Source organism: Lysobacter sp. CA199 (genome assembly GCF_052078715.1).
GTDB lineage: Bacteria > Pseudomonadota > Gammaproteobacteria > Xanthomonadales > Xanthomonadaceae > Lysobacter.
The window spans coordinates 109,470-281,563 of the sequence record NZ_JBQJIL010000011.1 but is presented as its reverse complement, the minus strand read 5'-3'; the positions used below and the strand labels follow the sequence as shown (position 1 = coordinate 281,563).

Sequence of the window (172,094 nt, the reverse complement as noted above, 5' to 3'; positions counted from 1 at the left end):
CGTCAGCGAAATCCATCAGGGCCAGCGGGCATTCGCGCCGCACAACAGGCCGGATATAAGACCGCAGTCCTGCTATCTGACCATCATCCGATCAACGGCTTGCTTTCCCGGAGGCGCCCATATAAGACCTTCCCTAGCGCAAGATCCACCACCGCAGTATGTTCCGTACGTTTCTCAGGCAATGCGACCTGATCAGACAATGCCCGTGGCATAACTGGGGAAGATGCAACACAAAAGAGGAGCGACCTTTCGGTCGCTCCTTTCATATGACTCGCGCAATAACTCTGCCCCGCTCTTAACTCACTCCACCCAAACCCGCGCATTGCGGAACATCCGCAACCACGGCGAGTCCTCGACCCAATCCTTCGGCGCCCAGCTGAAGTTGGCGCTGCGCAGGGTGCGCTCGGGATGCGGCATGAGGATGGTGGCGCGGCCGTCGCGGCTGGTCAGGCCGGCGATGCCGTCGGGCGAGCCGTTGGGGTTGAGCGGGTAACGGTCGGCGACGCGGCCTTCGCCGTCGATATAGCGCAGCGAGATGTCGGCGGCGGCTTGATCGGCGTTGCTGACGAAGTCGGCGCGGCCCTCGCCGTGTGCGATCGCGACCGGGATGCGCGAGCCGGCCATGCCGCGGAAGAACAGCGAGGGCGATTCGACCACTTCCAGCAGGCCCAGGCGGGCTTCGAACTGTTCGCTGCGGTTGCGCAGGAACACCGGCCAATGCTCGGCGCCCGGGACGATGGGCTTGAGCTGGGCCAGCATCTGGCAGCCGTTGCACACGCCCAGCGAGAAGCTGTCGGACCGGGCGAAGAACGCGGCGAACTGGTCGCGCAACGCGCTGCGCTCGAGAATGCTGGTGGCCCAGCCGCGGCCCGCGCCGAGCACGTCGCCGTAGCTGAAACCGCCGCAGGCGGCGAAGCCCTTGAACTCTTCAAGCTTGAAGCGGCCGTTGATGAGGTCGCTCATGTGCACGTCGAAGGCTTCGAAGCCGGCGCGGTCGAACGCGGCGGCCATTTCGATCTGGCCGTTGACGCCCTGCTCGCGCAGGATCGCTACCTTCGGCCGCACGCCTGTATTGATGAACGGCGCGGCGATGTCGTCGTTGGCGTCGAAGCTCAGCTTCGGCTTCATGCCCGGCGCGTTGAAGTCGCGCGCGATCGCGCGCTCCTCGTCGGCGCAGTCGGGGTTGTCGCGCAGCTTCTGCAATGCGTGGCTGGTCGACCACCAGGCGTCGAACAATTCGTCCCAACGCCATTCGACCAAAATCTTGCCGTCTTCCTTCACCCTCACCGAGGCCGCCGTGGTCGGCTTGGCGATGCGCTGCGCGCAGTCGATCAGGTTATGGCGCGCGATCAGGTCGGCGAATTCGGCGCGATCCTCGTTGTGGATCTGCACGATCGCGCCGAGTTCTTCGTTGAACAAGGTACGGAACGGGTCCTCGCCCCAGCCGTCCAGGCTGATGTCCAGGCCCAGGCGCGAGCAGAACGCCATTTCCGACAGCGTGGCGAAGGCGCCGCCGTCGCTGCGGTCGTGATAGGCCAGCAACAACCCGGCTTCGCGGGCTTCGCGGATCAGTTCGAAGAAATCGCGCAGACGCTGCGGGCTGTCGAGATCGGGCACGCCGGCGTCGAAACGGCTGGTGTCGCCGGGCGCGCCGGCGAACGCGGGCAGATCGCCACCGGCGCCCGTCGCGGGCTTTTCAACCGCATGGGGATGCACCTGCGCCAACACCGAACCGCCCAGGCGCTGCTTGCCCGCGCCCAAACCGATCAGCCACAACTCGGTGTCGGCTTCGCGCGAGAGCAAGGGGGTGAGCTGCTGGCGCACGTCGACCACCGGCGCGAACGCGCTGACGATCAACGACACCGGCGAGACCGACTTGGACGCGGTGTCGCCCGAACCCCACTGCGCCTGCATCGACAACGAATCCTTGCCGACCGGGATGCTCAATTCGAGTTCCGGACACAGTTCCAGGCCGACCGCCTTGACCGCGTCGAACAGCAGCGCGTCCTCGCCCGGATGCGACGCGGCAGCCATCCAGTTGGCCGACAGCTTGATCCGATTGAGCGATTCCACCGGCGCCGCGCACAGGTTGGTGATCGCTTCGCCGACCGCCATGCGCGCGGCCGCGGCCGCGTCCAGCAGCGCCAGCGGGGTGCGTTCGCCGATCGCCATCGCCTCGCCGACGAAGCCGTCGAATCCGGACAGGGTGATCGCGCAATCGGCCAACGGCAGCTGCCACGGGCCGATCATCTGATCGCGCGCGACCAGGCCGCCGACGGTGCGGTCGCCGATGGTGATCAGGAAGTTCTTCGCCGCCACGGTCGGATGGGCGAGCACACGCAGACCGGCGTCGCGCAGATCCAGGCCGGCCCAGCGCAGCGCCGGCCACGGCGCCGGTGCGGGATGGCGGGTGTCGCGGTGCATCTTCGGCGGTTTGCCGAACAGCACGTCCATCGGCAGATCGATGGGGTGAGCGGTGGCGCTTGCGGACCACTGGTCCGCGCCACCGCGAACGCCCGCAGGCTGTGCCTGCGGGCCGGGTGGAACAGACGCTTCGTTGTTGAACGAAGCTGTACCGCCATACACCGACTCTACCGTTGCGCCGTAACCGACCACCAAACGCTCTTCCGCCGTCGCATAACCCACCACCGCGAACGGGCAGCGCTCGCGTTCGCAGATCGCGGCGAAAGCGGCGATGCGGTCGGCCGGCAGGCCGAGCACGTAGCGTTCCTGTGATTCGTTGCACCACAACTGCATCGGCGACAGCGAGGGATCGTCGCTCGGCACCTGGGCCAGATCGATCACGCCGCCGAGGTTGGAATCGTGCAGCAGTTCGGGAATGGCGTTGGACAAACCGCCGGCGCCGACGTCGTGGGCGCTGTCGATCGGATTGTTCGCGCCGAGCGCGACGCAGCGGTCGATCACTTCCTGGCAGCGACGCTCCATTTCCGGGTTGTCGCGCTGCACGCTAGCGAAATCCAGCGCTTCGGCGCTGTCGCCGGACGCGACCGAACTGGCCGCGCCGCCGCCCAGGCCGATCAGCATCGCCGGGCCGCCGAGCACGATCACCGCATGGCCTGGCTTCAGCCCCAACTTGGCGACCTGCACGCGATCCATCGCGCCCAGACCGCCGGCCAGCATGATCGGCTTGTCGTAGGCGCGGGTCAGCGTGCCGTTGGACGCGAGGCCTTCGGACAACTCGAAGCTGCGGAAATAACCGACCAGGTTCGGGCGGCCGAATTCGTTATTGAACGCGGCCGCGCCGATCGGGCCGTCGAGCATGATTTCCAGCGCCGGCGCCATGCGCGGATTGAGCGCGCGCTGGCCTTCCCAGGGCTGCGGCAGAGTCGGAATGCGCAGATGCGAAACGCTGAAACCGCACAAGCCGGCCTTGGGCCGGCCGCCGCGGCCGGTCGCGCCTTCGTCGCGGATTTCGCCGCCGTTGCCGGTGCTCGCACCGGGGAACGGCGCGATCGCGGTCGGGTGGTTATGGGTTTCGACCTTGATGCAGAACGCCGAATCGATCTGCGCCTCGGCCGCATAGGCGTGGCTGCCCGGCTGCGGACGGAACCGGCGCGCCGCATAGCCTTCCACCACCGCGGCGTTGTCGCTGTAAGCCGACAGCGTGTTTTCCGGCGTCTGTGCGTGGGTGTGCTTGATCATCTTGAACAGCGAGTGCGACTGATCGCGGCCGTCGACGGTCCAGGAGGCGTTGAAGATCTTGTGCCGGCAATGCTCGGAATTGGCCTGGGCGAACATCATCAGTTCGACGTCGGCCGGGACGCGGCCGAGCGCGGCGTAGCGTTCGCGCAGGTAGGCGATTTCGTCGTCGGCCAGGGCCAGGCCCAGGCGCACGTTGGCCGCCTCCAACTGGTCCAGCGCGATCCGCTCCAGTTCGCCGCGCGCGGGCACCACGAACAAGGCGGCCGCATCGTCGCGCGCGTCCAGCAGCGACTGGGTCATCGGATCGTGCAGCACCTTGGCCAGCGCGCCCTGGGCGGCGGCATCGGCGGGCCAGCCGATGAGGTCGTAACGGGTGCCGCGTTCGACCCGCTTGACCGGCTGACCGGCGCCGCGCAACAGCTCGGTGGCCTTGCTGGCCCACGGCGACAGGGTGCCCAGGCGTGGGGTCACATAGCGCGAAACAGCATCGCTTTCGCGCGCCGCTTCGGTCGATTCGGCCTGCAGGATGCGGCGCAGGGTGGCATCGTCGGGTGCGGCGCCGGGCTCGGGCTCGACCCAGTACACGGGCCATGCGGCGAGCAGGCGGACATCGGGATGAAGGGCGGACAGGCGGGCTTGCAGCCGCTCGCGGCGGAACGAAGACAGGGCCGAGGGGCCCTCGAGGACGATCATGTCCGGGGAACCGTGCAACGCAGGGCCCGGTATTGTACCCAAAAGCGGGGAGCCGCTCCGGACGGCGGTCAGATGGCAAGCGCCGGGGCGATGGAGCATGAGGTCGCGGCTCGCGCCCCCGGAGGAACCTCGTTCGAGACGCCACTCCTGCGCAGGCCAGGGACGGGCCGCCTCAGCTGGCCACCTTCTGCCTTCTGCGCGACGGTTGACCCACAAATACGAAAGACCCGCTCGCGCGGGCCTTTCGTGTCGCATACAGCCGGCGTAGCCGGCCGTATTACAGCCCTCGGTATTACAGCCCGCCGACCGGCGCGGCCACCGCCGCGGTCGGCTTGGCGCCGCCGCCCTTGGATTCGGCCGCCAGCTTGTCCAGCGCCTGGCGCAGCTGCGCCGGCGGGACGTAGCCGCCGAGCTGGACGCCTTCGGAGGTCAGAATCATCGGCGTACCGGTCAGGCCGGCGCGCTGGCCGACTTCGTATTGCTGCTCGACCGAGTTCTTGCACTGCTTGGACGCGACGTTGCCGTGGTCGGACTTGGCGTCGGTCAGGGCCTTGCGGCGGTCGGCCGCGCACCAGACCGAGACCATCTTCTTATAGTCATCGCTGCCGATGCCCATGCGCGGGAAGGCCAGGTACTCCACCGCGATGCCCTGGCGGTTGTACTCGGCGATTTCGCTGTGCAGCTTGCGGCAGTAGCCGCATTCCACGTCGGTGAACACGGTGACGGTGTGCTTGGGGCTGGCCGGAGCGAACACGATGCGCTCGCTGGCCGGAATGGTCTTGATCAGGTCGCGACGCATCCCGGCCATGGTGTCCTCGCTCAGGTTGCGCTTGGCCTGGGTGTCGAACAGGGCGCCGCCGGAGCCGGGCAGGAACAGATAACGGCCGTCGTCGCTGACGTAGACCACCTGGCCCTGGGCCAGGGCTTCGCGGAAGCCCGGCATCGGCGCGGGGCCGACCTTCTCGATGGTGACGTTGGGGCTGAGCGTGCGGATGGCTTCGACCGCGCGTGCATCGGCGGTGCCGGCGGCGACCTTGGGCGCGGCGCCCTTGGACGCCTGCGCGGCCGGCTTGGCGGGGTCGGCGTTCGCCGCGGCGCCTTGCGGGGCCTGGGCGCAGGCGGACAGGCTGATCGCGCCGAGCACGGCGAACATGATGCGCTTCATCTATCGAATCCTTGGCGGTTTGACGTGGGCGTTCGACCGCCCGGTGGGGATTAGGTTCGCCCGATTGTGGCATGCCGGTCGTTCGGGGTTCGTGTTCCGCGACCCGGGTCACGCGGGTGGAGCGGGATTGGGTCGCGGATTGGGGGATTGGCTGCCTGGGGGCCGGCTGGGCGGTGGCGATGGCGGTGCGCTGGGCCTGATGGGGCGCGGTGGTCGCGGCTGCGCCGCTCCTGAGGGTTTCGGCGGACGGGAGGGGTTCGGGCGTACGCGGCGGTCGCGGCTGCGCCGCTCCTGAGGTCTTTCGCGGCGTGATCGCGCTTGGATGGAGAACGTTGCGAACTGATCGTTGCTCGCCCGGCCCGGCGCGGTGCGCCGGGCGTTCAAGCAAGCATGCGGCGGTGCCGCATGAGCGCTTGCTTTCACCCCCTCGGATGATGCCGGCTGTGCAGCTTCTTCAACTGCTCCCGAGCCACCAACGTATAAATCTGCGTCGTCGATAACGAGCTGTGCCCCAGCAACAACTGCAAGGCGCGCAGATCCGCGCCGCGATTGAGCAGATGCGTGGCGAAGCTGTGGCGCAGGCCGTGCGGGCTGATCTTGACTGGGTCGATCCCCGCCACGACAGCGTAGCGCTTGACCAGATGCCAGAACGCTTGCCGTGTCGGCGCTTCGCCGCTGGCTTCGATGAACAACGGCGCCAGTGCGCGCTTGCCGGCCAGTTGCGGACGCGATTGCGCCAGATAGCGCTCCAGCCAGTGCTGCGCTTCCTCGCCCAACGGCACCAGGCGCTCCTTGCTGCCCTTGCCCATCACCCGCAGCACGCCCTGGCGCAGGTTCACTCCGGTCGCGGGCAGATGCACCAGCTCGCTCACGCGCAAGCCGCAGGCGTACATCAGTTCGAGCATGGCGCGGTCGCGCAGGCCCAGCGGGTTGTCGGTATCGGGCGCGTTCAACAGCGCGTCGATCTGGCTTTCGGCCAACGCCTTGGGCAGCGAACGCGGCAATTTCGGCGGCGCGAGCAGGGCGGTGGGATCGTCGCGACGGTCGCCGCGGCGCAGGCGGAAGGCGTAGAAGGCGCGCAAGGCCGACAGCAGGCGCGCGTTGCTGCGCGGCGAATAGCCTTCCCGGGTACGCCAGGAGAGGTAGTCGAACAAGGCCGCGCGATCCGCACCGGCCAGGCCACGGCCGTCACGCCAGCGCGCCAGGCCTTCCAGATCGCGGCGATAACTGTCCAGGCTCTGCTGCGCCAGGCCGTTCTCGGCCCACACCGCGTCGAGAAACTGGGCGATCGCGACGGCGTCGGCCTGCTCCAGCGGCGGCATCGACATGGCCTGGGTGCGGCGCTGCGCGGGCGTGGCGGAACTCATGGACGGCAGCTTAGGCGGTGACGACCGATGGGGGAATGAATGCCTGCATTTTCGCCCGTGATCCGGCCGGCACCGACGCGTCGACGCGTCCGCCCGGCAACTCCCGCCACGTTCGCGATTATCCTGACGGCATGAATTCGCCCGACACCGCCGTCGACGCCAGCGACGCCCCGCCCCGCCCCGCCGCCCTGATCGTGTGGCGGTTGTTGTCGATGCTCTACGACTTGTTCCCGGTGTTGGCGCTGTGGATGGTCGCCGGCGCAGTGTTCGCGATCGGCTACACCCTGGCCGGCCACGACTCGCACGAGAACATCCAACCCTTCAGCGCGCTGCAATGGCTGCTGTGGCTGGTGTGCTGGGCGATCACCGGGGTGTATTCGACCTTCAGCTGGCGCCGCGGCGGCCAGACCCTGGGCATGCGGCCATGGCGTTTGCGCGTGATCGGCGCCGATGCGCAAGCGCCGGGCTGGAAAGCGTTGTGGCTCCGCTACTCGGTCGCAACCGTGTCGCTGCTGCTGGCGGGGCTGGGTTTCTGGTGGGCCTGGTTCGATCGCGAGCGCCTGACCTGGCACGACCGCGCCAGCGGCACGCGCACCATTCGCCTGCCTAAACGCCCGAAATAAACGGACGTCCTCCTGCGACCGCGAAACCGCGCTTGCGACGAAATCAACACCGTTGCGACCTGTTCCAGGTCGACGCGTTTGTGATTTCGCGTGCCGGCTGTGTTTTCGCGGATACCGCAGTGGCGTTGTCGCGGCTTGCGCTGCTCCTACAGTCGCTCCGTACAGCCACGCCAGCCCCGGTAGGCGCGGCGCAAGCCGCGACCGCGAATCACCAACAACGGCGAACCCACGCACCGTCGCTGGAACGGCCGCCTACGCAGGATCGAACCCGATCAACCCGACCGTCGTTTGAACAGATACGCCGAGACCGCCAGCATCACCACCGTCGGCGCCACATAGGCCAGGCGGAAGTCGAAGCGGAACACCTTGGCCAATTCGACGAACTGGGTCTGCAACAGCCAGAACACCAGCGCGAACACGATGCCGATGAACAAGCGCTTGCCCATGCCGCCGCTGCGCAAACTGCCGAAGGCGAACGGCACCGCCGCCAGGCACAGCGCCAGCACGTTCAAGGGATAGAACCATCTGCCCCAGTAATGCGCTTCGAATTCGCCGGCGTCGAGCTGGTTGCGCTCGCGGTCCTCGATCGCCTTGTGCAGCGCCTTGGCGCTGAGATAGCGCGGCCGGTTGGTGCCGCTCATCAGCGCCGAGCTGTCGAGCTTGGACTCCCAACGTTCCTCGGCGATCACCTTCTTTTCGGCCGATCTGGCGTGGAAGGTGGTGCGGGTGACGTTGCGCAGCAGCCAGCCGCCGGGACGGTGCTCGGCGATGCCGGCGACCGCGATCGACACCAGCCGCCCGTCCTGACCGAACTGGTACAGGCTGACGGAGCGCAGCTCCAGCCAACGATCCGCGCCCTGACTGCGTTCCTGGCCCTGGCCGGCGCTGAGGATCACATCGCCCTCGCGCGCCCACAGGCCGGAGTACTCGGCCACGACCTGGTTGTTGGACTTGGCCGCGGCCTTGAGCGATTCGGCGCGGCGCTGGGCCTCCGGCGCCAGGGTTTCGCCGTTGAGCACCATCAAACCGGTCAGGATCGCCAGCGCGCCGGCCACGGCGATGCTGAGCCGGCGCCGCGACAGCCCCACCGCGCGCAGCACGGTCAACTCCGAGGTCGCCGCCAACTGTCCCAGCGCCATCAGCGAACCGACCACCGAGGCGTAAGGGAACAGCGCATAAGCCCGGCGCGGAACGGTCAGCGCCATGTACGCCAGAGCCTGCATGAAGCCGTAGCGGCCCTTGCCGATGTCGCCGAACTCGCCGACGAAACTGAGCATGAAGTCCAGGCCCAACAGCACGGCCCAGGTCAGCAGGACCGTGCTCAGCACCACCTTGCCGACATAAATGTCGTGGATCTTCGGAAAGGGCTTCATACCAGGCTCCGCCTGCGGCCGACCCGGCCGTCGCGGAAATACATCCAGGCCGTCACCGCCACCAGCGGCAAAGTGAGCCACCACAGGCCCAGCATCGGCGGAATCTTGCCGTCCTCGATCCAGCCGGTGCCCATCATCATGAAGTTGTTGCCGATCAGGTAGGCCAGAAAGCCGATCAGCATGCTGCCGTAGCGGGCCTGGCGCGGCGTGCTGCGCGCCAACGGGATGGCCAGCAGCGCGAAGGCCAGCGCCAGCAACGGCGGCGCCAGGCGGTAATGCAGCTGCGCGGCGGCTTCACGGCGCGAATCGCCGACCAATTGCACGGTGGTCAGCATTTCCGGGGATTTGGGGTCGTAGCGGTCTTCGTTGGCCGGCAGCAGCACGTCGTTGCGCACATAGCGCATCAGCCGGTAGTTCAGGTTGCCGTCGACCGGGCCCTCCACCTCGAAGCCGTCGTCCAGGCTCAGATAGCGCTCGCCGTTGGCGTCCACGGTCAGCCGGCCGGTCTTGGAGGTGGTGATGTCGACCCGGCCGGGCTTGTGGCGATAGATGAAGATGCGATCGAAGCTCTTGCCGTCGTTGGACATGCCGCCGACGTAGATCACCCCGTTGTCGTTGGGCAGGCCGGTGAAGGCGCCCGGCTCCAGACCGGCCACGACCAGGCTGCGGTTGGCCTCGTTGATCATCTGCCGCGAGGCCCTGTCGGCCCAGGGGCCCAGCCACAGCGAGCAGGCGCCGACCACCAGGATGATCGGCCCGGCCACCATCAGCAGCGGCTTGAGCAGCCGGCGCGGGCCCACGCCGATCGAGGAGATCACCGGCATTTCCGAATCGCGGTACAGCCGGCCCATGCCCATCATCAGGCCGAGCATCAGCGACAACGGCAGGATCAGCGGCAGCCACTTGATCAGCACCAACCCCAGCTGAATCAGCATCATGCCCGCCGGGACCTTGCCCTTGGCGATGTCCTCGAGCACGTCAGTGAACGCGCCGCCGACGCTTACGATCAGCAGCACCACCAGGGTGGCGAAGATCGCCTGGGCGAATTCGCCGATCAGATAACGGTCAAGCTTGAGCATCGGGCGTGGGGGCGCGCTTCGGGTTGGGCTTCGGCATCGGGCGGGCTTGCTTTAAACTCGGGGGTTCGTTCGACGGCCGTCCGGCCCCGCACGCCCCCGGATCACGGTCCGGGAGTCGGGTCCAAGTCCCGGTTGCGAATCCATGCGCGCCTTGCGGCGCCGGAGGCCTCACGGCTCCGGCCGCGGGCCTCGCGGTCCGCAACGCCGGCTTCGACAAAGCCTGACGATTGTACGTACTCACCTTCTTATCTGCTCGGGAATCTGTTGGATGACCCTCGAATTCGACCTGAACCACGACGCGGCCGCTGCCGCTCAAACCGATTGCGTCGTGGTAGGCGCCTTTGCCGACAAGACCCTGACCGCTGCCGCGCGAACGCTGGATGAAGTCAGCGGCGGCCGCCTGACCGTGCTGCTGGAGCGCGGCGACATCAGCGGCAAGACCGGCAAGACCTCGCTGCTGCACGACGTGCCCGGCGTGACCGCCCCGCGCGTGCTGGTGGTCGGCCTGGGCGAAGCCGGCAAGTTCGGCGTGGCCCAATACCTCAAGGCGGTCGGCGATGCCGCGCGCGCGCTCAAGACCGGCCCGGTCGCGCACGCCCTGCTGACCCTGAGCGAAGAGCCGGTGCTCGGCCGCGACGCCGCCTGGGCGATCCGCCAGGCCGCCATCGCCGCCGATCACGCCTGCTACCGCTACACCGCGACCCTGGGCAAGAAGAAGGACGAGCCCGGCCTGCGCAAGCTCAGCATCAGCGGCAACGACACCGTCGCCGTGGCGCAGGGCCAGGCCATCGCCGCCGGCGTCAAGTTCGCGCGCGAACTCGGCAACCTGCCGCCGAACGTCTGCAACCCGGCCTATCTGGCCCAGCAGGCGAGCGAATTCGCCGGCCGCTTCGACACCACCGACTGCGAAGTGCTCGATCGCGAGCAGATGCAGGAACTGGGCATGGGGTCGCTGCTCGCGGTGGCGCGCGGCTCGGCCAATCCGCCCAAGCTGATCGTGTTGAAGTACAACAACGGCGGCGACGCCAAGCCGTATGTATTGGTCGGCAAGGGCATCACCTTCGATACCGGCGGCATCAACCTCAAGGTCCAGGGCGGCATCGAGGAGATGAAGTTCGACATGTGCGGCGCCGCATCGGTGCTGGGCACCTTCGTCTCGGCGGTCGGCATGCAGTTGCCGATCAACCTGGTGGTGATCGTCCCGGCCGTGGAAAACATGCCCGACGCCGACGCCTACCGTCCGTCCGACGTGCTCACCAGCATGTCCGGCAAGACCATCGAAGTCGGCAACACCGACGCCGAGGGCCGCCTGATCCTGTGCGACGCGCTGACCTACGCGCAGCGTTTCGAGCCGCAGGCCCTGCTCGACGTGGCTACGCTCACCGGCGCCTGCGTGGTCGCGCTGGGCAAGTTCGCCACCGGCCTGATGAGCAAGGACGACGACCTGTCGGCCGAACTGCTCGGCGCCGGCGAGCAAGTGTTCGACCGCGCCTGGCGCCTGCCGCTGTGGGACGAGTACCAGACCCAGCTCGAATCGACTTTCGCCGACGTCTACAACATCGGCGGCCGCTGGGCCGGCGCGATCACCGCCGGCTGCTTCCTGTCGCGCTTCACCGAAGGCCAGCGCTGGGCGCATCTGGATATCGCCGGCGTATCCAACGAAGAAGGCAAGCGCGGCCTGGCGACCGGCCGTCCGGTCGGCCTGCTGTCGCAATGGCTGCTCGAACGTAACGCTTGAGCATGAAACGCCGCGCGCTGATTCTGGCCGCGGCGACGGCCTTGGCCGGCGGCATCCACACGATGTCGCCGTACGCGCGCGGCGGCGAGCAGACCCTGGTCGATTGGGTGCTGATCGCGCTGGGCCTGTTCTGGGTGTTCATGTGGTTGCATGCGGATCAGCGCGAGTTCGGCCATCGGCGCTCGCCGTGGATGAACCTCGGCATCGTGCTGCTGTCGGTCTTGTTCATCCCGATCTATCTGGCGCGCACTCGGCCGGCGGGACGCAAGCTGGCGGCGGTGGGTTGGTTCTTCGTGGTGTTGCTGGGCTGGTTCAGTTTGAACCTGCTCGGCGCGCTGCTCGGGTATTTCGTTTTCGGCGGCTCGGCCGCATCTACTGGTTGATGCTTGCTTATGGCCCGCGCTGACTTTTATCTGATCCAATCGCCGCGTTTCAAAGAGGAACCGCTTCGGTTGGTCTGCGAGCTCACGCGCAAAGCCCACGACGCCGGCCTGCCGACCCTGATCCTGGCGCGCAGCGCCGAGCAGGCCGAGCAGCTCGACGACATGCTGTGGGACATGGGCGAAGACGCCTACATCCCGCACCAGATCGCCGGCATGGACGAGGACGAGGACGAAGCCGACGTGCTGATCGCCGCGCCCGAGTCCGACCCCGCGTTGCGCGCGCTGGTGATCAACCTGCGCGACGCCGCGGTCGCCGAGGGTTTCGACCGGGTGCTGGAAGTGGTGCCGGCCGACGACTCCGCGCGCGGCCCGCTGCGCGAGCGCTGGAAGCAGTACCAGGCGCGCGGGCTGACTTTGAACAAGCACGATATGTGAGAGCTGGGATTAGGGATTCGAGATTCGAAACCCGCCCGGCCCTTGATCTTCCGAATCCCCAATCCCGAATCCCTGCCCTCATGTCTCTCGCCTCCAGCTACGACCCCAAACAGTTCGAAACCCGCCTGTACGAACAGTGGGAAAGCAGCGGCGTATTCAAGCCGCGCGGCGAGGGCCAGCCCTACACCATCCTGCTGCCGCCGCCCAACGTCACCGGCACCTTGCACATGGGCCACGCGTTCCAGCACACGCTGCAGGACGCGCTGATCCGTTACCACCGCATGCGCGGTTACGACACGCTGTGGCAGATGGGCACCGACCACGCCGGCATCGCCACCGAAATGGTGGTGGCGCGCAATCTGGGCGCCGAAGGCCTGACCCGCGACGGCCTGGGCCGCGAGGGTTTCATCGAGAAGGTCTGGGAGTGGAAGGGTCTGTCGGGCGACACCATCGAACGCCAGATGCGCCGCCTGGGCACATCGGGCGACTGGTCGCGTTCGGTGTTCACCATGGATCCGATCGCCTCCAACGCGGTGGTCGAAGCCTTCGTGCGCATGCACGAACAAGGCCTGATCTATCGCGGCCAGCGTCTGGTCAATTGGGATCCGGTGCTCAAGACCGCGATCTCCGATCTGGAAGTCGTCAACGAAGAAGAAGACGGTTTCCTGTGGTCGATCGCGTATCCCCTCAGCGACGGCAGCGCCACGCTCGTGGTCGCGACCACACGCCCTGAAACCATGCTCGGCGATACCGCGGTCATGGTCCATCCGGAGGATGAGCGCTACCGGCACCTGATCGGCAAGACCGTGACCCTGCCGCTGAGCGCGCGCGAGATTCCGATCATCGCCGACAGCTATGTCGATCGCGAATTCGGCACCGGCGTGGTCAAGGTGACCCCGGCGCACGACTTCAACGACTACGCGGTCGGTCAGCGCCACAACCTGCCGATGATCAATATCTTCACCCCCGACGCGGCGGTCAACGACAATGCCCCGGCCAAATACGTCGGCCTGGATCGTTACGAAGCGCGCAAAGTCGTGCTCGCCGATCTGGAAGCGGAAGGCATCCTCGTCGAGACCAAGCCGCACAAGCTGCAGGTGCCGCGCGGCGACCGCACCAACCAGGTGATCGAACCGTACCTGACCGACCAGTGGTTCGTGCAGATGGACGGGCTGGCCAAGCGCGGCCTGGAACTCGTCGAGAAGGGAGACGTGCGCTTCGTTCCGCCGAACTGGATCAGCACCTATCGCCATTGGATGGAAAACATCCAGGACTGGTGCATCAGCCGACAGCTGTGGTGGGGCCATCGCATTCCGGCGTGGTACGACGCCCAGGGCAACATCTTCGTCGGCCGCGACGAGGCCGATGCGCGCGCGCGCGGCGGCATCGGCGCCGATGTCGTCCTGCGCCAGGACAACGACGTGCTCGAAACCTGGTTCTCCTCGGGCCTGTGGCCGTTCAGCACGATGGGCTGGCCGGATGAGGCGTCGATGGGCGCGCGCGGATTCGAACGCTTCGTGCCGTCGTCGGTGCTCGTCACCGGCTTCGACATCATCTTCTTCTGGGTCGCGCGCATGATCATGCTGACCGACCACTTCACCGGGCAGATTCCGTTCAAGGACGTCTACATCACCGGCCTGGTGCGCGATAAGGACGGACAGAAGATGTCCAAGTCCAAGGGTAACGTGCTCGACCCGATCGATCTGGTCGACGGCATCACCCTGGATGCGCTGGTCGCCAAGCGCACCACCGGACTGATGAATCCCAAGCAGGCCGAGAAGATCGAGAAACATACGCGCAAGGAATTCCCCGAAGGCATCCCCGCCTTCGGCGCCGACGCGCTGCGCTTCACCATCTCGGCCCTGGCCACGCACGGCCGCGACATCAAGTTCGACCTCGGCCGCGCCGAGGGCTACAAGAATTTCTGCAACAAGCTGTGGAACGCCACCCGCTTCGTGCTGATGAACACCGAAGGCGCCCGCTTCGACGGCGCGCCGCAGCCCAGGACCGATGCCGAGCGCTGGATCCTGGCGCAGTTGGCCAAGGCCTCGGCCGAGGCGGAAACGCATTTCGCCGCGTACCGCTTCGACCTGCTCGCACAGAGCCTGTACGAGTTCGCCTGGAACGCGTTCTGCGACTGGTTCGTCGAACTGTCCAAGCCGGCGCTGCAAGGCGAAGACGCGGCGGCCGCCGACAGCACCCGTCACACCTTGCTGCACGTGCTCGAACGCCTGTTGTCGCTGCTGCACCCGCTGATTCCATTCGTGACCGAGGAACTGTGGCAGCAGGTCGCGCCCAAGCTCGGCATCGCCGAGACGACGGTGATGCTGCGCCCGTACCCGCAGGCTTCGGAACTGGCCGGCGACTACGCCCAGGCCGAGGCCGACGTGGAGTGGCTCAAGGCGATGGTGTCGGCGCTGCGCAAGGTGCGCAGCGAGCTCAACGTCAAGCCTTCGGACTTCGTGTCGCTGCTGCTGACCAAGGGCGATGCTTCCGATCGCGTGCGGACCGAACGCTTCGCTTCGCAGCTCAAGTTCCTCAACCGGCTCGATCGCATCGAATTCGTCGACGACGGCGCGCCGACGCCGCCGGCCGCACCCGCGGTGGTCGGTGAGCTGACCTTGCTGGTGCCGCTGCCGGCCGACAAGCTCGATGCAGAACGCGTGCGCCTGGATAAAGAGATCAAGCGCATGGACGGCGAGATCGGCAAGAGCAAGGCCAAGCTGTCCAGCGACACCTTCGTGCAGAACGCGCCGGCCGCAGTGGTCGAACAGGAGCGCAAGCGCCTGGTCGATTGGAATGTGCAGCTCGAAGGCCTGGCCGCGCAGCGCGCCAAGTTGAACTGAGTCAGCGGCGCGCCGGCGATGAAACCGATGCTGCATCACCTGTCGTTCGGCGTCGCCGATCTCGCGCGTTCGGCGGCGTTCTACGACGCCGCGCTGGGCGCGTTGGGCTATCGACGGGTGTGGGCCGATGAGGTATCGGTGGGCTACGGCGCGGCCGACGGCGAAGAAGCGTTCGCGATCAAGCAACGCGCCGGCGCGACCGCGCCGGGCGAAGGATTCCATCTCGCGCTTTCGGCCGCCGCTCGCGAGGCGGTGGACGCGTTCCACTGCGCGGCGCTCGCGCAGGGCGGCCGCGACAACGGCGCGCCCGGGCTGCGACCGGACTACGGCCCGGCTTATTACGCGGCGTTCGTGACCGATCCGGACGGATATCAGGTCGAAGCGGTGATCGTGGGCGAATAAGACCACGCGCAAGCGCGAAGTATCTTGTGGGAGGGGCTTCAGCCCCGACGCTTTCCGCTCCGATCACCACGCAGCCTATCGCCAGTTCATTAAAAGTCTCCCGCCTTCCACCCGGCCTGAGCGAAGAGCGTCGGGGCTGAAGCCCCTCCCACAAAAGCGCTGAAGCCCCTCGCACAAAAACCTCAAACACCTCGCACACCGCGGCGCCCGCCAACCAATCGCAAACTTGGGCTCTTGTGGCGCGCGAACGCAGCCGCCTAGGCTAGGTCACCGCGGTTCGAGGGGAACGCCATGCGCCATATTCTGCTGTTGGGTCTTTGCCTGCTGGCGGCACCCGCCTTCGCCCAGAACTGCCCGCCCGCCGGACACACCAAGGCGTCCCTGGAAGCGCTGAAGGCGCAGCAATTCGCGCTGCCCGATGCGGGCGCGAAACGACAGCTCGCCGACGCCCTGCTCGGCTGCCTGTCCGATCCGAACCCGGACCTGCGCGACGGCATCGCCTACGAAGCCCTGGCCCATTGGATGCGCGCCGGCGATTTCGATGCTCCGGCTTTGCGCACGCTGCGCGACAAGTTGTACAGATCGCTGGACGGCGAAGACAAGACGGGCTTCAGCAAACCCTTCGCGGCGCTGGTGCTGTCGGAAGTCGCGCGCACCGACCGCATCGGCCCGTGGATGACGCCGCAAGAACGCGCGGCGATGACCGAGCGCGCGGCGGACTACGTCGAATCGGTGCGCGATTACCGCGGTTACATCGAAGGCGAAGGCTGGCGCCACGGCGTCGCCCACGGCGCCGACTGGCTGATGCAGCTGAGCTTGAATCCGGCATTGGAGCGCGCGCAATACCGGCGCATCCTGGCCGCGATCGCGGCGCAGGTGGTGCCGCGCAGTCATGCCTATGTGTTCGGCGAACCCGAGCGTTTGGCCAAGCCACTGTTGTTCACGGCCAAGCGCGGCTTGTTGTCGGATGCGGATTGGGCTGCGTGGTTCGCAGCGTTGCCGCCGAAAGTCGGCAAGCTCGATCGCGCGGATTACGCCGGCTGGTTGGCGCGGCGGCATGATCTGCTGGCGTTTCTGACCGGCTTGTATCTGCAGGCGGATCAAAGCGAGGACGCGGCGATCAAGGCGCTTAAGCCGACGATCATGGCGGCGTTGAAGCAAATGCAGTAAGAGACTTGCTGCCACGGCGATTTGAGACGAAAACGTCGGGGCTCAAGGCCCTCCCACAAGAGCAGGCCATTCCCGCAAGGGAGGCCGCTTCCATAAGCGCAAGCTCATCCGCGGGAAGTTTTGTCGCAAGCCGCCGCCGCGCGGCGGCTTATTCCTCGGCGAACAACTCGATCGCCATCACCAACGCATCCTCGCGTCCGCCACGCGCGGGGTAATAACGCGGACGCCGGCCGATCTCGTTGAAGCCTTCGCTGTGATACAGCGCGATCGCGCCCGGGTTGGACGGGCGCACTTCCAGGAACACCCGTTCGGCGCCGCGGCCGCGGGCGACATGCAGCAGCGCGCGCAACAGCTTGCGGCCGAAGCCGTGGCCGTGCGCTTCCGGCGCGACGCAAACGTTGAGCACGTGCGCTTCGCCGGCGGCCACGCTCATCAGGAAATAGCCGAGGATGCGGTCCTGCTCGGTGAGCACCCAGGACGGATAGTCGGCGCGCAGGCAGTCGCGGAAGATGCCGGGTGTCCAGGGGAATTCGTAGGCGCGGATCTCGATGGCGTGGACCCGCTCGAGATCGTCCTCGCGCATCGGCCGCAACCCGGGCGGCGCGGTGGCGGCATCGGCGTCCAGGTCCGAGGCCATCGCGCTCATCCGCGGGCGCTCCTGCGCCGCAGTCCGCGCAGTTGCGGCCACAGCGCGCGCTTGGCGGCGGGATTGCCGCGCAAGGCCTGCGCATCGAACAAGGCCAGCACCTGCGGGTCGCCGCCGTCGCGACGGGCGGCGCGCAGCAGGTTGCGCAGCAGCGGACTGTCGCCGCCCTCATACGCGGGCACGGCGCGACCAGCCCCGGGCGCAGCGGCGCCCGCACGGGCCGGCGCGGATCGAACCGGCGTGTCGGCCGCACCACCGGCGAGCGCGCCAGGGCGTTCATCGCCACGGACGTCCGTCTCGGCGTGCGCCGGCGCGGGGCCGGCGTCGCTCCCGGCCAAGGCCAGCACCGTATGCCCCATCGCCTGCAGCCACTCGCGCTGGTGCGCGCTCCACAGTTCGCTCATGACGCTCCGGTCTCGTTGCTGTCGGACGCACGCGCCGACGGCGGTGCCGTCGGGCCCTCCGGCGGCGTGCGCCGCAACCGGCGCCACACGGCCTGCACCGGTCCGGACAGGGCGTACGGGGCGAAAATCGCCAGCAGCACCCGCGGCGGATCGATCGCGATCGCCACCAGCACCGCCACCACCACCAGGATCGCCAGGAACGGCACCCGGTCGTTGCGCGGCCCGCTGCCCTTGAAACTGACGTAGCGCAGCCGGCTGACCATCAGCAGGCCGGCAACGGTGGTCACCGCCAGAGCGGCGTAGCGCAGTTGCTCGCCGTCCAGATCGAAGCTGTGGCAGGTCCATACGAAGCTGGCGACCAGCCCGGCCGCGGCCGGGCTGGCCAGGCCGATGAACCAGCGCTTGTCGACCTGGCCGACCTGGGAATTGAAGCGCGCCAGCCGCAGCGCCGCACAGGCGGCGTAGAGGAAGGCGCCGACCCAGCCGATCTTGCCGGGGATCACCCCGTCCAGCTTGGTCGACTCCAGCGCCCAGTGGTACATGACCAGGGCCGGGGCCAGGCCGAAGCTGATCAGGTCGGCCAGGGAGTCGTACTGGACCCCGAATTCACTCTGCGTATTGGTCAGCCGGGCGACCCGGCCGTCCACGCCGTCGAGGATCGCGGCAATGAAAATCGCCACGCAAGCGTCGTCGAAACGGCCCTGGGTGGCCGCGATGATCGCGTAGAAGCCGGCGAACATGCCGCCGGTGGTGAACAGATTTGGCAGCAAATAGATGCCGCGGCCGCGCGGGCGGGGCGTAGGTTGGGGTTCCATAACTGGGAAGTGTAGCGCTTGCCTGCGCCGTGGCAGGATGCTGCAATTCGCGTTCCCCCGCCGTACCGTAGTCCCGGCCGTTCCGCCAGCCCCGTTTCCGGAGCCACTCATGTCCCGCATGCCCCGCCTTTCCGCCCGCCGCGCCGTCCCAGCGCTGGGCTTGTGCGTCGTTCTGGCCGTCCTTTCGACCGCCTCGGCCGCCACCGACCTGTACCAGTGGAAGGACGCCCAGGGCGTCACCCACTATTCCGATTCGCCGCCGCCCGCCCAGTCCGGTCAGGTCAAGAACCGGGTGATCAAGAGCAAGACCGGTACCCCGGCCCAGACCGCCAGCGTCACCGCTTCCAGCGAAAGCGGCGAGTGCATCAACGCCCGGGCCAATCTCAAACAACTGCAGAGCTCGGCCCAGGTCGGCGTGGACAACAACGGCGACGGCAAACCCGACAACGTGCTCGACGCCAAGCAGCGCGAGGCCCAGGTGCAATTGGCGCAAGCCTCGATCCGCGCCTACTGCTCCCCGGCCAAGACCCAGGCCTCCGCGGCGCCTGCCAACGCGTCCGCGCCGAAAGAATGAAAAACCGCGGTCCGATCGCGGGATTCGTCCCCGCCTTCGCAACCACTCGAAAACGCCGGCAGCCGCCGGCGTTTTCGTTTGTCCGTCCGATCTGCGGCACGGCCGGTCCGCCGCCCCGAAACCCGAATCCCCGCTCGTGGCAAACTGTTCGCTTTCCCAGCCCGCGAATTCCCCACGATGCGCCTGTCGCAGTTCCATCTCCACACCAGCAAGGAAACGCCCGCCGAAGCCGAAATCGTCAGCCACAAGCTGATGCTCAAGGCCGGCATGATCCGCAAGCTCGCCGCCGGCCTGTACACCTGGTCGCCGCTGGGCCTGCGCGTGTTGCGCAAGGTCGAGCGCGCGGTGCGCGAGGAGATGAACGCCGCGGGCGCGATCGAAGTGCTGATGCCGGCGGTGCAGCCCAAGGAACTGTGGGAAGAAACCGGGCGCTGGGAGAAGTTCGGCGGCCAGTTGCTCAAGATCAAGGATCGCAAGGAAGCTTGGTACTGCTTCGGCCCGACCCATGAGGAAGTCATCACCGACTTCGCCCGCAACGAGCTGTCCAGCTACAAGCAGCTGCCGGTCAACTTCTATCAGATCCAGACCAAGTTCCGCGATGAGATCCGCCCGCGTTTCGGCGTGATGCGCGCGCGCGAGTTTCTGATGAAGGACGCCTACTCCTTCCACGTCACCGACGAGGATCTGGGTCGCGAATACCGCAACATGTATGACACCTACGGCCGCATCTTCACCCGCCTGGGGCTGAAGTTCCGCGCCGTGTTCGCCGACACCGGCGCGATCGGCGGCAGCGCCTCGCACGAGTTCCACGTGCTGGCCGATTCGGGCGAGGACGCGATCGCCTTCTCCGACGGTTCCGATTACGCGGCCAACGTCGAATTGGCCGAAGCGCTGGCGCCCGGCGCGCGCGGCGCGGCCGGCGAGGAACTGCGCAAGGTCGACACGCCGACCCAGAAGACCTGCGAAGACGTGGCCGCGTTGCTCGGCATCGGCCTGGAGCGCACGGTCAAATCGGTCGCGATCGTGGGCAGCGATGCCGACGGCGCGCCGCAGTTCGCCCTGGCGCTGGTGCGCGGCGATCACGTGGTCAACGAAATCAAGCTGAGCAAGCTGGCCGGACTGGCCGAGTACCGTCTGGCCACCGAAGCCGATATCCTCGAACACTTGGGCGCGCAGCCGGGCTTCCTCGGCCCCATCAAGCCTGCGAAGACCATCCGCGTGATCGCCGACCGCAGCGTCGCGGCCATGGCCGACTTCGTGGTCGGCGCCAACGAAAACGGCTATCACCTGGCCGGCGTCAACTGGGGCCGCGATCTGGTCGAGCCCGACGAGGTCGCCGACATCCGCAACGCGGTCGCCGGCGATCCCTCGCCCGACGGCAAGGGCAGCTTGGGCATCGCCCGCGGCATCGAGGTCGGCCACGTGTTCCAGCTCGGCCGCAAGTACGCCGAAGCGATGAAGCTCAGCGTGCTCGACGACACCGGCAAGGCCGCGACCCCGGCGATGGGCTGCTACGGCATCGGCGTGTCGCGCATCGTCGCCGCGGCGATCGAACAGAACTTCGACGACGCCGGCATCGCCTGGCCCGAGGCGATGGCGCCGTGGCAGGCGGTGGTGTGCGTGATCAATCCCAAGAACGACGACGCCGTGGCGCAAGCCGCGCAGGCGCTGTATCAGGATCTGCTCAAGGCCGGCGTCGACGCCGCGCTCGACGACCGCGGCCTGCGTCCCGGCGCGATGTTCGCCGACATGGAACTGATCGGCGTCCCGCACCGCGTGGTGGTGTCCGAACGCGGCCTGGCCGCAGGCAGTTTCGAATACCGCCACCGTCGCGCCAGCGAAGCGGAGAATCTCGACCGCGCCGCGGTCCTGGCCCGTATCGGCGACGCGGCCCGATAAGCCCCGCCGGAGGCCCGCCGCGCCGATGCGGCGGACCCGCGATTACCTCCCGCCGCCCGGGAGGTAATCGCCACGTCGATTGCCGCGAGGCTCCGCCGCAGACTGCTCATTCACCGCGACCGCGTCTTCACAAGCAGGTTTCGTGCCTACTTTAGAAAAAAGCCGTCGCGCTGCGCGACATTCGCGATACCTCGATTCGATAACCCGTTTGAAACCGGGCCGGTAATCGGCCGATCCTGGGCCCGGCGGCGCCGATTCGCGCAATCGCGTCGAGAAAACCTCGGCGGCGCAGGGCCCGGCCGCTTCGCCCGGCCAGCCGCGGCGCACCGGCCGATATGCCCGGGTAAACCGCACCGGCGCGACAACCAATCCCCGCTCATCGCCACGCCCGCTGCGCGCAATATCCGGGTATATATCTTTTCCCGCATTTACGGCAGACTGCGCTGCCATTAGTATGCAGCCGCGCGCCAGGGACTGGCCGTAATCCGACCATTCTCCCCGGAGGTTCCATGTCGATCGATATCTCCACGTTGTCCGCGAAAGAACTCGAATCCCTGATCAGTCAGGCCAAGAAGCGCAAGACCACGTTGAACAAGCGCAAGCCCCTCGCGGCGGTGCGCAAGAGAATCAGCACTCTGCTCAAGACCGAGGGCTACACCCTGGAAGAGCTGTTCGGCGGAACCGCTCCGGCCGCTCGCGGCCCGAAGGCAAAAACCGCCAAGGCCGCTCCGGCCGCCCGCAAGGCGCGCAAGCCGCTGGGCAAGGTCGCCCCGAAGTACCGCAACCCGGCCAACACCGGCGAAACCTGGACCGGCCGCGGCAAGCAGCCGCGCTGGCTGGCGGCTTACACCGCCGCGGGCAAGAAGCTGGAAGATTTCCTGATTAAGTAACAGGACTGAATAGCAAAACCCACGAAACCGCCGGCCTTGAGCCGGCGTTTTCGTTTACCCCTACGCACGACCCATCCGCGGCGCCAGAGCAACACTCCAACTAACCGCCACCATCGATTTTCAAATCTCCACGCACGGCTAATGCGCTCAAATCGTCGTACAGTCTGGTCATGAACCCGATACCGCCCCGCCCATTCGCTGTCGCCTTGCGCAACGCCGCGGCTGCATTGGGCTACGCCGCACTCGCCTGCTGGACCGAGTGCGAGGCTGCGCTGGCATCCGCTCAAGCCTTACGCGATTACGGCCAAAACGTCGATTCGGGCAGCCTACTGTCGATAATCGCGATGCTGCTGTTCGCACCTGCGGCGATCGTCTGGGGCGTGGCCTGGCTGATTTTTCTGCTGCGCAAACCCGACGCCGACGCGAATCAAATGTCCTGGGTCGGTTTGGTATCGGCAGCCGGACTGATCGCCGGCGCCCTGCTGATCAAGCTCATAAACGGCTGACTGCGATCACAAATTCCGCCGCGAAGGCAGCAATAGGTTGCCGAATATCAACCCCGCGATCAGCGCCAGCAGGATGTTGATGACCGCCAGGATCGCGTCCTGGCCGACGTGCACGTCCTGCTGCTGAAGCATGGTCAACAGACCGCGCAGGCTGACGCTGCCGGGCACCAGCAGGATGATGCCGGGCACCCGGATGATCGCGCCGGGCCGGTTACCCCAGCGCGCATACGCATTGCCGAGCGCGGTCATGACCAGGGCGGCCAGGAAGATTCCGGCCGGGCTGCCCCAGGCCAGACCGACGAAACGCGAAATCAGATAACCGCTCGCGGCCGCCGCCATGACCTTCAGATAATCGCTGCGATGCGCGCGGAACAACACCGCGAAGGCATAGGCCGACACCGCCAGGCCACACCATTCCACCCACGATTCCTGCGGCCGCCAGGCCCGCACCACCGGTTCGAGCCCGATCAGATCGGCCAGATACAGCCCGATCACCGTGCCGACCGCGAGCTTGACCACCGTGGTCACCGCGCCGGCGAAACGCGCCGTGCCCGACACCAGATGCTGGCTGGTCAACTCGTTGACCGCGTTGGTCAGCGCCAGGCCCGGGAGCAGCACGATCAGCGACGCGATGATCACCGTGTTCTGGTTCAGCGGCGCGACGAAATTGGCGACCAGCAGCGTAGTCGCCGCGGCGAACATGCCGGCGATCGCCTCCAGCGCCTCGCGCAGCCGCGGCCGGATCCCGGACACGTCCACCAGCAGGCCGATCATCAGCCCGTTGACCGCGGCCACGCCGATATCCAGCCACGGCAGCCGCAGCAGGCTCGCGACCGCGCCGGCGGCCAGGCCGTAGGCCAGCACCTGCATCGCTCGCCAGCGGCGGCTGCGCGGCCGGTCCAGAGCCTCCAGCGCGGCATGGCCGGCGGCGAGGTCGAGATTGCCGGCCATCACCTCCTCGGCGATGCGGTCGGTTTCGCTGAGCCGGTAGAGGTCGTTCTCGCCCGGAGGCAGCCGGATCACGCGGGTGGTGTCGCTGTCGCCCAGCGGCCGGTTGGGGTCGCTGAAGGTCAGGATCAGGCCGGTCGGATTCGACCACGGCTCACATTCCAAGCGCAGCTTCTGCGCCACCGCCGTCACCGCGCCTTCCAGGCGCTGCGCGGTGGTCCCATAGCTGTGCAGGCGCTCGGCCAGCTCGACCACGAAGGCGATGCGTGCGGCGTAGCTGGTGGCGCTGAGCGGATGCGGGATGGACATGTGAGGAAGGATCGCATGGGCGTGGGGAGCCGTGCATGGGGAACAGGAAATGGGGCGTGGGCAATGAAGCATGCGTCGGCTCTTCATTTCTTTCGTCGCCTGCATTCCCCATTCCCCGCTCCCCATTCCCTGGCTTGCATTCCACGTCACACTCACCAAGTCGTCCCTAGCCTGTATCCTCCCGCCCGAGGCCCTATGACCGTATCGACCACGCAAGCGCCGGAAATCGCCGCCGATGGCCAAGCGCCCTCGCGGCTACGCCTTTCCGGCTGCTGGACGCTGGAGCATGCGATCGCCATCGGCGATGCGCTCAAGCAACTGCCCGAGGGCGTCAGCGAAATCGACGCGACCGGGGTCGAGCGCCTGGACTCGGTCGGCGTGCTGCAATTGATGCGCTATGCGCGCCGGCACCAACTCGATTTCGATCAGGCGTTCAGCTTCCACGACAGCCATCGCGCGCTGGTCAGCGCGATCGAAGACGTCGCCGACGAGCGTCCGAAAAAGAAACGCGAATACGGTTTCCAGGCCGCGCTCGCGCGCCTGGGCTACGCGGTCACCGACAACTGGAAGGAAGTGCTGGCCCTGGTCGCCTTCTTCGGCGAAACCCTGGTCAAGATGCTGCGGCTGTTCAAGAACCCGGGGCGTTTTCGTCCGACCGCCACCGTCCATCACATGGAACAGGTCGGTCTGGACGCAGTGCCGCTGGTCGCCTTGCTGTGTTACCTGGTCGGCGCGGTGGTGGCGTTCCTGGGCTCGACCATCCTCAAGGATTTCGGCGCGACCATCTTCGTGGTCGAGTTGGTCAGCATCGCCTTCCTGCGCGAATTCGGCGTGCTGCTGACCGCGATCGTGCTGGCCGGCCGCACCGCCAGCGCGTTCACCGCGCAGATCGGCGCAATGGTCAGCCGCGAGGAAGTCGACGCCATCCGCACCCTGGGCATGGACCCGGTCGACCTGCTGGTGATCCCGCGCGTGCTGGCCCTGCTGGTGATGCTGCCGCTGCTGACCTTCGTGGCGATGATCGCCGGCCTGCTCGGCGGCCTCACCGTCGGCGCCTACGGCCTGGACATACCGCCGCAGCAATACCTCGCGCGCATGCACGAGACCATGCAGTTGCGCCATTTCCTGGTCGGCATGTCCAAGGCGCCGATCTTCGCCTTGCTTATCAGCCTGATCGGCTGCCTGGAAGGCCTGCAGGTCAAGGGCACCGCGCAATCGGTCGGCGAGCGCACCACCTCCAGCGTGGTCCAGTCGATCTCGCTGGTGATCGTGCTCGACGCGTTCTTCGCGATCTGGTTCATGGAGATGGGCTGGTGAAGCCGGGATTCGGGATTCGGGATTCGGGATTCGGGATTCGCTGAAAAGCGAGCACCACGCGCATCTGTGTGCGTCGCAGGAGCCGTGCCTTGACGAATCACGAATCCCCAATCACGCATCCCGACGTCGTCGAAGACGACGTCATCATCCGCATCCGCGGACTGGTCAATCATTTCGGCGAGCAGGTCGTGCACGATGGCCTGGACCTGGACGTCAAGCGCGGCGAGATCATCGGCGTGGTCGGCGGCTCGGGCACCGGCAAGTCGGTGATGATGCGGTCGATCCTGGGCCTGCGTAAGCCCAATGAGGGCGAGATCGAAGTGCTCGGCATCGATGCGCGCAATCCCGATCCGCGCATGCGCCGCGAAATCGAACGCAACACCGGCGTGCTGTTCCAGGACGGCGCACTGTTCTCCTCGCTGACGGTCGGCGAAAACGTGCAAGTGCCGCTGAAGGAATATCACGGCGATCTGCCCGATTCGCTGCGCTACGAATTGGCGCTGCTCAAGGTCAAGCTGTCGGGCCTGCCCGCGGATGCGATCAACAAGCTGCCCTCGCAGCTGTCCGGCGGCATGCGCAAGCGCGCCGGCCTGGCGCGCGCGCTGGCGCTGGATCCGCCGCTGCTGTTCCTCGACGAGCCCACCGCCGGCCTGGACCCCATCGGCGCGGCCGCGTTCGACCGCCTGATCCGCACCCTGCAACAGGCGCTGGGCCTGACCGTGTTCCTGATCACCCACGACCTGGACACGCTGTACGCCATCTGCGACCGCATCGCCGTGCTCGCCGACAAGAAGGTCATCGCCTGCGCCCCGATCGAGGAGGTCGAGAAACTCGATCACCCGTGGGTGCAGGAGTATTTCCACGGCCCGCGTGCGCGCGCCGCTCAGGTCGCGCGCGACAAGAACGAAGCGGCGACGCAGAAGGCGGCGGATGCGCGTAGCCCATGACCGATCTGTTCGCGCACCCCGAGATGCGCTGGAGCGTGTCGATCTGGGCTTTGCTGTGCGTGGCCGCGGCGCTGCTGTGGTGGCCGAAGGCGCGCAAGGCGACGCTGGCGTTGCTCGCGGCGAGTCTGATCGCCGCACTGATGCACGGCCTGCTCGATCCGCTCGCGCTGATTTCGGTGGCGCTGTTGGTGCTGGCCGCGTGGCTGGTCGCGCCGGCGCGCACGCGCGGTTGGCGCATCGCCGGGCATGTCTTGTTCGTCGTGGTGGCCTTCGCGCTCGGGCTGCATCTGATGCCGGGCTTCCACAATCCCAAGTTGATCGAAGACTTGCGTCTGACGCCCGAGTCAGCGCCGATGTCGTTGTATCTCAACTTCGACAAACCGCTGGCCGGGTTCTGGCTGCTGCTGTGCTGGCCGCTGTTGCGGCTGTGCGCCGATGGCGAACGGCCGTTCGCACGTTCTATCGGTGTGGGCGTGATAGGCGCGATAGTCGCCGCCATCTTGTGCCTTGGCTGGGCGCTGGCTTTCCACGTGCTTACGTGGGCGCCGAAATGGCCAGCCTTCGGCGCGCTGTGGGCGCTCAACAATCTGCTGCTGGTGGCGTTGACCGAGGAAGCGATGTTCCGCGGTTATCTTCAAGAGAGCCTGCAACGCCGCTGGCAAACCCTGCGCAACGGCGAGTGGTACGCCATCGGCGTGGCCGCGCTGGCGTTCGGGCTGGTTCATCTCGGCGGCGGCTGGCGCTTCGCGCTAGCGGCTACGCTGGCGGGGTTGGTCTACGGCTGGGCGTATCGCAAGGGCGGCCTGTTCGGCGCCGTGCTCGCCCACTTCGGCCTCAACCTGATTCATTTCACCGCGTTCACCTACCCCATGCTGGCATGATGCCGGCCAGTGCTTTACCGCTTATAGGTGCCTGATGGAAACCAAGGCCAATTACGTCCTCATCGGCGCGTTCACGATCGTCGTGACGCTGTTCCTGCTGCTGTTCGCGCTGTGGGCGGCCAAGTACTCCTCGGAGAAGAGCTGGCGCGAGTACGCGGTGATCTTCAACGAACCGGTCACCGGCCTGTCGGAAGGCAGCACCGTGCAATACAACGGCATCGGCGTGGGCACCGTGCAGCAACTGAGTCTGGCGCCGGACGATCCGCGCCGGGTCATCGCCAAACTGCGCCTGCAGGCCGATGCGCCGATCAAGACCGATACCCGCGCCAAGTTGTCGCTGACCGGCATCACCGGCAGCCCGATCATCCAGCTCACCGGCGGCAGCCCCAACAGCCCGAGCCTGGCCGACGCCGAACGCAGCAGCGAGATCCCGATCATCCAGACCGAGGCCTCGGCGCTGCAGAACATCGCCGATACCGCCAACCGCCTGGTCGCGCGACTGGACCAGGTGCTCAGCGACGACAACGTCAAACACGTTTCCAACACGCTGGCCAACATCGAATCGCTGACCGGCTCGATCGCCGACCAGCGCGGCGACCTGCGCGAGCTGATCGCCAACGCCAAGAAATCCAGCGAGCAACTCAGCCAGACCCTGGTCACCACCAACAAGGCGGTGGAGACGGTCGATCGCGAACTGGCCGGCAAGCTGCCGGGCATCATCAACAAACTCGACAGCACCCTGACCAAGCTCGACTCGGCCGCCAACGGCGCCAACGGCATCCTCAACGACAACCGCGCCGCGATCAGCAGCTTCGCCAACGACGGCTTGGCCCAACTCGGCCCGACCCTGACCGAGCTGCGCTCGCTGGTGCGCGATCTGCGCCGCATCAGCGACCGGCTGGACAGCAACCCGACCCGCTACCTGCTTGGCCGCGACGCGACCAAGGAATTCGAACCCGAGAAGGCCGCACGATGAGCCGCTCTCCTTTTCGTTCGCCCCGCCTGCGCGAAGACGACCCTGCGATGACGACCATGACGACGACCCGCGCGCTCAGCCGCCCCTTCGCCGCCAAGCCGTGGCCGCTGCTGGCCGCCGGCCTCGCGGCCGTGCTCGGCCTGAGCAGCTGTTCTTCGATCCTCGGCGAAAAGCCCAAGACGCCGACCGTCCAGTACGCGCCCGATCCGCGCGTGCAGGCCGATCCGTCGTGGCCCAACGCCAATTGGCAGTTGTCGGTGAGCGCGCCGAACGCCGCGCGCATGATCGACAGCTTGCGCATCGCGGTGCGCCCCAGCGGCAACGAAATCCAGGTCTACAAGGGCGCGGCCTGGGCCAAGCTGCCCAGCAGCATGATCGAGGACGCGTTGCTGCGCACGCTGGAGGACTCGGGCAAGATCGCCGCGATCGCGCGCCAGGGCGCCGGCATCGCCGCCGACTACAAGCTGGTGCTGGACATGCGCCGCTTCGAATCCGACTACGCCGCCGGCGTCACCCTGCCCGCGGCGGTGATCGAGATCAACGCCAAGCTGATGCACAACTCCGACCAGAAAGTAGTCGCCTCGCGCACCTTCCTGCAGTCCAGCCCGGCCGCGACCGTCGAAGTGCCCGATGTGATCCAGGCATTCGAACAATCGCTGGAAAGCGTTACCGGGCAGATCGCGGGGTGGACGCTGACGTCGGGCGATGCGCACGAGAAGACGCACGAGAAAACACCTCGGCGTTGACCGGCGACAGCTTTACGACAGCGTTGTATTAGCTTGACCGACAACACAAGCGGCCTCGCGCCGCGCTCCTAGACTGCGCGCCCGACCACTTCGCGCGCCTCTGGGAGGCTGCATGACCGCTCCGTTCTCGCAACGCCGCCGCGTTTCCGCGCGCCGCGCCCTGCTCCCGCTGGCGCTGGGCGCCGAACTGATCGCCTGCATCGGTCTGGCCCAGGCGACACCGGCGGGCACGGTCGATTACGAAACCATCGGCGCCACGCCGCTGCGCGCGATCGGGCGCGATCTGCAGGCACCCACGGCCGACACTCCGGTCATGTTCGGCGCGCGGCTGCAGAACCCGCAGAACGTCATCTACGAGCAGATCGTCTTCGCCGTGCGCGATGCGGACGGACGCAATCTCGACCTGGGCCATCAGAACAACTACACCGTCGGCGCGACCCAGCGCGGGCTCACCGCGAGCGGGCAATTCCCGGCCGGCCAGTATCGCTACTGGCTGTCGTACTACGCAGGCGGGCAATGGACCAATCTCGCTCCCGAGCGCAGCTTCACCGTCGCCGCCGCCCCGCCCGGCGGCGATCCGGTCAATACCCGTCCGCTCGGCGCCGGCAGCAACTGGGTCTACAAGTTCGGCGACGAATTCACCGCCGCCACGGTGGACTGGAACAAGTGGGCCGACAATTCCTCGGCCGAATCCGATAACGGCCACGGCAATCCCGGCAACCAACAGTTGGAGTGGAATCAGGCCGCCAATTGCTCGGTAAGCAACGGTTCGCTGGCGATGCTGGCCAAGCGCGAACGCGTGCGCTCGCCGTCGGGCCGGACTTACGACTGGACCTCATGCCTGCTGTCCTCGCACAAGCGCTACAACTTTCGCTTCGGCTTCATCGAAGCGCGGATGAAACTGCCGGCCGTCGCCGGCTTCTGGCCCGCGTTCTGGACCTTCCAGGCGCCCGGGGCGCAGCAGTGGAACGAAACCGATGTGTTCGAGTATTACTCCGACAACAAGAGCCGGCTGTACTTGAATCAGTATGTGATCAAGAACGGCGCCGAGGATCTGGACAGTTACATCCACACCATCAACTTCGATCCGAGCGCGGGCTATCACGTTTACGGCGCCGATATCGCGCCCGATGCGACGCGGTTCTATGTGGATGGGCAACTGGTTCGCACGACTCGCAACATCAGCCAGATCGAAACTTCGATTCTGGTCGATCATTTCGTCTATGCGGGCAAGCCGCCGGCGTCGGGCACGCAATCGGCGATCACGTACGTGGATTACGTCCGGGCCTGGCAGCGGCTTTGAGTCGCGGCGACTGAGGCCGAAGCATCGATGACATTGTGAGTGAGCCGCCATCGGGTCGGAAAGCGTCGGGCCTGAAGGCCCTCCCACAAAAGACCTCGTCGCTTCGACAACTGTTGTGAGATGGGCTTCAGGCCGAACCCGTTCGGATCCAATCGTGGCGGCCGCGCACAGAAGTCCTACCCGCTCGACGCCGCTTGCGGGTACGCAGCAAGCGGAACGAGCAGAGTCCAGGCGGATGCGTCTCGTACAAAACCCGCCGGCGCAACGAGGTCTTTTGTGGGAGGGCCTTCAGGCCCGACGCTTTCCGATCCGATCGCCGCGGTCTCGCACCGAAACTTTGCACACCCCGCTCAACGCCGCCCGATCATCCGAAACGTCAGATTGATCCGCTCGCCCACCGGCTTGGCGGTGCGCGGCAATGCGTGCCGGTAATTCGCCTGAGTCGGCCCGGACATCACCAGCAAGCTGCCGTGCCCCAATTCCAATGCCGCCTTCAACGAAGCATCACGGCGATGCTTGAGCGTGAAGCGCCGGCTCGCGCCGAGGCTCAACGAGGCGATCACCGGCACGGGCCCGAGTTCGGGTTCGTCGTCGCTGTGCCAGCCCATCGCATCGCGGCCATCGCGGTAGCGATTGGCCAGCACGCTGTTGAACGGCGATCCGAGTTCCTCCGCCAGCCGCCGGCGGATGCCGAGCAAGGCCGGCGGCCACGGATGCGGGCAGAAGTCGACGCCGGAATAACGGTAGTGCGCATCGAGATCGCCGATCCAACTGCTCAATCGCGGTGAGTCGTGCTCGCGGCCGAACAATCGGATGCGATGCACTTCCCAGACGACTTCGTCCAGCACGGCCGCGTACAGGGCGTCGGCCGCCTCATGCGCGAGCCAGTGCGGATCGAAGGCGAGTTCGGAGCCCTGCAGCGGCAGCGGTTTCACGGGCATCCGGCACGCTAGCACGCGGCCGCGCGCCGTCGCGATCCGGATCTTGCGGCCGGCAACGCGTTCGGCCGCAGCACCGACGTCTCCGCCGATCGCCCGCGAACAGGCCGGTAACCACGCCCCAAGTCCCTGCCCGGCGGCCGTCCGGGCGCCCGATTTCGCCCCGATGGCGGCCCGCTCGCGACCGGTCCGACATCGCGTTTAAAACGGTCCGGCGCCCGGATCCGCGCGCCGCGCTTGGCCCACCCGGGCAAACCCGCGACAATGAGCGGATTGCACGCACGAGTACCGCCAGCATGAGCGAACAGCCGATCGATTCGGTCCAGCCGTCCGACACGCCAGCCATCGAGATCGAACGCGACGTCATGGAGTACGACGTCGTCACCGTCGGCGCCGGTCCGGCCGGCCTGTCGTTCGCGATCCGGCTCAAGCAGCTCAACCCCGAGCTGTCGGTGTGCGTGATCGAAAAGTCCAGCACCATCGGCGCGCACATCTTGTCCGGCGCGGTGATCGAACCCGGCCCGCTCGATGAGTTGTTGCCGGGCTGGCGCGACAACCCGCCGCCGATCTGCGTGCCCGCCGGCGAGGACGAGTTCTGGCTGATGACCAAGACCGGCGGCTACAAATCGCCGATCGTGCCGCCGGACATGAACAACCACGGCAACTTCATCGTCAGCCTCGGCGCGATGTGCGCGTGGATGGCGCCGCAGGCCGAAGCGCTGGGCGTGGAGATCTATCCGGGCTTCGCCGCCGCGGAAACCCTTCACGACGCCGACGGCCGCGTGGTCGGCGTGCGCATCGGCGACATGGGCATCGCCAAGGACGGAACCCACAAGTCCGGCTTCACCGCCGGCATCGACATCCGCGCCAAGATCACCGTGTTCGCCGAAGGCGCGCGCGGCCATCTGACCAAGCGCCTGATCAAGCGCTTCAAGCTCGACGCCGACAGCGACCCGCAGGGTTATTCGATCGGCATCAAGGAGCTGTGGCAGGTGCCCGAAGACCGCGTCACTCCCGGCAAGATCGTGCACAGCGTGGGTTGGCCGGCCGACAGCCACACCTACGGCGGCAGCTTCCTGTATCACCTCGATAAGGGCCGCATCGCTCTGGGTTACGTCAGCGGACTGGACTACCGCGACCCCGACTACAAGCCGTGGGAAGCGTTCCAGCAGTGGAAGAACCACCCGATGATCAAGCCGCTGCTGGACGGCGGTAATCTGGTCTCCGCCGGCGCGCGCGCGATCGTCACCGGCGGCTGGCAGTCGCTGCCCAAGCTCGAAATGCCCGGCGCGTTGCTGATCGGCGACACCGCCGGCCTGCTCAACGTGCCCAAGATCAAGGGCACGCATCAGGCCATCCGCAGCGGCATGCTCGCCGCCGAACATCTCGCCGCCCAGGCTTCGGCGCAGGCGCTGGAGAGCGAAGGTTTCGACGCCAAGCTGCGCGCCTCCGCGGCGATGACCGAACTCAAGAAGGTCCGCAACATCAAGCCCGGATTCAAGAAGGGCTTCTGGTTCGGCATGCTCAACGCCGCGTGGGAAACCGTCACCGGCGGCGCTTCGCCGTGGACGCTGAAGAACAAACCCGACTGGTCCTCGCTGCAGAAACTCGGCGAAGCGGAAAAACCCAAGCGCGACTACATCGACCGCACCCTGGCGCCGCGCGATCGCCTGGCATCGGTGTATTTCGCCGCCACCGAGCACGACGAAGACCAGCCGGTGCACCTGAAGATCGCCGACACCAACGTGTGCATCACTCAGTGCGCCGAGGAATACGGCAACCCGTGCACGCGCTTCTGCCCGGCGGGCGTGTACGAGATCGTCGAGACCGCTACCGATGACGGCGGCGTCGCGAAACGCCTGCAGATCAACTCGGCCAACTGCGTGCACTGCAAGACCTGCGACATCAAGGATCCGTACGAGATCATCAATTGGGTCACGCCGGAGGGCGGGGCGGGGCCGAATTATCAAAATCTGTAAACCGACGAACAGTCCGCTCGACTGTCGGTACTTGGCCGGACCCTCGCCGGGATCGGCCGGATGACCGAAGCGCGAGGCCACGAAAAAGCCGCCTTTCGGCGGCTTTTTCGTGGCTGGAGCATCACTTCCAGTAAAAAGTCCACTGTTGATTGGCGCCGCCGTGGCAGTCCCAGATGTGGGGCCGCGAACCAAGCGACTGACCGAACCCCGGATCGTCGAGGCAGCGATCGCTGGCACGGCTGCGAATTTCGCCGCGGAACGCCCAAGACTGATGCGGCAACCCGTTGCAAGGCCACATCCGGATCGGCGCGCCATTGTCGGAGCGGCCATCGGCCACTTCCAGACAGTTGCCGCCAAGGCCGACGATCTGGCCGTTCGCCTCGAGTCGCCACTTCTGATTCGTGTTGCCAGAGCAATCCCAGAACTGCACCGGCGTACCCGCCGCCGTGCCGTGGCCCGTGACGTCCAGGCACTTGCCGTCCATGCCGACAAGCTCACCGCTGACCGGGTTGTAATTCCAAATCTGATTGACGGTGCCGTAACTGTCCCATAGCTGCATGCGAGTCTGATTGGCGGACGAAACACCGGCCGCATCGAGCACCCGACCACCGTTGGCGACGATCGCCATCTTGCGGAACGACCACGCCTGATTGCTGTTGCCGCTGCGGTCCCACAGTTGCACACGAGTACCGCTGGCCGTCCCCAAGCCGATTACATCGAGCGCGCGGCCGCTGGCGACGCCGACGATCGCGCCACTACTGTTGGCGAACGACCACTGCTGATGCGGCAGGCCGCTGCAATTCCAGACCTGGAGCGCAGTGCCATTGGCGGTACCCAGACCGGCCGCATCCAGGCAAAGTCCGCCCACACCGACGATCCAACCGATCCGATCGTGTGGTGGCGGCGGTACTACAGTAGCGCGAAAGGTCGCAACGATCGGCATCGTCTGATTCAAAGTGCGCGCGGTGTCGGCTTCGTTCTCGACGCCGCAAGCGAACCCGCCGCAGAAGGTAATGCGCGGATTGGAAAAGACCCGGTAGCTGGTCTGGCCCGAATCGCCGTACGCCATGATGTCGTAGAAGTTGCCGCCCGACGCGCCGACCTTGTAACCGAAGGAATAGGCGAAGGCCCCATAGGCCAAGCTGCCGCCGGAACTGGCGGTGGCGCGATCGTGCTGGGCGCCCATGTTGTGGCCCAGTTCGTGCGCGAGGGTTTCATCGCGACAGAAGTACGAAGTGGAGCCGTTCTGGTAGCGTCCGTCGCTGGCTACCGAATAGCCCGACGGCGCCGAGTTGACGGTGAATGGCTGCCGCCCCCCGCCGATCAACCAGGCGATGCCGCAGCCGTTTTGGGTATTCGGATCGTATTTGCGCACCAACGACACCAGGTCGGCACCGTATTGATCGCGCGCGGCACGCAACGCATTGAAGGCAGGATCGACCGGAACGCTACCGGTGCCGGTCATCTTATCGAGCGTGTCGCCGTTATCGGAACTGTCGGCATAGTTCACCTGCATGGAATGAACCAGGCGAAGACGGGCGGTGATCTGACTGTTGACGTAAGCCTGGTTGCTCACTTCCACCAGATAGTTCAAGCGAGTGACCGCTTGCGACTGGCCGCCCAGGCCGGTGGCGAAACCGTTGCTGTAACCGATCAACAGATCGATCGTGCCGCCATCGCTCGCGGCCGTCGCTGCCAAAGCCGGCGAATCGTTGGCGCTCGGAGAACTGGACGCGGCGGCGGCGGCGGTCGGTATCCGATAATCATCGGCGTGGTCGGCCGCGTCGGCTGCGGGCAACCGGGTCTGGTCGGTTTCCACCAGCCAGGTATCGCCGTCGCGCATGGTCAACTTCAGCGCCGGTTTGCCGGGCTGGGCGATGCTGCCGAATACCGCGCGATTACCGAAGGTGATGATGGCTTCGTTGTCGGCGCCGCCGTTATCCAGGCGTCCGACCCACGTCCAGTCGCCGGAGGCATGCTCGACATGACGTTCGTAGCGGAACCCCAGCTTCTCGCCCGACGGCGTGGTGATGCTCAGCCGTCCGCCGACGATCGCGGCGATCGCATGGCCCTCGCTGAGACCGGCGCGATGCCAAGTGTAAGCATTGTCGTGCAACGCTTTGCCCGACTCGGGATAGGCGACCAGGTCGCCATGATCGGGCAATCGCGCAACGCCCTGACCGGCGCGGCGCATCGGCAAGCCGCGCGGCGTCGCAATCACGGAGGCATCGCCGGCGGCGGCCATCGGCACGTGCGCGGAGCGGGAGGGGGCGCCGAAAGAGTCCGTTCGAGCAGCGGTGCGAGAAGAATCCGACGAGGTGCAACCAGCGGCCATAAAGGCCAGGGCACCGACTAACAGCACACTGCGCATATCGAACCATCTAGTCAGGTTAACCAGCACAACATCCTGCATGCGGAATGTGAAGACTACAATCCTCGCCGATTCAGATCGGCCATCGCTTTTCGGCTGTGCGTAGCAGAATGCCGCATTCATGCGGCCTGGGGCCGCGCCAGGCCGACTGAGCAGCTGTCGAGACGTCACACATGCATGGCTGAATCCGGCGTTCTGTCGCCGGACCGATGCGCCGCAAACCGACTATGCGTCGCAACCTTCCGAGCGACGGCACGCTCTCGCGAGGCGGCCGCCGCGACTACCGCTCGACCGCAACGCGTCCCGACAACCGGTGCGGACCGATCAGTGCGCGACGAACGGCACGCCGGTCTTCTCGCGCAACTCGTCCTCGCTCACGCCCGGCGCGGCCTCGATCAGCACCAGGCCGTTCTCGGTCACGTCCATCACCGCCAGTTCGGTGATGATGCGGTTGACCACGCCCAAGCCGGTCAACGGCAGGGTGCACTCGGGCAAAATCTTGTGCTCACCGTTCTTGGCGGTGTGCTCCATCAGCACGACCACGCGCTTGACCCCGGCGACCAGATCCATCGCCCCGCCCATGCCCTTGACCATCTTGCCCGGCACCATCCAGTTGGCCAGATCGCCCTTGGCGGTGACCTGCATCGCGCCGAGGATGGCCAGATCGATGTGGCCGCCGCGGATCATCGCGAAGCTGTCGTGGCTGCCGAAATAGCTGGCGCCCTGACGCGCGGTGACGGTCTGCTTGCCGGCGTTGATCAGATCGGCGTCGACTTGCGCGTCGGTCGGGAACGGACCGATGCCGAGCAGGCCGTTCTCGGACTGCAGCCACACATCCATGCCTTCGGGAATGAAGTTGGCCACCAGCGTCGGCAAGCCGATACCAAGATTGACGTACGCGCCGTCGGTGAGTTCCTGCGAGGCGCGTTGCGCCATTTCGTCGCGGGTCCAGGGCATGAGAGTTTCGTCCTTTGATTCGAAAGTGGAAGTCAAAACGACTACGGGAAGAAGCGTCGGCGACGATGCGGCCGGCTTGGGCCTGACAGGCGGGAAAGCCGCATCGCGATATCCGCTTCAGCGCTTTGCCTCAAGCGCGAAGCGGGCACTCGGCCTTCCATCCGCCGACCGCTTACCCGGCCCGCACCGTCCGCTGCTCGATCCGCTTCTCCGGCGACGCATTGACCACGATGCGGTCGACGTAGATACCCGGCAGATGCACGTGATCGGGATCGATCTCGCCGACCTCGACCAGTTCCTCGACCTCGACGATGCAGACCTTGCCGGCCATCGCGCAGGCCGGATTGAAATTGCGCGCGGTCTTGCGGAACACCAGATTGCCGGACTTGTCGGCCTTCCACGCCTTGACCAGCGACACGTCGGCCTTGAGCGCGGTTTCCATCACGTAATGATGGCCGTCGAACTCGCGGGTTTCCTTGCCCTCGGCGACCACCGTGCCGTAGCCGGTGCGGGTGAAGAAGGCCGGGATCCCGGCGCCGCCGGCGCGCAGGCGCTCGGCCAGGGTGCCCTGCGGGTTGAACTCGAGTTCCAGCTCGCCCGACAGGAACTGGCGTTCGAATTCCTTGTTCTCGCCGACGTAGGACGAAATCATTTTCTTGATCTGGCGCGTTTCCAGCAGCAGGCCCAGGCCGAAACCGTCGACGCCGGCGTTGTTGGAAATCGCGGTCAGCCCCTTGACGCCGCTGTCGCGCAGCGCGGCGATCAGGGCCTCGGGGATGCCGCACAGGCCGAAACCGCCGACCGCCAGGGTCTGCTCGTCGGCGACGACGCCCTGCAGCGCTTGCTGGGCACTGGGGTACAGCTTGCTTTTCGCGGCGATGGCCTCGGCCATGGGACAGCTCCATTGCGGGATGAGCGCAGTTTAACGCGCGCCCGCGCCGGGACGTAGCGGACCTTCGGGCAATACCGCGACAATGCCTTGATTGTGTGCCGACGCTAGACTTGCGCGATGAGCCGACTCGCCCTGGTCACCGCCATCGCCTCCGCCTCGCAGGACGAGGATCTGCCGCTGCTGCACGCCGCCTGCCTGGAGCTGGGCCTGCGGGCGGAGATCCGCGCCTGGGACGATCCCAGCGTGGCCTGGGCGCGATACGACGCCGTATTGCTGCGTTCGCCCTGGGATTACACCGAACGCTTCGAGGAATTCGCCGACTGGTGCCAGCGGATCGACACGCTGACCCGGCTGCTCAACCCCTGGTCAGTGCTGCGCTGGAACACCGACAAGCACTACCTGGCCGATCTGGCCGCACGCGGCGTGCCGGTGGTGCCGACCGCCTTCGTCGAACCCGACATGGACCCGCTGCCGGCGCTGCAGGAGTTCCTGCTCGCCCATGCCGACGCCGAGGAGTTCGTGGTCAAGCCGGCGATCAGCGCCGGTTCGCGCGATACCCAACGGTATGCGCGCGCGCAGGAGTTCGCCGCGGCCAATCACATCGCGCGCCTGCTCGACGAGGGCCGCAGCGCGATGCTGCAGCCGTATCTGGCTTCGGTCGATCGCGACGGCGAAACCGCGCTGATGCATTTCAACGGCGCGTTCAGCCATTCGATCCGCAAGGGGGCGATGCTGCAGCGCGAGGACGCGCTGAATCTGCGCGCGGTGGAACGGATCAATCCGCGCGAAGCCGGCGAAGACGAGCGTGCGGTCGCCCTGCACGCGCTGACCGCGACGACCGCGCGGCTGGATCTGGAAGAGCCGCTGCTGTACGCACGGGTGGACCTGATCCGCGACAGCGAGGGTCGCCCGCAGTTGCTGGAACTGGAACTGTGTGAGCCGTCGTTGTTCTTCGCTCACGATGAAGGCAGCGCGGACCGATTTGCGCGAGTGCTGCGGGAGTTGTTGGAGACGACCGCGTCGCCTTGAGTGAAGTGCGTGACTTCGGATCGAAAGGCGTCGGGGCTGAAGCCCCTCCCACAAAAGACTTCGCAGCCTCGATGGCTCTTGTGGGAGGGGCTTCAGCCCCGACGTTTTTCGATCCGCCGCGACAACGTCGCAAAACAAAAGACCGGCCAATGGCCGGTCTTTAGCATTCATGCGCCGGGGTTCGGCGCCAGGCGGTTTCCGCGCCCGCTGCCGCGCACCGACCCGGCATCGCCGCTTACGAACGCCCGTACACGTCTTCCAGTCGAACGATATCGTCCTCGCCCAGATAGCTGCCCGACTGAACTTCGATCAACTCCACCGGCTCGCTACCGTTGTTACGCAGGCGGTGCACGCTGCCCAGCGGGATGTAGGTGCTCTGGTTTTCGTGCAGGTCGAACACCTTGTCGTCGCAGGTGACCTCGGCCACCCCCGACACCACGATCCAGTGTTCGGCGCGCTTGGCGTGTTTCTGCAGACTCAGGGCGGCGCCGGGCTTGACCACGATGCGCTTGACCTGAAACCGCTCGCCCACGTCGATGGAATCGTAATAGCCCCACGGCCGGTACACCTTGCGGTGGAACAGGTGTTCCTGACGCCCGGCGCGCTTGAGTTTGTCGACGATGGCCTTGACGTCCTGGACCCGGTCCTTGCGCGCCACCAAGGTCGCGTCGGGCGTGTCGATGATGACCAGGTCTTCCACGCCGATGGTCGCGATCAGCCGGCGCTCGGACGCGCGCACCAGGCTGTCGCGGGTGTCCAGCGAGATCACATCGCCTTCGTAACGGTTGCCGTCATCGTCGCGCTGGGCCACCGACCACAACGACGACCACGAGCCGATGTCGCTCCAGCCGCAACTCACCGGCACCACCGCGGCGCGCTCGGTTTTTTCCATCACCGCGTAGTCGATCGAATCGCTGGGACTGGCGGCGAAGGCCTCGGGATCGACGCGGATGAAGTCCAGGTCGGCGCGTGAGCGCTCGTAGGCGGCGCGCGCGGCGGCGTGGATCTGAGGCGCATGGCGCGCCAGCTCGTCGAGGTAGCGCGCGGCCTGGAACAGGAACATGCCCGAGTTCCAGGCGTAAGTGCCTTCGGCCAGATAAGTCTGCGCGGTCGCCAGCGCGGGCTTCTCGACGAAGCGGGCGACGCGGTAGACACCGTCGTCCAGAACCTCGCCGCGGGCGATGTAGCCGTAGCCGGTCTCCGGATAATCGGGCTGGATGCCGAACGTGACCAGCCAGCCCTGCGCGGCCATGTGCGAGGCGCGCGCGACCGCGTCGCGGAATGCACCCTCGTCCTCGATCAGATGATCGGCCGGCAGCACCAGCATCACCGCTTCGGGATCGCACGCCAGCAGATGGCAGGCGGCCAGCGCGATCGCCGGCGCGGTATTGCGCGCCATCGGCTCGAGCAGGATGCCGCCACTGCCCACGCCGATGCCCTGCAACTGCTCGCCGACCATGAAACGGTGGCCCTCGGCGCACACCGTGACCGGCAATCCGGCCTGCGGCAGCGCGCGCGCGCGCAGCACGGTCTCCTGGAACAACGAACGGTCGCCGATCAGCGACAGGAACTGTTTGGGCTGGTTCTCGCGCGACAACGGCCACAAGCGCGAACCGCTGCCACCGCTCAATACGACAGGATGCAGCATCCTGGCTCCATGCAACGATAAGACGCGACAGCATAGCCCGGTCGGTGCGATACGGCCTTCATGGAGCGTGACCGGCTGCCGGGTCGGCGTGTGGCCAATCGCGCGACGCTGCGGCAGGCTGTAGCCGGCAGCCGCCGCCCCCTCCGTCAGCCCCCAAGGAATGGACATGGCCTCCGACCCGCGCCCTTCCCTTCCCGCTCCACTGTGCCTGGAGTTCGACGGCGGGCATATCCAGGCCAGCCCGTTCGGCGCCCATCTGCTGTCGTGGCACTGCCTAGGCCGCGAACGGCTGTATCTGAGCCCGCACACCAGCTTCGGCGCCGGCAAGGCGATCCGCGGCGGCGTGCCGGTGATCTTTCCCCAGTTCGGCGAACGCGGCGACGGACCGCGCCACGGCATCGCCCGCACCCTGACCTGGGAAACGCTGGACACCGCCGGTGCGGTACCGCCAGGGCTTGGGTTCCGGCTCGGCGACCGCGAGGAAACCCGCCGCATCTGGCCGTACCGCTTCGAAGCTGAACTGAACATCGAGCCGGCCGCGCAGCGGCTGCGCATCGCCCTGAGCGTGCGCAACACCGACCCCAACCCGATCCAATTCACCGCCGCCCTGCACACTTACCTGCGCGTGGCCGACATCGCCGGCACCTTGGTGCACGGCCTGGAAGACCGTTCCTACCTCGACTCGGCGCGCGGCGGCGTCTTGTGCCCGCCCAGCGACGCTCCGGTGCGCTTCGAGGGCGAGGTCGACCGAATCTATGCCGACACCCGCCAGCCGCTGCGGGTGACCGACGGCGAGCAACTGCTGCGACTGGAAGCCGAGGGCTTCGCCGATACCGTGGTGTGGAACCCCGGAGCCGAGCTCGCCGCGAGCCTGGGCGACCTGGGCGCCGGCGAACACCGCCATTTCGTCTGCGTGGAGGCCGCCAGCGTGCTGCAGCCGGTGCGGCTGGAGCCTGGCGCGGCCTGGACCGGGGCGCAGATCCTCACCGTCGAGCCTTCTGCGGGCCACTGAGGCCCGCGCCGCACGGCAGCCTGCGCCACCGACCGAATTGCGCAAGACCCGCGTTTCAAACGCTCCGGCCGCCGTGTGCGCCCGCGCGCTGCCCGTGCCCGGTCGTCTCCGTTAGAATTGGCGGCTCTTGGCCGCTCCCGGCCGGACACCCCCCACAAGGAAATCCCGCACGATGAAGATCCTCGTCGGCTACAAGCGCGTGGTGGACTACAACGTCCGCATTCAGGTCAAGCCGGATGGCTCCGGCGTGGTCACCGACGGCGTCAAGCTGTCGGCCAATCCGTTCGACGATATCGCCCTGGAAGAGGCTCTGCGCCTGCGCGACAAGGGCATCGCCACCGAGGTCGTGGTCGCCACGATCGCCCCCGCCGACGCGCAGCCGCATTTGCGCAACGGCCTGGCCATGGGCGCCAACCGCGCCATCCACGTGGTCAGCGACCAGCCGATCCAGCCGCTGACCGCGGCGCGCGCGCTGCTCAAGCTGATCGAAAAAGAACAGCCCGACATCGTGATCCTGGGCAAGCAAGCGATCGACGACGACGCCAGCCAGACCGGTCAGATGCTCGCCACCCTGTGGGGTCGCCCGCAGGCGACCTTCGCCTCCAAGCTGGACGTCGCCGACGGCAAAGCCACGGTGACGCGCGAAGTCGACGCCGGCCTGGAAACGCTCGAGGTTGATCTGCCGGCGGTGATCACCACCGACCTGCGCCTGAACGAGCCGCGCTTCATCAAGCTGCCGGACATCATGAAGGCCAAGAGCAAGCCGCTGGAGACGATCCAGTTCGCCGACCTCGGCGTGGACACCGGCGACACGCTCAAGACCACCCATTACGCGGCGCCGCCCAAGCGGACCAAGGGCGTGATGGTTAAGGACGCGGCCGAACTGGTCGCCGCACTCAAGGCTAAGGGGCTGCTGTAATGAGCAAGGTACTCATCGTTGCTGAACATCTCGACGGCAAGCTCAACGCGTCCACCGCCAAGTGCGTGTCGGCCGCGCAGGCGCTCAAGCCCGAATCGATCGATATCGTGGTGCTCGCCGCCGATCCGGCCGGCGTGGCCGCGCAAGCCGCGCAGATCGCCGGTGTCGCCCGCGTGCTGACCGTCGCCAACGCCGCCAACGCCCACGCCATCGCGCAGGTGCTCGCACCGCAGATCGCCGCGCTGGCCAAGAATTACAGCCACGTGTTCGGCCCCTCGACCACCTTCGGCAAGGACCTGTTGCCGTGCGTGGCCGCGCTGCTGAGCGTGGCCCAGGTCTCCGACGTGATGGCGGTGGACGGCAGCCACACCTTCAAGCGTCCGATCTACGCCGGCAACGCCATCATCACCGTCGAAGCGCCGGCCGATCACACCGTGGTCGCCACCGTGCGTACGGCTTCGTGGCCGGAAGCGGCGAAGGGCGGCAGCGCGGCGGTCGAAGCCGCATCGGTCGAAGCCACGCTGCCGACCCACACGCGGTTCGTGGGTTTGGCCGCCGGCAAGTCCGACCGTCCCGACCTGCAAAGCGCCAAGCGCGTCGTCTCCGGAGGCCGCGGCGTGGGCTCGGCGGAGAACTTCAAGATCATCTACGACTTCGCCGACAAGCTCGGCGCCGCCGTCGGCGCCTCGCGCGCCGCGGTCGACGCCGGTTACGTCCCCAACGAACTCCAGGTCGGCCAGACCGGCAAGATCATCGCCCCGGAGCTGTACGTCGCCGTCGGCATCAGCGGCGCGATCCAGCACCTGACCGGCATCAAGGACGCCGGTACCATCGTCGCGATCAACAAGGACGGCGAGGCGCCGATCTTCGAGATCGCCGATATCGGTTTGGTAGGGGATTTGTTCAAGTTGCTGCCGGAACTCGAAGCCGCATTGGCCTGAACGCATCACCCATCGGCCGGTCTGCGCTCGTGCCGCAGTGACGGCCAGGTCGAAGGCCGGTACGGGCCCAACCTGTGCCGGCCTCGGTTCGGACTTCCGATCTCGCAGGCCTGATCCACGACTTAGGATGTCCGAGCTTTGACGCAAGACCAGTCCCCTTCCGAGCAGAACAGCGTCGCCTTGTGCGTCGACCTCGACGGCACCTTGCTGCATTCTGATCTGCTCTACGAATCACTCCTGTCCCTGCTCGGCAAGCAGCCGCTGCTGCTGTTCCTGCTGCCGTTCTGGCTGCTGCGCGGCAAGGCCGCGCTCAAACACGAGATCGCCTCGCGGGTCGAGCTGGACCCGACCTCGCTGCCCTACGACGAACGCATCGTCGATGCGCTGCGTAACACCGAGGCGAGGCCGCGCGTGCTGTGCACCGCGAGCAACGCCAAGTTCGCCCAACAGATCGCCGCCCACCTGGGCGTGTTCGATCTGGTCCTGGCCAGCGACAATGACATCAACCTGTCCGGGGCCAACAAGGCACGGGCACTGGTCGAACGCTTCGGCGAGCGCGGCTTCGACTACATGGGCAACGCCAGCATCGACCTGTCGGTATGGGCGCGCGCGCGTCACGCCTGGGTGGTCAACGGTCCGCGCGGCCTCGCCGAGCGCGCGGCGCAGGTCGGAACCGTGGCCGAGCAGCTTCCGCCCGCCGCCGCCGGTCTGAAGACCTGGGTCAAGGCGCTGCGGATCCATCAGTGGCTGAAGAATCTGCTGGTGTTTCTGCCGCTGCTGGCCTCGCACCGATTCTTCGACATCGAAGCAGTGATCGCCTCGGCGCTCGCCTTCGTTGCCTTCGGTTTGTGCGCATCGGGCGTCTACGTACTCAACGATCTGCTCGATCTGCCTTCAGACCGGCAGCACCCGCGCAAGCGGCTGCGCCCGTTCGCCGCCGGCCGCCTGCCGCTGCTGCACGGCTTGCTCGCCGCGCCGCTGCTGACCCTGGCCGGCTTCGGCCTGGCCGTGCTCGCCAACCCCTGGTTCGCCTTGGTGTTGGTCGGTTATTACGCGATGACCCTGGCCTATTCGCTGCGTCTCAAGCGCATCGTCATGGTCGACGTGGTGCTGCTGGCCGGTCTGTACACCGTGCGCATCATCGGCGGCGCGGTCGCGATCGGCGCAGCGCTGTCGTTCTGGCTGCTCGCGTTTTCGATGTTCATTTTCCTCAGCTTGGCCATGCTCAAGCGCTACACCGAGCTGTCGGCGATCCTAGGCACCGGCAAGAGCACGGCCAGCGGTCGCGGGTACTCGGTCGAGGACCTCCCGCTGATCCAATCGCTAGGCGCCGCCGCGGGCTACCTCGCCGTGCTGGTGTTCGCGCTCTACATCAATAGCCCGGAAAGCCTGACCTTGTACGCGCGGCCGCAGGTGTTGTGGATGATCTGCCCGCTGTTGCTGTACTGGATCAGCCGGCTGTGGATCATTTCCCATCGCGGGGCGATGGACGACGACCCGGTGGTATTCGCGGTGACCGACCGCGCCAGCCAGATCGTGATCGCGCTGTGCGGCCTGTTGGCCCTGGGCGCGATCGGATGACCGAACCCGGCCAGTCCTGGGGCCGTTACCCGCCGGCGCGTCAGCAGATCGTGCCGTTGACCGACCGACGACGCGCGCTGCCGTCGTTCGACGGCAGCGCCCTGCCCTACGGTAACGGCCGCAGTTACGGCGACAGTTGCCTCAATCCCGGCGGCACACTGCTGCACGCACGCGGGCTTGACCGCTTTCTGGCCTTCGATCCGGCCAGCGGCGTGCTGCGTTGCGAAGCCGGCGTGACGTTCGCCGAGATCATCGCCATGGCGTTGCCGCAGGGCTGGTTCCTGCCGGTCACGCCCGGCACCCGCCACGTCACCGTGGGCGGCGCGATCGCCAACGATGTGCACGGCAAGAATCATCACGGCTCGGGCAACTTCGGCCATCACGTACGCGGCTTCGAGTTGCTGCGCAGCGACGGCAACCGTCAGTTGTGCACGCCTGCCGACGAATTGTTCGCCGCCACCGTCGGCGGCCTTGGTCTGACCGGCGTGATCGTCTGGGCCGAGTTCCAGCTCAAGCGCGTGCCGGGCCCGTGGCTGGAGGCCGAGTCGATCCGCTTCGGCCATCTCGATGAGTTCTTCGCCCTGTCGGCGGAGTCGGCCTACAGCCATGAGTACACCGTGGCCTGGATCGACTGCCTGGCCCGCGGCCGCTCGCTCGGCCGCGGCCATTTCCTGCGTGCCGATCACGCGCCCGGCGATCCCGCACTGCGCGCGCCTGCATCGGCGGCGCGGCTGGCGATTCCCTTCACTCCGCCTGTGTCGCTGGTGAACCGGCTCAGCCTGCGACCGTTCAACTGGCTGTACTACCACCGCCAACGCGCGCAGCGACAGCGCGGCAGCGTGCACTACGGGCCGTACTTTTACCCGCTCGACGGCATCCGCGACTGGAACCGAATGTACGGGCCGCGCGGGTTCCTGCAACACCAGTGCGTGTTGCCTCCGTCGAACGCGCGCGACGGCGTCGCCGCGTTGCTCGGCGAAATCTCGCGCAGCGGCAGCGGCTCGTTCCTGGCGGTGCTCAAGGAGTTCGGAGAGATCCCTTCGCTCGGCATGCTGTCGTTCCCGCGTCCGGGCACCACCCTGGCGCTGGACTTTCCCAACACCGGGCCGCGGATCTTCGCCCTGCTCGACCGCCTCGACGCCGTCGTCGCCGAAGCCGGCGGCGCGGTGTATCCGGCCAAGGACGCACGCATGTCCGGCCGCCTGTTCCGCAGCGCCTACCCGCAGTGGGAGCGCTTCGGGACCCATATCGATCCGCAATTCTCGTCCGGCTTCTGGCGCCGGGTGATGGAGTGAGCATGCACAGAGTTCTGATCATCGGCGCCACCTCGGCGATCGCCGAAGCCACCGCGCGCGTCTATGCCGCACGCGGCGCCGCGCTGTTCCTGGTCGGCCGCGACGCCGAGCGACTGGCCGCCATCGCCGCCGACCTGGGCGTGCGCGGCGCGGCCAAGACCGGCGTGCATGCGCTCGACGTCAACGCCTACGAGAAACACCAGGCCATGCTCGAGGCGGCCTGGAGCGAATTCGGCGAAATCGACCTGGTCGTGATCGCCCACGGCACCCTGCCCGATCAGTCGGCCTGCGAAGCGTCGGTCGAATTGGCCCTGCGCGAGTTTTCGACCAATGGACTGTCCACCATCGCCCTGGCCACGGCGATCGCGCCGCGGCTCAAGCGCGGCGCGACGCTGGCGGTGATCTCCTCGGTCGCCGGCGATCGCGGCCGCGCCAGCAACTACCTCTACGGCAGCGCCAAGGCCGCGGTCAGCACATTCCTGAGCGGCCTGCGCCAGCGCCACAACGCCGACGGCGTCAACGTGCTGACCATCAAGCCGGGCTTCGTCGACACGCCGATGACCCAGTCGTTCAAAAAAGGCGCGCTGTGGGCCAAGCCCGACGGGATCGCGCGCGGCATCGCCGCCGCGGTCGACAAGCGTCGCGCCGTCGCCTACCTGCCTTGGTTCTGGTGGGGAATCATGCAGGTGATCAAGAACATTCCCGAATTCGTCTTCCGCCGCATCAAGCTGTGAACCTCTTGCGATGAACGACAAGCACGCCAAGATCGTCCTTACCGGCGCGGCCGGCCTGGTCGGCCAGAATCTCATCGTCGAACTCAAGGCGCAGGGCTATACCCGCCTGGTCGCGATCGACAAGCACTCCCACAACCTCGACATCCTCAAGTCGCTGCACCCGGACGTCGAGGCGATCCACGCTGACCTGGCCGAACCGGCCGAACTGTCGAAGTGGGAACCCGCACTGCGCGACGCGCGCTGCCTGGTGCAATTGCACGCGCAGATCACCGGCAAGCACACCGAGTTGTTCACCCGCAACAACATCGATGCGACGCGCATCGTGCTCGATGCCTGCAAGCGCCAGCAGGTGCCTTATGTGGTGCACATCAGCTCCTCGGTGGTCAACTCGGTCGCCAACGACGACTACACCAACACCAAAAAGGTGCAGGAAGCGATCATGGTCGACAGCGGCCTGCGCCACTGCGTGCTGCGCCCGACCCTGATGTTCGGCTGGTTCGATCCCAAGCACCTGGGCTGGCTGTCGCGCTTCATGGCCCGCACGCCGGTGTTCCCGATCCCCGGCGACGGCAAGTTCATGCGCCAGCCGCTGTATGAGCGCGACTTCTGCCGCTGCATCGTCAAGTGCATCGAACGCGAGCCCGAGGGCGCAGTCTACGACGTGGTCGGCGACACCCGCATCGACTACGTCGACATCATCCGCGAGATAAAGCGCGCCAAGGGTCTGCGCACGCTGATCGTGCACATTCCGATCGGCTTCTTCGCGTTCTTGCTGCGGGTGTACTCGATGTTCAGCCGCAAGCCGCCGTTCACCGCCGACCAGCTCAAGGCCTTGTCGGCAGGCGACGATTTCGTCGGGGTCGACACGCAACAGGTGTTCGGAGTCGCACAGACGCCGTTCCGAGATGCGGTCGTGGAGAGTTACTGCGACCCGCGTTACTCGAAAATCGTCTTGCAGCGATGAAGGCGGCTTTTCGCGCACGCGCCGCTGCGACTGTGCACATACGCAACCTACGTAACCAAGGACTGGATCGCGCGTGAAACCCTTACGGTTCCATCCCGCCCTGCTCGCCGCGCTCGCCACGACGATCGTCGTCGCCGCGGCGCGCTTCGTCGTCGTCGCCCACTACGGCACTTCCAATCCGTTCATGGATCAGTGGGATGCTGAGATCTCCCATCTCTATCCGCGCTATCTGCAAGGCACCCTCGGGCTGGCGGATTTGTTCCAGCCGCACAATGAGCACCGAATCGTCTTCACCCGCTTGATCGCCTTGGGTTTGTTCTCGCTCAACGGCAACCAATTCGACGCCAAGGTGCAGATGTTCTTCAACATCGGCATCTTCCTGGCTGTGGTATTCGCTTTCATGTACAGCGTCGGCCGGCTGCTGCCGCGGCGACGCGCCGCCTTGTTCGCCGCCGCCGCCCTGATCGCCTTCTGCCTGCCGCTGGGCTGGGAAAACCTGATCGCCGGCTTCCAGAACCAGTTCTATCTGCTGCTGGCCGGCAGCCTGGCGATGATCTGGATCGCCTCCGCTGCGCGGCCAGGTCCGCGAATGGCTTTGGTCCTGCTGCCGATCGCGATACTGGTCAATTTCACCGTCGCCTCCGGTGCGCTGGCCAGCTTCATCGTCGCGGCCATCCTGAGTGCGCGCGCGCTCGCGCCGAATCGCCGGCGCGGGCTCTTGCTGGGTCTGGCCGCAGCGCATCTGGCGATCTTCGCCGTGGCGATGAGCGCCGTTCCCTCGCTCCCGCATCACATCCCCTTGCATGCCCGGAATGCGGCCGAGCTGGTCCAGGCCTTCGGCCTGGGAGTCGCATGGCCGTTCCGGCCCAGAGCGCTGGCGATCCTGGTTGTGTATCTGCCTGCCGTCCTGACTCTGGCGCTCCTGTTACGGCGGCTGATCCGGCGTCAGCGCCTGCCCCATGGATCGTTGTACTTGCTCGGCATTTCCGCCTGGTCCCTCGCCCAGATCGCAGCCGTCGCCTATTCGCGTGGGCACGACCTGCTGGGCATGCCGCCACGCTACGCCGACATCCTCGTGCTCGGTCTATTGGCCAACATCGCTCTGGCGCTGCGCCTGACCCGTCGCGACTCCACGGCCCGGCCGTGGCGCGCGGCGAGCGTTTTCTACACGCTCGGCATGGCTTTCGGCCTGCTCATGCTGATGCCGCAGTACATGGAAATGATGCAGGAACGCTCCGACTTCGGCCGACGCCAGACCGAGTACCTGCGCGCCTATCTCGACGACGGCGACCAGCCCCGGCTCGCCGCGGCGCATCAGGGGCCGCTCGGCTATCCGGACGCGCGACGCCTCGCAGCATTGCTCGACGATCCGGCCATCGCTGCGTTCATGCCTGGCGACATCGCCCGCCCCGTGGCCCTCGCCTGGGAGCCTTGCGGGGGCTTCTCCACAACGGGAATTCCCGCCACCGCCGCGGCGGCTCCGCATCGCGCCCGATGGGGTTCGGCGGGCACCGCCGGCGGCGAATGCCTGAGCCGGCCGTTCCACCTCGCCCGCCCTTATGCCCTGAGCTATTTCACCGGCGTCGCCGATCCCCGCAAGGGCTTGGCGTACGCTTTACTCGCCGACGGCAGCAAACCGCGCAAACTGGTGCCCAACGCCAGACCCGTCGAGCAATGGCGTCCGGCCGTGGGCCGCGCCGGCGAAGGTACTTACCGGCTCAAGGTCAGCGACAGCAACCCGCAGGCGTGGATGGCGTTCACGGCTCCGATCGAAACCGGCCGTTTGAGCGCCATCAGCTACAAGGCCAGCGAATACGGCTGGAGGATCGGCTCGTTATTGCTGTTGCTGGGTGTGGCGCTGCTGTCGATGGCCGCCTCGAGCGGGCCGCGCCGTGAACGCGCCGATGCCTGACCGTCCATCACTTTCATCTTTCACATAGAACCGATAGCCAATGAGCACTGCAAAGAAACGTTTCGCGATCGTCGGCGCCGGCCCGATGGGCCTCATGGCCGCCATGGAGCTGCTCAAGCAGGGCCATGAAGTCGACATCTACGAACGCGACGACCGCATCGGCGGCATGTCGGCGAGCTTCGATTTCGACGGCTTGAAGATCGAGCGCTACTACCACTTCATCTGCAAGACCGACTATCCCTTGTTCAAGCTGCTGGAGTCGCTGGGCCTGTCGGACAAGCTGAAGTGGACCGACACCAAGATGGGTTATTACTACGACGGCAAGCTGTACAAGTGGGGCACGCCGTTCGCCCTGCTCGCCTTCCCCAAGCTCGGGCTGATCAGCAAGTTCCGCTACGCGCTGCACGTCATGGTGACCAAGGGCATCAAGGACTGGACCGCGCTGGACAAGGTCAGCGCCACTGTCTGGCTGCGCAAATGGCTGGGTGAGCGCGGTTACGACGTGCTGTGGCGTCGCACCTTCTACCTCAAGTTCTTCGAATACACCGAGAACTTGTCAGCCTCGTGGATCGGCACCCGCATCAAGCGCATCGCCCTGTCGCGGCGCAGTCTGCTGAGCGAAAGCCTGGGCTACATCGAGGGGGGCTCGGACACCCTGCTGGATGCGATGGAAAAGTTCATCGTCGAGCACGGCGGGCTCATTCATCTCAAGCAGGGTATCGACCAGGTCAATGTCGAACACGGCCGGGTCACCGGCGTTCGCATCGCCCGCAAAGACCTTCCATACGATGCCGTGGTTTCGACCGCGCCGATTCAGTACGTACCAGCGCTGGTACCGGCATTGCCGCGCGCGTTTGCTGACGGCGTACGCAAGATCGAGAACATTCCGGTCGCTTGCGTGATCCTGAAGCTCAAGCACGCCGTGAGCGAGAACTTCTGGATGAACATCAGCGATACAGGCATCGAAATTCCGGGCGTCATCGAGTACTCCAACCTCAATCCCGGCACTCGCGATGGCGAGCACGTCCTGTACGCGCCGTTCTATATGCCCAAGACCCATCCCAAGTGGTCGCTGCCGAACGACCAACTGATCGACGAGGTCATCAGCTACCTGACGAAGATAAACCCGGCGTTCCGCCCTGACTGGGTGTTGGCCCGCTACTGCCACCGCTATGACTTCGCCCAAACCATCTGCCCACCAGGCTTCCAGGACATGCTTCCGTCGATGAAGACGCCGATCGAAGGCTTCTACATGGCCGACACCTCGTATTACTACCCGGAAGACCGCTCGATCAATGAGAGCATCGCCACTGCGCGTCAACTGGTGGCCATCATATCGAGAACCTCCGCAGCCTCGCTCCTGTGATCAGCCGACGTTTCATCGCCTTCGTCGTCGCTGGCGGCACCGCAGCGTGCGCCAACTTCGGCTCACGTATCCTATTCAGCGAATTGATGCCGTATGTACCTGCAATCGTGCTGGCCTATCTCGTCGGCATGGCCACTGCGTTCGCCTTGAACCGCTTGTTCGTGTTCACCGAAGCCCAGAACGAACTGAAGAGCCAGGTCTTCTGGTTCGCAGTGGTCAACCTTGCTGCGATAGCCCAAACGGTGGCGATCAGTCTGATCTTTGCGCGCTGGCTGTTCCCGGCCACGGGGATGGATTTCCACCCCGAAGCCGTGGCTCATGGGATCGGCGTGATCGTTCCCGTCTTCACCAGCTACCTCGGACACAAGCGCTTCACTTTTCGCTCCAGGCATTGAGCAGCGCCTGGAGCTGCGGCGGCCCCTCCAAATCTCTCTGGGCGGATGTCAGCAACACCCTCGAAGCTCTACTTCTCCGGCGTCTGGGCTCCAGGTCGCCACAATGGCACCTGCCGCAGCAACGGGATCGCCCCCGCTATGGCGGTACGCGCCTGGGGATTGTCGAGATAGTAGTACTCGGCGATGTGCTCATCGGCGACGGCCCGAGCGTCTTGCCGGCTCAGCAACGCCGATTGCGCAGCGGCCACCTGTGGGTATGCTTCGCGCAGGGAATTGATCCGCCACGATGTATTGAAGCAATACATATACGTAGCTAAGCATAGTACAACGATCGAGGCTACACGCTCGAACCGCCTCGACGCGCCTGCCGAGCCTATCGCCCATGCAGCGGTAGGAATCAATGTTGTGAGAATCCCATAATGCAGTTCCAGCCCTATGCCCCACGGTTGGGCTACCGCGCGCGATAACGCGACGACGACGATAGTCGCAACCGTCTGCCCCAGCGCCGAGAGCACGATCAAGTACTCGAACGCACGCCGATCACGGCGACGATAGGCGCCCCCAAGCATCCACAAGCCCAGCAAGGCAGCCCCGACGAGCGTCGCCAGCGCAATCATCAGCTTCAAATCACCGTTCGGCGTTGCGAATATCCCCATCCACGACTTGACCATCCCCAACAAGAACGGCAACAAATTCTCCCCCAAGCCGCTTTCCGACTGGCTTGTCGCACCGGACGGGCGCCACGCCACAATCAGCCCGGTCAAGGTCATCGCCCACAACGAGACTGATAACGCGCGCGACAGCCGTCTTGTTGAGGTTTGCCACCTGAATTCGCGCGCGCTCAACAGCAGCAACACCCCTCCCATCAAAACGGCACTAATGATGCCGTTGGCGCCCGACCAAGCACATAAGGTCAGGCATAGAAATGCGTATTCCATGCCATGTCTTAACAGACCCCGAAAGTACCAGATTGCGCACCACGCGCTCAAGGAGACGAAAGTCACTGAGGAGACGAACTGAAAATTAAAACCCCAGGATACCGAGTTGAAACCACCCGCGAGCAGCACGAGAGGAATCAGCACATCTCCAAGCGAACGACGCCCATCGCGCATCAAACACGCAATCTGCATCCAGCAATAAGCAGTCACCGCTGAGAATGCGACGTTCAGCAGCGTCAGCAAGCGGAAATCGCCACCGCTGACCTTAAGCAACACATAGTGCACCAGCTTCTGGATCGGAATCCGGTGATCATTGTGCAAGCCAAATATCCAATCCAGCGTCAATGACGATCCCGTCGCCAATTCAGCCAGATAGGACCAATCGTCGCTGTAGGGATACGGCTTCAGCAACGGAAACATCAACGCCATAAAGACACCCAGCGTCGCGAACAACACCAATCGCGGCAAGGTCTTTTCCATTATCGAGTAAATCATTGCGTCGCCGTCCCCCAACCACCTAGCAAAGCCGCTATCCGGTCAATTGACCGTTACTTCGCGATTGATATCGCACTGAAGCAATTCAGTACCCGTATCCAACACCAGATAGAGCTGGTAACTACCGGCCGGAACGCCGACGACCACACCGAAACGGTCGTAACCCGAACGCAGATAGCTACTGGCCCCCTTGGCCGAGACCACGTCTTCACGCGCCAAGCCGGCGTTGAGCTGGATGAAGCCACCTCTCGACGACCCACCCGACGTTGGCTTCCATTCGATCCACACCCGCTTCGCTGTCGCACCGCCACGGGTGGCTGCCCATCCAGAAATCTTGAGCGGCACGCGCGGGGTCAGCTGCGTCGCTGATGTCGCACCGCCCTGGCCGAAGTAGTCGAGCGCGCACTCTCCACCTGCAACCGTCGCCATTGTGATCCCCGCAGCCTCACCATCCAGGAAAGCGATGTCCTGCCCATCCTCGAACTGACGCGTCAATTCCACGCTGCTCGCTGGCGCCACCGCTGCCGCAGAGTCAGCGCCGAGCCCCTTGCCCTTGACTGCGACATACAGACCAGTCAGCGAGAAACAGCCGATCACGAACGCCACGAATCCGAACAGGAACTTGTTGTCTTTCAATGTATATGCCTTCTATCAGGACCTTGAAAAATGGAGTTCAGCATCAGCTCGCGTTGTCGTCGCCATCAAAACCAGATTCGATGGCCTGCGACGCCTGCGTCTGGCCCGCTTCGGCGGGCAACACAACGGGATCGTTCACTTCGGCAGTCATCTCGGAGTCCGGCTGAGAAGCCGCGGGCTCGGGCGAGATATCCACTATCCCGCCAGCGGCGCTTACTGCCTCTTCGACCCTCTCACCAGAGGTCTCCGTTTGCGCTTCCGACGCGGTGCCATATCCGACCAATTCAATCCGCATCGGGCTGGCCTTGATAAAGAATTGCACGGCGCAAAGCTCAACCAGCTCGCGCGGTTCCACGCCAGCCAGACTCAGTCGATCGAACTTCAGCACTTTGTCGGCGGGCACACCGGCGGCCAATACAGCCGACAGGGGCGGATCCACATTCGCCTGCACGTGACGCACGCCGTAGCCGGTTTCATGCAGCATCCGGATCGCGCCATCCAGGGTAAAGAAGCGGATGTGAGTGATGTCCAACAGGCCCCACTTGTGATAGTCGAACCGGCCATCGGCCAGATCCGCCATTAGCCCGAGATTGCGTACGTTCGGAATACTGATTACCACCTCGGCGTTCTTGGCCAGGAACGGCTTGAGCTGCACCAACGCGCGCCACGGGTCGTACATATGCTCCAGTACGTCCGCCAGCAGCACCGCATCGACGCTGCCGTAGGCAAGTCCTTCGGCATGCAGATCGACGTCCTCCAGCTTGCACGCAAACACCCGATCCAAACGTTGCGCCGCGATCTCCGCCGCGGCCGATTCCGGTTCCACCCCCCAGGCTTGCAAACCGGGGATCTGCTGTTTGAGCAGCGCGGCCGTCGCCCCGCTCGCGCACCCGATCTCCAACAGTAACTGGCGATCGGCGGAGAACAGGCCGGTCAGCTCGCTCCGTGCTTGCCCTCTATAGGACGCCTCGAACTCGTCGCTGGAGATCGTCTGCCCCAGGTGCCGCTCCCACGTATACATAGCCGTCTCCGAGCACGCATCTACGGAAAGATCGTTCGATTTGCCGCCACCAGGGGATTGGCTCATCGGAAGCTGTCCTCGCTCGTGGCATAAGCACTAAAGCCCTGCCGCTGCGGCTTCAACCGCAACGGCAGAACCCGACTTCCACCCGCGGTGCAACGGATGGAGCTAGTAGCGCGCCTTCAGAACCATCACCGCCTGGGGCAGGTAGGCTCTGTCGTCGATGAAATCGACCACCTCGAAGTACTTCGACCAGTGTGCCTGGACGTATCCCTTGGGAATGATCGCATCGCCATATGTTTCGCTCGGCAACTCGGGGCCGCCGCTGCTGGGCTGATAAAGGAATTGCCCTTCATCGTAATCCTGTCGGGCCTTGTCCGCATCGACGAAGGATTGTTGCAGGGCGCGGTGCCACTCGGTCGCCGGGGGCTGGCCACGCAAGGACTCGCAAAAATCGATGAAGCTCCTGCCTTGCGTGGTCAGCACCAGCAATCCGCCCGGGGCGACGACGCGTGCAAACTCGGCGATCCAGGCATTGGCAGCCTTCGGACTGAGATGCGAGAACACCGAATAGGCGAACACCAGCTTGAACATTCCATCGCGCAATGGCGTCGGCGGCAACAGATTGCACTTGATCAGCTGACCGTAGACTCCGGTGCGCTTGCAGATCTCGATCGCCTCGAACCACGGATCGATACCGTACAAACGATCCCAGGGCACATCACGATAGAAGTAGCGCATGTAGCGCCCCCAGCCGCAGCCGAAGTCGAGGACGTTGTCGCCATCCCCGAGTACAACCCCGTTCTTGGCCATGTGCTCATGGACGATTCGGTAAAACACCGACGCCTCGGTCAGCGCGTGCTCGTTGGATGAGCCGACGAAACCCGCCTGGATCTCGTCGGGCGGAAAGCCGGGCAACTCAAAGCCATTCCAGTCTCGGTTCGATACCGAACCGACCAGAGTCTGATACCACTCGTCGATGCTGGTATTGCGTGTCGCCTCAAAGAAATCTGCCGGTTTCACTATGGTCTCCGTTTTAATCGCGCGCGGTCAGGTCGTAATATGAACGATATTGATCCGTCGCCATCAGGTCCTGGAACGGGGAATTCTTTCGTAACAGCGGGTACTGCGGGTGGCTGTCGAAATGCTTGAAGAACTCGGCCAGCAACGTTTCCGATTCGGGCTCGGAAAGATGCCCCGAAGACGAGAACGTGTTGCTGGTGTGCATGCGGTAGTAATAACCCGGCATATCGACCATCGACAACTGCGTATGGAAACTCGCCCGCAACACGAAGTCCCAGTCGTGGCAAAGCCGGAGCTGGGAGAACCCGCCAAGCTTATTGAATAACGCACGCGTGAAGACCAGGTTGCCGGTCGTTACGCAGACGTTGTACTGCAGCAAATGGACCATCAACGGATCAAGCGAGCTGAAGCACTCGTTCTGCCGGCGATACACCTCAGCCGCGACGGGATGATCCTCGGATAGCTCCTCACCGTCCTGATCGACCACGGTTACGCGACTGAAGGCCAGCTCCGACTTCTCCTGTTCCATCGCATTGACCAGCGACGCCAATCGGTTGCTAGGCCACGCATCGTCGGAGTTGATGATCGCAATGTACTCGCCGGTCGAATTGGAGATAGCAAAATTGATCACATTGAACGCGTCTGCGTTGCGCTCCATCCGATACAGGCGAGCGCGCTTGCCGCCATCCAGTTCCGCCAACACTCGCTTGGCGACGGCATAGGTGCTGTCCGGCGAACAATCGTCGATCACGATCAACTCAAAATCGTCGAAAGTCTGTCCCAGCACACTGCGAATTGCCTGCTCGACATATTGCTGGTGCTTGTAGGTCGGCATGATGACACTGACCTTGGGCCGCGATTGCTTCTCGATCCTGGTCATAGCGTTGTGGCAAACCATCAAATTGGCGTAACCGTAGCGTCGATCGGGCTCGAGATACGCGCCTTCGGCCCATTCGTTCCAGGCATTGATAAAGACCATCCGGCCGCCCGGCGGCGCCTGCCGAACGCTTTGGTCGACCAACGCATCCAGCCAAGTCCGGAAACCCGAGGGACTGGACTCGGCGAAGATGTGCGCGCGCAGCCCTTTGCGGGCGGTGTTGTCCCAGCTCGGCATCGCGCAACGGTAGAGCTTGTAGTCCGGGTAGGAGCGCAGCGACTCGCTCTCCACGACGTCGCGGTAGTCATATATCTTGACTTCCGAGCCTTCGTGGAAGTGTTCGTACTCTGTCTGGCGCTCGCTGACCTTGACCCCGTGCGGCGGAAACTGCACCGCGGCATCAAAGCCCATCGAGGTCGGATCGTCCAGACCGAAGGATTGCGCGGCCACCAGGTGGATCTCGCCCACGCCTTGCTCAAGGCAACGCCTGCGCCAACGCGCCACCGTCTCGGTCACTTCAGGCAGGATCGCGGCACGATAGACGACCAGCACCGGCTTGCCTTCCACGCGCAGATAACGCGGGTCGCGGAACGCACGGATCAGATCGTCGATGATCGCGATGTCGTCCTCGGGCGAATGATTTTGCGCGATCAGCACGTCCTGCTCGGAACCGTCCCAACGGCGGCTCCAATTCTCGTTCGCCCAACACAGGCAGAATCCAATGTCGATCGAAGGATCGTTCAGGAAAGCCTCCACCGGCGTCTCAAGCAAGCGGTGGCCACCGAACCAGTAGTAGTGAAAGCAGAACGCCTCGATGCCGTGATGCCGAGCAAGCTTGGCCTGCTCGCGCATGATCTGCGGATTGCGAAGATCGTAATAACCGAGCTCGCCCGGCAAACGCGGCTGGCAATGCCCTGTGAACATCGGCATTGCCTTGCCGACGTTGGTCCACTCGGTGAATCCCTTGCCCCACCAGCGATCATTCTCGGCAATCGGATGAAACTGCGGCAGATAATAGGCGACCAGCTTGACACCGACGTCCGGCGCCGGGTGCAGCGCTGGCGCGACGACGAACTCGCGATCGCGCTTGGTCAGCACCTCGACCATCTGTTTTTGGAACGCGGACGCGTCGGTAGTCGAACGATTGGGCAGTTGTTGCACCCCTTGCTGGGTACCGATTACGCGATTGGCCACCCCCAACGCCCCCTGCGCGCGCCACACCCGTGCCAGCTTGCGCCCGGCGCTCAACAGCAACCAGAAACGCTGCATCTTCACGTACGGCTTCAGCGCGAACAGACCCGCTGAGCAGGTCGGATCGAACCGGATGAGCTTGGTACCTGGCGGGATGTCGACCAGATACGACACCAGATTGCCCGGCCCTCTGGGTTCGGCCTGCAGCGGCAGCTTGCTCGCTTCGCTGATTCCTTGGCCCACGTCGAAATACATCGCCGGCTCGACCCAACGCGGCACGCCGGCCTTGGTCTCGAAGACGAAGCGACACACGCCCGACGGAAAACTCACACCTGAAGGCCTGATCAGGAACTGCGGGTCGGCAGATAGGCTCTCCCAAATACCATCCGCCTCTTGACCGACCGCTCTGCAGTCGTAATACGGCTCAATCCTTTTCTTCACCAAAACCCCCAGAAAAAACTACTGCGCGCCAGAGAACTCTTCCGACACGATTTTCCCATGCTCCAGCGTGATGACACGGTTACAGACGCTGCGAATGAGCTCAAGATTATGCGACGCCAGGACGATAATCTTGGCGCTGTCCATCAGCGCATTGAGCCGGACTTCGGCCTTGGCGGAAAACTCAGCGTCACCGACGCTGAGCCATTCGTCCATAAGGATGATGTCGGCCGCGACCGCTGTAACGATCGAGAACGCCAGGCGCATCTGCATACCGCTGGAATATACCCGCACCGGCAAATCCAGATAATCACCCAGTCCGGAGAATTCGGCGATATCCTCGCGCAGGCTTTCGATCTGCCGTCGACTCATGCCGTGCAGCAGGCCGCGCAAGGTAATGTTCTCATGCCCGGACGAGTCCTGCTCAAAACCCAGCGCCGGATCAATCAGGCTGGCGATCGAGCCGGTCAGTTCGATGGAACCTTCGCTGGGCGAGTAAATGCCGGCCAAGGCACGCAGCAAGGTGGTCTTGCCCGAACCGTTGTGCCCCCATAGACCGAGTCGGTCGCCCGGCAACGCTTCCAGGTTGATGTCGCTGAGCGCGCGCACCACGGTGATCTCCTTGGAATTGGCCGCTATCCTGCCGCCGGTGGCAGCGTTGATGACCATTTTCTTCAGCGACCGGCTCGACACGCCATACAACGGATAATCGAGAGTGCAGTTCGTGATCGATATCTTCGCCATGAATTAGACCCAGTACGCGATGCGGCGGCGGAAACGGGCAAACAGAACCAGACCGATCAGCGCCACCGCCAAGGTCAAACCGACCGCACCGAGGTAATGCATCGGCTTGGCAGCGTAGCCGAGCATCGGTCCGCGCACGATCTCGATCAGCCAATAGAACGGATTGGCATCGACGATCGTGGTCCGGCCGCTCAAGCTGCCCGGCTTCCAGATGATCGGAGTCAGAAAGAACGCGAACTGCAGGATGTTGAGAATAATCTGCTGCATGTCTCGGAAGCGCGCGCAGAAAGTGCCGAGCAGATAGCCAGAAGACACGATGAATACTGTCAATATCAGCAGACCGATCGGCAGCAGCAGCAGTTCCAGGCCCGGATTGACCTGATAGATCAACAGAAACGGGACCACCGCGACCAGATTGTGCGCGAACAGCAACAAGCTGCGCGTGGTCGCACGCAGAATATGCACCGTCAGTGGCGACGCCGTCGACTTGATCAGATTTTCCGAGCTGATGAAAGCATTGCACGCCTCAGTCAATCCGCCCGAAATAAGCGACCAGGCGACCAGCCCCGCAGCGAGATTGGGTACGTAGTCGGCCGCGGTCATATTGAACAATCGAGCGTACAACGGCCCCAGACCGGCGATCACAACGACCATCGTAATGGTGATCCAGAACGGCCCTATCGTCGACCTGCGATAGCGCTGACGGATGTCCTGGCTCGCCAACATCCACCACAGGTCCGCGTTGGCGAAACCTTTGCCGATGTCTTCCCAAACGTTATTGGCGGTCTTCACGAGCGCAGTCCTTTGTCCAGGTCGGCCTGCAAGTCCACCACGTCCTCGACCCCCACACTCAAGCGCACCAAGTTGTCGGTAATCCCCAGCGCCGTGCGCCGCTCCGGCGGAATCGATGCGTGCGTCATCACCGCCGGATGGTTGACCAGGCTCTCCACGCCACCCAGCGATTCGGCGATGGTGAACAGTTCGCAGCGCTCCATCATCCGGCGCGCGCCGTCCATGCCGCCCTTGACGTAGATGCTGACCATGCCGCCGAAGCCGTCCATCTGGCGCTTGGCCAGTTCGTGCTGCGGATGCGACTTCAGTCCGGGATAGATGACCTTCTCGACCGAGGGATGGGTTTGCAGCCACTCGGCCAGCACCTGCGCGTTCTCGCAGTGGGCCTTCATGCGCAGGTGCAGGGTCTTCAGGCCGCGCAGCGCCAGGAAGCTGTCGAACGGGCCCTGGATGCCGCCGACCGCGTTCTGCAGGAATGTCAGTTTTTCGGCCAGTTCGGGCTCGTCGCCGACCACGGCGATGCCGCCGACGATGTCGGAGTGGCCGTTGAGGTACTTGGTCGCCGAGTGCATGACGATGTGCGCGCCCAGTTCCAGCGGACGCTGCAGGATCGGCGAGCAGAAGGTGTTGTCGACCACCACCACCAGCCCGCGCTTGCGCGCGATCGCGGCGATCTGGGCGATGTCGACCAGCTTGAGCAGCGGGTTGGTCGGGGTCTCGATCCACACCAGCTTGGTTTCCGGGCGGATCGCCGCCTCGAACGCGGCCGCGTCGCTGAGGTCGACCCAGCTGAAATCCAGGCCGGCGCTGCGCCGACGCACGCGCTCGAACAGGCGATAGGTGCCGCCGTAGACGTCGTCCATCGCGATCACGTGGCTGCCGGCGTCGAGCATCTCCAGGATGGTCGAGGTCGCGGCCAGGCCGGAGGCGAAGGCGTAACCGTGCGTTCCGCCCTCCAGGCCGGCGATGCAGCGCTCATAGGCGAAGCGGGTCGGATTGTGGCTGCGCGAATATTCGAAGCCCTGATGCTGGCCGGGGCTGCTCTGGGCGTAGGTGGAGGTCGCGTAGATCGGCGGCATCACCGCGCCGGTGCTCGGATCGGGCGACTGTCCGGCATGGATGGCGAGGGTGCCCAGGCCGAGCTTGCGGGCTCCGCCTTGCGGCTGTTGTTGGCTCATTGAAATCGTTCCGTCCGCTGAGGGATCGGCCGAGCTATTCGACCGATTGGCGTAACCGCGAATTCTAACATCGCCCCGGTGAGGACCTCGCCCCGCCCGGCGACACTTCAGGCGGTGTGCAGTCGGACCGTGAGCGCTACCTGGGGCGGCGACGGCCGGCGCAGCCTGCCCGGCGCGGCGCAAGCTGAACGCGCCATTTCAGCCTTGGCTGGCACGCATCTGCGTTCAGCCGACGAATCGGCCCCGCGGGCCGAGCCGCGCTGCGGGGCAAACCGGTGGTTGATGCCGGGCCGGCGCGGTCGGCTCGGGCTGTTTCAGCCAGGAAACGGGGCGACGCCCCGCGGTCGGTGCTCCGGCGCGGAATGGCGCGAGCCGGCCCGTCGCCCGCGCCGGCCGGCAGATCGCCGGGCAATGTCGCCCGGCGCGTCCCGGCGGTCGCCGCTTACTGCACTCGCCTACGCAGGAAGTTCAACAGGTCGATGCGGGTGATCAGGCCGAGGAACTTGTCCCCGTCCATGACGATGGCGACGTGGCCGCGGTCGAACACCGGCAGCAGCGTCTCGATCGGATCGGCGACCGGAATCTTGTCGAGCTTGCTGACCATCGCGGTGGAGACCGGATCGCGGAAACGCGATTCGTCGCCGTACACGTGCAGCAGCACGTCGCTTTCATCGACGATGCCGACGATGTGCTCGCCGTCCATCACCGGCAACTGCGAAACGTCGTACAGCTTCATGCGCTGATAGGCGGTGACGAGCAGATCGTTCGGGCCGACCACCACGGTGTCGCGCTGCGAATACGGCCGCAGGATCAAATCCCGCAGATCTCCATGCTGCTCGCGCTGGATGAAGCCGTTGTCGAGCATCCAATAATCGTTGTACATCTTCGACAAGTACTTGTTGCCGGTGTCGCAGACGAACACCAGCACTTTCTTCGGCGTGGTCTGCTCGCGGCAGTACTTCAACGCGGCGGCCAGCAAGGTGCCGGTCGAGGAGCCGCCGAGGATGCCTTCCTTCTCCAACAATTCGCGCGCGGTGAGGAAGCTTTCCTTGTCGTTGATCGCATAGGCCTTCTTGACCCGGGTGAAGTCGGAGATCGGCGGCAGGAAATCCTCGCCGATGCCCTCCACCATCCAACTCGCCGACTTGTCCGACAAGGTGCCGCGGTTGATGTATTCCTCCAGGATCGAACCGACTGGGTCGGCCAGGATCAGCTCAGTCTTCGGCGACAACTTGGCGAAGGCGCGCGACAAGCCGGTCATGGTGCCGGAGCTGCCGCAGCCGAACACGATCGCGTCGAGCTGGCCGCCCATCTGTTCGAGGATTTCCGGGCCGGTGCCCAACTCGTGCGCGGCCGGGTTGTCGGGATTGCCGAACTGATTGATGAAGTAGGCGCCCGGGGTTTCGTTGGCGATGCGCTCGGCCAGGTCCTGGTAGTAATCCGGATGGCCCTTGGCGACGTCCGAACGGGTCAGCACCACCTGCGCGCCCATCGCCTTGAGGTTGAAGATCTTCTCGCGGCTCATCTTGTCGGGCACCACCAGCAGCAGCTTGTAGCCCTTCTGCTGGGCGACCAGGGCCAGGCCGATGCCGGTATTGCCGGCGGTGCCTTCGACCAGGGTGTCGCCGGGCTTGATCTTGCCGGCCTTTTCGGCCGCTTCGATCATCGACAAACCGATGCGGTCCTTGATCGACCCGCCGGGGTTCTGCGATTCGAGCTTGAGATAGAGCTCGCACACCCCGGCGTCCAGACGCTGGGCCTTGACGATCGGGGTATTGCCGATGAGTTCGAGTACGGAGGAGTGAATGGCCATGCGGCTCCTGCTAGCCGCTACCGTGCGGCGAATCGGACCATTCTAGCCGCGCCTCCGTGGGCGGGTCGCGCCGGCGGATGGCGCGGAGCGATCATCCGTGCCCACCCGAGGCCGCCGGCGCGAGGTGCTTTCGCGGGCGGGACTTGAGTCGCGACGCCTATTGCCCACATTGCCGCGCCGATCGGCGCGCAGGGATGGCTGCCATCCGATCGAACGGCGTCGGGGCTCAAACCCGTCGACAAGCGTCGGTCCGTGGCGAGGCCCAGCTCGAAGCGACCATGGGAAAAGCGCCGGGGGGCTGAAGCCGCGCGCAAGAACCGGGCGGTCGCGCCGAACCGAAGCGATCCTGGTCAGGTGGGTGGTAGCCGCGGGCGGCGGCCGCCGACGAGGATGGCGGCCGCCGCCCGCGCTGAGCTTGGAGCCGGGAGCGCGGGCGGCTCCGGATCCTTCGCATCCGGCCATCGGCGGCCGGATCGGCGAAATGCTGGGCTGTCTGGTGGCCGGGAACTCTGGTGGCCGGAAAACTCAGGTCCGTATCGGCTGGCGGAACCGGCATCGCGCCGGCTCCGCCCGGGGCCCGCGACCGCCGTAGGCGGCGCAGACGGGATCGATCAGTGCTGCTGGTCGTACAGCTGGGTCAGGCGATCTTTCGCAGCCAGCTTTTCGCGCTTCATTTGTCCCAAGGTCGTGTCGTCGATCGGCAGCACGCCGAGTTCGGCATCCATGACCTTTTTGTCGAGATCCTTATGGCGCTGGTAAAGCTGCTTGAATTCCGGGTTGCTCTTGATGAGCGCGTCGATTTCAGGCTGCGGTCGTTCTTCGAACATGAAAGCCTCCTTCAGCACGAATGCAAACGCCCCGGTCGCGGGACCAGGGCGTTGCGGGGGAGCGTGAGATGGTGGGTCAGGCGCGGCGCGGCACCGGCTTCACGCAACCCGACCGCACCTTTATGTGCGGCGGCGGGGTCCTGCGGAAGGGGCGTTTGCGTCATCGGCCTGGCTCTTCGCCGAGCGTTTGTGAAGCACTCGGATAATTGACCCTACTCCTGTGTCCGGGATCCGGCAAGGCCGCGCTGCAACCGTTTTCAGGTTCCGGCCATGATCGTCCGGACGACGGCCAAACAGCGCACAACCGTTTGATTTTATTGAATCAAATGCTGAGCGCGATGTGCCCCTGCCCGGATGCACTCGCCACTTGCAATGAGGCTTTGCCGCACCCGGCCGTTCGTCGGCTGAAGGCCGGAACGTGGCCGTTTTTGCGATCGCGCATCGGTCTGGCTCATCCCGCTCGCTCCAGTTGCGAGAGCCGCGTTACCGCGCCGGCTTCGCTGGCGCCGCGAAGCCGGTCGCGGAAGGGTTTGGTTCTGGCGGAAAGCGGCGGACCTGACGACACCGAGGCCGAAGCTCTATATCCCGCTGCCTGCGCGACCGCGAAGTCTTTTGTGGGAGGGCCTTCAGGCCCGACGCCTTTCGATCCGGCGCGGTGAAACTGTAAGGGGATCTGAGCGGAAAGCGTCGGGGCTGAAGCCCCTCCCACAAAAGACTTCGGCCGCCCGAAACGCCCTGTGGGAGCGCCTTCGGCCTGACGACACCGAGACCGAGACCGAAGCTCCGTATCCTGCCGCCGGCGCGATATCTCACCGCCTGCGTAACCGCGAAGTCTTTTGTGGGAGGGCCTTCAGGCCCGACGCCTTTCGATCCGGCGCGGTGAAACTGTAAGGCGATCTGAGCGGAAAGCGTCGGGGCTGAAGCCCCTCCCACAAAAGACCTCGGCCGCCCGAAACACCCTGTGGGAGCGCCTTCGGCCTGACGACACCGCGACCGAGACCGAAGCTCCGTATCCTGCCGCCGGCGCGATATCTCACCGGCTGCGCGACCGCGAAGTCTTTTGTGGGAGGGCCTTCAAGCCCGACGCCTTTCGATCTAGCGCGGTGAAACTGTAAAGCGATCTGAGCGGAAAGCGTCGGGGCTGAAGCCCTCCACAAGGAAGCCCCCACAAGAACGGCTCCTTCTCCACAAGAGCGGGCTCCCTCCCGCAGCGAGTTCCCCGCCAGCCAGCGCTTCCGTAAGCCCAGTTCTCGCCAAAAACGCAACGAGCCGGACAAACCGGCTCGTTGCGCGCGGGCCGGGCGGCGCCCGGCGCGGGTTTACTTCTTCTTCGGCTTGGGCTTGGGCGCCGGCTTCGGCGTCTCGCCGGTCAGGCCGAGCAACTCGGCCTCCTTGCGCGCCAGTTCTGCGTCGCGCTCGCGCGCGGCGCGCAGCTTGGCGGCTTGCTGGCCGGCGACGTTGTCGAGCAGCCCTTCGGCCTGTTGCCGGGCCTGGGTTTCCTGTTCGGCGGCCACGCGCAGGCGTTCGGCCTCCTCGGCCTGAATCTGCGCTTGCACGCGTAGACGTTCGGCCTCGGCGCGGGCGCGGTCGGCATCGCGGCGGCTGGCTTCGACCAGCAGATCGCTGCGCTCGCGATCCAGGCGGTCGACCTCGCGCTGCGCAAGTTGGCTGCGCGTCACAATTTCGGCGGTCTCGACCCGGCGATCGGCGATCTGCAGCGCCCAGGCGCGGTCGCGGCTGCGCGCGGTGCGCACCGAATCGATGGCCTGACGGGCCTTCAGACGCTCGTAATTGCCGTACTGCGCGGCATCGGGACTGGCTTCGATAGCATTGACGCGCTGGACCAGACGGGCGATTTCCGGATCGTCCGCCGACGCGGCGATCGCGCTCAGGCAGGCCAGCGACAAGGCGGTGGCGACCGCCAGACGCAGGGCCGCCGAACGCAGTAAGAGCAGGCGCGCGCTCATTGGCCACCTCCGTTGGACAGGCGGCGGCGCAACTCGGCGATTTCCGCCCGGCGCTGGTTGAGTTCGGCGTTGGTCAGGGCCTCTTTGCTGCGCGCATAGGCCAGATCGCCCTCGGCCGCGGCGGTGAGCGCCAGACGCCGGGCGTCCTCGTCCTTGCCCTGCGACAGCGCGCCCTGGGCGGCGCTGAGCGCGCGCCGCGCCGCGGCCAGGTCCTGCGGCGCGTACTGGTCGGCGTCGGCGTCGTCGGCGCGCATGACCGCCTGCTGCGCGGCGGACAGCTCGCCGGTCGGCGGGGGCGTGGATGCGCAGCCGGCCAGACCGGAAGCGAGAACTGCGGCCAGCAGCGGCAAACGAATTTGTGCGAAGCTTGTGGGCATTAGGGGAGCGCTGTGCGGAAGGGATGACGCACGGACATTGTCGTCAAGCCGGCAGCGTGCTTGCAACGGCGCGCGCCGTCAACAAGGGGTATGAATGCATGGACATCGGCTATTTCCTGAAGCTGATGACGGAAAAGAACGCGTCGGACATGTTCTTGACGACCGGCGCGCCGGTGTACATCAAGGTCGAAGGCCGTCTGTACCCGCTCGGCAACACCGGCCTGCCCCCGGGCATGGTCAAGAAAATCGCGTATTCGCTGATGGACGAAGGCCAGGTGCCCCTGTTCGAGCGTGACCTCGAACTGAACATGGCCCTCGCCCTGCCCGACGCCGGCCGTTTCCGCATCAACGTGTTCAAGCAGCGCGGCGAAGTCGGCATGGTGATCCGCGCCATCCGCAGCATCATCCCCAGCATCGAAGAACTGCAGCTGCCGCAGGTGCTCAAGAACATCATCATGGCCCCGCGCGGCCTGGTGCTGATCGTCGGCTCCACCGGCTCGGGCAAGTCGACCACGCTGGCCTCGATGATCGACCACCGCAACAGCAACACCGCCGGTCACATCCTCACCATCGAGGATCCGATCGAGTACCTGCACAAGCACAAGAAGTCGATCGTCAACCAGCGCGAGGTCGGCCTGGACACCCACGCCTTCCACAACGCGCTCAAGAACGCGATGCGCGAAGCGCCGGACGTGATCCTGATCGGCGAAATCCTCGATGCGACCACGATGGAGGCGGCGATCGCGTTCGCCGAAACCGGGCACCTGTGCCTGGCCACGCTGCACTCCAACAACGCCGACCAGACGCTCGAGCGCATCCTCAATTTCTTCCCCGAGGCCGCGCACAAGAACGTGCTGATGAACCTGGCGCTGAATCTCAAGGCCGTGGTCTCGCAGCGCCTGGTGATCGGCGTCGACGGACGCCGGCTGCCGGCCGCGGAAGTTCTCATCAACACCCCGCACGTGCGCGATCTGATGCGCCGCGGCCAGGTGCACGAGATCAAGCAGGCGATGGAAGAATCGCTGGAAGACGGCATGGAGTCGTTCGACCAGTGCCTGTTCCGTTTGTACAAGGAAGGCCGGATCGAGATGGAGGAAGCGCTCAAGGCGGCCGACTCGCGCGACGGCCTGGCGCTGAAGTTCCGCCTGTCCGAAGGCGGCACCGGCGAACACGATCCTTACGCGGACATATACGACGCGACCGCGGCGCACTGAGCGACCGCCAGCGAAGACAAGATCGGCCGCTGATTCAGCGGCCGATTTTTTTGTACCGGCGATGGCAACACCACGCCTGAAGCGACTGCTTCCCCATCGCTACGCCACCACGAGGTCTTTTGTGGGAGGGCCTTCAGGCCCGACGCCTTTCGATCCGGCGCGGTGAGAGTCGCAAGCGACTTGAGCGAAGAGCGTTGGGGCTGAAGCCCCTCCCACAAAAGACTTCGACAGTCCTGAAGGGTCTTGTGAGCGGAGCTTCAGCCCAAAGTTTCTTGTCAGTGAAGCTTCAACCCGGAGTTTCCTGTGAGAGGAACTTCAATCTTGTGAAAGAGGTTTCAGCCCGAAGTTTCTTGTGGGGAGCTTGAGCCCCGACGCTCTGCGATCCGACTCGGCTGAAACGCCGCATCCATCAGCCCGGCGGCCGGTCCGGCTGATTCTCCGGCCGCGCCTTGTCGAACTCGGGCAAGGCCAGACAGGCCTCTTCGATCCGCAGAATGGTCGGGAACGCCTCCAACGGCACGCCGAAGCGGCGCGCGTTGTAGAGCTGCGGGATCAGGCAGCAGTCGGCCAGCCCCGGGACGTCGCCTTCGCAGAAGGTTCCGGTGGACGGATCGTCGGCCAGCATCGCCTCGACCGCGGTGAAGCCTTCGACGATCCAGTGTTTGACCCAGCCGTCGCGTTCGGGCTGCGGCACGTTCCAGGTGCCGTCAAGGTACTGCAGTACGCGCAGATTATTGAGCGGATGGATTTCACAGGCGACGGTCTGGGCGATCGCGCGCACGCGATGGCGATCGCGCGCGGTCACCGGCAACAGGTTCGGCCGCGGCCAGGTTTCGTCGAGGTACTCCAGGATCGCGATCGACTGGCTCAGGGTGCGCTGGCCGTGCTGCAGCACCGGCACCAGGCCGAGCGGATTGAGCGCGCGGTAGGCGGGATCGTGCTGCTCGCCGCCGTTGCGGACCAGATGCACCGGCGAGATTTCGTAGTCCAGGCCCTTGAGGTTCAGGCCGATGCGCACCCGATAGGACGCGCTGGAACGCCAGTAGGAGTACAGACGCAGTTGATCGCTCACCGGAGCACCTTGGCGTAGGAACGAGTGGAGAGTAACGAGGAACGAGTCGCAACGGGGTCGAGCGGGCAACCCGCGATGCGACTGGTTCCGCGTTTCCGGGCACGCGTTCGCGCACGCAGGCGCACCTTAGCCGGCGCGGCGGTACCGCGTATCGCCATTCGTCCCGCGCCAGGCGCCGTCAGGCGGAATGCCCAATCCGCGGCCGGGAGGCGCGAACGCGCGGAGGCTTTGCGCCGCCGCGCGCCGGGCCCGCGCCGCTCAGGCCGCAGGACGCTCCATGCGCTGCTCGATCGCACCGAAGATGCTGGCGCCGGCCGCGTCGAGCATCTCGATGCGCACGGTGTCGCCGAACTTCATGAACGGGGTTTGCGGCTTGCCGAGCTCCAGCGTTTCCACCGTGCGCTTCTCGGCGAAGCACGACGCGCCCAGCGAGGTGTCTTCGTTGGCCACCGTGCCCGATCCGACGATGGTGCCCGCCGACAGCGGCCGGGTCTTGGCCGCGTGGGCGACCAACTGGGCGAAATTGAACTGCATGTCGATGCCCGCTTCCGGCGCGCCGAACCACTCGCCGTTGATGTGGGTCAACAGCGGGCGATGGACCTTGCTGTCGATCCAGGCCGGGCCGAGTTCGTCGGGAGTGACGAACACCGGGCTCAGTGCCGAACGCGGCTTGGATTGCAGGAAGCCGAAGCCCTTGGCCAGCTCGTTCGGAATCAGATTGCGCAGCGAGACGTCGTTGACCAGGCCGATCAGCTGGATATGGCCGGCCGCGTCCTCGGGCGTGGCCGCCATCGGCACGTCGTCGGTCACGATCACCACTTCGGCTTCCAGGTCGATGCCGTAATCCTCGCTGACCACGCGCACCGGATCGCGCGGGCCGTAGAAGCCGGCGCTGACCGCCTGGTACATCAGCGGATCGGTGTAGAAGCTTTCCGGCACCTCGGCGCCGCGCGCGCGGCGCACGCGTTCGACGTGCGGCAGGTAAGCGCTGCCGTCAACGAATTCGTACGCGCGCGGCAACGGTGCTGCGAGCGCGGCGAAGTCGACGTCGAACGCGCCTTCGGCCTTGCCTTCGTTGAGCGCATCGGACAACGCGTTCAAGCGCGGCGCGGCGTTGGACCAATCTTCCAGCGCGCGTTGCAGGATGTCGGCGATGCCGGTGGCGCGCACGGCGCGGGTCAGGTCGCGCGAAACGACGATCAGCGTGCCGTCGCGGCCGCCTTCCTTCAGGGATCCAAGTTTCATCCAGGCCTCGATCGGTGGGTACAGGGGCGCCGCGGCGCGATGGTTTCAATTGTAACCACTCGCGCCGCCATTGGCAGCCGCGTGGCTCGGTGGCGCCGCGCCGGGGTAAAGCCGACGTCCCGGCCGGCCCGATCCAGCGCCCAAGCCCCGCCAGGATTGCGTTTTCGCGTCCCGCCGAACTCCGCGGCCACCCGCTTCGCCGGCCATTCTGCCGCCTTCCGGGCCGACCCGAAAAATAATTTGAAGTTTCTTGATGGGTCCGGCCGCCCTTCCCCGGTTTGTTGAATTAAGCGCGGCGTGGTCACGCCCGGGTTCGCCGGGACAGACCCAGCCACGGAGGAGCCGGGATTTGGGATCAGGGATTCGAGATTGGCAAAAGCACTAAGCGACGTATCCGCTTTGCCAATCCCGAATCCCTGATCCCGAATCCCGGCCTCGACCGAGTTGAGGGCTCGTCCCTCTGCGACCGCGTGATTTTCCCAATCATGCCTATGGAGTCCACCGTGAAAACCCAATCTTCTTCGCTCGTTCTGCGCGCCCTGCCGGCCGCGCTCGCCCTGTGCTTCAGCGCCGGCGCCAGCGCCCAGGCCCTCAGCATCGACGTGGTCAACCCAATCAAGGACGGCAAGGTCGTGTTCGAAGCGATCGGCCCGGCCCAGGTCGGCGGCGCCAAGCAGGGCCGCGTGTCGCTGCGAATGGCGCTGCGCAACAACGACACGGTGGCGTTGAAAGTCACCAAGGTCGAAATCCTCGATCAACTGGCCTCGAATTATCTGACCCCGGCCGAGATCGCCCCCGGCACCCAGATCGCGTTCCAGAACTGCAATTGCGATTACGACAATCCCGATCCGGACGCCCCCAAGGTGCCGTCCTCGTTCCCGATCATCATCACCGCGCCCTACCCGACCACGGTCAAGGTCGCGGTGTACCTGCAGGGCTTCCGCAATCCGGTCATCAAGAATCTGCCGCTGTCGACCACCACCAACGAGAACGGCCCGCTGCGCTATCCCGGCCGCGCCAGCGACCTGCGCCAGAACGAGGCCTGGCAGACCTCGAGCAACCACGTCGGCGGCAGCCAGGCCTTCGGCCTGGACACCAGCGTGACCGGTTGGGACGGCGACTCCTGGGACTCCAAGCGCCCAGGCGCCGACTCGACCAAGGCCGAGGGCCAACGCGCCTATGGCCTGCCGCTGTACGCGATGGCCGACGGCATCGTCTGCGAAGCGCTCAACGATCTGCCGGAGTGGAAGAACTATCCGCGCGTGCCGAAGGAAATCGAACCCGAGCCGATCGCGCCGAGCACCGGCCAGTACTCGGCCGGCGGCAACTTCCTCAAGATCAAAAGCGGCGATGAGGTCGCGCTGTACGCCCACATGCAGCCCGGCTCGATTCCGGCCGACTTGCTGGTGCCGGGCGCCACGATCAAGCAAGGCCAATACTTGGGCAAGGTCGGCTACACCGGCCAGTCCAGCGGCCCGCACGTGCACGTGCACGTCGCCCAGGAAACCTCGCCCGGCTCCTGCGTAGGCAACGCCGTGCGCCCGCGGCCGATGACCTTCGCCCAGATCCAGAGCATCACCCGCACCGAAGCCCATGCCATGGCCACCGCCAACAGCATGGATCCGACCGACTGGACCCACCTGAGCAACCACTCCGCGCCGCATCCCTACAGCATGATCTACCCGAGCAGCGCGGCGTATCCGTTCGACTCGGCCGAAAAAGACGAGAAGACCTTCCTCGGCGTGTGGCGCGCGGACAGCGACATCGAAATCCGGGTCAACAAGCCCAGTTGGACCAGCTTCACCCAGAAGCGCACCGAGTTGGTCGCCGACGGCTTCCGCCTCGAGAACATCGACACCTACCTCGAGAACGGCGACCGCCACTTCGTCGGCGTGTACAAGCGAGGTACCGGCAATGGCGCGCTGTACAACGCCGCCAGCTGGGACGACTTCACCGCGGTGTGGCAGGAGCTCAGCAACGACGGTCAGCGTCTGGTCGATTTGACTACGTACATGAGCGGCAGCAACCGTCACTACGTCGGCGTGTTCCGTCCGGGCACCGGCAACGCCGGGCTGTGGAGCCACACCGGCTTCTCGGCCTTCGCCAATCAGCGCGAAATCGCCAAGGACCTGGGCCTGCGTCTGATCGATATGGAAAGCTTCGACATCGGCAACGGCCAGCGCCAGTACGTCGGCGTGTACCGCGCCGGCAACGATGCCACCGCGCTGTGGCGTTCGACTTCGTGGGGCGCCTTCACCGCCAAGTGGGACGAACTGTCGGACGACGGCTACCGCTTGATCGACGTCGACACCTACGTCGAAGCGGGCGTGCGCAACTACGTCGGCGTGTTCCGCGCCGGTTCCGGCGGCCATGCGCTGGAAGCGGTGAAGGGCTGGCAGGGTCTGTTCCAGTCGTCCGAGAAGTACGCGATCAAGGGTCTGCGCCTGGTGGACGTGCAAGCGATCGAGTAATCGCCGAGTCCAGTGCGATGTCGTAATGAGAAACGCCGCCTTCGGGCGGCGTTTCTTTGTCCCGGTGGCGCCATCGATCTTCGTGGAAGATCCATCAGGGCTGACGAACACCGAAGCCGAAGCTCTATCTCCCGGTGCAGGCATAGCCCAGGTTTTTTGGGAAGGGTAGCCACGAAGTCTTTGTGAGAGGAGCCCTGGCCACGAAGTCTTTTGTGGGAGGGCCTTCAGGCCCGACGCCTTTCGATCCGGCGCGGTGAAAGTCGCAAGCGACTTGAGCGAAGAGCGTCGGGGCTCAAGCCCCTCCCACAAAAATCTTCGGTGGCCCGAAACATCTTGAGGGAAAGCTTTTGGACCTGACGACACCGTAACCGACGCCCTGCCTCTCCGTACCTGCACAGGCACGAGTTTTTTGTGAGGAGAGCCTTAGCCACGAAGTCTTTGTGAGAGGAGCCTCAGCCACGAGGTCTTTTGTGGGAGGGCCTTCAGGCCCGACGCCTTTCGATCCGGCGCGGTGAAAGTCGCAAGCGACTTGAGCGAAGAGCGTCGGGGCTGAAGCCCCTCCCACAAAAGACTTCGGCGGCTCGAAACGCTCTGAGGGAGAACCTTTAGACTTGATGAAACCGTCGCCAAAGCCCGGTCTTCCAGTAACTACACAGCAGCGAATTCTTTGTGAGAGGAGCCCTAGCCACGAGATTTTTTGTGGGAGGGCCTTCAGGCCCGACGCCTTTCGATCCGGCGCGGTGAAATTGCAGCGATTCGAGCGCAGAGCCTCAGTGCCCAAGCCCCTCCCACAAAAATCCTTCCACGCATCCCCTCCAACGGCGCCAGCGCTAGCGCACCGCCACCCGCAACCGCGCTTCGCCGCGCTCGACCGCATCCAGCCGCCGCAGCAGTTCCGAATCGCGATGCAACTCGCGCCGCAGCACCGTCGCCGCCAGCCGCGCCTGTTCGGCCGCGGCGACCGTATCGCCGCGCAACAGCAGCACTTCGGCATACGGCACCCGCGCCTTGGCGGTCATGATCTGCTGCGCGCCGTTGCGTTCGGCGCTGGCCGCGACCACCTGCGCCCAGCCGCTGCGCGCGCCCTCCCAATCGCCACGCCGTTGCGCCAGTTCGGCGCGCAGCGCGGGAATGCGCGCGAGCACGAAAGCGTTGTATTCGCCGCGGCCGATATTCAGCGCCGCCAGTTCTCTGGCCGCCTCGTCCAGACGATCGCTGCTGAGCAACCATTCGATCCGGCCCAGGGCCGCCCGCAGCACGCCGGCGTGGTCGTCGCCATAGCGCTGGCGCCAAACGTTCAGCGCGCGCTCGATCAGCGGGCGCGCCTCCTCGCCGCGGCCGGCGCGCGCGAGCATGCGGCCCATGCTGCTCTCCACCCGCAACACCCGCCGCTCCTGCGGATCCAGGTGGGCCCGGCGGATCGACAAGGCCTCGCGCCAGAGCGTCTCCGCCTGAGCTGTATCGCCGCGCTCTTCGACCAGCAGCGCATAGTTGTTGAGCACGCGCGCGTAATCCAGGCTGCGCGCACCGGCGACCTTGCTCATGATCGTCAGCGCCACGCGATAATGTTCGCCGGACTGCCGGTAATCGCCCAGGTCCTGCGCCGCATCGGCGATATCGACGTGGATATTGGCGACCATGTCGCTTTGCTCGCCGTACAGATCGCGCGCCAGCGCCAGATTGTCGACCAGCTCCCTGCGCGTTTCCTCGACGCGCCCCTGGCCGTACAACACCTTGGCCAGATAGAACTGATGCACTTGTGCGGCGACGGTGTGGGCGCCGTGCTGGCGCGCCAGATCCAGCGCCTGACGATAGGCCTGCTCGGCGCGCTTGAGTTCGCCGCGGCGCCGGTACAACTGGCCCAGATTGCCGAGCATCGCCGCGCGTTCCTCCGCCGATTGGCTCATCGCGTGCTTGCGGCGCAAAGCCTGCGATTGCCGGAACGAAGCCTCGGCCTGGTCGTAACGGCTGTCGGCGACCTGCGCCAGGCCGAGCGTGTCGTAAGCCTCGGCCAGCGCGCGCGGATCGCCGCCGTCCTGGCGCAACGCCAAGGCGCGCTGCGCAGCCGCCACGGCTTGCGCGCCGTACTGGCGATCGCTGAGCGAACCCGACAGCTCCGCGAGCGCTTGCGCGGCCTGGTCCGGACGCGCGACCGCCGGATCGAGAAACTCCTCGGCCGCCTGAGCCAACAAGGCTTCGGCGCGCTCGGGCTGGCCGAGATTGCGATACGCGCGACCGAGCACCGCGCGCAGCCGCGCGCGGATCGCCGGTGTGTCGTTAAGCCCCTGCTCGATCCGCGCCGCCGACGCATCGAGCACTTGCCGCGCGCTGACTTCCTCCGCCGCGCGCGCACCGCGCATGCGCGGGTCGGCGGCATCGAAAGCCGAGACCAGGAACTCGCTGACCTGCTCGGCCACCGCGGCCTCGCGTTCGGCGCGCGCGCGCTCGGCGGTGACCCGCCAGACAAAGCCGCCGGCCAGCAACAACACGGTCGCCGTCGCCGCAGCCTCGCGCCAATGCCGGCGCAGATACCGGCCGAAACGATAACTCCAGGTTTGCGGGCGCGCACTCACCGTGCGCCAGGCCAGATGCCGGTCGATGTCCTGCGACAAGGCTTCGACCGAAGAATAGCGTTTGCGCGGATCCAGGTCGCAAGCGCGCGCGACGATCGCGTCCAGGTCGCCGCGTAACTGCGCGCGCCATGGGCAATCCGCGCCGGCCAGCGCGCTCGGCATCGGCACCGGCGTATCGCGCTCGGCCAGGCCGCGGCCCAACGCGCGACAGGCCAGCAGTTCGGTCAGCAGCACGCCGAGCGCGAACACGTCGCTGACCACGCTGACCCGCGCGCCACCGAGCAATTCCGGGCTCGCATAGGCCGGCGTGCAGAAGGTGTTGCCGCGTTCGCCGTCGGTCTGTTGCCGGTCCAGCACCTGGGCGATGCCGAAATCCAGAAGCACCGGCTCGCCATCGTCCAGCACCAGCACGTTGCCGGGCTTGAGATCGCAATGCACGATCAGGCGTTGATGCGCGCTCTGCACCGCGCCGCAGATGCGCTGAAACAGATGCAGGCGCCGGTGCAGGTCCGGCGCGCGCAGCTCGCAGTACTCGTCGAGCGGGCGGCCCGGCACGTACTCCATCACCAGATAAGGCTGCCCGGTCGGCGTGGTCCCGCCGTCGTACAGCCGGGCGATGTTGGGGTGCTGCAACTCGGCCAACAATTGCCGCTCCGCGGCCAGGCGCGTGGCGAACTCCTGCTGATTGAGGCCGTTGCTGCGCAACAGCTTGATCGCGACCTGTTGCCGGAACAGGCCATCGGCGCGTTGCGCGGTGAACACCGTGCCCATACCGCCGCTGGCCAGGCGCTCGCCGAGCAGCCAGTCGCCCAGGCGGTCGCCGGGTTGCAGTTCGCTGTCCGGCCCTTGCGCGAACAACGCGCCCAGCGGCCGCGCGACCTGGCCGAACTCCTCGGTCTGCGCGCCCAACAGTTGCAGCGCCTCCTCGATCAGCGACTCGTCGTCGCTGAGCGCGCTCAGTTCCTCACGCCAACGCCCGGCCGGCAGATCGCAGACCGTATCGAACAAGCGGCGCAGTTCCTGCCAACGCTGGGTCTGCATATCGTCTCCTGCGCGGCGAATGGGCTCAACTCAGTTGCTGGCTCAACCAGGCGCGGGCGAAACGCAGATCGCGCTCGACCGTGGGCGTAGAGATCTCCAGCACGCAGGCGATCTCACGCTGCTCCATGCCGCCGAAATACGCCATCTCGACCGCGCGCGCCGCGCGCGGGTCGCGTTCGGACAAACGTTGCAACGCGTCGTGCAAGGCCAGCACGTCGAAACCGACCGTCTGCCCTCCCTGCAGATCGGCCTGCGACAAGGTCAGCATCACCGGATGGGCGCCGCGCTTGTCGGCGGCGTGCGCGCGCGCCTCGTCGACCAGCACCGCGCGCATCTTCAGCGAAGCCAGTGCATAGAAATGCGCGCGATCCTGCCAATCCACATCGCTGCCGATCAGCCGGATCAGCGCTTCGTGCACCAGCGAGGTCGCCTGCAAAGTGCGATCGCCGCGGCGCGCGCCGAGCCGGGCCGCGGCCATGTCGCGCAGGGTGTCGTAGACCTGCGCGAACAGTTCGTCGCGCGAGACGACGTCGCCACCGCGCCAATCGTGCAGCAACCTGGTCAGATCCTGGCTCATGCGCGTCCCCCGACGCCGTACGTCCCCTGCGCGCGGATGGTAGCCGAGCCGGCGCGGCGTTCAGGCAGAATGCGCGCCGCAGCCACTCGCAGACGCGACGCAGGGCACGGTTCGCGGGGATGAGGCAGGAGGAGACGGTCGCGGCAGGGTTCGCCGGCCAGCTTCACGCCGGGAGCCGCCGCCGATCGCGAGCGCACAAGCGGCAGCCCGACGCGCCCGACAGCGCTCTACGCCGGCCGCGCGGCGACTATTACAGTGAACGGCCGCGAACGCGATCCGGACCGCCATGCCCACACCCCGTGCCATCGAACCTAGCGACCATGCCGCCATCGTCCGGTTCCTGCGACGCCGCTGGGGAACGACCACGATCTGGCTCGACGGCCGCGCGATCGATGCGTCGGCCTTGCCGGGTTTTATCGCGTACGGCGATGTCGATGGCGCGGCTGCCGCCGATGGGAGTGGTTCGGCGGAAATTCGATCGGCCGAGGCCGGCATCCACGCGGACATCCACAAGGACATCCATGTCGACCGAGGTGGCGACCAGCCTCAAGACCGCGTGGCGGGCCTGGCGACCTTGCTCGACGATGCGATCCAGTCCGAGATCGTGACCTTGGATGCGGTATCGCCGGGATCCGGCCTTGGCACCGCCCTGATCGAACTGGCCGCGCAACGCGCCCGCGCACTGGGTTTGCAGCGGCTGCTGACGCGGACCACCAACGACAATCTGGGCGCACTACGTTTCTATCAGCGGCGCGGCTTCCGCCTGCATCGGCTGGTCGCCGGCGCGATCGATCGGGAGCGCCAGGCCGATCCGGCGATTCCGCTGGTCGGACGGCATGGGATACCGCTGCGCGATGAAATCAGCCTGGTGCGGGCGCTGGATGGCGGCTAAGTCCGTCGTAGTCGAAGTTCGCGGTCGCGGCTCGCGCCGCTCCTACATGGGATGGCTGTAGGAGCGGCGCGAGCCGCGACCACGCATCTTCGACCACCGCGAACGACACGCTGGCTAACGCAGGCCGAAAAACAAAAAACCCGCCGTGAGGCGGGTTTTTCGTTGCGGTTGTCTGCCGTTGAAAGCAGAAACCGACTTTTGTATGGCAGCCCCGGATGGATTCGAACCACCGAATGCCTGAGTCAGAGTCAGGTGCCTTACCGCTTGGCGACGGGGCTATAAAGCAAATTCTAACGCAAAATTCCGCGGCTGCAAAAATCTGAAGCCGCGAAATCGGCAGTAATCGAAGATTAGCGCTTCGAGAACTGGGTGGCGCGACGCGCCTTGTGCAGACCGACCTTCTTACGCTCGACTTCACGGGCGTCGCGGGTCATGAAGCCAGCCTTGCGCAGCTCGGACTTCAGTGTTTCGTCGTACTCGACCAGCGCACGGGCGATGCCCAGACGGATCGCACCGGCCTGGCCGGTGATGCCGCCGCCGGAGACGGTGACATTGACGTCGAACTTGTCGGTCGACTGGGTCAGCTCAAGCGGCTGACGCACGATCATGCGTGCCGTCTCGCGGCCGAAGAAGTCTTCGATCGTGCGCTGGTTGATGGTGATCTTGCCCTCGCCCTTGCGCAGGAACACGCGAGCGGTGGAGGACTTGCGGCGACCGGTGCCGTAATTGTGTTGGATGGCCATGTTCGTACCTTAGATGTCCAGGGGCTGCGGCTGTTGCGCGGCGTGCGGATGCTCGGAGCCCTTGTAGACCTTGAGCTTGCGGTACATGGCGCGGCCGAGCGGATTCTTCGGCAGCATGCCCTTCACACCGATCTCGATGACGCGTTCCGGGTGGCGCTCCATTGCCTGGCCCAGCGTCTCGCTCTTCAGGTTGCCGACGTAACCGGTGAACCGGTAGTACATCTTGTCCTGCAGCTTGTTGCCGGTGACGACGATCTTTTCGGCGTTGATTACCACCAGGTAATCGCCGGTATCGACGTGCGGGGTGTAGACGGGCTTGTGCTTGCCGCGCAGACGGCGCGCGAGCTCGGAGCACAAACGGCCGAGCGTCTTGCCCGACGCGTCGACGACGTACCAGTCGCGCTGGACGGTCTCGTTCTTGGCGCTGAAAGTCTTCATGAAAACTCTATATGTGGGTGCAGATGGTCGGGCTGGTTCCGGCAAGGTTCCGGACAGGAACCATGGGCGGAACGTCGCCGCGCGTTGTAATGGTGGAACGAAAGAGGCGGAATGATAGCGGCCTGATGCCGCCTCCGCAAGTCGGCCGGACCTGCGCTAGCATCCGCGCCATGTCCGCCCCGCGCCCGCCGACCCCAGCCCCGCCGGCTTTGACCTCGCGTGCTCTGACCTCGGGTGCTCTGACCTCGGGTGCTCTGACCTCGGGTGCTCCGGACCCGCTGGTGGCCCTGGCCGACCGCTGCGTCCAATGCGGGCTGTGCCTGCCGGCTTGCCCTACCTATGGCCGCGATCGACTGGAAACCGAGTCGCCGCGCGGCCGGATCGCCCTGGTCCGGGCCTGGGCGCTGGACACCATCGCCCCGACGCAAACCGCCGACGCTCATCTGGACCGCTGCCTGGGCTGCCGCAGCTGCGAGGCGGTATGCCCGGCGGGCGTGGAGTATGGCCGATTGCTGGTCGGCGCACGCCAGCGCCAACGCGAGCGGCGCCCAGCGGCCTGGCGCCAACGCCTGATCGAAGGCCTGGCGGCGCGGCCGCGCTGGCTCAGCGCGGGGCTGGGTGCTTATCGACTGGCCCACGACTGGCTGCCGTGGTCGCTGCGTTGGTTGCCCCGACCTCCGGCGCCGGTGCGACGCCTCGTCGCTCGGCCGCCCGCACCCGCGACCGCCCGGGTGGGTCTACTCGTAGGCTGCGTCGCACGAGTTTACGAGACTCCTGTCCGCGCTGCGTTGGCGCAGTTGTGCCGGGCGCTGGGGGTCGAACTCGACCCGGTCGCCGGCCAGGGTTGCTGCGGCGCGTTGCACGAGCACGCCGGCAACAACGGCGCGGCGCAGCGGCTGGCCCAGGCCAATCGCCGCGCCTTCGCCGGCCACGACACTGTGCTGAGCCTGGCCAGCGGCTGCCAGGACGCGCTCACCCGCAGCCTGGCCGATGGCGCCCGGGTCCTCGACGCGCTGGCGTTCCTCGCCGAGCGCGCCGGCGACTTGCGTTGGCGCCCCAACCCGCTGCGCGTGGCCCTGCACCTGCCGTGCACCCAGCGCAACGTGGTCAAGTCGGTACCCGCCTTGCGCCGGCTGCTGGCCGGGGTGCCGGGGCTGGTGGTCATCGAACTCGACGCCGGCTATGGCTGCTGCGGCGCCTCGGGCACGCAGATGTTCGCCGACCCGGCGCGCGCGGCCGAGTACCGCGCGCCGTTGATCGAACAGTTCCAACGCAGCGGCGCACAGCGGCTGCTGAGCGCCAACATCGGCTGCCGGCTGCATCTGGCCAACGGCACCGCGCTGCCGGTGCAGCACCCGGTGGAGTTCCTTGCCGAGTGCTTGGAAGAAGATCGCCCAGCCTGAGTTGCTCCACGGAAGGACTTCCGCAGCGAGGTCTTTTGTGGAGGGCCTTCAGGCCCGACGCCTTTCGGTCCGGCGCGACGAAAGTGCGAGGTGATTTGGCCGCGAGCGTCGGGGCTGAAGCCCTCCCACAAAAGATTCCGGCAGCCCGAAACATCCGGTGGGAGCGCCTTCGGACCTAACAACCGAAGTCGGAGCCACCTCTCGACGGCTGCACAGCCACAAGGTCTTTTTGTGGAAGGACCTTCAGGCCCGGCGCCTTTCGATCCGGCGCGACCGAAGCACGCCGGAGCTGAAGCTCCTCCCTCAAAAGCGCCGGCCGGGACGATTTGTCCACCCTGCTTAACCGACTTCTACGCTTCGCGCGCCTTAGAATCGACGCATGAACCCTCGCGCACTCAGCCCCTTGGATCGCGTGCTCAGCGAAGCGCAGCGCGCTCTGGACACCGTGTTCGGCGCGCCCGGCGCGCATCGCCCCAACCCGGCCGGCAATACCGCCGAACTGGTGCTGGAAGCGGATGAAAGGCGCCATTCGGCCGGCCTGATGCGGATCAACCACGTCGGCGAGGTCTGCGCTCAGGCGCTGTACTGCGGCCAGGCCGCGGTGGCCCGCGATGAATCCACTCGCGAGCACCTGCTCGAAGCCGCGCAGGAAGAAACCGATCACCTGGCCTGGTGCGCCGACCGCCTGCACGAGCTCGACAGCCGGCCCAGCCTGCTCAACTCACTGTGGTACGCCGGCAGCTTCACCATCGGCGTGCTGGCCGGGCTGCGCGGGGACGGCTGGAACCTGGGCTTCGTGGTCGAGACCGAGCGCCAGGTCGAGGCCCACATCGACGAACACCTGGAATCGCTGCCCGAAGGCGACCAGCGCAGCCGGGCGATCCTGCGCACGATGAAGGCCGATGAGGCCCGCCATGCCGACAATGCGCAAGCCGCCGGCGCGCGGATCCTGCCGATGCCGGTGCCGACGATCATGGCGGCGGCCTCGAAGTTGATGAAAACGGTGGCTTATCGGCTTTGAGGCCGGGATACGGGGCTGATTCGAGCGAAAAAGCCCGCCGATGGCGGGCTTTTTCGTGAATGCGCGGCAACTATCGCTGATGCCGGTGCGCGAACGGCATTGTGCGCGGGCCGGTAAGCCATTGGCACCGGGCGCGAATCAGTGATCCGGTAGCCATGCCTCCCACCTCGCATCCGCCCCCACTCCCGCTTGCGGGAGAGGGGGAAAGGCCGCGCAATCGCGGCGCGCGGCGGGCTGGCACTCGCCGCCCCGCCGCCGTGGCGCCGTCTCGAAAAAGAAAAAGCCGGCTTGCGCCGGCCTTTTCTGAACGATCCGAGCTTCTCGGCAGGGCCAGCGCCCGGACCGGATCGTCGCCTGAGCGAATCCCGAATCCCGGCTCCCGAATCCCAACCTCAATCGGCCAGGTTGCGGCCGTGATACAGCTCCTCGATTTCGCGGCGCAGACGCGCCTCGATCTTCATCCGCTCCTTGAACGAGAGGTTCTTGGCCTTCTCCTCGAACAGGTAGGTGTCGAGGTCGAACTCCTTCAGGTGCATCTTGGTGTGGAAGATGTTTTCTTGATAGACGTTGACGTCGAGCATCTCGTAGCGCGACTTGACGTTCTTGGCCAGGTAGTCCTGGATCGAGTTGATCTTGTGATCGATGTAGTGCTTGCGGCCCTTGATGTCGCGGGTGAAGCCGCGCACCCGGTAGTCCATGATGACGATGTCGGACTCCAGGCTCTCGATCAGGTAATTGAGCGCTTTCAGCGGCGAAATGACCCCGCAGGTGGCCACGTCGATGTCGGCGCGGAAGGTCGCGATGCCGTTGTCCGGATGGGTTTCCGGATAGGTGTGCACGGTGATGTGCGACTTGTCCATGTGCGCGACCACGGCGTCGGAAATGATCTCCTTGCCGGCGTCCTTCTTGTCGATCACCGGCTCTTCCGAGATCAGGATCGTGACCGACGCCCCTTGCGGGTCGTAGTCCTGGCGGGCGATGTTGAGGATATTGGCGCCGATGATTTCCGCCACATCCGTCAGGATCTGGGTGAGTCGGTCGGCGTTATACGCCTCGTCGATGTACTCGATATACCGGCGACGCTCGTCCTCGGACGCGGCGAAGCAAACATCGTAGATATTGAACGAGAGGGCCTTGGTGAGGTTGTTAAAACCCTGCAACCGCAGGCGCGGTAACGGCTTGACCACTGTAGGAAGATTCCGGACGGACGGCGAGGGCCGCGATTATGAGGCAAACAGCCCCGGGGGGAAACGCATGTTGTTTTTGGGCTCCATTGGTGACAAAAGCGTGACCGCCACTGAACTTCCATCATCGCTCTCTATCGGACCGCCATTTTCAGCGGCAGGATTTGCTCCAGCGGCCGTATCGCCCTAAGCTCGGCCGAAAACGAAAGCCCATTCCAATGTCCGCCAACCCGGTAGCCCCCTTGACTGCATTGCGCCGAACCAACAGCCCGTTGTTGCCTGACGGCGCAACGATCGAACGTTTCCTGGCCCATTGCCACCGTCGGCGTTACCCGTCCCGTACGGACGTGTTCCGCCCCGGCGACCCGGCCAGCACTCTGTATTACGTCGTCTCCGGCTCGGTCAGCATCATTACCGAAGAAGAAGACGGTCGCGAACTGGTCCTGGGCTATTTCGGCCCCGGCGAGTTCGTCGGCGAGCTCGGTCTGTTCATCGAGAGCGATCACCGCGAGGTGATTCTGCGCACTCGAGCGACCTGCGAGTTGGCCGAAATCGGCCATGAGCGCCTCTACGACCTGCTGCTGACCCGGCTGTCGTTGGACGCGCCCAAGCTGCTGTACGCGATCGGCGCGCAGATTTCCCGGCGCCTGCTCGATACCAGCCGCAAGGCCGGCCGCCTGGCCTTCCTCGACGTGACCGACCGCATCGTCCGCGCTTTGCACGACCTGGCCAAGGAACCCGAGGCCATGAGCCACCCGCAGGGCACCCAGTTGCGGGTGTCGCGCCAGGAGCTGTCGCGTCTGGTCGGTTGCTCGCGCGAAATGGCCGGCCGCGTGCTCAAGAAGCTACAGGCCGACGGCAAGCTGCACGCCCGCGGCAAGACCGTCGTCCTGTACGGAACCCGCTAAGTCCCTATGGGACGAATCGCCCCGTCCGCCCAGACCGCACCCTCGGTGCGGCTGGCGGAGCTGGGCGACGCGAGCGATGTGGCCGAGTTGCTCGGCCATTTGGGTTACCCATGCACCCGCGACGAGGCCATCGAGCGCATCGTCACCCTGCAGGAAGATCACCGCCATTACCTGTTGCTGGCCGAAATCGACGGCCACGCCTGCGGCCTGGTCGCCAGCCACACCCGCTATTCGCTGACCCACGGCACCGACCTGACCCGGATCACCGCGCTGGTGGTCGCCCCGACCTGCCACCGCCAGGGCATCGGCCGGCAACTGCTGCGCGAGGTCGAGCGCCGCGCCCGCCGCGACGGAGTCAGCCGGATCGAGGTCACCAGCAACGTCCGCCGCGCGGACGCGCACGAGTTCTACCGCCGCTGCGGCTACTCCGACGGCTCGCTGAAGTTCGTCAAGACACTGGGCGACTGATTCCGGGTTCGGGCGAACGCCGCCCTTGCATGGTCCCGAGCCGCGTTGAACCGCGAGGTTTCTTGTGGGAGGGGCTTCAGCCCGACGCGCTTGCGCCGGCTCGCCGCGATTTGATCGAAGGGCGTCGGGGCTGAACCCCCTCCCACAAAAGACCTTGCCGCTGCGGCTATTCCGACGGTTCGCTGAAGTTCGTCAAGACACTGGGCGACTGATTCCGGGTTCGGGCGAACGCCGCCCTTGCTTGGCCCCGAGCCGCGTTAAACCGCGAGGTTTCTTGTGGGAGGGGCTTCAGCCCCGACGCGCTTGCGCCGACTCGCCGCGATTTGATCGAAGGGCGTCGGGGCTGAACCCCCTCCCACAAAAGACCTCGCCGCTGCGGCTATTCCGACGGTTCGCTGAAGTTCGGGCGGATTTACGGCGAACCGACCGGTTCGCCGCCGCGCCCGGGGCAACCCCAGTTGAGGATCGGCGTCCCCGCCGGCAGCACACGGCGGAAGAAATCTACGCGCTGGCGCTTGGGGTTGACCACTACCGGTTTGCGCGCGGCCTGCAGCAGCGGCAGATCGGCGCTGCTGTCGGAATAGGCCATTTCCACCGGCGCGGCGAAGCCGGCTTCGCGCAGCATGGTCATCTTCATCCGCGAATGGCAGTGGCGGCGCGCGCCGAGCGCGCCCAGGCGCGGGCCGACCAGGGTGCCGACCACCGGCACGTCTTCGTGCGCGACGAAGGCCAGGATCGCCCGCGCCAGTTCCGGCGGCGCGCCGGTGGCGATGACCACCTGATCGCCCAGCTGGCGGTGGTGATGCAGCACGTCCAACGCGATCGGCAGCAACCGTTCGCGGATCTGCGCGGTGTGCAACCCCACGTAACGGTCGATCGCCGCATCCAGATTGCCGGCGCGGTGCATGCCGATGGTGCCGATCCAGACGAAGGCGGAAATGCCGACGCGGCGGGTCTTGAGCCAGGCCACCATCGGCCCGGCGACCGGCACGATCGACAATGCCAGCGCCATGCGCCACCACGAGCGCTTGATCAGCCAGGCGAACAGATGGCTGCCCGAGTCGCCGTCGTAGAGGGTGTGATCGAAATCGAACACGATCAGCGGCGCATCGGCACGCACCGACGGGAATCGAGCCGACGACAGCGGCGCCGAAGCGGCGATCGCCTGCGCCAACGGCGCCTGAGACACCACCGGCCCGCCCCCGCTCATGCCGCGAACAGACGTTGCAGCGCGCTGCCGGGGTCGCGTTCGCGCATGAAGCTTTCGCCGACGAGGAAGGTGTCGATGCCGGCGGCACGCATGCGGGCGACATCGGCCACGCTGGCGATGCCGCTTTCGGTGACCAGGGTGCGGTCGCGCGGCACCGCCGCGCGCAAGGCGATGCTGGTGTCCAGCGACACCTCGAAGGTGCGCAGGTTGCGGTTATTGACCCCGATCAGCTCGCAATCGGTCTGCAGCGCGCGTTCGAGCTCGTCGATGTCGTGCACTTCCACCAGCACGTCCATGCCCAGCTCCATCGCCAAGCCGGCCATTTCGATCATCGGGCCGTCTTCGAGCGCGGCGACGATCAGCAAGATCGCGTCGGCGCCGATCGTGCGCGCTTCATAGATCTGATACGGGTCGATGGTGAAGTCCTTGCGCAGCGCCGGCAGCGAACAGGCCGCGCGCGCCTCGCCCAGGTAGGCGTTGCTGCCCTGGAAGAAATCCACGTCGGTCAGCACCGACAGGCAGGCCGCGCCGCCGGCTTCGTAGCTGCGCGCGATCTCGGCCGGACGGAAGTCGGCGCGGATCACGCCCTTGGACGGGCTGGCTTTCTTGACCTCGGCGATCACCGCGGCCTCCCCCGAGGCGTGCTTGCGCTTGATCGCATCGACGAAACCGCGCGCCGGCGGCTGCGCCGCGGCGCGCGCGCGCAGATCGGCCAGCGAGCGCACGCGGCTGCGTTGTTCGATTTCCTCGACCTTGCGGGCCAGGATCGTGCGCAGGACATCGGTCATCGGTTACTCCGTTTCGCCAATCGATTCGTCTGCCAGGGGCAGGCCGGGGCGCCATTGTCCCAGTTGCAGCCGATCGAGCAAGGCGACCACCGCGTCGCGGGCGTCGGAATTGTGAATCGGCAACACCAGCACATCGCCCTCGGCCGCCCATTCCAGCAGTTCGGCGGCCGCGCGGGCCTCGTCCAGGCAGACCTGCAGGGCGGTTTCGGGCAGGCCCCGGCGCAGCAGTTCCTGGCGCAGCAACGCGGCGACCTCGCCCGGAGCACGGCCGCGCAGGAAGCTTTCGATGTCCTTGAGCACGACCCGGTCGGGGACGAAGTCGGCGACCACCCCGGCCAGGGCGCGGATATCGGCGTCCTCACGGTTGCCGGCCTGACCGAGCACGATGCCGAGCCGGCCGTCGCGCCGGGCCGCGACCTCGAGCAGGCCGCGCAGGCCGTCGGGGTTGTGGGCGTAGTCCAGATAGACCTCGGTCGCGCCGAAGCGCCAGCGCTGCAGACGGCCGGGGTTGTCGCCGGGTTGCGAACCGAAACCGGCCAGCACCGCGGCGATGCGGTCCACGACCACACCCAGGTGCACCGCCGCCAGCGCCGCGCCGGCCAGATTGGCGAGGTTGTAGCGGGCGCGGCCGCCGAGGGTCAGCGGCAGGTCCTCGACCGCGCCCAGGTCATGCCGCACATCGCCCTGGCTCAACCACAACCGCCCGGCAGCGACGCCGCAGGTCGCCCCGCCCTGCGCGCGATGCGCCTGCAGGCGCGGATGCGCATCGTCGAGCGCGAACCAGGCCAGCGTCTGCGCCAGCGACGAAGCCCGCTGCGACAGCAAGGGATCGTCGGCGTTGAGCACCAGCACGCCGTCGTCGCCGAGCGCCCGCGCCACGGTCAGCTTCACCTGGGCCAGATCGTCGAGCGAATGCACGCCGTACTCGCCGAAATGATCCGGGCTGATGTTGGTGACCAAGGCCACCCGCGCCTGTTGCGGGGTCACGCCGCGGCGCAGGATGCCGCCGCGTGCGGTTTCCAGGATCGCCGCCTGCACGCTCGGCTGGCGCAGCAAGGTGCGCGCGCCGACCGGACCGGAGTAGTCGCCGCTGTCGACGCGTTCGCCGTCGACGAACAGACCGTCGGTGCTGCTGTAGGCGGTGATCCAGCCCTGCGCGCGCGCCATCGCCGCGAGCAGGCGCACGCTGGTGGTCTTGCCGTTGGAACCGGTCACCACGGCGGTCGGAATCGCATGCAGGCGCGGCCATGGCACCTGGGTCGAACCGGGCAGACCGTCCAGCGGCCAGGTCTGGCTGCCGGCGCCCTCGCCGATCGACAGCGCGTCGTCGTCGCTGTAAGCCGGCAAGCCGTGCGCCCGGGCTTGTTCGAGCAGTTCGATCAGGTCCGGGCGCGCCTCGGCCTGGGCGAGCGCGCGCAAGGTGCGCAGCGCATCGCCGCGGTCCCAATACGCCGCGTAACCCGGCGCGTGCGGCGCCAGCGCCGGCTGCACGGCTGCGCCGACCGCGTCGGTCCAGGCCCATTCGTTGACTTCGGTGGCGGCGTACAGCTGATCGATCGGCGCGGCGAATGCGAGCGACGCGCCGCTGGCGTGTTCGCGCACGACGATCCGGCCTTCGGCCCAATGCAGCGCGTCGCGCGCGTCGGCGATGTTCTGGCGCCAATCGGCCAACTCGCGCGGCACGGGCTGGCCGCCGCGGGTTTCCAGTGCGGCGCCGGCGACATCGAAGTACAGATTCGCGCCGGTCAGCCGGCGCGAATCGTCGAAGGCGTGGACGTATTCGGGCGGCGCGAACGCCGCCGCATCGTCTTCGGAAGGATTGGGCACGGACTCAATCGCTCTCTTCGCGCTCAAGACGCAGCCCGCGTTCGTCGCGCACCACGCCGGTCATCGCCGCGAACACGGCCTCGTCCAGCACCGGCTCCAGCGGCGGCAATTCGGCCCGCTGCGCCACCGCCGCCACCACGCCTTCGGGCTTGAAGTGGATGATCTGCTTCCACGAGCGCGCCAGCGCATCGGCGAACACCAGCACCAGATCGCCGGCCTGACCCATGCGCAAGGCGGCGTCGACCGCCTTCTGCTCGTCGGGAATGATCGAAAGCTGTGACTCGGCCACCCCGAGCGACAGCAGCGCCTTGGAGATGATCCGCGGCACCTCGTCGCCATCGCGACCGCGCAGGGAATCGTCGCGGCGGCAGATGTAGTGATCGAAACGGCCGGCGACGGCCTCGGCGATCGCGTGCAGGTCTTCGTCGCGGCGGTCGCCCGGGCCGGCCAGCACCACGATGCGGCGGCCGGTCACGTCCAGACGCTGGGCCAGATCGGCCATCACGCCCACCGCATGCGCGTTGTGGCCGTAGTCCATCAGCACCTTGAACGGATGCTCGTTGTAGACGTTCATCCGGCCCGGGGCCTGGAAGAACGTCGTGTCGAAGGTGCGCAGGCCGTGGCGGATCGCATCGAGCTTGATACCGAGCGAGAACGCCATCGCCGCGGCCACCATCGCGTTCTGCACGTTGTGCAGGGCCCGGCCTTCCATCGTCGCCGGAATCAGATGCGTCCACAGCAGCGGGATATGGCTGCCCTTGTCGTACAGGGTGATCATGTGGCCGTTGATGCCGGCCTCCAGCGCGCAGGCGCGGCCGCCGGCGCGGATGTGCTCGCGCACCAGCGCGTGCGAGGGGTTCATGGTGACGTAGCAGATCACCTTGGCGTCGGTGTAGGCCGACATCTTGAGCACGTGCGGATCGTCGGCGTTGAGCACCGCGCAATCGGTGGCCACTTCCACCACCACGCGCTTGATCTGCGCCAGTTGTTCCAAAGTGTCGATGCCCTTGAGCCCGAGGTGATCGGACTGAATGTTGAGCACCGCGCCGACGTTGACCTCCGACACGCCCATGCCGGCGCGCAGCAGGCCGCCGCGCGCGGTTTCCAGCACGGCGATGTCGACGTGCGGATCCGACAAGACCATGCGCGCGGACACCGGCCCGGTCATGTCGCCTTCGACCGTGCGCTGGCCGTCGATGTAGACGCCGTCGGTGGTGGTCAGCCCTGGCGTGTAGCCGCCCAGCTTGGTGATGTGGGCGAGCATGCGCGCGGTGGTGGTCTTGCCGTTGGTGCCGGTGATCGCGGCGATTGGCACGCGCGTGGGCGCGCCGGGCGCGAACAGCATGTCGATCACCGGACCGGCGGCGTCGCGCGGCGTGCCCTCGCTGGGCGCGACGTGCATGCGGAAACCCGGTGCGGCGTTGATCTCGCAGATGCCACCGCCGATGTTCTTGTAGCTCTCGGCGATATTGGGCGAGATGAAATCCACGCCGCCCACGTCCAGACCGATCGCGCGCACCGCGCGCACGGCCATGTCGCGGTTGTCGGGATGGATGATGTCGGTGACGTCGGTGGCGGTGCCGCCGGTGGACAGGTTGGCGGTCGAGCGCAGGTAGACGATCTCGCCGTCTTTCGGAATCGAAGCGGCGGTATAGCCGACGCGCTCCATCATCAGCGCGGCCTGCGAGTCCAGCTCCAGGCGCGTAAGCACTTTCTCATGACCGACGCCACGCCGCGGATCCTGGTTCACCACCTCGACCAACTCGGCGATCGTCGACTTGCCGTCGCCGACCACATGCCCCGGCGTGCGCTTGGTCGCGGCGATCAGCTCGCCGTTGATCACCAGCAGGCGGTGATCGTCGCCGCCGACGAAGGTTTCCACGATCACCGAACGCGAATGCTCGCGCGCGGCTTCGAAGCCGGCGCGGATGTCCTCGTCGCTGGAAATATCGATGGTGATGCCGCGACCGTGGTTGCCGTTGTACGGCTTGGTCACGACCGAGCCGCCGAGTTTCTTCGCCGCGCGGATCGCGCCGCTGGAATCGGTGACCAACTCCTGCCGCGGAACCGGCAAGCCGAGCGAAGCGAGAATCTTGTTGGTCTCTTCCTTGTCGCTGGCCAACTCCACCGCGATGTGCGAAGTCTTTCCCGTCACCGTCGCCTGAATTCGCTGCTGATACTTGCCGTGGCCGAACTGCACCAGCGACTGGGTATTGAGCCGCAGCCACGGAATATTGCGCTCCTCGGCCGCGCGCACCAGCGAGGCGGTCGAAGGCCCGAGCGCGCGGCGCTGGGCGTAGCGGATGAAAGCGTCGCGCGCGCTTTCCCATGCCCAGTCTTCCGGCACGCTGCCGGCCGGGCGAATGTCCGCCGGCAGCAACGAGCACAGCAGCTTGATGCCCAGTTCGCCCGCGGCGATGCCTTCGTCGCGCTGCGCGTATTCGTAGACCACCGAGTACACGCCGGGACGGTCGTCGCCGACGCTGCGGGTCTTGCCGAAGGTGACGTTCTCGCCGGCGACGTTCTGCAGTTCGATCGCCACGTGTTCGAGCACATGGCCGAGCCAGGTGCCCTCGTCCTCGCGCATGCGCCGCACGAAACCGCCAGGTTCGCGATAAGAGCAGCCGTGTTCGGCCAACCCCGGCAAGGCCTCGACCAGTGCGTCGATGAACGACGGGCCCAGTCGCGCGGTCGGCCAGGCTTCCAGCGCTTGCAGGTCGAGCTCCAGCCGTATGACCGGAAAATGCGCATACAGCGAAGGACCGACGTAGACGGAACGATCGAGAATGCGCATGCGGTGACCTCAGTTCATGTGGATTGGATCATGTGGACTTGGATCATGTGGACTTGGATCATGCAGATTTGAATCAGTCGGATTTAGATCAAGCGATTCGAATCAGGCGGATTCGAACCAAGCCAATTCGAACCAAGCCGATTCGAACCGAGCCAGTTCGAACCAAACCGATTCGGATCAGGCGGACTTGGACGCGGCCAGCGAACCCGCGGATGCCTTGCGGGTATTGAGGTTGAACGTAGCGCCTTTGGTCAGGATGTGCACGCCCAATCCAAGCAGGCAAACCGGTTCGTCCTCCCCGACCATGTGCATCGACGAGAACTGCAGCCCGTCGGCATCGACCACGGTAACCGAACCGCTGCCTTCCACCTCGATGGTGTTGTCCGGCGAGATGAACGCCGCGGTGTCCTCGTCCAGGCCGATACCGATCGCGAACGGGTTGTAGGCCAACGCCGCGACCAGGCGGCCCAGGCGGTCGCGCTGACGGAAGTGCTGGTCGATCACCACCCGGTTGGTCAAACCCAGGCCGGGCGCCAGCCGGACGCTGTCGGCGCGCGGCGAGGAGCCCTCGGTGCCGTACGCGATCATGTGCTCGCTGAGGATGCTCGCACCCGCGCTGGTACCGCCCACGGCCACGCCGCGTGCATTCTGCGCGCGGATCGCCTGCGCAATCGGCGTGCCGCCGAGCATGGTGGAGATGCGCAGTTGATTGCCGCCGGTGAAGAAAATACCGCTCGCCTGCTCGATCCGCTTGATCCGGTTGGGCTCGAAGCAATCGCGCCGAGTATCGAAATCCATCGCCTCGACCCGGTTGGCGCCGAGATCGGTGAACAGTTTTTCGTAGCGGTCGCCGGTGTCGGGCATGCGGCTGGCGGTGGGAATCACCACGATGTCGGCGCCGTCGCCGCCGCACAGGTCGAGGAATCGCTGCAGTATCGCCGCTCCGTTTTCCTTGTCTTCGGCCCCGCCAATCGGAACGATCCAGCCCCGCTCTTCGCCGTCGGGGATTCTGCTTGGTGACATCCGTACGTACTCGCTTTGATCGTTCTTGGAATCAGGCTTCGAAATTACCACGCCGCAGCACCGCGCCGTCGCGCAGATGCGGCCGGCCGGCGATGAACACATCGGATGCGGCGCCGTTTTCGTCCAGCGCGACCAGGTCGGCGTCGGCGCCGGCGGCGATCAGGCCCTTGCCGTTCAGGCGCAGCAGCCGGGCCGGGTTGAGGGTGAACGCCGGCAGCGCGCGCTCCAGGTCGACGCCGCGCGCGAGCAGCGCGTTCAGGCATTCGAGCAAGGCGCCCGATTCGCCCACGCCCATCCCGCACATCCGGCCTTGTTCATCGAAACAGGCCAGGCAGCCGCCGGCGTCGGAGCTGACGCTGATTCGCTCGGGCGGCGCGCCGCTGTCGAGGTAGCGGATCAGCGCCTCCTCGGCGGTCCAGGCGTCTTCGCCCTCCTCGACCGGGAACGCAGTCAGGTCGATGTGGCAGCCGCGCTTGGCCAACTCGACGGCTTCGGCGAACAACGCCTTGCGCCGGTTGACGTGGGTCGGGTTGAACACCCGCGCCGGCAGCTCGCTGATCTCCAGCGCCTGCCGCACCAGTTCCAGGCCGCGTGCGCCGTCGCCCAGGTGCAGGTGGACGATGCCGGCCTTGCCGGTCATCAACCCGGCGACGTGGGCCTCGGACGCGAGTTTCAGCAGTTCGTCCAGGGTCGGTTGGCTGGAGCGGTGATCGCTGATCGCGACCTCGCCCACCCCGATCAACGGTTCGATGAAGGCCACATCGGCCCGCACGCTGCCGGTCAGCGTCGCCGGCGGCAGGTGGTAGCCGCCGCAATAGCCCCAGGCGTTGAGGCCTTCCTCGCGCAGGGCGTAGATGTTGGCGACAAGCTCGCGGGTACCGCGCGCCACGTCGTCGGTGCCGAGCAGGCCGACCACGCTGGTCACGCCGGCGCGGGTGTAGCGCGATAGCATCGGCGCCGGCACGCGGGTGCGGAAGCCGGCTTCGCCGCCGCCGCCGGTGACGTGGACGTGGCCGTCGATCAGGCCGGGAATCAGCCGCCGGCCCTGCAGGTCGATGGTTTCGGCCTGAAGTTGCGGCGGCAGGACCGGGGCATCGGTGCCCATCCACAGGATCTTGCCGCCGCCGAGCAGCAGGTTCTGCAGGCCCAGGGCGTGCGGCGCGTAGACCTGCGCATTGCGGATCAGGCGCAGCGCGGGTTCGCCGCTGAGGGGGTCGGTCATCGGGGTCTCACTCATGGGCCTGGCCGCGCGCGGGTTGGCTCCAACCATAAGCGCGTTCGACCTGGGCCACACGCAGTTCGAACTGCGCGTACCACTCCTTGCGGCCGCGCTCGCGGGTGGCGGCGTGCTCCAGATTGCGCTTCCAGGCCAGGATCGAGGCCTCGTCGGCCCAGTAGCTCACGGTGATTCCGAAGCCGTCGGCGCCGCGGGTGGACTCCACACCGAGGTAACCGGGCTGCTGCGCGGCCAGTTCGACCATGCGCTCGGCGGCCTCGCCGTAGGCGGCGTCGCCCTCGTCGGTGCGCAGCGAGCTGAAGATCACCGCGTAGTACGGCGGCTTGGGCAGGGTGGCGAAGCTGGCTGACATGGCTGGCTCGTTTTAACAGTTAAAAAGCGAATCCCCCCTGCCCCCCTTTTTCAAAGGGGGGAACAGCACGGGATGGGGGAGAGCGATGCGGGTGGTCATATCTTGGCTCGGCTCAACACGGCATGCGCGTGTAACTCTCGACCGCAGCGCCTGCAATTCCCTCTTTGAAAAAGGGGCCCAGGGGGGATTCGCCTTTGCTCTTCCCCCACCCAATCAACCCGCCGCCAACCGCTGAGTCAACGCAACAAACTCATCAAGCTTGGCCCGCGCCGCGCCGGAGGCGAGCGATTTGCGCGCTAGTTCGATGCCTTCGGCGATGCTCTCGGCAACGCCGGCCACGTACAAAGCCGCGCCGGAGTTCAGCGCCACGATTTCCCGCGGCAAGCCGTCGCGGTTCTCCAACGCCTGCAACAGCAACACTTTCGACTCGGCCGCATCGTTGACCCGCAGATTGCGGCTGGCCGCCATGGCGATGCCGAAATCCTCCGGATGCACCTCGTATTCGCGCACCACGCCGTCGCGCAGTTCGCCGACCAGCGAACCGGCGCCGAGCGAGAGCTCGTCCATGCCGTCGCGCCCCCACACCACCAGCGCGCGCTGTGCGCCCAGTTCCTGCAGCACGCGCACCTGGATGCCGACCAGATCGGGATGGAAGACGCCCATCAGGATGCTCGGCGCATCGGCGGGATTGGTCAGCGGCCCGAGAATATTGAACAAGGTGCGCACGCCCATTTCGCGCCGCACCGGCGCGACCACCTTCATCGCCGGGTGATGCACCGGCGCGAACATGAAGCCGATGCCGGCCTGTTCGATGCAACGGCCGACCTGCTCGGGCTGCAACTCGATCGCCGCGCCCAACGCTTCGAGCACATCGGCGCTGCCGGATTTGGACGACACGCTGCGGTTGCCGTGCTTGGCGACCTTGGCGCCGCTGGCGGCGACCACGAACATGCTCGCGGTGGAAATATTGAAGGTGTGCGCGCCGTCGCCGCCGGTGCCGACGATGTCGACTAGATGGGCTCTATCGGCGACCTGCACCGGCCGCGCGAACTCGCGCAACACGGTCGCCGCGCCGGCGATTTCGCCGATGGTTTCCTTCTTGACGCGCAATCCGGTCAGGATCGCCGCGGTCATGGTCGGCGAGACCTCGCCGCGCATGATGGTGCGCATCAGATCGACCATTTCGTCGTGGAAGATCTCGCGGTGCTCGATGGTGCGTTGCAGGGCTTCTTGCGGAGTCAGAGGCATGGGCTGGAAAACCTGAATTTTGGTGGAAAGTCGATCGCGGAGTCCGGCGGCTCAGCCTCGCCATCGTTGGGGCGAAGCGGACGAGGGCGGCCTCGGCCTGGCCGCAACCGCGCACATCAATCCGCAACAACGGATTTCCGCGCTCGCCGTCCGGATCGGAAATCGCCCCATGTCAAGGCTCGACGATGACATAGCGATCATGCTGATCCAATGCTTCCATATCGATCTGGACTGCGGCCGTCGCACCTGCCTTCGAGACGAGAATGAAGGAGTACGGGTCCACCGTTTCGTCATTGGCTATCAGCATGCGCACCTGCAACAGCTGCGCCAGGCGGCTGGCCCCATCGAGAATACTCAGACTCGTCGGCATGGGTTCCTGATAGATCGAGATGACTTGAGAAAACGAGCCCCTCGGACGCAGATCCGTCAAGCAAGTCACCGGATCTTCGAATCGGGTTTGCGCGATGTCATCGATCACACTCACGCCGTCGTAGCCCGTATCGAGCATCGTCGACAAGCTTCGGCGCAAAGCTTCTGCGCTCACGGGCTCCTCCAGCGCAGCATCGAACCAAATCATGCTCCCAGCCTCCGGTACCCGAGCGTCGGCGGGGGCTTCATCGCTGCAGGAAATTCCGCAGCAACGCATGCCCGTGCTCGGTCTTGATCGACTCGGGATGGAATTGCACGCCCTCCACCGGATGTTCGCGATGGCGCAGTCCCATGATTTCCTCGAAGCCGCCGTCTTCGTATTCGGTCCAGGCGGTGACCTCCAGCGCTTCGGGCAGGGTTTCGCGTTCGACCACCAGCGAGTGATAACGCGTGGCCTCGTAGCGGTCGGGCAAGCCGGCGAACACGCCGTGGCCTTCATGCCGGATCGCAGAGGTCTTGCCGTGCATGATCCGCTTGGCCCGGATCACCTGACCGCCATAGGCCTGGCCCAGGCTCTGATGGCCCAGGCACACGCCCAGGATCGGCGTGTGCGCGCCGAGCCGGCGGATTACATCCAGCGACACGCCGGCCTGATCGGGCGTGCACGGGCCGGGCGAAATCACGATGCGTTCGGGCGCGAGCGCCTCGATCCGGTCCACCGACAGCTCGTCGTTGCGGATCACCCGCACCTCCGCGCCGAGGGTCTGCAGGTATTGGACGAGGTTGTAGGTAAAGCTGTCGTAGTTGTCGATCATCAGAACGGACATGACGCGCCTCGAATGCGGGTGGTGCCTGGAAGGTCTGCAACGCTTGCGCGACGCGCGGCGGCGGGAACGGTCTCGGTTCGCGCATCGGTGAACGATCGTCGCCACCCCGGCCGGACCGCGCGCACAAGCCCGCCATTATCCCGTCCACGGCCGCGCCGGGGCAGTGATAGGCGGCAGGAATCGCCGTCGCGCGGCGACGCGGAGGTTCGGACGAAGCAGGCGGTATCGGGAAGGCGCGCGGCCGCGGGAGGCGGGCGCCGGCGGCGCTCAGCGGCCGCGGGGGCTGAAATCGTTGGCGATGTCACGCAGAAAATCCTCGGAAGACGGCGGCACGGAGACGGAGGCGGTACGCCACCATCGCCAGCCCTGGCCGGCCTTGCGGGACATCTGCGGATTCGCGGGAACGCTCATGCGGCTACTGTAACCGCAGTTCGGCCGCCGCGCGACCGGGCCGCGCGCGCCGTACCGCGGCGCATGCGGCCGCGCCGGTCAGCGGCGTACGTCCAGGCTGTCGTCGTCGACCAGCGCCTGCACCTGGCGCGCGCTCAGCGGGGCGAAATCGCCCGGGATCGAGTGCTTGAGGCAGGCCGCGGCGAGGCCGAAGCACAGGCCGTCTGCGGCACCCAGGCCGGCCAGTTCGCCGTGCAGCACGCCGGCGGCGAAGGCGTCGCCGGTGCCGATGCGGTCGACGATGCCGGACAACGAATAGGAGTCGGCGACGAACACGCCGCCACCGGCTTGCGCGTGGATCGCGGCCAAGTCCTGGCGCTCGACGCTGTGCGCGACCCGCAGCGTCGCGGCCATCCGCCGCAGCCGCGGGAACGCGGCGAAGGCATCGGCCGCGGCGGCGGCGAAGCGATCGGCCGCATCGGCCTGCGCATACCCGTTGCCGAGCACCACCTGCATATCGCGATCGCTGGCGAACAACACCTCGGCATGAGCGATCAATTCGCGCAGCAGCGGCGCCGCCGTCGCCTCGCTCCCGGCCCACAACGCCGGCCGGTAGTTGCCGTCGAACGACACTCGCACGCCCGCGGCGACGGCCGTGCGCACCGCCGCCAACGCCGCTGCAGCCGCGTTCGCGCCGAGCGCGGGAGTGATGCCCGACAGGTGCAGCCAATCGGCGCCGGCCAGCAGCGCCGGCCAATCCAACGCGTCGCCGGTCTGTTGCGCGAATGCCGAACCGGCGCGGTCGTACAGCACTTCGCTGGGCCGGTGCAGCGCGCCCTGGGTCAGGAAATACAGGCCCATGCGCCCGGCCGCGCGCCGCACACCGGCGACGTCGACACCGTGCCGGCGCAGTTCGCCCAAGGCCGCTGCGCCGAGCGCGTTGTCGGCCACCGCGCCGACCATGCGCGCGTCGTGGCCGTAGTGTGCCAGCGCCACGGCGACGTTGGCTTCGGCGCCGCCGACGTGAACGTCCAAGTGTGGCGCCTGCAACAGCAGTTGCCTGTCGGGCGCGCCGAGCCGCAGCAGCAGTTCACCGAAACAGACGATTCGTGCGGGCATGGCGGGATCTCGTACGGGTGAACGGGAAGCTGTCATCGCGACGCCGAACGCGCGCCGGCCGGCGGACACGCGTTCGCGTCCACCGCGCCCTCGCGCCGACGCTGCAACTGATACTGGTACAGCGACGGCACCGCCAGGGTGGTGTTGACGCCTTCCAGATAAGGCCGAGGAAAGTAATCGACCTGGAAGCGGCGATTGCCGGCGACGCCGACCACGCGCGCGTCCGGACCTTCGGCGCCGCCGACCAGGCGCACGGTTTCCTCCGCCGTCGCGCCGGCCTCGACCTGCACGCGCAGATTCCAATGGGTGTTGAAGCGCCCGTGCCCGGGCTCCCAGTAACCGGCGCCGCTGCCGTTCCACAACGGATACCACGCGCCCTTGTCGTCGCGCCGCGCGCGCACGTGCAGGCTGAGCTGGTCGAACAGGTTCTGGTGATTGGCGCCGGCGTGCTGGTCGATGGCCGGCTCGCCGAACACCTGCGCGCGCAGGAACACGCTCTTGCTGGCCTGGGTGTTGATGCTCAGCGGATGCACCACCGGATTGAGCACGCGCAGGTCCGAGACCAGGACGTTGTGCACGTTGCCGATATGCACCGCGTAATGCGCGGCGCGCTCGCCCTCGGTGGTCACATCGGCGATGGTCACGCTGGCGCTGTTGCCGGTGAGGATGCCGCTGTCGGAATTGGCGATGCGCACGTCGCGCACCCAGCCGTCGAATACGCTGGTCAGATAGATGGCGTTGTAGCCCTGTTCCAGATGATGGCCGAAGCTGGTGCCGGCGGGAAACGCGATCGCGAGATCTTCGATGCCGACCTCGCGCAGGTGCTCCCAGGCGCCGAGGTCGGCGCGCAAGGCGCCGCCGGCGTCGTGCAGCAGCGGGTCGGCCACGGTGACCGTGTCGCCGTCGATGGCGACGATGCGGGTGCTCTGACGCACCAACGGCCGGTCGGGAAAGGTCCAATGATGCGAGCCGATCTCAAGCTCGGTGTCGCCGTACAGCGCCTTAAGCAGGGCGCCGTTCTTGCCGTCGCGGTTGAACCAGCGCAGTTGCACCACTGCGCCGACGGCCAGTTGCCGGGTCGAATCGACCCGCAATTGGCGTTGCCCGCGCTGGCCCGAACGCACCCAGGCCAGCCGCGACGCCGCCGAGGGCGGATCGTGCTCGGGCAAGTACGCGGCCGGGCGCGTGCCGGGCTTCTGGATCCACACGAAACCGCCGCTCCAGGAATATTCGGAGAAACGCAGGTCGATGTTGCGCTCGGGTTCGACCTGGCGCTTGTCGTACTTGTCCAGGTAGGCGCGCAACTCGTCCAGGTCGTGGCCGCGATCGACCAGCCGAAGCGGACGCGGAATATAGAGCTCGCTGCCGCCGCGACCCGGGCCGTGGCCGCGCAATACGAAATCTCCGCGCTCGATGCGCAGCACTTCGCTGAGGATCAGCCGGCCCGGCGGCAACTGCACGATCACCGGGCCGGCGGCCGCGTGGGCGGCGGCGAATGCCTTGAGAAGGGCCTTGGAATCGTCGATCTCGTCGTCGGCCTTGGCGCCGTAATCGCGCACGTCGATCAGCCGGCCGGCCGGGCGCGGCAACGGCGCAAGCCCGAAGCCGTAGCCAGCGTAGGAGAAGTCGGGCAACGGATGAGCACAGGCCACGGCGGGATCGTCGAGCAGGGCGACTCCGGTAGCGGCCGGCGCGGCAGCGGCGGCCATCGTCAGCAGTACGCCCAGGCCCAAGCCCGGCAATGGGCGCCGGAACGAGCCTCGAAAACGGAAGTACAACGCAGGCATGGGGACTCCTCGACAGGCGGCGACAGCATGGATCGGCGGCGACAGGGATGCAGCGACTCACGCCGCAGGACCGAAATGACACCGATGGCCATAAATACCCTAGCAAAGCCTGCGCTGCAGCATCAATGGCCGGGGCGCGAGCGGGCCCGGATCGGGCCGTCGGCGCTGCGGCAATCCTCGCCGGAATCGCCAGCAGGTCGAATTTCTGGGCAAATACCCCGTTAATTCATGGACTTTAACGACCGCATCGACGCGACGACTCGCCCCATCGCCTGACGACGCAACCCTGCGGCGTCGTGGTGCAGCGCAAGATGCAATGCCGCCAAAGTCGTTGCTAGACTCAAATGACCATCGGTGTCATTTCACCCTGAAGAGGTGGATCCATCGCATTGGGCCTGGGGCCGGCTGGGGCACGAAACCAGCCATATCCGCTTACTTCGGGAGGGGAAGCGCACATGTCGAAGCAATGTCCTGTAAAGACACCGGTTACCCTATTGGCCTGGGCGGTCTGCGCCGCGCTGTACTGGCCGGCCGCCAACGCACAGACCACGGCCGACACCACCGCCCGGCCCACCGATGCGCAGACCCCGGCCACCGCCGAGGCTGCGCGAGCCGACTCGGTCACCCTCGACGCCGTCACCGTGACCGGTATGCGCGCTACTCAACAGAACTCCAGCCTGGTCAAGCGCGAGGCCACGGTCATCGTCGATGCGGTGGTCAACGACGAGATCGGCGCGTTGCCGGACAACTCGGTCGGCGAAACGCTGGAACGCGTGGCCGGTGTCACCGCCGATCGCTTCAAGGGCTCGGCCTCGGAAATCTCGATCCGCGGCCTCGGCCCGTTCCTCGGCTTTTCCACCCTCAACGGCCGCGAGGTGTCCAGCGGCAGCGGCGACCGCGCGGTCTCGTTCCAGCAGTTCCCGTCCGAACTCACCAACGGCGTGCTGGTCTACAAGACGCAGCAGGCCGATTTCGTCGAAGGCGGCATCTCCGGGGTGATCGAGCTGCGTACCGCGCGGCCGCTCGATTACGGCAAGCAGCGCATCCAGATCGAAGGCCGCGCCAACTACCTGCCGTACGCGGACAAGGCCGGTGCCGATCCGGGTTCGCGCCTGTCGGCCTCGTATATCGATCAGTTCGACACCGGCCTGGGCAAGGTCGGCGTCGCTCTGGGCCTGGCCGCGACCGATTCGACCGCGCCGGAAGATTTCTACACCGCCTCGTCGGCCTATCGCCCCTGCAACACGATCAACACCACGCCGAGCTCGGTCACCAGCGCCGCGGCCGGCAATTGCAGTTACGCCGCTGGCAGCGGCAATCCGGCCTACTTCGTCCCCAACCAATTCAACTTCCGCCAACTCGATACGCAAGACAAGCGCAGCGCCTTCGTCGGCGCCGTGCAATGGCGCCCGAACGATCGCTGGGACGTCAACTTCGATCTGCAGCTGTCCAAGCGCGAGTCCTTCGAGGACCGGCACGATCTGGTGATCGCCGAGGGCCGGCGCGGCATCGCGCCCAGCGAGGTCAGCGCCGACGGCGCCCTGCTGCGCTACACCGGCAACAGCTTTCTGGAGAACATCGCCACTGTGCGCAACCGCGAAGAACGCTACGGCGGCGGCGGCCTGTCGGCGAGTTTCAAGGCCACCGATGCCTTGACCCTGAGCGGCGACCTGTCCTATTCGCGTACCCATCGCAACCAGCTCGACCTGTCTTCGCGCCTGCGCAGCAATACCCTGTTCGGCCCGAGCGGCCGAGTCGCCTACACCTTCGACCAGGCCAGCAGCGATATCCCGATCATCGGCTTCTTGAATCCGATCGACCTGAACAACCACGACGCCTACACCGGCAACGCCTTCGCCCGCCGGATCGAGGAAGACCGGGTCGACGAAATCCGCGCCGCGCGTTTCGACATGAGCTACGACCGCTACGGCGTGTGGAATCAGATCAAGGCCGGCGTGCGCCTGTCCGACCACGACCGGGTCACCGATCTGGAAAACGAGAACAACCTGGAAAGCATTCCGACCGCGAACACCCTGGCCGGCAACGCCAATTGCCGCACCGGCAACCTGGTCCGCGACTGGGGCGAGGACAGCGACACCAACCTGCGCAGTTGGGCGCAGTTCGACACCCGCTGCCTGTACCGCGCCTTCACCGGCACCGACGATCGCGGCGCGCCGGCCGATACCCGCAGCGCCGGCGACCTGGACATCAACGAACGCATCCGCGCGGCGTACGTGATGGGCAGTTTCAGCACCGAACTGGCGGGGCATGCGCTGACCGGCAATGTCGGCGTGCGCTTCGTCGACAACAAGATCACTTCCAAGGGTTATCGCGGCGCGTACCGGCTGGTGACCACACGCGATCCGATCACCGGCGTGGCTTCGTACCGGCTCGACCCGGTCGCCGGCAGCTTCGATCCGATCGAGCTCGAGCACAGCTACAACAACGTGCTGCCCAGCTTCAACGCCAACCTGGAACTGCGCGAGAACCTGTTCCTGCGCGGCGGCCTGTACAAGGCGATCGCGCGCAGCAACATCGAAGACCTCGGCGCAGGCCGCGTGTTGATCACCGACGGCAGCGCGGCCACGCCGGAAGAAGCGCTGGCGGGCGCGTCCGGCGGCAATCCGCGCCTGGAGCCGCTGGAAGCCTGGAACGCGGACTTGTCGCTGGAGTACTACCCCAACCCCGACACCAGTTATTCGCTGGCGTTGTTCTACAAGCGACTCAAGGCGGCCTCGGTGCCGGCCAACCGCGGCAGCCTCAACGAAACCTTCGTGATCGACGGCGTCAGCTACACCGTGCCGGTCGCGCAACAGACCAACAGCTCGGCCGCTTCTTACCTGCGCGGCTTCGAGGTCGGCGCCAACCACGCCTTCACTTCGCTGCCCGCGCCGTTCGACGGACTCGGCGTGCAGCTCAATTACAGCTACGCCGACAGCGATTTCAAGTACGACGATCCGTCCGCGACCGAACCCACCCTGCCGCTGGCCGACTTCACCGATCCGGTCGGCATTCCCGGCCTGTCCAAGCACACCGGCTCGGCGACCGTGTACTACGAGCGCGGCGGGCTGTCGCTGCGCCTGATCTACAAGTACCGGTCCGACTACTTCAAGCCCTCGGGCCTGACCGCGCTGCGCGTGGCCGACGACGCCGGCTATCTCGATCTGTCCGCGTCCTACGATCTCAATGCGCACGTGCAGCTGAAGTTCCAGGCGATCAACATCGGCAATGAGCATCAGGTGATGTATCGCCCGGTCGACGGCAGCATCGCCGAGAGCAGCTACTTCGGCACCAGCTACTTCCTCGGCGTGAGATTCAAGTACTGATGGACGGCCGCTGGCATCGCGCGCGACATTGGCTGGCGCTGGCTGCGTTGAGCACGGCCGCGTGCGCGCATGCGGCCGACGCGCCGGTGTGCCGCGGCTCGCAAGGTTTCAGCGACGACTTCGGCGGTCGCCGCACCTTCCTGTGGCGGCCGGATCGGCTGAGCGCGATCAAGGCCGGTTTCTATCGCGACAAGACTCTGGCGCCGGCGAGCAAGGCCTTGCTCGCCCATGCCGACGCGGCCCTGGCGCGCGAGAAACCTTACACCGTGGTCGACAAGACCCGCGCGCCGGCCAGCGGCGACATGCACGACTACACCAGCATGGGGCCGTACTGGTGGCCCGATCCGGACCGGCCCGACGGCCTGCCCTACATCCGCCGCGACGGCCGCTTCAATCCAGAGCGCGACGGCGACGCGTTCGACGTCGGCGATCTGGAACACATGAGCGCCGACGTGCGCGCGCTCGCGCTGGCTCACTATTTCACCGGCCGCAAGCCGTATGCCGACAAGGCCGGGCAATTGCTGCGGACCTGGTTTCTCGATCCGGCCACGCGCATGAATCCGAACTTCGATCATGCCCAGGCGATACCGGGCCGCGTGGCCGGACGCGCCGAGGGCGTGATCGACGCGCACCGGTTGGCGCGCGTGGTCGAATCGGTCGGCCTGCTGCGCGCGAGCGGTGCGCTCAGCGACAAGGAACACGCCGCGCTGGAAATCTGGTTCGCCGAACTGGTGCGCTGGATGGACACCAGCACGATCGGCATCGAGGAACGCGCGGCGGCCAACAACCACGGCCTGTATTACGACACGCTCATCGTTCACTTCGCCTTGTTCGCTCGCCAGGACGCGTTCGCGCGCGACGTCGCGGCGCAGGCGCGCGCGCGACGCATCGATACCCAGATCGACGAGGACGGCCGTCTGCCGTTGGAACTCAAGCGCACGCGTTCGCTGCATTACGTCACCTGGACTTTGGCGGCCGCCTTCGATCTGGCCGACGCCGGCCGTTGCCTCGGTGTGGATCTATGGGAGTACCGCGGAGCGCGCGGCCAGTCCCTGCGCGCCGCCGTGGATTTCCTGCTGCCCTATGCGGGACGCGAAAGCCATTGGCCGTACCCGGAAATCGACAAGTCCGAAAGCGTCGAGATGATCGAAGTCCTGCGCCGCGCGGCCTGGCAATGGCCTACTCCGGCCTATCTGCGCGGCGCGGCGCGCTATCGCGATCGCAACGCCGCCGATCCGATCCATCTGCTGATCCCCGCGCCGCCCGACGCCGCGGGCGCGAGCGAGGTCCCGCAATGAACCCTCACCCCTCCCCCACTCGCCGGACCGGGCGAATCGTCATCACGCTGGAGAACACCGCTTGAATCACAGCCCCACCGATCCGAGCGATGCATCGTTGCGAGCGATCGCCGAGGCGCTCGTGCACGCGCGTCGGCACGCGCGCCCGCTGGCGGAGTTTCCCGGCGAGATTCCGCCGGACCTGCTGCGCGCTTATCACGTCCAGGACTACGCCATCGCCCGTTGGCAGGACCGTCTGGTCGGCTGGAAAGTCGGCTTCATCGCGCCGGAGCGCCGCGACGGTTCGGGCGACGAACGCCTGCTCGGCCCGATCTTCCAACGCGGCCTGCAACGGTCGTCCTCGGCCGAGCGCGCGATCGACATCCCGGTGTTCGAAGGCGGCTTCGCCGCGGTCGAAGCCGAGTACGTGCTGCGTCTGGAAGCCGACGCGCCGCCCGAACAGACGCAGTGGACGCCGGCGCAGGCGCTGGCGCATCCGGCCAGCCTGTGGATCGGAGTCGAGGTCGCCAGCAGTCCCCTGGCCAGCATCAACCAGCTCGGGCCGTGCGTGGTGGTGTCGGATTTCGGCAACAACAACGGCCTGGTGCTCGGCGCGCGGATCCCGGACTGGCAGACGCTCGACGAAACCGGACTGATCGCGGAAACCTTCATCGAAGACCGGCAAGTGGGCCGCGGCGGCGCGCCGCACCTGCCGGGCGGGCTGCGTCAGGCCTTCGCCTTCGCCCTGGCCCGGTCGGCGCAACGCGGCCGTCCGCTGCGCCGCGGCGACCTGATCGCCACCGGCAACGCCACCGGCATCCACGACATCCGCGTCGGCGAAACGGCACGAATCGCGTTCGGCGACCATGGCCGGATCCTGTGCCGCGCGGTGAGCGCGTGATCGCTCATCGCACGGCGGGCCCGGAGCGGGCGGAGATCGCATGAGCACACGCAGAGCTTTCATCGGCGCGGCGTTGAGCGGCGCAGCGCTCGCGCCGTGGGCGCGCGCGATCGCCGACGTCGCGGCGCCGGCCGACGCACGCCTGCTGACCGCCAGCGACGTGCACATCGCCGACTATCCGACCGTACAGGCGGTGCGCTGGATCGGCGAGCAGCTCGAACGCCAGACCGGCGGCAGACTGCGCCTGCGGATGTACCACTCCGGCCAGCTCGGCCGCGAGAGCGAAGCCATCGACATGGCCCGCTTCGGCGCCATCGACCTCACCCGGGTCTATTCGGGCGCGCTCAACAACGCCTTTCCGCTGACCCGCGCGCTATGCCTGCCTTACGTGTTCGAATCGGTCGCGCATCTGCGCCGGGCCCTCGACGGCGGCGTCGGCGAACAGGTACTGCGCGGCTTCCAGGCGCGCGACCTGGTCGGCCTGGCGATCTACGACAGCGGCGCGCGCTGTTTCTACAACACCAAGCGCCCGCTGCGGACGCCGACCGACCTGCACGGGCTCAAGCTGCGCGTCGCCGGCTCGGACATCTTCATCCAGCTGATGCGCCTGCTCGGCGCCAACCCGACTCCGATGTCGCTCGGCGAGACGTTCTCGGCGATGGAAACCCACATGATCGACGGCGCCGAGAACAACATGCGCAGCTTCCAGTCCAGCCGCCATTTCGAGGCCGCGCGCTACTGGTCGCAGAGCGAACATTCCTACGCGCCGGATGTGCTGCTGATGTCGCGGCGCAGTTTCCAGGCGCTGTCGGCCGCCGACCGCTCGCTTGTCGTCGACACCGCGCGCGCCTCGGTGACGGTGATGCGGCGCCTGTGGGACGCGTCGGAGGACGCCGCGCGCAAGGCCGTGATCGCCCACGGCGTGCGGGTCAATGCCGTCGATCTCGACGCATTCCGCCGTGCCGCCGCGCCGCTGTTGACCGAATACCGCAAGCAGCCGGCGATCGATGCGCTGCTCCGTCGCATTCGCGACTTCGCCTGAGGAGGCCCGAATGTCCGACTCCGTCCCCGCAGGCCCGGCGCAGCGCGAGCTCGACCGCGCGCTCGACCGAGTGTCCGCCGCCGCGGTCGCCGCGGCTTCGGCCGCCCTGCTCGGCCTGGTCGCCGTGCAAGGCTGGCAAGTGTTCGCGCGCTACGTCATCAACGACTCTCCCAGTTGGACTGAACCGGTGACGTTGTTGCTGTTGAGCACGGCGATGAGCCTGGGCGCCGCGGCTGGCGTGCACGGCAACCGCCACTTCGGCTTCACCTTGCTCGCCGAACACACCCGTCCCGGCGTGCGGCGAGCGCTCGACGCCGTCTCGGCGCTGACCGTGGCCGCGCTCGGCGCGGTGATCGCGTGGTGGGGCGCGGTGCTGCTGCTCGACGGGCTGGCGATCAAGACCGCCGGCGCGCCGTTGCCGCAAAGCATCAACTATCTGCCGCTGGCGATCGGCGGCGGCCTGATGACGGTGTTCGCGCTGCATCGGCTGGCGCTGGCCTGGCGCGCGCCGACGACGGAGGCGCGCTGACATGGCCGTGGCGATGTTGATGGGACTGTTCGCGCTGTTGCTGCTGATCGGCGTGCCGGTGGCTTACGCGCTCGGCGCGGCGGCGCTGGCGACCTTGCTGTACCTGGATCTGCCATCGGTGGTGCTGGTCCAGCAGATCCAGGCGGGCAGCGGATCGGCCTCGCTGATCGCGATTCCGTTGTTCATCTTCGCCGGCGAGCTGATGCTGCGCGGCGGCATCTCCGAACGCCTGATCGCGTTGGCCGCCTCGCTGGTCGGACGCATGCGCGGCGGCCTGGGCCAGGTCAGCGTGCTGTCGTCGCTGTTCTTCGGCGGCGTGTCGGGCTCGGCGATCGCCGACGTGTCCGCGGTCGGCGGGACCATGATTCCGCAGATGGTACAGCGCGGCTACGATCGCGACTTCGCCGTCAACGTCAGCATCACCGCAGCGTTGGTCGCGTTGCTGGTGCCGCCTTCGCACAATCTGATCCTGTTTTCGGCCGCGGCGGGCGGCGGCCTGTCGATCGCCGATCTGTTCGCCGCCGGAATCGTGCCGGCGCTGCTGATGACGCTGGCGATGATGCTGACCGGCTACGTGATCGCGCGGCGGCGCGGTTACGGCGTCGAACCGTTTCCGGGCATGCGCGCGGTGTTGTCGCGCCTGGTCTCGGCCTTGCCGGGATTGGGGCTGGTCGCGCTGATCTTCGTCGGCATCCGCGCCGGCATCTTCACCGCGGTGGAGAGCGCGGCGATCGCGGTGGTCTACGCGCTGCTGGTGACTTCGCTGCTGTACCGCCAACTGGGACGCGCCGAGTTCCTGGCCGCGGTCGCCCACGCCGCGCGCACCACCGGGGTGATCTTGTTCGTGATCGCCACCGCCGCGGTGTTCGGCTGGCTGCTGGCCTATCTGCAGGTGCCGGCGGCGGCGGTCGAACTGCTGCGCTCGTTCGCCCAGGAAAAGACCATGGTGATCGCGCTGATCGTGGCGATGCTGTTGCTGCTGGGCACCTTCATGGACCTGGCGCCGATGATCCTGATCTGCACGCCGATCTTCCTGCCGGTGGCGCGCGCCTACGGCGTCGACCCGATCCATTTCGGCCTGATCCTGGTGTTGACCGGCGGCATCGGCCTGGTCACCCCGCCGGTGGGCTCGGTGCTGTTCATCGGCACCGCGATCGGCAAGATCACCATCGCGCAAAGCATGCGCACGATCTGGCCGTTCTGGCTGGCGGCGCTGGCGGTGCTGTTGCTGGTGGCGTTCGTGCCGCAGTTGTCGCTGTGGTTGCCGGCGGTGCTGCGCGGCTGAACTGTCGACGGGGACGCGCCGGCACGGGCGTGTCGGTACGGGCGTGCCGGAACGGGCGCATTCGCCGACGCCCGTCACGCCGGCGCGACCTGTAGCGCCCGCAATTCCGTTATCGTGGTCCGGACCCAAGTACCGCCCGGTCCGGACCGACCCATGCCAGCTCGCAAGAAAGCGGCCTCCCCCCTCGCTCTGCCGTCGGGCAAGGCCGCGACCATCAACGACGTCGCCCGGCTTTCCGGCGTTTCGAAGAAAACCGTCTCGCGCATCATCAACCAGTCGCCCTTGGTCAAGCCCGACACCCGCGAGCGGGTCGAAGCGCTGATGCGCGAGATCGGCTACCGGCCCGATCCGATGGCGCGCGGACTGGCGTTCCGCCGCTCGTTCCTGATCGGCATGGTCTACGACAACCCGACCGCGCAGTACATCGTCAACATGCAGTACGGCGCGCTCGACGGCATCCGCGATTCGGGTTTCGAACTGGTGGTGCATCCCTGCGACAGCCACGCCGCCAACTACATCGACGGCGTGCGCCGCTTCGTCACCCAGCAGAAGCTGCACGGCGTGCTGCTGGTACCGCGCGTGTCCGAGGACCAGGACCTAGCCGACATGCTCAGCGAAGTCGGCTGCCGCTACGTGCGCATCGCGCCGGTGGCGATGGACCAGATGTCGCGCATGGTGGTGACCCACGACCGCGACGGCGCCGCCGAGGCGGCCGAATACCTCTACGCCCTGGGCCATCGCGACATCGCCCTGATCACCGGCCCCAACCGTTATCGCTCCGCGCCCGAACGCACCGGGGGCTTTCTCGGCGCGCTCGACCGCTATGGGGTCAAGGTGCCGCGCTCGCGCATCATCGAGGCGGCGTACACCTTCGAATCCGGCGTCGCCGCGGCCGAGAAGCTGCTCGCCGGCAAGGACCGCCCCAGCGCGATCTTCACCGGCAACGACGAGATGGCCGCCGGCGTGTACAAGGTCGCCATGCGCGCCGGCATCAGCATTCCGCAGCAATTGTCGGTGGTCGGCTTCGACGATAGCCCGCTGGCCTCGCGGCTGTGGCCGGCGTTGACCACGGTGCGGCGACCGACCCGCGACACCGGCCGCCTGGCCGCATCGATGCTGTTGCAGCCGGAGGAAAACGCGGCGCTGACCAACGTCAGCATCCGCCCGCACCTGATCGTGCGCGATTCCTGCCAGCCGCCGGCCTGAGCGTCGCCCGCGGCGCCGCCGCATTCCATCGTCACGCCTCCGGCCGCCGCGCGCGGCCTGTCCGCCGCGCTGCCGCGCCGCAAAATGACACCGGTTTCCAAAGGGATTAAACTGCCCTCCCACGCCGCCACGGAGCCGTCGCGATGTACTGCAGGACCTACCACGCCACCCACCCGGACATGATGGATCAGGCCAGCAACGATCAGCTGCGCGAGCGCTATCTGGTGTCCGGACTGTTCGTCGCCGACACCGTCCAGCTCAACTACTCGCACAACGAGCGCTTCGTCATCGGCGGGGCCAGCCCGGTCGCCGGCCCGGTGGCGCTGCCGACGCAGACCGAACCGGCCTCGGCCGCGGGCAAACCGTTCCTGGAGCGGCGCGAGCTCGGCGTCATCAACATCGGCGCCGGCAGCGGCAAGGTCACGGTCGACGGCGTGGCCTACGCGCTCGGGCCGAAGGACGGCCTGTACGTGGCGATGGGCAGCGCGCAGGTGATCTTCGAATCCGACGACGCGGCCGATCCGGCGCGCTTCTACCTCGCCTCCACGCCGGCCCATGCGCGCTTTCAGACCAAGCCGCTGGCCCTGGCCGACGCGGTTGCGCTCGAACGCGGCGCACTGGAGACCAGCAACGAACGCACGATCTACCAGTACATCGTGCCGGCCACCTGCGCCTCGTCGCAGTTGCTGCTCGGCTTGACCGTGCTCAAGTCCGGCAGCGTCTGGAACACCATGCCGCCGCATCTGCACGATCGCCGCTCGGAGATCTATTTCTACTTCGACCTGGGCGGCAACGACCGCGTCTACCACTTCATGGGCGAACCCGACGCGCAGCGCCACATCGTCGTCGCCGACGGCGAAGCGGTGATCTCGCCGCCGTGGTCGATCCACATGGGCGCGGGCACCAGCAACTACAGCTTCATCTGGGCGATGGGCGGCGAGAACCTGGATTACACCGACATGCACGTGCTCGACATCTGCCAGCTCAAGTAAGCGCGATACGCCCGCCGTCCAACCCAGGAATCTTCATGGCCTCTCATCCCTTCAGCCTGCACGGCCAGGTCGCCCTGGTCACCGGCGCCAACACCGGTCTCGGCCAGGGCCTCGCGCTGGCCTTGGCGCGTGCCGGCGCGGACATCGCCGCGGTCGGCCGCAGCGCGCCGGACGCGACCATCGAAGCGGTCACCGCGCTCGGTCGCCGCTGCATCTGGATCGAAGCCGCACTGGACACGCCGGCGCCGGCGCAATCGATCGTCGACCGCGCACTGGCGCAGCTCGGCCGCATCGACATCCTGATCAACAACGCCGGCACCATCCGCCGCAACGACGCGCTCGATTTCACCGAGGACGATTGGGACCAGGTGATGGGCGTGAACCTCAAAACCTTGTTCTTTCTGGCCCAGGCCGTCGCCCGGCATTGGAGCGCGAACGCGCGCGGCGGCAAGATCGTCAACATCGCCTCGATGCTCTCGTTCCAGGGCGGCGTCCGCGTCGCCTCGTACACGGCGAGCAAATCCGGCGTACTCGGGCTGACCCGCCTGCTGGCCAACGAATGGGCGGGCAAGGGCATCAACGTCAACGCGATCGCGCCGGGTTATTTCGCCACCAACAACACCGAGGCGCTGCGCACGGACGAAAAGCGCAATCAGGCGATCCTCGACCGCATTCCAGCCGGACGCTGGGGACAGCCCGACGACCTCGGCGGCGCGGTGGTGTTCCTGTGCTCGGCGGCGGCCGACTACGTGCACGGCGCGGTGTTGCCGGTCGACGGCGGTTGGTTGGCGCGCTGATCGCGAAAACCGATCCGGCACCGGCGCGTTGCGCGATTGCCGGCATCGCGGAAGCGCACTCACTCGACGATATCGCGTGGCGCGGTCCCGCGCGGCTCAATCGCCGCCCGGTTCGGCCAGTGTCACCCGCACCCGCAATCCGGGCGCGTTGTCGAGCAAGACGATGTGGCCACCATGGCGATACAGGATCGCCCGCACCAGGCTCATGCCCAGGCCGGTGCCGGGCGAGCCGCGATGGGCTTCCAGGCGCTGGAAACGGTCGAATACGCGCTCGCGGTCGGCCGCCGGAATGCCCGGGCCGTGGTCGTCGATCTGCAGCGCGATCGCGCCGCGTTCGCGCTGTACGCTCAAGCGCACTTCGGTGTCGGCCGGCGCGTACTTGACCGCGTTGTCGAGCAGATTCACCAGCATCTGGAACAACTGGTCGGCGTCGCCGCGCACCGCGGCCTCGCCCGGTTCGGGCAGCGCAGTGGTCAGGGCGATGCCGCGTTCGGCGGCGATCGGGGTGTACAGCTCGGCCGCGTCGCGGGCCAGATCGGACAGGTCCAACACCGGCTCGTCGTGCACCGGCGGCTGCGCCTCGATCCGCGCCAAGCGCAACAAGGCGCCGAAGGAATGCAGCAATTGGTCGGTTTCGCCGATCGCCGCGTCGAGTTGCACGCCGGCCTCGGCGCCTTGTTCGCGCCGGCGCAACTCTTCCAGGCGATTGCGCAAGCGCGTCAGCGGCGTGCGCAGGTCGTGGGCGATGTGATCGGTGGCGTGGCGCACCCCGCCGAGCAATTCCTCGATGCGGTCGAGCATGGCGTTGAAGCGGCGCGCGAGCCGGTCGAACGCGTCGTCGCTGCCGTCCAAGCGCGCGCGCAATCCCAACTCGCCGCCGCCGACGCGTTCGGCGGTGCCGTCCAGATGGCGCAGCCGGTGCGAGACCCAGCGCGAGGTCATCCAACCGATCAGCGCACCCAGGCTCGCCGCGACCAGCAGCGCCGCCAACGCGGTACGCAGCATCAGCGACAGGAATCGGTCCTGGCTGCGGGTACGCGTGCCGGTCAACAACGTCGTGCCGTCGGGCAGCTTCTGCAATTGCGCGACCACGCGCAGATCGCCGTCGTCGCCGTGTTCGGTGAACTCGATCCAGCGCGCGCCGCGGCGGTGGATCGGCAAGGCGGTGTTGCCGGCGACGAGGCGGCCGTCGGGCGCGGTCAGTGCGTAGACCGCATCGGGGTCTTCGTCCGAATTGATCCGATCGCGCAGTTCGCCGAGCAAGGCGGCGCGACCGTCGTCCTGGTACATCTCCACCAATCCGGCCGCGTCCACCCGCACCAGTTCGCGCGCGTCCTGGGTCAGCATCGCCGACACCGCGTAATGCACGCCGAAACCCAGCAGCACGAAGGCGAGCAGGAACGAGCCGGTCACCGCCAGCGCCAGCCGCGCGCTGGTCGAACCCGGCATCAGGCGCACGCGGTGGCTCCGCCCGGATGCGATGAGGCGGCGCTCATGCGCCCAACCGGTAACCGGCGCCGCGCACGGTGTGCAGCAGCGGCCGCGGATAGCCTTGATCGATCTTCTGGCGCAGGCGGCTGATGTGCACGTCGATGACGTTGGTCTGCGGATCGAAGTGATAGTCCCACACCGCTTCCAGCAGCATGGTGCGGGTGACCACGCGTTCGGCCTGGCGCATCAGGTATTCGAGCAGGCGGAATTCGCGCGGCTGCAGCTCGATGCGCTTGTCGCCGCGGCGGGCCTCGCGGCTGAGCAGATCCAGTTCCAAATCGGCCACGCGCAAGCGGGTGGGTTCGCTGCCGCCGGCGCTGCCGCGGCGCAGGATGCTGTCCAGGCGCGCCGACAACTCGGCGTAGGCGAAGGGCTTGACCAGATAGTCGTCGGCGCCGGCGCGCAGCCCTTCGACGCGGTGGTCGACCTCGCCCAGCGCGGTCAGCAGCAGCACCGGCGTGCGGTTGCCGACGCCGCGCAGGGTTTGCAGCAGGGTCAGGCCGTCCAGCGCCGGCAGCATGCGATCGAGCACGATCGCGTCCACGCTTTCGGTGGTGGCTAAAAACAGGCCGTCCTTGCCGTTGTCGGCGTGATCGACGGTATGGCCGTCTTCGCGCAGGCCTTTGGCGATGAAAGCAGCGGTGTGGGGATCGTCTTCGACCAGCAGGACGCGCATGCCGACTCCGGATCGCGACGGTGCATGAAAAGGATGGCGACAGAGTAACGCGAGGCAGGGTTCGGAATGGGTCAAGACCCAGTTTCCGCAGCCATACGACCGCTCCCGGCCTTGGCTCCCGACCAATACCGAATCCCGAATCCCCAATCCCCAATCCCGCTAAAAAAGATACCCCGCCGGCTCACGCCGGCGGGGTATCACACCCACGCCGACGATGCGTGGGGCTCGGGGGGAGCAGGCTCGCGAAGGATCAGTTCGATGCCGGCGCCGCAACCGGAGCCGCGGCGGCCTTGGCGGCCTTGGCCTGCTTGGCCTTGTGATGCTTGTGCTTGACGGTCTTGGCGGCCGGCGCGGCGTTGGAGGCGGTGGTGGCCGGCGCGGCGGCGAAGGCGGAACCGGCGAACGCGGTGAGAGCGACGGCGATCAGGGCGTTGCGGACGTTCATGTGTGGCTCCTGAGAAACGATTGGGTGGGAGGTCTGGCCGGTGGGGTGGGCCCCATCGCGGAGTCAGATTGCTCCCGCCGCCCTGCTCCGGGCCTTTCCGCGGGATGAACTTTTTTTAATGTGCGCGGGCCGGCGGCCGTATGCGCCGCCAGGCCGGGCGCTGGCGCGTGGAGCGGCCTGAAGATCGTGCTGGCGCGGGCGATCGCGGCATCGCGACGGATTCGCCCCATAACCGTTGAAACGCAATTAAACGGTGAGATAGGATCGGATGGCCCATCCCGTCTCCGGACCTTGCCGCCGGAAGGAACGCCCATGATCTGCCGCATCTGGCATGGCCGCACCCGCGCCGAGAGCGCCGACGCTTACGCCGCTTTCCTGCAACGCCGCGCCGTCCCCGACTACGCGCGCGTACCGGGCAATCTGCGGGTACAGATCCTGCGTCGCGACGACGGCGAGGTGACTCACTTCCTGACCGTCACCCATTGGGCATCGGAAGCGGCGATTCGCGACTTCGCGGGCGAAGACCTGTTGAAGGCGAAGTACTACGACGAAGACGCCGACTTTCTGCTCGAACTCGAGGAACGGGTGCGGCATTACGAGGTGCTGTAGTCGCGTCGCGGTCGGTTTGGCGCGGTCGCGGCTCGCACCGCTCCTACAAGGGATTCATCCCGATGCGATGCGGCCGGATCGCTCGGTGCAGGAGCTGCGCAAGGTGCGAGCGCGACATCCGCACAACGGCGCAGGCACAAGCAAGCGGCGTCGCTTCATCGTCGTGGTCGCGGCTCGCGCCGCTCCTGCAGGCAGGATCGGGTCAGAGCCCGCGCGCGGCCTCGGCCACCGCGCGGAACAACGCGCGGCCCTTGTTCATCGTCTCTTCCCATTCCTTCTGCGGATCGGAGTCGTAGACGATGCCGGCGCCGGCCTGCACGTGCAGGCGACCGTCCTGGATCACCGCGGTGCGGATCGCGATGGCGGTGTCGGCATCGCCATGCCAGCCGATGTAGCCGACCGCGCCGGAATACACGTTGCGCTTGACCGGTTCGAGTTCGCGGATCACTTCCAAGGCGCGGATCTTCGGCGCGCCGCTCACCGTGCCGGCGGGGAAGGTCGCGCGCAGCACGTCGGCGTAGCTCATGTCGGGCTTCAGCCGTCCGGTGACTTCGCTGACGATGTGCATGACGTGGCTGTAGCGTTCGATGCCGAACTGTTCGCCGACTTCGACCGTGCCCGGCAACGACACGCGGCCGACGTCGTTGCGGCCCAGGTCGATCAGCATCAGATGCTCGGCGCGCTCCTTCGGATCGGCGAGCAATTCGGCTTCCAGCGCGTTGTCTTCATCCGGCGTCTTGCCGCGCGGACGGGTGCCGGCGATCGGGCGCACGGTAACTTCGCCGTCTTGCAAGCGCACCAGAATTTCCGGCGAGGAGCCGACCACCTGGGTGCCGCCGACATCGAGGAAATACATGTACGGCGAGGGATTCAACGCGCGCAGCGCGCGGTACACATCGACCGGACGCGCCTTGAACGGCACGCTGAGCCGCTGCGACAACACCACCTGGAAGATGTCGCCGGCGCGGATCAGTTCCTTGGATTTCTCGACCGCGTCGATGAAGCCTTCGCGGGTGAAACCGGAGACGAAATCGCCTTCTTCCAGACCGGCCGGTTCGAGCGTTTCCGGATAGCTGGCGCCGCCGATGCGCAGGCGGTGCACCAGCTGATCCAGGCGCCGGTTGGCGCGTGCGTAGGCCTGCGGCTCGCGCGGATCGGCGTGCACGATCAGGTACAGCCGGCCCTTGAGGTTGTCGAATACCGCGATTTCCTCGCTCTGCATCAGCAGGATGTCGGGCGTGCCGAGTTCATCGGGCTTGTGACTGCCGTCGGGCTGCGGGCCGGCCAGGCGCGGCTCGATGTACTGGATGCACTCGAAACCGAACCAGCCGACCAGCCCGCCGGTGAAACCCGGCAGGCCGTCGATCTTGGGTACCTTGTACTCGGTGCGCAGGCGCTCGACTTCGGCGAAGGGATCTTCGACCACGCGGCTGTCGATCAGCTCGCCGTGCTCGCTGACGAACAAGGTGTGGCCGGCGAAGGCGTACACGCGCTGCGCGGGCAGACCGATGATCGAGTAGCGGCCGAAGCGTTCTCCGCCTTCGACCGATTCGAACAGATAGGTATGCGGGCCGTCGGCGAGCTTGAGATAGACCGACAGCGGCGTGTCCAGATCGGACAGCACTTCGCGGACGACGGGGATGCGGGTGTAGCCGTTAGCGGCCTGTTGCTGGAAGAGTTCGTGCGAAATCACGCGGCGGTTCCTTCATGGGCGAGTGGGCAGGAGCGACGATGGCCGACGGCCACCATCGCCAACCCACGTCGGCGCAAAAGGAATGCGGGTTCGCCCAGGCTTTCATGGCGCCAACTGTAACTGCTTCGCGGCCGCGGCGCGACGGGTCAGGCGGCCGTTCCGGCCGCGGCGCGGCGGCGATCGCAGCCGCGCCGTCGGTCAGCAACGGGCAGCCTTGCGGCAGATGCATACGCACCCGCGCGGCGACGCAGTCGATGCGGAAGTGCCGCGCGCGCACCGGCTCGCCGTCCAGGTTGAGGGTCAGTTCCTGCGGCGATTCGATCTCGACCCAGCGCAGTTGCGCGCGCGTGGCGACCCGGTCGAGCGCGGCGTGCTTGCCTTCGGTGAGCAAGGTCGCCACGGTCCTGCCGACTTCGCCGGACAGCTCCGGAACCACGGTGACATCGAGCAGACCGTCGTCGATCAAGGCGTCCGGGCACAGCGCCTGGCCGCCGCCGGCCTGCTTGCCGTTGCCGATCCCCAGGGCGATGAAATCGCCTTCCCATTCGAAACCCTCGCCGCGCAGGCGCGCGCGGATCGGGTCGATCTTGCCCAGTTTGGAAATGCCGGTGACCAGGTACGCCAGTCCACCCAGCATCTTTTTCAGACCCGCATCGGTCTCGATGGTGACCTGGGTCCCGAAACCGCCGCTGGCCAGATTGGCGGCCCAATGCAGGCCGTCGGGCGCCTGCAAACGGATCAGATCGATCGGGCGCGCCGGCTGGCGCTCCACCAGGTCCAGAGCCTGCGCCGGATCGATCGGAATCAACGCCGCGCTGGCGAAATCGTTGGCCGTGCCCAACGGCACCAGCCCCAGCGAAGGCAGCACGTCGGCGGCTTCATCGCGATGGGCCAGGGTGGTCGCCACTTCGCTGAGCGTGCCGTCGCCGCCGGCGGCGACGATGGTGTCCACGCCGTCAGCGATGGCTTCGGCGACGTAGCGCTCGGCGTCGCCGCCTTCCCAGGTCACCCGCACGTCCAACTGCACACCGCGATCGCGCACGGCCGCGATCGCCTCGCGCAAGGCCTCGTCGCCGGCGGATTTGCCGTTGAGAATCAAACGCCAGCGGGCTGAGGACATGGGTCGGCGATCCGGTCGGCTATACAGGGCCCGCGAGGCTAACAGCGTCGCTGTCGGCGCAGGTGAAAGTACCAATGCGCAAAGTCTGTCACACGCATGTCATCGCTGATCCGGAGTATGAGAGTCCATATCAGGGACGACGGGCGGAGGCTGGATTGCCTCCAAATATTCCGGAACGCGGGCCGCAAGGTCCGCGTTCTTTTTGTTTGCACGGTGGTGCGATCGGATGCGGCGCGACTTGTGGATTCGCGGTCGCGGCTTGCGCCGCTCCTACAGCTAGCCCAGGTAGGAGCGGCGCAAGCCGCGACCACGAAACAACACAGGCCGGCGCGCCCATCTACGCCGATACCGCCCCGACTCAGCGCAAAACGCTGTCGGCCAACACCACGCCATCCTCGTCCGCGCACAGCCAATCGCCGGGACGGATGATCAGGCCGCCGAATTCGACCGCCACCTCGCGCAAACCCTGTCCGAGCTTGTCGGTCTTGCGCGGACAGGTGCCCAGCGCCTTGACTCCCAACTCCATCGCCCCGATCGCGCCGCTGTCGCGGATCGCGCCGAATACCACCACGCCGGCCCAGCCGTTCTCGACCGCCTTGGCCGCGAGCAGATCGCCGAGCATCGCCCGCCGCATCGAACCGCCGCCGTCGATCACCAGCACCCGGCCGTTGCCGGCCTCGGCGACGGCATCGCGCACCAGCGAGTTGTCTTCGTAGGCTTTGATCGTGCTGACCGTTCCGTCGAAGGCGATGCGGCCGCCGTAATCGCGCAGCGGCAGTTCGAGTATCCGCACGCGGTCTTCGTGGAGATCGCACAAGTCGCAGGTGTTCATGGCAGTGCTCCGGCGGCTGGGAGTGAACAGACGATGCCATGAGCGGGGCAAGAGCAAAAGCGAATCCCCCCCTAGCCCCCTTTTCAGAGGGAACAGATCGCCACGGATCGACAAGCGCTTGGCTTCGCAGTGCGCCAGCCCGCTGCTCCGACTGCGTTCGGCAAGCATTGCTTTACCGTCCTATCCCGTCCCTTTGGATAGGGGGATCAAGGGGGATCTGCTCTAAAGCAGCGCTTACTTACGAACCCCCGCCACCGCATCCTTCATCCGCGCGATCACGTCGGCATAGCCATGCTGCTCGGCGCCGGGCGCATTGAAGATCGCCGACCCAGCCACGAAGGTGTCGGCCCCAGCCGCCGCGATTTCGGCGATGTTGTCGGCCTTGACCCCGCCGTCGATCTCCAGCCGGATCGCGCGGCCGCTGTTGTCGATGCGCTCGCGCACGCGGCGCAGCTTGTCCAACGCCGAGGGAATGAAGCTCTGGCCGCCGAAACCGGGGTTGACCGACATCAGCAACACCAGATCCAGGTCTTCGAGCACCCAGTCCAGCACTTCGATCGGCGTGGCCGGATTGAGCACCAGCCCGGCGCCGCACCCGTGCGACTTGATCAGTTGGACGGTGCGGTGCACGTGCAGGCTGGCTTCGGGGTGGAAGCTGATGGTGCTGGCGCCGGCCTTGGCGAAGTCCGGCACGATGCGGTCGACCGGATCGACCATCAGATGCACGTCGATCGGCGCGGTCACACCGTGCTTGCGCAGCGCTTCGCAGACCAGCGGGCCGATGGTCAGGTTGGGCACGTAATGGTTGTCCATCACGTCGAAGTGGACCCAGTCGGCGCCGGCCTTGAGCACGTTGTCGACCTCTTCGCCGAGTTTGGCGAAATTAGCCGAGAGGATCGACGGGGCGATGACGGTGGATTGCAGGGACATGAGGGCGCGCCGGACAGGACAGGCCGCCATTGTCGCCTCCGCCCGGCGAGGGGCCAAGCGCGGCGAGCCGGTGCCGATCCGGCTGACCCGGCCCAGCGACCCCGCGCGCCCTTCTCTCGCTTGCGGGAGAAGGTGGCCCGCAGAGCCCGGCCCCCGCCAAGGCGGGGGGCCGGATGATGGCCGCTCAGCCGCGCTTGCGCAGGGTCTTGATCCGGTCGTAGGCGCGGTTGATCGCGCGCGCCTTTTCCTCGGCCTGCTGGCGGATATCGGGCGCGGCGTTGGCGACCCGGTCGGGGTGGTACTGAGAGATCAGCCGGCGATAAGCCTGTTCGACCTCGGCGTCGGTGGCGTCCAGGGTCAGGCCCAGCACCGCGTAGGGGTTGTCGCCGCGCAACTTGAACCAGTCGGTGTCGAAGGCGTGGCCGATCAACAGGCCGACGATCGCGCCCAGAAAGGGGTTGCCGCGCATCAGCGCTGCGCCGGCGAAGAATCCCAGCAATTTGCCGTACCAGCGCTTCATGGGGCTGCCTGCCGTCCCGGTTCCGGGCCGTCGCGGCCCGCCGGCGGCCATCTTAACCGGCCCCGCCTCGGTGCCGGCGCGCCGGGACGGCGCGGGGGACTGCACACCGGGCCCAAGCGGCGTACACTGCCCGGCCCCCTCGCGCAAGCGCGCGCGAGCCGGACGGCTCCGGCAGTCGGCTTCAGACCCGCGCAACGCCATGGGGGCTTACGCACCGCCTTCAGGGGTCCCCACGTTGACGACCACACTGCTGCAATCCGAACTGCCCGGCCTGCCCTTGCGCCACCGCGGCAAGGTCCGGGATGTCTTCGATCTGCCCGCCGACCGCCTGCCTGCGGGCGCCGCTCCCGGCGGCGACTGCCTGCTGATGGTCGCCACCGACCGACTCAGCGCCTTCGACGTGGTCCTGCCCGACCCGATTCCGGGCAAGGGCGAAATGCTGTGCCAGATCAGCAATTTCTGGTTCGGCAAGACCGCGCACATCATTCCCAACCATCTGACCGGCATCGACGTCGCCGCGGTGCTGCCGCAAGGCGTGGACATCGCGCTCTACGCCAAGCGCGCGGTGGTGACCAAACGGCTCAAGCCGGTGGCGATCGAATGCATCGCGCGCGGCTACGTGATCGGCAGCGGCTGGAAGGACTACCAGCGCACCGGCCGGGTCAGCGGCATCGCCCTGCCCAGCGGCCTGCGCCAGGCCGAGCAACTGGCCGAGCCGATCTTCACCCCCTCGACCAAGGCCGCGGTGGGCGATCACGACGAGAACATCGACTTCGACACCGCCGTGCGCACCATCGGCGCCGAGTTGGCCGAGGCCGTGCGCGACGCGACCTTGCGCCTGTACCGCTTCGCCGCGGATTTCGCCGCGCAGCGCGGCATCCTGCTGGCCGACACCAAGTTCGAGTTCGGCACCGATGCCAACGGCCGTCTGTACGTGATGGACGAGATGCTCACGCCCGACTCCTCGCGTTACTGGCCGGCCGACGAGTACCAGGTCGGCACCAGCCCGCCGAGCTACGACAAGCAGTTCGTGCGCGACTATCTGGAAACGCTGGACTGGGACAAGACCGCACCGGGCCCGAACCTGCCGGCCGAGGTGATCGAACGCACTCGGGCCAAGTACGCCGAGGCGTTGCAGAAGTTGGCCGGGATTTCGGTGGATTGATCGCGCGAGGCGAGGAAACTGCCGCTGCATCGGGGAGGGCCGCGAAAGCGGCCCTTTTCGTTTTTTGAGACAAGAGCAAATTCCCCTGCCTCCTTTTTCAAAGGGACCGATGGGACGGTAAAGCAACGCTTGCGCGCCCCGGTCGAAGCAACGGGCCAGCGCACTGTGAAGCCAAGCGCTTATCGATGCGCGGCGATCGGTTCCCTTTGAAAAAGGGCCGGGGGGATTTGCTTTGGCTTTGCTGCTTTTGCGCTTTTGTCCCCACCCCCGCCGCACCGCAACTGTCGCCCGCTTTACAGACCCCGGCCCCCACGATGCGCAACACTGGCCGCGAGGCGCCATCCCGCGCCGCCTTCGCCGCCCGCCGCCATGCGCGCTACCCTGCCCGATTCCCCTCTCGAAAATCGGCGCACGCATGAACATGGGCTACCTCTACCTCGCCATCGCCATCGTCGCCGAGGTCGTCGGCACCAGCGCACTCAAGGCGTCCGAAGGCTTCACCAAGATCGGCCCGACGCTGGTCGTCGCGGTCGGTTACGGCGTGGCGTTCTACTTCCTGTCACTGGTGCTCAAGACCGTGCCGGTCGGAGTCGCCTACGCGCTCTGGTCCGGGGTCGGCATCCTCCTGATCGCCGTGATCGGCTGGCTGTTCATGAAGCAGACCCTGGACGCGGGCGCCATCGCCGGTATCGCTCTGATCGTCGCCGGCGTGGCGGTGATCCAGCTATTCTCCAAATCTGCGGCACACTGACCTTGCCGCTCGCAGGCCCCTCAGCACGCGCCCCGAGGGCGGCGCGCCAGCCACCACGCGGGCGTCGCGCCCGCCTTGCATTCCCGGGAGCCGAACATGAGCACCGTCGCGCACGAAACCTCGCAAGACCGTCCGATCGACCGCTGGTTCGCCAGCTACTCCGGCGATCACCGCAACGACACCAATCAGCTGATCCACGTCTTCGCCGTGCCGGCGATCCTGTGGAGCGTGATCGCGCTGCTGTGGTGCATCCCCGCGCCGGGCACCTGGTTTCAGGCCGGGATCTGGGCGGGCGTGGCGATGTTCGCGGCGATGCTGTTCTACTACCGCGCCTCGCGCAAACTCGGCCTGGGGATGCTGGTGCAGTTCGCGGTGTTCACCCTGCTGACCCAGTGGATCGCGCGATCGTTCGGCTTGAACGTGCTGCTGTGGCTGGCGATCGGCGTGTTCGTTGTCGCCTGGATCGCGCAGTTCATCGGCCACAAGATCGAAGGCAAGAAACCGAGCTTTCTGACCGATCTGACCTATCTGCTGATCGGGCCGGCGTGGGTGCTGTCCAAGCTGTATCGCAAGCTGGGCTGGTCGTACTGAGCCGCGCCGCGGCGTACGAACCAGTCGCCCACGCCTCCCGCTCGTCCGTCAGAGCTCGCCGCCGCTGGAACCTATCGCGAGATCCACGTACCGCTTCAGCATCCATGCCACCAGCGCGCCCTCGGCCCAGGCCAGCAGCACCGCCGGCAACGCCGCCCGCAACGCGCGCGACCACGCCAGCTTGACGCCGTCAGGGCCAGGCAGATACAGCCGCACGCCCAGGGACAACGCCAGCCACGACAGCGGCGGCATCGTCGCCACGAAGCCGGGCCCGCTGCCCAGCGCCGTGCCGCTCGCCGCGATCAATACGATCTGTATCCCGATCAACCACACGATCAGCGCGAACACGATAGACCACAGCACCGCGCCGAACGCCGGACGCGCGCCGACCGCTGCGGCAACCCTCGCGCGCAGCAGCAACACCCCCGGCGCGAGCAGCAGCACCATCGCCGCCGTCACGGCAAGCCAACTCAGTTTGCCGACCGCAAACCGCAACGCTTCGTCCACAATAAGCTCCCACCGCGCCATTCGCGCCCGCCCGCAAGGCGGCCACGATAGCCCACACGACAGGCCAGCGACACCGCCATGCCCGCCCGCGATCTGGCCCTGCTGATGCTCGTCGTCCTCTCGTGGGCGCTCAATTTCCTGACCTCGGCGCTGGCGCTGCGCGAAGTTCCGCCGTTCCTGTTCACTGCCCTGCGCTTCGGCCTGCTCGCGGTGCCGCTGGTGTTCTTTCTCAAACCGCCCGCCCCAGGCCAGTGGCCGCGCCTGATCGCGGTGTGCCTGTGCATCGGCGTGCTGCATTTCGGCCTGAGCTTCAGCGCGCTCAAGGCCGCCGGCGATCTGTCCTCGCCTGCGATCGTGCTGCAAAGCTATGTGCCGATGACCGCGCTGCTGGCCTGGTGGCTGCTCGGCGAACGTTTCGCCTGGCGCACCGGGGTGGCCATCGCGATCAGCTTCGGCGGCGTGCTGGTGCTCGGCTTCGACCCGTTGGTGCTCGACAAGCCGCTGGCGATGGTGCTGATGCTGGTGTCGGCGGCGTTTCTGGCGCTGGGCACGGTGTTGATGAAGGGCTTGCGCGGCTTGGACATGTTCAGTCAGCAGGGCTGGACGGCGCTGATCTCGGTGCCGCCGCTGTTGGCGGTCAGTGTGCTGCTGGAGCCCGGCGGCGTGGCCGCGTTGCCGACGGTCGGCGCGGTCGCCTGGATCGGCGTGGTCTACGCCGCATTCGTATCCTCGCTGCTGGGACACGGCTTGTTCTATGTGCTGGTGCAGCGCCATCCGGTCGCGCAGGTGACGCCGTGGCTGTTGCTGGTGCCGGTGTTCGCGATCGCGCTGGGAATCGCGTTCTGGGGCGACCGTCCCGGCCCCAGTCTGTGGGTCGGCGGGGCGATGGTGCTCGGTGGTGTGCTGATGATCGCGCTGCGCAATCTGGCCAAGGCCCGCGCGGCGCGCTGAGCCCGCGGGTTACTCGCGCGGAGTTTCGAACATCTCCGCGCTCGGCCGGAAGCTGCGCGGCGCATACCCGAAATCGCGGCGCGCCGGTTCGGCGTCGAAGGTCATGTCGGTGCGCATGCGCCGCACCGCCGCCTCGCCCAGGCCGGTCGCGCGGCCGGCCGCCTGCGCGGCCAGCAGGGCGAGGTTGAACAACGGCGAGGGCAACTCGATCAGCTTCACCGGCGGCCGCAGACAGGCCAGCGTGCGCGCGACCATGTCGCGATAGCTCAAAGTTTCGCCGCCGGGCACGGCGTAGACGTTGCCGAAACTGGCCGGCGCGGTCAGCGCGGCGAACGCGGCGGCGGCCAGATCGTCCACATGCACCGGCTGGCGCAAACCGTTGGCGCCGCGCGGCAACGGGAAATAGCGCAGGCGCTTGGCCAGTTGCGCGATCCGCGTCAGGGTCGCGTCGCGGCCGGCGCCGTAGATCAAGGTAGGCCGCAGCACGGTCGCCGCGTCGCTGCGCGGTTGCGCGGCGGCGAACAGGGCGGCTTCGCCTTCGCGCAGTTCTCCCGCCACCCGCCGCTCCTCGGCATCGGCCGAGCCGCGCTTGGTCTCGGCGCTGGTCGAGCCGAACGCGATCACCCGTGTGGCTTCGATGCCGGAGGTCTCGTACCAGCGGGCGAACTTCAGCAACGGGCCGCAGCTGAAGATCGCATCGACCCGACGCGGCAATTCCGGCATGCGCTCCAGATCGCCCTGCAACCAGTGCAGGCCGGGACGGTCGTGCTGCGGGTGGCGCGAGATCGCGGTGACCCGCCAGCCGGCCTGGTACAAACGCTGCAACAACGGCAGCCCGATCTGGCCGCTGCCGCCGAACACCAAAGCATGTTTCATGCACTCAATCCTGGGCGCCGCGCACCGGCAGAACCGCGCGCAACCAAACGAAGCCGATCACCGCCGACAGCAGCGAGGCGCCAAGAATACCCAGAACCGCTTCCTCGTAAAGCAACGGATCCTGATACGCCAACGAGGCGATGAACAGGCTCATGGTGAAACCGATGCCGCACATCAGCCCCAGGCCGACCATCGCGCGCAGGTCCATGCCGTTGGGGAAGCGCGCCCAGCCCAGCGCGCGCATCAGCATCGCGGCGCCGACGATGCCGACCGGCTTGCCCACCACCAGGCCGAGCACGATGCCCATCGGCAAGGCCGCGGTCGCATCCTCCAGCTTGACCCCGCCCAGCGACAGCCCGGCGTTGACGAAGGCGAACAACGGCAGGATCGCGTAGGCCACCCACGGGTGCAGCGCGTGCTCGAGCGTCTCCAGCGGCGAATGCTCTTTCTCGTCGTCGATGTTGTTGCGCTTGTCGACGTGCGGAATCATCAGACCGGTGGCGACGCCGGCCAAGGTGGCGTGGACGCCGGACTTGAGCACGCACACCCACAGCACCAGGCCCAAGGCCAGATACGGCCCGAGCGATTTCACTCCGCGCCGGTTGAGCACCCACATCGCCGCCAGCGCCACTGCGGCCCAGATCAGCGCGGTCACCGACAAGCCGTGCGAATAGAAGAAGGCGATGATCAGGATCGCCATCAGATCGTCGACCACCGCGATGGTCGACAGCAGCAGTTTCATCGCCACCGGCACGCGCGATCCCAACAGCGCCAGCACGCCGAGCGCGAAGGCGATGTCGGTCGCCGTCGGCACGGCCCAGCCGCGCATCGATGCGCCGTCGCCGCGGTTGAGCGCATAGAAGAACAGCGCCGGCACGATCACGCCGGCGGCGGCGCACAACATCGGCAAGATCAGTTGCGAACGCTCGGCCAGTTGTCCGCTGAGCGCTTCGCGCTTGATCTCCAGCGCGACCACCAGGAAGAAGATCGCCATCAGCCCGTCGTTGATCCACAGCAGCAGCGGCTTGCTGATATCGAGTGCGCCAAAGCGCACCTGCAGCGGAATCTCGCGGAAGGCCTCGTACGCGGCTTGCAGCGGCGAATTGGCCGCGATCAGCGCCAGCACCGCGGCGGCGATCAGGACGATGCCGCCGGCGGCCTCGAGGCGGAAGAATTCGCTGAGTGCGCGCAGCGCGCGACGCGTCAAGCGCGGCGTGTGGGTGATTTCGCTCATCCGCGCATTATAGACGCGGGCCATGCATGGGATTTGTGGATGCGCGGGCTACCCTTCTCCCGCTTTACCGGAGAAGGTGCCCGTAGGGCGGATGAGGGTGCGCGGGAGTCGACTGACGACGCGCGCCCTCACCCCAGCCCTCTGCCGCAAGCGGGAGAGGGAGACAGGAGAGGGAGACAAGCGTCTGCGCAATGAAATTCGCGACTCGAACCCGCACTCAGTGATGCAGCATCACCAGTTCGAACGCGACCCAGGCCACCAGCGCCACCAGCAGAATCCCGCCCTCGCGCTTGCTCACCCGCAGGTCGCCGCGCAGCATCGGATACAGCATCAGCGCGAACACCGCCGCGGCCGGCAATTCGAAACGCACGAACGATTCCGGCAACGGTACGGTATGCAGCGCGGCCATGCCGCCGAGCACGATCAGCAGATTGAACAGGCTCGATCCGATCACGTGACCGACCACGATATCGCCCTGCCCGCGCCGCGCCGCCGCGATGGCCGCGGCCGCCTCGGGCAGCGCAGTGCCGATCGCCACCGGCAACAGGCCGGTCAGCAGCGGCGACAGTCCCAGGCCGGCGCCGATGATCGCCGCATTGGGCGAACCGAAGCCGCCGGCCGCGGCCGGCGCGGCCACGCCGATACTCCACAGGCCGTTGCCGCCGACGATCAGATAGGCGCCCAGGTGCAGCAACACCGCGGCGATGAGGATGCGCGCCAGATTCAGGCCCAGGTGCGTCTGGGTTTGCGCGAACGCGGCGATCGCATCCTGCAGCTCGGGCGCCTCGCGGCGGGTGCGCGCGATCGCGAAGGCGACCACCGCGACGAAGACCACGATCATGCCCAGGCCCTCGGCCCGGCTCAGCGCACCGTCCAGGCCCAGACCGATGACCGCCAGCGTGCCCAGCAGCAAGACCAGCAACAGCGGCGCCAGCGCGCGCCAACGCACCACCAGCGGCGCAGCCAGCGCCGCCAGGCCCAAGGTCAGGCCGAAATTGACCACGTTGCTACCGACCGCGTTGCCCAAGGCCAGCGCCTGCTGACCGCGCACCACCGCCTGCAGATTGACCGCGAGCTCCGGCAGCGAGGTGCCGAAGGCCACCAGCACCAGCCCGGCCGCGAACGGCGAGGCGCCGCAGCGCTGGGCGAGCCCGGAGGCGCCTTTGACGATCGAGTCGCCGCCCAGGGCCAACACGAACAGGCCCAATACGAACAAGCCGACGGCTTCGAACATGGCGCTCACCCCTTGTGTTCAGTGGCCCGGCGGAAGCGGGCGCGGTGCTCTGATCCTGGATTCTATCGCCCAACCCGGCCGCGGACTTCGCCCCTCAGCCGCAACCTTCCACGTAGTCGACCTGCGGCGGCACGCCCACGCGCCAGGCGACCACTTTGCCCGTGGCGTCGGTTTCGAACACCAGCACGCCGCTGCCGCCGCCGTTGTCGGCCACGCGCAGGTACTTGGCGCCCTGCACGTATTTGTGGCCCTGTTCTTCGACCCGGCCGGCATACAGTTTGCGGATCTCGTCGGCGCTCATGCCGCGCTTGCCGCCGCCGGGCGCGGTTTCCTTGTCGTTGCCGACATCCAGCCGGACCAGCTTGCCGGCTTCGAACATGAAGCCGAACGCGCGCGGCTCGGTGACCCAGATCGGGCGCAGGTAATAGCAACCGCCGTCGGTCGCGGCCTGGCCCTTGAGTTCGCCGCCCCAGGCTTTCTTGGCGTCCTCGGCGGTCATGCCGAAGCGCATGTCGCCGTAACCGTCGAAGCGCGCCAGCGTGGTGTCGGCGGCGGGTGGCGGATTGGAGACCGGCGCGGTGGCCGGCGGCACGTTCTCGGCAGGCTGGTCGGTGATCGGCGCGGGATTGATCGTGGGCGCGGCGTCGGCCGCCGGCGCGCTCTGGGCCGGCGCGGCCTCGCGCTGGCAGGCGCTCAATCCCAGGCTCAACAGCAAGACGGTCAAGGCCGCGGCGCGGATCGGGGCGAACATCGTCGGCGCGTGTTTCATCGGCGGAACTCCGGCGCGCGGGGCGCGGTTCGGGTGGCTGAGGCAGCCTAGCGTTTTCGCGTGAATACGGCGAGAAGCGGCCGCCTGGGCCACCCGCTGTCGAATTGTCCGCCGACGACGCCGTTCGAGCGCACTCGCCCGGCTGATATCTTGTGTGGAGGGCCAGAGCTCCGACGCTATGCGAGCACCCGCGCCACGCCGAAGTCTTTTGTGGAAGGGGCTTCAGCCCCGACGCTGTGCGAGCACCCGCGCCACACCGAAGTCTTTTGTGGGAGGGGCTTCAGCCCCGATGCTGTGCGAGCACCCGCGCCACGCCGAAGTCTTTTGTGGGAGGGGCTTCAGCCCCGACGCTGTGCGAGCAGCGATCGCAAAGCTCGATGCGCCCGGACCGAACAGCGTCGGGGCTGAAGCCCCTCCCACAAAAGACCTCTCACAATCGCGGACGCACAAACGCGCAAACGCGCAAACGCAAACGCGCGGCCTGAGCCGCGCGTTTTGCGAGTTCCCGCGCGATTCAGTCCGCCCGGTTCGGATCGAAATGTTTGCGCAATCCCGCCCAGCACGCCTGGTAATCGCGCTGGCGATGACCGGCGTCGAAGGCCTGCGCGGCCGGGCGTATCACCGCGCGGGTCTCGAACATGAAGGCCATGGTGTCGGTGATGACGTGCGGCTTGGACAGATCCGCGTGCGAGGCTTTTTCGAAGGTCTCCGCATCCGGGCCGTGGCCGGTCATCGAGTTGTGCAACGAAGCGCCGCCCGGAGCGAAGCCGCCGGCCTTGGCATCGTACACGCCGTGCACCAGGCCCATGAACTCGCTGGCGATGTTGCGATGGAACCACGGCGGGCGGAAGGTGTGCTGCGCCACCAGCCAACGCGGCGGGAAGATCACGAAGTCGATGTTGGCGGTGCCCGGCGTGTCGCTGGGCGAGGTCAGCACAGTGAAGATCGACGGATCGGGATGGTCGAAACTGATCGAGCCGATGGTGTTGAAGCGGCGCAGATCGTATTTGTACGGCGCGTAGTTGCCGTGCCACGCCACCACGTCCAGCGGCGAGTGGCCGATGTCGGCGCGCCATAGATGGCCCTGGAACTTGCCGATCAGTTCGAACTCGCCGTCGACGTCCTCATAGGCCGCCTGCGGGGTCAGGAAGTCGCGCGGATTGGCCAGGCCGTTGGCGCCGATCGGACCCAGGTCGGGCAGGCGCAGCGCAGCGCCGAAGTTCTCGCATACGTAGCCGCGCGAAGCGCCGTCGAGCAGTTCGACCCGGAACCGCACGCCGCGCGGAATCACCGCCACTTCGAACGGCTCCAGCTCGATCGCGCCGAACTCGGTGCCGATCAACAACCGGCCCTGTTGCGGCACGATCAACAGCTCGCCGTCGGCGTCGTAGAAGAAACGCCCGTCCATCGAGCGATTGGCCGCGTACAAGTGCACGCCGCAGCCGTGCTGGCCCGCGGCGGTGCCGTTGCCGGCCATCGTGTACAGACCGTCGACGAAATCGACCGGCGCCTCCGGCATCGGCAGCGGATCCCAACGCAGTTGATCGGGCGAAACCGGGCCGTCGCCGAAGTCGTTGTGGAAACGCGGCTGATCGTAGAGCGCGAACGCGCCGTGCATCGCCGCCGGGCGGATGCGGTACAGCCAACTGCGGCGGTTTTCCTTGCGCGGCGCGGTGAACGCGGTGCCGCTGAGTTGTTCGGCGTACAGACCGAAGGCCACGCGTTGCGGCGAGTTCTGCCCTTCCGGCAGCGCGCCGACCACGGCTTCGCTGGCCAGTTCGTTGCCGAAGCCGCTCATATAGCCGCGCGGACGCTGGCGCAGGCTGTCGGTGCTGGGCATCGGGATGACGTTGTCGATGTCGTTGGCTGCGGTGCTCATACGGGCTCGCTGGGCTGTTGAGTGCCGCGGCATCGGCGGCGGCGCGACGCCGTCGGTCGACGGCGCAATCTTGAATCTTCGCGGCCACGGCGCCGACACCGGAACACCGGCGCGGCACCGTCGCCGGCCATCACATGATCGGGCGGTGCCCCAACGAGCGCTGGGTCGACGATTCGATCGAAAGCGCCAGCTCGCCCGCCAGTTCCAGCACCCGCGCGGTGTCCTTGCGCCAGACCAGCAAGGCGTTCAACTGGTCGCTGAAACTGTCGTCGAGCAAGAGCAATCGGTAACCGCCGCCGTCCTTTCCGCGTTCGGCCAGAAGCGGGTCCAGCCAGGCGAAATACTCGTCCGGCAGGTACCAGCGCCCGTTCTCATGACGCGGAAAATCCGCCAGCGGTTCGGCGAAGAAGTCGCTGATCTGCTCGTGCACCTCGTCGACCTTGTCGCCCACGGCGAGGTGGTCGACGAGTTTGAACACCAGCGCGTTCTGGATCAGCTCCTCCGGCGAGGGATCCTCCATCCAGTCCAGATCGGGATCGTCCGCCGCGCCTTCGATCACGGCCACCAGCGACGCCAGTTCCTCCGGACCGAGTTCCCGGCAGGTCAACAGATCGACGAGTTCCTTGAGCATGGCCGCGGCCTTGTGATGAGCAGCGCTTATAGTACGCCGCGCTGCATCTGGTCGCGTTCGATGCTCTCGAACAGGGCCTGGAAATTGCCCTCGCCGAAACCTTCGTTGCCCTTGCGCTGGATGATCTCGAAGAAGATCGGACCGATCGCGTTCTTGGTGAAGATCTGCAACAGCTTGCGCTGGTGGGTTTCCGGGTCGGCGTCGATCAGTATCTTGTTCTTGGCCAAGCGCGCGACGTCCTCGCCATGATTGGGCACGCGCATGTCGATCACGTCGAAATAGGTGTCCGGCGTATCCAGGAACTCGATGTTCTGCGCGCGCATCGCCTCGACGGTCTCGTAGATGTTGTCGGTGAAGCAGGCGATGTGCTGAATGCCCTCGCCCTTGTAGGCGTCCAGGTATTCGTTGATCTGGCTCTTGGGGTCGTTGGACTCGTTGAGCGGAATGCGCACCACGCCGTCCGGCGCGGTCATCGCCTTGGACACCAGGCCGGTCTTGACGCCCTTGATGTCGAAGTAGCGGATCTCGCGGAAGTTGAACAAACGCTCGTAGTAATCCGACCACTTCTGCATGTTGCCGAAGTACAGGTTGTGGGTCAGGTGGTCGATGAAGGTCAGGCCGAACCCGGCCGGGTTCTGGTCCGCGCCCGGGATCGGCTCGTAGTCGGCGTAGGCATTGCCCTTCTCGCCGTACTGGTCGACCAGATACAGCATGCAGTCGCCGATACCCTTGACCACCGGTGCGTCGATCGCGCGGGTGTCGGCGTGTTCGCTCACCGCTTCGCCGCCGTTGGCGAGCACGGCCTGGAAGACCTCCTTGGCCGGCTTCTTGAAGCGGATCGCGAAGCCCGCCGCGCAGGGGCCGTGGGCATCGGCGAAAGCCGAGGCGAAGCTGCCGGGGGTTTCGTTGACCAGGAAATTCACCCCGCCCTGGCGATAGACCGTGATCGGCCGCGACTTGTGCCGCAGCATGGCGGTGAAGCCCAGGCGGCGGAAATAATCGTGGAGCAGCTCGCCTTTGCCGGCCGGGGCGGCGAATTCGACGAACTCGAAGCCGTCGATGCCGAGCGGATTTTCGAAGGTAGTGACCTGCATGCCGAGGTTGGGCTGTGCATTCATGGCATTGTTCTCGGGTGGCGGCCGGGTCCGCTACGGACGGCCTCAGGGAAAGGGACGTTATAGTTTCACATGAAACCATAAGCAAGGCACAGTGCAGCATGAATCGACCTACCTCACAGTCCGGCCCGACCGGCGCAGACCCTTCCGATCCTGAACAGGCCGGCCGCGGCCCGGTCGCGCCCCCGCTGCGTGCCAGCGCGCCCCGGCACGCCGAACTGGGTCACGCCGAATTGGATCTGGACCACTTCCTGCCCTATCGCCTGTCGGTGCTGTCGAACCGGGTCAGCGGCGCGATCGCGCGGGTGTATTCCGAGCGTTATGCGCTCAGCGTGACCGAATGGCGGGTGATGGCCGTGCTCGGCCGCTTCCCGGGGCTGTCAGCCAACGAGGTGGCCCAGCGCACGGCGATGGACAAAGTCGCCGTCAGCCGCGCGGTCGCGCGCCTGACCGAAGCCGGCCGCCTGGAACGCGACACCCACGACGACGACCGCCGCCGCTCGGTGCTGCAGCTCTCGCCGGACGGCTACAAGATCTACGACGAAGTCGCGCCGATGGCGTTGGCCTTCGAGCAGCGTCTGCTGGTGGACATCGAGCCGGCCGAACGCGAGGCGCTGTTCCGCTTGCTCGATCGGCTCGACGAGTTGGAGATGCAGGCCGAAGCGGAGATGGCGGCGGACAAGCGCTGATCGCGGCGGCGGCGATCGCACGGCCGCCGCGCGAGATGCGCATGGACGGCTACTTTCGCCGCCCTTTCGAGATCGCCCATACGATCACGCCGACCAATGTGGCCACGCCGGCCAGCAATCCCAGCAAGATGATCCAGTGAAACACGCTGATGCTGCTCATCGCGATCGTCCTCCCGTCACCAAAACCGAAACGAAAAACGGCAGCCTGGGCTGCCGTTTTTCGTAGTGCTTGCGATCAAATCCGCGGACCGGTCACTTCACGCCGTGCATCAGCTTCTGCACCAGAGGCGCGATCAGGAACAACAGCAAGCCCGCACCGACCAGCACCAGGAAGCCGAAACCGTAACCGGTCAGCGCGGTCGAGGTGTCCATGCCCTTCTCGCCGCTGACCACGCCGGCGAAGATGCCCGACAGGTTGTTGCCGATGCCGGTGGACAAGAACCAACCGCCCATGCCGAAACCGACCAGACGCACCGGCGCCAGCTTGGTCACCATCGACAGACCGATCGGCGACAGGCACAGCTCGCCGATCGACTGGATCACGTAGACCATGAACAACGACCAGAACGGAATCTTGCCCGGCGCGGCGGCGAACGGCGAATCCGGCGACACCGCCGGCGCCCACTTCAGCCACGAAGGCAGGCTGTCCACACCGAAGGCCGGAATCACCAGCGGGGTCAGCACCACCACCAGCAGCAAGAACGCCAGGCCGTTGTAGATCAGGCCCAGGCCGAACTTGCGCGGAATCGAGGGATTGGCGTGGCGCATCCTCACCCAGATCAAGGCCACGATCGGCGCCAGGGCGATGATCGCCAGCGAGTTGACCGACTGGAACCAGGCGTTGGGGAACACGAAGCTTTCGCTGAACTGACGATCGACGATCTTGTCGGCGAGGAAGGTGAAGGAACTGCCCGCCTGCTCGAAGAACATCCAGAACAGGATGTTGAAGGTGAAGATGATCAACATCGCGATGACCATGTCGCGCTGCTTGGAACCTTCGCGGAAGCCTTCCCACAGCAACAGGCCGCACAGGCACAGGAACATCGCCAGCAAGACCCACTGCAGGGTGGTCGCGCCCAGCGCGAGCAGGAAATACACCACCGGAATCGCGACCACCGCGCCGAGGAACACGTACAGCACCTTCTGCTTGCCGGCGCTGTCGACCGGCGGACGGCCGATGCCCTCGAGTTGGCGGCGGCCGAACCAGAACCAGAACAGGCTGATCAGCATGCCCACGCCGGAGGCCAGGAACACCATCTTGTAGGCCGGCATCACCGAGGTGCCGAACACCTGTTCGGCCAGCAGGCCTGTCAGGATCGGCGAGATGAAGCCGCCGCAGTTGATGCCCATGTAGAAAATGGTGAAGCCCGAGTCGCGACGTTCGTCGCCGGCTGCGTAGAGCTTGCCGACCATGGTCGAGATGTTCGGCTTGAACAGGCCGTTGCCGACCACGATGGTGGCCAGGCCGATCTTGAAGATCTGTTCGCTGGGGATCGCGATCAGGAACAGGCCGGTGGCCATGATCGCCGCGCCGAGCAGGATCGAACGCTGATAACCGAGGATGCGGTCGGCGACATAACCGCCGAAGATCGCCGCGGCGTACACCAGCGCCAGGTACGCGCCGTAGACGCGATTGGCCGGCGCTTCGCCGGCCGAATCGCCGCCGTGGAATTGGGCGACGATATAGAGCACCAACGCCCAGCGGATGCCGTAGAACGCGAAGCGCTCCCAGAACTCGGTCATGAACAGCATCCACAACGGCCGGGGATGGCCGAGTCGCTGCTTGAAGTCCGGGATGGGCGCCTGGCCCAGGGTGGGTGTCGCGGCTCCGCTCATGCGGTGTCCCCTGTCGTGTGGAAACTGAATGAAAATCCCACGCCGACGGCACGGGTCGGGGAGATTTACCGGCACGGGCCGGTCACGTCAAACCTTTGTGAAGAATTCGGAGCCTTGCTGCATCGCAACATTTACCCCCATAAGGCCCTGAACGGGGGAGGATTTTGCGCTATCGGGCGACTGGAAGTTCGCAGTTCGTGCGGACTATTGGCGGCGAACAGGCGGCAACGGTCGGGGTTTTGGCGGGGCCGCGGCCGCTATGCCGTGGATCGAGCCAACGCGGTTATCGGAAATTCGCGGTCGCGGCTTGCGCCGCTCCTACATGGGCTGTCTGTCATGGGCTGACCGTAGGAGCGGCGCAAGCCGCGACCGCGAACCCTTAGGCGCCGACGCAACCTCCCCGCCAGCCACCGATCGCCTAGGTCCGCACCCCGCGGCTTAATCTGTATCCGCCGCGTCGGCGCCGTACTGCGTCGCCAAGCCGATCGAGGTACGCACCTCGAACAGTTCCGGAAAGAACGTCAGCTCCAGGGCCTGGCGCAGGAAACCCACGCCGCTGGAGCCGCCGGTGCCGCGCTTGAAACCGATGATGCGCATCACCGTGCGCATGTGGCGGAAACGCCAGAGCTGGAACTGCGTCTCCACATCGACCAGGTCCTCGCACAACGCGTACTCGCGCCAATACACATCGGTGTTTTCGTAGATGCGCTCGAACACCGGCTGCAGCGCCGGGTCGCTGACGTGCGGGTTGCGCCAGTCGCGTTGCAGATGCGCGGCCGGTATGTCGTGGCCGAAGCGGGCCAGATACATCAAGAACTCGTCGTACAGGCTCGGCGAAGCCAACGCGGTTTCCAGCGCGGCCTGACCCTGCGGATCGTGCGCGAACACGCGCAGCATCGCCTCGTTCTTGTTGCCGAGCATGAACTCGATGCGGCGGTATTGCAGCGACTGGAAGCCCGACGACGGCCCCAGGGTTTCGCGAAATCCCATGTACTCCGACGGCGTCAGCGTCTCCAGCACCGACCACTGTTCGGTGAGCTGACGCAGCACCTGCTTGCAGCGCGCGAGCACCTTCTGGCATTGCCAGACCTGATCCAGGCGCAGGTGTTCGATCGCCGCGGTCAGCTCGTGGATGATCAACTTCATCCACAGCTCCGAGACTTGGTGCTGGATGATGAAAAGCATCTCGTCGTGATGGCTGGGCTGCGACAGCGGCCGCTGCGCCGACAGCAGTTTGTCCAACTGCAGATAGCCGCCGTAGGTGATGCGCCCGTGCAGGTCGGTATGGATACCGCTTTCCAGTTCGCGCTGGTTCTTTTCGACGGACATCGGCGGGGCTCGCGGCAGGGGCGCAAAGGGTAGCGCATCCGGCCCGGGGCGGACCGGGCGAGCGCCGAAACGACGCGGGCGTGCTGTCGCGGTTGTTCACCGGCCATGTCCAGACGCATGCGTTCAACGTTGGATTCGTCGATCCGATCGGCGCGCTGATCGGCAAGCTCGGCGATGCGTTGCCGACGATGGCGCCGTTCGATGGCGCCGCTCGCGTCGATCCGGATCAGATCGATTTGACCGCGACGCCGCCCAAGGCCGAGCGTTACTGCTCGATCGAGCGAGGCAGGCGGCAACCACCGCAATCGGTGTTCTCCGACGAGGTACTGACGCCGTAAACCGAAACGATCCAGAACGACCCGGTTCGAGCACGCGCGCATCGATGCCGATCCGCCGGCACGGCGGCGCCTTGACCTCACTCGGCGATCGATCCCGATCCGTCCGACAACCTCGCCCAGACCGCGACCGAGATCCTGCCGGCCCTGCCGCGGCAGCCCTGAGTGTCTTGCCGCGGCGCCTTCGCGCGCCGCGGTTTCGTCCCCGGCGCAGGCCGGAGGTGCTTTGTTGCACTGCCGCAAAACGAGCGGACGACGAAGCGTGCGAGCACGCTGAATACGGCGCGGTCGCGCTCGGCAATGGCGTCGCGGCGGGCGTCAAAGCACGACCCGGCGCGCCAAGTCATGCTTCTGCAACGCCGGAAAGTGAGTATTGATGCACAATCCAAACGTCTGCGACCCGGGGAGGTCGGGCAGGCGCTCACCTCTGGGGAACAACATGGACAAGCACACGAGCCGCCTGATGGCGGCGGTGGTATTGGCCTTCGCCGCGGCCGGATCGGCCCAGGCGCAGGTCGTGATCAGCCAGGTTTACGGCGGCGGCGGCAATTCCGGCGCCACGCTGAAAAGCGATTTCATCGAACTGCACAACAACGGCGACACCGCCGTCGACCTGAGCGGCTGGAGCGTGCAGTACGCGTCCAGCGCCGGCCAGAGCTGGCAGCTCACCAGGTTGACCGGCAGTATCGCGCCGGGCGGCTATTACTTGGTCAAGCAGGCCGACGGCAGCGGCGGTTCGGTCGCCCTGCCCACGCCGGATGCGGTCGGCACTCTGGCGATGGGTGCCGGCGCCGGCAAGGTCGCCCTGGTCAATCACAACACCGCGCTCAGCGGCACCTGCCCGCTGGGCAGCGTCGATTTCGTCGGTTACGGCAGCGGCACCAACTGCGCCGAAGGCACTCAGCCCACCGCCACCATCAGCGCCCTGATCGCCGCACTGCGCAAGGACAACGGCTGCACCGACAGCAACGTCAACGGTGCCGATTTCGCCACCGGCGCGCCGACGCCGCGCAACACCGCCAGCCCGACGTTCGCCTGCAGCGGCGCCAATCTGCCGGTGCTGAACATCGCCGATGTCGAGCAGTTGGAAAGCCGCGGCACCTTCGTGTTCACCCTCAGCCTGTCCGAGCCGGCCGGCCCGGGCGGCGTCAGCGTGCGTTACGCCAGCGCCGACGGCAGCGCCGTCGCCGGCAGCGACTACACCGCCGTCAACGGCACCTTGACCCTCGCCGAGGGCGAGCGCAGCGGCACGATCACGGTCCTGGTCGACAACGACAGCGAAGTCGAGGAAGACGAGAACTTCTTCGTCCGTCTCAGCGCGCCCACCGGTGCGCAGTTGGGCGATGCGCAAGCGACAGGCCTGATCGCCAGCGACGAAGTCGACCTGACCGCAATCCACGCCATCCAGGGCAACGGCCAGTACTCGCCGCTGGTGGGTCAACGCTTGCACGTGGTGGGCGTGGTCACCGGCCGCAAGAGCAACGGCTACTTCCTGCAGATGCGCGACGATCAGGCCGACGGCGACCCGGCCACCTCCGAGGGCCTGTTCGTGTTCACCGGCAGCCCGGTTCCGGCCGTGGCCGCGGTCGGCAACACGGTGCGCGCCGACGGTCAGGTGCTCGAATTCATCCCGTCCGCCGATCCGGGCCAACTGCCGCTGACCGAACTCGGCGGCGGCGTGCGTAGCCTGCTGGTGTCCGAACCGGTGGTGATCGGTCCCGGCACCCTGCCCCAGGCGATCGTGCTCGGCGCCGGCCTGCCCAGCCCGAGCGGCGGCCTGGAACAGCTCGAACGCCTGGAAGGCATGCGCGTGGTGATGCCCAGCGCGACCGTGGTCTCGCCGACCCAGGGCTCGAAGAACGAAGTCAACGCCACCGGCAGCGGCAACGGCATCTTCAATGTCGTGGCCACCGGCGTGGCGCGTCCGTTCCGCGAACCCGGCATCCAGGCGCCGGATCCGGCGCCGGGCGGCGGCAGCGTTCCGCCGATCCCGCGTTGGGATTTCAATCCCGAGCTGATCACCGTGGACAGCGACGCCCTCGGCGGCACGCCGTTCAATCTGTCGACCGGCGCGGTCATCACCGACCTCACCGGCCCGCTGGATTACGGCTTCCGCCGCTACACCATCCTGCGCGATCCGGCGGCGCTCTCGACCATCGCCCAAGGCTTGGAACCGGTCGCGGCGAGACTGCCGGCGCATTCGGAATTCACCATCGCCTCCTACAACGTCGAACGCTTCTTCGACACGATCAACGACCCGGCGCTCAGAGACGATCCGGTGCTGACTCCGGACGCGTACGCGCGCCGTCTGGGCAAGGTGTCGCTGGGCATCGGCTATCTGCAGCGTCCCGACATTCTCGGCCTGATCGAAGTGGAGAACCTCGGCGCGCTGCAGGACATCGCCGCGCGCGTCAACGCCGATGAAGTCGCGGCGGGACGGCCGGATCCAAAGTACGTCGCTTATCTGCTGGAAGGCAACGACATCGGCGGCATCGATGTCGGCTACCTGATCAAGACCTCCGCACTGGCCGACGGCAAGGCGCAGGTGGAAGTGGTGTCGGTGACCCAGGTCGGCAAGGACGCGACCTGGACGCAGCCCGACGGCTTCAGCGGCACGCTCAACGACCGTCCGCCGCTGATGTTGCAGGCGGTGGTGCACAACGGCGAAGGCCGCGATTTCCCGATCACGGTGATCCTGGTGCACCAGCGTTCGCTGATCGACAGCGAACTCGACGACGCCGGCGGCGATCGCGTGCGCAAGAAGCGCCAGGCGCAGGCCGAGTATCTGGCCAAGTTCATCCAGGACCGCCAGGTCGCCAATCCGGCCGAACGCATCGTCACCCTCGGCGACTTCAACGCGTTCGAGTTCAACGACGGCCTGACCGACGTGATCAACACCGTGGTCGGCACGCCGACGCCGGACGATCAGACCGCGGTGCCGGGCGACGGCGCCGACCTGGTCGAACCCAATCTGGTCAAGCTCGGCGATCTGGAAACGCCGGATCAGCGCTACAGCTACACCTTCGGCGGCAGCGCGCAGACCATCGACCACGTGCTCGCCAATCAGGCGCTGGTCGCCGCCGCGACCGGTCTCAAGCTCGACCACGCGCGCATCAACGCCGACTTCCCCGAGATCAACCGCAGCCTCGGCGATTCGCCGTCGCGACTGTCCGATCACGATCCGGTGGTGGCCTACATCGACTTCCGCCGTCGCGCCGATCTGGGCGTGGTCGCCTCGACCTCGACCGCATCGGTGCGCGTCGGCCGTCCGGTGAACTTCAGCGCGACCTTGCGCAACGCCGGTCCCGAACAGGCGGACTATCCGGGCATCGGCTTCGCCATCAACGCCGAACTGCCGGCGCTGAGCGTGACTGCGCCGAGCGGTTGGAACTGCGATGCGCCGCAGGTCGGCGGCGGTTCCACCAGCGTGACCTGCACCCGCACCGCGCTGAGCAACGGCGAGTCGGCGACCTTCGCCCTGGCGGCCAACGCCACCGAAGCGATGATCGGCAAGACCACCACGCTCGCGATCGCCACCCAGGCGCAATCGTTCGATCCGGTCGCGTCCAACGACCAAGCCTCGGTCAGCGTGGAAGTCACCGCGCGCGCCGATCTGGCCATCGACGTCGACGGCCCGCGCGTTCTGCGCGGCGGCCAGAACGGCCGCTTCGCCGTCGCGGTGCGCAACCGCGGCGCCGATGTGGCGGTGCTGCCGAGCGTGACCTTGTACGGCGATGCGCCGGCCGGCAACGTGTCGATCGCCGCGCCGAACGGTTGGACCTGCACCGTGGCCGCGCACCGCCGCGGCGGTTTCGAAGCCACCTGCGACGGTGCGCGTCTGCCCGCCGGCGCCGTTCAGCGCTTCGATTTCGCCATCGTCGCGCCGCGTCCGGGCTTGTTCGACCGGCAGTTGGTGCTCACCGGTCTGGCCGCCTCGGCGGTGGAAGATCCGAATCCGTTCAACGATTTCGCCTTCCACTACGTGCAACTGACCGGTCGCTGGTGGTAATCGCGGTGCGGACGCGCGACGTCCGCACCGGTTTCATGCTCGACCCCAAAAGCGCGGCTTCGGCCGCGCTTTTTTCTTGACGACAGCGATGTCATTGCGCCGCGCGTCGCGATCCGCGTCGTCGCCGGTTAACGAAAAGCGAATCCAATCGGCGTTCGCAACGTGTCCTCCGGCCGAATCCATACTGCGCCGTTCTGACGTTTTGTGGCGTCTAGCGCGTTCCGGCCCAACTTGCATGCCGCAGCGCGCAACATCGCTTAACCCGGGTTTCGGTATCATTCGCGCCAGACGCGGCACCCTGCCAGGGCGCCGCGGCTTCTAGCCCGGCCCGCAACCTCGCGCTGTATTCGAGGTCTGCGGACCCAGCCGTCTGAAGCTGACCAGCGCGCCCGGCACTGGATCCGGGACCGGAACGATTCGGACCTCATCCCCACCCGTGAGGACCACCCGCGATGACCGTCGCCGCGACGTTCGAAATCCAATACCTGCAATACCTCGGCATCGACGGCAAGCCCGTCGCCGAGATTCCCTCCGCGTTCAAGGACCCCAATACCCTGCTGCCGCTGTTCAAGCAGATGTTGTTCGTGCGCACGTTCGACACCAAGGCGATCGCCTTGCAGCGCACCGGCAAACTCGGCACCTACGCGGCCTGTCTGGGCCACGAAGCCACCCACGTCGGCATCGGCGCGTCGATGCTGCCCGACGACGTGTTCGCGCCGAGCTATCGCGAGTACGGCGCCCAGTTCATGCGCGGCGTGCAGCCGCGCGAAGTGCTGATGTACTGGGGCGGCGACGAACGCGGCAACGACTTCGCCGGTCCGCGCAAGGACTTCGCCTGGTCGGTGCCGATCTCCACCCAGTGCCTGCATGCCGCCGGCGCCGCGCTCGCGTTCAAGCTGCGCAAAGAGACCAACCTCGCCGTGGCCTGCTGCGGCGATGGCGGTTCGTCCAAGACCGACTTCTACGCCGCGCTCAATTCGGCGGGCGCATATGAATTGCCGTTGATCCTGTGCGTGATCAACAACGGCTGGGCGATCTCGGTGCCGCGCAAGGCGCAGACTGGCGCCAAGACGCTGGCGCAGAAGGGCATCGCCGGCGGTCTGCACTGCTTGCAGGTGGACGGCAACGATCTGATCGCCGTGCTCGAAGGCATGCGCCGGGCCGCCGAACTCGCACGCAGCGGCCAGGGCGGCAGCGTGATCGAGTTCATGACCTACCGCCTGCACGATCACACCACCGCCGACGACGCGCGCCGCTACCGCGACGATGCCGAGGTCAAGGACGCGTGGACCCGCGATCCGATGCCGCGCCTGCGCACCTATCTCACCGATCAGGGCGTGTGGAACGAAGCACTGGAGAAGGCCTGGGCCGAGGAATGCGGCAAGAAGGTCGACGTCGAGATCAACGCCTATCTGGAAACCCCGGTGCAGCCGGTCGAGGCGATGTTCGATTACCTGTACGGCGACATGCCGGCCGATCTGCTCGCCCAGCGCACCGAAGTACTCGCACAGGAGGGTCGCTGATGAACGTCGCGACTAAAGCCAAAGTAGACACCAGCCAGCCGCTCGCCACGCCCGCCGCGATCACCCTGATCGAGGCGATCACCCAGGCGCTCGCTTACGAGATGCGCCACGACGACACCGTGCTGGTGCTCGGCGAGGACGTCGGCGTCAACGGCGGCGTGTTCCGCGCCACCGCCGGTCTGCAGCAGATCTTCGGCAGCGAGCGCGTGCTCGACACGCCGCTGGACGAAACCACCATCGCCGGCCTCACCGTCGGCCTGGCCGCGCAGGGCATGAAGCCGGTGGCCGAAGCGCAGTTCGACGGCTTCGTCTATCCGATGCTCGATCACATCATCTGCCACGCCGCGCGCTTCCGTCACCGCACCCGCGGCCGATTGACCTGTCCGATGGTGCTGCGCGTGCCGTGGGGCGGCGGTATCCGCGCGCCGGAACACCACAGCGAAGCCAACGAGTCGTTGTTCACCAACGTGCCCGGCCTGCGCGTGGTCCTGCCGTCTTCGCCCGCGCGCGCCTACGGCCTGCTGCTGGCGGCGATCCGCGATCCCGATCCGGTGATCTTCTACGAACCCAAGCGCATCTACCGCCAGTACAAGGAAGTGGTCGCCGACGACGGCGAGGCGCTGCCGCTGGACGTGTGCTTCGTGCTGCGCGACGGCAGCGACATCACCCTGGTCAGCTGGGGCGCGCAGGTCAAGGAAACGCTGGAAGCGGCGGACAAACTCGCCGGCGAAGGCATCAGCGCGGAAGTGATCGACGTGGCCACGCTCAAGCCGCTGGATTTCGCCACCATCGCCGAATCGGTGGCCAAGACCGGCCGCTGCGTGATCGTGCACGAGGCGCCCAAGACCGCCGGTTTCGGCGCCGAGATCGCCGCGCGCCTGGCCGAGGAGTCGATGTACGACCTGCTCGCGCCGGTCGAACGGGTCACCGGTTACGACACCCACATCCCGCTGTTCCGCCTGGAGATGAAGTACCTGCCCAGCGTCGACAAGATCGTCGCCGCGGCCAAGCGCGCGCTCGGCCACGGCTGACATGCGCGCGCTCGTCGTCGCCGACTATCGCACCCGGTATCACGATCCGATCCGCCTGGACGCGGGTCAGATCGTGCGCCTGGGCGAACGCGACAGCGAGTGGCCGGCGTTCGTCTGGACGCAGACCGACGACGGCCGCGCCGGTTGGGCGCCGTGCGATTGGCTGCGTCCGCTGGACGCACAGCACGCCGAGGCCTTGCGCGCGTACGACGCGCGCGAACTCGACGTCGAAGCGGGCCAGTGGTTGCGCCTGATCGACGAACTCGGCGGCTGGTGGTGGGCGCAGCGCGAACACGATGGCGCGCAGGGCTGGGTGCCCGCGCGTCATCTGGGCGCGATCGAAACCCAGGAACGATGATGCGTCCGGGCCCGATGTTCAGACACGAACTCGGACGCGACTCCGGACACGAACCAAGGTAAGACGCGAACCGGCCGGTGCCGCGTCCACATTCCCTCTTGCAGAGAACAATCCGTTTATGAGCGATACCAAGACCTTTCTGCTTCCCGACCTCGGCGAAGGCCTGCCCGACGCGACCATCGTCGAATGGGCGGTCAAGGTCGGCGATACGATCCGCCTCGACGACACCCTGGTGTCGATGGAAACCGCCAAGGCGGTGGTGGAAGTGCCCTCGCCCGTGTCGGGCACGGTGCTCAAGCTCGCCGGCGCCGCCGGCGACATCGTGGTCACCGGCACCATGCTGGCCGAGTTCGAACTCGATCTGAGCCAGCCGCAGCGCGCCGATGGTCAAGATACGGGGCATCATCACGGCGGCGGCCATGCGCCGGCGGCTCAGACGCCTGCCGCTTCCGCCGAACCCACCAAATCCGCCGAAACCAAACCGGCCGAGCGCGCCGACAGCGGCACCGTGGTCGGCGCGATGCAATCCTCCGACGCCGTGCGCAGCGAACAGGCCGTCGCCGTCGGCGGGGTCAAGGCGATGCCGGCGGTACGCGCACTGGCGCGCAAGCTCGGCGTCGATCTGAGCCGCGTGCGCGCCACCGGCAACGACGGCGTGGTCACCAACGACGACGTCAAGCGCGCCGCCGCCGACGGCTCGGCCAAGATCGGCGCGGCGCCCGCCGCGACCGCGCAGAACCGCGCTCCGGTCGCCGAAGCGCCGGCCGCCGCGCCTTCGCGCAGCACCCTGTCGCAATCGGGCCGCCCGATGCGCACCCAGCCGCCCGGCGTGGTCGCGACCGGCCAGCCCGAACAGCTCAAGGGCGTGCGCCGCAACATGGCCCGGGTGATGGCCGACGCGCACAGCAAGGTCGTGCCGACCACGCTCGCCGACGACGCCGACATCCACGCCTGGGCGCCGGGCAACGACATCACCGGCCGCCTGGTGCGCGCGATCGTCGTCGCCTGCAAGACCGTGCCCGCGCTCAATGCCTGGTTCGACGGCGACAAGCTCACCCGCACCCTGCATCCGCACGTCGACATCGGCATCGCGGTGGACACCGACGACGGCCTGTTCGTGCCGGCGCTGCGCAACGCCGACGTGCTCGACACGCGCGGCGTGCGCGAGGCGATCAACCGCCTGCGCGTGCAGGTCGAAGACCGCAGCATTCCCGCCTCCGAACTCACCGGCTATACCATCTCGCTGTCGAACTTCGGCATGTTCGCCGGCCGCTACGCCACGCCGGTGGTGGTGCCGCCGACGGTGGCGATCATCGCCGCCGGCAAGGGCCGTCATCAGATGACCCCGGTGATGGGCGGCTTCGAATCGCACAAAGTGATTCCGCTGTCGCTGACTTTCGATCACCGCGCCTGTACCGGCGGCGAAGCGGCGCGTTTCCTCAAGGCGATGATCGACGATCTGGCCCGAGCGAACTGATCGCACTGATCTGGTTCCACCGCCCCTCTCCCGCCGTGGACAGGGGCCACGCGCGCCTCGCAACGAGGCGCCGCGTTTCGCGCAAACAGCGCTTTTTCCCGCCATGCGTGCCCTCCAAGCGCGACAGCTGAGCGACAGGTTGAAAAAACGTCATCGTCGATCGCGACTTCGATCACGATCGCGGTTTCGCGCGCGTCCAGGAATAAAAAATCTCCGCAACAAACCGGCGACGAATACCGCTAGCGTCGCCCTGCGACTCCGGCGCCCGGGCAGGGACTGCGGCGTCGGAGCGCAACCGTCCGGCAGCGCCGGATCGTCTTCATCCATCTAGCGAGGAAATACCATGAAGCATTTCCCGCGCCGCGCACTCGCGCTGGCGTCCTTGGCCTGCTGTCTGCTGGCCGCCAATGCGGCTCAGGCCGCGCCGAATTTCCAGATGCCCTTCGCCTGCAACGACGTCTGGGTGACCAATACCTGGGACGGTCATAAGCCGGCCAACTCGGTCGACATGAACCGGCCGGCCGGCGGCGGTTCCACCGCCGGCTCTACTATCGTCGCCTCGGCCGCCGGCAAGGTCGTGACCTCGGTGTATTCCACCAACACCGGTTACGGCCACTACGTCGTGATCGATCACGGCGGCGGCTGGAAAACCCTGCACGCGCATCTGCAGTCGCGCGCCGTGTCGGTCGGCGACAACGTCCGCCAGGGCCAGAAGATCGGCCTGGTCGGCTCCAGCAGCGCGATCTACAACCTCGCCCCGCACCTGCATTACGAACAGATCTACAACGGCGCGACCCAGAAGGCGAAGTGGAACGGCGTCGCGCTGAGGTACTTCGAGAAGCGCAACTACACCAGCAAGAACAGCTGCGGCACCAGCGGCGGCGTCACCGGCACCGTCAAGACCAGCGGCACGGCGTTGAACGTTCGCTCCGGCCCGGGCACCAGCTACAGCGTGGTCGGCACCCAGGCCAACGGCAGCACCGTCACCATCCGTTGCCAGAAGGCCGGCGAGTCGATCAGCGGCACCTACGGCACCAGCAACATCTGGAACAACATCGGCGCCAGCGGCAGCAACAAGTTCATCCCCGACGCATACACCCACACCGGTTCGGACGGCCGCGTCGCGCCGGATTGCTGATTCGCCCCGGCGGCCGCGACATCGACAAGACGCGCAGCGATCAACGCGCCGATGCCCGCAGCGACGCCACACCCAAGCACGCCGCATGCACTACCGCCTCGGCACCCACGTAACCGGGGCCTCTACGAGTCACCCAACCCAATGCTCAAGAGGTTTCCGACATGAATCGTCTCAGCACTTCGCGCACGACGCGCCGTTCGCGCACCGCGCTCGCCTGCCTCGCCACCGCCGCGTTCGGCCTGATGACCAGCGCCGCGCACGCGGCGCGCCCGGACTTCCAGATGCCGTTCGCCTGCAACCAGACCTGGTATGGCGACACCTACGAGGGCCACGGCCTGCGCTACGCGGTCGATCTCAATCACAAGCCGCGCCCGCTCAGCAACGCCGACCTGGGCTCGCCCGTGGTGGCCTCGGCCAAGGGCAAGGCGACCACCTACAACCCGCACCCGGGCACCGGATACGGCAAGCTGGTGGTGATCGATCACGGCGGCGGCTGGACCAGCTGGTACGCACACTTGGACAGCATCTCCGTCGCCAACGGCGCCAACGTCGCCCAAGGCCAGAAGATCGGCACGCTCGGCAAGACCACGCGTCCGGGCAACGAAGGCATGTCCGCGCACCTGCACTTCGAACAGCGCCTCAACAACGCCAGCCAGAAGATCGTCTGGAACGGCTCGACCATCGTCTACGACAAGTACGAAGTCGCCTACAAGAGCCGCAACAGCTGCGGCACCACCCCGCCCGGCGGCGCCCCCGGCACCGTGCGCACCAGCGGCTCGTCGTTGAACGTGCGCGCAGGCCCCGGCACCAGTTACAGCGCGGTAGGCTCGCTCGCCAACGGAGCCAGCGTCAACATCCGTTGCCAGAAGGTCGGCGAAACCGTCAGCGGCACTTACGGCACCAGCAATCTGTGGAACAACATCGCTCCGGCCGGCAGCAACAAATACATCCCGGACGTCTACACCTTCACCGGCTCCGACGGCCGCGTCGCGCCGGACTGCTGATCCGCCGCCGCACGACGATCCCACTCGGGGCGGCGATCGCGCCGCCCCGAAACCGGCCGCCGCCGATCCGTCGGCCGGCCCGATCCGAAGCTACGAAACACAACACGGAACCGCGCGCATGAACCGACTTCAGTTGACCCTGGCCCTGCTCGCCTCCGCCCTCGCCGGAGGCGCGATCGGCCATTCGATCACCCGCGCCTCCGCCGCGCCCGCGCTCGCCTCGCACAGCGCCGCGGCCGCCGCCGGCGAACGCCGCAAACCCGCCGTGCCGTTCGCGCAAACCACGGCGCAAGGCGCGTTGTCCGCCTACGCGCATTCCTCGCGCGCCGGCGACAGCCTGGATCGCATGACCCAACGCGCGCGCCGCGACCCGGCCTACCTGCGCGAATTGCTGCGCGACTACAGTTTCGAAACCGAACTCGACAAACGCGGCGCGCTGCTGGCGGTGCTGCAGGGCGTGGCCAATCAGGAAGTGTTGCGGCTGGGCCAGCAAATGGCCGAAAGCGGCGACCCGGAACAGCGCCGCAGCGGTCTGGAGCTACTCAAATCGTTCTCGCTGGACGTGCCGGAAGTACGCGACCTGCTGTCGCGACAAATCCAGGACGAACGCGACCCGGCCATGCTCAAGCAGTTGGTCGACATGCTCACTCCCGCCGTGATCGCCAGCGAAGACGCCGCGCCCTTGCTCAATCGCCTGGAATCCCTGCGCGGCCATACCGACCCGGCGGTGCGCGCCAGCAGCGTGCTGCAGTCGGTGCAATGGAACAAGAGCGGCAACAACGAAGAAATCCTGCACCGGGCGATTCTCGACGGCGACCTCGCGGTGCGCCAGGCCGCGATCGCCGGCATCAGCGCCTCGGGCACGCGTTCGGACCGTCTCAAGGACTCGCTGCTGGCGATCGCCGCCGATTCGCGCAGCGATCCGGAGACACGCAACTCGGCGGTATTCGCTCTGCAGAATTTCGCGATGAACCGCGGCGAATACGCGCTTTATCGCAAGGCCGCCGAATTGGTGATCGACGGCGACGGCCACGAGCGCGAGTACCCGCAACGCTGATCGCATGCCGCGCCGAACTGCGGGACCGCCGCGCGCTGTACCGACGGCAGGCGAATCAGAGCGGTAGCATGCACGCGGCAAAAAAATACCGAGGCGTCCGACGCCCTGAGCCGTACACGCACACCAGCGATCCGACATCTCCGCACATTTCCATGTTGCTGTTGCTGTTGCTGTTGCTGTTGCTGAGATTTTGCTCTGGCTGGGCGGCGCACAGGGCGTGCGCCGGGTCCCGGCACTTCCATCGCCCCCGCCAAGCCGGCACCCTTCCCCAACCTCACGCAGGAACTACGCCATGGCCCACCGCAGCCGCCTGGCCGGCTTCATCATCGATTGCGAAACCGGCGAAATCGACGCCGCCGCCGACTTCTGGAGCGGTGCACTCGGCCTGGCCCGGGTCGAAACCTACGACGACGACGGCGCCCAGTACGCGCAACTCGCCAATGCCGCCGGCGTGCTGCACGTGGAAGTGCAGAAAGTCGACCATCCCTCGCGCGTCCACCTGGACATCGAAAGCGACGACCTCGACGCCGAAGCCGCGCGGCTGGAGAAACTCGGCGCGACCCGGATCAAGTTCGTCAAACGCTGGTGGGTGATGCAAGCGCCGACCGGCCACCGCTTCTGCATCGTGCGCATGAAGCATCCCGAACTCGGCCCGCCGCCCAACGTGTGGGAGTGAAGGCACGGCGCGCATCGCGCCGCCATCGGTCCGTGCGCCTCGATCGGCGCCGCGTTGCCGACATCGACTTCAACTGTCGTCGACCACCAGGCGATCGCGTCCGGCCGCCTTGGCCCGATACAAAGCCTGATCGGCCCGGTCGAACACCTGCTCGGGCGCATCGCGGCCCGGTTCGCCGCCGGCTACGCCGATCGACACGGTCAACGCGAACGGCAACGCCGAACGGGCGACGCGTTGGCGGATGCGCTCGCCGACTTCGGCCGCGGTCGCCAGACGCGTGCCGGGCAACACGACCAGGAACTCTTCGCCGCCGTATCGCACCGCCATATCGCCTTCGCGTATCGAAGCGGCCACCGAATCGGCGACCGCGCGCAAGGCGCGATCGCCCAGCAAATGCCCATGCCGGTCGTTGACCCGCTTGAAGTGATCCACGTCGATCAACATCAAGGTATAGGCGCCTCGACCCAGGCGCAGCAAAGCCTCCGGGCCGTCCTGCAGCTGCGTCAACGCGGCGCGGTTGAGCAAGCCGGTCAGCGCGTCGTGACTGGCGCTGTGCTGGAGCTGCTCGTGCCGGCGCTGCAGGTCGGCCTGCGCGCTTTCGAGTTGACGCGCGAATGCCTCGCGCTCGCTCAGCAGACGCCGCTGCTCCAAGGCATAACGGCGCAATTCGAACAAATGCTGGATCTGCCGCGCCAGCGCCGCCAGACCGTCGCGCTGCGCAGCGCGCAACACCCGCGGCGCCGTGTCGAGCACGCAGATCGTTCCCAGCCGATGACCGTCCGGACTCAGCAGCGGCGCGCCGGCGTAGAAACGCAACGGCTTGCCGCCTTCCAGCGTCAGATCGAGCGCGGCGAAACGCGGGTCGTCGGCGATGTCGTCGATCAGCAGCAAGCGATCGGCCTGCGCTTGCCCGATCAGTTGGCTGCAGATCGAAAGCGAACGCGGCAGCTCCGCAGGTTCGATACCCAGGCGCGCCTTGAACCAGACCCGATCGCGATCGAGCAAGGCGATCGCCGCGGCCGGCGTGTCGCACACGGTCGCCGCGAGCCGAACCATGTCCTCGTAGGCGGACTCGGCGACGCTGTCGAGCAGGCCGTAGGCATGCAACGCGGACAGGCGCTCGGGTTCGTCGCCGGGCGGGGACCCAACCGGATCGGGCACAGCCTGCAACGGACGGGAACGTAACGGAACGACGGTCATCGGTGATCGGGGGAGGGGCGCGTTACGAAGGCCGATTCAGGCTACCGCAGCCACATTCAGCAGCCGTGACGGTGCGCGCCGATCCATGCATCCGATCGACGGGCAATTGGCCCAGCTGCGGTCGCCCCGACTCGGCGGCCGGGCTTGCGGACGACCTACGTCGCCCGATCCAGCCAAACTTCCAGGCCCTGCGCATTGAGCTCGACGTCGACCGCGAGCACGGCGCGCGCCTGCGCGTCGCTGAGCGGGCTGCCATGGGCGTGTGCGCGAGCAGCGAAGTAATCCGCCAGCGCCGCGGTCAGATGCGCATGCCGGTCGCCGTCGGCCGCATGCGCCTGTCGCGCCATGCGCACCATCGCGTCGATCTGTTCGATCAGGTCCGCGCCCATGCGCTGGACGTCGCCGACCCGACCGTAGTGGGTCAGGAACATCGATACCGGATCGCGCGCCAGCAAGGTGCGGATCGAGGCCTTCAGCGGTTCGGGTTCGAACTGCACCGGCGAGCTGGTCGGCACCGCGAACGGGCCGCGCGGCGAATCGAACTCGCGATACGACAGACCGAAGGTGTCGCCGGTGAACCAGCCGCGGCTGCGCTGATCCCACACGCACAGGTGATGGCGCGCATGCCCGGGCGTGTCCACGCACAGCAACGGGCGTCCGGCCACGTCGACGATGTGTCCGTCGTCGGCGACGACCACGCGCTCGGCCGGCACCGGCACGATCTCGCCGTAGCTGCGCGCCATTTCTTCCTCGCCGTAGACCGCGGTCGCGCCGGCGACCAGACGCGAGGGATCGATCATGTGCGGCGCCCCACGCGGGTGCACCGCCAGGCGCGCGTTGGGCAGGCACCGCATCAATGCGCCGGCGCCGCCGGCGTGATCGAGGTGGACATGGGTCAGGATCAGCCAATCCACTTCGGCCGGCGTCAGCCCTTGCGCATCCAGCGCGGCCAGCAGGGCTGGAATCGAATGCTGAGTGCCGCAATCGATGAAGGCGGCGCGGCCGTTCTCGACCAGCAGATACGCCGCATCGAAGACCGGCCGGTGAAAACCGGTATCGACGGCGATGATGCCGTGTTCGGCGGGATCGTAGGCAAGGGTCATGGCGGCAGCATCGGGCTTTGACTTACCCGCAGTCTATGCCCTGCCAGGTCATGGCCACGATGCGGCTTTGGTCGGATCGAGGCCGCGCTCGATCGAGGGACTTCAGCTGCTGTGGGAGTGGCTTCAGCTCCGACGCTGTTCGATCGGCCGCCATGAAGTCTCGCCGCGACCGGAACCAAAAGCGTCGGGGCTGAAGCCCCTCCCGCAAAAGCCGACCTGTCCCGCAAAAGCCGGCGCATGCGCCGAGCTCAATCGCGATAGTCCTTCACCCCGCGCAGCCACCGCCAGCGAAGGCCGACCGCCAGCGCCAACACCGCGAGGAACACCCCGTAGCCCAGCGAGGTCGCCAGGACCTGCGGCCACATCGCGCCGTAGCCGCGCCCGGCATGCACATGCGCCCAATGCACCGCGAGCACGAACGCGCACACCGATACCGCCAGCGCCACCGCATCGAACAACTTGCGCGCCGGCGTGCGCGGCCGGCGCGGATACAGCCAGAACAGCGCGCCGAGGATCGCGAACCACGGCAGGAACAGAATCAATGCCAGATTGAGTTCGACGAAACGGCTCACTGCCCGGCGGCTCCCGAGACGGCTCCCTGCTTGGCCGCGCGCGCTTCGTTCTCGGCTTGCGCGATCGCCGTCAACGCCGCGGCGATCAGCGAACGCCGCGCCTCGTCGACTGGTTCGGCCGCGGCCAGCAACCGCTCCAGTTCCAACTGGCCGGCCTTGGCCGCGCCGATCAGCTGGCCGATGTCCTTGGGCGCGGCGAAGCCGCGGCTCTGCAGCAGCACCTCATCGCCGTCGGCGAGCTTGAAGTAGAACTGGCCGTCGTTCTCGCGATATTGCTTGAATGCCGGCACCGACGCGGACTTCGCCTCGGCCTTGGCCGGCGCGGAAGCCGTGGCGGCCTGCGACAGATTGCGTAGCCCCACCGCTTCGCGCAGTTGCTTCATCCGGCCCACGACATAACGCTCGCGCACGCGGCGCGCGCCGTCGACCAAGGTCGCCTCGATGTGCTGCGGACGCGACATCAGATCCTCGTACTTCTCGCGCAGCGGGGCGATCTCCGCGTCGATGCGTTCGAACAGCGCCTGCTTGGCCTCGCCCCAGCCGATGCCGTCGGCGAAGGCGCGGCGCATGCTCTGGGTTTCTTCCTCGCTGGCGAAGGCCTGATAGATCTGGAACAACGCCGAGCCCTCGGTCTGCTTGGGTTCGCCCGGCGCGCGCGAGTCGGTGACGATCGAATAGATCAGCTTCTTGAGCTGATCGCGCGGCGAGAACAGCGGGATGGTGTTGTCGTAGCTCTTGCTCATCTTGCGGCCGTCCAGGCCCGGCAAGGTCGCCACGCTCTCCTCGATCAGCGCCTCGGGCAGCACGAAGTGCTCGCCGTAGATGTGATTGAAACGTTGGCCGAAATCGCGCGCCATCTCGATGTGCTGGATCTGGTCGCGGCCCACCGGCACCTTGTGCGCGTTGAACGCCAGGATGTCGGCCGACATCAGCACCGGGTACATGAAAAGGCCCGCGTTGATGCCCGCGTCGTCGTCTTCGCCCTCGTCCCGGTTCTTGTCGACCGCGGCCTTGTAAGCGTGCGCGCGGTTAAGCACGCCCTTGCCGGCGACACAGGTCAGGAACCAGGCCAGTTCGGGAATCTCGACGATTTCGCTCTGCCGGTAGAACCAGACCTTGGACGGATCCAGGCCGCAGGCCAGCCAGGCGGCGGCGATTTCCAGGGTCGAACGCTGCACGCGCTCGGGCTCGGTCACCTTGATCAGCGAGTGCAGATCGGCCAGGAAGTAGTAGCTCTCCACGTCGGGAGCGCGGCTGGCGGCGATGGCCGGGCGGATCGCGCCGACGTAGTTGCCCAGGTGCGGGGTGCCCGAGGTGGTGATGCCGGTGAGAACGCGGGTCAAGGTCATGGGGATCTCTGGGTGGAACGTGATCGGCCAGTTTAAAGGCAAAGCCCGAGACAGCGGGCGCCGCCGGCGGCGTCCGTGGCCGGGCCGTTCCAGCGCGGTTCCGGCACGCCCCGGTCTTCGTCCGCACCGGTTAACCCCATCCGCGGCGGGGCGACGTTTGCATGTTCCGAGCCCCCAGGAGATCGCACCATGTTCCGCTCGCTAGTCCTGCTCGCCGGCGCCGCGCTGACCGCCGCCGCCTGCACCCCGAGCTACGCCCGCCCGCTGGTCGACGTGGCGGTGATCGACCGCGACAACGGCGACTGGCTGACGAACTGGCCGCATCGCGGTCAGCAGTGGATCGCCGGCACCCCCGGTCATCGCTACTCGGTGCGCCTGACCAACACCACCGGCCAGCGTGTGCTGGTGGTGCTGTCGGTCGACGGCGTCAACGCCGTCAGCGGCCAGACCGCCAATCCCTCGCAGGCCGGCTACGTACTCGATGCCTGGCAATCGACCGAAATCAACGGCTGGCGCAAATCGCTCGACGACGTCGCCCAGTTCGTCTTCACCGATCTGCCCGACAGCTACGCCGCGCGCACCGGCCGGCCCGACAACGTCGGCGTGATCGGCGTGGCGGTATTCGAGGAACGTCAGGTGTATCGCCCGGTCTATCCGGAACCGCGCCCGTATCCGCCGCCCTATCCCTACCCGCCGTACGCCCGTGCCGAAGGCGAGCGCGACACGGCGGCCAAGGCCGAGCGCCGGGTCGGCAACGCCGCCCCGGCGCCAACGGGCAGCGTGCGCGAGCAGGCCGCCGCGGACTCGATGGCGGCGCAGTCGATCGGCACCGGCCACGGTTCGCGCGAATGGTCGCCGGTATCGCAGACGCAGTTCACCCGCGCCTCGCGTTCGCCCGCGCAGGTGATCCAGTTGCGCTACGACGACTACCGCAGCCTGGTCGCGCGCGGCGTGGTGCCGCGCTATCGCGATCCGTACTACCCCAACCGTGGGGAACCGCGCGCCTTCCCCAGCGGCTTCGTCGCCGATCCGCCGGGTCGCGGTTGGTAAGCCGCTGGCAGGCATCGCGGTACACGCAAACGGGCCGGATTCGCATCCGGCCCGTTTGCTTTTCGCTCGATCGGTTTCGGCTCGTTGTTTCGGCTCGATCGATCTTAGTCGGATGGCCACGCACGCGGCGGTCCACAACGCCGCGCGGAGGATTCCATCCACGCCCGAGCGCGTGCTGCACCGCGCTCGGACGCTGACTGCCTGATCCGACTAGCGGATCCGTTCCAGGTCCTGGATCAGTTCAAGGTCTTGCTGAATTCCTTGACTTCCTTCTCGGCGCGGTCGCGTTCCCAACCGTAGCGCTCCTGCAACTTGCCCGCGAGGTACTCGGAATTGCCCTCGGCGACATCGAACACGTCGTCGGTCAGATCGCCCCACTTGGCCTTGGCCTGGCCTTTGATCTGGGTCCACTTGCCGGCAATGATGTCTTTGTTCATTGTAGAACTCCTTACGTTGGGGGATGCGAATCTTCGACGGCGCATCGCGACGATGCGTTCCGAAAGAAACGTGATGAAGAAGGAACTGCTTCGAAATCCGGAGCTGTAAAGCGCGAAATTCTCGAACACGATTCTCTTGAGCACGGCCCCTCTTGAGCACGGATCCCCTTGAACACGGATCCTCTCAAGCACGGACCCTCTCAAGCACGGACCCTCTCAAGCACGGATCCGGCCTGCTGCCTGCCGATATCGCGAAGCCATCCTCGCACCGCCCGCATTCGCATCCGATCACGATTGCGTTAGCCGCGACTTGATCTCGATGAACACGTTGAATGCTTCAGCTTGACTTGTGCGCCGGTTCGCATTGCGCGACGGCGCGGCGTGGCCGAGGAACGAAAAAAGAAAAGGCCGGATCGCTCCGGCCTTTTCTTCATACGTCGAATTTCGCCGCGGCTTACTTGCCGTCGCGGACCTCTTCGGCCTTTTGTTCGACTTTCTCACCGGCCTTCTTCACGTCCTTGCCGGCGCCAGCCACGGTGTTGCACGCGGTCAAGGTGCCGATCGAGAACAGGGCCAGCAGCAACAGGGCAGTCAAACGCTTCATGGGATCTCCTCAGGTCGGTTGCAGGTACCAGACGGGCCGCGCCATGCGTCGCGTCCTGGCTACGGATCAGACGCGAGCGAATGTGAAGCCGGTGTGCAGCGAGGGCCGGAAATCTGCGAAAACAAAGGCTTGCGCGGCAAATCTGCGAGCCGGGCGTCAGCGGCGATTCATCGCCGCCGCGCCGTGGGCGGGATCGGTTTCAGTCGCGCATCAGGGTCGATTTGCCGAACAGACTCTCCACCAGGTCTACCGACAGCTTGGCGGTGCGATTGCGCTTGTCGAGAATCGGGTTGAGTTCGACGATGTCCAACGAAGCCAGGCGTCCGTTGTCGGCGATCATCTCCATCACCAACTGCGCTTCGCGATAGTTCGGTCCGCCCGGCACGGTGGTGCCCACGCCCGGCGCGATGCTCGGATCGAGGAAATCGACGTCGAAGCTCACGTGCAGATGGGTGTTCTCGTCCACGCCTTCCAGCGCTTCCTCCATCACCCGCTTCATGCCGATCTCATCGATGTAGCGCATGTCGTACACGTCCAGTCCATGTTGCTGGATGAGTTGCTTCTCGCCCGGATCGACCGAACGGATGCCGATCTGGCGGATGTCCTGCGCGCGCATCGCCGGCGCCGGCCCGCCGAGCGTGGTCAGTTCTTCCGGACCGATGCCGCACAAGCACGACACCGGCATGCCGTGGATGTTGCCCGATGGCGTCACCTGGCTGGTGTTGAAGTCGGCATGCGCATCGAGCCAGAGCACGCGCAGTTGCTTGCCGGTTTCGCGGCAATGGCGCGCCACCGCGGTGATCGAGCCCAGGCCCAGGCAGTGGTCGCCGCCGAGCAGGATCGGCATGCGGCCTTCGCGCAACTCGGCGCCGACCGCGTCCATCACCATGCGGTTCCAGGTCACCACTTCGGGCAGATGCCGATAGCCCTGGACCGGCTTCTGCCAGGGATTGCGCGGGCCGTCGAGATTACCGCGGTCGATCACCTCGACCCCGCGCGCGCTCAGCGCTTCGCCCAAACCGGCGATGCGCAAGGCTTCCGGCCCGAGGCGCGCGCCGCGATGGCCGGCGCCGACGTCGGTCGGCGCGCCGATGAGCGAAACCGGGGGATATGTACGATTCATAGAAATCCTTTGGCCGCGCTGGCTGACGGACGAGCGCGCGGCATGTAGTGAACGCGATCGATGCCCGCGGCATCGCGCGATCGCCGCAACAGGGCCGTTGCGGCCGCCGACGATGCAGGCATTTTAGTGCTCTATGGCAATAGCGGCCATCGGCGCGGGAATTGCAGCTGAACGCACGGTTTTTCGGCTATGGATCGAGCGAAAGCGACCGTTCGGCCGTTTTTCCCGCGGTTTCGTTGCGTGCGGCGAAGGGTTTTGCTAGTTATGGCGGCAAAGCAGTATCCATGGAGGGTCTCGTGCGACTTGCCAATCGTCCCGGCGCCGCGCTGTTCATCGCCTTATGCGCAAGCGCCTTGAGCGCCTGCGCGAGCGCACCGCCACCCTCGACACCGACGCCGGCCAAGGAGAGCGCCGCCATGTCCCAGTCGTCCGCCGTAAATTCCGTCCCCGCACCCGATGCCGAACAGATCGGCCGGCGCTTCCTGCGCCTGCTCGCCGATCTGGAAGATCGCGACGAACTCAACCTCGCCCGGATCGAGCAAGCCACCGGGGTCAAGCTCAAGCCCGGCCAGGCCGGTCCGTTCTATACCCACGACCTGGGCGCGGGCTGGTACTACCTGTTGCATTACGTCGACGGGTCGGCCGCGCTCAAACGCGGCGTGGGCCTGGAGTTCGGCCATCGCGGCGAAACCGCCGGCGATGCGCGGGCGATCTGCGTGCTGGGATTCCAGGACTATCACCAGCAACTGCGCGCCATGGGCTTCCGCGATACGCCGACCTACGGCGAGATCGGCCAATTGCTCGACTGGCGCTACCAAAAAGGCGATATCACCCTGGCGGTGTCGCTGTGGCCGCAAGCGGACGAGAATGCACGCGCCTGCGTGAAATCGATCGCGACCCTCAACTGAGCACGGAGGCTCGACCATGATCACGCCCAACCGCGAACTGTCCGCGGCGATCGTACGGTTCGAACAGCAACCCGGGGTCAGCGCGCAACAAGTCGCGCAACTGCGCGCGGCGCTGAGTTCCGATGAAGGCATGCTGCGCGATCTCAATCAGGAAGCGCTGTCGGGACAATTGCGCGGCTTCGCGGTGCAACCGGCGACCGCGACGCCGCCGAGCCTGATCGGAAGCTACGACCTCGCCAGCGGCGTGGTCACGCTGCCGGCGGCAAGCTTTCAAGCCACCGGCACCGCCGCCAGCCCGGATCTGCGCGCGGCGATCCAGGTGCAGGAAATGTCCGTGCGTTTCGGCAACAGCCGTTACGCCGACCCGAGCAATCCGGCGGCCACGCTGCCGGTGACCCAGGACATGCTCAACAATCTGCAAGGCACCATCAACGGCTCGCCGGCATTGGCGGCGGAAGTGAAACGCGCCGCGACCATGCGCGATCCCGGCGACGTCACCACGCCGACTCGCAACCATCTGGAGAACTTCGGTTTCATCTCGGGCATCAGCGCAGGCGGTACCTACGACGGTCCCGACAAGACCATGCGCTTGCCGGCCGCGCGTCTGCAATCGCCGCCTGCCGGCCAGTACGACGCGACGGATATGAGCTTCGTGCTCGGCCATGAGATCGAACACGGCTTCAACTATCCCCGCAGCCGCCAGGCCAACAACGCGCTGCACACCGGCGCACAAGCGGTCGCCGCGCAACCCGGCGTGGTGCACGATTACACCGGCACCATTCGCACATTCATACAGGACAGCCGCAACGACGAAGCCGAGGCCGAGATCGCCGGCTGGAACGCGGCGCTGAGCCGGCTCAAGCAGACCAATCCCTCGGCCAATCTGGCCGACATGCTCAACACCGGCAATCCGCGCATGCTCGATTTCGTCGAGCGCGATCCAGCCACCAACACGGTGCGGGCGCTGGTCGCGCCGCCTGGGCAACCCCAGTTGACCTTCAACGCCGACGGCACGATTACGGCGACCGCCGACAACGTCGCGGCGATGGGGCGGCAGTATTTCGATCGCCCGCCGGTGACGCCGGGACCGGCGGTGCCGGGCCAGCGCCCGTTGGCGGTGGGCGAACGCGGCTCCTCGGACTATCCCAACTACTACGGCGCGCACGCGATCGAAGTCGCGATCCAGGCCGAGCGCACACACGCCGCGGCGCATCCGGGCGTGACCCATCGCATGACCGTCAACATGGCCGGCCTGAACTTGAGCGAGAACCTGCTCGAGCGCGAAGGCATCAATATCCGCACCAACCCCGCCACGCCGCAGCCTTACTACGACAGCGGCCAGACGCCACCGGCGCTGCACCACTTCAATCACACCCAGAACGGCAGCGTGAATCCGGCGCACGATCACCAACATGTGCCGATCATGCCCGCGCCCGACGCGGCCCATTCGCCGACGACGAGTTCGTCGCTGGACGCGCTGTCGCCGAACGACCGGGCGATGCATGCGCGCATCCGCGAAGGCATCGCCGCATCGGTGCCCGACGAAGCGGTCACGCGGGCGGTGCAGGCCGCCAAGCTGCAGGGCATCGAACGGCCCGAGCAGATCGCCTCGTCGGCCTTGGTCAACGACCGGTTGTGGGTATCGAGTACCGTGCCCGGCTTCGTCGCCAGCGTGGACGTGAACGCGAGAACGACGGGGCAGGAAGCGAGCGCGCAAACGCCCGCGCAGAACGATCAACGCGAGCGCGCGGCCGCGCAGCAACCCGCGGAAACACAGGAAGCGGCGCGCAGCGGACCGCGCATGTGAACCCGCGGCGATACGCCGCGGCGGGCATCGATTCGACTTCCGCGCGGCGCGACGACCGCGCCTCGACGCGCGCTAGCGCGATCGGCGGCTCAGTCCACCCGGCAATCCAGATTCAAGTCGGCCCGCTCACCGTTGCTCTGATCGGAGAAGATGAAGCGCAAGGAGTTTTTTGCGTCGCTCGCGGCAGCGTGTAAATCGCACCGATCGCGTGAAGCGCACGGTAGCGGCGATCGTGCCGACTTCGCTTGTGGGCAAACGCTCGCTGACAACGGGCCGGCGCCGCAGTGAAGTATTCGAGCGATGGATGTGCTTTAAGCGCTCGTTATGCGGACACACGCACGTCGACGACGTGGCGCTCATATCGTCGAGCGATTGATTCCGGGAGGCGCAACGCGCGCGAGTCGCGGCATCGCGTGCGCGAATGCGTTCGGTCGAAGGCGATTGGGAGTGTGTCCGGAACCCGCTCGGCCTTCGGATGATCGGCCGGGCGGATGCTTTTCTCGGGTTCACGTGGTGCCGCTTGTCCGAATCGAACGGACGACCGCTCGCTTACAAGGCGAGTGCTCTACCAACTGAGCTAAAGCGGCAAGGATGCGATGAAGCTGTCGCGTCGGCGATCCGGTCCCGGATCGGCTACGACCGGCGCATTCTATCGCGCCGGCGTCTCAAGGCGACAGCGCGACGATACCGCGGCACGATCCGCGCCCGAATGGCCCAGGTTCAGCCCAGTCCCGCGCAAGAACGTCCGCGCCAGCGCGAAGCGCCCGCGGCGCGGCGCAGGTCGTCGCCGTTGGAGGTGGTGGTGGCGACGTCGATCCAGGTCGCGCCGCCGGCGGTCTCGCCCAGCGCTTCCACCCGCACCGCGAAACCGGCGGCGCTGAGTTCGGCGCCGCGCTTGCGTGCCGATCCTTCGCCGCGGAAACGGCCCAGGGCGATGGCATTGGCCTCGGCGCCGCTCATCACGAACAGATCGTTGAAGCCCGCCGCGCGGATGCGCTGCGCGGTGGCTTGCGCCGCGTCGGCATTGGCGGTCGGCAGATACACCCGCCAGCCGCGCGCGCTCTTGCTGCCGCCGCCTTCGCTGCGGCTGGCCAGTTTTTGCGCCAACGGCTGCAGTTTCGCCCGCGCCGCGTCGGCGGCCGCGGCGTCGGCGAACGGCCCGACGCTGAAGCATTGCGCCTTGGCGGGCGGTTCGGGCACGGGCAACGGCGGGGCCGCGGCGGCGGTCGCGGCCGGCGGTGTCGGTTTGGCGGGTTCGGGTGGCGGCGGCGCCACCGGCGCATCCGCCGTGGGTTTGGCCGCCGAGACGGGCGCGGTTTCCGGCGTGGACGGCGTCGCGGCGGGCGCGTTCGATACGACGGAAGCCGGTGCGGCGTTGGGCAATGCCACGACACTGCCCGCGGCCGGGCTGGCCGCGCCGCGCGTCTCGTCGACCAGCTTGAGCCGGGCCACGCCGAGCGGCGGCGCCGGCTCGACCACCGGCGCCGGCGCGGGACGCGCGATCCACCACGCGGCGACGCCGAGGTTGAGCACGATCAGCAGAACGATGAGGGCACGAACGAGCATGCGGGGATTCTAGCCTGCCCGATCGGCGCACCGCTCAGGACGAAGTTTCGATTCCGGCCCAGATCGCGAGACCTTCCAGCACCAGTGTCGGCGCCGCGATCGGCGCGGGCAACGCGGCGGCCAGCGCATCGCTGCCGCCGCCGTGCAACAGCAACTGCGGCACGGTGCCGAGTTTGAGCTTGGCCGTGGTCAGGCTGCGTTCGATCAGCGCCAAGGCGGCACCGTCGCAGCCCGAGGCCAGCGCGTCCTCGGTGTCGGAGGCGAACGACAGGCGCTGACCGCCGTGTTCGGGCAGTTGCGGCGCGCGGCCGTGCAGGGCCTCGCGCATCAGCGTCGGCGACGGCGCGATCAGGCCGCCGTGGTGCAGGCCGTCGGCATCGATCAGATCGATGGTCAGCGCGGTGCCGACGCCGCAGATCAACGCCGCCCCGTCGCCGCGCGCATGCGCTCCGAGCAGGGCGAGAAAACGGTCGACGCCGAGCTTGCGCGGTTCGGCATAGGCGATGCGCACGCGGCCGAAACCACTGAGTTCGAAACGCGGCTGGGTGCGCGCGATCGCGATCCGTCCGCAGCGCGCACTCAAGGCCTGCAACACCGCCATGCGCTGGGCCGGATGGGCGACGCTGGCCAGATAGGCCACCTCGATCCGCTCCGGCGGCAAGGCCTGGGCCAATGCCGCGGCGATGTCCTCCTCGCGATGCGGCAGCGCCAGCGCCGCGCCTGGACGGCCGTCGGCGCGCAATGGCGCGCACTTGAGCCGGGTATTGCCCAGATCGAACAGCCACGCGCTCATCGCGGCGCTCCCGCGGCGCGCCGCACGCTGATTTCGCCGGCGTGAAAGCGGCGTTCCTCACCCGATTCCAGGCGCACCCGCAGCGCGCCGTCGTCGGCCAGACCGACCGCGGTGCCGCAGTGCTCGGCATCGGCGCCGTGCACGGTCACCGCCTGCCCGGCCAGCACGTCGAAGGCGGCATAGCGTTCGATGAAAGGCGCCAGGCCGGCAGCGTCGAATTCGTCCAGCGCCGGCAGCAGTCGATCCAACAGCGCCGCGGCCACCGTGTTGCGCGACAGCGGTCGTTCGCCCAACAGCGCGGCCAGGTCGCACCAAGGCTGATCGATCTGCGCCGCGGCGGCCTCCGGCATGCGCACGTTGAGGCCCAGGCCGATCACCGCGCGCGCCGGGCCGGCGTATTCGCCGCCGCCTTCGATCAACAGGCCGCCGAGTTTGCGCAGGCCGGTGCCGTCGGGCACGACCAGATCGTTCGGCCATTTCAATCGCACATCGGCGAAGCCCAGGCCGTGCAAGGTCTGCGCCGCGGCGATACCGGCGACCAGGCTCAAACCACCGAGCCGGGCCAGACCGCCGCCGAAGGAGCGCGCCAGCGACAGATACAGATGCGCGGCCAACGGCGAAGCCCAGACCCGTCCGCGCCGGCCGCGGCCGCCGGTCTGGCGTTCGGCCAGCAACGCGGCGGCGCCATGCGCGGGAGTCGGTCGGCGCAGCAGTTCGCTGTTGGTGGAATCGATACTCCAGGCCACGTCGAGTTCGGCCAGACGGCCGCGCGTGTCCGCGGCCAGGGCCGTGGCGATCGCCTCGGCATCGAGCAGATCCAACGGCTGCGACAAGGCATAGCCGCGACCGGGCTTGGCTTCGATCGCCACCCCGGCTTCGCGCAGGGCCTGGATCCGCTTCCATACCGCTGCGCGAGTCTGGCCGGCGGCGCCGGCCAGCGCGTCGCCGGTGGCCGGACCCGCGATCAGGTGTTGCAGCAAAGCGCGATCGTCCATCAGCTCCGGCGCCAACGATGCAGCAGACGCGCCCGAGCGAAGCGCGATTCGGTCCTGGCGCGCAGACGCGCCAGATTGCCGCGATGGGTGAACACGATCAGCGCGGCCGCGGTCAGCGCGAACCACAGCCGCGGCGCGCCGGCATCGCTCAACCACGCCAACAGCGGCAGGCTCAGCGCGGCGATCACCGTCGCCAGACCGACGTAACCGCTGGCCAGCAGCACCACGCCCCAGATCAGCACCAGCACCGGGACCGCGAACGGCCACAGCACCAGCAACGCGCCGACCAGGGTCGCCGCGCCCTTGCCGCCGCGGAAGCCGTGCCAGATCGGCCAGACATGCCCGAGCACCGCCGCGAACGCGGCCAGATAACCATGCGCGGTCACCGACCAATCGGCGCCGACCGGCGCATAACGCAGCGCCAGCCACGCCGCCAGCGCGCCCTTGCCGATGTCGATGACCACCACGCCGAACGCGAAGCGCAGGCCCTGAGTGCGAAAGGCATTGGTGCCGCCGGCGTTGCCGCTGCCCTGCTGGCGGATGTCGACGCCGCGCAGTTTGCCCAGCAGCAGACTGCCCGAGAGCGAGCCGATCGCATACGCGGCGACCAGCAACAGCACCGACAACGGCGCCACGGCGGTGGCGACGGACAACGGCGGAATCAGGGCGGCGAACGGCATGCGCGGATTATGCGGGAGGACGGGCGGATTCGAACCTGGCGCGCCCGCAACGGGATGGTGCACGGGCGGCGGCTGGAGTCGGGGCTGAAAGCCCCTCCCACAAAAGACTTCGCGGCATTCGAATCTGGCGCGTCATGCGACCCAAAAGCGTGGGGCAGCCTGTATCTCCGCGCAGGCCATGAGGTCTTTTGTGGGAGGGGCTTTCAGCCCCGACTCGATCCACCCGCAGCGACGCCCCCGCCGAGCGCCCGTCCCGATCTAAGCCGCGCCATCCGCCACCGGCTGCAACGACACCAACAAGGCGCCCCGCCCCGCGTGCGCGCCCAGCGCCGGGCCGGTCTCGACCAGCCAGGCCTGTTCCAGGTCCAGGCGCCGGCGCAGCGCTTCGAGCAAGCGCTCGCCGTCGACGCGGGCATCGCAATGCCCGGCGATCACCCGCCAGCGCTGGCCGCGCGGCGTGCGCTTGGCGATGTAGCGGGCGAAAGCTTCCGGCGCACCGGCCTTGGCGAACACGCCGCCGCTGACGCCCAACCGCCCTTCGGGCTTGACCTTCGCGATCGGGGTCAGCCCGGTGAATTTCACCAGCGGCCCGGCCCAGGGCGGTATGCGGCCGCCGCGCACGGCATGCGAAATATCCCGCGCCATCGCCCAGGTCGTGGTCAGCGGCCGCAATCGCTCCAACTCGGCGACGATCGCCGCCATCTCGATCCCGTCCGAGGCCAATTCGGCCGCGCGCCACGCCAGCAAGGCCTGCCCACCGGCCGCATTGAAGGTGTCGAACACCCGCACCCGCGCCGCGTCGGAGCGCGCCGCGGCCTGCTCGCCGGCCTGCAAGGTGCCCGACACCGCACGCGACAAGCCCACGTACAGCACCTGGCTGCGATGCCCCAGCAAGAACTCGAAGGCGCGGCGGAAATCGCCGGGCGGCGGCTGGCTGGTGCGCGGCAGATCGGCGGCGACGGCCATGCGCCGATAGAACTCGGCCGTGGCCAGGCCGATCTTGTCGAGATAATCGCGTCCGTCCACCGACACCCGCACCGGCACCACGTGCAGGCCATAACGTTCGGCCAACTCATCGGGCAGGTCGGCCGCGCTGTCGGTGACCACCGCGACCCGCTGCACCCGTTCGACCGTGCGCTGCTGGGCCAGCATGTCGTCGGCCTTCATCGCATCCACCGCGCCGTAGCGCGCGCAGACGTCGAACAAAGCCTGGGGCGAGGCGACATGGCCGTGCACGCGCAGACGCGCGCCGCCACCGGCCAGCACCAGCGAGTCGGCGCCGATCGCTTCCAGCGCGTCGCGCAGCGCATCGCGCGGCAGGTCGCTGCCGATCAGCAGGCATTCGCTGCACCAACGCCGGTGCGGATCGACCGCGTCGTGCAGCATCGGAATCTGCGCATCGCCCGCGCCGTGCGCATGGTCGGCACAGGCCTCGTTCGCCGCCGCGTCGGCGCCATGCACGCGCAGCGCGCGCGGGCCGCCATCGACGAATTCGGCGATGCCTTCGAGCAGATCGACGAAGCCCTGTGCGCCGGCATCGACCACGCCGGCCCTCTGCAACAAAGCCATCTGTTGCGGCGTGCGCGCCAGCGCATGGCGCGCGCGGCTCAGTGCGGCGGCGAAGCCGGGCCTGGGATCGCCGTCGGCGCTCGCGCGGGCGGCTTCGTCCAAGGCGTCGGCGAAGGCATTGATGACGCTCAGGATGGTCCCCTCAACCGGATGCGCCAGCGCCGCGCGCGCATTGGCCGCGCCGTGGCGCACCGAGGCCGCCAGCGTCGTGGCGTCCAGTTCGGGCTGGGCGCGGGCATGCTCGGCCACGCCGTACAGGAACTGGGCCAGGATCGCCCCGGAATTGCCGCGCGCGCCGTCGATGGCGTCGTCGCCGATGCGCTTGAGCAACTCGCCGATGTGTCGGCTGCGCCGGCTCAGTGCCCCGTTCAGCAGACTGGCGAAGGTATGGGCGAGGTTGTTGCCGGTGTCGCCGTCGGCGACCGGGAACACGTTGATCCGATTGAGCACGTCGCGGTCGGCGATGACCCGCCGGGCACCCGCGATCAGGGCCCGGCGCAACGCCGGGGCGGTCAGGGGCAGTCGGGCGGTCGGCATGGGCCGAGTCTGGCGCAAACCTGAGCGGGCGCTTGTTGCGACGCAACACGGCCGACCGGCCCGAGACGCCGGATTCGGTATGACTTTCGCGTTATAGTCGGCAATCGTTCACGGCCTTCCGGTCGCGCCGACCCCCAAGGATTCCGCCATGTTACGGATCTGTCTGTGCCTGCTGTTCGCGTTCGCCAGCTTGGCCGTCGCGGAGGTCAGCGCACGCGAGGTCAACAAGCTCAGCCCGAACGACGCGTGCTCCAACAGCGCCGAACCGCGCAAGGACACCGCCGCTCGCGGCAACGGCCGCGGCGCCCCGCCGCCGACGGCGCGCGACACCAAGGCCAAGCCGAGCATGCACAGCGACTCGGAAAGCAACAACCGCATGCAGTCGCCGCGCTGGCACAATTTCCTGCCGGGCATGTTCCGCTGATTCGATCGGCCTGATTCGATCGGCCTGATTCGATCGGCTTGATTCGATCGGCTTGATTCAACCGATCCGGCTCCACTCGCTTCGCAGTAAGACCGTCTTGTTCGAATTTCTGCACCGCTTGCGGCGCCCGCCCGCCGCTATCGCCGATCCTGTCTGGCGCGACACCGTCGCAGCCTTGCCGTGGGCGCAGGCGCTCGACCCCGAACGTCGCGAACGCCTGCGCGGACTGGCCGCGCGCTTCCTGCACGAGAAGACCATCAGCCCGATCGGTGAACTCGAGTTGAGCCAGGTCCAGCGCGCGCAACTGGCGACGCTGTGCTGCCTGCCGCTGCTGGAGTTCGGCGCCGAGGGCCTGCGTGGCTGGTCGCAGTTGATCGTCTATCCCGATGCGTTCCGGGTAAACCGCAGCCACACCGACGCGGCCGGCGTGCTGCACGAATGGCAGGACGAATTGATCGGCGAGTCCTGGGACGCCGGCCCGCTGATCCTGTCCTGGGCCGACGTGCTCGCCGATTGCGAGGATCCGCGCGCCGGCTTCTGCGTGGCCACCCACGAGATGGCGCATAAGCTCGACACGCTCGACGGCCTGCTCGACGGCACCCCGCCGTTGCCGCGTCCTTGGCAACGCCAATGGGCGCGCGATTTCCAGCGCGCTTACGACGGTTTCATCGAGGAAGTCGACAGCGGCCGCGAGACCTTGATCGATCCCTACGCAGCCGAAGCACCGGAAGAATTCTTCGCGGTGGCCACCGAATACCACTTCAGCGATCCGCGGCTGTTGCGCGAAGCGATGCCCGAGGTCGCCGAGCATCTGCAGCGCTTCTACGGTCCCTCGCCGTTCGCTTGAACTTCGCCGTTCGCGCAGGCCCCGAGTCTTTTGCAGGCCACGAAGTCTTTTGTGGGAGGGGCTTTCAGCCCCGACGCTTTTCGCCACGTCAGACGAATCGAAATTCCTGATCGAAAACCGTCGGGGCTTTCAGCCCCTCCCACAAAAGACTTCGGAACCACGCCGCATCGTGCGATGACGGCGTCAGCGAGCGGCGCGCCTACGACAACGCCGCTTACAATCCCGGCGGCAACTTCACTTCGAAACGGGTACCGCCCAGTTCCTGCGAAGGCGTGACGTCCAAGGTGCCGCGATATCCGCGCACCAGATCCAGCACGATCGCCAGGCCGATGCCGTGGCCTTGCACGCGTTCGTCGCCGCGCACGCCGCGCTGCAGGATGGTGGCGACCTTCTCCGGCGCGATGCCCGGGCCGTCGTCGTCGACCGCCAGCAGCAGTCCCGGACGCCGGTTGGCCGCGACTTCGCCGGGCTTGACCGTCAACAACACACGCGAGCTGGCCCACTTGAACGCGTTTTCCAGCAGATTGCCGAGCAGTTCCTGCAAGTCGCCGGGCTCGCCGTGGAATTGCACGCCGTCGGCCAGATCGAACTCGCACAAAATGCCCTTGGACGAGTAGACCTTCTCCAGCCCGCGCACGATTTCCTCGGCGTGCGATTCGATCGCGATCGGCGCGGCAAACAAGGCGTGCCCGCCCGAAGCCGCGCGCGCCAGCTGGTAGGAGACCAGATCGTTCATGCGCCGCAACTGGATATCGACGTCCTCGCGCAATTCCGGATCGATCGGCACCTGGCCGTTCTGATCGTCCAGGCGCGCGCGCAACACCGCCAGCGGCGTTTTCAGGCTGTGGGCGAGATCGGCCAGGGTGTTGCGCTGGCGGTCCAGATTCTCGCGCTCGCTTTCGATGAAGGCGTTGATGCTTTCGGTCAGCGGCTCCAGCTCGCGCGGATGGCGCTCGCTCATGCGCGAGGCCAGGCCGCGCTGCACGCGCTTGAGCTCCTCGATCACGCGTTTGAGCGGACGCAGGCTCCACTGCATGATCAGCGCCTGCAGCAGCAGCAAGATCACGCCCGCGCCGCCCAGATAACGCCACAACGCCTGACGGAACACCGCGACCTGATGGCGCAGCGCGCTGGTGTCTTCGAGGATGTAGATCGTGTACTGGAACTCGGACTTGGAATCGCCGTCGACGCTCCAGATCAGGCCGCGACCGTAGCGGTAGGCCTCACCGGAGCGGCCGCTGATCTCGGTCAGCGGCAACGGGCCTTCGAAGGTTTCCTCGGTCGGCTTGAGCATGCCGCCGTCGGGCAGCACCGGACCCTGGGCCGACATCGAGTCCCAATGGCCGTTGGGCAGAATCACCTCGGCGTACAGGCCGCTGCCGGGCCGGTCGAAACGCGGATCGGGCGGGTCGTAGGGCGGAATGATCTCGCCGCCGCGGCCGAAATCGGTGTCGGCGGCATAGGCCAGCGCGTAGCTGGTCAGGCGTTGGCGCAGGTTGGTTTCGGCGGTTTCCAGGAACGCCCGGTCCAGCGCTACGCCGGCCAGGGCCAGGAAAGCGAGCAGGCCGAGGCTGGCGGCCAGCAGCTGGCGCGCGCGCAACGACCGGGGCTGTCCCCAGCTCATGGCGTCGGGCGGGCCATCCGGCCCGCATCGGTGGGAGGCGCGGGCCTCATGGATCGGAAAAACTCCTGGGTAACGCTCGCCGCAAGCGTTGCGGCCTAGTAGATCGCCGCCGCGCGCGGGCTGTCAACGAACGGTCGGGCGAAGATCGGCGGCGACGGGCTCGCGGCTCAGTCGCCGCTGCGCGGGATGGCGAAACGGTAGCCGCGGCCGCGCACGGTCTCGATCGGCTTGAGCGCGCCGTCCGGGTCGAGCTTCTTGCGCAGACGGCCGATGAAGACTTCCAGCACGTTGGAATCGCGGTCGAAGTCCTGCTGATAGATGTGCTCGGTAAGGTCGGCCTTGGACACCAATTCGCCGGCATGCATCATCAAATATTCCAGCACCTTGTACTCATAGCTGGTCAGATCGACGTTGCCGCCGTTGACGCTGACCGTCTGCGCGGCCAGATCCAGCATCACCGGGCCGCATTCCAGGGTCGGCTTGCTCCAGCCCGCGGCGCGGCGCACCAGCGCATTGAGGCGCGCCAGCAGTTCTTCGACGTGGAAGGGCTTGACCAGATAGTCGTCGGCGCCCTGCTTGAGGCCCTCGACCTTGTCCTGCCAGCTCGAACGCGCGGTGAGGATCAGCACCGGAAACTTCTTGCCCTCATCGCGCAGGGCCTTGATCAGCTCCATGCCCGACATCTTGGGCAGGCCCAGATCGATGATGCCCAGGTCGAACGGCACCTCGCGGCCCATGTACAGGCCCTCCTCGCCGTCTTGCGCGGCATCGACCGCGAAGCCCTCGCGCTTCAGACGCGCAGCCAGGGTCTCGCGCAACGGCGCTTCGTCTTCGACCAGCAGAATTCGCATGGGCACTCCCTTGATGATTTGCAGCCCGACAGGACGTTTTTGTGGACCGTCGGTGCGAAGGTTAGTCGTTGTCGTTGTCTTCGCGGCGTGTAGGGCGGTCGTCGTCGCGGTCGCGACGCCCCCGCTGCTGCGGGTCGTCCATGAAAACCCGGACCCGGCCGCTGGAATCGACCACCTTGACCCGGTTTACGTCGCGCCCGTCGAAAGGGATGCGCTCGGCGCTGAGCACCTGGCCGCCGCCGCTTTCGCGCGCGGTACGGCGAATCGACTCGGGCAGCGAACCGCCCTCACGGCGATCGTGGCCACGCCAAGGCTGGCCGCCGTCCTCGCGCTGCGCCCACACGGTACCGGCCGCCGCCAGCGAGGCGGCGAACAGGAGCGAGGACAGGACGCGGGCGGACCGGATGCTCATGGCGTTCGAGGATGACCTCAGCGGAACAATAATGTGGCGAACGTACAACGTGCAGGCATTTTCGGAACGTAGCGGTGAATCCGATCTGAACTTTTCCGCCGCATCCCAGCCGCCATTCAGTCCGGGCGGACCCCGATCACACGTTGGCACCGCCGCCGCCGGGTCGCCAGCGGTCAAAAGATCTCGCCCACGCAGCAGCGCAGCGAGCCGCCGCCGGCCTCGATCGCGTCCAGCTCGACCGTGGACACGGCGAAGCCGGCCGAGGCCAGCGCGGCCTGGGTGGACGGGCTCAGCGAGCGGCCGGCCGCCGCGCTCATCCACAGCCCATAGGTCGACAGGGCGATCGAATTGGCGGCGAAAGCCGCATGTTCGGCCGCCGACAGGACGATCCCGTTGGGCGCGTAGAAGCCGGCGATGGCCGTGGCCACGGCCGGATCGGCGAAACCGCCCGGGCAGACCAGCGCGGCTCGCCCGGCCAGCACCGCCAGAACCACGTTGGTGTGGTACTCGCCGGGGGCCAGATCGAACATCAGGGTCGCGCGCAGGCCCAGGGCCCGGTGCATCAGCCGCGCGCCCTGCTCGTCGCAGCGCTCGGACAGGCCGGCGAAGCCGAGCCCGCGGGCGCGGTCGATCACCAGCGCGCCGGTGAGCTCGCACGGATGCGGCTGATGCGACAGGTCGGCTTCCTCGTAGCCCAGCACCTGGCCGAAAAAGCCGCGGATGTCCTCGCGCTCGGCTTCGCGCTGGCGCACCGGATGGCGCATGCGCCCGACCAGATAGCGCGGACCGGTGGACTGGCTGCTCGTGGTGGCGAAAACATTGTTGGGGAACAGTGCGTCCGGAGTGTCCGGATCTCCGGCGAAGCAGACCGTGGGCAGGGTCGCCGACAGCTGCCGGTGCAGTTCGCGGTGCTGAGCGCTGGCGCGGTCCGGGTCGAACGCGGCCGCCTGCGCCATATACCGGTTGTCGCCGGCCGACTGCTCGGCCCGGGCGAAGCCGTCGGGCGCGACCAGAAACGCGGCGCGCGCGATGGCGGCGCCGAAATCCGCAGCCATGCCGCGGGCGTGATCGAAGAAAGCGTGCAGATCGCGGGTGATCATCGCAGTCGGCTCAGGCCATCGAGAGATGAGGAAGCGTGCCCCGCCCGGTTGCGGACCGGCACGGCGGCTTCAGGCGGCATCGCGCGCGGCGAAGGATTCGGTGACCGCCAGCGCCTGCTCGATCAGCGACCAATCCGCGCCGGGCTTGTGCGAACCCTCGCTGAGAATCTGCCGGAACGCGCGCCCGCCGCGCTCGCCGTGGAACAGGCCGAGCATGTGCCGGGTCATGTGCTTGAGAAACACGCCGCGCTCAAGCTGTCCTTCGACATAAGGGCGCAGCGAGCGCAGCAATTCGGCGCGACCGCGCAGTTCGCCGCCGAACCAGGCGGTGTCCAGGCGATGCAGCACATACGGCTCGTGGTACGCCGCCCGGCCGAGCATCGCGCCGTCGGTGTGGTCCAGATGCGCGGTCGCCTCTTCGGGCGTGGCGATGCCGCCGTTGACGATCACCTGCAGTCGCGGCCGCTCCTGCTTGAGCCGGTACGCCCAGTCGTAGCGCAGCGGCGGCACTTCGCGGTTTTCCTTCGGCGACAGGCCCTTGAGCCAGGCGTTACGGGCGTGCACGACGAACATCGCGCAACCGGCCGCCGCGACCTGGTCGATGAAGGCGAGAAACACCTCGAAGCGGTGATCGTCGTCGACGCCGAGCCGGCACTTGACCGTCACTGGCACATCGCAGGCCTCGACCATCGCCGCGACCGACTCAGCCACCAGCGTCGGCTCGCGCATCAGACAGGCGCCGAAACGCCCGGCCTGGACCCGATCGGAGGGACAGCCGCAATTGAGATTGATCTCGTCGAACCCGCGCTCGGCGCCGATCCGCGCCGCCTGCGCCAGCAGCGCCGGCTCGCTGCCGCCCAGCTGCAAGGCCACCGGATGCTCGACCGGCTCCATCGCCAGCAAACGCGCGCGGTCGCCATGGATCACTGCGTTGGCATGGACCATTTCGGTGTAGAGCCGGGCGTGTGGGGCCAGGGTACGGTGGAAGACGCGGCAATGGGAGTCGGTCCAATCCATCATCGGGGCCACCGAAAGCCGGATCGCTTGTGAACTCAAGGTTTTTGCTATTTTTTCAATCACTTACAAAACCCGTCCTACCCCGTTGAGTCCCGCGAAATCCTGCTGAATCCGCCCCGCGATGTACCATTAGTGTACCAAGCACAGGGGTGGTACACCGGATGGCGACACTGCAAGCACGCGGCACCAAATGGCGAGCCATTGTCCGTCGAAAGGGCTTCAAGGCGGTAACCCGCACGTTCCCGACCAAGACCGCCGCCAAGGAGTGGGCCGAGCGCATGGAGCGGGATCTAGGCGCGCAAGAGGCCCGAGGGGGCGTCCGCGAATTCGACACGTGGACCGTCGCGGAGGTGGTTGATTGGTATAAACGCTACGTCAAGCCGCTGAAGAAGGTCAGCAAGACTCAGACCGGAAACCTGACCCGCGTAACCGAAGGGCTTGGACACCTCACGGCTAGCAAGCTGTCACCGGGCGACGTCGTGGAATACACGCGGAAACGCCGCCAGGGTGAGCACGTTTCGAAAGGTCAGGTGATACCCGCCGTTACCGGAGCAACGATGAACGTTGAACTCGGGTTCCTGGCTGAAATGCTTCGCCTTGCTTCGAGTCTTGGAAAGCTGAGCCTGTACCGAGATCATGACCCAGTCGCTGATGCACGCCCCACGCTGAAGCTGTTGAAACTGGTAGCCAAGTCGCGCAAGCGTGACAGACGCCCGACAGAAGACGAACTGAAGGCGATTAAGCAGCGCTTCGCCCAAAACGCGTGGCGCATGAAAATCCCGATGAACGACATCATCGATTTCGCAATTGGGACCGGCAAACGAGAGTCCGAAATAGTTCGACTAATGCGCAGCGACTTAGATGCCGAGACGCGAACCGCATTGTTGCGCGATGCGAAGCACCCACGAGATAAGGAAGGAAATCACCAACGGTTCCCATTACTCGGCAACATGTGGGAGCTGGTGCAGCGACAACCGAAGGGCAGCCCCGAAGTTTTCCCTTACGATGCAAACTCTGTCGGCACCGCATTCACCCGCTGCTGCGCGGCACTAGGAATCAAGAACCTGAAGTTTCATGACCTGCGCCACGAAGCCACGTCGCGCTTGTTCGAACAGGGCTATTCCATCGAGCAGGTCGCAGCCGTGACGTTGCACAAGAGTTGGAACGAGTTGAAGCGGTACACACAGCTACGCCCTGAAACACTCCACCGCGATGAAGTGGCTGATCTCCGGCGCAAGAAGGCTGCCTGAGGACGTTTTATTAGGATCGAAAGACACCAACACGGAGGGCACCAAATGTCTGCACGGCGGCCTGCAATGTTCCCTACTGCGGTTCGAATTGTTCTATTACTGATCGCCGGGCTATTTATTGCCTTCGGCGTACTTTCGTTGTTTGGCGTTCTGGATCGTGCGTGGTGGCTGAGTAATGCGGCCGCAATCGGAGGCCACTTGCTTACCGTGGCGGGGATCGTTGTAGGCGCACAGATGATCTTGCACCAAGTTAACCGGGGACACGAGGCGTCCTTGGCAGTTCAGCGCGAAGGCAAGCGAAACGAACTTCAACTAATCATCTACGAATCATTGAGCAGCCACGCTACCGCTGTTAACGAGGCGATTTTGGATGTTAACTCCTACCTAAGGCGTGGCGGATGGAGTATCGACACTCACCTCAGAAGCAGGGGCCGCGCCGGCCCGTTGACAGAGATTTCGCAAAGCGCCGAGGTACTAGTTGATCTACACGGCGACGCCGGGAAAGCCATAAGCGCGCTAATACGCGAAGTGGAAAAATGGGAGATATCGATTCCTAGGCTTGATGTGTTTCGATTCGCGCTGATTTCCGCCTCGCACGACACGAGAGAGGACTTCAACAGTTTGGTCCCCATAGCAGTCAGGCTGCTCCCTCGCCACGACATTGGCGACAACGTTAAGCAGATTTTTTATCCGGCGATAAACGAAGAACTGTTCCAACAGTACGAGCAGCACCGACTAAGCTTTGAAGAACACGCGAACGATCTGGTGTCGTATGTAATGGACCTTCGCGTCGAGGCGCAGAATCAACTCGTTTCCGGATTGTTTGAAGGGCGCCGCGCACCACACCGACAGCCTGAAGACCCATCAAAGATCGTAGTCACCACGAACGAGGCCGATTACGAGAGATTGACTCGTTTTTTTACGATTGAATCCGCGCACGGCAAACTCAGCCAAGAAGCAATCGCTAGCGTGCGCGAAATGCTAGCAAGCAGAAAGAATTAAGAAGGCATCGCCATGCCAGGAAATTCGAATATGAAAGCGATTTTTTGCCCTAACGAGGCCGCCTGGGGCGACATAGGTACCTGGGTGTCGGGAGTTGGCACGTGGGCCGCAATCGTAGTCGCAATGCTAGTCCCTCTATGGCTGCATTCACGGGAGCGGGAACGGGAGCGCAAAAAGTCCATATTCCGTGCCGAACTCGCGGCGATTGCCGCGGCGCCATCGATCCAAGAAGCTCATATGACCCTGAAGCTTCTTCGAGAGGTTGTTCCACGCATGCAACGTTTTCTAGAAGAAAGCGGCGTCCAAGCAGTTGCGAACGTACTCCTCATCAAGTGCGACCTTCCAACTGAGGACGACGTATTGAACTTCGAGAAACCGCTTGCTGTCGCGATAACAAATCTCAGGGCATCACTGAAACTGTATAACGGATGGGTAGAGGGCGCTGCCGAGACATTTCCGACAGCCGAATTTGGCCACTCATTCTTGAAGACAGAAAAAATAGACAACTTCCATTTGGTCATTGATCGAGAATTGCGCCAACTTGCTGAATTGCTTAACAGATACCTAAGCAAGCCCGTGGAGCTTCCGGAGACGTACAAATGGGAACATCCACTTGACATGACCGACTCAACGAAGCCGCAACAACCTTAAGAACATGACAAGTCATCACTACGTCCCGCAGTGGTATCAGCGCCGATTCCTCTCGGCGAATGAGACAAACCTGCACTACTTGAACCTCGATCCATGGAGAGAGGTCAATGGACGCCGCGTCCGCATGAGGGATTGCGAGCAATGGGGGACAAAGAAATGCTTTTGCTCCCCAAATCTCTATTCGGTCGACGTACCTGGTCGAAATCGCGACCTGTACGAAACGCTGTTCTTTGGCGAGGTCGATCGTCTTGGCGCTTTAGCGCTAGATGTGGTTGCAAGCAACCCCGCGCGAACTCCGATCAACCAAGATCACTTTGAGAATTTTTTCTCATATATGTCGGCGCAAACTCTACGCACGCCGAAGGGCCTAGCTTGGCTGAAGTCTTGGATGCCGGGAGCAGCGAATCACTTTCAAATCATGCGCGGACTAGAACAGTTTCGTGATCTGCGCTGCTTGGCTTGGTCCGAGGGGTTTCAAGACATTGTGTACACCAATGACCCCGACGCCGGATTCATCATTACAGATCACCCCGTCACGTCCTACAACAAGGCGTCATACTCCGGAGCAGCCGAATGCCGCCCCCCTAATGACCCTGGTGCGTTCTGGAAAGGGACTCAAACTATTTTCCCTCTCGATGCAAAAAGATGCTTAGTTCTTACTCATTCGGAGTACGCGCATAAGCCTGACATGCGCGCACAGTTAAAGCGGCCTCGCACTAATCCGCGTATGTATGGATTTTCTTTAGTTGCGACGCATCAAATAGAACATCGCGAGATCAATGCAGCCCAAGTTGCTGCGATCAACCTGATACTCAAAAAGCGCGCAACCCGCTACGTGGCAGCATCCCGCGAGGAGTGGCTGTTTCCTGAAACGGTCCACCCTCGAACACAATGGCCGGACCTCGGACGAACGCTCCTTCCAACAACCGCGTTATGGCGGAATACGGGGGAGACATATGCGCAGATGAATGACGGCAGGGTCATCAAAGCCGATGCTTTCGGACGTATGCCCAAGACACTTGAGGAGCAGCGACGAGCCGCCGAAGAGATCAAGAGAATGCGCGCCCAAGTAGAGCGGGCACTCTCGAACCATCGTGCCCGAGATGATGATTAATAAATAACTCGCCCCGCGACAGCACACGAATACAGTACCGACCCGGCCCGTATCCGCTATGCCCTAGAGTTCGAGGGTATCCCGGAACCGCCGTCATCTCCACG

156 protein-coding genes, 2 tRNA genes and 9 pseudogenes are annotated in these 172,094 nt (G+C 66.5%); 73 read left to right on the top strand and 94 right to left on the bottom strand.

Annotated elements, in window-relative coordinates:
- Window positions 1-300: 300 nt before the first annotated feature.
- From purL to xerD, 3 genes are all read right to left on the bottom strand, one after another.
- Window positions 301-4,356 (bottom strand): phosphoribosylformylglycinamidine synthase, encoded by a 4,056-nt coding sequence (gene purL, locus ACTOWJ_RS21220; protein WP_441336590.1) that lies wholly within the window; start codon window positions 4,354-4,356, stop codon window positions 301-303.
- A 292-nt stretch (window positions 4,357-4,648) separates the two neighbouring features.
- Complete coding sequence (locus ACTOWJ_RS21215; protein WP_441336589.1) at window positions 4,649-5,521, bottom strand: thioredoxin fold domain-containing protein; 873 nt, start codon at window positions 5,519-5,521, stop codon at window positions 4,649-4,651.
- Between the two features lie 419 nt (window positions 5,522-5,940).
- Window positions 5,941-6,888 (bottom strand): site-specific tyrosine recombinase XerD, encoded by a 948-nt coding sequence (gene xerD / locus ACTOWJ_RS21210; protein WP_441336588.1) that lies wholly within the window; start codon window positions 6,886-6,888, stop codon window positions 5,941-5,943.
- 131 nt (window positions 6,889-7,019) lie between these two features.
- On the opposite strand from xerD, the gene ACTOWJ_RS21205 reads away from it, so the two are divergent.
- The gene (locus ACTOWJ_RS21205; RefSeq protein ID WP_441336603.1) at window positions 7,020-7,511 is read left to right on the top strand and encodes an RDD family protein; all 492 of its coding nucleotides are present in this window, start codon (window positions 7,020-7,022) and stop codon (window positions 7,509-7,511) included.
- A 272-nt stretch (window positions 7,512-7,783) separates the two neighbouring features.
- Here ACTOWJ_RS21205 and lptG read toward each other — a convergent pair whose 3' ends face one another.
- Both lptG and lptF read right to left on the bottom strand, forming a co-directional pair.
- Entirely contained in the window at window positions 7,784-8,884 is a 1,101-nt protein-coding gene (gene lptG, locus ACTOWJ_RS21200) for an LPS export ABC transporter permease LptG (RefSeq protein WP_441336587.1), read from the bottom strand.
- Complete coding sequence (gene lptF / locus ACTOWJ_RS21195; RefSeq protein WP_441336586.1) at window positions 8,881-9,963, bottom strand: LPS export ABC transporter permease LptF; 1,083 nt, start codon at window positions 9,961-9,963, stop codon at window positions 8,881-8,883. Before lptF ends, lptG begins: the two co-directional genes overlap by 4 nt.
- Window positions 9,964-10,231: 268 nt before the next feature.
- Here lptF and ACTOWJ_RS21190 point away from each other — a divergent pair, with 268 nt between their 5' ends.
- From ACTOWJ_RS21190 to ACTOWJ_RS21165, 6 genes are all read left to right on the top strand, one after another.
- Entirely contained in the window at window positions 10,232-11,701 is a 1,470-nt protein-coding gene (locus tag ACTOWJ_RS21190) for a leucyl aminopeptidase (protein WP_441336585.1), read from the top strand.
- The gene (locus ACTOWJ_RS21185) at window positions 11,698-12,084 is read left to right on the top strand and encodes a hypothetical protein (protein ID WP_441336584.1); all 387 of its coding nucleotides are present in this window, start codon (window positions 11,698-11,700) and stop codon (window positions 12,082-12,084) included. The genes ACTOWJ_RS21190 and ACTOWJ_RS21185 overlap by 4 nt, the downstream gene beginning before the upstream one ends.
- Window positions 12,085-12,093: 9 nt before the next feature.
- On the top strand, window positions 12,094-12,519 hold the full coding sequence (locus ACTOWJ_RS21180; RefSeq protein ID WP_441336583.1) for a DNA polymerase III subunit chi: 426 nt from the start codon (window positions 12,094-12,096) through the stop codon (window positions 12,517-12,519).
- Window positions 12,520-12,599: 80 nt separating this feature from the next.
- Entirely contained in the window at window positions 12,600-15,365 is a 2,766-nt protein-coding gene (locus ACTOWJ_RS21175; protein ID WP_441336582.1) for a valine--tRNA ligase, read from the top strand.
- Window positions 15,366-15,392: 27 nt separating this feature from the next.
- A complete protein-coding gene (locus ACTOWJ_RS21170; protein WP_441336602.1) occupies window positions 15,393-15,767 on the top strand; it encodes a VOC family protein in 375 nt (124 codons plus the stop codon).
- Between the two features lie 291 nt (window positions 15,768-16,058).
- Window positions 16,059-16,937: a DUF2785 domain-containing protein gene (locus tag ACTOWJ_RS21165; RefSeq protein WP_441336581.1), complete on the top strand. Its 879-nt coding sequence runs from the start codon at window positions 16,059-16,061 to the stop codon at window positions 16,935-16,937.
- Window positions 16,938-17,085: 148 nt separating this feature from the next.
- Here the strand turns inward: ACTOWJ_RS21165 and rimI are convergent, their stop codons facing one another.
- The 3 genes from rimI to pssA are packed head-to-tail and all read right to left on the bottom strand — an operon-like array spanning window position 17,086 to window position 18,802.
- Complete coding sequence (gene rimI / locus ACTOWJ_RS21160) at window positions 17,086-17,562, bottom strand: ribosomal protein S18-alanine N-acetyltransferase (RefSeq protein WP_441336601.1); 477 nt, start codon at window positions 17,560-17,562, stop codon at window positions 17,086-17,088.
- Between the two features lie 17 nt (window positions 17,563-17,579).
- The gene (locus ACTOWJ_RS21155; protein WP_441336580.1) at window positions 17,580-17,987 is read right to left on the bottom strand and encodes an alanine acetyltransferase; all 408 of its coding nucleotides are present in this window, start codon (window positions 17,985-17,987) and stop codon (window positions 17,580-17,582) included.
- Window positions 17,984-18,802 carry a CDP-diacylglycerol--serine O-phosphatidyltransferase gene (gene pssA, locus ACTOWJ_RS21150; protein WP_441336579.1) on the bottom strand — a complete coding sequence of 273 codons (819 nt, stop codon included), beginning with the start codon at window positions 18,800-18,802 and terminating at the stop codon, window positions 17,984-17,986. The genes ACTOWJ_RS21155 and pssA overlap by 4 nt, the downstream gene beginning before the upstream one ends.
- A 109-nt stretch (window positions 18,803-18,911) precedes the next feature.
- On the opposite strand from pssA, the gene ACTOWJ_RS21145 reads away from it, so the two are divergent.
- From ACTOWJ_RS21145 to ACTOWJ_RS21130, 4 genes are all read left to right on the top strand, one after another.
- A complete protein-coding gene (locus tag ACTOWJ_RS21145) occupies window positions 18,912-19,376 on the top strand; it encodes a DUF4124 domain-containing protein (RefSeq protein WP_441336578.1) in 465 nt (154 codons plus the stop codon).
- Window positions 19,377-19,553: 177 nt separating this feature from the next.
- Entirely contained in the window at window positions 19,554-21,275 is a 1,722-nt protein-coding gene (locus tag ACTOWJ_RS21140) for a proline--tRNA ligase (RefSeq protein ID WP_441336577.1), read from the top strand.
- Between the two features lie 509 nt (window positions 21,276-21,784).
- The gene (locus ACTOWJ_RS21135) at window positions 21,785-22,165 is read left to right on the top strand and encodes an H-NS histone family protein (RefSeq protein ID WP_441336576.1); all 381 of its coding nucleotides are present in this window, start codon (window positions 21,785-21,787) and stop codon (window positions 22,163-22,165) included.
- 206 nt (window positions 22,166-22,371) lie between these two features.
- A complete protein-coding gene (locus ACTOWJ_RS21130; protein ID WP_441336575.1) occupies window positions 22,372-22,671 on the top strand; it encodes a hypothetical protein in 300 nt (99 codons plus the stop codon).
- Window positions 22,672-22,677: 6 nt separating this feature from the next.
- Here ACTOWJ_RS21130 and ACTOWJ_RS21125 read toward each other — a convergent pair whose 3' ends face one another.
- A complete protein-coding gene (locus tag ACTOWJ_RS21125; RefSeq protein WP_441336574.1) occupies window positions 22,678-23,928 on the bottom strand; it encodes a threonine/serine ThrE exporter family protein in 1,251 nt (416 codons plus the stop codon).
- Window positions 23,929-24,123: 195 nt separating this feature from the next.
- Here ACTOWJ_RS21125 and ACTOWJ_RS21120 point away from each other — a divergent pair, with 195 nt between their 5' ends.
- The 7 genes and pseudogenes from ACTOWJ_RS21120 to ACTOWJ_RS21090 form a co-directional block, all read left to right on the top strand.
- Complete coding sequence (locus ACTOWJ_RS21120) at window positions 24,124-25,245, top strand: ABC transporter permease (protein WP_441336573.1); 1,122 nt, start codon at window positions 24,124-24,126, stop codon at window positions 25,243-25,245.
- An 89-nt stretch (window positions 25,246-25,334) separates the two neighbouring features.
- A complete protein-coding gene (locus ACTOWJ_RS21115; RefSeq protein WP_441336572.1) occupies window positions 25,335-26,192 on the top strand; it encodes an ABC transporter ATP-binding protein in 858 nt (285 codons plus the stop codon).
- Window positions 26,189-27,073 carry a CPBP family intramembrane glutamic endopeptidase gene (locus tag ACTOWJ_RS21110; RefSeq protein WP_441336571.1) on the top strand — a complete coding sequence of 295 codons (885 nt, stop codon included), beginning with the start codon at window positions 26,189-26,191 and terminating at the stop codon, window positions 27,071-27,073. Before ACTOWJ_RS21115 ends, ACTOWJ_RS21110 begins: the two co-directional genes overlap by 4 nt.
- Before the next feature lie 34 nt (window positions 27,074-27,107).
- Complete coding sequence (locus tag ACTOWJ_RS21105; protein ID WP_441336570.1) at window positions 27,108-28,049, top strand: MlaD family protein; 942 nt, start codon at window positions 27,108-27,110, stop codon at window positions 28,047-28,049.
- Window positions 28,050-28,105: 56 nt separating this feature from the next.
- Window positions 28,106-28,795 carry an ABC-type transport auxiliary lipoprotein family protein gene (locus ACTOWJ_RS21100; protein WP_441336569.1) on the top strand — a complete coding sequence of 230 codons (690 nt, stop codon included), beginning with the start codon at window positions 28,106-28,108 and terminating at the stop codon, window positions 28,793-28,795.
- Between the two features lie 112 nt (window positions 28,796-28,907).
- Window positions 28,908-30,098: a glycoside hydrolase family 16 protein gene (locus ACTOWJ_RS21095; protein ID WP_441336568.1), complete on the top strand. Its 1,191-nt coding sequence runs from the start codon at window positions 28,908-28,910 to the stop codon at window positions 30,096-30,098.
- A 43-nt stretch (window positions 30,099-30,141) separates the two neighbouring features.
- Window positions 30,142-30,189, top strand: a pseudogene (locus ACTOWJ_RS21090) (DUF6053 domain-containing protein); the annotation flags it as partial.
- Window positions 30,190-30,274: 85 nt separating this feature from the next.
- Here the strand turns inward: ACTOWJ_RS21090 and ACTOWJ_RS21085 are convergent.
- Window positions 30,275-30,418, bottom strand: a pseudogene (locus ACTOWJ_RS21085) (DUF6053 domain-containing protein); the annotation flags it as partial.
- Between the two features lie 30 nt (window positions 30,419-30,448).
- Window positions 30,449-31,024, bottom strand: a complete 576-nt coding sequence (locus tag ACTOWJ_RS21080; RefSeq protein ID WP_441336600.1) for an alpha-ketoglutarate-dependent dioxygenase AlkB family protein — start codon at window positions 31,022-31,024, stop codon at window positions 30,449-30,451.
- Window positions 31,025-31,332: 308 nt separating this feature from the next.
- Between ACTOWJ_RS21080 and ACTOWJ_RS21075 the strand changes: the two genes are divergently transcribed.
- Window positions 31,333-33,015, top strand: a complete 1,683-nt coding sequence (locus ACTOWJ_RS21075) for an electron transfer flavoprotein-ubiquinone oxidoreductase (RefSeq protein ID WP_441336567.1) — start codon at window positions 31,333-31,335, stop codon at window positions 33,013-33,015.
- A gap of 121 nt (window positions 33,016-33,136) precedes the next feature.
- Here ACTOWJ_RS21075 and ACTOWJ_RS21070 read toward each other — a convergent pair whose 3' ends face one another.
- The 3 genes from ACTOWJ_RS21070 to ACTOWJ_RS21060 all read right to left on the bottom strand — a co-directional run bounded on the left by ACTOWJ_RS21070 (window position 33,137) and on the right by ACTOWJ_RS21060 (window position 37,235).
- Window positions 33,137-35,509: a ricin-type beta-trefoil lectin domain protein gene (locus tag ACTOWJ_RS21070; RefSeq protein WP_441336566.1), complete on the bottom strand. Its 2,373-nt coding sequence runs from the start codon at window positions 35,507-35,509 to the stop codon at window positions 33,137-33,139.
- A 201-nt stretch (window positions 35,510-35,710) separates the two neighbouring features.
- Complete coding sequence (locus ACTOWJ_RS21065; RefSeq protein ID WP_441336565.1) at window positions 35,711-36,343, bottom strand: CoA transferase subunit B; 633 nt, start codon at window positions 36,341-36,343, stop codon at window positions 35,711-35,713.
- A gap of 172 nt (window positions 36,344-36,515) precedes the next feature.
- Window positions 36,516-37,235: a CoA transferase subunit A gene (locus ACTOWJ_RS21060; protein WP_441336564.1), complete on the bottom strand. Its 720-nt coding sequence runs from the start codon at window positions 37,233-37,235 to the stop codon at window positions 36,516-36,518.
- 117 nt (window positions 37,236-37,352) lie between these two features.
- Between ACTOWJ_RS21060 and ACTOWJ_RS21055 the strand changes: the two genes are divergently transcribed.
- A complete protein-coding gene (locus ACTOWJ_RS21055) occupies window positions 37,353-38,264 on the top strand; it encodes an ATP-grasp domain-containing protein (RefSeq protein ID WP_441336563.1) in 912 nt (303 codons plus the stop codon).
- A 235-nt stretch (window positions 38,265-38,499) separates the two neighbouring features.
- Here ACTOWJ_RS21055 and ACTOWJ_RS21050 read toward each other — a convergent pair whose 3' ends face one another.
- Window positions 38,500-39,912 (bottom strand): mannose-1-phosphate guanylyltransferase/mannose-6-phosphate isomerase, encoded by a 1,413-nt coding sequence (locus tag ACTOWJ_RS21050; RefSeq protein WP_441336562.1) that lies wholly within the window; start codon window positions 39,910-39,912, stop codon window positions 38,500-38,502.
- A gap of 166 nt (window positions 39,913-40,078) precedes the next feature.
- Here ACTOWJ_RS21050 and ACTOWJ_RS21045 point away from each other — a divergent pair, with 166 nt between their 5' ends.
- The 7 genes from ACTOWJ_RS21045 (at window position 40,079) to ACTOWJ_RS21015 (ending at window position 47,358) form a co-directional block, all read left to right on the top strand.
- Entirely contained in the window at window positions 40,079-40,924 is an 846-nt protein-coding gene (locus tag ACTOWJ_RS21045; protein ID WP_441336561.1) for a D-hexose-6-phosphate mutarotase, read from the top strand.
- A 172-nt stretch (window positions 40,925-41,096) separates the two neighbouring features.
- Window positions 41,097-41,843, top strand: coding sequence for an electron transfer flavoprotein subunit beta/FixA family protein (locus ACTOWJ_RS21040; RefSeq protein ID WP_441336560.1), 747 nt, complete (start codon window positions 41,097-41,099; stop codon window positions 41,841-41,843).
- Window positions 41,843-42,784, top strand: coding sequence for an electron transfer flavoprotein subunit alpha/FixB family protein (locus tag ACTOWJ_RS21035; RefSeq protein WP_441336559.1), 942 nt, complete (start codon window positions 41,843-41,845; stop codon window positions 42,782-42,784). Before ACTOWJ_RS21040 ends, ACTOWJ_RS21035 begins: the two co-directional genes overlap by 1 nt.
- A 180-nt stretch (window positions 42,785-42,964) precedes the next feature.
- Window positions 42,965-44,365 carry a UbiA family prenyltransferase gene (locus ACTOWJ_RS21030; RefSeq protein WP_441336599.1) on the top strand — a complete coding sequence of 467 codons (1,401 nt, stop codon included), beginning with the start codon at window positions 42,965-42,967 and terminating at the stop codon, window positions 44,363-44,365.
- Window positions 44,362-45,660 (top strand): FAD-binding oxidoreductase, encoded by a 1,299-nt coding sequence (locus ACTOWJ_RS21025; protein WP_441336558.1) that lies wholly within the window; start codon window positions 44,362-44,364, stop codon window positions 45,658-45,660. The genes ACTOWJ_RS21030 and ACTOWJ_RS21025 overlap by 4 nt, the downstream gene beginning before the upstream one ends.
- A 2-nt stretch (window positions 45,661-45,662) precedes the next feature.
- Window positions 45,663-46,394, top strand: a complete 732-nt coding sequence (locus ACTOWJ_RS21020; RefSeq protein ID WP_441336557.1) for an SDR family oxidoreductase — start codon at window positions 45,663-45,665, stop codon at window positions 46,392-46,394.
- A gap of 10 nt (window positions 46,395-46,404) precedes the next feature.
- On the top strand, window positions 46,405-47,358 hold the full coding sequence (locus ACTOWJ_RS21015; RefSeq protein ID WP_441336556.1) for an NAD-dependent epimerase/dehydratase family protein: 954 nt from the start codon (window positions 46,405-46,407) through the stop codon (window positions 47,356-47,358).
- Window positions 47,359-47,440: 82 nt separating this feature from the next.
- Here ACTOWJ_RS21015 and ACTOWJ_RS21010 read toward each other — a convergent pair whose 3' ends face one another.
- Entirely contained in the window at window positions 47,441-47,695 is a 255-nt protein-coding gene (locus ACTOWJ_RS21010; protein ID WP_441336555.1) for a hypothetical protein, read from the bottom strand.
- On the opposite strand from ACTOWJ_RS21010, the gene ACTOWJ_RS21005 reads away from it, so the two are divergent.
- The 3 genes from ACTOWJ_RS21005 to ACTOWJ_RS20995 are packed head-to-tail and all read left to right on the top strand — an operon-like array spanning window position 47,672 to window position 51,031.
- The gene (locus ACTOWJ_RS21005) at window positions 47,672-49,270 is read left to right on the top strand and encodes a hypothetical protein (RefSeq protein WP_441336554.1); all 1,599 of its coding nucleotides are present in this window, start codon (window positions 47,672-47,674) and stop codon (window positions 49,268-49,270) included. The two genes, ACTOWJ_RS21010 and ACTOWJ_RS21005, sit on opposite strands and share 24 nt — an antisense overlap.
- A gap of 40 nt (window positions 49,271-49,310) precedes the next feature.
- A complete protein-coding gene (locus ACTOWJ_RS21000) occupies window positions 49,311-50,636 on the top strand; it encodes an NAD(P)/FAD-dependent oxidoreductase (RefSeq protein ID WP_441336553.1) in 1,326 nt (441 codons plus the stop codon).
- A complete protein-coding gene (locus tag ACTOWJ_RS20995) occupies window positions 50,633-51,031 on the top strand; it encodes a GtrA family protein (RefSeq protein ID WP_441336552.1) in 399 nt (132 codons plus the stop codon). Before ACTOWJ_RS21000 ends, ACTOWJ_RS20995 begins: the two co-directional genes overlap by 4 nt.
- Before the next feature lie 68 nt (window positions 51,032-51,099).
- On the opposite strand, the gene ACTOWJ_RS20990 is transcribed toward ACTOWJ_RS20995, so the two are convergent.
- From ACTOWJ_RS20990 to ACTOWJ_RS20920, 15 genes and pseudogenes are all read right to left on the bottom strand, one after another.
- A complete protein-coding gene (locus ACTOWJ_RS20990; protein WP_441336551.1) occupies window positions 51,100-52,449 on the bottom strand; it encodes a hypothetical protein in 1,350 nt (449 codons plus the stop codon).
- Window positions 52,450-52,506: 57 nt separating this feature from the next.
- Window positions 52,507-53,100 carry a hypothetical protein gene (locus ACTOWJ_RS20985; RefSeq protein WP_441336550.1) on the bottom strand — a complete coding sequence of 198 codons (594 nt, stop codon included), beginning with the start codon at window positions 53,098-53,100 and terminating at the stop codon, window positions 52,507-52,509.
- A 43-nt stretch (window positions 53,101-53,143) separates the two neighbouring features.
- Entirely contained in the window at window positions 53,144-54,187 is a 1,044-nt protein-coding gene (locus tag ACTOWJ_RS20980) for a methyltransferase domain-containing protein (RefSeq protein WP_441336549.1), read from the bottom strand.
- Window positions 54,188-54,289: 102 nt separating this feature from the next.
- Window positions 54,290-55,144 carry a class I SAM-dependent methyltransferase gene (locus ACTOWJ_RS20975; RefSeq protein ID WP_441336548.1) on the bottom strand — a complete coding sequence of 285 codons (855 nt, stop codon included), beginning with the start codon at window positions 55,142-55,144 and terminating at the stop codon, window positions 54,290-54,292.
- A gap of 13 nt (window positions 55,145-55,157) precedes the next feature.
- A complete protein-coding gene (locus tag ACTOWJ_RS20970; RefSeq protein ID WP_441336547.1) occupies window positions 55,158-57,653 on the bottom strand; it encodes a glycoside hydrolase family 99-like domain-containing protein in 2,496 nt (831 codons plus the stop codon).
- 18 nt (window positions 57,654-57,671) lie between these two features.
- The gene (locus ACTOWJ_RS20965; RefSeq protein ID WP_441336546.1) at window positions 57,672-58,394 is read right to left on the bottom strand and encodes an ABC transporter ATP-binding protein; all 723 of its coding nucleotides are present in this window, start codon (window positions 58,392-58,394) and stop codon (window positions 57,672-57,674) included.
- Window positions 58,395-58,397: 3 nt separating this feature from the next.
- On the bottom strand, window positions 58,398-59,186 hold the full coding sequence (locus ACTOWJ_RS20960) for an ABC transporter permease (protein ID WP_441336545.1): 789 nt from the start codon (window positions 59,184-59,186) through the stop codon (window positions 58,398-58,400).
- Window positions 59,183-60,364 (bottom strand): cystathionine gamma-synthase, encoded by a 1,182-nt coding sequence (locus ACTOWJ_RS20955; RefSeq protein ID WP_441336544.1) that lies wholly within the window; start codon window positions 60,362-60,364, stop codon window positions 59,183-59,185. The genes ACTOWJ_RS20960 and ACTOWJ_RS20955 overlap by 4 nt, the downstream gene beginning before the upstream one ends.
- A 442-nt stretch (window positions 60,365-60,806) precedes the next feature.
- Complete coding sequence (locus ACTOWJ_RS20950) at window positions 60,807-62,177, bottom strand: pyridoxal-phosphate dependent enzyme (RefSeq protein ID WP_441336543.1); 1,371 nt, start codon at window positions 62,175-62,177, stop codon at window positions 60,807-60,809.
- Window positions 62,178-62,788: 611 nt separating this feature from the next.
- On the bottom strand, window positions 62,789-63,004 hold the full coding sequence (locus tag ACTOWJ_RS20945) for a YdcH family protein (protein ID WP_336091088.1): 216 nt from the start codon (window positions 63,002-63,004) through the stop codon (window positions 62,789-62,791).
- 451 nt (window positions 63,005-63,455) lie between these two features.
- Window positions 63,456-63,713 (bottom strand): DUF6053 domain-containing protein, encoded by a 258-nt coding sequence (locus tag ACTOWJ_RS20940; RefSeq protein ID WP_441336542.1) that lies wholly within the window; start codon window positions 63,711-63,713, stop codon window positions 63,456-63,458.
- A gap of 137 nt (window positions 63,714-63,850) precedes the next feature.
- Window positions 63,851-63,937: pseudogene (locus ACTOWJ_RS20935) on the bottom strand (DUF6053 domain-containing protein); the annotation flags it as partial.
- Window positions 63,938-64,074: 137 nt separating this feature from the next.
- A pseudogene (locus ACTOWJ_RS20930) lies at window positions 64,075-64,173 on the bottom strand (hypothetical protein); the annotation flags it as partial.
- A gap of 150 nt (window positions 64,174-64,323) precedes the next feature.
- Window positions 64,324-64,971, bottom strand: coding sequence for a hypothetical protein (locus ACTOWJ_RS20925; RefSeq protein ID WP_441336541.1), 648 nt, complete (start codon window positions 64,969-64,971; stop codon window positions 64,324-64,326).
- Window positions 64,968-65,348, bottom strand: coding sequence for a DUF4398 domain-containing protein (locus ACTOWJ_RS20920; protein WP_441336540.1), 381 nt, complete (start codon window positions 65,346-65,348; stop codon window positions 64,968-64,970). The genes ACTOWJ_RS20925 and ACTOWJ_RS20920 overlap by 4 nt, the downstream gene beginning before the upstream one ends.
- 98 nt (window positions 65,349-65,446) lie before the next feature.
- Here ACTOWJ_RS20920 and ACTOWJ_RS20915 point away from each other — a divergent pair, with 98 nt between their 5' ends.
- Window positions 65,447-66,562 carry a PilT/PilU family type 4a pilus ATPase gene (locus ACTOWJ_RS20915; protein ID WP_441336539.1) on the top strand — a complete coding sequence of 372 codons (1,116 nt, stop codon included), beginning with the start codon at window positions 65,447-65,449 and terminating at the stop codon, window positions 66,560-66,562.
- A 99-nt stretch (window positions 66,563-66,661) separates the two neighbouring features.
- On the opposite strand, the gene ACTOWJ_RS20910 is transcribed toward ACTOWJ_RS20915, so the two are convergent.
- From ACTOWJ_RS20910 to ACTOWJ_RS20900, 3 genes are all read right to left on the bottom strand, one after another.
- Complete coding sequence (locus ACTOWJ_RS20910) at window positions 66,662-66,778, bottom strand: DUF6053 domain-containing protein (protein WP_441336538.1); 117 nt, start codon at window positions 66,776-66,778, stop codon at window positions 66,662-66,664.
- Between the two features lie 193 nt (window positions 66,779-66,971).
- Window positions 66,972-67,634, bottom strand: coding sequence for a maleylacetoacetate isomerase (maiA, locus tag ACTOWJ_RS20905; protein WP_441336537.1), 663 nt, complete (start codon window positions 67,632-67,634; stop codon window positions 66,972-66,974).
- Window positions 67,635-67,892: 258 nt separating this feature from the next.
- The gene (locus ACTOWJ_RS20900; RefSeq protein WP_441336536.1) at window positions 67,893-68,879 is read right to left on the bottom strand and encodes a fumarylacetoacetate hydrolase family protein; all 987 of its coding nucleotides are present in this window, start codon (window positions 68,877-68,879) and stop codon (window positions 67,893-67,895) included.
- Window positions 68,880-69,382: 503 nt separating this feature from the next.
- Here ACTOWJ_RS20900 and ACTOWJ_RS20895 point away from each other — a divergent pair.
- The gene (locus ACTOWJ_RS20895; protein WP_441336535.1) at window positions 69,383-71,350 is read left to right on the top strand and encodes a peptidoglycan DD-metalloendopeptidase family protein; all 1,968 of its coding nucleotides are present in this window, start codon (window positions 69,383-69,385) and stop codon (window positions 71,348-71,350) included.
- Between the two features lie 124 nt (window positions 71,351-71,474).
- Here the strand turns inward: ACTOWJ_RS20895 and ACTOWJ_RS20890 are convergent.
- The 4 genes and pseudogenes from ACTOWJ_RS20890 to ACTOWJ_RS20875 form a co-directional block, all read right to left on the bottom strand.
- Window positions 71,475-71,633 (bottom strand): annotated as a pseudogene (locus ACTOWJ_RS20890) (hypothetical protein); the annotation flags it as partial.
- A gap of 9 nt (window positions 71,634-71,642) precedes the next feature.
- Window positions 71,643-72,227, bottom strand: a complete 585-nt coding sequence (locus ACTOWJ_RS20885) for a DUF6053 domain-containing protein (RefSeq protein ID WP_441336534.1) — start codon at window positions 72,225-72,227, stop codon at window positions 71,643-71,645.
- On the bottom strand, window positions 72,181-74,964 hold the full coding sequence (locus ACTOWJ_RS20880; RefSeq protein ID WP_441336533.1) for a protein kinase domain-containing protein: 2,784 nt from the start codon (window positions 74,962-74,964) through the stop codon (window positions 72,181-72,183). Before ACTOWJ_RS20880 ends, ACTOWJ_RS20885 begins: the two co-directional genes overlap by 47 nt.
- Window positions 74,965-74,989: 25 nt before the next feature.
- Window positions 74,990-75,541 (bottom strand): ECF-type sigma factor, encoded by a 552-nt coding sequence (locus ACTOWJ_RS20875; protein WP_441336532.1) that lies wholly within the window; start codon window positions 75,539-75,541, stop codon window positions 74,990-74,992.
- 286 nt (window positions 75,542-75,827) lie between these two features.
- On the opposite strand from ACTOWJ_RS20875, the gene ACTOWJ_RS20870 reads away from it, so the two are divergent.
- Entirely contained in the window at window positions 75,828-76,433 is a 606-nt protein-coding gene (locus tag ACTOWJ_RS20870) for a GNAT family N-acetyltransferase (protein WP_441336531.1), read from the top strand.
- Window positions 76,434-76,636: 203 nt separating this feature from the next.
- On the opposite strand, the gene ACTOWJ_RS20865 is transcribed toward ACTOWJ_RS20870, so the two are convergent.
- From ACTOWJ_RS20865 to rplM, 3 genes are all read right to left on the bottom strand, one after another.
- Window positions 76,637-76,711: transfer RNA gene (locus tag ACTOWJ_RS20865), tRNA-Gln, on the bottom strand.
- Window positions 76,712-76,783: 72 nt separating this feature from the next.
- Window positions 76,784-77,176, bottom strand: a complete 393-nt coding sequence (rpsI, locus tag ACTOWJ_RS20860; protein WP_057944216.1) for a 30S ribosomal protein S9 — start codon at window positions 77,174-77,176, stop codon at window positions 76,784-76,786.
- Window positions 77,177-77,185: 9 nt separating this feature from the next.
- Complete coding sequence (gene rplM / locus ACTOWJ_RS20855; RefSeq protein ID WP_441336530.1) at window positions 77,186-77,614, bottom strand: 50S ribosomal protein L13; 429 nt, start codon at window positions 77,612-77,614, stop codon at window positions 77,186-77,188.
- Between the two features lie 170 nt (window positions 77,615-77,784).
- On the opposite strand from rplM, the gene ACTOWJ_RS20850 reads away from it, so the two are divergent.
- Complete coding sequence (locus tag ACTOWJ_RS20850; RefSeq protein ID WP_441336529.1) at window positions 77,785-79,017, top strand: (Fe-S)-binding protein; 1,233 nt, start codon at window positions 77,785-77,787, stop codon at window positions 79,015-79,017.
- Between the two features lie 379 nt (window positions 79,018-79,396).
- Window positions 79,397-80,038 carry a 2-polyprenyl-3-methyl-6-methoxy-1,4-benzoquinone monooxygenase gene (coq7, locus tag ACTOWJ_RS20845; RefSeq protein ID WP_441336528.1) on the top strand — a complete coding sequence of 214 codons (642 nt, stop codon included), beginning with the start codon at window positions 79,397-79,399 and terminating at the stop codon, window positions 80,036-80,038.
- A 392-nt stretch (window positions 80,039-80,430) separates the two neighbouring features.
- Here the strand turns inward: coq7 and speD are convergent, their stop codons facing one another.
- Window positions 80,431-81,225 carry an adenosylmethionine decarboxylase gene (speD, locus tag ACTOWJ_RS20840; RefSeq protein WP_336091071.1) on the bottom strand — a complete coding sequence of 265 codons (795 nt, stop codon included), beginning with the start codon at window positions 81,223-81,225 and terminating at the stop codon, window positions 80,431-80,433.
- Between the two features lie 239 nt (window positions 81,226-81,464).
- Between speD and crp the strand changes: the two genes are divergently transcribed.
- The gene (gene crp / locus ACTOWJ_RS20835; protein ID WP_056106010.1) at window positions 81,465-82,130 is read left to right on the top strand and encodes a cAMP-activated global transcriptional regulator CRP; all 666 of its coding nucleotides are present in this window, start codon (window positions 81,465-81,467) and stop codon (window positions 82,128-82,130) included.
- 6 nt (window positions 82,131-82,136) lie between these two features.
- Window positions 82,137-82,598, top strand: coding sequence for a global regulator CLP-associated N-acetyltransferase (locus ACTOWJ_RS20830; protein WP_441336527.1), 462 nt, complete (start codon window positions 82,137-82,139; stop codon window positions 82,596-82,598).
- On the opposite strand, the gene ACTOWJ_RS20825 is transcribed toward ACTOWJ_RS20830, so the two are convergent.
- The 6 genes from ACTOWJ_RS20825 to cphA form a co-directional block, all read right to left on the bottom strand.
- Window positions 82,553-82,744, bottom strand: coding sequence for a DUF6053 domain-containing protein (locus ACTOWJ_RS20825; protein ID WP_441336526.1), 192 nt, complete (start codon window positions 82,742-82,744; stop codon window positions 82,553-82,555). The two genes, ACTOWJ_RS20830 and ACTOWJ_RS20825, sit on opposite strands and share 46 nt — an antisense overlap.
- Before the next feature lie 111 nt (window positions 82,745-82,855).
- Window positions 82,856-82,957 carry a DUF6053 domain-containing protein gene (locus ACTOWJ_RS20820; protein WP_441336525.1) on the bottom strand — a complete coding sequence of 34 codons (102 nt, stop codon included), beginning with the start codon at window positions 82,955-82,957 and terminating at the stop codon, window positions 82,856-82,858.
- A gap of 53 nt (window positions 82,958-83,010) precedes the next feature.
- The gene (locus ACTOWJ_RS20815; protein ID WP_441336524.1) at window positions 83,011-83,808 is read right to left on the bottom strand and encodes a haloacid dehalogenase-like hydrolase; all 798 of its coding nucleotides are present in this window, start codon (window positions 83,806-83,808) and stop codon (window positions 83,011-83,013) included.
- Window positions 83,805-84,596, bottom strand: coding sequence for an indole-3-glycerol phosphate synthase TrpC (gene trpC, locus ACTOWJ_RS20810; protein ID WP_441336523.1), 792 nt, complete (start codon window positions 84,594-84,596; stop codon window positions 83,805-83,807). Before trpC ends, ACTOWJ_RS20815 begins: the two co-directional genes overlap by 4 nt.
- 3 nt (window positions 84,597-84,599) lie before the next feature.
- Complete coding sequence (locus ACTOWJ_RS20805) at window positions 84,600-86,423, bottom strand: Mur ligase family protein (RefSeq protein WP_441336522.1); 1,824 nt, start codon at window positions 86,421-86,423, stop codon at window positions 84,600-84,602.
- A 4-nt stretch (window positions 86,424-86,427) separates the two neighbouring features.
- On the bottom strand, window positions 86,428-89,217 hold the full coding sequence (gene cphA / locus ACTOWJ_RS20800) for a cyanophycin synthetase (RefSeq protein WP_441336521.1): 2,790 nt from the start codon (window positions 89,215-89,217) through the stop codon (window positions 86,428-86,430).
- A gap of 17 nt (window positions 89,218-89,234) precedes the next feature.
- Between cphA and ACTOWJ_RS20795 the strand changes: the two are divergent.
- Window positions 89,235-89,447, top strand: a pseudogene (locus ACTOWJ_RS20795) (hypothetical protein); the annotation flags it as partial.
- Here the strand turns inward: ACTOWJ_RS20795 and ACTOWJ_RS20790 are convergent.
- From ACTOWJ_RS20790 to ACTOWJ_RS20750, 9 genes are all read right to left on the bottom strand, one after another.
- Entirely contained in the window at window positions 89,395-90,240 is an 846-nt protein-coding gene (locus tag ACTOWJ_RS20790; protein WP_441336520.1) for a cyanophycinase, read from the bottom strand. The pseudogene ACTOWJ_RS20795 and the gene ACTOWJ_RS20790 overlap by 53 nt on opposite strands.
- Before the next feature lie 31 nt (window positions 90,241-90,271).
- Complete coding sequence (gene iadA / locus ACTOWJ_RS20785) at window positions 90,272-91,462, bottom strand: beta-aspartyl-peptidase (protein ID WP_441336519.1); 1,191 nt, start codon at window positions 91,460-91,462, stop codon at window positions 90,272-90,274.
- Window positions 91,463-91,469: 7 nt separating this feature from the next.
- Window positions 91,470-91,829 (bottom strand): antibiotic biosynthesis monooxygenase family protein, encoded by a 360-nt coding sequence (locus ACTOWJ_RS20780; protein ID WP_441336518.1) that lies wholly within the window; start codon window positions 91,827-91,829, stop codon window positions 91,470-91,472.
- A gap of 213 nt (window positions 91,830-92,042) precedes the next feature.
- Window positions 92,043-93,077 carry an anthranilate phosphoribosyltransferase gene (gene trpD, locus ACTOWJ_RS20775; protein ID WP_441336517.1) on the bottom strand — a complete coding sequence of 345 codons (1,035 nt, stop codon included), beginning with the start codon at window positions 93,075-93,077 and terminating at the stop codon, window positions 92,043-92,045.
- A gap of 172 nt (window positions 93,078-93,249) precedes the next feature.
- Window positions 93,250-93,654 carry a hypothetical protein gene (locus ACTOWJ_RS20770; protein WP_441336516.1) on the bottom strand — a complete coding sequence of 135 codons (405 nt, stop codon included), beginning with the start codon at window positions 93,652-93,654 and terminating at the stop codon, window positions 93,250-93,252.
- A 37-nt stretch (window positions 93,655-93,691) separates the two neighbouring features.
- Window positions 93,692-94,273, bottom strand: coding sequence for an anthranilate synthase component II (locus ACTOWJ_RS20765; protein ID WP_441336515.1), 582 nt, complete (start codon window positions 94,271-94,273; stop codon window positions 93,692-93,694).
- 267 nt (window positions 94,274-94,540) lie between these two features.
- Complete coding sequence (locus ACTOWJ_RS20760) at window positions 94,541-94,684, bottom strand: hypothetical protein (protein ID WP_441336514.1); 144 nt, start codon at window positions 94,682-94,684, stop codon at window positions 94,541-94,543.
- Window positions 94,685-94,762: 78 nt separating this feature from the next.
- On the bottom strand, window positions 94,763-95,782 hold the full coding sequence (locus tag ACTOWJ_RS20755) for a sugar kinase (RefSeq protein ID WP_441336513.1): 1,020 nt from the start codon (window positions 95,780-95,782) through the stop codon (window positions 94,763-94,765).
- Between the two features lie 32 nt (window positions 95,783-95,814).
- Entirely contained in the window at window positions 95,815-97,569 is a 1,755-nt protein-coding gene (locus tag ACTOWJ_RS20750) for a glycosyl hydrolase family 28-related protein (RefSeq protein ID WP_441336512.1), read from the bottom strand.
- Window positions 97,570-98,024: 455 nt separating this feature from the next.
- Between ACTOWJ_RS20750 and ACTOWJ_RS20745 the strand changes: the two genes are divergently transcribed.
- From ACTOWJ_RS20745 to kduD, 9 genes are all read left to right on the top strand, one after another.
- The gene (locus ACTOWJ_RS20745; RefSeq protein ID WP_441336511.1) at window positions 98,025-100,895 is read left to right on the top strand and encodes a TonB-dependent receptor; all 2,871 of its coding nucleotides are present in this window, start codon (window positions 98,025-98,027) and stop codon (window positions 100,893-100,895) included.
- Window positions 100,895-102,193, top strand: a complete 1,299-nt coding sequence (locus ACTOWJ_RS20740; RefSeq protein ID WP_441336510.1) for an alginate lyase family protein — start codon at window positions 100,895-100,897, stop codon at window positions 102,191-102,193. Before ACTOWJ_RS20745 ends, ACTOWJ_RS20740 begins: the two co-directional genes overlap by 1 nt.
- Before the next feature lie 61 nt (window positions 102,194-102,254).
- Window positions 102,255-103,073: a 2-keto-4-pentenoate hydratase gene (locus tag ACTOWJ_RS20735; protein WP_441336509.1), complete on the top strand. Its 819-nt coding sequence runs from the start codon at window positions 102,255-102,257 to the stop codon at window positions 103,071-103,073.
- Window positions 103,074-103,113: 40 nt separating this feature from the next.
- Complete coding sequence (locus ACTOWJ_RS20730) at window positions 103,114-104,115, top strand: TRAP transporter substrate-binding protein (RefSeq protein ID WP_441336508.1); 1,002 nt, start codon at window positions 103,114-103,116, stop codon at window positions 104,113-104,115.
- A gap of 10 nt (window positions 104,116-104,125) precedes the next feature.
- The gene (locus ACTOWJ_RS20725) at window positions 104,126-104,644 is read left to right on the top strand and encodes a TRAP transporter small permease (protein WP_441336507.1); all 519 of its coding nucleotides are present in this window, start codon (window positions 104,126-104,128) and stop codon (window positions 104,642-104,644) included.
- Between the two features lies 1 nt (window position 104,645).
- Entirely contained in the window at window positions 104,646-105,929 is a 1,284-nt protein-coding gene (locus ACTOWJ_RS20720) for a TRAP transporter large permease (protein WP_441336506.1), read from the top strand.
- A gap of 153 nt (window positions 105,930-106,082) precedes the next feature.
- The gene (locus tag ACTOWJ_RS20715) at window positions 106,083-107,135 is read left to right on the top strand and encodes a LacI family DNA-binding transcriptional regulator (protein ID WP_441336505.1); all 1,053 of its coding nucleotides are present in this window, start codon (window positions 106,083-106,085) and stop codon (window positions 107,133-107,135) included.
- Between the two features lie 143 nt (window positions 107,136-107,278).
- On the top strand, window positions 107,279-108,127 hold the full coding sequence (kduI, locus tag ACTOWJ_RS20710; RefSeq protein WP_441336504.1) for a 5-dehydro-4-deoxy-D-glucuronate isomerase: 849 nt from the start codon (window positions 107,279-107,281) through the stop codon (window positions 108,125-108,127).
- A gap of 35 nt (window positions 108,128-108,162) precedes the next feature.
- Window positions 108,163-108,924 (top strand): 2-dehydro-3-deoxy-D-gluconate 5-dehydrogenase KduD, encoded by a 762-nt coding sequence (gene kduD, locus ACTOWJ_RS20705; protein ID WP_441336503.1) that lies wholly within the window; start codon window positions 108,163-108,165, stop codon window positions 108,922-108,924.
- 96 nt (window positions 108,925-109,020) lie between these two features.
- Here the strand turns inward: kduD and ACTOWJ_RS20700 are convergent, their stop codons facing one another.
- From ACTOWJ_RS20700 to ACTOWJ_RS20690, 3 genes are all read right to left on the bottom strand, one after another.
- A complete protein-coding gene (locus ACTOWJ_RS20700) occupies window positions 109,021-110,373 on the bottom strand; it encodes an ATP-binding protein (protein WP_441336598.1) in 1,353 nt (450 codons plus the stop codon).
- 43 nt (window positions 110,374-110,416) lie between these two features.
- Window positions 110,417-111,091, bottom strand: coding sequence for a winged helix-turn-helix domain-containing protein (locus ACTOWJ_RS20695; RefSeq protein WP_441336502.1), 675 nt, complete (start codon window positions 111,089-111,091; stop codon window positions 110,417-110,419).
- Window positions 111,092-111,341: 250 nt separating this feature from the next.
- The gene (locus ACTOWJ_RS20690) at window positions 111,342-111,536 is read right to left on the bottom strand and encodes a hypothetical protein (RefSeq protein ID WP_441336501.1); all 195 of its coding nucleotides are present in this window, start codon (window positions 111,534-111,536) and stop codon (window positions 111,342-111,344) included.
- Between the two features lie 312 nt (window positions 111,537-111,848).
- Between ACTOWJ_RS20690 and ACTOWJ_RS20685 the strand changes: the two genes are divergently transcribed.
- Window positions 111,849-112,145 carry an antibiotic biosynthesis monooxygenase family protein gene (locus tag ACTOWJ_RS20685; protein ID WP_441336500.1) on the top strand — a complete coding sequence of 99 codons (297 nt, stop codon included), beginning with the start codon at window positions 111,849-111,851 and terminating at the stop codon, window positions 112,143-112,145.
- A gap of 202 nt (window positions 112,146-112,347) precedes the next feature.
- Here ACTOWJ_RS20685 and trpE read toward each other — a convergent pair whose 3' ends face one another.
- From trpE to ACTOWJ_RS20660, 5 genes and pseudogenes are all read right to left on the bottom strand, one after another.
- Window positions 112,348-113,838: an anthranilate synthase component I gene (gene trpE / locus ACTOWJ_RS20680; RefSeq protein WP_441336499.1), complete on the bottom strand. Its 1,491-nt coding sequence runs from the start codon at window positions 113,836-113,838 to the stop codon at window positions 112,348-112,350.
- A 199-nt stretch (window positions 113,839-114,037) separates the two neighbouring features.
- Window positions 114,038-114,958: pseudogene (yegS, locus tag ACTOWJ_RS20675) on the bottom strand (lipid kinase YegS); the annotation flags it as partial.
- Window positions 114,959-115,316: 358 nt separating this feature from the next.
- Entirely contained in the window at window positions 115,317-115,790 is a 474-nt protein-coding gene (rraA, locus tag ACTOWJ_RS20670) for a ribonuclease E activity regulator RraA (RefSeq protein WP_441336498.1), read from the bottom strand.
- A 234-nt stretch (window positions 115,791-116,024) separates the two neighbouring features.
- Window positions 116,025-116,720: a ribulose-phosphate 3-epimerase gene (rpe, locus tag ACTOWJ_RS20665; RefSeq protein WP_441336497.1), complete on the bottom strand. Its 696-nt coding sequence runs from the start codon at window positions 116,718-116,720 to the stop codon at window positions 116,025-116,027.
- Window positions 116,721-116,904: 184 nt separating this feature from the next.
- Window positions 116,905-117,240, bottom strand: a complete 336-nt coding sequence (locus tag ACTOWJ_RS20660; RefSeq protein WP_441336496.1) for a DnaJ domain-containing protein — start codon at window positions 117,238-117,240, stop codon at window positions 116,905-116,907.
- A 235-nt stretch (window positions 117,241-117,475) separates the two neighbouring features.
- Between ACTOWJ_RS20660 and ACTOWJ_RS20655 the strand changes: the two genes are divergently transcribed.
- The 3 genes from ACTOWJ_RS20655 to ACTOWJ_RS20645 all read left to right on the top strand — a co-directional run bounded on the left by ACTOWJ_RS20655 (window position 117,476) and on the right by ACTOWJ_RS20645 (window position 119,747).
- Window positions 117,476-118,405 (top strand): phosphoribosylaminoimidazolesuccinocarboxamide synthase, encoded by a 930-nt coding sequence (locus tag ACTOWJ_RS20655; RefSeq protein ID WP_441336495.1) that lies wholly within the window; start codon window positions 117,476-117,478, stop codon window positions 118,403-118,405.
- A gap of 421 nt (window positions 118,406-118,826) precedes the next feature.
- A complete protein-coding gene (locus ACTOWJ_RS20650) occupies window positions 118,827-119,156 on the top strand; it encodes a DMT family transporter (RefSeq protein ID WP_441336597.1) in 330 nt (109 codons plus the stop codon).
- A gap of 96 nt (window positions 119,157-119,252) precedes the next feature.
- Complete coding sequence (locus ACTOWJ_RS20645; RefSeq protein ID WP_441336494.1) at window positions 119,253-119,747, top strand: Mpo1 family 2-hydroxy fatty acid dioxygenase; 495 nt, start codon at window positions 119,253-119,255, stop codon at window positions 119,745-119,747.
- Window positions 119,748-119,795: 48 nt separating this feature from the next.
- Here the strand turns inward: ACTOWJ_RS20645 and ACTOWJ_RS20640 are convergent, their stop codons facing one another.
- Window positions 119,796-120,254, bottom strand: coding sequence for a hypothetical protein (locus ACTOWJ_RS20640; RefSeq protein ID WP_441336493.1), 459 nt, complete (start codon window positions 120,252-120,254; stop codon window positions 119,796-119,798).
- Window positions 120,255-120,332: 78 nt separating this feature from the next.
- On the opposite strand from ACTOWJ_RS20640, the gene ACTOWJ_RS20635 reads away from it, so the two are divergent.
- Window positions 120,333-121,205 carry a DMT family transporter gene (locus ACTOWJ_RS20635; RefSeq protein WP_441336492.1) on the top strand — a complete coding sequence of 291 codons (873 nt, stop codon included), beginning with the start codon at window positions 120,333-120,335 and terminating at the stop codon, window positions 121,203-121,205.
- Between the two features lie 9 nt (window positions 121,206-121,214).
- On the opposite strand, the gene ACTOWJ_RS20630 is transcribed toward ACTOWJ_RS20635, so the two are convergent.
- From ACTOWJ_RS20630 to hppD, 7 genes are all read right to left on the bottom strand, one after another.
- The gene (locus tag ACTOWJ_RS20630; RefSeq protein ID WP_441336491.1) at window positions 121,215-122,081 is read right to left on the bottom strand and encodes an NAD-dependent epimerase/dehydratase family protein; all 867 of its coding nucleotides are present in this window, start codon (window positions 122,079-122,081) and stop codon (window positions 121,215-121,217) included.
- A 4-nt stretch (window positions 122,082-122,085) separates the two neighbouring features.
- Window positions 122,086-123,339 carry a Na+/H+ antiporter NhaA gene (gene nhaA, locus ACTOWJ_RS20625; RefSeq protein ID WP_441336490.1) on the bottom strand — a complete coding sequence of 418 codons (1,254 nt, stop codon included), beginning with the start codon at window positions 123,337-123,339 and terminating at the stop codon, window positions 122,086-122,088.
- 193 nt (window positions 123,340-123,532) lie between these two features.
- Window positions 123,533-124,549: a sodium:calcium antiporter gene (locus ACTOWJ_RS20620; protein WP_441336489.1), complete on the bottom strand. Its 1,017-nt coding sequence runs from the start codon at window positions 124,547-124,549 to the stop codon at window positions 123,533-123,535.
- A 94-nt stretch (window positions 124,550-124,643) separates the two neighbouring features.
- The gene (locus ACTOWJ_RS20615; protein WP_441336596.1) at window positions 124,644-125,300 is read right to left on the bottom strand and encodes a lectin; all 657 of its coding nucleotides are present in this window, start codon (window positions 125,298-125,300) and stop codon (window positions 124,644-124,646) included.
- A 532-nt stretch (window positions 125,301-125,832) separates the two neighbouring features.
- Window positions 125,833-127,116 carry a homogentisate 1,2-dioxygenase gene (hmgA, locus tag ACTOWJ_RS20610; protein WP_441336595.1) on the bottom strand — a complete coding sequence of 428 codons (1,284 nt, stop codon included), beginning with the start codon at window positions 127,114-127,116 and terminating at the stop codon, window positions 125,833-125,835.
- Window positions 127,117-127,327: 211 nt separating this feature from the next.
- On the bottom strand, window positions 127,328-127,828 hold the full coding sequence (locus ACTOWJ_RS20605) for a hypothetical protein (RefSeq protein ID WP_441336488.1): 501 nt from the start codon (window positions 127,826-127,828) through the stop codon (window positions 127,328-127,330).
- A gap of 26 nt (window positions 127,829-127,854) precedes the next feature.
- The gene (gene hppD, locus ACTOWJ_RS20600) at window positions 127,855-128,946 is read right to left on the bottom strand and encodes a 4-hydroxyphenylpyruvate dioxygenase (protein ID WP_441336487.1); all 1,092 of its coding nucleotides are present in this window, start codon (window positions 128,944-128,946) and stop codon (window positions 127,855-127,857) included.
- A gap of 98 nt (window positions 128,947-129,044) precedes the next feature.
- Between hppD and ACTOWJ_RS20595 the strand changes: the two genes are divergently transcribed.
- The gene (locus ACTOWJ_RS20595) at window positions 129,045-129,632 is read left to right on the top strand and encodes a MarR family winged helix-turn-helix transcriptional regulator (RefSeq protein WP_441336486.1); all 588 of its coding nucleotides are present in this window, start codon (window positions 129,045-129,047) and stop codon (window positions 129,630-129,632) included.
- 252 nt (window positions 129,633-129,884) lie between these two features.
- On the opposite strand, the gene ACTOWJ_RS20590 is transcribed toward ACTOWJ_RS20595, so the two are convergent.
- Entirely contained in the window at window positions 129,885-131,468 is a 1,584-nt protein-coding gene (locus ACTOWJ_RS20590; RefSeq protein WP_441336485.1) for a peptide MFS transporter, read from the bottom strand.
- 438 nt (window positions 131,469-131,906) lie between these two features.
- Window positions 131,907-132,797, bottom strand: coding sequence for a tryptophan 2,3-dioxygenase (locus ACTOWJ_RS20585; protein ID WP_441336484.1), 891 nt, complete (start codon window positions 132,795-132,797; stop codon window positions 131,907-131,909).
- A gap of 80 nt (window positions 132,798-132,877) precedes the next feature.
- Between ACTOWJ_RS20585 and ACTOWJ_RS20580 the strand changes: the two genes are divergently transcribed.
- From ACTOWJ_RS20580 to ACTOWJ_RS20535, 10 genes are all read left to right on the top strand, one after another.
- Entirely contained in the window at window positions 132,878-133,135 is a 258-nt protein-coding gene (locus ACTOWJ_RS20580) for a hypothetical protein (RefSeq protein ID WP_441336483.1), read from the top strand.
- 436 nt (window positions 133,136-133,571) lie between these two features.
- Complete coding sequence (locus tag ACTOWJ_RS20575; RefSeq protein WP_441336482.1) at window positions 133,572-137,141, top strand: Calx-beta domain-containing protein; 3,570 nt, start codon at window positions 133,572-133,574, stop codon at window positions 137,139-137,141.
- A gap of 452 nt (window positions 137,142-137,593) precedes the next feature.
- On the top strand, window positions 137,594-138,664 hold the full coding sequence (gene pdhA, locus ACTOWJ_RS20570) for a pyruvate dehydrogenase (acetyl-transferring) E1 component subunit alpha (protein WP_441336481.1): 1,071 nt from the start codon (window positions 137,594-137,596) through the stop codon (window positions 138,662-138,664).
- The gene (locus tag ACTOWJ_RS20565) at window positions 138,664-139,695 is read left to right on the top strand and encodes an alpha-ketoacid dehydrogenase subunit beta (RefSeq protein ID WP_441336480.1); all 1,032 of its coding nucleotides are present in this window, start codon (window positions 138,664-138,666) and stop codon (window positions 139,693-139,695) included. The genes pdhA and ACTOWJ_RS20565 overlap by 1 nt, the downstream gene beginning before the upstream one ends.
- A gap of 1 nt (window position 139,696) precedes the next feature.
- A complete protein-coding gene (locus ACTOWJ_RS20560) occupies window positions 139,697-140,053 on the top strand; it encodes an SH3 domain-containing protein (RefSeq protein ID WP_441336479.1) in 357 nt (118 codons plus the stop codon).
- 118 nt (window positions 140,054-140,171) lie between these two features.
- The gene (locus ACTOWJ_RS20555; protein WP_441336478.1) at window positions 140,172-141,530 is read left to right on the top strand and encodes a dihydrolipoamide acetyltransferase family protein; all 1,359 of its coding nucleotides are present in this window, start codon (window positions 140,172-140,174) and stop codon (window positions 141,528-141,530) included.
- A gap of 343 nt (window positions 141,531-141,873) precedes the next feature.
- Window positions 141,874-142,668 carry a peptidoglycan DD-metalloendopeptidase family protein gene (locus tag ACTOWJ_RS20550; RefSeq protein ID WP_441336477.1) on the top strand — a complete coding sequence of 265 codons (795 nt, stop codon included), beginning with the start codon at window positions 141,874-141,876 and terminating at the stop codon, window positions 142,666-142,668.
- A 161-nt stretch (window positions 142,669-142,829) separates the two neighbouring features.
- Window positions 142,830-143,672 (top strand): peptidoglycan DD-metalloendopeptidase family protein, encoded by an 843-nt coding sequence (locus ACTOWJ_RS20545; RefSeq protein ID WP_441336476.1) that lies wholly within the window; start codon window positions 142,830-142,832, stop codon window positions 143,670-143,672.
- A gap of 118 nt (window positions 143,673-143,790) precedes the next feature.
- Entirely contained in the window at window positions 143,791-144,729 is a 939-nt protein-coding gene (locus ACTOWJ_RS20540) for a HEAT repeat domain-containing protein (RefSeq protein ID WP_441336475.1), read from the top strand.
- 292 nt (window positions 144,730-145,021) lie between these two features.
- Window positions 145,022-145,405, top strand: a complete 384-nt coding sequence (locus ACTOWJ_RS20535; protein WP_441336474.1) for a VOC family protein — start codon at window positions 145,022-145,024, stop codon at window positions 145,403-145,405.
- Window positions 145,406-145,474: 69 nt separating this feature from the next.
- On the opposite strand, the gene ACTOWJ_RS20530 is transcribed toward ACTOWJ_RS20535, so the two are convergent.
- The 3 genes and pseudogenes from ACTOWJ_RS20530 to ACTOWJ_RS20520 all read right to left on the bottom strand — a co-directional run.
- Complete coding sequence (locus ACTOWJ_RS20530) at window positions 145,475-146,605, bottom strand: GGDEF domain-containing protein (protein ID WP_441336473.1); 1,131 nt, start codon at window positions 146,603-146,605, stop codon at window positions 145,475-145,477.
- Between the two features lie 155 nt (window positions 146,606-146,760).
- A complete protein-coding gene (locus ACTOWJ_RS20525) occupies window positions 146,761-147,708 on the bottom strand; it encodes an MBL fold metallo-hydrolase (protein WP_441336472.1) in 948 nt (315 codons plus the stop codon).
- A pseudogene (locus ACTOWJ_RS20520) lies at window positions 147,705-147,899 on the bottom strand (hypothetical protein); the annotation flags it as partial. The pseudogene ACTOWJ_RS20520 and the gene ACTOWJ_RS20525, both read right to left, overlap by 4 nt.
- On the opposite strand from ACTOWJ_RS20520, the pseudogene ACTOWJ_RS20515 reads away from it, so the two are divergent.
- Window positions 147,868-147,969, top strand: a pseudogene (locus ACTOWJ_RS20515) (DUF6053 domain-containing protein); the annotation flags it as partial. The pseudogenes ACTOWJ_RS20520 and ACTOWJ_RS20515 overlap by 32 nt on opposite strands.
- Here ACTOWJ_RS20515 and ACTOWJ_RS20510 read toward each other — a convergent pair.
- Window positions 147,957-148,280, bottom strand: coding sequence for a hypothetical protein (locus ACTOWJ_RS20510; RefSeq protein WP_441336471.1), 324 nt, complete (start codon window positions 148,278-148,280; stop codon window positions 147,957-147,959). The pseudogene ACTOWJ_RS20515 and the gene ACTOWJ_RS20510 overlap by 13 nt on opposite strands.
- On the bottom strand, window positions 148,277-149,629 hold the full coding sequence (locus tag ACTOWJ_RS20505) for a tryptophan--tRNA ligase (protein ID WP_441336470.1): 1,353 nt from the start codon (window positions 149,627-149,629) through the stop codon (window positions 148,277-148,279). The genes ACTOWJ_RS20510 and ACTOWJ_RS20505 overlap by 4 nt, the downstream gene beginning before the upstream one ends.
- Window positions 149,630-149,818: 189 nt before the next feature.
- Between ACTOWJ_RS20505 and ACTOWJ_RS20500 the strand changes: the two genes are divergently transcribed.
- The gene (locus tag ACTOWJ_RS20500; RefSeq protein WP_441336469.1) at window positions 149,819-150,679 is read left to right on the top strand and encodes a hypothetical protein; all 861 of its coding nucleotides are present in this window, start codon (window positions 149,819-149,821) and stop codon (window positions 150,677-150,679) included.
- Between the two features lie 236 nt (window positions 150,680-150,915).
- On the opposite strand, the gene ACTOWJ_RS20495 is transcribed toward ACTOWJ_RS20500, so the two are convergent.
- The 3 genes from ACTOWJ_RS20495 to rocF form a co-directional block, all read right to left on the bottom strand.
- Complete coding sequence (locus ACTOWJ_RS20495; RefSeq protein ID WP_441336468.1) at window positions 150,916-151,116, bottom strand: CsbD family protein; 201 nt, start codon at window positions 151,114-151,116, stop codon at window positions 150,916-150,918.
- A gap of 454 nt (window positions 151,117-151,570) precedes the next feature.
- Window positions 151,571-151,720 (bottom strand): entericidin A/B family lipoprotein, encoded by a 150-nt coding sequence (locus tag ACTOWJ_RS20490; protein WP_057944264.1) that lies wholly within the window; start codon window positions 151,718-151,720, stop codon window positions 151,571-151,573.
- 199 nt (window positions 151,721-151,919) lie between these two features.
- Window positions 151,920-152,843, bottom strand: coding sequence for an arginase (rocF, locus tag ACTOWJ_RS20485; RefSeq protein ID WP_441336467.1), 924 nt, complete (start codon window positions 152,841-152,843; stop codon window positions 151,920-151,922).
- Window positions 152,844-153,259: 416 nt separating this feature from the next.
- On the opposite strand from rocF, the gene ACTOWJ_RS20480 reads away from it, so the two are divergent.
- Together ACTOWJ_RS20480 and ACTOWJ_RS20475 are read left to right on the top strand one after the other, a co-directional pair.
- Entirely contained in the window at window positions 153,260-153,751 is a 492-nt protein-coding gene (locus tag ACTOWJ_RS20480; RefSeq protein ID WP_441336466.1) for a hypothetical protein, read from the top strand.
- Between the two features lie 16 nt (window positions 153,752-153,767).
- Window positions 153,768-155,558: an XVIPCD domain-containing protein gene (locus ACTOWJ_RS20475; protein ID WP_441336465.1), complete on the top strand. Its 1,791-nt coding sequence runs from the start codon at window positions 153,768-153,770 to the stop codon at window positions 155,556-155,558.
- Window positions 155,559-156,069: 511 nt separating this feature from the next.
- On the opposite strand, the gene ACTOWJ_RS20470 is transcribed toward ACTOWJ_RS20475, so the two are convergent.
- From ACTOWJ_RS20470 to ACTOWJ_RS20445, 6 genes are all read right to left on the bottom strand, one after another.
- Window positions 156,070-156,145 (bottom strand) — tRNA-Thr (locus tag ACTOWJ_RS20470).
- 133 nt (window positions 156,146-156,278) lie between these two features.
- Entirely contained in the window at window positions 156,279-157,124 is an 846-nt protein-coding gene (locus ACTOWJ_RS20465) for an SPOR domain-containing protein (protein WP_441336464.1), read from the bottom strand.
- A 34-nt stretch (window positions 157,125-157,158) separates the two neighbouring features.
- On the bottom strand, window positions 157,159-157,917 hold the full coding sequence (locus tag ACTOWJ_RS20460; protein ID WP_441336463.1) for a type III pantothenate kinase: 759 nt from the start codon (window positions 157,915-157,917) through the stop codon (window positions 157,159-157,161).
- Window positions 157,914-158,912: a bifunctional biotin--[acetyl-CoA-carboxylase] ligase/biotin operon repressor BirA gene (gene birA / locus ACTOWJ_RS20455; RefSeq protein ID WP_441336462.1), complete on the bottom strand. Its 999-nt coding sequence runs from the start codon at window positions 158,910-158,912 to the stop codon at window positions 157,914-157,916. The genes ACTOWJ_RS20460 and birA overlap by 4 nt, the downstream gene beginning before the upstream one ends.
- A complete protein-coding gene (plsY, locus tag ACTOWJ_RS20450) occupies window positions 158,912-159,592 on the bottom strand; it encodes a glycerol-3-phosphate 1-O-acyltransferase PlsY (RefSeq protein ID WP_441336461.1) in 681 nt (226 codons plus the stop codon). The genes birA and plsY overlap by 1 nt, the downstream gene beginning before the upstream one ends.
- Window positions 159,593-159,850: 258 nt before the next feature.
- A complete protein-coding gene (locus ACTOWJ_RS20445; RefSeq protein ID WP_441336460.1) occupies window positions 159,851-161,698 on the bottom strand; it encodes a DegV family protein in 1,848 nt (615 codons plus the stop codon).
- 148 nt (window positions 161,699-161,846) lie between these two features.
- Here ACTOWJ_RS20445 and ACTOWJ_RS20440 point away from each other — a divergent pair, with 148 nt between their 5' ends.
- Both ACTOWJ_RS20440 and ACTOWJ_RS20435 read left to right on the top strand, forming a co-directional pair.
- Entirely contained in the window at window positions 161,847-162,122 is a 276-nt protein-coding gene (locus ACTOWJ_RS20440; protein WP_441336459.1) for a hypothetical protein, read from the top strand.
- Window positions 162,123-162,219: 97 nt separating this feature from the next.
- Window positions 162,220-162,969 carry a zinc-dependent peptidase gene (locus ACTOWJ_RS20435; protein WP_441336458.1) on the top strand — a complete coding sequence of 250 codons (750 nt, stop codon included), beginning with the start codon at window positions 162,220-162,222 and terminating at the stop codon, window positions 162,967-162,969.
- Window positions 162,970-163,183: 214 nt separating this feature from the next.
- Here ACTOWJ_RS20435 and ACTOWJ_RS20430 read toward each other — a convergent pair whose 3' ends face one another.
- The 5 genes from ACTOWJ_RS20430 to dusA form a co-directional block, all read right to left on the bottom strand.
- Window positions 163,184-164,593, bottom strand: a complete 1,410-nt coding sequence (locus ACTOWJ_RS20430; protein WP_441336457.1) for an ATP-binding protein — start codon at window positions 164,591-164,593, stop codon at window positions 163,184-163,186.
- A 167-nt stretch (window positions 164,594-164,760) separates the two neighbouring features.
- Window positions 164,761-165,444, bottom strand: a complete 684-nt coding sequence (locus ACTOWJ_RS20425; RefSeq protein ID WP_031372686.1) for a response regulator transcription factor — start codon at window positions 165,442-165,444, stop codon at window positions 164,761-164,763.
- A 61-nt stretch (window positions 165,445-165,505) separates the two neighbouring features.
- Window positions 165,506-165,856: a hypothetical protein gene (locus ACTOWJ_RS20420; protein ID WP_441336456.1), complete on the bottom strand. Its 351-nt coding sequence runs from the start codon at window positions 165,854-165,856 to the stop codon at window positions 165,506-165,508.
- A 173-nt stretch (window positions 165,857-166,029) separates the two neighbouring features.
- The gene (locus ACTOWJ_RS20415) at window positions 166,030-166,956 is read right to left on the bottom strand and encodes an arginine deiminase-related protein (RefSeq protein ID WP_441336455.1); all 927 of its coding nucleotides are present in this window, start codon (window positions 166,954-166,956) and stop codon (window positions 166,030-166,032) included.
- Between the two features lie 69 nt (window positions 166,957-167,025).
- Window positions 167,026-168,036 (bottom strand): tRNA dihydrouridine(20/20a) synthase DusA, encoded by a 1,011-nt coding sequence (gene dusA, locus ACTOWJ_RS20410; protein WP_441336454.1) that lies wholly within the window; start codon window positions 168,034-168,036, stop codon window positions 167,026-167,028.
- Between the two features lie 98 nt (window positions 168,037-168,134).
- Between dusA and ACTOWJ_RS20405 the strand changes: the two genes are divergently transcribed.
- From ACTOWJ_RS20405 to ACTOWJ_RS20390, 4 genes are all read left to right on the top strand, one after another.
- Window positions 168,135-169,223: a tyrosine-type recombinase/integrase gene (locus tag ACTOWJ_RS20405; RefSeq protein ID WP_441336453.1), complete on the top strand. Its 1,089-nt coding sequence runs from the start codon at window positions 168,135-168,137 to the stop codon at window positions 169,221-169,223.
- A gap of 66 nt (window positions 169,224-169,289) precedes the next feature.
- Window positions 169,290-170,225, top strand: a complete 936-nt coding sequence (locus tag ACTOWJ_RS20400) for a hypothetical protein (protein ID WP_441336452.1) — start codon at window positions 169,290-169,292, stop codon at window positions 170,223-170,225.
- 30 nt (window positions 170,226-170,255) lie between these two features.
- Window positions 170,256-170,876 carry a hypothetical protein gene (locus tag ACTOWJ_RS20395; RefSeq protein ID WP_441336451.1) on the top strand — a complete coding sequence of 207 codons (621 nt, stop codon included), beginning with the start codon at window positions 170,256-170,258 and terminating at the stop codon, window positions 170,874-170,876.
- Window positions 170,877-170,880: 4 nt separating this feature from the next.
- Entirely contained in the window at window positions 170,881-171,990 is a 1,110-nt protein-coding gene (locus ACTOWJ_RS20390; RefSeq protein ID WP_441336450.1) for a DUF4238 domain-containing protein, read from the top strand.
- Window positions 171,991-172,094 lie beyond the last annotated feature (104 nt).

Excerpts from the sequence above, each read along its gene's own strand:
- purL (WP_441336590.1), bottom strand. The coding sequence starts at position 4,356 with ATGATCGTCCTCGAGGGCCCCTCGGCCCTGTCTTCGTTCCGCCGCGAG.
- ACTOWJ_RS21215 (WP_441336589.1), bottom strand. The coding sequence starts at position 5,521 with ATGAAGCGCATCATGTTCGCCGTGCTCGGCGCGATCAGCCTGTCCGCC.
- xerD (WP_441336588.1), bottom strand. The coding sequence starts at position 6,888 with ATGAGTTCCGCCACGCCCGCGCAGCGCCGCACCCAGGCCATGTCGATG.
- ACTOWJ_RS21205 (WP_441336603.1), top strand. The coding sequence starts at position 7,020 with ATGAATTCGCCCGACACCGCCGTCGACGCCAGCGACGCCCCGCCCCGC.
- lptG (WP_441336587.1), bottom strand. The coding sequence starts at position 8,884 with ATGAAGCCCTTTCCGAAGATCCACGACATTTATGTCGGCAAGGTGGTG.
- lptF (WP_441336586.1), bottom strand. The coding sequence starts at position 9,963 with ATGCTCAAGCTTGACCGTTATCTGATCGGCGAATTCGCCCAGGCGATC.
- ACTOWJ_RS21190 (WP_441336585.1), top strand. The coding sequence starts at position 10,232 with ATGACCCTCGAATTCGACCTGAACCACGACGCGGCCGCTGCCGCTCAA.
- ACTOWJ_RS21180 (WP_441336583.1), top strand. The coding sequence starts at position 12,094 with ATGGCCCGCGCTGACTTTTATCTGATCCAATCGCCGCGTTTCAAAGAG.
- ACTOWJ_RS21175 (WP_441336582.1), top strand. The coding sequence starts at position 12,600 with ATGTCTCTCGCCTCCAGCTACGACCCCAAACAGTTCGAAACCCGCCTG.
- ACTOWJ_RS21170 (WP_441336602.1), top strand. The coding sequence starts at position 15,393 with ATGCTGCATCACCTGTCGTTCGGCGTCGCCGATCTCGCGCGTTCGGCG.
- ACTOWJ_RS21165 (WP_441336581.1), top strand. The coding sequence starts at position 16,059 with ATGCGCCATATTCTGCTGTTGGGTCTTTGCCTGCTGGCGGCACCCGCC.
- ACTOWJ_RS21155 (WP_441336580.1), bottom strand. The coding sequence starts at position 17,987 with ATGAGCGAACTGTGGAGCGCGCACCAGCGCGAGTGGCTGCAGGCGATG.
- pssA (WP_441336579.1), bottom strand. The coding sequence starts at position 18,802 with ATGGAACCCCAACCTACGCCCCGCCCGCGCGGCCGCGGCATCTATTTG.
- ACTOWJ_RS21145 (WP_441336578.1), top strand. The coding sequence starts at position 18,912 with ATGTCCCGCATGCCCCGCCTTTCCGCCCGCCGCGCCGTCCCAGCGCTG.
- ACTOWJ_RS21140 (WP_441336577.1), top strand. The coding sequence starts at position 19,554 with ATGCGCCTGTCGCAGTTCCATCTCCACACCAGCAAGGAAACGCCCGCC.
- ACTOWJ_RS21135 (WP_441336576.1), top strand. The coding sequence starts at position 21,785 with ATGTCGATCGATATCTCCACGTTGTCCGCGAAAGAACTCGAATCCCTG.
- ACTOWJ_RS21125 (WP_441336574.1), bottom strand. The coding sequence starts at position 23,928 with ATGTCCATCCCGCATCCGCTCAGCGCCACCAGCTACGCCGCACGCATC.
- ACTOWJ_RS21120 (WP_441336573.1), top strand. The coding sequence starts at position 24,124 with ATGACCGTATCGACCACGCAAGCGCCGGAAATCGCCGCCGATGGCCAA.
- ACTOWJ_RS21110 (WP_441336571.1), top strand. The coding sequence starts at position 26,189 with ATGACCGATCTGTTCGCGCACCCCGAGATGCGCTGGAGCGTGTCGATC.
- ACTOWJ_RS21105 (WP_441336570.1), top strand. The coding sequence starts at position 27,108 with ATGGAAACCAAGGCCAATTACGTCCTCATCGGCGCGTTCACGATCGTC.
- ACTOWJ_RS21100 (WP_441336569.1), top strand. The coding sequence starts at position 28,106 with ATGACGACGACCCGCGCGCTCAGCCGCCCCTTCGCCGCCAAGCCGTGG.
- ACTOWJ_RS21095 (WP_441336568.1), top strand. The coding sequence starts at position 28,908 with ATGACCGCTCCGTTCTCGCAACGCCGCCGCGTTTCCGCGCGCCGCGCC.
- ACTOWJ_RS21075 (WP_441336567.1), top strand. The coding sequence starts at position 31,333 with ATGAGCGAACAGCCGATCGATTCGGTCCAGCCGTCCGACACGCCAGCC.
- ACTOWJ_RS21070 (WP_441336566.1), bottom strand. The coding sequence starts at position 35,509 with ATGAATGCGGCATTCTGCTACGCACAGCCGAAAAGCGATGGCCGATCT.
- ACTOWJ_RS21065 (WP_441336565.1), bottom strand. The coding sequence starts at position 36,343 with ATGCCCTGGACCCGCGACGAAATGGCGCAACGCGCCTCGCAGGAACTC.
- ACTOWJ_RS21060 (WP_441336564.1), bottom strand. The coding sequence starts at position 37,235 with ATGGCCGAGGCCATCGCCGCGAAAAGCAAGCTGTACCCCAGTGCCCAG.
- ACTOWJ_RS21055 (WP_441336563.1), top strand. The coding sequence starts at position 37,353 with ATGAGCCGACTCGCCCTGGTCACCGCCATCGCCTCCGCCTCGCAGGAC.
- ACTOWJ_RS21050 (WP_441336562.1), bottom strand. The coding sequence starts at position 39,912 with ATGCTGCATCCTGTCGTATTGAGCGGTGGCAGCGGTTCGCGCTTGTGG.
- ACTOWJ_RS21045 (WP_441336561.1), top strand. The coding sequence starts at position 40,079 with ATGGCCTCCGACCCGCGCCCTTCCCTTCCCGCTCCACTGTGCCTGGAG.
- ACTOWJ_RS21040 (WP_441336560.1), top strand. The coding sequence starts at position 41,097 with ATGAAGATCCTCGTCGGCTACAAGCGCGTGGTGGACTACAACGTCCGC.
- ACTOWJ_RS21035 (WP_441336559.1), top strand. The coding sequence starts at position 41,843 with ATGAGCAAGGTACTCATCGTTGCTGAACATCTCGACGGCAAGCTCAAC.
- ACTOWJ_RS21025 (WP_441336558.1), top strand. The coding sequence starts at position 44,362 with ATGACCGAACCCGGCCAGTCCTGGGGCCGTTACCCGCCGGCGCGTCAG.
- ACTOWJ_RS21020 (WP_441336557.1), top strand. The coding sequence starts at position 45,663 with ATGCACAGAGTTCTGATCATCGGCGCCACCTCGGCGATCGCCGAAGCC.
- ACTOWJ_RS21015 (WP_441336556.1), top strand. The coding sequence starts at position 46,405 with ATGAACGACAAGCACGCCAAGATCGTCCTTACCGGCGCGGCCGGCCTG.
- ACTOWJ_RS21000 (WP_441336553.1), top strand. The coding sequence starts at position 49,311 with ATGAGCACTGCAAAGAAACGTTTCGCGATCGTCGGCGCCGGCCCGATG.
- ACTOWJ_RS20990 (WP_441336551.1), bottom strand. The coding sequence starts at position 52,449 with ATGGAAAAGACCTTGCCGCGATTGGTGTTGTTCGCGACGCTGGGTGTC.
- ACTOWJ_RS20980 (WP_441336549.1), bottom strand. The coding sequence starts at position 54,187 with ATGAGCCAATCCCCTGGTGGCGGCAAATCGAACGATCTTTCCGTAGAT.
- ACTOWJ_RS20965 (WP_441336546.1), bottom strand. The coding sequence starts at position 58,394 with ATGGCGAAGATATCGATCACGAACTGCACTCTCGATTATCCGTTGTAT.
- ACTOWJ_RS20955 (WP_441336544.1), bottom strand. The coding sequence starts at position 60,364 with ATGAGCCAACAACAGCCGCAAGGCGGAGCCCGCAAGCTCGGCCTGGGC.
- ACTOWJ_RS20950 (WP_441336543.1), bottom strand. The coding sequence starts at position 62,177 with ATGGCCATTCACTCCTCCGTACTCGAACTCATCGGCAATACCCCGATC.
- ACTOWJ_RS20945 (WP_336091088.1), bottom strand. The coding sequence starts at position 63,004 with ATGTTCGAAGAACGACCGCAGCCTGAAATCGACGCGCTCATCAAGAGC.
- ACTOWJ_RS20925 (WP_441336541.1), bottom strand. The coding sequence starts at position 64,971 with ATGAGCGCGCGCCTGCTCTTACTGCGTTCGGCGGCCCTGCGTCTGGCG.
- ACTOWJ_RS20920 (WP_441336540.1), bottom strand. The coding sequence starts at position 65,348 with ATGCCCACAAGCTTCGCACAAATTCGTTTGCCGCTGCTGGCCGCAGTT.
- ACTOWJ_RS20915 (WP_441336539.1), top strand. The coding sequence starts at position 65,447 with ATGGACATCGGCTATTTCCTGAAGCTGATGACGGAAAAGAACGCGTCG.
- ACTOWJ_RS20900 (WP_441336536.1), bottom strand. The coding sequence starts at position 68,879 with ATGAAACTTGGATCCCTGAAGGAAGGCGGCCGCGACGGCACGCTGATC.
- ACTOWJ_RS20885 (WP_441336534.1), bottom strand. The coding sequence starts at position 72,227 with ATGCGGTCGAGCGCGGCGAAGCGCGGTTGCGGGTGGCGGTGCGCTAGC.
- ACTOWJ_RS20880 (WP_441336533.1), bottom strand. The coding sequence starts at position 74,964 with ATGCAGACCCAGCGTTGGCAGGAACTGCGCCGCTTGTTCGATACGGTC.
- ACTOWJ_RS20875 (WP_441336532.1), bottom strand. The coding sequence starts at position 75,541 with ATGAGCCAGGATCTGACCAGGTTGCTGCACGATTGGCGCGGTGGCGAC.
- ACTOWJ_RS20870 (WP_441336531.1), top strand. The coding sequence starts at position 75,828 with ATGCCCACACCCCGTGCCATCGAACCTAGCGACCATGCCGCCATCGTC.
- rpsI (WP_057944216.1), bottom strand. The coding sequence starts at position 77,176 with ATGGCCATCCAACACAATTACGGCACCGGTCGCCGCAAGTCCTCCACC.
- rplM (WP_441336530.1), bottom strand. The coding sequence starts at position 77,614 with ATGAAGACTTTCAGCGCCAAGAACGAGACCGTCCAGCGCGACTGGTAC.
- ACTOWJ_RS20850 (WP_441336529.1), top strand. The coding sequence starts at position 77,785 with ATGTCCGCCCCGCGCCCGCCGACCCCAGCCCCGCCGGCTTTGACCTCG.
- coq7 (WP_441336528.1), top strand. The coding sequence starts at position 79,397 with ATGAACCCTCGCGCACTCAGCCCCTTGGATCGCGTGCTCAGCGAAGCG.
- ACTOWJ_RS20830 (WP_441336527.1), top strand. The coding sequence starts at position 82,137 with ATGGGACGAATCGCCCCGTCCGCCCAGACCGCACCCTCGGTGCGGCTG.
- ACTOWJ_RS20815 (WP_441336524.1), bottom strand. The coding sequence starts at position 83,808 with ATGAGCGGGGGCGGGCCGGTGGTGTCTCAGGCGCCGTTGGCGCAGGCG.
- trpC (WP_441336523.1), bottom strand. The coding sequence starts at position 84,596 with ATGACCGATGTCCTGCGCACGATCCTGGCCCGCAAGGTCGAGGAAATC.
- cphA (WP_441336521.1), bottom strand. The coding sequence starts at position 89,217 with ATGCGCATTCTCGATCGTTCCGTCTACGTCGGTCCTTCGCTGTATGCG.
- ACTOWJ_RS20790 (WP_441336520.1), bottom strand. The coding sequence starts at position 90,240 with ATGTCACCAAGCAGAATCCCCGACGGCGAAGAGCGGGGCTGGATCGTT.
- iadA (WP_441336519.1), bottom strand. The coding sequence starts at position 91,462 with ATGACCGACCCCCTCAGCGGCGAACCCGCGCTGCGCCTGATCCGCAAT.
- ACTOWJ_RS20780 (WP_441336518.1), bottom strand. The coding sequence starts at position 91,829 with ATGTCAGCCAGCTTCGCCACCCTGCCCAAGCCGCCGTACTACGCGGTG.
- trpD (WP_441336517.1), bottom strand. The coding sequence starts at position 93,077 with ATGCCTCTGACTCCGCAAGAAGCCCTGCAACGCACCATCGAGCACCGC.
- ACTOWJ_RS20770 (WP_441336516.1), bottom strand. The coding sequence starts at position 93,654 with ATGATTTGGTTCGATGCTGCGCTGGAGGAGCCCGTGAGCGCAGAAGCT.
- ACTOWJ_RS20765 (WP_441336515.1), bottom strand. The coding sequence starts at position 94,273 with ATGTCCGTTCTGATGATCGACAACTACGACAGCTTTACCTACAACCTC.
- ACTOWJ_RS20760 (WP_441336514.1), bottom strand. The coding sequence starts at position 94,684 with ATGAGCGTTCCCGCGAATCCGCAGATGTCCCGCAAGGCCGGCCAGGGC.
- ACTOWJ_RS20755 (WP_441336513.1), bottom strand. The coding sequence starts at position 95,782 with ATGCCCGCACGAATCGTCTGTTTCGGTGAACTGCTGCTGCGGCTCGGC.
- ACTOWJ_RS20750 (WP_441336512.1), bottom strand. The coding sequence starts at position 97,569 with ATGCCTGCGTTGTACTTCCGTTTTCGAGGCTCGTTCCGGCGCCCATTG.
- ACTOWJ_RS20745 (WP_441336511.1), top strand. The coding sequence starts at position 98,025 with ATGTCGAAGCAATGTCCTGTAAAGACACCGGTTACCCTATTGGCCTGG.
- ACTOWJ_RS20740 (WP_441336510.1), top strand. The coding sequence starts at position 100,895 with ATGGACGGCCGCTGGCATCGCGCGCGACATTGGCTGGCGCTGGCTGCG.
- ACTOWJ_RS20730 (WP_441336508.1), top strand. The coding sequence starts at position 103,114 with ATGAGCACACGCAGAGCTTTCATCGGCGCGGCGTTGAGCGGCGCAGCG.
- ACTOWJ_RS20725 (WP_441336507.1), top strand. The coding sequence starts at position 104,126 with ATGTCCGACTCCGTCCCCGCAGGCCCGGCGCAGCGCGAGCTCGACCGC.
- ACTOWJ_RS20720 (WP_441336506.1), top strand. The coding sequence starts at position 104,646 with ATGGCCGTGGCGATGTTGATGGGACTGTTCGCGCTGTTGCTGCTGATC.
- ACTOWJ_RS20715 (WP_441336505.1), top strand. The coding sequence starts at position 106,083 with ATGCCAGCTCGCAAGAAAGCGGCCTCCCCCCTCGCTCTGCCGTCGGGC.
- kduI (WP_441336504.1), top strand. The coding sequence starts at position 107,279 with ATGTACTGCAGGACCTACCACGCCACCCACCCGGACATGATGGATCAG.
- kduD (WP_441336503.1), top strand. The coding sequence starts at position 108,163 with ATGGCCTCTCATCCCTTCAGCCTGCACGGCCAGGTCGCCCTGGTCACC.
- ACTOWJ_RS20700 (WP_441336598.1), bottom strand. The coding sequence starts at position 110,373 with ATGCCGGGTTCGACCAGCGCGCGGCTGGCGCTGGCGGTGACCGGCTCG.
- ACTOWJ_RS20695 (WP_441336502.1), bottom strand. The coding sequence starts at position 111,091 with ATGCGCGTCCTGCTGGTCGAAGACGATCCCCACACCGCTGCTTTCATC.
- ACTOWJ_RS20690 (WP_441336501.1), bottom strand. The coding sequence starts at position 111,536 with ATGAACGTCCGCAACGCCCTGATCGCCGTCGCTCTCACCGCGTTCGCC.
- ACTOWJ_RS20685 (WP_441336500.1), top strand. The coding sequence starts at position 111,849 with ATGATCTGCCGCATCTGGCATGGCCGCACCCGCGCCGAGAGCGCCGAC.
- rraA (WP_441336498.1), bottom strand. The coding sequence starts at position 115,790 with ATGAACACCTGCGACTTGTGCGATCTCCACGAAGACCGCGTGCGGATA.
- rpe (WP_441336497.1), bottom strand. The coding sequence starts at position 116,720 with ATGTCCCTGCAATCCACCGTCATCGCCCCGTCGATCCTCTCGGCTAAT.
- ACTOWJ_RS20660 (WP_441336496.1), bottom strand. The coding sequence starts at position 117,240 with ATGAAGCGCTGGTACGGCAAATTGCTGGGATTCTTCGCCGGCGCAGCG.
- ACTOWJ_RS20650 (WP_441336597.1), top strand. The coding sequence starts at position 118,827 with ATGGGCTACCTCTACCTCGCCATCGCCATCGTCGCCGAGGTCGTCGGC.
- ACTOWJ_RS20645 (WP_441336494.1), top strand. The coding sequence starts at position 119,253 with ATGAGCACCGTCGCGCACGAAACCTCGCAAGACCGTCCGATCGACCGC.
- ACTOWJ_RS20635 (WP_441336492.1), top strand. The coding sequence starts at position 120,333 with ATGCCCGCCCGCGATCTGGCCCTGCTGATGCTCGTCGTCCTCTCGTGG.
- ACTOWJ_RS20630 (WP_441336491.1), bottom strand. The coding sequence starts at position 122,081 with ATGAAACATGCTTTGGTGTTCGGCGGCAGCGGCCAGATCGGGCTGCCG.
- nhaA (WP_441336490.1), bottom strand. The coding sequence starts at position 123,339 with ATGGCCCGCGTCTATAATGCGCGGATGAGCGAAATCACCCACACGCCG.
- ACTOWJ_RS20620 (WP_441336489.1), bottom strand. The coding sequence starts at position 124,549 with ATGTTCGAAGCCGTCGGCTTGTTCGTATTGGGCCTGTTCGTGTTGGCC.
- ACTOWJ_RS20615 (WP_441336596.1), bottom strand. The coding sequence starts at position 125,300 with ATGTTCGCCCCGATCCGCGCCGCGGCCTTGACCGTCTTGCTGTTGAGC.
- hmgA (WP_441336595.1), bottom strand. The coding sequence starts at position 127,116 with ATGAGCGGCTTCGGCAACGAACTGGCCAGCGAAGCCGTGGTCGGCGCG.
- ACTOWJ_RS20605 (WP_441336488.1), bottom strand. The coding sequence starts at position 127,828 with ATGCTCAAGGAACTCGTCGATCTGTTGACCTGCCGGGAACTCGGTCCG.
- hppD (WP_441336487.1), bottom strand. The coding sequence starts at position 128,946 with ATGAATGCACAGCCCAACCTCGGCATGCAGGTCACTACCTTCGAAAAT.
- ACTOWJ_RS20595 (WP_441336486.1), top strand. The coding sequence starts at position 129,045 with ATGAATCGACCTACCTCACAGTCCGGCCCGACCGGCGCAGACCCTTCC.
- ACTOWJ_RS20590 (WP_441336485.1), bottom strand. The coding sequence starts at position 131,468 with ATGAGCGGAGCCGCGACACCCACCCTGGGCCAGGCGCCCATCCCGGAC.
- ACTOWJ_RS20585 (WP_441336484.1), bottom strand. The coding sequence starts at position 132,797 with ATGTCCGTCGAAAAGAACCAGCGCGAACTGGAAAGCGGTATCCATACC.
- ACTOWJ_RS20575 (WP_441336482.1), top strand. The coding sequence starts at position 133,572 with ATGGACAAGCACACGAGCCGCCTGATGGCGGCGGTGGTATTGGCCTTC.
- pdhA (WP_441336481.1), top strand. The coding sequence starts at position 137,594 with ATGACCGTCGCCGCGACGTTCGAAATCCAATACCTGCAATACCTCGGC.
- ACTOWJ_RS20565 (WP_441336480.1), top strand. The coding sequence starts at position 138,664 with ATGAACGTCGCGACTAAAGCCAAAGTAGACACCAGCCAGCCGCTCGCC.
- ACTOWJ_RS20560 (WP_441336479.1), top strand. The coding sequence starts at position 139,697 with ATGCGCGCGCTCGTCGTCGCCGACTATCGCACCCGGTATCACGATCCG.
- ACTOWJ_RS20555 (WP_441336478.1), top strand. The coding sequence starts at position 140,172 with ATGAGCGATACCAAGACCTTTCTGCTTCCCGACCTCGGCGAAGGCCTG.
- ACTOWJ_RS20550 (WP_441336477.1), top strand. The coding sequence starts at position 141,874 with ATGAAGCATTTCCCGCGCCGCGCACTCGCGCTGGCGTCCTTGGCCTGC.
- ACTOWJ_RS20545 (WP_441336476.1), top strand. The coding sequence starts at position 142,830 with ATGAATCGTCTCAGCACTTCGCGCACGACGCGCCGTTCGCGCACCGCG.
- ACTOWJ_RS20540 (WP_441336475.1), top strand. The coding sequence starts at position 143,791 with ATGAACCGACTTCAGTTGACCCTGGCCCTGCTCGCCTCCGCCCTCGCC.
- ACTOWJ_RS20535 (WP_441336474.1), top strand. The coding sequence starts at position 145,022 with ATGGCCCACCGCAGCCGCCTGGCCGGCTTCATCATCGATTGCGAAACC.
- ACTOWJ_RS20530 (WP_441336473.1), bottom strand. The coding sequence starts at position 146,605 with ATGACCGTCGTTCCGTTACGTTCCCGTCCGTTGCAGGCTGTGCCCGAT.
- ACTOWJ_RS20525 (WP_441336472.1), bottom strand. The coding sequence starts at position 147,708 with ATGACCCTTGCCTACGATCCCGCCGAACACGGCATCATCGCCGTCGAT.
- ACTOWJ_RS20505 (WP_441336470.1), bottom strand. The coding sequence starts at position 149,629 with ATGACCTTGACCCGCGTTCTCACCGGCATCACCACCTCGGGCACCCCG.
- ACTOWJ_RS20500 (WP_441336469.1), top strand. The coding sequence starts at position 149,819 with ATGTTCCGCTCGCTAGTCCTGCTCGCCGGCGCCGCGCTGACCGCCGCC.
- ACTOWJ_RS20495 (WP_441336468.1), bottom strand. The coding sequence starts at position 151,116 with ATGAACAAAGACATCATTGCCGGCAAGTGGACCCAGATCAAAGGCCAG.
- ACTOWJ_RS20490 (WP_057944264.1), bottom strand. The coding sequence starts at position 151,720 with ATGAAGCGTTTGACTGCCCTGTTGCTGCTGGCCCTGTTCTCGATCGGC.
- rocF (WP_441336467.1), bottom strand. The coding sequence starts at position 152,843 with ATGAATCGTACATATCCCCCGGTTTCGCTCATCGGCGCGCCGACCGAC.
- ACTOWJ_RS20480 (WP_441336466.1), top strand. The coding sequence starts at position 153,260 with ATGTCCCAGTCGTCCGCCGTAAATTCCGTCCCCGCACCCGATGCCGAA.
- ACTOWJ_RS20475 (WP_441336465.1), top strand. The coding sequence starts at position 153,768 with ATGATCACGCCCAACCGCGAACTGTCCGCGGCGATCGTACGGTTCGAA.
- ACTOWJ_RS20465 (WP_441336464.1), bottom strand. The coding sequence starts at position 157,124 with ATGCTCGTTCGTGCCCTCATCGTTCTGCTGATCGTGCTCAACCTCGGC.
- ACTOWJ_RS20460 (WP_441336463.1), bottom strand. The coding sequence starts at position 157,917 with ATGAGCGCGTGGCTGTTCGATCTGGGCAATACCCGGCTCAAGTGCGCG.
- birA (WP_441336462.1), bottom strand. The coding sequence starts at position 158,912 with ATGGACGATCGCGCTTTGCTGCAACACCTGATCGCGGGTCCGGCCACC.
- plsY (WP_441336461.1), bottom strand. The coding sequence starts at position 159,592 with ATGCCGTTCGCCGCCCTGATTCCGCCGTTGTCCGTCGCCACCGCCGTG.
- ACTOWJ_RS20445 (WP_441336460.1), bottom strand. The coding sequence starts at position 161,698 with ATGCCGACCGCCCGACTGCCCCTGACCGCCCCGGCGTTGCGCCGGGCC.
- ACTOWJ_RS20440 (WP_441336459.1), top strand. The coding sequence starts at position 161,847 with ATGTTACGGATCTGTCTGTGCCTGCTGTTCGCGTTCGCCAGCTTGGCC.
- ACTOWJ_RS20430 (WP_441336457.1), bottom strand. The coding sequence starts at position 164,593 with ATGAGCTGGGGACAGCCCCGGTCGTTGCGCGCGCGCCAGCTGCTGGCC.
- ACTOWJ_RS20425 (WP_031372686.1), bottom strand. The coding sequence starts at position 165,444 with ATGCGAATTCTGCTGGTCGAAGACGAAGCGCCGTTGCGCGAGACCCTG.
- ACTOWJ_RS20420 (WP_441336456.1), bottom strand. The coding sequence starts at position 165,856 with ATGAGCATCCGGTCCGCCCGCGTCCTGTCCTCGCTCCTGTTCGCCGCC.
- ACTOWJ_RS20415 (WP_441336455.1), bottom strand. The coding sequence starts at position 166,956 with ATGATCACCCGCGATCTGCACGCTTTCTTCGATCACGCCCGCGGCATG.
- ACTOWJ_RS20405 (WP_441336453.1), top strand. The coding sequence starts at position 168,135 with ATGGCGACACTGCAAGCACGCGGCACCAAATGGCGAGCCATTGTCCGT.
- ACTOWJ_RS20400 (WP_441336452.1), top strand. The coding sequence starts at position 169,290 with ATGTTCCCTACTGCGGTTCGAATTGTTCTATTACTGATCGCCGGGCTA.
- ACTOWJ_RS20395 (WP_441336451.1), top strand. The coding sequence starts at position 170,256 with ATGAAAGCGATTTTTTGCCCTAACGAGGCCGCCTGGGGCGACATAGGT.
- ACTOWJ_RS20390 (WP_441336450.1), top strand. The coding sequence starts at position 170,881 with ATGACAAGTCATCACTACGTCCCGCAGTGGTATCAGCGCCGATTCCTC.